The following is a 230,686-nucleotide window of genomic DNA, read 5'->3' as shown; positions in this document are numbered from 1 at the left end:
GCCGCGTCCTGCGCTACGGGTCGGGCGTCCTTGTCGACCTTGCCGAGGCCAAGCTGCGCGGCATCGCCCCCGATCCGGCGGCGATCGCACGCGAACTCGCCGGGCTGCTCGACCAGCCCGATGGCGACAAGCTCGACACCGTGGCGCTCGCCTGCACCCATTTTCCGCTGCTCGCGGAGGAGCTTGCCGCCGCCTCCCCGCGCCCCCTGACCTTCGTCGATGGCGGGCGAGGGATTGCCCGCCGCGTCGCGTATCTGCTGTCGAACACGGCGCCGGTCTTGAGCTCCACCCCTGCGCAAGACCACCGAGCAGCGCCCCCCGCCAGCTCACGCGCCGTGTTCACCCGCCCCTCCCCCGACGTTGACGCGCTCCGCCCCGCGCTCCACAGCTACGGCCTCGACGAGATCGACTTCCTGTAAGGACCGGACGTGGCGCTGACCGATGCCGAACTCGTCGAGCGGATGAACCGCCGCACAGCGCCGACGTCGGCGCTGCTCGGGATGACGGTGCTTGCCGTCGACCAGGCGGCAGGGACGGTCCGACTCAGCTTCGCGCCCAAGCCCGAATTTTGTAACCCCATGGGCAATGTCCAGGGCGGTTTCATCGTCGCGATGCTCGACGACGCGGCGGCACTTGCGGCGATCGTCAAGGCGGGGACGCGGATCGGCATCCCGACGATCGAATTGAAGACGAGTTTCTTCGGCCCCGCCAAGCTCGGCGAGCCGCTGTATGCCGAGGGGCGCTGCATCAAGCTCGGCAAGCGGATCGCCTTCATGGAGGCCGACCTGACCGACGCGGGCGGGAATCTGCTCGCGCGGCTGACGACAAGCGCGGTGCCGCTGCAGATGGCGGGCCCGGCGAATTTGGTGGAGACGGCATGACCGACACGACGATCGACCCGATGACTGCTCCGGCTGCCGATGTGCTGATCGAACGGCGCGGGCGTGCGCTGTGGATCACGCTCAATCGCCCCGCAGCACTGAATTCGCTGACTCGCGCGATGTGCAACACGATCCAGGCGGTGCTTTACGACAGCATCGGCGATGCCGAAGTCGCGCTCGTCGTCATCGAGGGCGCGGGCGAACGTGCATTCTGCGCGGGCGGCGACGTCGTCGCGATGCATGCCGCCGGGCGCGTCGGCATCGAGGGCTGGCAGGCCTTCTTCCACGACGAATACCGGATGAACCAGACCATCGCGCGTTATCCCGATCCGTATGTCGCGATCCTCGACGGGATGACGATGGGCGGCGGCGTCGGCCTGTCGATCCACGGGCGCTTCCGCGTCGCTACCGAACGGACATTGTTCGCGATGCCCGAGACCGCGATCGGGCTGATCCCCGACGTCGGCGGGACGCATGCCCTGCCCCGCTTGCCCGGGCATATCGGGACGTGGCTCGCGCTGACCGGCGCGCGCCTGAAGGCGGCGGACTGTGTCTATGCCGGGATTGCGACGCATTACGTGCCCGTCGAACGGCTGGCTTTGCTCGGCGAATTGCTGTCGACCGGCGACGAACCCGTCGAGACGATCCTCGAAACGCTCAATGCCGACCCCGGCGAGCCGCCGCTGGCGATGCTGCGCGACGCGATCGACTACCACTTTGCGCACGACACGATCGAGGCGATCCTGGCGAGCCTTGCGACCGGCGACGACTGGGCGCTGTCGACCCACGCGACGATCGCGGCAATGTCGCCGACCTCGCTCAAACTGACGCTGCGCGCACTGCGCGACGGTGCGGACATCGAGGGCGCGCTCCGCACCGAGTACCGCGTCGTCAGCCACATCCAAGGGGGTCACGATTTCTACGAAGGTGTTCGCGCGGTCCTGATCGACAAGGACAAGTCGCCGAAATGGTCACCGGCCACGCTGGGGATGGTGACCGAAGCCCAGCTCGACCCCTATTTCGCCGAGCCCGCGAGTGGCGACCTGACCTTCGACTAGGCGTGCCCGGTATTGCGGATCGACATTTGCCACGCCCAGTGCTTCGGGACGAAGAAGCCGGCGGCATGGACGTCGGCGGCATAAGTCTTGAATTCGGCCATCCGCTCGATCGTGCAAACCGAGCCATATTTGCGTAGCGGGCTGATGCGAACCTTGCCGGGTTCCGCCGGATCGGGTTTGAGGTCGGCGAGCGCGCTCGGCGGATGGAACGCGGTGAGCGGAAAGCCCTCGCCGCCATCCATGTCGCGGCGGGTCAGCGCGCCGAACGCACCGTGGCGATGTGATTCGGCATTGTGGTGGACCCGTCGCAGCGCGGCGTTTGGGCCGATTGCACCCATGTCGATGTTGAGGGCATTGATCGCACGCAGGATGCGCGGCGTGAGGTTGCCCATGTCGCCGTGTTCCTGGAAGGCGACCCCGGTCTTGCCGTCGACCGGCAGCTTCGCCTGTTCCTTGATCTTGGCGATCTGGCCGGTGTGCAGCCGCATGTCGAGAACCTTGTCGAGCGCCGCGCCCGGCTTGTAGACCAGCCCATGCGGCGTGTGACCGGGGACCGGCTTGGCGAGAACGATCGCGTCCTTCGAGATTTCGACCGAGCTTCGCGCCATGTAATCGCCCCAACGCGGGCAGATCGCCATCAGGTCGTAGTCGCCGGTCATCGCCCGGTTGCCGGCACCGACTTCGGCCGAGACCATGACTTCGAGCGGCTCCAGCTTGGCGATCATCGCTGCGTCGAATTTGCCGGTCTTCATCCGGTCGACAAGCGTATCCCAATGCCCCCAGATCGGCCCGGCGGGCGGCAGCATGATGTCGTACTGGTTCCGGCCGGACTTTTTGCGGCCGATGAAATTGAACCGCATCCGGTCACCGCTGCGGAAGCAGCCGAGCAGGATGATCCCTTCCTCGGGAAACTCCTTGATTTCGAATACCGCAGTCCGGGGCGGCGATTCACACGTTTCGCTCAGCTGCATCTGAATCTCGGCGCGGGTCAGGCTGAGCTGTGCCTTGTCGGCAAAGCCCGACTTGATGCCGTCGTTGTTGAGCTTGGTCCCGGCTTCGGCCTTGCCCGCGTTATTGCCGACCTTGCTGTAGATGCCGAGGTGCGGGACGAACCCTGCCTGCGGGCCCCAGTCCGAGCTTTTTCCCTTCACGTGAAAATTCTTCGACGGGTAAGGCGGGGTCGAGCTGAGCCAGCGCTTCGACCACGGGCCGGTCGACCGAAATACGATGATCTCGTCGAGCGTCGCGGCGGTCTGCAGGCACGCCTCCATATCGCCGCGGGGCATCCCGTTCTCGGAATGTCCTACCGACGGACCGATACCTATCTGCATGCCATTCCCCCGAACGATAGTAGCCGGACGATGGACCTGCCGGGTGGCAGGGTCCAGCAATTGATTACGGCTGTTGACGGGGGCGCTGCAGGATCGATGGCGCGAGTTTTCAAGCCGCCGGTGCTGGCCCCTACTCCGCCGGCTTGACGCGCTCGTCGACGCGGCCCGAGCGCTCGAGCTTGCCCCACCCCACGCTCGGCCCGCGCAGCGCCGCGGTCAGCGCGCGGATGACGACGTAATACATGATCTGGCGGTAGCCGAAGCGCTGCGGCAGCATCAGCCATAGCAGCCGCCAGCGCTCGTTCGCCTCGAGTCCGAAGGCGACGACCCCGGCGAGAATGTCGATCGCGCCGAACGCGAGCCAGAACAACCCCATCCGCGCGACGTCGCTCTGCGTCGCCGCCCAACCGTGCGCCTCGACCGACAGATAGGTCGCGACGATGCTCGCGAGCAGCGCGAGGTCGATCAGCGGCGAGATCGCGGCGAAGACGACCTGGAACACGATCGCCTGCGGCAGGCCGATCCGCGCCAGCCCGCGCGGCTTGCCGGTGACGAAGATGCCGCGGTGTTTCCACAGGCACTGCAGCGTGCCGAACGCCCAGCGGTAGCGCTGGCGGGCGAGCGCGGCGAAGCTCTCGGGCGCCTCGGTCCACGCGATCGCGTCCTGATCGTACATCACCTTCCAGCCTGCGCGCTGGATCGCGATCGTCAGGTCTTGGTCCTCAGCGAGCGTGTCGGCCGGATAGCCGCCGACCGCGCGGATCGTGCTTGCGCGCCACGCACCAACTGCACCGGGGACGACGGTCATCGCGTCGAGCCGCGCCAGCGCACGGCGTTCGAGGTTTTGCGCGGTGATATATTCGAGCGCCTGCCAGCGCGTGACGAGGTTGACCCTGTTGCCGACCTTGGCATTGCCCGCAACCGCGCCGATCGCGGGATCGACGAACCAGCGCGCGAGCCGCGCGATCGTGTCGGGTTCGAACTGGGTATCGGCGTCGAGCGCGACGACGATGTCGCCGGTGGCGAGCCCTAGGCCGTGGTTGAGCGCACTCGCCTTGCCGCCGTTGACCAAAGTCAGCAACTGCACGCGGGGATCGTCGGCGAAGGCGGCGGTGACGATCGCGCTCGTCGCATCCTTCGACCCGTCGTCGAGGACGATGACTTCGAGCCGGACGTCGCGACTGGCGAGGACGCGGCGGACCGAGGCCTCGATCACCCGCGCTTCGTTGAACGCGGGGATCAGGACCGAGACGAAGCGATCGGGGTCGATCGGCGGACGGACGATCGCTGCCTCGAGCCGCGCCTGCCATAATGCCAGCGCCGAAAGCGTCAGCGCGCGCCCGATGCCGAGCGTGATCGCGATCCCGAACATCCATTTGAGCGCGAGGATGCTGAAGCCGAGAATGTCGAACAGCGCGAGGTCGGTCTGCGACGCGGCCAGGTCGTCGGCACTGAGCGCGGGCATGACCTGCGCCGACGTCAAGCCGATCAGCTGCGACACAGGCACGAAGCGGTAGCCGCGCGCGCGGAGGATATCGATGAGCTGCGGGAGCGCCGCGACGGTCTGCGCGCGGTCGCCGCCCGCGTCGTGGAGCAGGACGACGTTGCCGCTGCGGTCCTCGGTCGAATCCTCGACGCCTTCGATCGTTGACTGGACGATCGCATCGACGCCCGGACGCCGCCAGTCGCCCGGATCGACGTGGAGTCCGACGGTCAGATACCCAAGCTTCTGCGCGACGGTGACCGGATCGATTTCGTCCGCCGTGGTTGGCTCGGCGTCGCCGAAGTACGGCGCGCGGAACAGGCGCAGCGAGCGCCCGGTGAACGCCTGGAACAGCCGCTGGTTCGCGTTGAGTTCGAGCCGCGTCGTCCGGTCGCTCGCGGTGCCGAGGTTGGGGTGGGTGTAGGTGTGGTTGCCGATCTCGTGCCCCTCGGCGAGTTCTCGGCGAAGCAGCGCACGCTCGGGCAGCGCGTTCTCACCGATGACGAAGAAGGTCGCGGGGACGTTCTTCGCCTTGAGCACGTCGAGGATCTTCGGCGTCCAGTTTGGGTCGGGGCCATCGTCGAAGGTCAGCGCGACGAGCCCGGGACGGTAGCCGGCGCGCTCGATCGCATATGGCGTCGGCAGGCGGATGAAGCGCGTGTCGACGATGAGCCCGCGCGGATCGACAGTCACCTCGCGCTGGCCGGCGACCGGGGTCGCGCCGACGTGGAGGATTTCGCCGCTACCCTCGATGTCGACGTTGATCCCGGCGGGCATCGCCTCGATCGCGGCGGGTGAGACCGGCCCCGGATGGCCGCGTCCGAAAATCCGCCAGACCGACGGGTCCTCGGTGCCGAGCCGCCATAATGCGAAGGCATTCACGCCCAATGCGCGCACCGCCATCAACTGGTTATGAACGCTCGCGGCATCGAGCATCCACACCTGATGCGTCTCGCCGCCGCTGCCGTAGGAGTAGGTGACGTTGCCGCTCGCGGCGTCGAACCGCGGCATGACACTCGATTCGTGCGCGTTGAGCAACGCCTGCTCGACCGAGGTCGCATCAGCGCTGCCCGGCTTGCTCCAGTCATACGCGTAGCTGCCGAGCGCGACAACGACCTTGCCCGGGGGCAACCCGCGCAGGTCGTGGCGGATCGTTTCGACGAACCACGGCTGCGACGCGATCGGACCCGGATCGCCGTCGGGGTCGTGCTCGTCATAGGCCATAAGGAACATCCGGTCGACGATCGCGGCATAGACCTTGAGGTTCCACTCGGGATTGCCGACCGGAACCGCGATCGCCAGCCTCCAGCCATGCCGCGCGCAGCGGACCCGGGCTTCCTTGAGGAACGCGATATAATCGCGCTGCGCCGACTCGGGCAGGTTTTCGAAGTCGAAGAAGATGCCGTCGACCTTCTCGACGATGAAGCCCTGTTCGAGATTATCGAGCAACGCCTTGCGCTGCACCGGGGAGGCAAGCAGCCGTGCCATGCCGGGACCGTCCCATTCGCCCTGCAGCGCATTCTGGACCATCGGCAGGATCTTCGGCTTCGACGGGGCCGCAGCGATGATCGCGCGGCCGCGCAGATCGGGAAAGCGCGTGATGCGGTGGTCGGGCCCGGTGACCGACACCCACGCCGGGACGAGCCAGTCGAGATCGCCGATATGCCGGACGAGCGACGCGGCGCTGGCATCGTCCCACGGAGCGTGAAACCCGACCGCGAGCGGCGCGGCGGTATTCGGCCCTGCCTTCGCCAGCCACGACGCGCGCCGAAGCACCCGCCCTGCGTCGCGCCGGGTGTCGTGTGCAAGTTGACCAAGGTCGCGGACCGGCGGGCGTTCGACGGTGAATGGCAATGGCGCGCCGGCAGTTGCGGAGACGATCGAGGCGATGAACAGCCCCAGCGCCGCAATGATGAGCAGGACGAAGGCGACGAGCGCGACCCCAAAGCGCCGCCCGCGCCGCCCCGTCGGGTCGTGGAAGATCGCGCGCTCAACCATGAAATGTCGGGATCATCGGTACCATCAGCTTCGAAGCACCGCCTTAGCGCAACCGTCACGCGGGTGCGATAGGGTCCGACAGGCAGACGCAGGGGGTCGTGCGACGGACCCGCCACCGCTTGGCCGCGTTCGGCTACCGCCACCACGGCCCCTTAAGGAGATCGAGATGAGTTTATTCGGACGGATCATGGACAAGATTTTCCACCACCCCGCCGCTGCTGCTCCGGCTGCCGCTGCTCCGGCCACCGCCGCACCGACCGCTGCACCGGCGACCGCACCTGCGGCGGCGACCGCCGCGCCTGCCGCTGCACCCGTCGATGTCGAAGCGGTGCTGACCGAAATGGCGTCGCACGGTAACGGCGGGAACTGGCAGACGTCGATCGTCGACCTGCTCAAGCTGCTCGACCTCGATTCGAGCCTCGACGCGCGCAAGGGCCTCGCCCAGGAACTCAACGTCCATGCCGGTGCCGACGGCTCGGCCGAGGAAAACATCGCGCTGCACAAGGCGGTGATGAGCAAGCTCGCCGAAAATGGCGGCAAGGTGCCGGCGAGCATGCGCGACTGATCTGATATCAGGCGAATACGAAAAGGGCCGGGTCATCGCTGACCCGGCCCTTCACATTTCGCGTGATGCGCGATTAGCGGCGGCTGCTGACCAGCCAGCCGATCAGGACGCCGACGGCGATGCCACCGACGAGCGTGGCAATCGGCTGCTCCTGAACGGTGTTGCGGACGGCTTCGCTGCCCTTTTCGGCATACTGGCGGCCGGTCTCTTTCGCCTTCTGGACGTAGTCAGGCGCGTTGTCGGCCCAATCGTTGACCGCGTCCTTGGCCTTGCCGTACGCGTCCTGGACCTTCGCCTTGGCTTCGCCAAAAGCTTCCTGCGCCTTGCCCTTGGTCTCGTCGAAGGCACCCTCGGCCTGGGTCTTGGTGTCGCCGAACGCGCTGCCGACCGCGCCCTTGGCCTTGCCGCCGAACTCGTTCAGCGTGCCTTCGACCGTATCGCTGTTGATGGCCATGATGATTTCCTTTGCGGTTGGAACTCGAGCGGCCCAACCTTCCGGTCCGGCCCGCGCCCGCTCAACGGACATGCAATGAAATAGTTCATTCCGGAGCCGAAAGCTAATCGTCGCGATGCACCCGACCGCGCGCCGCCTTGATCCCCGACCGCACGCTTTTGCCGTCCAGCCGCCGTTCCTTCGACCCCGCGGTCGGTCGCGACGCGCGGCGCTTGACCGGTGCGACGGCGGCGGCGGCGATCAGCGCCACCAGACGCGCACGGGCGTCGGCGCGGTTGCGCTCCTGTTCGCGGAAGCGCTGCGCTGTCAGCACGAGCACCCCATCCTGTGTCATCCGGCTCCCGGCGAGCTTCATCAGCCGCACCGCCACCGCATCGGGCAGGTTGCGCGACCGCCGGACATCGAAGCGGATCTGCACCGCCGAGCTGACTTTGTTGACGTTCTGCCCCCCGGGCCCGCTCGCGCGGATGAAGCTTTCGTCGATCTCGTCGTCGTCGAGCGCGATTTCGGGGGTGACGGGGATCATGCCGACGCCCTACCCTATCCGCCGTCCAGCGTCACCGGAGCCCTTGCGCATGATCACCGTCCACCACCTCAACAACTCGCGGTCGCAGCGCATCCTCTGGCTCCTCGAGGAGCTCGGCACCGGCTACGACATCAAATTCTACACGCGCGACACGACGACCAACCTCGCGCCGCCCGAGCTGAAGGCGGTCCATCCGCTCGGCAAGTCGCCGGTGATCGAGGACGGTGACCTGAAGGTCGCCGAGTCGGGCGCGGTCACCGACTATCTGATCCGCACCTACGGCAATGGCGCGCTCGCCCCAGCGCCGGGGACGCCGCTCCATGAAGCCTATCTCGAATGGCTCCACTTCGCCGAGGGATCGGCGATGCTGCCGTTTATGCTCGCGCTGTACACCGGGCGGCTCGGCAACGCCGCCGCGCCATTGAAGCCGCGGATCGACGAGCAGGTCGGGAGCCACCTCGCCTTCTTCGATGCCGAGCTCGGTGACAACGAGTGGCTCGTCGGCAATGCGTTGTCGGGGGCCGACATCATGATGTCGTTCGTCGCCGAGATCGCCGCGACGCGCGGGCCGATCGCCGATTTCCCGCGTATCCTCGACTACGCCAAGCGCATCCAGGCGCGCCCGGCATGGCGCGCGGCGCTCGAGCGGGGCGGACCGTACGCCCTGACGCTCCCGGCTTAAGGTTCGGCGGTCAGCCACAGCCGGGTAAAGCGCGGCCACAACAGGTTGAGCGCGAGGCCGCTGAGGACAAGCGCGCCCGCGCCGAGCTTCCACAGCGGCAACGGCTCAGCGAGCCACCATGCGGCGGTGCCCATGCCAAAAACCGGCACGAGCATCGACCATGGAGCGACCGTCGCGGCCGGATAGCGCGTCAGCAGGAAGCCCCACGCGCCGTAGCCGAACATCGTGTTGCCGATCGCCTGCCAGACGATCGCGCCCCATGTCGTGGCGTCGGCGCGGGCGACCCCGGCGACGATGGCCGGCCAGCCCTCGATCGTCAGCGACAGCAGGAACAGCGGCGGCACCGCGAACAGGCTCGCCCAGACGACATAGGCGAGCATGTCGACGCCCACTGCGCGCCGTTGGACAAGGTTCCCGCAGCCCCACGCCAACGCGGCACCGAGAACCAGCGCGACGCCGGCGACCGTCGTCGTGCCGCCTGAATTCACGCCGATCACTGCGATGCCCGCTGCGGCGAGAACCAGCGCGACCACTTGGACCGCGCGCAGCCGCTCGCGGGTGAGGAGCAGGGCGAGGCCGATCGTGAAGAACACCTGGCTCTGGACGACGAGGCTGGCGAGCCCCGGCGAGATGCGGCCGCTCATCGCAATGAACAGCAGCCCGAACTGCCCCACCCCGATCAGGATGCCGTAGAGCGCGAGCTGGCCTATCGGCACCTTCGGCCGCCGCAGCAGGAACACGCCGGGAAACGCCGCGAAGGTGAAGCGCAGCGTCGCGAACAGCAGCGGCGGCAAATGCCCGAGCGCGAGCTTGATGACGACGAAGTTGGTCCCCCAGACCGCGACGACGCCGAGCGCAAGCAGCGTATGGCGCGGGGTCAGGGCATTGTTCATGCGTCGCTGACTTCGCCCCGGCGCGGCAAAGCGAGGCCGAACAACGCCGCCGCAGCTCCCGCAAGGCCGACCGCCATCACCGCCGCCATCGGCACCGCCGTCCCGTCGTGAAGCGTCCCCGATATCGCCGCGGCAAGCGCGCCAACGCCGAACGCCGACGCCCCCATCAGCGCCGAGGTCGCGCCGGCGCGCAGCGGATCGACGCTCAGCGCGCCGGCGCTCGCGTTCGACTGCACGAAGCCGTACGCCGTCAGCGTCGCGAACAGCAGCGCGACGATCACCATCGCGCCGAGCCCGAGCGCGGCGGCGGCCCACAGCAGCGCCCCCGCGACGACGCAGGCAATGCTCGACATCGCGAGGATACGGTCGGATTCGAAGCGATCGAGCAGCAGGCGATTGACCTGGCTCGCGCCGATAATGCCGACCGCGTTCAACCCAAACAGCCACGCGAATTGGGTCGGGGTGAAGCCGTAGGTCGAGATGAACAGGTCGGGACCGGCGGCGATATAGGTGAACAAAGTCGCCCCGTTGAGCGCCGCGGCGAGCAGATAGCCCACCAGCCGCCGCTGTTTCAGCAGGTCGACGAACGACATGACGATGCTCTCGCCGCGCGCCTGTTCCGCCGTCGCGACCGACCGGCTTTCGTCGAGGCGGAAAAAGACCGCCGTCCAGACCGCAGCGGCGAAAGCGGCGAGAACGAAAAAAATCGCTCGCCACGGCGCATAAGTGATCAGCGTCGCCCCGATCAGCGGCGCGACGAGCGGGACGACGCCGAACACGAGCATGATGAACGAGAAGATTCGCGCCGAATCCTGGTGGCTGTAACGGTCGCGGACGACGGCGCGGCCGACGACCATGCCGGTGCAGCTGCCGAGTGCCTGGAGGAAGCGGCCCGCCGTCAGCCAGACGATCGTCGGCGCGGCGGCGCAAAATAGCCCGGCGACGACGGCGATGCCGAAGCCGATGAGCAGGACCGGGCGGCGGCCCATGCGGTCGGACAACGGTCCCCACAGCAGCTGCCCCGCCGCCATGCCGATGAGATAGGTCGCGACGGTGTTCGCTACCGCCGCCGGCGACGCATGGAGCGCGCGGCCGATCGCAGGCAGGCTCGGGAGGTAAATGTCGATCGCCAGCGCGCCGACTGCCGACAGCGCGCCGAGCAGGACGATGCTGCCGACGGTCGGATGAGCAGCGGGTTGCGGTGAATGCATCGTTTGACTAGCCATGATGGGAGAACGCCGGATACCGGCATTTGCTGCGCTGCAACAGCGCCTTCTGGGGAGTTAGCGCGCCATGACCGCGATCAACACCGTTACTGACCTGACGATCGACGGCGATATCGGCGTCATTACGCTCGATTCGCCCCCGGTCAACGCGCTGTCGGCCGACGTTCGCGACGGTCTCGCCCACGGCTTCGCCGCCGCCATCGCCGATCCCGCGATAAAGGCGATCGTGCTGGTCTGCGCCGGACGAACCTTCATCGCCGGGGCCGATATTTCCGAATTCGGCAAGCCGCCGCGCGGTGCGGGCTTGCACGAGGTTCAGGCGACGATCGAGAATTGCCCGAAGCCCGTCGTCGCCGCGATCCACGGCACCGCGCTCGGCGGCGGGCTCGAGGTCGCGCTCGTCTGCCATTTCCGCGTCGCGGTCCTGTCGGCGAAGTTCGGCCTGCCCGAGGTCAAGCTCGGACTGCTTCCCGGAGCCGGCGGCACGCAACGCCTGCCGCGTCTCGTCGGCGCCAAGGCCGCACTCGACATGGTCACTACCGGCAAGCACATCGGCGCGAAAGCCGCCGCTGCCGGGGGGCTGATCGACGCGATCGTCGACGACCTGCGCGACGGCGCGATCCACTTCGCCCGGCGCGTCCTCAACGAAAACCTCCCGCTCAACCGCGTCCGCGACAAGCCGGTGCTCGGCGTCGAGGACGGGATGTTCGACGCGTATCGCAAGGCGAACGCCAAGGCGTTTCGCGGCTTCGACGCGCCCGAAGCCAACATCCAGTGCATCGAGGCGGCCGCGACCTTGCCGTTCGACGAGGGCATGGCGATCGAGCGCAAACTGTTCATGGGCCTGATGACCGGCCTGCAGTCGCGCGCGCAACGTTATGTTTTCTTTGCCGAACGCCAGGCGAACAAGATCGACGGGCTCGACCCCGACGCCCCGCTCCTGCCGGTCGCCAGCGTCGGCATCATCGGCGCGGGGACGATGGGCGGCGGCATCGCGATGAACTTCCTGAACGCCGGGGTGCCGGTGACGATCGTCGAGATGAAGCAGGAGGCGCTCGATCGTGGCGTCGCGACGATCCGCAAGAATTACGAGAATACCGCCGCCAAGGGCCGGATGACCAGCGACGACGTCGAGGCGCGGATGGGCCTGCTGACGCCGTCGCTCGACCTCGATTCGCTCAGCGCCGCCGACCTGATCATCGAGGCGGTGTTCGAGAACATGGCGGTCAAGAAGGAGGTGTTCGGCAAGCTCGACCGCCTTGCCAAGCCCGGCGCGATCCTGGCGTCGAACACCAGCTATCTCAACGTCGATGAGATCGCGGCATCGACGTCGCGCCCCGAATCGGTCGTCGGGCTCCACTTCTTCTCACCCGCCAACGTCATGCGGCTGCTCGAGGTTGTGCGCGGCGCGAAGACCGCCGGGCCGGTGCTCGCGACCGCGATGGCGACCGCGAAGAAGATCGGCAAGGTCGCGGTCGTCGCCGGGGTCTGCGACGGCTTCATCGGCAACCGCATGCTCAGCCAGCGCCAGCAACAGGCGATGGCGCTTATCGTCGAGGGGGCCCTCCCCGCCGACGTGGACCGCGTGCTGTTCGACTTCGGCTTCCCGATGGGACCCTTCCAGATGTCCGACCTCGCCGGGCTCGACATCGGCTGGAACGCCGAGACGTCGAAGGGCGTGACGATTCGCGACCGGCTGTGCGAGGCGGGGCTGCGCGGCCAGAAGAACGGCCACGGCTTCTACGACTATGACGCGCAGCGGAACCGCGTGCCGTCGCCGGTCGCCGAGAAGATCATCCTCGACTATGCCGCCGAACGCGGGGTCAACCGCCGCCACATCGACGACGCCGAAATCCTCGAACGCTGCCTCTACCCGATGGTCAACGAGGGCGCGAAGATCCTCGACGAGGGCATGGCGCAGCGCGCGAGCGACATCGATATCGTCTGGATCAACGGCTATGGCTGGCCGGTCTATCGCGGCGGGCCGATGTTTTGGGCCGACAGCGTCGGGCTCCCCGCGATCGTCGAGAAGCTCAAGAGCTACGGCATCGAGCCCGCGCCGCTGCTCGTCAAGCTGGCAGGCGAGGGCAAGGGCTTCAACTGAGCCCTGTCCTACACCGTGCATGACGGCGTATCATGCTGCCTCGACTCGCCGGGTTCGTTCCGGCGAAGATCTTTCTCATTGTCAGGCGCCGATCGATCATTCCCGACTTCAATTGGGGGAAAGGTCAAACTCCACGTGCTTTAGTGTGAACTTATTTTGAACTTAGCGGCGAGGATGCGGCATCGACGCAGGGATTTCGTGTAACCGATCGGCCATCGGCACCGTATATGATGGGTACAACCCATTGATTAGAGGCATCATGACCGTCGTCAGCCGCCGCTCCTTCGTCAATCTCGCCACCGTCGCCCTCGCCGCCCCGCTCGTGTGGTCGGTCGTCGGCGGCCGCCTCACCGCGCGCGCCGCGACCATCGACAAGTTCGAGGTCAACCTCACTCCGGCGCAATGGAAGGCGAAGCTGTCTCCCGCCGCCTTCGCCGTGCTGCGCGAGGAGGGGACCGAGACGCCGTTCACCTCGCCGCTCAACGACGAGCATCGCGTCGGGACCTTCGCCTGCGCCGGTTGCGCGCTGCCGCTGTTCGCGAGCGCGACCAAGTTCGACAGCCATACCGGCTGGCCGAGTTTCTGGGCGCCGCTCAAGAACGCGGTTCGCCAGCGCGAAGACGGCTCGCTCGGCATGACCCGGACCGAGATCCATTGCCGTCGCTGCGGCGGTCATCTCGGCCACGTCTTCGACGACGGCCCGAAGCCGACCGGCCTGCGATATTGCATGAACGGGGTCGCGATGACCTTCGCGACTACCCGCGCTTGAAGAGGATAAAGTGATGAAAAACTTGATTCTCGGCATTGCTGCCGCCGCCGTTGTCGTCACCCTCGCCACGCAGCGCACGGGCGCATCGGAAGCCGTCCGAGTCGTTCCCGCCCCTGCCATCGACGCCCCCGCCGCGAAAGGCACCGCCGTCGCGGTTCTTGCCGGCGGCTGTTTCTGGGGACTCGAAGGCGTATTCGATCACGTCGCGGGCGTGACCAATGTCGTCTCGGGCTATGCCGGCGGCAAGGCCGCGACCGCGCATTACGAAGTCGTCGGCACCGGCCTGACCGGCCACGCCGAGTCGGTCCGCGTGGCCTACGACCCGGCAAAGGTCAGCTACGGGCAGTTGCTCCGCATCTATTTCTCGGTCGCGACCGACCCGACGCAGCTCAACCACCAGGAGCCCGACAGCGGGACCCAGTATCGCGGCACGATCTTCGCGCAGACGCCCGAACAAGCGAAGGTTGCCGCGGCGTATATCGCCCAGCTCAACCGGGTGAAGGCATATCCTGCGCCGGTCGTGACGACGGTCGAGACCGGCAAGTCGTTCTATCCTGCCGAAGATTATCACCAGAACTTCCTCGCGCGAAACCCGACCTATCCGTACATCGTCATCAACGACATGCCGAAGGTTGCCGCGCTCAAGAAGCTCTTCCCGGCGCAGTATAAGGGTTAAGGCCAGCCGGCAAAAAGACCACGCAAGGCACTGACAAAGGCCAAGGGCTGGTCGACCATCACGTGATGCTCGGCGTCGGGGATCGCCACCGCAGGCGTCCCCGGCGGCAGCAGCGCGAGCATTGATGCGATCCGCGGTGGCGGCATCAGCATCGACCGCTCGCCCCAGACGAGCGCGACCGGACAGCGCGGATCGGCGAGCAGCGCGGGGGCGTCGCCGACCTCGAAGCGGTGCCACAGGAACGGGTCGAAGCGCCACGTCCAGCCGCCGCCGTCGCTGGCGTCGACCTCGACGAGCGACTTGCGCGCCATATAGTCGGCGATGAACGGGTTCGGACACCCCTGCGGCGGCGCGAAGCGGAAGCGGGCAAGCGCGTCGGTCAGCGTCGGATAGATGCGGTGCGGGCGGTTGGTGGCGTTCGGCCGTCGCCCGCCGGGTTCGCCGGGCGGGCGGAACGGCGTGTCGACGATGACCGCGGCGGCAAAGCGCTCGCCCTGCGAATGGACCGCCGCCATCATCGGAAAGCCCCCGAAGCTGTGCGCGACGACCCGCGGTGGTCCGGCGTCGTAGAGCCCGGCAGCTTCGGCAACGGCGAAGATTTCATCGACGAAGCCATTGATCGAATACGTTGCCCGATGGTCCGACCCGCCCATCCCGCTCCACGAGAACGCCGCGACGCGGTAGTCGGTGGCGAAGAACGGCGCGATGAAGCTCCACCAGTCGGCATGCGCGCCGTTGCCGTGGAGCAGGAGCAACCCGGGTTTGCCGCGCTCACCCCATGTCAGCATCTCGATGCCCGCGCCATCGACGATGATCGTCGACCGCTCGGGGGCGTCGGCCAGCGCGGCGGTAAACCACGGCGGCGCGGGTGGCACCGCTCCGGCAAATTCGACCAATGGGGCGGAGATTTCTGGTTCGGTCATTCCCCCCCGTCGCCGACGTTGACGTGCGCGTCAACCGTATTGCGGTTCATCCCACCAGGGATAGAAGTGGGGCATCCCATCGGCGACGGTTTCGGGGAAGGCGGCGGGCCGTTTTTCGATGAACGACATCACCCCCTCCTTCGCGTCGCCCGAGCGGCCCCGGCTGTAGATCGCGCGACTGTCGATCTTGTGCGCGTCCATCGGCGACGCCGCGCCGAGCATCCGCCACATCATCTGCCGCGTCAGCGCGATCGACACCGGCGCGGTGTTGTCGGCGATCTCGCGCGCGATCTTGGTCGCCTCGGCGATGAGTTCGGCCGCGGGGACGACCTTGCTGACGAGCCGTCCGGCGAGCGCTTCGCTGGCGGGGAACACGCGCCCAGAGAAGCACCATTCGAGCGCCTGGGCGATGCCGACGATCCGCGGCAGGAACCACGACGAACACGCCTCGGGGACGATGCCGCGCCGGGCGAAGACGAAGCCGAAGCGTGCGGTGTCGGCGGCGATCCGGATATCCATGGCCAGCAGCATCGTCGCGCCGATCCCGACCGCAGGGCCGTTGATCGCCGCGATGACCGGCTTGAGCGACTGGAAAATCCGCAGCGTCACCCGCCCGCCGCCGTCGCGGACCGCATCATGGGCATAGTCGATCGACCCGTCGGCGCGGACGGGCGACGCCCCGCGCGGGTTGTCGGCGCGGTTGTCATAGTCGAACGTCGCTGCTCCCGCGCTGAGGTCGGCACCGGCGCAGAACGCCCGCCCCTCCCCGGTAACGATCACCGCGCGAATTGCGTCGTCGGCATCGGCAGCGTCGAAGGCGGCGATCAGCTCTGCCATCATCGTGCCGGTGAACGCATTGAGCTTGTCGGGCCGGTCGAGCGCAATCGTCGCGATACCGTCGGCGACGGCGTAGCGGATCTGGGTGAAGCCGCTCACAACGCCTCGACGATCGTGACGTTGGCGAGCCCGCCGCCCTCGCACATCGTCTGCAGGCCCCACTTCTGCTTTCGCGCGCGTAAGGCATGAACCAGCGTCGTCATCAGCTTGGTTCCCGACGCTCCGAGCGGGTGGCCGAGGGCGATCGCGCCGCCGTTGACGTTGAGCTTGTCGGGATTGGCGCCGAGCATCTTGAGCCACGCCAGCGGCACGCTCGCAAACGCCTCGTTGACCTCGAAAAGGTCGAAGTCGGCAATGTTCATCCCCGCTCGCGCCAGCGCCCGCTGGGTCGCGCCGATCGGGGCTTCGAGCATGATGACAGGGTCTTCGCCGACGACGGTCATGTGGTGGATGCGGGCCAGCGGGGCGATGCCGAGCGCCTTCAATCCGCGGTCGTTGACCACCATCACCCCTGACGCGCCGTCGGCGATCTGCGACGATGTCGCCGCGGTCAGCCGTCCGCCCTCGCTGATCAGCTTGACCCCGCGAATCGCGTCGAGTGAGGCGTCGAGCCGGATGCCTTCGTCGCGGACATGCGCTTCGCTCGATCCGTCGGGCAGGACGACGTCGACTGGCACGATCTCGGCGTCGAACGCGCCGGAGGTCGCCGCCGCGATCGCTTTCTTCTGGCTGGCGAAGCCGAACGCATCGAGGTCGTCGCGCGACAGGTCGTGCTTTTCTGCAAGCATCTCGGCCCCGGTGAACTGGCTGAACGCGACGCCGGGATAGCGCGCCTTCATTCCCGGGCCGCCGAACGGCGAGCCCATGTCGGCGTCGCGCGCGAGCTTTGCCGACGCGCCCATCGGCACCCGCGACATCGATTCGACTCCAGCGGCGATGACGATGTCCATCTGCCCGCTCATCACCGTCGCGGCGGCGAAGTGAAGCGCCTGCTGGCTGCTGCCGCACTGGCGGTCGACGCTGGTACCAGGAACGCTTTCGGGCAGGCGCGACGACAGTACCGCGTTGCGCGCGACATTGCCAGACTGCTGCGCGAACTGGCTGACGCAGCCCATGATGACGTCCTCGATCAACGCCGGATCGGCCCCGGCGCGGTCGACCAATGCGTTCAGCACCTGCCCGGCAAGATCGGCGGGGTGCCAGCCGGTCAGGCGGCCGCCGCGGCGGCCTCCGGCAGTGCGTGCGGCGGCAACGATATAGGCGGCTTCCATCGTGTCTCTCCCCAGAGGTTGGACCCGATCTTGCACCGGGCTGGACGCGCTTGCCACCCCCCGGCATAGGCAGGGCACAATTCCCCGAGGAAACCCGACGATGACGGCGAAGGCGATTACCCTGCTCCTGGCGTGCGCGCTGACTGCCCCGGCGCTGGCGCAGACCGAGCACACGCCGTTGTTCGGCAAGCATAAAGCGAAGACCGTCGCGCAGCCGGTCGCGCCGGTTGCAGCGTTGCCAGCGCCCCCGGTTGTGGCTGCGCCTGCCGCTCCAGTCGTCGCCGCAGAAATTCCCGCAGTCCCGCCTGCCGAGGCCACAGCGGCACCTGCCGGTCCGATCGGGATCGCGCAGCTCCGCGCGGCGTACGCCTTCGCTCTGCCGGTCTATGAAATGATGCGGACGCGCCACCTCCAGATCGCCAAGGCCGAGAGCATGGGCGCGCCTGGGGTCAACCGGCTGTACGCGCGGACGGTTCTCGCCGACGCGACGACGCGCGACGTGACGACGCCGAACAACGACACGCTGTATTCGAGCGGGTGGCTCGACCTCGCGGGCGGCCCGGTGATCCTCGATATGCCTGCGCTGCCGAAGCGGTATCACAGCGCCGCACTGATGGACGTGTTCACCAACAACGTCGCGATCGTCGGGACGCGCACCGGGGGCAAGGGCGGTCGCTATCTGATCGTCGGTCCGGACTGGAACGGCACTCCCCCGGATGGCATGACGGTGCTCCGCTCGCCGACCAACGATGCGTGGCTGCTGGTCCGGGTGCTCGTCGACGGCAAGGCCGATCTGGCGGCGGCGACGGGGCTGATCCGGGGCTTTACGCTCGAGGTTCCCGCCGACCATGCAGCTCCGGTCGCGACCAAGGCGGTGCCGGTTGCCGTCCCCGACGCGGCGACGTTCATCGCCGTCGTCGACGAGGCTTTGGCCCGTTCGCCGCTGGCGCACACCGTCCGCACACGGCCCGAACTCAGCGCGCTCGGCGTAACCCCGGATGCGATCGATTCGACGGCGGTGCGTCCCGCGACGATGGCGTTGTGGACCAAGTCGCTCCCGACCTTGCATGCCGAATTCAAGGGCGGCTTGACCAAGACGGGCACCGAGATCGACGGCTGGAGCTACCCCGGCCCGGGCATCGGCCACTACGGCGAAAGCGACGACGCCGACCGCGCGCGCGTCGCAGTTGGCGGCCTCGGCGCGCTGCCGCAGACCGAGGCAATCTACCTGACCGCGACCAAGGACAAGGACGGCGCGCCGCTGACTGGGGCGAAGGCCTACACCGTCCATCTGCCCGCGCAGCTTCCGGTCGGCGCGTTCTGGTCGCTGACGATGTATCAGGCCGACGCGGCTGGCCGCCTGTTTTTCGTCGACACCCCATCGAAGCGCTTCGCTATCGGCGACCGTACCCCGGAAATTCGCGCCGAGCGTGACGGCGGCTACGATATCTTCGTTCAGCCGCTCGCGCCGTCGGGCGAGCGCGTCGTCAACTGGCTGCCGTCGCCGAAGGGTCCGTTCCGCCTGATCTTCCGCGCGTATCTGCCGAAGGCAGGGTTCCTCGACGGCTCGTTCAAGCTGCCCCCGGTCGAGGCTACCGAGGTCATTCCCTAAGCCAACCCCTCTCCCCGGATGCTGGTTACGGCCAGTGTTCGGGGAGCGGGGCGACAGCCGTAACCGGCACCCCGCCCTCGACGTACGGCACCATCACCTCGCGGGCGTGGAGCAGCATCGGTCCCTGCCCCGCCCCGTAAACCGGGTCCCCCGCGATCGGCGTCCCGAGAGTCGCGGCGTGGACCCGGACCTGATGCGTTCGCCCGGTTTCCGGCATGAAGGCGATCAGGCTCCGGTCGCCCCGCTCGAGCACCTGCCACCGCGTCCGCGCGCTTTTCCCGCGGGGATCGACGACCATCCGCCAGCCGTCGGCGGCGGTCGAGACCTTGAACAGCGGCGCGTCGACGACGCCGGTATCCCCCTCGGGCGCGCCATCGACCAGCGCCCAGTACGTCTTGCCGATCCGCCCCGCCTCGAACAATTGCGTCAGCCGCTTCAGGGCTTTCGGGTGCCGCGCCAGCACAAGGCAGCCGCTGGTGTCGCGGTCGAGCCGGTGCGCGGGCTGCGGCGAGCGTACGAAGCCTTCGCGCAAGCTGACGAGATGCGCCTCGAGACTGTGCGGAGTTCGCGGCCCCGGATGGACCGCGAGCCCCGCCGGCTTGTCGAGGATCATCAGGTGGGCGTCGATCTTGAGGATGCGGCGGGTCAGGTCCATCGCCGACGCTGTGCCACAGTGGATTAAACAAGTCGCGGGCAGCGTCGCTCTTAGGTCCATCGGCCCCCCGCACCTTAGCGGTGGCCGGGGGACCTTCGGACAGGAGCGACGCCAATGACCGTCATCAACACCAATCTTTCGGCGCTGACCGCGCAATCGGGCCAGCGCATGGCGCAGGCCGGCATGGCGACCGCGATGGAGCGGCTGTCGACCGGGCAGCGGATCAACAGCGCGAAGGACGACGCCGCCGGCCTCGCCATCTCGCAGCGAATGACCGCTGACGTCCGCGGCCTCGCGGTCGCGACGCGCAACGCCAACGACGGCATGAGCCTTGCGCAGACTGCGGAAAGCGCGATGGGCGAAGTCACCAACATGCTCCAGCGGATGCGCGAGCTGTCGGTTCAGGCAGCGACCGGCACCGTCACCGCCGACGACCGCAAGGCGATGCAGGCCGAAGTCAAGCAGCTCACCAGCGAGATCGACAACATCGGCAAGACGACCAACTTCAACGGTATCAAGCTGCTCGACGGATCGGCCAAGCAGCTGACCCTCCAGACCGGCAGCCGCGCGGGCGAGACGGTCAAGTTCGGCATCGGCTCGGCGCGGACCAGCGATCTCGGCACCGGGGCGAGCGCGGCGCTCAGCGCGACCGGCGCGTTCCAGGCGACCGCCGCCAACCTCACCGCCAACGAGTCGCTCAAGACCGGCGACCTGACGATCAACGGCGTCACGATCGGCGCATCGTCCGCCGACGACGACAGCGTGTCATCGAGCGAAAAGGCCGCCAGCGGGCTCGCCAAGGCCGCCGCGATCAACCGCGCGACCGCCGATACCGGGGTCTCCGCCGTCGTCGGCAAGACGGTGATGACCGGGACCGCGATGGTTGCCGCCGCCACGACCGGCACGATCACGATCAACGGCCAGACCACTGCGTCGGTGACGACGACCACCGACGCCGCCGCCAGCCGGACCCTCGTCGCCAATGCGATCAACCTGATGACCGGGCAGACCGGGGTCCGCGCGATCGACACCGGCGACGACACGGCGGGCATCCGCCTCGAGGCCGCCGACGGGCGCAACATCGTCGCCTCGGTCACCGGCCTCACCGCCGCCGCCTCGGGCGTGAAGGTCGGCGCACAGTCGTCGACCATCTCGCTGATCTCGCAGAACGGTGCGCCCGTCGTCATCGGCTCGACCTCGGCGGGCCAGTTGAGCCACTCGGGGCTCTCCCTCGGCTCGTACGAGCGCGGCGTCTCGTCGGTCAGCAGCGACGCGCGCGCCGTCGCCGCGACCGTCGCCGGTGCCTCCACCCTCAACTCGGGCGATCTGACGATCAACGGCGTCGCCATCCGCGCGGCTGCCGCCAGCGACGATACGTCGTCGAATGAACTTGCCGACACGAGCAAGAAGGCGGGTAGCGCGATCGCCATCGCCGCCGCGATCAATGCGTCGAGCGCCTATACCGGGGTCACCGCCAAGGCCAATGCGCTGACCCTCGACGGGTCGTCGACGGTAGTGATCGCCGCCAGTGCAACCGCGACGATCGCGATCAACGGCGTTCAGATCGATGTCGGCCTGACCGCGGGCGTGTCGCAGCAGGCGACGCGCGACACGGTGGCGAAGGAAATCAACAAATACACCGGCCTGACCGGGGTCTCTGCGAGCGACAACGGCAAGGGCGGGCTCGCGCTGACCGCCGCGGACGGACGCAACATCAGCGTCTCGGTCGACTCCGATGAGGGTGTGGCGGCCAACTTCGGCCTCGGCGGCGTCACGGTTCGCGGCACAGCCACCTCCTACACCGTCGCCGCGATCACCGACCCGACGGCTCCTGCGACCGGCACCGTGTCGACCGCTTACTCGACGGTGTCGCTGAGCTCGTCGAAGACCATCGACGTCGCCACCGGCTCGCTCGGCTTCGGGGCGGCGTCGAACTTCACCAAGCTCGGCTTCGAGGGCAACAGCTACGGCGCCGACAAGGGCGGGATGAAGATCTCCGACGTCGACCTGTCGACCGCAGACGGGGCCAACGCCGCGCTCGACACGATCGATTCGGCGCTGTCGTCGGTTTCGCTCGACCGGGCAAACCTCGGCGCGGTGCAGAACCGGCTCGAGGCGACGGTCAACAACCTGACCTCGACCTCGACCAACCTCGTCTCGTCGCGGAGCCGGATCGTCGACGCCGACTTCTCGGCGGAGACCACCGACCTCGCCAAGAACCAGGTCCTGTCGCAGGCGGCGCAGGCAATGCTGGCACAGGCGAACCACTCGCAGCAGCAGGTGATGACGCTGCTGCAGTAACGCCGAGCGAAGATACCGGAGCGATCGTGCCCGGCGGGAGCTCTCCCGTCGGGCACTTTATTTTCTGGGCCTTGCTTCAAAGTGCTTTACGATGCCGTAACGACTTCGGCCTAGGGACGCTACAGGGGGATCGGTCATGGACAGTGCTGCCGCGCGGACGAAGTTGCTCACCAGCCCTGCCGAGTTTCTCAAATATTATCCGATCAATTGCGCCGGCGGAGTCGCGCCGAACCAAAATGCGGCAAACCTTCAGCAGTTCAACATCAACAAGCGCGACGGCGATATGCCGCCTATCCAGGGCGCCGTCACCGGCCACCTTGGGGCAACGCGGCCAGGACTGTTCGGGCATCAGCGCGAAATTTCCAGCTGGTTGATCCAGCCCGGCCTCTCCGTCAATGGAGCAACAATCTTGTCCGCCCATGTCGTGCCGATGGTAAATTACGATGCCGTCGACGTCGGCATCCTTGATCTTCAAGGAGATGTCTCGGCTATGCCCTACTTTTTGCTCGACGCCAGCGGCGACGGGCTGATGTTCACCGGACAATTGTCGGGATGCTGCTTCTGCTGGTCGACACATGGTGCCGACCTGTGGACTACCCACGTTAGGCCGCGCACCGGCATCGCCGCGATTGCCTTGCAGAACCGGCTGATTACTGGTGGACGCTTCGCTGCAGCGCCGACCGACCCGCTCCGCACCTTCGGACGAAGCGAATATCCGGGCCACGCGAACGTCATAGGCGTCCGGCGCGCCGGATCGTGGTCGCTCTACGCGCAGTTGAGCATGGACGTGTTTGCTACACTGGCGGGTGCCTTCAAGATTCACCCGGGCCCAATCACGCGGCTCTAGGCAAACTCGCTCGCGCGCTCCATCGCCATCGGCACGACCCCGAGCCGCGCAAACAGCACCGCGTCACGGTCAGCCTCGGGGTTCGACGTCGTCAGCAGCCGGTTGCCGACGAACAGCGAGTTCGCCCCCGCGAGCAAGCACAACGCCTGTGTTTCGTCGGACATCGCTTCGCGCCCCGCCGACAGCCGCACGACCGACCGCGGCATCATGATCCGCGCGACCGCGATCGTGCGGACGAATTCGAGGCCGTCGATCGCGGGCTTCTCGCCGACCAGCATTGCATCGCCGCGCGGCGTGCCCGCGATCGGCACGAGCGCGTTGATCGGCACGCTCTGCGGATGCTCGGGCAGCGTCGCCAGCGCGACCAGCAGCCCGATCCGGTCGCTCCGGCTTTCGCCCATGCCGATGATCCCGCCGCAGCAGACGTTCATCCCCGCCGCGCGGACCCGCGCCAGCGTATCGAGCCGGTCGTCGTAGGTCCGCGTCGTGATGATCTCGGGATAATGCTCGGGCGAGGTGTCGAGGTTGTGGTTGTAGTAATCGAGCCCAGCGCCGGCGAGCGCCTCGGCCTGCGGGTCGCTCAGCATCCCGAGCGTCATGCACGTCTCGAGCCCCATCGCGCGGACGCCCTCGACCATTTCGACGAGCGCCGGGATGTGCCGGTCGGCGGGATTGCGCCACGCCGCCCCCATGCAGAAACGCTGCGCCCCCGCCGCCTTTGCCGCGCGCGCGGTGTCGAGCACCGCCGCGACGTCGATCAATTTGTCCGCCTTGACCCCCGTCCCCCACTTCGCCGACTGGCTGCAATAGCCGCAATCCTCGGGGCAGCCGCCGGTCTTGATCGACAGCAATGTGCTGAACTGGACCTCGTTCGCCGCGAAGTTGGCGCGGTGGACATTCTGCGCGCGCCACATCAGGTCGGCAAACGGCAGGTCGAACAGCGCGGCGGCCTCTGCACGGGTCCAGTCGGTTCGCGTCGTCTCGGTCATAATCGCTCCGGCATCGGTTCGACCGGCTTGTCGCCCAACCATTTGCCCGGCGCAACCGGGTAACCCGGCCCGGCCCCCTAAGCTCGTGACTTGTCCGTGCGGCGGCGGTCATGCTACCGCCCGCGGCAACGGATCGGTGGCCGAGTGGTCGAAGGCGCACGCCTGGAAAGTGTGTAGGGGTCAAAAGCTCCTCCAGGGTTCGAATCCCTGCCGATCCGCCAGTAGCGTCGTGCGTTGCACCGCCGTCCGCGGCGATCACGCGGTCCTGCCGCCGGGGGGAATCCGATGAAGAATATCGCTATTTTTTGTGACGGGACGTGGCAGAATCTTGGCCAGCGTTATCCGACGAACGTCACGCGCCTTGCCCGCGCAGTGACGCCATTCAGCCGGATCGACGGGCGCGATACAGTGCAGGTGGTCTATTACGACGACGGTGTCGGGGTCGGGAACGGCATCCTCGACAAGGCGCAGCGCATTCTTGGCGGGGCGTTCGGCGAGGGGCTCGATGACAAGATCGCGCGGGCGTATGAATTCCTCTGCCTCAATTATTGTCCCGGCGACCGCATCTTCATCTTCGGCTTTTCGCGCGGAGCGTACACCGCCCGCAGCCTTGGCGGGCTGCTGCGGCGGGCGTGGATCCTCAAGCGGCAGAACATCGGGCTGATCGACCAGGCGATCGACATCTACCGCAACCACAGCAAGGACGCCGTCGAGACGGCGGTGTTTCGCCGCAATAATTGTTACGACGCCGCGCTCTTTCTTCGGCCGCGCGAGGCCGATCCGAAGCGGACGACGCCCGCCGACAAGGCCGGCAAGACCGAGGCGTCGATCCAGTATCTCGGGGTGTGGGACACCGTCGGGTCGCTCGGCGTGCCCGACAGCCTGCCGTTCGCCGACAGCTTCAACGACAAGTACCGCTTCCACGACGAGAGCCTGTCGCGCTTCGTCGTCAGCGCACGCCACGCGGTCGCGATCGACGAGCGCCGCGCGAGCTTCGCGCCGTGCCTGTGGGACAATCTCGCCGACCTCAATGCCAATGCCGGGGTCACCGGCGCGACGCCGGGCGATCGGCCGTACCAGCAAAGCTGGTTTCCCGGACACCACGGCTCGGTCGGCGGCGGCGAGGACGATGGCGGCATCTCGATCCTGCCGCTGCTGTGGATCGCCGAGGGCGCGGTCGCCGCCGGGCTGGCGTTCGACGACGACCTGCTGGAGATCTACCGCGACGCCGCCGACGCGGTCGCACCCTTCCCCGTCGCACACCGCACGATCGGCGACATCGTCCTCGCAACGAGCGGCCAGCACGACAGGGTAGGCCCGGCAGCCACCGACGAAATCGCCGACGCTGCCGTCCGTCGCTGGCGCGGCCTCGGTACGTATCGCCCCGAGCCGCTGCAGCGTTGGGCGGACTATCTGGCGGGCTAGAAGCCGAACGCCAGCGTGCCGAACACCTGCCGCGGCGGCAGCGGGAAGGCATTGTAGGTGCCGTTCGCCGCGCCGATCGACAGTGTCGACGCTGCCTTCTTGTCGGTCAGGTTGGTGATGTTGACGCTGATCGTCGCGTTGTGGACCGGGAAGCTCGGGCTGAGCGGCAAGGTGTAAGCGACGCGCGCGCTCGCGGTGAAATACGCCGGGACCGACAGGTCATTGGTGTAGGTCGCGAAGCGCCGTCCGAGATAGTCGCCGATGACCTGGACGTCGACGCCGCCGTAATTGGCGCTGACGACGGTCTTGTTGAGCCAGTCGGGCGACCCCGGGACCTTCTTGCCCGCAGTCGGGACGACGGTCGCGGCGAGCCCGACCGAATAATTATCTTCGTAGCGCGAATTATTATAGCTGACCGCGTCGTAGATCGAGAAATGCGACCCGAAATGCAGCGTTCCGGCAATGTCGACGCCGTCGGTCTTGACGCTGCCGACGTTGCCGAGGATCGCCGCGCCGCTGATGATCGAGGTGATGACGGTGGTCGGGCTGATCGCGAGCAGGCGGTTCGAGAAGTCGACGTGATAATATGACGCCTGCCCTTCGAAGCCGGTGATCGGCCCGAACGAGAAGCTGCGGTGGGTGCGGATGCCGCCCTCGTAGGTCCAGCTCGTCTCGGGCTTGACCGTCGCCTTGAACGCATCGAACACCTGCTGGCTGCCGAGCGCGAACGGCGAGAGGCCCGACGCGGCGCTCGTCTGGAACTGGCGGATATTCTGCTGGGCATTGGCGAAGATTTGCTCGTTGCCGGTGACGTCCCACAAAGCGCCGACTTCGGGCAGGAACGCCTTGTCGGTGTTGAGATTGCCGACCGGCAGCGCGGTCGAATTCGAGAACGACCCCGGGATCGGCTGGACCGGAACGTCCTGCCGCGCACGCTGGAAGGTCGACTTGAACCCCGCGAGGACGGTAACCGCCGGGAGCACGTGCCAGCTATCCTGGATGTGCGTCTGGATCTCGTCGACCTTCACCTGGCTGCCGTACTGGGTGATCAGCGGCGTCGCATAGTCGTGCGGGCGCGTGTACGGCGACTGCGAATTGTTGACGTCGACCGCGTACCAGCGGCGGAACGCCGACGAGCTTTGATGTTCGTACCAGCCGCCGAGTTCGATGTCGTGATTGCCGAGGTTGAGGTGGAGGGTCGAAATCCAGCCCTCGCGATTGATCCGGTATTCTGTCGTCCGCGCCGCGAGCCCCGAGCCGCCGAAGATCGTCGTCAGCCGCGCGAGGTTCGCCGGGCTCGTCGCCGATCCGGTGCCGGGAAAGTAGAACGAGAACAGCCCCGGCAGTCCGGCGACATCGATCGGTCCGGCGACGACACCAACGCCGTCGTCGTGGTGATAATAGGCCTGGTTCGACCATTTGATCTTGTCGCTGACATTCCAGTCGTACTTCGCATAAGCCAGATAGTCGGTGCGCTGGGCGTCGCTGTAATAGTTGCGGTAGTTCGATCCGGCCGCCTTGTACGCGCCGCTGCTGAGGTAGGTCTCTTCACCGGCGAAATCGGGATAGAAGAACGGGCGGGCGTAGGGTGCGGTGCCGACGGTCGCGGTGGTGAAGACGGTCGCGTCTTCGTTGGGCTCGGTCTTGTCCGAATAGGCGCCGTAGATCGTCAACTTGCCGGTGGCGTCGTCGTGGACGAACTTGCCGTTCGCCTGATAGCCGCCCTGGTGACCGTTGAAGTCCCACGCCCGCGCGTCCTGGCGGACACCTGAGACATACAGGCTGTTGCCGCCGCCGAACTCGCCTGAATCGACGCGGACGAAGGTGCGGTAGGTGTCGTAGCTGCCGACGGTCTGCGACACCGAAACGCCGCGCGTCTTGGTCGGGTCACTGGTGAAGGTGTCGATCGTCCCGCCGAGGTTCGAGGTCGACGCGGTGCCGAGGTCGCCCGCGCCGCTCGCGAGCACGACGCGGCCGACGTTCTCGCTGATCACCGCGCGCTGCGGCGACAGGCCGTTGTAGTTGCCGTAGGTCTGGTCGCCGAGCGGAATGCCGTCGAGCGTGTAGCCGAGCTGCTGCGCGTTGAAGCCGTGGACGAAGAGCGAGATGTTCTGCTCGTTGTTACCAAACGGATCGGCAGTCAGATATGTCACGCCAGGAAGCGTCTGCAGCGCCTTGAGCGGGCTTATACCCGGCAGGACCTTCTGGATTTCGATCGCGCTGACTTCGGCGACCGAGCGGGTGCGGTGCGAGGTAACGACGATCTCGCTGACATCCTCGCTCGCGTCTGCGCTCGGCGCGTCGGCGGCGGAGACGTCGGTTGGGATCGCCGCCGCAAGCGTCGCAGCACTCCAGGCAAGCGACGTCGATGCCAGCAGCAAGTTTATCGTCCGCACTATCAAAATTCCCCGGAGCATGTTCGCAGCGCAGCATTAAGCGGGGTGTTGGACAGTCGCATGACAGCGCGGTTACGGCATCAAGACAGCGCGCTCCTGCCAGTCCCGGGAAATCCTCAGCATATTAGACGGCGCGGCGGAGCTCGCTTTCGGTGCCGGCGACGACGCGCAGATTGACGTGGGCAAGCGTGACCTTCGTCCCGACCGAGCCGCCGATGTCGATTCTCGCGCGAAGCTGCTTGGCGAGCGCCTCGACGATGCTCGTGCCGAGCCCGGTACCGCCCGGCGAGCGCTCACGGGGCATGCCGACCCCATCATCGGCCACCGTCAGGGTCCAGCCCATCGGGGTGGAGCGGTAGCCGACGTCGATCCGGCCCCGGCGTTGCCCGGGAAAGGCATGCTTGAGCGCGTTGATCACGAGTTCGGTCACGACGAGGCCGACGCTGACCGAAAGCTCGGGGGCGATATTCGCGTCTTCGGCATCGACCACGATCTCGAGCTGGGCGGGATCGTAGATTAACGACGCCCCGATGTTCGCGCACAACTGGCTGAGATACGGCCGCAACGCGACGCTGCCGAGCGTCGTCACCGCAAGCTGTTTCTGCACCTCGGCGACCGACATCACCCGGTGATGGGCATCGTGGAGATAGCCGCGCAATTCGTCCGACGACGTCTTCCGCGCGCTCTGCATCAGCACGCTCGCAATAATCTGCAGGCTATTCGCCGTGCGATGCTGCAGTTCCTGAAGCAATACGCCTTGATCGCGGAAGAGACTTTCGCGCTCGCGCTCACGCATCCGTGTTTCACTTGGGTCGGTGACCGCGACAAGCATGAGATCGCCGTTGCCACTGGTGTCGCGGACCATGGTCGCATCGAAGCTGAGGCGGAACTCGCCCCGTGTCGTATTACAAAGCTCGACCTCATAGGCGTCGATGTTTCCGCCGCCGGACACCGTCGTGGTCAGCATCGACGTTATGAGCGGCGTCGCCCATTCGCCAGACCCCAGCGTGAAGATCGACTGCCCCTCTACGGATGTCCGGTCGATGCCGAAGGTGCGGCAGAACCCGTCGCTGACTGCGAGCACCGTGAGATCCTGTTCGACGAGGAGCAGATCTGCCGTTGCGGCAGAAACGGTGGCAACTGCCAAGGCGAGGCCCTCGCGCGAGCGCGGCAGCACTGTCGTCATCTGCAGTCCCCCCAAGACGCACCGGAAGAACTCCGACCGAGTTCATCTGGCATGCGTCTGCCCGCGAAACACCCTTGCAACCCATGGGTATCCGCGACCAAAACGCTCGTCCAGAAGATGTACGGTTACGCACATCTTAAAGTTGCCACGACTTTACCGCTGAAACAGCCGCTAACCATGTGTCGCCCGATCGGCTATTCGGCGTGTCTAGATAAGGAACAAGCGATGACCGACCCAACTCCGACGACCGGCCTCCAACTGACGTCGCTCATCACTGCCGAAGCGCAGCTCGAGGTTACGCTGGTCGATAAGCCCATACCCGAGCCGCGCCCCGATCAGGTCGTCGTCAAGGTGCTGGCGACGCCGATCAATCCGTCGGACCTCGGGTTGCTGTTCGGCGCCGCCGACATGACCGGCGCACAGGTGTCGACCCGCCACGGCCAGCCGCTGGTCACCGCTCCGGTAACCGCGCCGGGCATGCGCGCGATGGCGGGGCGCATCGGCGAGGCGATGCCGGTCGGCAACGAGGGGTCGGGAGTCGTCGTCAAGGCGGGTGCATCCCCCGAGGCGCAGGCATTGCTCGGCAAGACCGTCGCGATGCTCGGCGGTGCGATGTACGCGCAATATCGTTGCCTGAAGGTCGCCGACTGCCTCGTCCTCCCGGATGGCACCAAGCCTGCCGACGGAGCTTCGTGCTTCGTCAACCCGCTGACCTCGCTGGCGATGACCGAGGTGATGCGCCGCGAGGGGCACACCGCGCTGGTCCACACCGCCGCCGCATCGAACCTCGGCCAGATGCTCGTCAAGATCTGCCTCAAAGACGGCATTCAGCTCGTCAATGTCGTCCGCAGCCCGGCGCAGGCGGCGCTGCTCCACGGTATCGGTGCGGTCCATGTCGCGGATTCCAGCCAGCCCGATTTCATCGAGACGCTTATCGCGATGATCGTCGAAACCGGCGCGACGATCGCGTTCGATGCGATCGGCGGCGGCAAGCTCGCCGGGCAGCTGCTGACGTGCATGGAGGCCGCGGCGGTCAAGCGGATGACGACGTACAGCCGCTATGGCTCGGACAGCTTCAAGCAGGTCTATATCTACGGCGGCCTCGACGTCACGCCGACGACGCTCAACCGCAACTTCGGCTTCAGCTGGGCGCTCGGCGGCTTTTTGCTGACGCCGTTCCTCGTCAAGATCGGCCCCGACGCGGTGCAGGCGCTCAAGGACCGCGTCGTCGCCGAACTGACGACAACCTTCGCCAGCCACTACACCCACGAAATCTCGCTCGTCGAGGCGCTCCAGCCCAAGGTGTTCGCCGACTATAATCGGCGCGCGACGGGCGAGAAGTTCCTGATCTGCCCGCACAAGGACGTCGCCTCCGCCTAGGCTCGATCGGGCGCGCCGGGAAGGTTGATTTCAGACCGCGCGCGCCCATTTCGGAACGACGAGACCTTGGGACAGGAGCAGCCGGTGACCGATCGCGACAATGGACTTTTATCCGGCCTGAAAGGCTTTTTCGCGCCCGAGCCTGATGCGCATGCCGCGACCCCGGCAGCGCTGGCGATCGACGAACATGGCGTGAATGGCGGCACGGCGGCGAAGACCGACGCCGCCAAGACTGACGCGGACTGGCGCGCCGAATTGTCGGCCGACCAGTATCGCGTCCTCCGCCAGCACGGCACCGAGCGCCCCGGGACGTCGCCGCTCAACAACGAGAAGCGCACCGGCGTGTTCGACTGCGCCGCGTGCGGGACGCCGGTCTATCCGTCGGAAACCAAGTACGACAGCCGCTCGGGCTGGCCGAGTTTCTTTGCGCCGATCCCGGGGGCTGTCGCAACGACGGTCGACCGCAGCCTCGGCATGGTCCGGACCGAGGTCCATTGCGCGACTTGTGGCGGCCACCTCGGCCATGTTTTCGACGATGGCCCGCGTCCGACCGGGCAGCGCCACTGCATCAACGGTGTCGCGCTGAATTTCGAGCCCGACGACCAGGTTTAACCGGCGATGAGTTGCCGGGCTAATTTCTGGCCCGGCAACTTCCGAGACGCATTGATGACCCGATAATTAGTGAGATCGGCGATGTGGTCCGGCGCAGGGTGGCGCCGCCGACCACCGCGGCGCACTTTCAGTGTAGCCGCCTCGCCCGCCCAAGACGCACGGGATGCACATTAAATCGCTGACTGAACTGTAGCTCGCCGTTGAGCGTCCGTGCGCCGAGTTGCTGACAATCGCGTTCGAAAATGCGAAGTCATGGTAAACAAACGCTAGTGATAATATTGTTCCGTCATTCTGCTAATATATTTCACATGTTCAGTAACGTACATATTAATTCGTGCTTATTCAATCGTAACCATTATCCTTAGTCAAGTATTATTACTCGTGCTGCATAGTCGATACTCTGATTGAGCCAATCAAGGCTGGATTGGAGTGGTAGACAGTATGGCAATTTCCCTGAATTCAATTGCAATCGCACTCGTCGCATTCTCGGCTGCGGCCTCGGCAAATGCCGGAATGGTCTGCCGCGGCAGCGTCGTCACTGGGTTCGAGCGCGAGGCCCGGATCGCGGCCGCGACGCTCGGCGCCACGACCAGCAACCCTGCGGCGCTGCGCATTTATTCGACGCACACCACGCGCGGCTATTATTACGAGTCAAATTTCGTTCGTCCCGGGCAGCAGAGCCCGACAAAGATCGTCTCCGACGTGCCAATGACGCCGCGACAGGTGGTCAACAATGTCATGTTCGTGTCGCAGGCCGAGGTTGCCGCCAACACCGCCGCGACCCAGATCGCCCTCGCCGCATCGAATGACACGGTCCAGTTCGCCAGCCTCGACTGAGGAGCGCACCCCCCGGTTTGCGAAAATGCCGGGCTTGCGCTAAGGGCTGACCGCTCGCGCAGAGCATAGTCGCCGCGCCGCCAGCGAAAGCCCCTGCCGATGCCCTTTTCGACCACCCCTGCCGCGCTCGGCACGGCGCTCGCCGCGCGCGGTTACGCGACGGCGACTCCGGTCCAGGCGGGCGTCCTCGTTCCCGAGGCGCAGGAGCGCGACCTGCTCGTCTCGGCGCAAACCGGGTCGGGCAAGACCGTCGCGTACGGCCTCGCGATGGCCCCGACATTGCTCGGCGACGCCGAACGCTTGCCGCGCGCTGCCGAACCGCTCGCGCTGGTCATCGCCCCGACCCGCGAACTCGCGCTCCAGGTCGCCCGCGAACTCGACTGGCTATACAAGGATGCGGGCGCGATCGTCGTGACCTGCGTCGGCGGCATGGAAATCCGTCGCGAGGCGCGCGCGCTCCAGCAGGGCTCGCATATCGTCGTCGGCACCCCCGGCCGCCTGCGCGACCATCTCGAGCGCGGCACGATGGCGACCGGCAGCCTCAAGGTCGTCGTCCTCGACGAGGCCGACGAGATGCTCGACCTCGGCTTCCGCGAGGACCTCGAGGAGATCCTCGACTCGACCCCCGCCGAGCGCCGTACGCTGTTGTTCTCGGCGACGCTGCCGAAGCCGATCCAGACGCTCGCCAAGCGCTATCAGAAGAACGCCTTCCGTATCGCCACCGCGAACGACCGCGAGCAGCACAGCGACATCGACTATCGCGCGATCCGCGTCGCGCCGAACGACCTCGAAGTCGCCGTCGTCAACACGCTGCGATATTTCGAGGCCGGTGCCGCCCTCGTCTTCGCCAGCACCCGCGAGGGCGTGCGCCGCCTCCACGCCAACCTCGTCGAACGCGGGTTCGCCGCGGTCGCGCTGTCGGGCGAGCTGAGCCAGGCCGACCGCACCCATGCGCTCCAGGCGTTGCGCGACCGCCGCGCCCGCGTCTGCGTCGCCACTGACGTCGCCGCGCGCGGGATCGACCTCCCCGACCTCGGCCTCGTCATCCACGCCGAACTGCCGCATGACGCCGAAGTCCTCCAGCACCGCTCGGGCCGCACCGGGCGCGCGGGCAAGAAGGGCGTGTGCGTCGTTCTCGTCCCCTACCCCAAGCGCCACCGCGCCGAGAGCCTGCTCCGCGCCGCGAACGTCCGCGCCGAATGGATGGACGCCCCGACCGCCGAGGCGATCTACGCCAAGGATCAGGAGCGGATGCTCGACGAGGTCGCCGACGCCGGTGACGAGCGCGAAGCCGCCGAAGCGCTGATGGCCGCCAAGCCCGCGGTCGACATCGCCGCCGCACTGCTCCGCCTGCAACGCGCCCGCCTCCCCGCCCCCGAAGACCTGTCCGACACCGGCCCCGCCGCGCGCGCTGTCCCCGATGGTCCGCGTCCCGGCTTCGAGGACACCGTCTGGTTCCGCATCAACGCCGGACGCAACAACAATGCCGACCCGCGCTGGCTGCTGCCGTACCTCTGCCGCCGCGGGCACCTGACCAAGCGCGAGATCGGCGCGATCCGCATCTTCGACCGCGAGACCCGTTTCGAAATTCCGCGCGCCGCCGCGACCCGCTTCGTCCAGTCGCTCAAGAAGACCGACGACGGCGACCCCGATGTTGCTATCGAGCCGGTCGGCGACGCGCCCGAACCGAACCGCACGCCGCGGCGTGGTCCGCCCGCCGGCGGCGGCGGGCAGCGGGGGTATGCCCGGCGGTAGCAGGCGGCTGGCGCGGCCACTGCTGCCACGTTAGACTGGCGGCATGAGCGAGACGCATCATCGCCTGCATCGGCCCGCTGCACCGTCGACGCCGCCTGGCCACCGGCCGGCAACTTTGGCGTCGCCGCATGCTCCCCCGCACCGCAAGCACAGCGTGCCGCTAAGCCATCGTCTGTCGTACGACGAGATCGCGGCACTGGTCAGCGCCAACAATGTCTCGGGGCAGCCCGACACGCTGATCATCGCCGTGATCTACAAGGAATCGCGGTTCGACCCGCTTGAGAAAAGCAAGGTCGCGGGATCGAGCGCGACCGGGTTGATGCAAATCACGCGCACCGCCGTCACCGAGGTCGACCGGGTCGACAAGACCAAGAGCGATTTCACGGCGATGACGTCGGCGGCGGCGAATATCAAGCTGGCTACCCGCTACCTCAAGCTGCGCATCGACCGCGCCGGCGGCGACGTTGCCAAGGGCCTCGACGGCTACGGCACCGGCCCCGGTTATGCGACGTCGATCGTCGCCGCCAACAGCCGCCTCACCGCGCTGTCCAAGGGCGGCGACCCGATGGCCGAACTCGCGGCGACGATCGGCAAATTTTGATTGCCTTGCTCGCTGCCGCCGCCGTTGCGGTAGCCGCCGCCCCGCCCGCCGCGCGCCTCGATGTCGACATCGGCAGCGCCAGCTATGCCGTAGCGGTCGAACGCGGCGGTGCGACGACGTCAGGGGCGCTGCACATCGATTGCATTGCCGCGTGCCGCTCTGCCGTCCATTTCACCGAAGCGGTCGACGACGTCCCGCTCGGGCTGTTCCGCCTGTGGGACGGCGACAATCTCGTCTTCACGACGTGGGGCGGCGGCTCGGTATACCGCGTCCGCGCTTACGCGATCAACGCGCGCGGAGTGCGCAAAGTCCTGGAGGCGGCGTCACGCGGCGCCCCGGCATTCACCACCGCGACCGATGGCACGACGGTCGTCGGCACCACCGAGCGCGGCGACCGCGACCCGCCGTCGGCTCCGCTCCACCGCGTCAGCTGGACGTGGCGGCACGACCATTTCGTCCGCCGGGCGACGCCGTGATATCGCTCATCGGCCGTCGCTTCGGCGGCGCTGAGATCAGCCGATACGGGCAGCGTGAACGCTGCGCCGCCGCAGGGCGCTGCCGATCAAGCCGAAGCCTACGATCATCAAAAGCCAGCTCGCCGGCTCGGGTACCGCAGTCGACGCGAAGGTCAGCTGCGTTACGGGAATGTAGAAGAAGTTCGCAAACCCCTTGATCGCAGTCGCCGAGCCAGTGGTTCCAACCGAGCCGAGCGTCGCACTGTGCGAGACCGCGTCGAGCGGGACAAAGGCTCCGACGGTGTCGTCGGCAAGCGTGTCGCGGATCGTGATCAGCAGGTCACCGCCCTGGTAGGCGTACGGTGTGGTGAAGCTGATCGTATAGAACGGGTTGTATGTCTGGTCGCCAATGAATGTGCCCGCGGCGATGCTCAGCGCGCCCGACCGCGCCGTGATCGTGTCGCCGCCGAGGTTATTGTCGAAGGTCCGGCTCAATCCTGCGATCGTGTTCGACGACGTGCCAACCTGAATATCGAACGACGTGTAATTGAGATCCTGATCGTTCGATTCGTATTCCGAATACATCCGAAAGCCGATGCCGGTGATCATCGTGCCGATGGCGACGCTCGAAAGCTGCGACGCGCCGTAGGCGATCTGCGTGACGAAGCCCGATGAAGACGTGTTTCCAAATGGCGAGTTTGCGTTGTGTTCGCTTTCGAGGGCCGCATTTTCCCCCGGTACGATCACCGTGCCCGCCTCGACCGGCGAGGCAATCGACGGGATGGCCAAAGCCAGCCCTGCAAAAATCATTAGCCTAAACATATAAGAACCCCCCTGATGTGCGAGCCATACCCGAATGTTGCGTAGACGGAAGGATAATCGTTACACCTATGACCGATAAGGACACACCGCTCCGACACAGACCGTCGATGATCCTTGTCGATGCCGACGCATGCCCGGTGAAGGACGAAATCTACCGCGTCGCCCGACGCCACGGCGTGCCCGTCAAGGTCGTCGCCAATTCGTATTTCCGGGTGCCCGCCGAACCGTTGTTCGAACAGGTCGTCGTTGGTGACGGCTTCGATGCTGCCGACGACTGGATCGCCGAGCGTGCCGCACCGGGGGTGATCGTCATCACCGGCGACATCCTGCTCGCCGACCGCGCGGTCAAGGCAGGAGCGACCGTGCTCGGCCACAACGGCCGCCCGTTCACCGCCACCAATGTCGGCACGGCGGTCGCGGCGCGCGCGCTCGCCGAGGATGCACGGGCGATGTCGTGGGCAGGCTCACGGTCGGGCGAGACGTCGCGCAGCGGGCCGGCCCCCTTCGCCGCTGCGGACCGCTCGCGCTTCCTGTCGGCACTCGACGAGGCGATTGGGCGGATTAGGCGCGGGCGATAAATCGCTGTCCTACATGGCGCGCGCAGGTCTAGCCTCCGCGCCGACGAGGACGACGGGAGGCGAGAATGCGCGTAGCCGAATACAGGAAATCGAACAAAGGAACCGATTCGGCTCACCAAGGCCTGCGTTTCAACGTGACGTGGCGTCAGGTTCGTCAACTTCCAACTATTTTCGCGCTGTCGATGTTCGCCATTCCGGTTGCCGCAGCCGCGCCGCCAGCCCCCGCCGCGCCAACCATCGCCGAGGTCGAATCGTCCGCACCGGCGGACGCCTGGCGGCCGGTCGCGCCTGAAAACCTGATGCTTGTCGACACCGCGAAGGGCACGCTGACGATCGAACTCGCCCCAGGCTTTGCTCCCGCCCATGTCGCGGCGATCCGCAAGCTGGTCCGCGACGGCGGCTTCACCGGCGGTGCCGTCGTCCGTGTCCAGGACAATTACGTCGTACAATTCGCAGCCAAGACCGCAGTCGCCACTGCCAACGCGCCGGGCGTTCCGGCGACCGCTCCCACCCTCCCCGCCGAATATGAGCGGCTTCGCGCGCAGGTACCGTTCACCCCGCTCCCGTTTCCCGACGCCTACGCACCGCAGGCCGGCTTCAGCGATGGCTGGCCGGTCGCGCGTGACGCCGATGCGGCGTGGCTGGTGCATTGCTACGGCATGGTCGGCGCCGGCCGCGACCTGCCGCCGTCGACCGGCGACGGGTCGGAGCTTTACGCCGTCATCGGGCACGCGCCGCGGCATCTCGATCGCAACATGGCGGTGGTTGGGCGCGTAATCGACGGCATCGCGCCGTTCGCGGCCTTGCCGCGCGGGACCGAGGCGCTCGGATTCTACAAGACCGACGCGGAAAAGTTGCCGATCACCGGGGCGCGGCTCGCGAGCAATGTTCCGCCGGGACAGCGCCCGTCGTACGAGGTGATGCGGACCGATACGCCGAGTTTTGCGGCGCTGATTGCTGCGCGCGCCAATCGCCGCGAGCCGTTTTTCCTCCGCCCCGCCGGCGGGGTCGACGTCTGCAATGTGCGAATTCCCGTACGTCTTATGGCTAAACATTAAAGTATTGGCGCTATGGGTGAAATATCATGGTGCAACGCTTCCCGATCACAACGCTGGTGCCACCGACCGTCACCCCCGACCGGCGCCTCGAACGCGTCCAGCACCGGTTCCGCCAGGCCGAGCGGATGGCTGGGATCGGCACATGGCGACTGACGATCGAGGACAATATTTGTGAGTGGTCCGATCATGTCTTTGCGATTCATGGCCTTGAGGTCGGCCCGCACCCGGGACTCGACATCGCGCTCGGATTCTACCCGCCCGAGAGCCGGGCGACGGTTTCGGACGCCGTTGCCCGGACGATCTCCACCGGCGAGCCATTCCTGTGCGAGACCGACCTTATTACCGCCCGCGGCGACCGGCGGCGAGTTCGCGCGATGGGTGAGATCGAGCTGCTCGACGGCGTCCCAGTCGCGGTGATCGGGGTGTTCCAGGACATTTCCGACCATTATGCGATCCAGCAGGGCTTGCGCCTCGCCGCCGCGACCGACGATCTAACCGGGCTGGCCAACCGCGGCGCATTCGAGCGCCACCTCTCCGAAAGCATCACCGCGAGCCGCTTGAGCGGCGCAGCGCTCGGGTTGCTGCTGATCGATCTCGACGGATTCAAGGCGGTCAACGACGCCTTCGGCCACCCGACCGGCGATACCGTGCTGCGCGACGTGGCGGGTGAGCTTCGACGGCATTGCCGGACGGACTGCTTCGCGGCGCGCATCGGCGGCGACGAATTCGCGATGATCGTCGGCGGCGTCACCGCCTCCACGCAACTCGACGCGCTCGTTGCGGCGCTGCTCGTCAGCCTCCGCCGCCCCATCCGCCGCGACGGTCGTAAGCTCGAAGTGTCGGCGAGCATCGGCATCGCATGGTGGACCGACGATAGCGACGGCAGCTCCGACCTGATCGCGCGCGCCGACGCCGCACTCTACGATGCCAAGCGCCAGGATCGCGGCTCGGCACGCATTTTCGGTAACCGCTTCATCTCGACCGGTGTCGCAAAGCGCGTGCCGCTCAAGGCGGTCGGGTAGCGCGATCGGCCCAAAGCCATCGCGTGCATCCCCCGGCATCCCTTCCGCAGTGCAGCATGACGTGATACACGCCGCCGCATGCTGACGATCAACGCCGTGACGGTGCGCCTTGGCGGGCGCGTCATCCTCGACCGCGCCTCCGCCGCGATTCCCCCCCGTGCGCGCGTCGGCCTGATCGGGCGCAACGGCGCGGGCAAGTCGACGCTGATGAAGCTGATCGCCAAGGTCAACGAGCCCGACGAAGGCGGCATCGACATGCCGCGCGGTGCTCGCATCGGCTATGTCGCGCAGGAGGCTCCCGCCGGTGCCGCGACGCCGTTTGAGACCGTCCTCGCCGCCGACGTCGAGCGCGCCGCGCTGCTCGCCGAGGAGGAGGGTCACCCCGACGCCCACCGTATCGGCGAGATCCACGAGCGCCTCAACGCGATCGACGCCCACACCGCCCCGGCCCGCGCCAGCCGCATCCTTGTCGGACTGGGCTTCGACGAGGCCGCGCAGCACCGTCCGCTCGACAGCTATTCGGGCGGCTGGCGGATGCGCGTTGCCCTCGCCGCCCTGCTGTTCTCGCAGCCCGACCTTTTGCTGCTCGACGAGCCATCGAACCACCTCGACCTCGAGGCGACGCTGTGGCTCGAAAGCTTCCTCAAGAGCTACCGCGCGACGATGGTCGTCATCAGCCACGAACGCGACCTGCTCAACAACGTCGTCGACTATATCCTCCACCTCGAAGGCGGGACGACGACGCTGTATGCCGGCGGCTACGACGACTTCGAGCGCCAGCGCAACGAGCGGCTCGCCCAGTTGGCCTCGGCGCGCGAGGCACAGGCGACCCAGCGTGCCAAGCTGACCGACTATATCGCGCGTAACTCGGCCCGCGCCTCGACCGCGAAGCAGGCGCAGTCGCGGATGAAGGCACTGGCGAAAATGCAGCCGATCGCCGAGGCCGCGAACGACCCGAGCCTGGTATTCGACTTCCCCTCGCCCGCCGTGCTCAAGCCACCTCTGGTTCAGCTCGATCACGCTGCTGTCGGATACGATGGCACGCCGATCCTTGAGCAGGTCGACCTGCGCCTCGACCCCGACGACCGGCTGGCGCTGCTCGGGCGCAACGGCAACGGCAAGACGACGCTCGCGCGGCTACTCGCGGGACAGCTTCCCGCGATGGAGGGGCATATCGGCATGTCGACCAAACTCAAGGTCGGCTATTTTACTCAGTATCAGGTCGAGGAACTCGACAGCGACGACACCCCGCTTGCCCACATGGGACGGCTGATGCCCGGGGCGAAACCGGCGGCGGTGCGCGGCCAGCTGGGGCGCTTCGGCTTCTCGGGGCTGATGGCCGAACAGAAGGTCGGCAAGATGTCGGGTGGCGAAAAGGCGCGGCTCGCGCTGGCGCTGATTACCCGCGATGCCCCGCACCTGCTCATCCTCGACGAGCCGACCAACCACCTTGACGTCGATGCGCGCGAGGCGCTGGTCCAGGCGCTCGCCGATTACGGCGGCGCGGTCGTCGTTGTCAGCCACGATCGACACATGCTCGAAGCGACCGCCGACCGGCTGGTGCTCGTCGAGGACGGCCACGCGACCGAGTTCTCGGGCTCGCTCGACGACTATACCGATCGCGTCCTCGGCCGCGGCGACGCCCGCCCCGAGAAGCGCCCTGCCCCCGCTAAGTCAGAGAAAAAGGCGGCAAGGCAGGAGTCGGCGGGCGACCGGGCAAAGTCGGTCGTCATGCGCCGGACCGCACGCGAGGCGGAGGCTGACATCACCCGGCTGACCGCGCGGCTGGCACAGCTCGACACTGCGCTTGGCGACCCGACGAAAGCGACCGGGGCAGACCGGCTGGCCGGCGTCCCCGCACTCCTCAAGACGCGGGCGACGGTGGAGAAAGCGCTGGCGGAAGCTGAGGCGAAGTGGATGGCGGCGAGCGAAGCGCTCGAAGCGGCGGCATAGCGACGGCGGCATAGGCGCGTTCGAAACTGGCGAAGGCCGCGAGCGCCGCCGCAATACACTCGTCTTCCGCTCGTGCGTCGAGCGGCAGCGCCTCGAGCACCCGCAGGAAGGCCGACCAGCTTTTCGGGATCGCCGTCTGCCGTGCAAAGTGCCGGGCGCCAAACGCGGGGCTCATGCCCAGCGCATGCGCGCGCAGAGCAAGCTGCCGCCCGCCGAGTGCCGATCCCTCGAGGACGTAGAGACTGCCGATCGTCTGCGCCGCCGACATCAGCGGGCCTGCGGCATCCGGGGCGGATCGAGGATCTGCGCCGCGGACATCGGCGATATCGGCACGCAGCGCCGGGGCAATGAGTCGGTCGGGCCACATCTCGAAAAATGTCGTTGCACCACTTTCGGTCAGCGCGCGTTCGAGCGGTTCGCGCGCCTCCAACGTCGCGTAGAGATAGGCGGCGTACGATCGACGGTCATCGAAGAAGCCTGCGTGATCGACGATCGCATCGAGCCTGCGGTGCGCGTGAACGGTAGCCGATCGCAGGCGCGAGCGCCGGTCGGGGCTGGTCAAGACGGGCTCATCCAGGACTGCCGAAGCCGAGCCTCCGCAGCAGCGGGACCAGTTGCGCAGTGCCATAAGGTTTGCCGATCACAGGTGCATTGGCATGCCCACGGTCCTGCAGGTCACCGTCATAACCGGTGGCAAACGCGAACGGAATCCCCCGAAGTAACAGGACATCGGCGACGCCGAGGCTCGTCTCCACACCGAGGTTAAAGTCGAGCAAGGCGAACTGAAACACTTGGGCGTCGAGCGCGTCGAGGGCTTCGGTCACCGACGCGGCCATCGTCACATGCGCCGCTCCGAGCGACTGGAGCATCTCGGCACAATCCATCGCGATGATGATATTGTCTTCGACAAGCAGCACGTTCAGCCCCGCCAGCAGTGACGATCGATCCGCAACGAGCGCCACTGTCTGCGCTGGCGATACCGTCGTCGACACCCCCGCAAGATGCCGCGCGGGTATTTTGAAGCAGGCTGAAAAGCCTGATGCGCCGTATTCGACCGCTGCCGTGCCGCCTAGGTCGTACGGGATGGCGCGCTCGATGATCGTCGATCCGAATCCCCGGCGCGTCGGCGTGGCGACCGGCGGCCCTCCCCGCTCGACCCAGTCGACCAGCAGATCGCCATCGTCATCGGATCGCCAATCGATCGCGACAACGCCGGTCGACGACAACGCCCCATATTTGGCGGCGTTGGTCATCAGTTCGTGGAAGACGAGGGCAAGCGTCGTGAATGCTGCCGGGTAGACGAGGATATTTGCCCCGTCGATACTGACCCTATCACGCCGATTGTCCAGATACGCCGCCGCTTCGGTTGCAACTAGGTCCTTCAGATTGGCCGGCCCCCAGCGGTCGCTGGTGATCTGGTCGTGCGCTCGCGCCAGCGACTGGACACGGTAGTCGAGCGTAGTGACGAATGCCTCGACGGTTTCGGCGCCGCCGCGCGTCTGCGAAATCAAACCTTGGATCAGCGCAAGAATATTGCGGACACGGTGATTAAGCTCGGCGATGAGCATGTCCTGCCCGCGGACCGGCGCTTCCGGCACGACATCGCTCGAGTGAAACCGGGACTCTCCCAGCGCCGCTCTGATCGTTTCCGCCGCTTCTTGCTCGGACGCCGTGAATGGTTCGCATTTGCCGTGAACCAGTTCGGCCCAGGCCTCGAAGCTTTGGCGCGGGCTGATCTTTCCGTTGTGCTCGGTCGCCTGTTTATCGGGATCACCGGCCCAGTTCCGGATCTGCGTGAGTTCCGATCGGAACAGCAGGATGAAATCTTGCGGACCACGCATGAGTGGGATCGCGATAAACCCGGCGGCGCCGTCCAACGAACCAGGCGTCATCAGCGATGCCGCGCAATCGGTGGCGAAGATCTTGTGTAAGGATTGTTCGGCCAGCATCGACGCCACCACTTTGCACGCGTCGGTGCTGGGCGTCTTGCCGGTCGGCCAGACTGCTCCGTCGATGCAAATCGCCATGCCGTCACCCGGGATCGTGTCGAAGATCAATTCGGCGAGCCGTCGTGCATCTTGCAAGACGCTCTGGTCGTGCGCCACTTCGGCGACCAGCAGCGCCGCGAGCGCCCGGGCGCGTTGATCATGCATGTCGGCTTCACGGCGAAGCCTGCCCTCGAGTTGCATCGAGAACATCTCGCCGAAGAGCTCGGCCGCAGTCCGGTACGCGAAGCTGGGCAGTCTCGCCGCGGGGTGGTGGCAGGCGAATAGGCCCCACAGCTTGCCATCCACGATGATCGAGATCGACAGCGACGCAGCAACTTCCATGTTGCGCAGATATTCGATGTGGACCGGCGCAACGGCGCGAAGCACCGACAGCGATTGGTCGAGCGGCGGAACGGCATCGCGCTCTGACAGGGCGACAAGCGGGACCGGTTCGGCCGCAACATCGGCGATGATCCGAAACGAGTTGCGGAGGTACAGCGCGCGCGCCTGCACCGGTATATCCGATGCCGGATAGTGCAATCCCATGTAACTATTCTGATATCCCCGCAGGGCCTCGGCGACCACTTCCCCATGCCCTTGGGCACCGAGGCGATAAATCATGACGCGGCCGAAGCCGGTCAGCGCCTGCACGTGGCGCGTTGCATCTCGATAGAAAGCGGGCAGCCCAATGCTGTGCTTGAGCCGCGCGACCATCGCCCGGATCAGTGCCGCGGCTTCGCGCTCGTCGGCGACGGCGGGTTCGGCTTCGATGACGAGCGCGTCACCTGCGCGGTGCAGTGCGACGTCGAACGGCGGCTGGCCCGCGATCAGCACGATGGCAAATGTTCGCTGGACCGCATCGGGGCCAAACAACGTGACCGCGAGATTGCGTAGCGTATGCGCCGCAACCGGATCGACGTTAGAGATGAGCGGTTGGCCGAGCCACGCTTCCGGCGGCCATCCAGTAAACGCCTCTATGTTCGCCGAAACTTTGCTGACCACCCAGTCCGGAGTCAGTACGACTAGAAAACCGTGGGGCTGTATACGTCCGGGAACATGGATCGGCTCGAGATCGCAGTTGTTAAGATCGAGCGATTCTGCGGTTGCCTTAAGGGATCGACCATCGTCAATCGCGAAGAGGCCTGCAGCTGCATCCGACGGCATGACGGGCGGCGGGTCGGCGACGTGAATGGCATCCATCGCGAGTTCCGATCCTTGGCAGAGCGAAAAGCGCGGTAGGCACCCCCCGATTCGAACTTGACCGGGACAAAGGGTCGGAGCGCATGGCCCAAGGTCCGCCGCAAGCAACGACCGAATATGGCTCCGTAACAGTTATCCCTCGATCACGCTTATACTATTTGGTCACGCGGCGAGGGCGTCGACAGTGTCCACGTAATGACTGGCCTGCGCGCTGCCGCGCCGTACATTTTGCAGCGCCGATCACCCAGCGAGACGATCTCGATCCGGGTCAGATGTCCTGCGCCAGACGCGCGTAAAGCTCGGGCCGCCGGTCGCGGAAGAATCCGAAGCTCGCGCGGTTGGCGCGGACTTCGGCGAGGTCGAACGTCGCGACGACTGCGCCCTGCTCGTCGGTCGGCAGCTCGTCGACGATGTCGCCGCGCTGGTCGGCGATGAAGCTGTTGCCGTAGAAGCGCTGGTCTTCCTCGACGCCGGTGCGGTTGGCCGCGACCACGGGAACGACGTTCGACACCGCGTGGCCGATCATCGCGCGGATCCACATCCGCCGCGTGTCGAGGTTCGGCTCGGCGGGCTCGGAGCCGATCGCGGTCGGGTAGAACAGAATCTCTGCCCCCATCAGCATCATCGCGCGCGCGCTTTCCGGAAACCACTGGTCCCAGCAGATGCCGACGCCGATCCGGCCATGGTCGGTGTCCCAGACCTTGAAGCCAGTATTACCGGGGCGGAAGTAGAATTTCTCCTCATACCCCGGGCCATCAGGGATGTGGCTCTTGCGATAGACGCCCATGACATTGCCGCGGCGGTCGATCATCGCGAGGCTGTTGTAATAATGCGGGCCGTCGGCCTCGAAGAACGAGCACGGGATGTAGGTGCCGGTGTCCTTCGCCACCGCCTGCATCGCGATCACCGAGGGGTGGGACGCTGTCGGGAAGGCACGCGCGAAGAAGCGGTCGTGTTCGTGGCGGCAGAAGTAATAGCCTTGGAATAGTTCAGGCGGGAGGATGACCTGCGCCCCCCTTCTCGCCGCGTCGCGAACAGCGGCGACGGTCGCGGCGATATCGGCGTCCATGTCGTCGGTGAAGGCGAGCTGGAGCGCGGCGGCGGTGATGGTCATAGGGCAATCCCGAAACGCGACAGGGCCGCGACCATGCCGAGATAGAGCAGCATCGTGACAAGACAACCGATGCCGAGCGCGGGCGCGAAGGCCATGCCGCCGCGGAGCAAAGCGGGGATGATCAGGAACATCGGCAGCGACGGCAGGACATACCAGAAGGTCGCCCCCGCGTGCGCCGCGAGCCGAGCCCGATCGCCGGTGTCACGCCAAAGCCAGATCATGCCGAGGATCGACACCAGCGGCAGCGACGCGATCAGCGCTCCTCCCGCCGGATAGCGGCGCGCGACTTCGGACACGGTCGCGACGATCGCCCCCGATATCACCGCCTTGACCAGCCAGTAGCCGATCACGCTGGCTGTTGCTGGGTAATGCAATGAAAGCTCCCGCCGCCGGTCAGGATCGCGTTGGCGCGCAGGCCGACGACACGGCGCCCGGGGAAGAAGCCGCCGATCGCAGCGACCGCCGCCGCGTCGTTGGCGGCGCCATAGGTCGGGACGACGACGATGCCGTTGGCGACGTACCAGTTCATGTAGCTCGCCGGCACCGCGACCCCGTCGACCTCGACGAGCCCCGGCGACGGCACGCGGACGACGTCGACGCCGAACGCTGTGGCACGGTCGTGGGCGTCGTCATAAACCTCGGCATTCGGATCGTCGCTGCCCGCAGCGGCCGGCAGCGCGAGCACCCCGGGCGCGACGAAGCGTGCGAGGTTGTCGACATGCCCATCGGTATGGTCGTTGGCCAGACCGTCGCCGAGCCAGAGGACGCGGTCGAGGCCGAGATCGCGGCGCAGGTGCGCCTCGACTTCGAAGCGGTCCATCCCGGGATTGCGGTTGGGGTTGAGTAGGCAGGCTTCGGTGGTCACGCATCGCCCCGTGCCGTCGACCTCGATCGCCCCGCCCTCGAGCACCCAATCGTGCTTGGCCAGCGGCACGCCCGCGCCGTGGGCGACGAAAGCGCCAACGGCGTCGTCGCCCTCGAGCAGATATTTGCCGCCCCAGCCGTTGAAGCGGAACCCGGCGGCGGCGGGACCGGCGGCGGACGCCATGAACAGCGGTGCGGTGTCGCGGAGCCAGATGTCGCCGAACGGCTGGTGGTGAAAACGGACGCTCGCGCCATGGAGCGCTTCATGCGCCGATGCCGCTGCCTCCTCGGTGCCGACGAGCAACTCGACCCGTTCATGCTCGGCGATCGCCCAGATCATCGCCGCGACCTCGGCGCGCGCCGGTAGCAGGTCGTCCTGCCACAGCGCCGGATCGCTCGGCCACGCGGTCCATGTCGCGGCGTGGGGCATCCACTCCGCGGGCTGGCGGGCGGTCACTTGCGCAGGCTCGCGGTGGTGTCGCGGATCGCGCGGAATTCGCTCCCCGGATACCAGTTCGGCCAGTCGTGGCCGTCGGCAAGCTCCCGCCCGACCGCATAATACAGGTCGAGGTCCTCGACCGCGCCCGCCCACGTCCAGGTCGGGTCGTAATTATCCGACGGCTGGTGGTAGCGGTGCGCGGTATAATCGTCCGCCGCCGCCTGCCCCGCCGCCTTGCCGCCGTCGATCAGGTCGACCCCGCTGGCACCGCGGAACATCGGCACGCCGAGCTTGGCGAAGCTGAAGTGGTCGGAGCGGAAATAGCCGCCCTTTTCGGGACTCGGCTCGGGCGCGACGTAGCGGCCCTGCGCCTTCGCCACCGCGGTCGCCATCGTGTCGAGGTCGGACTTGCCGCCGCCGCTGAGGACGATGTCGTGGGTCCGGCCGCCGACCGCGAGCCCGTCCATGTTGACCCCGCCTGCCGTAAGCGCGAGCGGATAGATCGGATGCTCGGCGTAATAGCGCGACCCGAGCAGCCCCGACTCCTCGCCGGTGACCGCCATGAACGCGACCGTCCGCTCCGGCTTCGGCCCCTTCTCGAACGCCTCGGCGAGTGCGAGCACCCCGGCGACGCCGCTGGCGTTGTCGACCGCGCCATTACAGATATCGTCGCCGGTCTTGTCCGCCGGGCAGCGCCCGAGGTGATCCCAATGCGCGGTGATGAACACCGTTTCCTCGGGGTATTTGGTGCCGGGGACGACGCCGATGACGTTCTTCGACGCCGACCGCGCGATCGTGCTGGTCAGGGTGGCCGAGACGCTCAGGTTCAGCGGAACGGCGTGGAAGCCCTTCGTCTGCGCCGCCTTCGTCAGCGTCGCCAGATCCTGCCCGCCAGCGTTCAACATCCGCTCGGCCGCGGCGCGCGTGATCCAGCCTTCGACCCCGACGCGGCCCTTGCCCTTGTCGGCACTGTCGAGGTCGATCTGCGGCCCCGTCCAGCTGGTGGTGATGACGTTCCAGCCGTAGCCCGCCGGCTCGGTATCGTGGATGACGAAGGCGGCGGCCGCCCCGTGGCGCGCCGCCTCTTCGAACTTGTAGGTGTAGCGACCATAATATGTCATCGCCCGGCCTTCGAACGGCCCGGCGTCCCTGCCCGCCGCCTTCGTCTGCCAGTCGGGGTCGTTGACGAGGAAAACGACCGTCTTGCCGCGGACGTCGAGCCCGGCGTAGTCGTCCCAGCCCTTCTCAGGCGCGGTGATGCCGTAGCCGACGAAGACGACGGGTGCGTTGAGCATCTGCGTTGCGACCTGCCGCTTGGTCCACAGGACCACATCGGTGCCGTAGCTCAGGTCCGTCCGCTTGCTAGCCCGGCACTCCCATGTGCCGTTGGCGCAATAGGTCATCGTCAACGGCGTCGGCGCGGTCGTGATCGTCACCAGCGGCACATCCTGCGTCCACTGCCCATGATTGCCGGGCGTCAGCCCGATCGCCTGCATCCGCTGCGTGATATATGCGACCGCCTTGTCGCCACCGGGAGTACCCGGCCGCCGCCCCTCGAACGCGTCCGAAGCGAGCGTCGCCGTATCGCGCTTGAGGCTGGCGTTGCTGATCCCCGACACCGGGAGCGCGACCGCCGACGTGGCGAGCAGCATGGCGATAAGGGCTGGAATCGACTTCACTCGATGCTCCTCGGCACGTCTTCTTTGTTAATGTCGTCGTTCATGACACCGGCGTCGGCATCGCACAACGCCACCCGCCCCTTGAATCCTTGCGCAACGACGTACCATTCGGACGACCCCGCGCGGCTCGCCGGGGGCTTGGCGTGCTTGACCGCCGCGAAGTGCCGCTTGAGCTCGCCGACCAGCCCCGGATCGGCCCCGCCCGCGAGGACCTTGGCGACGAACGCGCCGCCGGGGCGCAGCATGTCGACCGCGAAGGCGAGCGCGTGCTCGACCAGCGCCATCGTTCGGATATGGTCGGTCATCTTGTGACCGACGGTGTTCGCCGCCATGTCGGACAGGACGAGGTCGGCGTCTCCGCCCAGCGCCTCGCGCAGCATCGCCTCGGTGTCGTCGGCGAGGATGTCCTGCTGGAAGATCGTCACCCCCGCGATCGGCTCGATCGGCAGCAGGTCGATCGCGACGATCTTCGCCTTGGGGCGCGCCTTCAGCACGATCTGGCACCAGCCGCCGGGCGCGGCGCCAAGGTCTATGACGCGCGTGACGTGCTGGAGCAGGTTAAAGCGGTCGTCGAGCTCGGCGAGCTTGAACGCCGCCCGGCTGCGGAACCCCGCCGCCTTCGCCGCCTTGACATACGGGTCGTTCAGCTGCCGTTCGAGCCAGCGGTTCGACGAGTTCTTGCGCTTCTTGGCGGTCAGCACGCGGACCTTGCCGCCCTGGCTACGCCCAGAACCGCCACCCGATTTCACGCCACCCGACTTGCTCCCGACCGTCATCGGCTATCCCGGCCCATCAGCGTTCGCAGGATGCCCTCGCGGATGCCGCGATCGGCGACACGGAGGGTTTCGCTCGGCCAGGCGTCCATGATCGCCTCGAGGATGGCGCATCCCGCGACGACGAGATCGGCGCGATCGGCGCCGATGCCGGGAACCGCCGCGCGTTCACTGGGCGAGCGCGCGGCGAGCATCGCCGAAATCGCGCGCATCGAGATCGCGGTGACGGTGCAGCCATCGACCTTGCGCCGGTCATAGCTCGACAGGCCGATGGCGATGCTGGCGAGGGTCGTGATCGTCCCCGAAGTGCCGAGGAGCTGCAGCAATCCCGGCGCCATCCCCGTCACGCGCTGCAGGAACCCGCCGAGATGATCGTCGACCCGCCTCTTCAGCCGATCGTAAGCCGCGGCGCGATCGTCGGGCGGACAGTCGAACAGTTCGGTCTCGGCGAGACTGACGACGCCCCACGGCACGCTCGTCCATGCAAGGATCGCGGACGTGGTCGGATCGACGAGGATCAGCTCGGTCGAGCCGCCGCCGATGTCGAAGACCAGCGCCGGCGGGCCCGCGGGATCGATCAACGACGCGCAGCCGAGGACCGCGAGCCGCGCCTCCTCCGCCGGCGAGATGACGTCGAGCGCGATGCCGGTGACCTCGAAGACCCGAGCGACGAATTCGGTCCCGTTCGACGCCCGGCGGCACGCCTCGGTCGCGACGTTGCGGGTCAGCGTCACCCCGCGACGGGCAAGCTTGTCGGCGCAGATGCCGAGCGCCGCGACGCCTCGGTCCATCGCCGCATCGGACAGACGGCCGGTATGCATCAAGCCTTCGCCGAGGCGGACGACGCGCGAAAAGGCATCGACGATCGTGATCCCGTCGGGGCTGCCACCGGGCCGGGCGATCAGCAGGCGGCAATTATTGGTGCCGAGGTCGAGCGCGCCATACGTGCGCCGCGCTCCCCGACTGCTCGGCGCGATACGGCGGGAGGAGACGCCGGGGTCGGCGATAACGGACATGTCCACGGCTAAAAACAACCTTCGCGGCGGCAAAACCAGACGTCCCGCACCGAACTTGCAGGCAACTTAGCACAGCGACTCCGCCTTGACACCCCGCCCGCCAAGACTTCGCGTTGACACCCCGGCGGCGCGTGCCTTAAACGGCGCGCCACGGCATTGCCCTGTCGTCTAAAGGTAAGACCACAGACTCTGACTCTGTTAATCGAGGTTCGAATCCTCGCGGGGCATCCGTTTCCTGTTTCAGGACAAGCTGCTATCATTGCCCGGTGATTACCGCCGCACCGCCCGAGCATGCCGCCGCCGACTGGACGATCGACCAGCGATGGGCCGATTATACCCCGGCCGATCACGCGCTCTGGGACCGGTTGTACGCCCGCCAGACCGAGCAGCTCGCCGACCGGGCGCACCCCGCATTCCTCGACGGACTCGCGACGCTCGATCTGTCGAAGCCCGGCATCCCCGACTTCGAGGAAATGAGCGACCGGCTCGAGGCCGTCACCGGCTGGCGCGTCGTCGCGGTCCCGGGTCTCGTCCCCGACGCGGTCTTCTACCAGCATCTCGCCGAGCGTCGCTTCGTTGCGGGCAACTTCATCCGCTCAGCGAGCCAGATCGACTATCTCGAAGCCCCCGACGTCTTCCACGACGTTTTCGGCCACGTCCCCCTGCTCAGCGACCCGGTCTTTGCCGACTATATGCAGGCCTACGGCCAGGGCGGCCTGCGCAGCCTAAAGTTCGATGCACTGACCCGGCTGTCGCGGCTCTACTGGTACACCGTCGAGTTCGGCCTCGTCCGCCACGACGGCGACCTCAAGCTGTACGGCGCGGGCATCGTCTCGAGCCACGGAGAGAGCGTCTTCGCGCTCGATGACGCGTCGCCGCACCGGATCGGCTTCGACCTCGGGCGGGTGATGCGGACGCCGTACAAGATCGACGATTATCAGGCGCTCTACGTCGTCATCGACAGCTTCGAGCAGCTGCTGCGGACAACGCTCGATACCGATTTCGCCCCGCTTTACACCGCGCTGGCGACGCAGCCGGACATCGCGATCACCGACCTGCAGCCCGGCGATACGGTGATAAACCGGGGCACGCAGCGCCACGGCAAAACGGTCGTTGCAAGCGTCGGCTAGCGCCCCTATACGGACCGCCTTCCGTCGTGTGGGGCAGTAGCTCAGATGGGAGAGCGCAGCAATCGCACTGCTGAGGTCAGGGGTTCGATCCCCCTCTGCTCCACCAACGCCGCACCGGGAAACCATCGTTTCCCCGGTGCCTAAGGACCGCGTGTCGAACATCCGCTCCATCGCCGGCATCGCCGGGCTATCCTTCGGTACGGCGCTGGTCGTCATCGACGGCGGGATCGCCAACGTCGCGCTGCCGACGATCGCACATGACCTTGGCACCGATGCGTCGGCGGCGGTGCTGATCGTCACGGTGTACCAGCTGGTCCTCGTCATGGCCCTCCTCCCTTTGTCGGCGGTCGGCGAGCGGATCGGCCTGCGTCGGTTGTACCAGGGCGGACAGGTCCTGTTCGCCTGCGCCAGCCTGCTCGCCTTCTTCGCCCACAGCCTGCCATTCCTGCTCATCGTCCGGATGCTCCAGGCGCTCGGCGCGGGCGCGGCGCTCAGCGTCACCTCGGCGATGCTGCGGACCCTGTATGCCCCCGAGCATCTCGGTCGCGGACTCGGCCTCAACAGCGTCGTCGTCTCGGCGGCGGCGGCGCTGGCCCCGACCGCCGGAGGCCTGATCCTCGGTGTCGCGAACTGGCCGTGGCTGTTCACCGCCGCTGCGCCGCTGGCAATATTCTCGCTCGCCCTCGGACGCTTTCTGCCCAACCCCAAGCCGCGCGCCGAACCGTTCGACTTCACCGGCGCGCTGCTGTCGGCGGCGACCTTCGGGTTGATCATCGGCGGGCTCGAGAGCGCGGTCCATGGCGGCTCGCCGGTCGTATCGGCGGCAATCACCGGCATCGGGGTCATCTTCGCCGTCGTCCTTGTCCGCAATCAGCGGCGGCAACTGCGCCCGGTGTTCCCCGTCGACCTGCTCGCGCGGCCGGTGGTGGCGCTGTCGGCGCTCGGCGGGTTCGTCGTCTTCGTCGCGTCGATGACCATCCTCATCTCGCTGCCCTTCCGGCTCGAGCATAGCTACGGCTTCACCCCGCAGCAGGTCGGGGCGATGATTGCGCCGTGGCCGCTGACGACGCTGTTCGTCGCGCCGCTCGCCGGCACGCTATCGGACAAGTACCCCGCCGGGCTGCTCGGCGGCATCGGCATGGCGATCGCGATTGCCGGGCTGCTGACTGTCGCGATGCTGCCCGCCCACCCGGTCTATTTCGACATCGCGTGGCGGCTCTCGCTGTGTGGGGCGGGGTTCGGCCTGTTCATGTCGCCGAACGCCCGGCTGATTGTGGGCTCGTCGCCGCGGGAGCGCGCGGCGTCGGCCGGCGGCCTCGTCTCGACGCTGCGCCTGTGCGGGCAGACGACCGGAGCGACCCTCGTCGCGGCGCTGCTTGCGGTGGGCATCGGCGGGGGTTCGGTCCCGGCGCTCGTCGCTGCGGGTCTCGCGATGATCGCCGGGCTGTGCAGCATCGCCCGGCTCAATCCGGCAATCCGGCTGCCGAGCGCCGTCGAGACCCAGACCGTCCAACCGGCACCCCGCCTGACCTAGCGAACCCGCTGGATCGTCCCTCGCCGACGCCGTATCATCGTCCCCGCGAGCAGGAGAACGGCGATGCGTTACGAGATCAGCGGCACGACGATGCAGACCGTGTCGATCGACCTCAACCCCGGCGAGCATCTCTACAGCCAGACCGCGACGATGGCGTGGATGTCGGATGGCATCCGCATGGACACCCACACCGGCGGCGGCCTGTTCGCGGGCTTAAGGCGGGCGGTCAGCGGCGGCGGGCTGTTCATCACCGAATTCATCGCCGAGACCAGCGGCCATGTCGCCTTCGCCCCGCGCTTCCCCGGGCAGATCGTCCCCGTCAAGCTCGGCCTCGGCCAGTCGCTGATCTGCCGCAAGGAGACGTTCCTGTGCGCCGAGATGTCGGTGACGCTCGACATCGCCTTCCAGCAGCGCCTCGGCGCGGGCTTCTTCGCCGGCGAGGGCTTCGTCATGCAGCGCGTCACCGGCCCCGGCACGGTGTTCATCGACCTGTCGGGCGAGGTCGTCGAGAAGACCCTCCTCCCCGGCGAACGCCTCCACGTCCACGCCGGGCATATCGGGATGCAGGAGCCGACGATCGACATCGACATCAAGATGATGCGCGGCTTCCGCAACATCCTGTTCGGCGGCGAGGGCCTGTTCCTCGCGACGCTGACCGGCCCCGGCAAGATCTGGCTCCAGTCGATGCCGATCATCAACCTCGCCGAGGAGATCGCCCGCTATTTGCCGTCGGGCGAAGGCGGCGGGCGGAGCAGCGGCAGCGGCGCGGGCGGCATGCTCGGCGCGGGCGCGGTCGGCGGATTGTTGGGAAGCATCCTCGGCGGCGACTGAGCGTTAAGTTGACAGAGTGACGGTTTAAGCGTGCTAGACGCTGCCCGCTGGCCGTATCTGACGCTTGCCGACCACCGGCTCTTTTGGCAGCGGCCGAGCGTCGAAGCGGCGGCGGTCCGGGACACTCGACGTCCTAAGTTCAAAATAAGTTCACACAAACGTCGGTGGTTTGACGCGCTACTTTCCCGTCTAAAGCGAACTCGAGCCAGCAATGAGAAAGAGCACGCCGCGCCGCCCGGTGGCGACCGCTGAGACTAGGCGCGTTCGCAGGGTGTAGGACAGGGATATCCATTGATGGACAGAGGTTATTGATGGGCGTCAACATGCTGCTGGCGAACGAAGCCGACCTCGCCGGGATCGAGCTTCGCTTTCCCGACGGGCGCGCGTGGGACGGGGCCGGCGAGTTCACTTATGTCCGGGAGGCGCGGACCCTCGGCCAGGCATCATGCGGCACGCAGGAGAACCGGCAGGGCGGCTGCACGCCCGGACATCTCGTCGATCCCCTGTTTCCAGCTTACCCGGGGCACGTAGCCGAGGTCACGCCGGGCCTTGTCGATGCGCACGGTAAACGGCTGGCCGATGAGCCGCAGCATCTGGCGCGTAATGGGGGGCTCGCCCTTGAGGCGGAAGATCCGCCAGACCGCACCCATGATCCCCGCCGTCGTCCAGGCGGTTCCAAACCCGATCGACTTGGTGCCGCCATCGACCCCGCGCGTGGCGAGCAAGCCGCCGATCACGCTTTTCAGCGTCCCGTCCTCAGCATCGGCGACGAAATAGGTTTCGCCGCCCTTGCCGCGATCGGCGGCGAGGATGAGCGCATCGACGAGATTGTCGACGTGGAGCGCAGACATCGCCTGATCGCCACCACTCGGCCATTGCCAACGACCGGCGCGGACGGTCTCGACCATGTGATCGAGCGTCGGCATACCTTTGCCCCAGATCATCGGCGGCCGGATCGCGATGGTCTCGAACCCGGGACGCTTGCCGTTCGCCGCAAGCAGGAAGGCTTCACCTGCCGCCTTGGACGACCCGTACGGCGTGAACGATCGGTTCTGGCGCGGTGCACTTTCGACGACCCCGATCATCGGCTCGGGATCACCCATGACGACGGCGGCGGCGCTGACCGCCACGACCCGGCGGACCGACGATGCCCCCGCAGCCGCATCGACAAGCGCGCGCATGCCCGCGACATTCACCTTGTCGAACAGCGCGCGCGGGCCCCACAGCTTGAAGTGCGCAGCGACGTGAAAAACGACTTCGGTACCCTGCATTGCCCGCTCAAGGGCTGCGCGATCGTCGAGCTCGCCTGTCATTGCCGTTGCGCCGAGCTTCTCGACCGCTGCCGTTGCATCGCGGCTGCGGGCTAGAGCGCGCACATCCCAACCTTTGTCGAGCAGCGCGCCGATGAGGTGCCCCCCGACAAACCCGGAACCTCCCGTAACAAAGGCGATGCGGCGGGCAGCGGCTTGCTTGAGAATGTCGGTCATGTTGGCCTCGCTTGGTTGCAAAACCCAACATAAAGCCGTTCTCTCAAATTACAACGAACATATTCCGTATTATGTTTTCCCTCGCTTTTTGTAAGGTAACTGCTAGGCCGTCCTGATGGAAAACCCAGATCGTGACGAAGCCGTGTCAGCCACCGCGATCATCGATGCAGCCCGCTTGCAGGTGCGCCGCTTCGGCGAAGCCAAGACAAATGTGGTCGATATCGCGCGCGCCCTCGGCACGTCCCACACCACGATTTACCGGCATTTCCGCTCGAAGGCCGACGTGTTCGATGCGCTCGTCATAACCGTGATGCGCGACGAGGAGGAACTGGCGGCCGCCCATCTCGATGCCGAGGGGAGTGCCACGGAACGCCTCATGGCGATGATATTGGACTTGTACCGGCGCAAGCTCGAGCGCTTCGCCGGCGACCGCGAGATCCACGATCTCTACCGGCGCATCGTCGTCGAACGCCCCGATATCATCGCCGGCTATGCCGAGCGAATGACGGCGCTGATCGGCAAGCTCATCGCGCAGGGCATCGAACGCGGCGAATGGAAGGTCGACGACGTGGCGACCGCCGCAGGTGTGGTGCGCGACGCGGTGACGACATACGTCAACCCCGCGTTCGTTGCCCTGCTCGTCAACGCGGGCGCTCCCGTCGAAGACATGGTGCGCGCGACGATCAATACCCTCGCCCGGGCGTTCGAAGCTGGCATGGTCTATGCGCCCGCGTTTGCCGCTAATGCGGTCGCGGAACGCGCCTGAACACGTAGTCGTCGACGGCGTCGACCCTCCGCCTGAATCCTTCCAAACCGCACATTATGGTTGATGAAGTCATAAAACTGGCATCGAGCTGAGGCAGAGGAAGCTGGTTGCGGGCATCCAGGCCCCTCCGGCGAACAAGGGATCTTATAAATGGCTGCTTTCAAAAACGCGCGCGGCGCGGCGATTTCGCTCGCGCTTTTGACATCCCCGGTCGCGGCGAATGCTGCGCTCTATCCGGTGACAGTTACCCCGATCGCCCTCGGCTCAGCCGTCTATAGCCAGGATTTCGATACGCTGGCGAAGTCCGGCACGAGCGCGCTCCTTCCCGCTGGTTTCCAGGCGTTCGAGGGCAGCGGCACGCAGGCCAACAGCACCTATGTCGCCGGCAACGGGTCGGACAATGGCGGCGGCATCTATAGCTTCGGCGCGGCCGGCAGCAGCGATCGCGCACTCGGTTCGATCCGCAGCGGCAATCTCGGCCAGGCGTTCTACGGCGCGTTCTTCACCAACACGCAGGCAACCGCGGTCGAAAGCCTCGCGATCGGCTACACTGGCGAGCAATGGCGTAACGGCGCATCGAGCAGCGACTCGCTCACGTTCGAATATTCGCTCAACGCGACCGCGATCAACAACGGCAGCTGGACCAATGTCGCCGGCCTGACCTTCACCTCGCTCGTCAGCTCGCCGGTCGGCGCACTCAACGGCAATTCCGCTGCAGATCGCAAGAACCTGACCGCGGTCTTGTCGGGCCTGTCGATCGCCAGCGGCTCGACCTTCGCGTTCCGCTGGGTCGACCAGCCGGTGTCGAGCGGCGCGCAGGACGGCCTCGCGGTCGATGACTTCTCGGTCAAGTCGACTGTGGCGACGATCGCTGCGGTGCCCGAGCCGGCAAGCTGGGCGATGATGGTCGGCGGTTTCGGCCTGCTCGGCTCGGCGATGCGCCGCCGCCAGCGTTCGGTCGTCGCCGCGTAAACAAGGTGCGGGAGGCGCAGCCGCTCGGGCTGCGCCTCCCGCTCTCCTAGACCTCGACCTTCAGCCGCGCCGGGATCCGTGTCAGCTCGAACATCTCGCCGTGCGGGATGATCGTGATCTGGCCAAACTCCTTGAGCAGGTCGCGGTACGACGTGCCGACCGCGCGCTCCTTGCGGTCCATGTCGAACAGCCCGCATTCGTTGACCGTCCCGCGCTTCTCCGCGAGGCCGATGTCCCAGTCGACCTGGTCGATCAGGCTGTACCAGGTGAAGCCGAGGACGGGGACGCCGTCGGCGCGCATGCGGAGGACGTTGATCCACTGCTTCCACAGCCATGTCGGGGCCTCGTCGGCCTCGAAGACGTTGGTTTCGGTGTACATCACCGGCTTCTTGTAGCGCGCATAATAGTCGCTGGTGATCTGGTACCAGCCGAGGACATCCTGCGCCGGGCAGAGTTCGCCGCCGGGCAGGATGATCCGCTCGTTGCGCCCGTAATAGTCGTTGCCCATGATCTGGTAGCCGGGGGGCTCGCCCGCCATGAACCAGTTATATTCTTCGCGGGTCATGCCGCCGTCGTAGAGATACTGGCAGATTTCGCCATCGGGATGGTGCGCGTACAACAGGTCGAGCGAGATCAGGCGCTGCTTGTTGACGAGCGCAATCTCACGCGACGGGGTCGCCCGCGCCTCGTGGATATATTCGGCGCTCTCGGACTGGACGATGATGCAGTCGGGACGCCGCGCGGCGATCATCTGGTTGCCGAGGATCGATGCGGCGGCGAGGTGCTTGATCGCGGTGACGAAGGCGCGGTCGGACTTGAGCTGTTCGTTCCACACCCCATCCTTCGCCGACGAGCGCGCGGTGACGTAGATTTCGTTGACCGGGGTGTAATAACGCACCCACGGATAGCGCTCGGCGACCGCGTCGCAATACGCTGCGAAGTGAAGCGGGAAGTCGGGGTTCTGGAAGTCGCCGAGCCAGTCGGGCAGGCCGAAATGAAGCAGGTCGAGGATCGGGACGATCTCGAGCCGCTTGATCTCCGCCATCGCGAGATCGGCGAAGCTCCAGTCGTATTTGCCGGGGCCGAGGAAGATGCGGTGGATCGGCAGGCCGTAGCGGAGTGCGCGCAGCCCCATGTCGCGGACGAGGTGGAGGTCCTCCTGCCAGCGGTCGTAATGTCCGCATTCCTCGAGCAGGTCGCGGCGGATGCGGCCATTGTCGATCGTCGGGTTCGAGCATTCGATGCCGGTGGCGAACATGAAGTTGCCGTCGCTCCCGGTCGGCAGCCCGCTACCGTCGTGACCGCGCGCGCCGCCGTATTCGTCGCCGGCGTAAAGCCCGTCGCCGTGCTTCGCCTTGATCAGGTCGAGGAAGCTTTGGGTCATGCCTGGCTCCTGCGGGCGAGGAAGCGATCCGCGATCCGGAGCGATACCGCCATGATCGTCAGCGCGGGATTGACCCCGAGCGCGCTCGGAAAGACCGAATTATCGGCGATGTGGAGTCCGGGCACGTCGTGGCTCGCCCCATCGGGATCGACCACCGACGTCGCGAGGTCGGTCCCCATCCGGCAGGTGCCGATGATGTGGGCGTTGCGCTGGAACGCCCAGATATCGCGCGCGCCGGCGGCTTCCCAAATGCGCCGCATCAGCGCTTCGGCGTGCGCGGTCATCGCGATCTCGTTCGGCCCCTGAGTGAAGTGGATGCGCGGCTTGGGCAGCCCGCGTCCATCGAGTTCGTCCGACAGCTCGACGAAGTTACGCGGGCTCGGCAAGCAATCGCCGAGAATGTTGATCCCCGCGACATGGTTGTACCGCGCCATATGCTCGGCGAGCGCGGTCCCCCACAACCCGCGACCGCGTGCAACCTGGCTCGCGTACGTCACCGGCATCACCCCGATCGACTGAAGCAGATAGCCGCCGACGAAATCCGCGTCGGCAGGGCGGTGGGTATCCTCGGAAATCAGCGACCCGGGGATGCCCTTGTACGGGCGCACCGTCTCGTCGAACGTCCCCCAGACCTGAACGCCGGTGTGCGCCATGAAGTTGCGTCCGACCTGCCCGCTGGCGTTGCCGAGATTGTTCATCAGCAACAGCCGCGGCGACTCGATCGCCCCGGCGCAGAGGAACAGGTTCGTGGTCGGCTGGCGGTGCTCGACGCCGTCCTTGATGTAGACGACGCCTGAAATGCGTCCGGTGCGATCGGTCTCGATCGTCGTGGCGAACGCGCCGGTGCGGATCTCGGCACCGGCGGCGACCGCGAGCGGGAGATACGTCACGTCCATGCTTGCTTTGGCCCCGGTCGAGCACCCCGCCTGGCAGAAGCCGCGATTGGTGCACGCGGGGCGCATGCCGTAGCCCGGCTGGTGCCACGCCTGTGACACCGCTGCGTTCGGCGCGGGTGACGTGCGGATGTTGAGCGCTTCGCAGCCGCGTTGCATCAATTGCGCTGCCCCATTGAGCGCGAGCGGGCCGAGCGGATAGTGGCGCGGCGGTCCCCACGGATAGATCGACGGCCCCGACACACCGATGAACGCCTCGACCTCGTCGTAATACGGCGCGAGATCGTCATAGCCGATCGGCCAGTCGACCCCTGCCCCCTGCGTCGAATTCAGCCTGAAATCGTCGGGATGCGCGCGCGGAACGTAGGCGGTGTAATGGAGGGTTGAGCCGCCGACCCCAATGCCCGAATTATTGCGCCCGAAGGCAATCGGGTCGTTGCCTGCCGACAGCCGTTCGTCGTTCCAGAACAATGGTGCCTGTGCCGCTTCGTCGGTGGCAAAGTCGGACTGCGGCGACCATGCCCGCCCGGCTTCGAGGATGACGACCTTGAGCCCTGCGCCGGCCAGTCGCGCCGCGAGCGGAGCCCCGCCCGCGCCCGAGCCGATGATAACCGCGTCAACATCGTCGTTGGCGCCGGTGCGCTGGGCAGGATTATTCATCGACCGGCTCCTGCGCATCGCGCTCGTCGAGGCCGATCGCGGCCCACCCCGGCAGGTCGGCGAAACCGGCATAGCCGATCGCATCCTGCACCGCCGGATGGGCGTACGCAGTCTCGGTCGCCTCGGCGAGCAGCTCCTCGAACCACCGTCGCGACGACTTCTGGACGCTCACGAGGACCGCATCCTGCACGTCAAGCGCGAGTGCGACGTACGGCGCACCGCCAAGCAGCTTGGCCGTCGCTTCGATCGTGCGCAGCCCTTGCCGATATGCCGCGTCGTCGGACGGGAGCACATCGTAGCGCCACCCGTCGCCAGTTCCATCCGCGAGCCGCGCATCTATCGCACCCGCGATATCGACCTGCGGCACGTCGACGATCAGCCGCGCACATACAGCGCGCAGCAGGTCGAACTCGGCCGAGTCGAAGAAGCGCGGTCCCGTCGGTTCGCTGGCCATGCGCTTTTGCAAGGCCGCGCGCGTCGGTTCAGCGACATGGTCGCTGGCGATGAGATTGCCGACCGATCCGGCCGGATAAAGCCATGTCACGCCGCGGCAAGCCTTCCGCCGGTGACTTCGACAAGCGCGCCGGTCATGAAGCTGCCGTCCGACGACGCGAGCAGGACATACGCCGGCGCCAACTCCTCGGGCTGGCCGGGACGCTTGAGGATGACCTCGTGGCCAAAATTCTCGACCTCGTTCGCCGGCATCGTCCCCGGGATATTCGGCGTCCACACCGGACCCGGAACGACGCAGTTCACCCGGATGCCACGGTCGCCGAGGCTGAGCGCGAGGCTCTTGGTGAACGAGTGAATCGCGCCCTTCGTGCAGGTATAATCGAGCAGCAGCGCAAGGCCGGTCATACCGACGATGCTGCCGGTGTTTACGATCGCGTCGCCCTTTTTCAGGTGCGGCACCGCGGCCTGCGCCATGAAGAAATAGCCGTAGATGTTCGTTTCGAACGTCCGCTTCCAATTTTCCTCGGTGATGTCCTCGAACTTCTCGGCGGCATGCTGGAAGGCGGCGTCGTTCACCAGGATGTTGAGCTTGCCGAAACGCTCAACCGTCGCCGCGACCGCGGCCTTGCATTCGGCCGACGAGCGGACGTCGTGCTTGAGGACGAGGCATTCGCCCCCCTTCCCCTCGACGAGCCGCTTGGTTTCCGCCGCATCGTCGTCGTTGACGTTATAGACGATCGCGACCTGCGCGCCCTCCATCGCAAATGCCATCGCGACCGCGCGCCCGATCCCCGAATCGCCGCCGGTGATGATCGCAACCTTGCCGGTGAGCTTGCCTGCCGCGCGGTAGTTCGACAGGTCGCTATCGGGCGCGGGATCGACGTCGGACTGCTTCGCCGGATACGGCAATTGCTGGCCGTGAAAGTCGCTCGCCATCGGGCGCGCTTCTTCGGTGATTTCTTCGTGGGTCATGGGAGGCTTTCGTTTCGAACGATCGCCGCGACAACGCAGTCCTGCGGTTTCCGTTCATTCCCACGCGCGCGACCATCTCGCCGCAGCCCTAAAGGTTAGGCTATGCCCGCGCTGCCAAGCTATGCTGCATGCCGGGCGTTCGTCCCCGACGCGGCGTCGAAGGCAATGAACAACGCCTCGGCGAGGGTGCGCACGCCAAGCCGCTCCATCATGCTCGACCGATGCATCTCGACCGTGCGGATGCTGATCCCGAAATCGAATGCCAGCAGCTTGTTCGATCGGCCGACAGAGAGGCCGCGCAACACTTCGTTCTCGCGCGCAGTCAACGCCGCGAGCCGCTCGCTGGCGACGGCGCGGCGATCGACATCCCGAACCCTGTCGTCGAGTTCGCGAAGGGCACCACTCACACTTGTCGCCAACGCATTCTCATCGACTGGCTTCTCGATGACGTCGACCGCCCCTGCCCGCATCGCCTGCACGGCGGCTACGACATCACCGGCGCTCGTCATGGCAATCACCGGGAGCGTCGGGCGCGAAGCCGACAATGACGAGATCAGGTCGAAGCAATCTGCTGTATCGACCATGTCGAGGATGATGCACCCCGTCGCGAATTCGGTGAGCCCTGCGATCAACTGCTCGCCAGCGCTGCATAGCCGCACTGCAAACCCCTGCGAGACAAGAGAATGAAATAAACGCGTGCGCAACGCGCTGCTGCTATCTACAACGTAGACATGCCGGACATTGTTCCACAATCTATTCATGACAGACACCGATTTAATCAGCCGTTGTTAGTTATCGTATATTAGCGAATTCGATGACTAACTGGTGAATAATCATGGTTCATAAAATGTTATCGACGATTCTCACTTGTTTATTGTACGATTTGTATCTTTCGATGGCATAAGACCCTAGGCGTAAGATCTTGACGCAATTGCTGTTTTGAAACGCGGCATCGCGTCCGATCATGCGGCGCAATTGTGCGCTGCCGAAAACAGGCCATTTGCTAAAGCGGCCGCCCGAAGGCAGCCGCTCGTCGCAGTTGGGTCGGCGCACCGACCGATGAACGTCGTCGTTAAGGTCGGCCCCGCCCGTTGCCGGATCGAGACCATCGCCTTCTAGCAAGCAAAGACTTTGTTATGGCGCCGCCGAAGACGCACTCCCACGAGACCGAAACCCGCGACCAGTAAGCCCCAGACCTGCGGCTCGGGGACCGCTGCGACCTCGGTCGAGAACGCTCCGGTCGAAACAGCGCGGAAGCTGTTGATCGAGTTGTCCGAGTTCAGGCGCGACAGGAACGGCGTGATCGCGGTGAGCGCGAGCGCGAAATCCTTGTCGAGCAGCGGGTCGAAGGTGCGGAAGTCGGAGCTATACTGCACCGCGCTTACCGGCGGCGTCGACGCTGTGACCGAGCCCGAGCTACCGCGCGCCGTGCCGAAGATCTGGCCGCCGGTGAAGCTGCCCGACAGCAAGTTGGCACCCGTCGTATACGTCTTCGACCCGACGTGGAGCGTTGTCGCACCGGTGTAGGTAAAGCCGAAGAAACCGCTGTCGAGGGTCTGGATGACCAGACCGCCGAGGCTCAGCGCGGGATTATCGGTAGCGATTCCGCTGAACACGAATGAGCCATCGAGGATGCCGAGCGAGGCCAGGGGGCCACCGATGAAGCTGAATTTGACCGCCGTCGAGCCGAGCGAAGACGATTTCGGGGTCGCGACGGTATAGATCAGGCCGTTGCCGACGCCAGTCTTCTGATACCGCATGTTCGAGCCGGCGGCAGTCGGAAGATACGATGCGAAGATTTCGGTAACCGCGGCGGCTGGCGTGGCGAGCGCGAGGCTTCCCGCTGCGGCTAAGGAGATCATGGTGATTTTTGACAGGACGCTCATCTGGTACTCCTTGGGTTAACCGACAACTCGACGAAGCCATTCTGGCCAGCTCGCCACCCGAACTCTGGTATGTACGGTGTCGCACAAACCGTGCCAAATGCTCGTCGCCAGGTAAGTGTCTGATAACGTACAGTTTGCAAAACACGGCAGATTAGCGATTGTAAAAAAGCCCGACGCTTTGTCGTTGATCATTCGATAGACGCACGATCGAACAACTCATGCAATTTGAAACGATTTCCCGGAATGAATTCGGGGCGTCAGGGAACCTAAAATTACGGGTTAATCTATTGTTTACCGAATTTCCACTGCTGCGGATCGCGCCATTGAAAACGTGATTAAGGATTGTTGACGTTAATAGTCATGGAGGGTTTAGTTTCAGCAATCTGTTAGGTCAGTTCGTTACGCTGACAGACGCGAATACTACAGCGCTGGCCTTGGCGATTCTCCGACAGTCTGGGCCAGGGGTCGATCAGAAACGCGTACGACAAGAGGGCGATCATTTGCGCGGTTGTCGGGTGACGTGTAGACGACCCCGACGGGGCGTAGCTCAGCCTGGTAGAGCACTCGGTTTGGGACCGAGAGGCCGGAGGTTCGAACCCTCTCGCCCCGACCATCGACACTTTCGACCACGGCGCGGACAGTCCTTATGCGATGGATGTCTTTCGGCCGCCCGGACAACTGTGTATCGTTCGTATGTAGCCAAGATAGATACCTACGTCGTTATCCTTGGCGAATGATAAACTGAACGGCGCCTGCCGTCGGATCGAACGGCTTATCGCTCCGCTATTTTATTCATCACGTTTTCAGCTAGCTCGCGTTACGAATTAAAGTGGACACAGGATAGAAGTCTGAATATGCGACAAAAACGCTGATGCTGAACTCATCCGCTTTGTCTTCGTGCCGCACGAACTTTAATATGAGGAATTGAGATGGACAGCACCGTGGGTAATACCGAACTGCTTTCGCTAACGGCGGATATCGTCAGTTCGCATGTGTCCAACAACTCGGTCGCGGTCTCCGACCTCCCGGGTTTGATCAGCAATGTTTACGCTTCGCTTGCCGGGCTTGGCACCGCCGCGGTCCCCGAGAAGGCCAAGCAGGAGCCTGCAGTCTCGGTGCGGTCGTCGATCAAGCCCGATTATATCGTCTGCCTCGAAGACGGTAAGAAACTGAAAATGCTAAAGCGTCACTTGATGACCAGCTACGGCATGACCCCCGACGCGTATCGTGCCAAGTGGTCGCTGCCAGCCGATTACCCGATGGTCGCGCCGAATTACGCCGAGCGCCGCCGCAACCTCGCCATCCGCATCGGACTCGGCAACAAGCGCACCGCCGTCGAAGCCCCCGCCCCCGCGCCCGAGCCGAAGACACGCGGTCGTCGCAAGCTCGCGGTTGCTGCGCCCAAAGACTAACGCGTGACCGGCACGCGGCGGGAGACTGTCCGGCGGATTCTGCGCTTCCTGCTGGCGGCGATTTATTTCGTCGCCGGAGTCGTGCATCTGCGGTCGCCGGCCCCGTTTCTTGCGATCACCCCTGAATGGGTGCCGTACCCCCAAACCGTCATCGCCTTCACCGGGCTATGCGAGATCGCCGGGGCGATCGGGTTGTTGACGACGCGATTCCGCTGGTGGGCGGGCGTCATGCTTGCTGTTTATGCTGTCTGCGTATTCCCGGCGAATATCCGGCACGCGATCGACAATATCGCGGTCGGCGGCAAGACACTCGGATTGTGGTATCACGTGCCGCGGCTGTTGTTCCAGCCGGTCATCGTGTGGTGGGCTTTGTTCGCCGGTAACGTGATCGACTGGCCGTGGCGCCGGCGGCGGGTTTAAGACGACCCGCGATATTGCGCGAAGACGTTGCAAAAAGGGCCGCCCGGATTGCTCCGGACGGCCCACATTGTCGGTCGAAGACCGGAGGGTTCAGCGCGGCGTCACTCCAGTGACACAGGCCGTCAAAAATCCGGTCCGCAGCGCGAGACAATGAGACACTGGATCACCTCCTTTCGTTATCGTGGTCGGGACCTTGATGATCGGATGCGCCGCGAATGATTGCAAGCCCCGGCCGTGTAGTTTCGCTGCAAATTGGGCGAATTGCGCCACTTGGCCCAAATCGAGTGCCGAGCGGCTTCATCAAACGACCTGTGCCGGGGCCGGTCGCGGTCACCCGCAACGGCATCGAGGGTGATGAGCAGGGCGACCTCCGTGTCCACGGCGGGCGTGACAAGGCGGTCTACGGCTACGCGGCCGAGGCGTATGACTATTGGCACACGGCGCAGCCCCAGCATGCCGAACGCCTCGGCCCGGGTGCGATGGGCGAGAATTTGACCATCGCCGGATTCGACGAGAAGACAGTCCACATCGGCGACAAGGTCCGCATCGGCACCGCACTGCTCGAGGTCACCGAACCGCGCCAGCCATGCTTCAAGCTAGCGCTTGCGTTCGACGATCCCCGCCTCGTCCGCACCTTCACCCGCGCGGGTCGCTGCGGATGGTATTACCGGACGCTCGAGCCCGGACTGATCGCCACAGGCGACACCTGCGAGTGCATTGATCGCCCCAACCCGGCGTGGACGGTGGCGCGGCTGTTCGAAGTCATCATGGCGCGCGCCTTTTCCCCCGACACCCTCGCCGAGATGGTCGCGATCGAGGGGCTCGCCGAAGGCTGGAAGCTCAAGGCGCTTAGCGGCCTGGCGCTTCTCCGCCGCGACTGAGCACGGCGTCGGTGTGACCAGCCGCTGCAGCGCGACGGCGGCCGAGCGCGACGAGTTCTGTGCGCGCCAGTAAGGCGAGACCGACGAAGAACGGGATCAGCGTGTACATCACGCGGAACATAAACAGCGCAGCGAGCACATCCTCCTTGGGCATGTGCGGCAGCATGACGACAACGACGGTCTCGAACACCCCGAGCCCGCCCGGCGCATGGCTCAGCGCCCCGGCGATCATCGCCAATGCATAGATCACGACGACCCCGCTGAACGGCGGCAGGCCGACGTTGGGCAGCAGGACGTACAACGCTCCGGCGGCCGCGACGAGATCGAGCCCGCCGACGACGAGCTGTGCCGCGGTCGACCGCCATCCGGGCAACCGCATCCGCAGGCCGAACAGCTTGAGTTCGCGGCGGTAGCACGCCGCGAACACGACATAGCCGGTCGCACTCGCCAGCAGCAGGATACCCGCCCAGCGATTGAGCCCCTTGGGAAGGACATCGACCGTCGCGGCGATTGCGGGATCCAGGGTCAGGCCGATCCCGGCGGCGAGGACCAGCCCAAGCCAGAAGGTCCAGCCGCACAAGGCGACGATCAGGATGACATCGAGTGGCGCGACACCGACCCGCGAATATAGCCGATAGCGAACCGATCCGCCGGTCAGCGCGGTCATGCCGAGCGTGTGGCTGATGGTGAAGCTGGTGAACGCAGCGGTCGCTACCGTCGACAGCGGCAGGCGGTAGCCGAGATGATCGAGCGCGAGCCAGTCATAGCCTGTCAGGATCAGATAGCTGATGATCGTCAGCACCGCCGCCAGTCCGAGCGTCGCGGGGCCGGTCGCCGCCATCGCCGCAAGGACCGCATCGAGGGTGATTTCGCGCGATAGTCGGCCGAGCGCGAATACCGCCAGCGCCGCGATCAGCAACCCCGCCGCCGGTGCGATCGCGTGGCGCCAGAGGAACCCGCGCCCGCCCGCCCGCTGCGTGTCGCACGCGTCGAAGTCGGCGATCAGCGCCGCGGCGGCACCGGTGGGCCCGGAGGGATTCGAACCCCCAACCAAGCCGTTATGAGCGGCCGGCTCTACCATTGAGCTACAGGCCCCGGCGCTCGGCGATTGCCGTAGCGTATCCACGGCCGTCCAAGCAAGATCGCCCATCTCACTTGTGTCATCGGCTGCTGCGTGTCCCAGCCATAGGTCAGGCGTTGACGACCACGCGCACCGGCTCGGCGGCGTGGTGGTGTGCGAGGTAGCGCTCGGCCTCAAGCGCCGCCATGCAGCCCATCCCCGCTGCCGTCACCGCCTGGCGATAGACCTTGTCCTTGACGTCACCTGCCGCGAACACACCCGGGACCGAGGTCGCGGTCGAGTCCGGGGCCGTGATCAGATACCCCTCGTCGTCCATGTCGAGCTTGCCGGCGAACAGCGCCGTCGCGGGAACATGGCCGATCGCGATGAACAGACCGTCGACCGCGAGCGACCGAACCATGCCGGTCGTCGTATCGAGCAGGTCGATGCCGGTGACGCCGAGCGGCACGTCGGTCCCCTCGACCGCGCCGACCTCGGCATTCCAGATCATCTCGATCTTGGGATTGGCGAACAGCCGCGACTGGTTGGTCTTGTCGGCGCGGAGGGTGTCGCGGCGGTGGATGAGGTAGACCTTGCTCGCGAAGTTGGTCAGGAACATCGCTTCCTCGACCGCGGTGTTGCCGCCGCCAACGACCGCAACGGTCTTGCCGCGAAAGAAAAAGCCATCGCACGTCGCGCATGCCGATACGCCAAAGCCGCGAAACCGGGTCTCCGATTCGAGTCCAAGCCAGCGCGCCTGCGCTCCGGTGGCGATGACGATCGTGTCGGCGACATAGCGCGTGCCCGAATCGCCCGTCGCGACATAGGGGTGCCGCGACAGGTCGACCGCGCTGATGATGTCGCTCTTGATCGTCGCGCCGACGTGCTTTGCCTGCTCCGCCATCCGCACCATCAGGTCGGGGCCAAGGACGCTCGTATCGCCCGGCCAGTTCTCCACATCGGTGGTGATCGTCAGCTGCCCGCCGGGCTGCAACCCCTCGACGAGGACCGGGTCGAGCGCGGCCCGCGCCGCATAAACCGCGGCGGTGTAACCTGCCGGGCCTGAGCCGATTACGAGCAGGCGGGTAACGATGTCAGGCAAGCGAAATCTCCTTACCGTGTATGTAGCCCGCCCACATCAATTCGCAACTAATTGCCCATTGCCGCAACATTCTAATAGTATTTGGCGGCGTATCGTTGCAGTGATTGCGGGATGCACCGCTCACGCCTTCAACTCGATATGATCGACCGGATCATTCTTAGTCACCTGCAGAGCGAAGGGCGGATCACCAATGTCGACCTTGCCGAACGCGCTGGGCTGACGGCGCCGCCATGTCTCAGGCGCGTCCGCGCGCTCGAGGAAGCCGGGGTGATCCGCGGCTACCATGCAGACCTCGATCCCGAATCGATGGGTTACGGCATTACCGTTTTTGCGATGGTCAGCCTCAAGAGCCAGGCCGAGGACGAGCTGCGCGCGTTCGAGGAGCATGTCGCGACGCTGCCGCAGGTCCGCGAATGCCACATGCTCAACGGCGAGATCGACTTCATCCTCAAGGTCGTCGCGCACGACCTGCAGGAGTTTCAGCGGTTTCTGACGCGTGAGCTGACCGCTGCGCCGAACGTCGACCATGTGCGGACGTCGCTGACGATCCGGACGTCGAAGGTGCTGCCGGGGGTTCCGGTGGACGCCTGAAGCGACCGACGCCGAAGACGAAAATCGCCTTTCGCGATTTTTGACTTCGGTGCGAGTCGCGCAAGGCCGGCCGGCGGGTCGGCGAACCTTCCTCGCCGAACCCGTCCGACGACGGCGCGGCTTTGCCGCAACGCGCCTGCCGGACGGAGAGCATTAAGCCAAGCAGCGAAAACAAGAACGACGGGCAACGCCCGCCGTTTTCGTCGGACGGGTTCGGCGGCTTTATGCCGCCGCCTCACCGGCCGGGCCTGCCGCGAGTCCGCGCACAGGACGAATTCGCAAGCGCAAATTCTTCCTGTGCGCGACCGCGTTCGGCCTAAAACTTAAACCGTGCGCCAACCCGGATCAGGTAAAGCGACACCGCCGTCGTCGTTACCTCCGCCGGGTTCTGAACAGCCAAGTAGCGATATTGCGTGCAGACCTGGTTCGACGCGGTGTTCGCCACAGCCGCAGTCCCGGTTGCCGTCGCCACCGCAAGGCACTGGACGTTAACCGCGGTTGCCGTCTGCGGGAAGGCGACCTGCGTTACGCCGCCCCAATTATGGTTGAGCAGGTTGGGCATGTTTTCGATGTCGCCGAACAAGGTGATCCGCGACTTGCCGACGAAGGTCGGAATCTCCTGCTCGACGTGGAGGTCGATGCGGGTGTTGGCGCGCGACCGGGCGATGTTCTTCGGCGCAACCTGACCGCGGAAGTTCTTGAGTGCGGTCGAGTTGATCAGGTTATCGAGCGCGGTTTGCGTCGCCGCCGTGTCGTAGCTGACGCGCGCGTCGGTCGTGCTCGTTGGGACGTAGAGCAGATAGTGGTTCGAGTTGCCGGTCGTCCCGAACACCGCCGAGCGGCCCGCTTGCAGATCGTTCATTGTATAGCTGTACGGACGACCCGCACGGGTTTCGCCGAACAGCTGAACGACGGTGCGATAGTCGCGGAAGAAGGCGTGGTCGTAGCCGACGTTATACTTGAACTGCCACTTGGTCTGGTCGCTGCTGATTCCGTAAGCGGCCTGGTTCGGATCGTTGACTGCCTGGTTGTTGTAGAGCGACCCGGCGACCGACGACGTCGCGTTCGAAACGTCCTTCACGTCCTGGTAGGTGTAGCTGCCCGACAGTGACAGACCCCAGTCGAATTCCTTGTCGAAGCGGACGACCGCGACGTGGCTGCGGCCGAGCGAGGTGTTGCCGATCTGGATATCGGTATTGGTGTCGGCGGTCTGGACGCCGGCTCCGGGTGTCGTGTGGAAGGTGTAGCGCGGGCGGCCATCGGGCAGGACGCCGTTCTGAACCGAGCGGAGGTCGGTGAAAGTCACCGACTCGATCGTCTTCGAGTAGAGATAATCGGCACCGAAGTTGATCCCGAAGAACTTATAGTCTGCCGACAGCGTAAAGCGCTTGTACGACGGCAGCTTGAAGCGCGGGCTCACCGAAGCGGTCGGCGCGGTCAGCAGCGATGCGGTGTTCGTCGTCAGAAAGCTGTTGATCGACGTCGGGATCGTCGTGCCGCTGACCCCGTTGAGCGCGGCGGTGCAGATCGCTGCCGTTGCGGGCGTGTTGTACGGCGCGGCGCAGCCGGTGGTGACGCCGCCGACCGAGGTCGTCCGGATGACCGAGGAGATGCGGTTCTGGAGCGCGCCGGTGTTCGCATAGGAGTTCGAGAAGTAGATGTCGGGGGTGCCGCCGGCAAAGATGCCGCCGCCGCCGCGGATGTCGAGGTTGCTGATGCCCTTATAGTCGAAGCTCAGGCGCGGCTGGATTGAGTAGAGGCCGCCGAAGCTCTTGCCGTTCGAGAAGCCATAGCGATTGACGAAGTTCTGGTTGACCTTAACCGCGCTATACGACTCGTCGAGGTCGACGCGCGCGCCATAGGTCACCCGCAATGTGTTGTTGATCGCCCAGTCGTCCTGCAACCCAAAGGTGTAGGTGCCATATTTGAACTTTGCGCTCGTGCTGCTCGGATCGAGGTTGAGCCCGTTCTGATAGTCGAACTGGCTCGCGTTCTTGTTCTGGAAGTCGGCGATCGAGTCGAAGTAGTACGCACCCGCGCTGTACTGGAGGAAGTCGTCGATATCGCGATTCTCGACGTATTCGATCAGCGCCTTGAACGCGTGATTACCCGCCTGATAGCGCATCAGGAACGAGCCGTCATACGTATCGCTGAACAGCGCGTTGGTCTGACGGCTGATGTCGGGACCGAAGTAGATCGCGGGCACGCCGGCGCCGCACGTTGTCGGCGTGTCGGCGGTGCCGCCGACCGCAAGGCCGCTCGTCGGCGCAGTGCAGACCTTGAACTGCGCGAAACCGCGGCCCAGCTCGGGGTCCTGTCCCTTTGTCGCCGACTTGTAGACGAACCGCGCTTCGGTCGAGAAGTTGTCGGTCCAGTCCGAGTTCAGCTGTACGATACCGGTACGGAGAAGTTCGGTCAGCTTATAGTCGTTCGACGCGAGGCTGATCGACGGGCCGCTGGTATTCGTCGCCGCGCTGGTATTGTTGCCCGTCACCGACGTGCCCGAGTTCACGAGGATGTCGGTCGCGTCGTACGCATTGATGTACGAGAACGACAGCTTCTGGCGGTCGGACAGGTTGGCATCGAGCTTGATGACGAATTTCTCGTCGATGTTTTTGGTGATCGGCAGGATTCCGCCGGTGTCGTAATTATACACGCTCTTGGCGATCGACTGGATGTTGGCGACCGTTGCGTCGGTAAGGTTGGGCACCTGCGAGGTGGAACCGGGCGACAACGGCCGCGGATCGGTGTTGCGCTCGTACGACCCCATGAAGAACAACTTGTCCTTGATGATCGGGCCCGACACGGTCGCGCCATAGGTCTCGCTCTTGTAATGGATATTCGGCACGATGATCGCGCCAATCTGGTGACCCTGAAGGCCGCTCGTGCTCTGCGAATAGAAGCCGTTGACGTGATATTCGTTGGTTCCCGACAGCAGCTGCGTGTCGATGACGCCGCCCTGGAAGTTGCTCTGGCGGATGTCGAACGGAGCGATCGAGACCGAGACCTGCGCGATCGCGTCGAACGGCACGGGGCCGCGCCGCGTCGGGCTGGCGTCGGAGTTGAGGCCGAAGTTGTCGCCGACCTGGGCGCCGTTGATCGTGAAGCGGTTGAAGCGCGGGTTAACGCCAGCGAACGATACCGCGCGGCTGTTGGTCAGGTCGATCGTCGCGAACGGCGAGCGGCGCTCGATGTCGCGGATGTCGCGGTTGACCGAGGCGACCTTGCTGATGTCGACCTGGCTAAGCGTCGTCTGCGGACCGTCCGAGGTGATGCCGGCCCGCTTGATCGCCGAGGCGCTGACGACGATGTCGCCGCCCGCTGCGCCACTGGCGACGTCGATCGGCAGGTCGAATGGCTGGCCGACCTGGGTAAAGATGTCGGTGACGGTCGAGTTGCCCGAGGTGCTGGCGACCTCGACCTTGTACGGACCGCCCGAACGCAGGCCGCTCGCGGTGAACGTTCCCGACGAGTCGGTCACAGCGCGCGACACGGTGCCCGACGGGACGTTGGTGATGGTAAGCTGGGCGTTGGCGACGGGCGTACCGGCGGCGGTGACTGTGCCGCGAATAACTGCAGTCGTCTCCTGCGCGCTTGCCGACGAGGCAATAACCATCGCAGCGAGCGAAGCGCCCGCAAAAAATCTACGCATTGTCCGCTCCCAGTAAAACCCCTGATTGACGGTCGATGAACCGCCGAATCGTCGAGCGTCTTCTGGCGCGGGTTTATGACGCTTCAGCGACATTTCCAGCGATACTTGGATACAAGTGCCACGGAAGAATTAACATGTTGCCGCATCGCAACACTGCGGCGTCGGGGTGCGCAGGGGCGGAGCTGAGGGTTTGCGCGTGGGCGATGACGGGCTCGAACCGCCGACATCCTCCGTGTAAAGGAGGCGCTCTACCAACTGAGCTAATCGCCCGCGCGACGCCTTCGTAGCGGGTCGATCGCCGGTTGTCATCGGGGGCTATAATCGACGATAACAGAGTTCGCCGACGAGGAGTTCTGCGCGATGATACACCGCTTGCTGATCGATCACCCGCGCAGCGTCGGCGAGGGGTATTTCGAACATATGCGCGCGAGCCTGACGGTTGCCGGACGGCTGATCGCGGCGGCGGGCGGCTGCATCGTCCACGCTGTCGTTCCCGGCTGGTGCACGACGACGGGAAGCACCGCGATCCTCAAGCTTCACGCCGAAATCTATCCGCGCCGCTTCGACCAGCCGACCCTGTGAGCGGTGGGTCAGTGACGAACGGGCGCGCGGTGACGATCGACCCGGGCGAACTCGGTTTCAGCCCCGAACGGCTGGCGCGGATCGAGGCGTTCCTCGACGAAAGGTACATCGCGCCCGGCAAGCTCGCGGGGGCACTCGTCAGCGTGTCGCGCTTTGGCGAGCCCGCCTACCATTGCGTCCTCGGCCACGCCGATGTCGAGCGCGCGGTCCCGCTCGCCGACGATACGATCTTCCGCATTTATTCGATGACCAAGCCGCTGACGTCGGTTGCGTTCATGATGCTTGTCGAGGAGGGCAAGGTCGCGCTCGATGATCCGGTTCACCGCTATATCCCGGCGTGGCGCGGCCTTGGCGTGTTTGCCGGCGGGACGCGATCGACCGGCTTCGCGACGACCCCGACTGCATCGCCGATGCGGATCGTCGACCTGCTCCGCCACACCAGCGGACTGACCTATGGCTTCCAGATGCGGACCAACGTCGACGCCGCGTACCGGATGGGCAAGATCGGCGAGATCGAGAAAGCCGGGACGCTCGACAGCTTCATCGCCGACCTCGCGCACCTGCCGCTCGAATTTTCCCCCGGAACCGCCTGGAATTACTCGGTTTCGACCGATGTCATCGGCTATCTGATCGGCGTGATCGCGGGTGAACCGTTCGAGGACTTCCTCCAGCGGCGGATCCTTGACCCGCTCGGCATGACCGATACCGGCTTTCACGTCCGCGCCGATAAGGCGCACCGCTTCGCCGCGTGTTACCAGCCGAAGGCCGGCGGCGGCATCGCGCTGCAGGACGACCCGGCGACGAGCGCGTTCCTCAAGCCGCCAGCGTTCGTGTCGGGCGGCGGCGGACTCGTCTCGACTGCCGCCGATTATATGAAGTTCGGGCTGGCGATGTTGAATGGCGGGACGCTCGACGATCATCGACTGATCGGGCGCAAGACGCTCGACTTGATGACCGCGAACCACCTTCCTGGCGGCGTCGACCTTCCCGCAGTGTCGAAGTCGTTGTTCAGCGAGGCGGCGTACGACGGGGTCGGCTTCGGCCTCGGCTTCGCCACCTCGACCAGCGCGGCGCGGACGCTGATCCCCGGCAGCAACGGCGATTATTTCTGGGGCGGCGCGGCAAGCACCTTCTTCTGGGTCGATCCGGCCGAGGAACTCGTCGCGGTCTTCATGACGCAATTGATGCCGAGCTCGACGTATCCGGTACGGCGCGAGCTGCGGACTTTGGTCTATAGCGCGCTCGACGACTGATCCGCCGCTTCGACGCCGAGCCGCCCCTTCGCCGATGACCGTCGCCCGCGTGCGGTGACGAGTCCGCCGGCAATGCCGAGCCCGAACGGCGGCATATTATTGTACAGGCTCTCATACTGTCCGGCGGCGACGAGAAATGTCTCGTGCCAGATGCCGACATCGCCGTTAGACCCGACCGCGCGATTGAATGCGGTCCAAGCCGGGCGATGTTCGAGCGACGACGCGTGCGCATAGGCGTGCATATCGGCGAAGCTGCGCCAGTATTGCACGACCATGACGTCGGGCAGTCCGAGGTAGGACCGGGCATGGAGCAGGCCCATCGCCGGCGTCCGGCCGAGTTCGGCGAGCATCCGCCCCATCGCCATCCCCACCGGGAGCCAGCGCCACGGCTTCCACCAGCGGTTTATCCGCATGCCGATGAGGAAGACGACGAAATTACCCTCGATCTCGGCGGTCATCCGGTCGGCGATGATCGTCATTTGCCGAGCCCGGCGCGCTTCATCAGACCCTCGGTCGATGGGTCGAAGCTGCCGCCTGCGTCGAGCGCGCTCGCCATTTCCTTGCCAAGCTCGACCCCCCATTGGTCGAACGGGTTGATTCCAAGCAGCGCCGCCGCGGTGAACGTCCGGTGCTCATAGAAGGCGAGCAGGCTGCCGAGCGTCCGCGGGTCGAGCCGGTCGAGCAGGATCGTCGTCGACGGGCGATTGCCGGGGAAGGTCCGTGCCCGGGCACACGCCTCGTCGCCGTCGCTCAACGCCAACGCCTCGTCGAACGTTCGTCCGCGCAGCAACGCCGCGCCTTGCGCAAAGGCATTGCCGAGCAACTGCCGGTGGTGGGTCTCGCCAAGCGTGTGGCCCGGTTCTCGAACGGCGACGAATTCAACCGGGTCGCTATGCGTGCCCTGGTGGAGCAGCTGGAATACCGCGTGCTGGGCATCGGTCCCGATCCCGCCCCATGTGATCGCAGCGGTCGGATAGCCGACCGGGCGCCCGTCGCGGTCGACTCGCTTGCCGTTCGATTCCATCTCGAGTTGCTGGAGGAACGACGGCAGCAGCCGCAGCCGCTCATCGTACGCGAACACGCTGCGCGTTGCCTTGTGCTGGAAGGTCGCCGCCCAGACATCGAGCGCCCCCGCTAGCGCGGGGACGTTACGGGCGAACGGCGTATCGCGGAAATGCGCATCAATGGTCGCGGCTCCGGCGAGCAAGTCATCGAACGCCGCGACGCCGCAGCGGATTGCAAGCGGCAGCCCGACCGCCGACCACAATGAGTAGCGCCCACCAACGGTATCGGCGAACGGCAGGATGTTAGGCTCGGCGATGCCGAAGTCGCGGGCTCGGCCGGGGGCGGCAGTCACCGCGATGCAGCGTCCGCGAGGGTCGGCGACGCCGTTCGCGCCAAGCCAGTCGAGCGCGCTGTTGGCGTTGGTCATCGTTTCTAGCGTGCTGAAGGTCTTCGACACGATGACGATCTTCGTCGCTGCCGGGTCGCACGCGGCGAGCGCGCGGCTCAGCGCGATCCCGTCGATGTTGGCGACAACATGGACTGCAGGACCGTTACCCGCATGACCCAGCGCGTCGAGCAGCAGCGCCGGGCCGAGCGCCGAGCCGCCGATGCCGATGTGGACGATGTGCTTCGTGCCGTCGCCGCGCACCGCGTCGGCCACCGCGCGGAGCTTGGCCTGCCCCGGTGCCGCCGCCGCGACATCGGTCGCCGCACCGCTGCCGCGCTCGGCGATATGCGTCGCGGCACGCCCCTCCGACGGGTTGACCACGGCACCGGCGAACAGCCGCGTCCGCCAGTCGTCGAACGCTGCCGTCGTCGCCAGCGCTGCGAGCCCCGCCATTGTCTCCGCCGACGCGGCCTGCTTGCTCAGATCGACACACATCCCGCCGATATCGAGCACCATCGCCTCGATCCGCGTGGGTTCGGACCCGAATAACGCCGCCAGATCGGCCTCTCCCATCGCCGCCGCATGGTCGTTCAGCGACGCCCAGGCGGAAGTCGTATCGAGCGCGGCTGATGTCGTCATGGCGGTGCGGCTCCTGATTCATAGCCGCTCTAGCCGACGCCGCGCCGGTTGACACCCGCTCGCGTCGCCGCCAAGCCCCGATGCATGGAAAACGCCTTCCCCTCGGCGCGCGAGGCGCATCAAGCGCGGGCGGCGCGACAGTTCGAGAAGATCACCGCCGTCGTTCGCGTCACCGGGATCGCGATCGCCGTCGCGCTCGGCCTGCGGACTTTTGTCGTTGAGCCGTTCAACATCCCATCCGAATCGATGCTGCCGACCCTGCTCGGCGGCGACTATCTGTTCGTCGCCAAATGGCCCTATGGCTACAGCCGCTATTCGCTGCCGCTCGCCCCGCCGCTGTTCGGCGGCCGGATCGCAGGCGCGGCCCCCCGTCGCGGCGACGTCGTCGTATTCAAGACTCCACGCGACAACCGTACCGACTTCATCAAGCGCGTCGTCGGGCTTCCGGGCGACCGCGTCCGGATGATCGCGGGGTCAATCGAGCTCAACGGGACGATCGTGCCCCGGGTCCGCACGACCGACTTCGTGTTGCCGATGGTTCCGGGCGGCTCGTGTCACGGCCCCTCCCCGGCGATGCCCGGCGCCGGCGGCGGGATGCTCTGCCGCTATCCGCGCTATCTCGAGACGCTGGGCGGCCGGACCTATGCCGTGCTCGACGAATACGCCGGCGATCCGCCCGACGACACGGCGCTGGTCACCGTTCCCACGGGACATTATTTCGTCGAAGGCGACAACCGCGATGACAGCGCCGACAGCCGGATGAGCCTTGCCGACGGCGGCGTCGGGATGGTCCCGGCGCAGAACCTCGTTGGCCGCGCCGAGGTGATCTTTTTCTCGACGAGCGGCACCGCGGTCGGCAATCGGCCATCGACGTGGCTCGACACGCTGCGGCTGAGCCGCGTCGGCACTCGGCTTTGACCGGCGCATCGGCACCGGGGGACGCCGCACTTGCCGGCTGGGCGCGCGACACGCTCGGCCACGATTTCACCGACCTCGGCCTGCTCAGGCGCGCGCTGACGCATAGCAGCGTGCCGGGGACTGGCAGCTACCAGCGACTCGAATTTCTCGGCGACCGGGTGCTTGGCTGCGTTGTCGCCGCGTGGCTGTACCGCGATTACGACGAACCCGAGGGCAAATTGACCGCGCGCTACCACGGCCTCGTCGAGGGTCCCGCGTGTGCCGAAGTCGCGCGCGGGCTCGGCGTCCCCGAGCACTTGTTCATGGAAAAGACCGTCCGCGCCAAGGGCTTGGGGCGCAGCGATAATGTGCTGGGCGACATTGCCGAAGCGATCGTCGCGGCCATCTTCATCGACGGCGGCTTCGCGGCGGCGGAAATCTTCGTTCGCGCGAACTGGGGCAAATTGCTCGACGCCGGGCCGCGGCTACTCGTCGACCCGAAGTCGCGGCTCCAGGAATGGGCGCTCGCGCAGAGCCGCCAAGCCCCGACTTACGAGCTGATCGGGCGCGAAGGCCCAGACCATGCGCCGCGCTTCAAGGTGCGCGTCGTCGTCCGCGGCCACGACCCCGTCGCCGGCGAAGGCGCGAACAAGCGCGAGGCCGAGAAGGCCGCCGCGGTCGCGATGTTAGAGAAAGTCACGTCATGACGAGATGCGGAACCGTTGCCGTTGTCGGGGCGCCGAACGCGGGCAAGTCGACCCTCGTCAACACCCTCGTCGGGCAGAAGGTCGCGATCGTCAGCGCCAAAGTCCAGACGACACGGACGCGACTGATGGGGATCGCGGTGGAGGGCGACGCGCAGCTTTTGCTCGTGGACACGCCCGGCATCTTCGCGCCGCGCCGCCGCCTCGACCGCGCGATGGTCCGCGCGGCGTGGGATGGCGCGCACGGGGCCGACGTCGTGCTCCTTGTGGTCGACGCCAAGTCGGGGCTCAAGGACGATGCCCGCGCGATCATGGCGAGCCTCGCCGACCGCCCCGAGCCGAAAATGCTCGCTCTCAACAAGGTCGACATCGCGTCGAAGCCACGCCTGCTCGACCTCGCCAACGAGGCCAATGCCGCGGTCAAGTTCGCCGAGACCTTCTTCATCGCGGCGGAGACCGGCGACGGCGTCCCCGAATTGAAGGCGGCACTCGGCGCGACGCTCCCCGAGGGCGAATGGCATTATCCCGCCGACCAGCTCGTCGACGCGACGACCCGCCTGATGGCCGCCGAGATCACCCGCGAGCAGCTGTACAACCGCCTCCACGCCGAACTGCCGTATGCGAGTACGGTCGAGACCGAAAAATGGGAGGACCGAAAGGATGGGTCGACGGTGATCCACCAGCAGATCCTCGTCCAGCGCGACAGCCAGAAAGCGATCATCCTCGGTGCCAAGGGGTCGATGATCAAGGCGATCGGCGAGGCCGCGCGGGGGCATATCGCGACGCTGACGGGGCGGAAGGTGCATTTGTTTTTGCATGTGAAGGTCAAGGCGGATTGGGCGGACGACCGCGCGGTATTCAGGGATATCGGGCTGGATTGGGTCGAGTAGTAACCTCGTTAGTCCGGTTCGATATAGGAACCACTTTTGAGAGCCGATTATTTGAGCGATACCTCGGTCAGCTTCCCCCAAGTCGTGACGCTAACACCGAGCGTACCGAAGACGAACAAATCGATTTGCTGATCGCTTCTAGTCCATCTGTACCACAAGGGGATCCATCGCGATTGGTTAGGCGAATGCGTCCACCGGTAAGTCAGGACGCGAGACATCCACGAACGGCATGTGTTTGATAATGTCCCACTGGGCGGCGGCGGACGACCCGGACGATGCGTCACGAATCGCAGTCGGCTTCCATGCGGTGCGCGGATCAAGCGTACCGGTGCGGGTGAAAAAGGCGTTCCCGCCTGCCTCGGCAATCTTCGCCAGACCATAGCCGTGTGCAGCAACGAGTGTGGTCAGCGCTGATAGCGAGGCGCCGTGATACCAACCCGACGCGTGCTTGTCGTGACGGTCGAATGACGGATCATACGGCACGGTAACTGGATGCTGCCCGAAACTGCCGTTGTATTCGACGCAGATAATCGCGGGCTTCAACGGCAAAAGTGCTTTTAGAAACCAATAGTCATTCCCGTCGACGTCGATCGACAAGACGCCAATCTCCGGAAACGCCGCATCAATGAAATCGAGGTTGTCGAGAGTAAGGAAGCGTTGCTCTATGCGAAGCGTCTTCGGCAACAATGCGCGAGCGTCAGCAATTTGATACGCGCTGCCGTCAATTAAGAGCCCCGCGTGATCTGTCACAAGCGAAGCACAATTATACTCGGCCGGATGAAAACCAAACTCGACAAATGTCCGCGGCGTGCCACCCTCATCGACAAGCTGCCTGAGAATGCGCCCTTCGTCGGATTGTCCCGCAACGCCCCGCGCCATTCTCCGCTTGGTGAGCGCACGCCGGATCGGCGTAATCGACTTCACCGCTTCCCGAAGCTGGATCATTGCCGAAGTCATCGTTGCGATCCTATCATCGATTTGCCGCCAGCCGCCCCTCGTGAAGCGTTACCACTCGGTCCATCCCCCGCGCCAGCGCGATATTATGCGTCGCGACCAGCGCTGCCGACCCCCGCGCGCGGACCAGCCGGATGAACTCCGCCAGCACCTTCGCGGCGGTCGCTTCGTCGAGGTTGCCGGTCGGTTCGTCGGCGAGGATCAGGACGGGCTCGTTCGCCAGCGCGCGGGCGACGGCGACGCGCTGCTGCTCGCCGCCCGACAGTTGCGATGGGCGGTGGTCGAGGCGGGCGGCGAGGCCGAGGTCGGTCAGCAACTGCTTCGCCCGCGCGCGCGCCGCCGCATTGCCAATGCCGCGGATCAGCTGCGGCAGGACGACATTCTCCGACGCGCTGAAGTCGGGCAGCAAATGGTGGAACTGGTAGACGAAGCCGAGCTTGTCTCGGCGCACCGTCGTCCGCTCGCTCGCCGACAATTTCTCGACACGGACGCCGTCGATCGTGATCGATCCCTCAAATCCGCCCTCGAGCAGCCCGACCGCCTGAAGCATCGTCGACTTGCCCGATCCAGACGGGCCGAGCAAAGCAACGATCTCGCCGGGCGCGACGCTGAGATCGACCCCGCGCAGCACCTCGATCGTCACCCCGCCCTGCTGGAAACTGCGCCGCAGATCGCGGACTTCGAGCACGTTACCCGCCGAATGAACCGACGTGCTCACATGCTCGGGCGGCGTCACCACATTATTCATAGCGCAACACCGTGACCGGGTCGGTGCTCGCTGCCTTCCACGCGGGGAACAGCGTCGCGAGGAAGCTCATTAGCAGCGTCAGCACGACAATGCCTACGACCTGCGCCGGGTCGGTCTTCGACGGCAGTTCGGTCAGGAAGCGGACGCTCGGGTCCCACAGTTGCGCACCGGTCACCGCCGACACGCCCGCAACGATGTCCGCCCGCCACGCCAGCAGTGAGAAACCGAGCGCGAGGCCGAGCAGGATGCCAAGCCCGCCGATCAGCGTCCCGACCGTCATGAAAATCCGCATCAGCGCGATCCGCGTCGCGCCCATCGTCCGCAGGATGGCGATGTCGCGGGTCTTGGCGCGGACGAGCATTATCAGCGAAGACAGGATGTTGAATACCGCGACGAGGATGATGATCGACAGGACCCAGAACATCACCGTCTTCTCGACGACGAGCGCCTCGAACAGCGAGGCATTGGTGTCGCGCCACGACGCGATCACGCCCGAGCGCGCGACGCGGCTCTTGATCGGTGCGAGGATTGTGTCGACCTTGTCGGGGTCGTTGGTCACGACCTCGATCATGCCGACCGAATCGCCCATGCGGAGCAGGGTCTGCGCGTTCGCCATCGGCATGACGACGAACGCCTTGTCGTAATCGTAGATGCCGACCTCGAAGATCGCGACGATGCGGTAGGCGATGATGCGCGGCACCGCGCCGAACGGCGTCACCTGTCCATCGGGGGAGATCACGCTGATCGAATCGCCGACCTGCGCGCCTAGTGCCTCGGCGAGCCGCGCGCCGATCGCCACAGTATTGCTGCCCGGGACAAGCCCTGCGAGCGTGCCGTGCTTGACGTTCGAGGTGATGACCTTGGTCGCCATCAAGTCGGGGATCGTCATGCCGCGCAGCAGGATGCCCTGGACCCGGCCGTTGAAGCTCGCCATCAGCGGCTGCTCGATCAGCGGCGTCGCCTTGGTCACGCCGGGAAGCTTGCGGACCTCGGTCGACAGCGGCGCCCAGTCGGCGAGCCGACCGCCATAGCCCTGGATAACCGCGTGGCCATTCAACCCGAGGATGCGGTCGAACAGCTCGGCGCGGAAGCCGTTCATCACCGACATCACCGCGATCAGCGCCGCAACGCCGAGCGCGACCGCGATCAGCGAGATCGACGCGACGAGGAAGATGAAGCCTTCGCCACGTCCCGGCAGGAGGTAGCGGGAGGCGATCATGCGCTCGTAGCCGGTGATCATGCGAGTTTGGCGACCGCCGCCTCGACGCTCATCTCGTTGCGCGTCCCCGCCCCGCGCCGCTTGACCTCGACCGTCCCCGCGGCGACGCCCTTCGGCCCAATCACGACCTGCCACGGCACGCCGATCAGGTCGGCGGTGGCGAACTTTGCCCCGCCGCGTTCGTCGCGGTCGTCGTACAGCACCTCGACACCCGCCGCTGTCAGCCGGTCGTACAGCGCGTCCGCCGCCGCGAGGCACGCCGCATCGTCGGCGCGGAGGTTGATCAGCGCGACCTTGTACGGCGCGACTGCATCGGGCCAGACGATCCCGTCCTTGTCGTGGCTCGCCTCGACGATCGCGCCCATCAGCCGCGACACGCCGATGCCGTAGCTGCCCATGTGCGGGACGATCGCGGTGCCGTCGGCGCCCTGGACGCTCAGCCCCATCGCCGCCGAATATTTGGTGCCGAAGTAGAAAATCTGCCCGACCTCGATCCCGCGCGATTGCTTGAGCGCAGCGCCCGCCTCGGCCTCGAGCGCGGCGTCGCGCTTCTCATCGGTCGCCGCATAATCGGTGTTGAGCCGGTCGACGTACGCCTGCAACGCGGTTGCATCGTCGGCGTCGACCGTGGTGTCTCGCGCGGCTTCCCAGTTCGAATGGTAGAACACGTCGCTCTCGCCGGTCGGCGCGAGGACGATGAATTCGTGGCTGAGGTCACCGCCGATCGGGCCGGTGTCGGCGCGCATCGGGATCGCGTGCAGCCCCATCCGCGCGAAGGTGCGGAGGTAGGCGATGAACATCCGGTTGTAGCTGTGCCGCGCGGCAGCGAGGTCGGGGTCGAAGCTGTACGCATCCTTCATCAGGAACTCGCGCCCGCGCATCACGCCGAAGCGCGGGCGGATCTCGTCGCGGAACTTCCACTGGATCTGGTAGAGGATGCGCGGCAGGTCGCGGTAGCTTTTGACCCCGTTCGCGAAGATCGTCGTGAACAACTCCTCGGCGGTCGGCGAGAACAGCATCTCGCGGTCGTGGCGGTCGGTGATCCGCAGCATCTCGGGACCATAAGCATCGTAGCGGCCCGACTGCTTCCACAATTCCGCCGACTGGATCGTCGGCATCAGCAGTTCGACCGCCCCGGCATTGTCCTGTTCCTCACGGACGATCTGCTCGATCTTGCGGAGGACGCGCAGGCCAAGCGGCAACCACGCATAGATGCCAGCCGCAGTCTGGCGAATCATGCCCGCACGCAGCATCAACTGGTGGCTGACGACCTGCGCCTCCCCCGGGGTTTCCTTGAGGACGGGGAGAAAATATCGGCTGAGGCGCACGGGCGGGGCATTCCTGATCGGGGTCGAGCGCGGGGTCTAGCGAAGCTGTTGCAAACAGACAACACTGTCCGCGATTCCGACATGACGCGCGACAAATGCCGATGACACGGAACACGCAGGTGTTTACCAAGAGTAACGAGTTCTGCCGCCCAAGTGGCTGGAGTTCAGGGATAAATAAGCGGCCAGCGTATAGGCTGCACTGCGCGGATGGTCGAGCCAGGGGGCTGTGATCTACCACCGCGGCTTCGAGGTTGGTCTCGTCACCACAAACGCCCGGGGTCATCCCCGGGCGTTTTCGTTTATGGCGTGCTCTGGCGATTACGCTCAGCGTGCCTGCGCTCCGGGCCCTTCCCTTGCTGCACTAAGCGTCCGTGACTGGCCAAACGGTCGGCCGTGCAATTTTACGACGGGCCGAGCGAAACGAACGGCCAGCATTCTCGGAATCTTCACCAGCCAGTGTTAACCCTGTTGCGGGGGTCGGGGTCTTCGTGGAGATGACTATGAATTCATTATTTCGAGCGCTCGTCGTCGGCTCTGCGCTTACATCGGCCGTCCCGGCACTGGCGGTCATGGGGGTCCATGTCGAATCGGGAGAACCCGGCTTTATTAGCTTCGACATCGCCGAATTGCCGAATCCGGCGTCATTCATCTCCGGCAGCTATTTAACGCTCAACAACGTCAAGGGCGTATTCAACGGCATCGCGGGCAAACGCACGATCGATTTCTTCAACAATAGCCTCGGCGGCGGTTTCCAGGTCGTCGGCGGCCCGGGCATTACGAGCCAGCAGATTTTCATCCGCGACGAGAGCGCGCCCTTAGTTCTGACTGGTGACTATTCCGCGCAAGACCGGGCGACTGGGGCTGGTGCCGGCCTGATCATTTATGAAAACGGCGAGATCGCAGCCGTGCCGGAGCCCGCGACATGGGCCCTGATGATCGGCGGATTCGGGCTGGTCGGAATGACAGTGCGGCGCCGCGCTGCGATCGCCTGCTAGGGGCACGGCATACTGACACGAAGGATAAGTTCATCCCGGCGAAAGCCGGGATGAACTTTCGTCGACCACACGCGGACTCGCTAAACCAATCGGCTCTGCTTGACCGCTGCGGCGATGAAGCTGGCGAACAGCGGATGCGGTTCGAATGGCTTAGACTTGAGTTCGGGGTGAAACTGGACGCCGACGAACCACGGGTGGTCGGGGCGTTCGACGATCTCGGGGAGGAGGCCGTCGGGCGACATGCCGCTGAACATCAGGCCGCCTTCCTCCAGCGCCCCGCGGTAATGGATATTGACCTCGTAGCGGTGGCGGTGGCGTTCAGCGATCGTCGTCGAGCCGTATGCGCTCGCCGAGACGCTGTTCCCCGCGAGCACCGCCGGATAGCTGCCGAGGCGCATCGTCCCGCCGAGGTCGCCACCCAGTGCGCGGGTTTCGAGGCCGCCGGGCGACATCCATTCGGTAATCAGGCCGACAACGGGTTCGGGCGTCGGCCCGAACTCGGACGAGCCGGCGCCGGCGAACCCGGCGTTCCGCGCGCCCTCGACGCACGCCATTTGCATGCCGAGACAAATGCCGAAGAACGGCACCTCCCGGCTTCGGGCGAAGCGGACGCTAGCGATCATGCCCTCGGTTCCGCGCTCGCCGAAGCCGCCGGGTACAAGGATGCCGTGCATCGGTTCGAGCTGCGCCGCGACGTCGGCGGCGGGGTCCTCGAACAATTCGCCTTCGATCCAGCGGATGTTGACCTTGACCCGGTTGGCGATGCCGCCGTGGACCAGCGCCTCGGTCAGCGACTTGTACGCGTCCTTGAGCCCCATGTATTTGCCGATCACGCCGATCGTGACCTCGCCCTCGGGGTGGCGCAGCCGCTCCATGATTGCGGTCCAGCGATCGAGATCGGGGACGGCGGCGTCGGCCATGCCGAACGCGGCGAGGACCTGCTCGTCCAATCCGGCGCGGTGATACTGGAGCGGGACCGAATAGATCGAATCGGCGTCCAATGCGGGGATCACCGCTTCCTTCGGCACGTTGCAGAACAGCGCGATCTTGGCGCGGTCGCTGTCGGGCAGCGGGTGTTCGGAGCGGCAGACGAGGACGTGCGGCTGGATGCCGATGCCGCGCAATTCGGCGACGCTATGCTGGGTCGGCTTGGTCTTCAATTCGCCCGCCGCCGACAGATACGGGATCAGCGTGCAGTGGATGTAGATCGATTGCCCTCGCCCGAGGTCGTTGCCGACCTGGCGGATCGCCTCGAGGAATGGCAGCGATTCGATGTCGCCGACGGTGCCACCGATCTCGCACAGCACGAAGTCGAGGTCGTCGGTCTCGGCGAGCGCGAACGCCTTGATCGCGTCGGTGACGTGCGGGATGACTTGGACCGTCGCACCGAGGAAGTCGCCGCGGCGCTCCTTGGTGATGATGTCGTAATAGACCCGCCCGCTGGTGACGTTGTCGGTCTGCTTCGACGCAACTCCGGTGAAACGCTCGTAATGGCCAAGGTCGAGGTCGGTCTCGGCGCCATCGTCGGTGACGAAGACCTCGCCGTGCTGATACGGCGACATCGTTCCCGGATCGACGTTGAGATACGGGTCGAACTTGCGGATCCGGACGCGGTAACCGCGCGCCTGCAACAACGCCCCGAGCGCCGCTGCCATAAGACCCTTACCGAGCGACGAGACCACGCCCCCGGTGATGAAGATATACCGTGCCATGGGAGGATGGGCTTAGCGAGGGGACGCGGGGAAAGCCAGTGCGAGGCGGTCGAAAGGTGGGGATAAGCTTGGCCGTCTCCCTCTCCCCTTGAGGGAGAGGGACGGTCGCGCGCCTTAGCGCGACCAGGGTGAGGGTGAGGATTTGCGACCACTCACCCTCACCCTGGCGCGCAAGGGCGCGCCGTCCCTCTCCCTCGAGGGGAGAGGGAAGATCAGGTCTCAATCAGCGACGTTCGCTTCGTATCGGGCAACACCAGTACCACGACCAACGACACGGCGAGCGTCGCCGCGACATAATAATAAAACCCCGCCTCGTTCCCCACGCTCTTGAACCACAAAGCGACATATTCCGCCGTGCCCCCGAACAGCGACACCGACACCGCATACGGCAGCCCCACCCCCAGCGCGCGGACGTTCGCCGGAAACAGCTCCGCCTTCACCAGCCCCGAGATCGCGGTGTAACAACTCAGCACCGTCAGCGCGGCGAGGATCAGGAAGAACGCCTCGACCCGGCTGTGCGTCGCGGCGAGCGTCAGCATCAGCGGTACCGTCCCCGCCACGCCGAGGACCCCGAAAGCGATTAGCTGCGGCTTGCGTCCGAAGCGGTCCGACAGCGCGCCGAACAGCGGCTGGATCAGCATGTAGACAGTCAGCGTTCCAGCCGCGATCAAGCTGGCATCGGGCTTCGACCAGCCGACGGTATTGACGAGGAATTTCTGCATGTACGTCGTGAAGGTATAGAAGGCGAGGCTGCCCCCTGCCCCGAGCCCGATGACAAGCAGCACGCTGCGCTTGTGTTCGGCGAGGCGGCGGACGACGCCATGGCGCTGCGCCTCGGGGACATGCTCGAACGCGGCGGTCTCGGCGAGCGAGACGCGCAACCGCAGCGCGACGACCGCGAGCGCAGCACCGATGCCGAACGGTATCCGCCAGCCCCAGGCATGCAGATCGGCCTCGCTTATCGTCGCCTGCAGCACCAGCAGCACGGCGAGCGCGAGCAACTGCCCGCCGATCAGCGTGACGTACTGGAAGCTGGCGAGGAAACCGCGATTATGCGCGGTCGCCATCTCCGCTAGATACGTCGCCGACGTCCCGTATTCGCCGCCGACCGACAGGCCCTGGAGCAACCGCGCGACGACGAGCAAGACCGGCGCGGCGACGCCGATCCGGTCGAACCCGGGGGTCAGCGCGATCACGCCCGACCCGCCGCACATCAGCAACACCGACAGCGTCAACGCCGCCTTGCGCCCGCGGCTGTCGGCATAGACCCCGAGCAGCCAGCCGCCGACCGGGCGCATCAGGAAGCCGATCGCGAACACCGCGGCGACGTTCAGTAGCTGCGCGGTCGCGTCGCCCTTGGGGAAGAAGATGTGGGCGAAATAGAGCGAAAAGGCCGAGTAGACGTAGAAGTCGTACCACTCGACGAGGTTGCCGACCGTCCCCCCGACGATCGACCTTAGTCGGCTGGCCCCCCGGCTTGCCAAACTAGCGCGCGAGCGGAACCGAGTCCGCCGGAGCGGGAACCGGGGCTGCCGGAGCGGGCGCTACCGGTGCGGCGGGCTCGGTCTTCTGGAACAGCGGGACGCCGCCAGGTGCGGCAGGGGCGCTCGTCGTCGCGGGCTTGGCGAGCGAGGTGTCGATGACGTGCTCGCGCTTGTTCGTCGTCGCGAGGATGGCAAGGACGATGCTCGTCAGCACGAACAGCGAGGCGAGGACCATCGTCGAGCGCGTCAGCAAATCCGCCGCGCCGCGCGCGGTCATCATGCCACCCGCGTTACCGCCGCCGATGCCGAGCCCGCCGCCTTCCGACTTCTGCAACAGGATCACGCCGACCAGCGCGAGCGAGATCAGGCCGTGAAGAACGAGGATGAAGGTGATGAGCATGGCGGCCTTGGGCGAAATGAGTTGCGGCGGATGTAGCGGTCGCGACGCTCGATCGCAACCGCGTGGACGATCAGCCCTGCGCCGGCGTCAGCGTGACGGCTCGGGAAAACTCAGCAGGCTGCGATAACCCCCGGAAACCGGACCGCCGGTCAGCGTTCCGTTGACCTTCCGGATTGCGGCCTGCATCACCCGAAGGCCGAGGCCGATCCGCGTCGGCGTTGTCGTCGATATGATTTCGACCGCGCGGCAGCCATCGTCGCTGCACGCGATGTCGTAGTTGCCATTGCCGTCCGCCGATCCGGTCAACACGATCGCGCCCGCAACGCCCTCGTCAAACGAATGCTTGAGTGCGTTGGCGACGAGCTCGTTGACGATCGTCCCCAGCGCGGTCGCCGCCGTCGCCGGTCCGAAGAGCGCGTCGAAGCGGCCGCTCACGGCAACCCCCGCAGGCGCGATGATCGCAAGCTGCCGCGTCAGCCGGTCGAGATAATCGCCAAGGTCGAGCCAATCCTCGTCGACTTCCGAGATGAGGTCGTGGAGCGTCGCCACCGATGCGATCTGGCGCTCGACCGCGAGCATCATGTCGCTCGCATTTCCCGTCGGTTGGGATCGCTGCAGCCGGACAAACGCGCCGACCGTCTGGAGCGAATTCTTGACCCGATGATCGATCTCGCGGCGTAGCAGCGCCTCGCGCGCGAGTGCCGCGCGCAGGTCGAGCTGGCGCATTACCTGCGCCGCGAGCAGGAGCAGCGTGTCGCGCTGCAATGCGTCGAGCGTGCGCGGCGCGTAATCGAGAACGCAAAGGGACCCGATCGGTAAACCCTCGGCGGTCTGCAGCGTTGCCCCGGCGTAGAAGCGCAGTCCCGGTTCGGCGCAGCACAGCGGATTACCGCGCAGCCGCGGATCGGCGAGCGTATCGGGAATCTCGACGTAATTGCCGGTACGGAACACGATCGCGCAGATCGAGCTTTCGAGCGGTGTCTCGCTTGAGCCGAGCCCGACTTCGGCCTTGAACCACTGGCGATCGGTATCGACGAAGCTGATCAGCGCGATGCTTGTCCCGCAGACACGACGGGCAATATCGACGACATCATCGAACTCCCGCTCGCGCGGCGTATCGAGAATATCGTATCGCCGTAGTGCGCCGATGCGGGCGATCTCGTCGGAGGGTATTGGCGCCGCCATGGGCGAGCCTATCCACGGCCTCGGCCAAATTGGCAAGATGACCAGCCAGATCGGCAAATGATGCGCGCGGCTCCTGATCGTGCCGCGCCGTTAATCCGCGCGCCAACCTAGCCTAAAATTTTGGATCGGCGTGACTTCTTAAACACATGTGCGCTCGGGTCGCACCTTTCACATATGGCATTTCGATGAACTGGAGATAACAATTTGGTGTCAGGGATCGAAGGGGCCACTCGATGACGACCAAATTACTTGCCGCCACAAGGATGTTGGCAATGCTGGCGACCACCACCGCATTTGCACAGACCCAGCCGCCGGCAACAGTATCTGCCGACACTGCCGTCGCGCCGAATTCGGGTGTGCCCGTTGGCCCCGCAGCCGAAGAGCAGATCGTCGTAACTGGGTCGCGAATCAGGCGCGCACTGTCCGACACAATCGAGCCGACCCAGATCATCAATTCCCAGCAGATCGAAACACGCGGTTATACCAACATCGGTCAGGCGCTCGCTGAACTCCCGGCGATCGCACCGGGGATCAACGGCTCTGGTGCACAGTCGGCACTGGGGGCCGGGCAGACCTTCGTCGACTTCTTCGGTCTCGGCACGCAGCGGACACTGACGCTGGTCAACGGCCGCCGTTTCGTTTCGTCGAATACGGCATCGATCTTCGGTCCGACCGACTCGGGCAGCCAGGTCGACCTCAACACGATCCCGACTAACCTCGTCGAGCGGATCGACATCGTCGCGGTCGGCGGTGCACCGATCTACGGGTCCGATGCGATCTCCGGGACGGTCAACATCGTCCTCAAGCACGACTATCACGGCCTCGAACTCGACGCGCAGCAGGGGATCAACAACGCCGGCGACGGCGAGAACCACCGCATCCGCGGACTTGCCGGACTGAACTTCGGCGGGGGTCGCGGCAACATCACGGTGAGCGGCGAGTATAATCAATCGAGCGGCCTGCTCGACACCGACCGTGCCGTCACTGCCGCCCAGACCTTCTTCACGACTCCGCCCGCCGGATCGGCGTTCCAGCAGGTGCTGATCACCAACCGCCGCATCCCGGCGCTGTCGGAACAGGGCATTCCGTACGTCTCCGACCTGTTCGCGCTCAGCCCGGCGCAAGTTGCGAGCGGCAACTTCGGCGGGCAACCGACCGTGACCAATGCCGCCGGTCAGGCGGTGCGTTTTTCCCCCGGCGGCGGTCTGGTTCCAATCGATTTCGGCACCGCGACGGGCAATTTGATCAACTTCTCCGGTGGCAATGGTTTCAGCCTCGCACCGACGGGCAATCTGTCGACCCCGACCAAGCGATATCTGGGTAACATCCTCGGCAGCTACCAATTTACCGATGGCGTCCGCGGCTTCTTCGAAGACTGGTACTCGCGGACACGTGGTACCAATCTCGTCGCCCAGCCGCTCTACAACACCGCCTTGTTCGACGTCGCCGGCGCGCCGAACGGCAATCTGATCATCGACATCAACAACCCGTTCCTCACCGCGGCATCGCGCGCGACGATCGCCGCCGCGCTCCCGGCCGGACAGACTTCGTTCTACCTGGGTCGGGCGAACACCGATCTCCAGTCGGGCATTGCGACGAGCACGATCGACCTGTTCCGCACCGTCGCCGGGTTGGACGGCAGCTTCCACATTGGCGACCGCGCGTTTACCTGGGAAGTCGTCGGCAATTACGGCCGCAGCGTCTCGAACAGCACGTCGCCGCAGGTCGTCACGCAGAACTTCAACAATGCGGTCGACGCGGTGCTGTCGCCGACCGGGACGATCACCTGCCGCCCCGGCGCGGTCAGCGCGAACATCGCGACGATCAGCCCGACCTGCGCGCCGCTCAACGTCTTCGGGCAGGGCGCAACGAGCCAGGCGGCGCTCAACTATATTCTTGCCAACGCGAGCGCGCGCGAAGTCAACGAGCAGGTCGTCGCGACCGCGTCGGTCACCGGCCAGCCGTTCCAGCTACCCGCAGGCGGCGTTGGACTCGTGCTCGGCTACGAGCACCGCGACGAACGTGCGCGTTTCGAGCCGGGCCAGTATTATTTCGGCGACCCGCAGCCCGACGGCACGCGCAGTGCGTATGGCGCAGGGTCGAACTTCGATCCCATCGCCGGTGGCTTTTATACCAACGAAGGCTTCGGCGAGCTCGAGGTTCCGCTGGTCAGCCACGACATGGGCTGGCGCTTCATCGATACCTTCGAATTGAAGGCGGCAGCGCGCTACGTCCAGAATAGCCAGGCAGGCGGCGACTTCACGTGGACCGGCGGCGGGCGTCTGTCGCCGATCGCGGGACTTACCTTCGTCGGCAACTACACCCGTGCAATCCGCGCGCCCGCGATCACCGAGGCGTTCAATCCGACGAGTCCCAATTTCGTCCTCGCCAACGACCCATGCGACTCGCGTTACATCACGAGCGGCCCCAATCCTGCCCGCCGCGCGGCGAATTGCGTCGCCGCCGGGATAAACCAGCCGTTCCAGTCGAACATCGTCGACTTCACCTCGAAGGGGTCGGTGTCGGGAAATCCGAACCTGATGAATGAAAAGGCGAACAGCTGGACGGTGGGCATCCAGGCGCGTCCGAAGTTCATCCCGCGCCTCGCGATCAACGCCGACTGGGTTCATATCGACCTGCAGGACGCGATCGTCAGCCTCGGCGCGCAGGACATCTTCAACGCCTGCTACGACGCCACGAGCTATCCAAATGACTTCTGCGGACGAATCGACCGCGATCCGGCGACGCATCAAGTCACCTTCGTCCGTTCGGGTTATCTCAACGCGGCAAGCCTGAAATACGCGGGGCTGCTCGCGGGGATCGCCTATTCCATCCCGACCCCGTTCCTCGGCGCGACCGGCAAGATCTCGTTGAACGGTCAGTACCAGTATATCGACAAGCTCGAGCGGCGCGCCGGAACCGGGGACATCACGACCGGTGCCGGGACAATCGGCTTCAGCCGCCACAAGGCGACCGCTGATATCGACTACAGCAGCGACGCGCTCGGCCTGCAGCTCCAGGCACAGTATATCGGGCCAGCGGTGTTCAATGCCGACGAGAAGCCCGGCGTCCGCGACGTTCCCGGGGTCGGCGGCATCGTCTTCGTCAATGCCTCGGCGGCGTTTAACGTCAGCAAGACGTATATCTTCCGCATCTCGGTCGACAATCTGTTCCAGCAGCGCCCGCCATACCCGGCGCTCGCCGACCCCGGCGTCGCGGGCTTCGGCGGCGGTGCCGAGCGGACGTATTACGAGGGCATCATCGGGCGCTCGTACCGCGTCTCAGCAACGGTCCGCCTCTGATCAGCGCACCGCCGCGCGGACGATGGCGAGAAAGTCGGCGGCGGTCAGGCTCGCGCCGCCGACAAGTGCACCGTCGACATTGTCGACATGAAGAAGCTCGGCGGCGTTCGATGGCTTGACCGAGCCGCCGTACAGGACAGGCGTCGCCGCGCCAGCATCGCCGTAGCGGGCGATCAGATCGGATCGGATCGCAGCGTGAACTTCGGCGATCTGAAGTGCGGTCGGGGTGCGCCCGGTGCCGATCGCCCAGACCGGCTCGTACGCGACCGCAAGCCGCGTCGCATCCAACGGCAGCGAGCCGTCGAGCTGGCCGGCGATCACGCTCAGCGCCGCGCCCGCATCGCGCTCGGCCTCGGTCTCGCCGACGCAGACAACCGCAGTCAACCCGGCGGCGACGACCGCGTCGGCTTTGGCGCGGACGTCCGGGTTGGTTTCACCGCAGTCGGCGCGGCGTTCGCTATGCCCGACGATAACGAGCTTGGCTCCCGCGTCGGCGAGCATCTCGACCGACACACTGCCGGTGAACGCGCCCGCAGGCTCGGCGTGAACGTCCTGCGCGCCGACGATCAAAGGCCCCTCCCCCGCCGCAACCCGCGCGCGGTCGATCAAGGTTGCGGGCGGGCAGACCGCAACGGTGAGGTTAAGCGGCAAATCGCGCGCGGCGTCGGCCATAGCCGCGATCTCGGCGAGCGCGGCGGCGGTGCCGTTCATTTTCCAGTTGCCGGCGATCAGCTTGCGGGGCGTATCCATGCCGCTGCCTAGCAACGCGGCGCGGCGCTGTCACTTGCCGCCGCGCTCTATCCTGCTTATGCGCCGACGCCATGATCAGCCTGTTTCGCAAATATCTGACGTCGTGGTTCGCGCTGGGGATACTCGGCCTCGTGCTGGTGGCCTTCGCCTTCACCGGGGTCGGCAACACCTCTTTCGGCGGCGCGACATCGAGCGGCGTCGCCACCGTCGGCGGGCAGAATATCAGCGAGGCGAAGCTGCTGACCGAATTCGACCGCGCGATGCGCCGTGCCCGCCAGCAAGACCCCAAGCTCGACGTTCGCGCTGCTGCCCGCCAGGGCGCAGTCGGCGACGTTTACGAACAGCTCATCGCCACCACCGCGCTTGAGAAGTTCGGTGCGAACAGCGGCATCGCGATCAGCGATCGCGCGATCGACGGCGAGATCGCCAGCGTCGATGCCTTCCGCGTCAACGGTAAGTTCGATCAGGCGACGTACAAGAATTTGCTCGCCGCGCAGCGGCTGAGCGAGCGCGACCTCCGCGACGGCCTCCACGGCGACCTGATCCGCAAGCAGCTCGTCACCCCGGTGATCGCCGCGACGCAGGTGCCGCGGTCGATGGCCGCGCCGTATGCAGCGCTGCTGCTCGAACGCCGAACTGGGAGCGTCGCGATTATCCCGACGACCGCGATGCCGGTTCCGCTCGCGCCGACCGACGCGCAGTTGACGAGTTATTACGCGAGCCACGCCGCGCAATACACCGTCCCCGAGCGCCGCGGCTTCCGCTTCGCCAGCCTCGACCGCGACAAGATTGCCGCGGGCGTCGAGGTCACCGATGCGCAAATCAAGAAATATTACGACGACAATCAAGAGACATATGGCGGCGCCGAGCAGCGCAAGCTGGCGCAGGTCGTCGTGCCTGAGGAAGCCAAGGCCAATGCACTCGCCGCTGCGGTCAAGGGCGGGCAGACCTTCGCCACTGCCGCTGCCGCCGCCGGGTTCGCCGCCGCCGACACCGACATCGGCCAGCAAACCAAGACCAAGTTCGCCGCTGCGACTAGCTCTGCAGTCGCCGACGCCGCCTTCGCCGTCCCCGCCAAGGGCATCACCGCCCCGGTCAAGTCGCCGTTCGGCTGGCACGTCGTCGAGACCGTCGCGATCATCCCCGCGCACAGCCGCAGCCTTGCCGACGCGCGCGACGAGATCGTCGCCAAGCTCAAGTCCGACCGCACCGACCAGCTGCTCGCCGATACCGTCGGCAAGATCGAGGATGCCTTATCGTCGCGGACAAGCTTTGCCGACGTCGCCAAACAATATGGCCTGGCGATCGTCGCGGTGCCACCGGTAACGCGGACCGGGACCAACCCTGCCGATCCCGCTTACACCGTCCCGCCCGCCGCCGCGCCGCTGGTCACCAAGGCGTTCGACGCCGACCCGGCCGATGGGGCGTCGCTCGCCCAGCTCGGCAAAGCGCAGTTCGCCATTCTCGAGCTCGGCGACATCGTGCCGCCGTCGCCGGTGCCGCTCGCAAAGGTCCGTGCCGCTGTCACCGCCGCGTGGATCGGCGACGCTCGGATGCGTTCGGCCAAGGCTGTCGCGGACGCGGTCATCGCGGAGGTCGCTGGCGGCAAGGCATTCGACGCCGCGCTCGCCGCGCACAAGCTCCCCGCCGCGCGCCCGCTCAATGGCCGCCGAATCGACCTGTCGAACCAGCAGCAGGTGCCACCGCCGGTCCAGGCGTTCCTCCTCCTCGGGGCGGGCAAGAGCCGCGCGATCCCGGCGGGCGCGCAGGGATACTGGGTCGTCCACGTCGACACCGTCACGCCGGGCGACGTCGCCGCCGCCCCGCAGCTCGTCGACAGCGCGCGCGCACAGTTTGCCCAATCGACCGGCGACGAAATCGGTGCCGCTTTCGCGCAATCGGTCGAGGCCGAGCTCGGTGTCCGCCGCAACGCCGCTGGCCTCGCCGCCGCGACGACGCGGATCGTCGGTACGGCTCCCGCGCAATAATGGCCGAGGTCGCGCCGGACGCGGCGACGGCGCTAACCGCCGTCCAGCCGAGCGCAGCGGTGTTCGCCGAGATCTATGCCGCCGGCCGTCCGCAGATGGTCTGGCGCAAGATCATCGCCGACACCGAGACACCGGTGTCGGCGATGCTCAAGCTAGGCACGCCTGGAAGCGGCGCGTTCCTCCTCGAATCGGTCGAGGGCGGCGCGGTCCGCGGACGCCACTCGCTGCTCGGCTTCGACCCCGATCTCGTCTGGCGCGCGACCGGTGACGCGTGCGAGGTCAACCGCCACTGGCGCACCGACCGCGCCGCGTTCGAGCCGTGCCCGGGCGGCACGCTGAGCGAACTCCGCGCGCTCGTCGCGGCGAGCCGGATGGACGTCCCCGCGGGGATGCCGCGCGCGCTGTCGACGCTCGTCGGCTACATGGGCTACGAGACCGTGCGGCTCGCCGAGCGCCTGCCCGCGCCCAAGGCCGACCCGATCGGCGTCCCCGACCTGCTGTTCGTCCGCCCGACGCTGCTGCTTGTGTTCGACCGGTTGAAGGATGAACTGTTCCTCGTCGCCCCCGTCTTCCCGACCGGGACCACGGCCGCCCAGGCCTATGCCGCCGCCGTCGACACGATCGACACCGCGCAGGCGAAGCTCGCCCAGCCGGTTCCCGCCGCCGCCCGCGCCCCCGCCGACCTGCCCGAGGCGACCCCGACCGCGATCCTGCCGCCAGGGCGATATGCCGAGATGGTCGGCGCGGCGCAGGACTTGATCGCGGCGGGCGACATCTTCCAGGTCGTCCTCGCGCAACGCTTCACCCTCGACTTCCCGCTGCCGCCGTTCGACCTGTACCGTGCGCTGCGCCGGATCAACCCGTCGCCCTTCCTCTATTTCCTCGACCTGCCCGGCTTCGCGCTGATCGGTTCCAGCCCCGAAATCCTCGTCCGCGTCCGCGACGGCGAAGTCACCATCCGCCCGATCGCCGGAACGCGTCCGCGCGGCCGCGACGCGGTCGACGACGCCCGTCTGCGCGACGAACTCCTCGCCGACCCGAAGGAGCTCGCCGAGCATTTGATGCTCCTCGACCTCGGCCGCAACGACGTCGGCCGCGTCGCCGCGCCGGGCAGCGTCGTCGTCACCGACCGCTACGGCGTCGAGATGTACAGCCACGTCATGCACATCGTCTCGAACGTCCGCGGCACCCTCGACCCGAAGCACGACGCGATCGACGCTTTGCTCGCAGGTTTTCCGGCAGGCACCGTCAGCGGCGCACCGAAGGTCCGCGCGATGGAGGTGATCCACGACCTCGAAGCCGAAAAGCGCGGGCCGTACGCGGGCGGCGTCGGCTATTTCAGCCCCGACGGCGCAATGGACAGCTGCATCGTGCTACGGACCGCAGTGGTCAAGGACGGCGTGATCCACGTCCAGGCGGGCGCCGGCATCGTCGCCGACAGCGTCCCAGCCAGCGAGGATGCCGAGTGCCGGGCGAAAGCGGGCGCATTGTTCGCGGCGGCGCGCGAGGCGCTGGCGCGGGCGAGCGAGGCGGGGTTCGGCCAGTGACGCGGCGGGCGTGACGTGGCGCCGGGCGGGGTCGACGACGATCGCCGTGCCGCGATCCGCGGATTGCTCGACACCATAGTCACGCGGCTCGTCACTCGCGCCGCGACCGAGCATTGGCCGATCCGCGCCGACCATTGTTTCCTGCGGATCGCCTACGACGCCGCCGCCGATGGCAAGTGGGACACTCTATATGCGCGCCCGGCGTGGCGGTCGTTACCCCTCGACCGGCTCGGTGCGGCGGTCGATGTGCTCGGCGCGATCGAGCGCGACGGACTGCCGGCGCTCGTCCGGCTCAATGCCGCGAGCCTCACGGTCCGCCGCGCCGCACGCGCCGGTCACGCCTTGGGCAAGTAATTCACCCCGTCGATGCCCGCGAAATCGGCATCCTGCGTCTATAAGGTCGCGTCGAACCGGCGCGCAGTAGCAAGGAGGATACTGTCGGCCGTCGGCAGACGGTAGGAGGCGGATAATTGCGCCGCCGTCGTCGGCAGATCGGGGGTCACGTCGACAACCCTCGCCAACATCATCGCCGCGACTGCTCGGGTGGCGCTGGTCGCGTCGCGAACGCGCGCGAAGTCACGGTACACCTCATAGATGCAGATCGATGGCACGATCCGGTCTTCGCTCGCGACGATCGCCGGGAGGAAACGTTGCACTGCCGCCTAAGACGAAATATTCGATCCAATCACTGAATCGACGATCGCCGCCAAGTCAAAATTCGCGTTCAGCTTTCTCGCGGACGAAAGGCTTGTCGCACGGCCCGAGGAACTCTCGAGCGTCTTCCAGCGACATGATCGGCACGAGTTGAATGACGCCGCCGACGTTGAGCGCCTGAAGCTTCTGACCCGGGCAAAATTTTATGTCCTCGCGTATCTTACGCGGGATCACGACCGGGACCTTCGGGGAGATCGATACCGTGTTGATCCAACTGATCCTCGATCGATCAGAAATTTGTAGCACACCATGTTTGCCGAAGCGGCAATCTCCTTGGATGACGCCGCCACACACCCGGTGTAAGTCCACCCCATGATCCTCGTCATCGATAACTACGACAGCTTCACTTACAACCTCGTCCACTACCTCCTCGAGCTTGGGGCGGCAGTCGAGGTGGTGCGCAACGACGCGGTCAGCGCCGCGCAGGCACTCGCGCTCCGTCCGCAGGCGATCGTGCTGTCGCCGGGGCCGTGTGCCCCCGCCCAGGCCGGGGTTTGCCTCGACCTGATCGCGGCAGCGGCGGATGCCGGGACGCCGTTGCTTGGGGTTTGCCTCGGGCATCAGGCGATCGGCGAGGCGTTCGGCGGGCGGGTTATCCGCGCGGCGCAATTGATGCACGGCAAGACGTCGGAGGTGGTCCACGACGGCAGAGGCGTTTTCGCGGGCCTGCCCTCGCCGTTCGTTGCGACGCGCTACCACTCGCTGATCGTCGAGGCGGCGACGCTGCCCGAGGTGCTGATCGCCAACGCGCACGTCGTTGCCGATGGAGTGGCCGCCGCGACGATCATGGGCCTGCGCCATCGGACGCTGCCGATCCACGGCGTCCAGTTCCACCCCGAGAGCATCGCCAGCGAGCACGGCCACGCGCTCCTCGCCAATTTCCTTGCGCTCGCGGGCGTGCCGACGATCACCCGCGCCGCGGCGTGATCCGGCTTCCCGACGCGCGGGCACCGCTGGCGGCGGACGAGGCGGCGAGCGCATTCGCCCTGCTGTTCGACGGCGGCCCCGACTTCGACGACGCGCGGCGCTTCCTCACCGACATGGCGGCGCGCGACGAGACGAGCATTGAGATCGCCGCCGCGGCGCAAGCGATGCGCGACCGCATGATCACGGTCAAAGCTCCCCCTGGCGCGATCGACGTCTGCGGCACCGGCGGCGACGGCAGCCACTCGCTCAACGTCTCGACCGCGGTCGCGATCGTCGTCGCCGCAGCGGGGGTGCCGGTCGCCAAGCACGGCAACCGCGCCGCCTCGTCGCAGGCCGGTGCCGCCGACACGCTCGAGGCGCTGGGCCTCGACCTCGACCGCGCATCCGCCGCCGCCGAGCAGACACTCGACCGGCTTGGCATCGCCTTCCTGTTCGCGCAGGCGCACCACCCCGCACTTGCCAAGCTCGCGCCGGTCCGCCGCGCGATCGGACGACGCACGGTGCTCAACCTGACCGGCCCCGCCGCCAACCCGGCGCGCGTCGCTCGCCAACTGATCGGCGTCGCCCGCCCGGGCTTCCTCGGCGTTTTTGCGGGCGCGATCGAGATCCTCGGCACCGATGCGACCTTGCTCGTCGCCGGCGACGAACCGCTCGATGAACTGTCCGTCGACGGCCCGAGCACAGTGCTGTGGGTCGGCGGGACAAGTGAACGCGTCACCCCCGAGACAGCCGGCCTGCCCCACCACCCACTATCGGCACTGCGCGGAGGCAGCGCCGCCTATAATGCCGCCGCCCTGACCCGGCTGCTCGCCGGCGAAGCGGGGGCCTACCGCGACGCCGTGCTGTTCAACGCCAGCGCCGCGCTTCGGGTGGCGGGCGTGGCGGATGACTGGCGCACCGGGGTCGAGCAGGCAACAGCCGCGATCGACAGCGGAGCAGCAGCGCGGCTGCTTGCGGCGTGGATCGCGGCCTGAGCGGCGCTTCTACCCGCGGATGAACGCAAGCAGGTCGGCGTTGATGATGTCGGCGTGCGTCGTGTGCATTCCGTGCGGCATGCCGTCGTAGCTCTTGAACGTCCCATGCTTGAGCAATGCCGCCGCCTTCGGCCCGGCGTCGGCGTAGGGCACGATCTGGTCGTCGGTGCTGTGCATGACGAGGACGGGCACGTCGATCGACTTTAGATCCTCGGTGAAGTCGGTTTCGGAGAACGCCTTGACGCCGTCGTAATGCGCCTTGATGCTCCCCATCATCCCCTGCCGCCACCAATTGTCGATGACGCTCTGGCTGGGGGTCGCGCCGGGACGGTTGTAGCCGAAGAACGGCCCGGCCGGGATGTCGACGTACGATTGCGCGCGGTTGCTGGCGGTGCCGTTGCGGAAGCCGTCGAACACCTCCATCGGCGTGCCCTCGGGATTCGCTTCGGTCTTGAGCATCAGCGGCGGCACCGCGCTGATGATCGCCGCTTTCGACACGCGGCCAGGCGCGGCGCGCGCGACGTAGCGGACGACCTCGCCGCCGCCGGTCGAGTGGCCGATGTGGACCGCGTCATGCAAGTCGAGCGCATCGGCAACCGCGGCGGAGTCGGCGGCATAATGGTCCATGTCGTGGCCGTCGTTAACCTGCGCCGAGCGGCCGTGGCCGCGGCGATCGTGCGCGACGACGCGGAAGCCGTGGGTGAGGAAGAACATCATCTGGTTGTCCCAATCGTCCGAACTCAGCGGCCAGCCGTGGTGAAAGGCGATTACGGGCGCGTCTTTCGGACCCCAGTCCTTGTAAAAGATGTCGGTGCCGTCGGTGGTGGTGATCGTCGTCATCATCGTCTCCCTCGGTCGTGTGCGGGCGCCCCCCGCAGGCGAATCACTCGGACTAACGTACCACATGGTACCATCGTTCGGTGAAGGTTCTGCGGCAGTCTCGGGCAAGGCACCCATCGACGTCGCCGCTCGGATGAGGCGAAGCGTCCGCCATGCTTCCGTGGCGCGCCGGTCCGTTCTACACACGCGTCATGTCCGATATCCTTGCCCGCATCTGCGCCATGACGCGCACCGAAGTCGCCCGCCGCAAGGCGCTGGCGTCGTTCGCCGATCTCGACCGCGCCGCCGCCGCGCAGACCGCGCCACGCGGCTTCCGCGCCGCGCTCGACCGAACCGCCGCGACCGGCTTCGCGCTGATCGCCGAGGTCAAGAAGGCATCGCCGTCGAAGGGCGTCATCCGCGCCGACTTCGACCCTGCCGCGCACGCCCGCGCCTACGAAGCAGGGGGGGCCGCGTGCCTTTCGGTGCTGACCGACGCGCCATACTTCCAGGGGCATGACGACTATCTCGTCGCCGCCCGCGCCGCGTGCACCCTCCCCGTCCTGCGCAAGGACTTCATGCTCGACACGTGGCAGGTCGCCGAAGCGCGGAGCATCGGCGCCGACGCGATCCTGATCATCGTTGCCGCGCTCGACGACGCCGCGATGGCCGAGATCGAGGACGCGGCGATCGAGCGCGGGATGGACGTGCTGGTCGAGGTCCACGACGCTGCCGAGCTCGACCGCGCGCTGCGCCTGCGGAGCCGCCTGATCGGGGTCAACAACCGCGACCTGCGCGACTTCTCGGTAGACTTCGCACGGACCTACGAGCTTGTGGGGCGCATCCCGCCGGGGGCCACCGTCGTCGCCGAGAGCGGGCTGACCGGCCCCGCTGACCTCGCCGCAATGGCCGCACACGGCGTCCGCGCCTTCCTCGTCGGCGAGAGCCTGATGCGCTGCCCCGACATCGAGGCGGCGACCCGCACCCTGCTCGCGGCATGAGCCTCACCCACCTCAACCCCGCCGGCGAAGCACGGATGGTCGACGTCTCGGCGAAGGCCGTCACCGGGCGCATCGCCGTCGCCGAGGGCACGATCCGGGTCGCCCCCACAGCCCTCGCCGCGATCCGCGACGCAAGCCTCGCCAAGGGCGACGTCATCGCCGTCGCGCGCGTTGCCGGGATCATGGCGGCAAAGCGCACCGCCGAGTTGATTCCGCTTTGCCACCCCTTGCCGATCAGCGGGATGGAGGTCGACCTTGTCATCGAGGATGAGGGCATCCGCGCCACCGCGACGGTCCGCACGACACACAACACGGGGGTCGAGATGGAAGCGCTGACCGCGGTTTCGGTCGCGCTGCTGACGGTCTACGACATGGCGAAGAGCATGGACCGCGGCATGACGATCGGCGGCATCCGCCTGCTCGCCAAGCGCGGCGGCAAGTCGGGCGACTGGAGCGCCCGCCTCGACGGCGACACGGATATCGCCGAGTGAAGCCGTTGCTTGGCGTCGACGAGGCGCAGGCGCGGCTGCTCAATGGGGTCGTTCCCCTCCCCGCCGAAACCGTTCCCTTCGCCGCCGCGCTGGGCCGCATTCTCGCCGCCGACGTCGTCGCCAAGCTCACCCAGCCGCCGTTCGCCGCGTCGGCGATGGACGGCTACGCGATTCGCTGGGCCGACCGCGCCGGGCCGTGGCGGCTGACCGGCGAGAGCGCGGCGGGGCGCAGCTTTGCGGGCCATGTCGGTCCCGGTGAGACCGTCCGCATCCTCACCGGCGCGCCGCTGCCCGCCGGGGCCGACACCGTCGTTGTCCAGGAGGACGTGGCGCGCGATGGTGACATCGTCACCCTGACCGGCGACGGGCCGCCGCGCGAGGGCGCGCACATCCGTCGCGCAGGATTAGATTTCCCCGCCGGACAGTCGGTTGCGGCAGCGGGATCACGTGTCACCCCGGCGCGGATCGGCGTCGCTGCCGCCGCCGGATACGCCACCCTCCCCGTCCACCGCCGCCCGCGCGTCGCGATCCTCGCCACCGGCGATGAGCTCGTAACGCCCGGGGTCGCGCCGGGGCCGAGCCAGATCGTCAGCTCGAACGGCGTCATGCTCACCGCGCTACTCGGCAAATACGCCGATGTCATCGACGGCGGCATCGTCGCCGACACACGCGAGGCGCTGACCGCCGCGATCGCGGCGCAGGCCGACGCCGACGTCCTCGTTACGATCGGCGGCGCGTCGGTCGGCGACCACGACCTAGTCCAGCCGGTCCTCCGCGAGATGGGCGCGACGATCGACTTTTGGCGGATAGCGCTCCGGCCCGGCAAGCCGATGCTCGCCGGGATGCTTGGCGCGACCCGCGTCGTCGGGCTGCCGGGTAACCCGGTGTCGGCGTTCGTCTGCGCGACCCTATTTGTCGTGCCGTTGCTCCGCGCGCTCGGCGGCGACCTCGACCCCCTGCCGTGCAGCATCCCCGCCCGGCTCGGCGTCGACCTCGAAGCCAACGGGCCGCGCCGCGACTATCTCCGCGCCCGTCTGATCGATGGCGTCGTCGCACCCGCGTCGGCGCAGGACAGCGCGATGCTCCGCGTCCTCGCTGATAGCAATGTCCTGATCGTCCGCGAACTATATGCCGAAGCAACCAAATCGGGTGCGATGGTGGACTGCATCATGCTTGACACCATATCTAGTGTTGCCTAAACGTTCTGCATCGGTTCCTGGGATGGAGAACGACGGTGCTCACGCGCAAGCAACACGACCTGCTGACATTTATCAACGGGCGCTTGAACGAGAGTGGTGTGTCGCCGTCGTTCGAGGAGATGAAGGAGGCGCTTGCGCTCAAGTCGAAGTCGGGGGTTCACCGCCTGATCAATGCGCTCGAGGAACGCGCCTTCATCCGCCGCTTGCCGAACCGCGCGCGCGCCCTTGAAGTGCTGCGCATGCCCGATGCGGTCCAGCGCGCTGTAAGTGCGCCCAAGGGCGAGGTCGTCCACGCAGACTTCCGCAAGCGGGCGGCACCGGCGGTCCCGGCGAACGACATCGTCACGCTCGCGCTTCACGGCCGGATCGCTGCCGGGCAACCGATCGAAGCGTTCGAGGACGACCGGTTGCTTTCGGTTCCGGCAGCGCTACTCGGGCCGGGCGATCACTATGCGCTCGAAGTATCGGGGGACTCGATGGTCGACGCGGGTATCCTCGACGGCGATTACGCACTTGTCCGCCGCTGCGACACCGCCCGCGATGGCGACATTGTCGTTGCGCTGGTCGACGGCAATGACGCGACGCTCAAGATCCTGAAGCATGCCAAGGGCATGGTCGAGCTCGAACCGGCGAACACGATGTATTCGACCCAGCGCTATCTGCCGTCGCGGGTGCGCGTACAGGGCAAGCTTGCGGGACTGTTGCGCCGATACGCCTGATGAAGATCGACTACGCCTGACGAAGATCGACCTCGCGATCCGGCATTTGGCAGGCTGACATTATCGGTGTAGACGTTCCCGTGGGTTTGTCTCTAGCAGTTCGATAGATCGCTGCGGAATGATCTACGTCGAGAAGAATTGATCCGTCTCCGTCGGCGAGAGCCTACGATGTGATCGCAGCGTGGCGTTCAGGCTTACTGCATAGCCCGCCGTGATGGTGGCTAGCCGCGGCGATGCTGGACCGAAGCGATGACGCCGTTGAGACTTCGTGCCACAATGTAAAAAGTCTAAATATTGGCGATCGGTTGGGCGAAGGTAGACTGGCCAGCGCTGACCTCGCCATCGCTAAATGCGACGGTCGAAATGTCCGCCTAAATTTCATTCCTCAAACATCGCATATCAGCAATGCGGCGATATCCACTTTGGATAGTTAGAATCGTCGACAGATGCGAGTTGCAACGAGGGGTGCGCAATGGCCGAGTTTGTTCTCGTGACGATCAAGGTCCACGACATGGCATGGGTAGAGAATTACGCAGCAAACGTGCCGGCGATTATCCGCAAGCATGGTGGCGCATACTTCGCGGTGTCGGAAAGCATTCGTCGGTTCGAAGGTGACGGGCCGGATCTCGACTCGATCGTTTTGCTGACATTTCCCTCACGAGCCGCGACCGAGGACTTTATTTCGGACCCGGATTATGCGCCTTACAAGGCCGCACGGCTTGCGGCGACCTCGGGCGATATGTTCGCGTTCACATCACATGGTTGACCACGAACACGAGCTATAGCGGGACGCGACGCGTGCATCGTTCGCGAAGCCGGCAGTCGAGCGATGCGGTCGCTTGCCTTACTCAATAGGTAGGCTCGTCCGGGTTCGGCGCGGCCTCTGCGGGTCGGCCTGCGCGCAAAGCCCGCCCGGCACCGCTCGCGCCCCCAGCGCGAGGTCGCCAGACACGCGGCTGAGGCATCCACGGATGGTCGCCGGTCAGTTCGCCGACGGTCTCGACCCGCCGCCCCGCGAGCCAGATCGCAACCGCGCCGCTCGTTTCGAGCGCGGTCCGGTCGAGTTTGAGCCAGTGCGGGTTGCACCATGCGGGGAGCCGCCGGTCGCTGACGACGATGTCGGCGGAGGCGCACGCCGGGCCGAATTTCGGCTGGCCGATCCGGTCCTTCGACAGCGTCGCCAGCAGCCGGATCGCGCTCCGCCCGGTGCCGACCCGCGCGACGCAGGCGTCGACCGTGCAGTCGGCATTCGGCAGGTCGGCAATCGCGGCGTCGGCGGTCGACGCGGTGACCCCGCCCCAGACATCGCGGAGATAGTCGCCGGTGCGGTCGCGGAGCAACGCCAACCGCGGCCCCTCGTCGTCATAGGCATCGAGCAGCACCGCGACGTGGTGGCCGTCGGCGCTGACGAGCAGGTCGGGCGGGTGCGAGGTCAGCGCCATCACGGCACCGATCACCACCGGCACCGCGCCGAGCCAGCGCGCGCGACCCTGCCAGATGAACAGCCACAGCCCGCCGCCGACGAGCAGCGCGTACGCGGTGATCGGCATCAACCCAACCCGGACGACCGACCCCGGCCACCCGGCGACCCACACCGCGAGCGCGATCAGCGCGTCCATCGACTTGCCGAGCGCCCACCACGCCGGGGCGGCGATCCCGAGCGGGTCGAGCAGCAACGCCAGCACGAGCAATGGCATGACGATGAAGCTCGTCCACGGGATCGCCAGCAGGTTGGCGAAAACGCCGTACGCCCCGGTCTGGTTGAAGTGGAACAGCGCGGTCGCCGACAGCAGCGCCTCGGCGATGACCCCGGTGACGAGCAGCCCGGCGAGGTGCTGGAGCGTCCGCGACACCCATCCCGCATTCTGCCGCGGCGCCGACAGCCAGCGCCCGAGCCGCGAGTTGAACAGCGCGACGAGCCCGGTGACCGCGGCGAATTTCAGCTGAAAACTTGGCCCGAGCAGCGCCTCGGGGCGGACCGCCATGATGACGAAGCCGCCGCCCGCAAGCAGCCGCAGCGACAGCGCCTCGCGCCCCATGATGACCCCGAGCAGGACGATCACCGTGCCGATGCACGACCGCACCGTCGGCACCTGCGCGCCCGCGAGGATCGTGTAGCCGATCCCCGCGACCGCCGCCGCTCCCGCCGAAATCGCCTTGAGTGGCCAGCGCAGCGCGATCCACGGGCTCAGCGCGAGCAAAGCGCGGGTGATCCACATCGTCCCACCGACGACGATCGCGATATGCACCCCCGAGATCGACAGCAAATGCGCCATTCCCGAATAGCGCATCGCGAGGTTGGTCGCGGTCGAGATGCCGCCCTGGTCGCCGGTGACGAACGCCGCCGAGATCGCCCCGGCGTCGCCGCCGACCACCGTCTCGATCCGCACCGTCAGCCGCGCGCGGAGATCATCGAGCCAAGCTTCGACCCCGGCGGGCGGCGGTGCTTTGCGGGTGATGACGGTCGGACCGAGCGGGTAACCGGTCGCACCGAGCTGGTCGAACCACTCGCGACGGGCGAAGTCGTAACCGCCGGGGAAGCTCGGCCCGGCGGGCGGCAGCAGCATCGCGCGCACCGTCACGTTCGCCCCCGGCACCAGCCCGGCGGGGACATTGGCCTTGAGGCTGATGCGGACGTGCGGCGGCAGGCCGGGGTCGTCGGGATCGAGCTGGAAGCGCACCTGTCCGCGCCCGCTGCGGATCTCGACCGCCTCGACGGTGCCGTTGATCTCGCCCTCGAAGCGGTCGCGGAGGACGGGGAGCGCGACGTCGGCGCTGCGCCACGCCGCGATGCCGATGCCGAGCGCGACGAGCACCCCGCCCCACACGAGCATCCGCCCGGCGCTGCCACGGACGATCGTCCCGGCCCCGGCGACGCCGAGCGCGGCGACCACCGCCGCCAACCGCTGGCTCTCCCACGGCAGCATGAAATACAGCGTGATGCCGAGCCCGAACGCCACCGGCGACCACAGCGGCACTTGCGCGCGCTCGCTGTCGAGCCAGTCGTCGAGCGCGGTCCTCCAGCCCACAAACAGCGGCCAGCGTGCCGTAATGGTGCCTGCCGCTGGGTTAGCCGTCGGCGTGATCCGGCTCGGTCAGCGCCACCCGGTGAAGACGCTGCGTCAACCGCCACGCGATGATCGCGTCGACGGCGACAGCTCCAAGCGAAAGGGCCATCCCCGCCTCGAGCGCCAATCGCTGCAGTCCCCGCGGCAGCCAATGCACCGAGGCCAGCGCGGCGAAGGCCGAAACCCAGATCGCGACCCCAACCGCGAAGATGACCAGCCCCGCCAGACCCAGGCCGCGCGTCGCGGCAGACGGGCGCTGGCGTTTCGGCAGGGTCGGACGCCAGCGACTGTTCGCCGGCTGATAGCTTGTGCTAGACACGCGCCGTCTCCCCCATCCACCCCTCTTCGTTGGATAGTATCACATGGGCGCAGCGCCTGTCGTCACCCGCTTCGCCCCCTCCCCGACCGGCTTCCTCCACATCGGCGGGGCGCGGACGGCGTTGTTCAACCTGTTGTTCGCGCGGCACCACGGCGGCAAATTCCTGCTGCGGATCGAGGACACCGACCGGGCGCGGTCGACACAGGCGGCGGTCGACGCGATCCTCAACGGGATGCGCTGGCTCGGCCTCGACTGGGACGGCGAGCCGGTGATGCAGTTCGAACGCGCCGCCCGCCATGCCGAGGTGGCGAAGGCGCTGCTTGTGGCCGGCCACGCCTATAAGTGCTTCGCCACCGCCGCCGAACTCGAGACGATGCGTGCCGAACAAAGGGCGGCGAAGCTGCCGTTGCGCTACGACGGGCGCTGGCGCGACCGCACCGACCATCCCGAGGGCACGCCGTTCGTCATCCGCTTCCGCGCGCCGAAGGACGGCAGCGTCACGATCGCCGACGAGGTGCAAGGTAACGTAACCGTCGCCAACGCCGAACTGGACGACATGGTCCTGCTCCGCTCCGACGATACCCCGACCTACATGCTCGCGGTCGTCGTCGACGATCACGACATGGGGGTGACCCACGTCATCCGCGGCGACGACCATCTCAATAACGCGTTCCGCCAGCTCGCGCTGATCCGCGCGCTCGATGCGGTCGAGGGCGGCTGGCCCGACCCGGTCTACGCCCACATCCCGCTGATCCACGGCAGCGACGGGGCCAAGCTGTCGAAGCGTCACGGCGCGCTCGGCGTCGACGCCTATCGCGACGAGCTCGGCATGCTCCCCGAGGCGGTCGACAATTATCTGCTCAAGCTCGGCTGGGGCCATGGCGACGACGAATTCATCGGGCGCGAGCAGGCAATCGAGTGGTTCGACCTCGGCGGGATCGGGCGCGGGCCGGCGCGGTTCGACCTCAAGAAGCTCGAGAGCGTCAACGGCCACTATATCCGGCTGGCCGACGACGCGCGGCTCGTCGAGCTGATCGCACCGCGTATTGCAAAGCTGCTCGACCGCGCACCGACCGACGCCGAACGGGCGTTGCTGCACCGCGGAATGGCCGAGCTCAAGCTGCGTGCGAAGGACCTCGACGAGCTCGCATCATCCTCGTTGTTCTACCTTCGGACGCGCCCGCTCCCCATGGACGCAGGCGCACAAAAACTGTTAGACGATCCCGCCGCATCCGCGGTGCTGACGGCGGTCCGAACCGCGCTCGACGGCGTTGAATGGACCACTGCCGCGATCGAGGCGGCAGTGCGGCAGGTCGCCGAGGCGCACGGCCTCAAGCTCGGCAAGGTCGCGCAACCGTTACGCGCGGCGGTGACGGGGTCGGCAACCTCGCCGGGCCTGTTCGAGGTATTGGAGCTGCTCGGGCGCGACGAAAGCCTCGGGCGGATCGACGACGTGGTGACGAAAGGGCCGCGGCAGTGATGCCGCCACTTCTTGAACAAGGACGAGCGATATGACCGGCAACGCCCATCTCAGCATCGACGACGCATCCTTCGACTATCCGGTCATGGCCGGGTCGGTCGGCCCCGAGGTCGTCGACATCCGCAAGCTTTACGCCAACACCGGGCGCTTCACCTACGATCCCGGCTTCACCAGCACTGCCGCGTGCGAGTCGAAGATCACGTACATCGACGGCGACGCCGGCATCCTGCTCCACCGCGGCTACCCGATCGACCAGCTCGCCGAGCAGTCGAGCTTCATGGAGCTGTCGTACCTCCTGCTCAACGGCGAGCTGCCGTCGAAGGCGCAGCACGATGAATTCACCCACACGATCACCCGCCACACGATGGTCCACGAGCAGTTGTCGACCTTCTTCCGCGGCTTCCGTCGCGACGCGCATCCGATGGCGATCATGTGCGGCGTCGTCGGCGCGCTGTCGGCGTTCTACCACGACTCGACCGACATCCACGATCCGAAGCAGCGCGTCATCGCCAGCCACCGGCTGATCGCCAAGCTGCCGACGCTCGGCGCGATGGCGTATAAGTACGCGGTCGGGCAGCCGTTCCTCTATCCCGACAACTCGTTGAGCTACACCGGCAACTTCCTGCGGATGACCTTTGGCGTGCCCGCCGAGCCGTACGTCGTCGATCCGGTGATCGAGAGCGCGATGGACAAGTTGTTCATGCTGATGGCCGACCACGAGCAGAACGCGTCGACCTCGACCGTCCGCCTTGCCGGTTCGTCGGGAGCCAACCCGTTCGCGTGCATCGCCGCCGGTATCGCCTGCCTGTGGGGCCCGGCGCACGGCGGCGCGAACGAGGCGGCGCTCAACATGCTCCGTGAGATCGGCACCGTCGACCGCATCCCCGAGTTCATCGCCCGCGCGAAGGACAAGGACGACCCGTTCCGCCTGATGGGCTTCGGTCACCGCGTCTACAAAAGCTACGACCCGCGCGCCAAGGTCATGGCGGTGACGGCGAAGGAGGTGCTCGACAAGCTCCAGCTCAAGGACCCGATCTTCGACGTCGCGCTCGAGCTCGAGCGGATCGCGCTGAGCGATCCGTACTTTATCGACAAGAAGCTGTACCCCAACGTCGATTTCTATTCGGGCATCGTCATGGCGGCGATCGGCTTCCCGACGTCGATGTTCACCGTGCTCTTCGCGATCGCGCGGACCGTCGGCTGGGTCGCGCAGTGGAACGAGATGATCGAGGACCACGACCAGAAGATCGGCCGCCCGCGCCAGCTCTACACCGGCGCGACCCACCGCGAGTACGTCCCGCTCAGCGCGCGGTAACGACAGCCTTCGGCGGACTTATCGGGCGGCACCGAGCCGCTTGAAGGTCCGCCACTGGGCGGCAAAAAAGCTCGCCGTGGCGTAGGCGGCGAGGACGACGAAGCCCGCGAACCACGCGCCGAACGGCGCGAACGCCAGCCACGACCACAGCAGCGTACCGCGCCGCGCCGCAATGAGCCCGAAGCGCGCCTCGAACGTTCCGGCCAAATCGAGCGTGGAGCCGGTTAAGCGGCGGAAGAAGCCGCGCTGGATGCGTTCGGCGAGCATGAAGCCGATCAACAGCGCCGCGACGGGCCACGCCGTCGTCGTTCCGATTGCAGCGAAGTGCGCCGCCGCTGCGATGAACCAGCCGTACGGCGCAAACTCGATTGCGTCGCCGCCGACCCGAACGCGCTCGACGCGGACCCCGGCGAGTTTTGCTGCGGTGCCGGCGATCGGGCCGCAGAGCAGAGCAAAGAGCAGACCGATCCACATCCAGCCGAGCGCAAAAGCGGTCGCGGAACCCGTTGCGAACCCAATCGCGATAAGCGCCACGGCATCGGCAGGCACGCGAAGCGGCAACAAGAGCCGGACTGCGGCATCCTCGGCGGGCGTCTCGAGCCACCGCCCCGGCGCGTCGCGGCATCCCGGCTGAGTAGCGGCGATCAGCGCCACGGTCGTCTTCTCGGCACCATCGGCATCGTCGGGCTGCGCCCAGACGAGCGGCACATCGCGGTCCAACGTCGCCTCGAACAGAGAGAGCCTCGTCATGTCGACGCGCATCGCCCCCGCCATCAACCCTGCACGGAGCAGCGTCGGCGCAAGATCCCAGTCGCCGAGCGACGCAGCCGTATCGCGGACCAGCGACGCTGGATAAAGCGCGATACCCGCCGTCATATCCTGAGCGTCGATGCGCTCGCTGCCGCGTCCGCTCGCCGCCGGCCACGTCGCGATCGCGGGGGCGGTGGCCAAGGCGAGCGCGGCGACGATCCGGTCGTCGAGGACGACACCGGTATCAATCACCACCACATCGCCGTTGAGCGTCGCCCAGTCGAGCGGTCCCTCGTCGACTACCAATACCCGCGCGATCCCGGCGCGGCGCACCTGCCGCGTTTGGCGTTCGAGAACGGTCAGCCCGCCAACAAGCGGCACTAATGTCCCCGGCGGGGGTAGCGGAGCTGAGAAAAGGACGGCGGTCGACATTGGCCGGGGTCATACGGGCCGCAACCCCGGTCTGCCAAGCGGGCGGACTGTCCTCGCCCGGCGACGGGTGATAGACCCTGTGATCCCAACAGCCGTGTGCGAAGGTGACCGTCCTGCCGTGACCAATTCGTCCGAGACTTCGCGCCGCCGCCCGGTCATCATTTTCCTCATCGGCCTTGCGTGGCTGATCGTCATTGCCGGGGCGATTATCGCCGGGTCGATGAGCGGCAGCTTCGCGCAGCGCGACCCGGTGCTGATCGCCGGGCTCGTCGCGCAGCTCGTGGTCCAGATCGCCGCGCCGCTCGCGGTCGTCGTGATCGGCATCGACCTGCTCCGGCGGTCCGCGCGCCGCGACCTCGACGAGCTCGAGGCACGCAGCGCTGCGGCGGGCGCAGCGACGGCGGCGATCCGGGAGGGGCTGTTCGACATCGACGCGACGCTCGCTGCGGTCCTGACCCGCGTCGAGGGCCTGCGCGCTGCCGCGACAGGCGATGGCGGCGGCCTCGTCCTCGCCGCAACCCGGCTCGAAGCCGGGGCAGCGGCGCTCCAGCTCGCGAGCAACACCGCCAGCGGCGCGTCGCAGCAGATCGGCACGCTCCTCCCCGAAGCCAGCCGCCAGGCAACGTCGCTCGCGACGATCCTCGAACGGACCGCGTCGGAGACGGGGCGCCAGCTCGAGACGGTCGAGACGATGCTCGCCGGGGTCTGGTCGCGCAACGATGCCGCTGCGGCACAGGTCACCGAGGCGAGCGCGACGATGGCTGGGCTGCTCGCCGGGATCGAGAACGCGTCGGTTGCGGCAGCGGGGGCGATCGCCGACCGGACGGCGACGCTCGGGCGCACCGTCGACACCGCGCTCGATCGTGCCACCGCCGCGCTCGACGCGACTCGCGACGGTATCCATGTCCAGACCGATGCCTTGCTCGCGAGCGTCGACCAGGCGCGCGTGGCGCTCGACGCGATCGGCGGCGAGGCGGCGCAGCGGGTGACCGCCCGCCTGACCGCGATCATCGATGTCAGCGACACGCTGGCGGCACGGCTCGCGGATCACGACGCAGGGTCGCAGGCGATGGTCGAGGGAATCGAGCGCAGCTTTGCCATCCTCGACAAGCGGCTCGGTCATGCTGCTGCGATGGGCACCGCAACGCTCGATGGTTTCCAGACGCGGATGGCGGCGATCCGCGACACGGCGGACAGCGTCAACCCGCCGCTGGTGCAGGCAAACGCTGCGCTCGACGATGCGCACGCCGGGATTGCACGGCTGACCGGCGGGGCGGACGGAGTCATCGCGACGCTCGCCGAGCATTTGCCGGTTCATGCCGAGGCCGTGGCGGCGCTGACCAGCGATCTCGACCAACTCAACACCGCGACGACCGCGCTTGTCCCGCCGGTCGATGCGGCGGCGGCGGCGATCGCTGCGGCTGGAGCCGAAGTCGCCCGCCAGCAGGCCGTCGTCGAGAAGGCCGCGCATGGCCTGACCGCCGAACTCGGGACCGCGCAGGCGACGCTCGCGGCGATCGAGGGCGTCGCGCAGGGGTCAGCGCTGACATCGGCGCAGGCGCTGATCGAGGTGCTGTCGCGCGTCCGCGAAGTCGCCAATGCCACCGCCGGCACGATGCGGACAACGCTCGACGCCATCGTTGCCGAGGCCGAGGCGGCGCTCGACAACGCCGGCACCGCGCGCGCCAAGGCTGCATTCGGCGACCCGATCCGTGCTGAGATTGCCGGGCTCGACGGTGCCGCGACGCAGGCTGGATTGGCCGCGCAGGCGACCGCCGACCGGATCGCGGCGCGGTTGATGGGGCTGACCGCGACCGTCGCCACGGTCGAGGCGCGGATCGACGAGGTCGACACCCGATATGACCTGCGGCTGCGCGATGACATCGCCAAGCGGTCGGCATCGCTGCTCGATTCGCTTCGGGCACAGGCGATCGACATCGCCCGGCCGATGGCGATCGAGGTCCGCGACGGCGACTGGGCGGCATACCTCAAGGGCGACCGCGGGCTGTTCGCGAGGCGGGCCGTCCGCCTGATCGACGGCGGCACCGCCCGCGCGATCGCCCGCCACTTCCAGCACGACCCGGTCTTCGCCGAGCAGGCGACGCGCTACATCGGCGAGTTCGAGACGCTGCTCGACCGGGTGCGGGCGGACCGCGAGGGACAGGCGCTGGCGGTGACGCTGGTGTCGTCGGATGTGGGCAAGCTGTACGTCGTGCTGGCGCAGGCGCTGGAGCGATTGAAGTAGGATCTTCCAAGCTTTCTCCGAAGACGCGGAGGATCAGAGGGCCTTCCGCCCCAACGCCGCGTCGAGCTTCGCGTGATCCAGTCCGCCCTCCCACTTCGATACGACGATCGTCGCCACCGCATTGCCGACGAAGTTGGTCAAGCTCCTGCATTCGCTCATGAATCGGTCGACCCCGAGGATCAGCGCCATCCCCGCGACCGGCACCGACGGCACCACCGCGAGGGTCGCCGCGAGCGTGATGAACCCTGCCCCCGTCACCCCCGCCGCGCCCTTCGAACTCAGCATCGCGACGCCGAGCAGCAGCGCCTGCTGGCCGATGGTCAAATGAACGTCGGTCGCCTGCGCGATGAACAACGCAGCGAGGGTCATGTAGATGTTGGTCCCGTCGAGGTTGAAGCTGTAGCCGGTCGGCACGACGAGCCCGACGACCTCCTGCCGGCACCCCGCCGCCTCCATCTTGGCGATCAGGTTCGGCAACGCCGCTTCGGACGACGACGTGCCGAGGACGAGGAGGAGCTCCTCCTTCAAATACGCGACGAGGCGGAAGATCGAGAAGCCGCAATACAGCCCGACCCCGCCGAGAATGACGAAAACGAACAGCAGCGAGGTGATGTAAAAGCTCACCACCAGCGTTGCGAGATGCGCGAGCGTCCCCAGCCCGAACTTGCCGATGGTGAACGCCATTGCGCCGAACGCGCCGAAGGGCGCGGCGCGCATCAGGATCGCGACGATGCGGAAGATGAGCGCGGTCGCCGACGTCAGCACGGTCAGGACCGGCTGACCCTTGTCGCCGATCAGGACGAGCGCAACCCCGGTCAGGATCGCGACGAAGAGCACTTGGAGGATGTCGCCTTCGGTCAGTGCGCTGACCATTGTCGTTGGAATGATGTTGGTCAGGAAGCCGACGACGGTCGTGTCGTGCGCCTTTGCGGTGTAGCTCGCGATGGCGCCTGAATCGAGGCTCGCGGGCGCAATGTGGAGCCCCGTCCCCGGCTGGACGATGTTGGCGACGACGAGCCCGAGTGCCAGCGCGAGCGTCGAGAAGAACAGGAAATAGGCGAACGACTTGCCGACCACCCGCCCGACCGAGCGCAACTCGCCCATCCCGGCGATGCCGGTCGCGACAGTCAGGAAGATCACCGGCGCGATGACCATCTTGACGAGCTTGATGAAGGCGTCGCCGAGCGGCTTCAGCGCCGCCCCGGTCGCGGGAAAGAAATAGCCGACGAGGACGCCGGCGACGATTGCGACGATGACCTGGAGGTAGAGCGCGCCGGTAAAGTGCCGCGGCCTCGCTGGGACCGCAACGGCGGGCGGCCCGGCTCGAGAAGCCGCCGAGATCGTCACGAGCCCGTCCGGTTCGGCCGAGTGTCAAGCAAACTGGACGAAGTTGATGAACCTGAAGCCACGTACCCCCCGCATATCCTCCCCGTCGTACCGGTCCGGTTGTTTTGCGCGGTGGCGCTCCGGATTTCGGTCAAGGGGCCGACTCAGTCATGCCAGCAATCTAGGCGGACCGGCGCAGTGTAGGACAGCGTTTTTGTCAGCCCCACCCCGGGATATCGGCGATCGTGATCCAGCCGTAGACATAGTTGCAGTAGTAGATGCCGAACAGCACGGCGGAGACCGCGGTCGTCCACAGCGCCTTGGTCCGGAGCATCGGACGCACTGGGGCGCTGTCGGCCTGACCGGGGATCAGCGCCTCGCCGGTTTCGGCGGAGGTGCGGACGCCGAACGGGAGGACGGCGAACAAGGTCAGCATCCAGAACAGGATGTAGATGACGACGGCGGAGTACCAGCGCATGACGAACCGCCCTTTACCCTGCCGTCATCCCGGCGAAGGCCGGGACCCAATTATCCGCACAACGCGAAGGCCGTCGTGTGTTCAAACATGGGCCCCGGCCTGCGCCGATGTGACGAAACTTTACCGCAGCCCCGGTGCCGAGGTGACGAACAGACCCTTCGGCCCCCGCCACTTCCCGACGTTCAGGACCTGCCGCCACCGTCACACCCGGACGATCTGCACGTCGGTAACGGGCTTTTTCCCTGTCCAGTCGCGCGCCACGCGCCGCACCGCGACGCGGATGCTCTCCAAGAACTTCTCGGGGTTGCGCGAATCGCCGTTGCGCACCGCCTGCGCGGCGGCTTCCGAACACTCCGCGATGAACTCGGTCGCGTCTTCCTCGACCGGCACGCCCTGCGCCATGATCGCCGGCTTCGCTGCCAGCTTGCCACTGCCGTTGAGCACGACCGTCGCCGACATGTAGCCGTTGTGCATGATACGGCGACGGCTGAGCATCGTCGAGCCGTCGGCGGGCAGGATGACGTCGCCGTCGAGCACCAGCCGCCCGACCTTTTCGTTGCCGATCAGCTTGGGGCCGTTCGGGGCGAGGCGGATGACGTTGCCGTTGGTCGGCACCATTGCGCGCGGCACGCCGATGTCGAGCGCCAGCTTGGCGTGCGCCTCGAGGTGGCGGCGTTCGCCGTGGACCGGGATCGCGATCTCGGGCCGGACCCAGCCGTACATCGCCTCGAGTTCGGGCTTGCCGGGGTGGCCCGAGACGTGGACGTGCGCCTGGCGTTCGGTGATGACCTCGACCCCGCGCGTCGCGAGCGCGTTCTGGACGATGCCGATCGACAGCTCGTTGCCGGGGATTTCCTTCGACGAGTAGATCACGCAGTCGCCGCGCTCGAGCTTAAGATGCTGGTGGCTGCCGCTGGCGATGCGGCTCAGGGCCGCTGCCGGCTCGCCCTGTGCGCCGGTGCAGATGATCAGCAGCTTCGACGGATCGAGCCGCGCCGCTTGGTCGAACGACAGGATCGGCGGGAAGTCCTTGAGATAGCCGGTGGCGCGGGCAACGCCGAGGATGCGGTCCATCGACCGCCCGACGACGCAGACCTGCCGCCCGACCTGGAGCGCGACCTGGCCAAGCGTGTGCAGCCGCGCCGCGTTCGACGCAAAGGTCGTAACGAGCACGCGCCCGGTCTTGCGGTTGCGGATGACCTCGAGCAGCCCGTCGCGGACCCCGGCTTCGGAGCCGCTGGCCTTGGCGTTGAAGACGTTGGTCGAATCGCCGATCATCGCCAGCACGCCGCTGTCGCCGAGCGCGCGAAGCTGGTCGGGGGTCGACGGCGAGCCCATCTGCGGTTGGTCGTCGAGCTTCCAGTCGCCGGTGTGGAAGATGCGGCCGTGCGGCGTCTCGATGATCAGCCCGTTGCCCTCGGGGATCGAGTGCGCCATCGCGGCGTAGCTGAACTTGAAGTCGCCCAGCGTCATCGACCCGCCCATCGGGATGACGTGGAGCTTGACCTCCTTGGTCAGCCCCTCCTCCTCGAGCTTGCCGCGGATCAGCCCGGCGGTGAACGGCGTCGCGTAGATCGGCACGCCGAGGTCGGCGGCGAGATACGGGATCGCGCCGATATGGTCCTCGTGCCCGTGCGTGATGACGATGCCGAGCAGGTCCTCGCGGCGCTCCTCGATGAAGCTGAGGTCGGGCAGGATCAGGTCGACGCCCGGATAGCTCGGGTCGGCGAAGGTCATGCCGAGATCGACCATCACCCACTTGCCGCGGCAGCCGTAGAGATTGACGTTCATACCAATCTCCCCCGACCCACCGAGAGGCAGGAAGAGCAGTTCGTCGCCGGGGGTGAGGAAGTTCTTGTTTTTATTGACGGCCATTATGTTCCAGTCGTGTTGAGGGCGTAGATGCGGAGCAATCCGCGAATGGTAAGGTCGCCATCGACCATATCGATGGCCTCAGTATGGCGATTGAAAAGGGTGGCGAGGCCCCCGGTGCCGATCACCGTTATGGGTCGCCCGATCTCCGATGTAATGCGCGCGACCAAACCTTCAATGAGGCCGACGTAACCGTAGAACACGCCCGACTGCATCGCGTGAACGGTGTTGGTGCCAATGACGCTGTGATTGCCGCCGGGAGGCTCGACCGCGATGCGCGGAAGCTTGGCGGCGGCGGCGTAGAGCGCGTCCATCGACAGGTTGATCCCGGGCGCGATCGCTCCGCCGCGATACGACCCCTGCCCCGTCATCGGGTCCTCGGTAATGACGTCGAAGGTCGTCGCCGTGCCGAAGTCGACGACGATCAGGTTACCGCGCGTCGCGGCGTGCGCGGCGACGGCGTTGACGATACGGTCGGCGCCGACTTCGCCGGGGTTCGGCACGGCGATGGTTATGCCGTATTCGATCCCCTCGGTCCCGACGACGATCGGCTCGACCTTGAAGTATTTGCGGCACAGATGCTGGAGGTTGAACAAAGTCGGGGGCACGACGGTGGCGATGATCGCCGCGCTGATATGTGTGCGCTCGACGCCTTCGAGCTGCATCAACTGGTTGAGCCAGACGGCATATTCATCGGCGGTGCGGTTGCGATCGGTCGAGATCCGCCAGCGCTGGCGGATGTCCTTACCTTCGACGAGCGCGAAGACGATGTTGGTGTTGCCGACGTCGATCGCTAGCAGCATGGCGGTGTCCCTGACGCGCTCATAGCGCGAAGACCTCGCCAGCGTGAATCCGGCGGACGCTGGCGTCGGCGAGGGTCAGGTCGAGCGCGCCGTCGGAGGCGATGCCGGTGAAGGTGCCGCTGATCGTCTCGCTGCCGAGCCGCGCTTCGATCGGCTTGCCGAGCCCCGCGGCGCGCGCCAGCCAAGCGGTGCGGACTGCGTCGAAGCCATAGGTCCGCCAGGTCGCCCGCGCGTCGGCGAAGGTCGCGGCGAGCCGGTCGGCGGCTTCGGCGGCGGTCGGCGCGGCGATACCCGCGGCGGGGAGCGAGGTTGCCGGGCGCTCGGTCGCGTCGGGGTGGCCGGCGAGGTTGACGCCGAAGCCGATGATCGTCGCCCCGCTTCCGCCCTCGAGCAGGATGCCCGCGACCTTGACGCCGTCGAGCAGGACGTCGTTCGGCCATTTCAGGCTCAGCCGGTCGGGGGCGATCCAGCGGTCGAGCATCGCAGCGAGCGCAACCGCGGCGACGAACGACAATTGCTGCGGCGGGCCCTCCCCCGTTTGACGGCGGACGACGACGCTGGTGAAAAGATTGCCTGGGATCGACAGCCACGCCCGCCCGCGCCGTCCGCGCCCGCCGGTCTGGGTATCGGCGCGGACCCAGCTTTCGTCGGGCAGGTCGGAGCGTTCGGCGAGCCAGTCGTTGGTCGAACCAACGGTGGGTAAATGGGTGATCAGAGCAACGCCGCCGCAGCACGGCTCGCCGCCGCGACGAGCGGGGTGATCGCGAGCATCCCGATCGGCGAGCAGAACACCGCCGCGACGACGATCAGCGCGCTGTTGGTGCGGCTGTCGGCAGGGGCGTACGCCGGGGCGGGATCGTCGAAATAGACCGACTTGATGACGCGGAGATAATAATAGGCCCCGACGACCGATGCGACGACGCCGACGATGGCGAGGACGTAGAGATGCGCGTCCATCGCTGCCTGGAACACCGCGAACTTGGGCCAGAAGCCGAGCAGCGGCGGGATGCCGGCGAGGCTGAACATGAAGATCGCGAAGCCGGTCGCGAGCCACGGGCGCGTCCGCGACAGGCCGCTGAGCGAGGCGAGCGTCTCGATCGGCTCGCCGTCGGGGCCGCGCATCTGGAGGACGCAGAGGAAGCTGCCGAGCGTCATCGCGAGATAGACCGCGAGGTAGAACAACACGCCGGTGACGCCCTCGCGGGTGCCGGCGGCGAGGCCGATCAGCGCGAAGCCGATATTGTTGATCGACGAATACGCGAGCAGCCGCTTGATGTTGACCTGCCCGATCGCCCCGACCGCGCCGAGCAGCATCGATGCAATCGAGACGAAGGTGACGATCTGGCGCCAGTCGAAGGTCATGCCCCCGAACGCGTCGATCGCGACGCGGAGGAGCAGGCCCATCGCCGCCGCCTTGGGGGCGCTGGCGAAGAACGCCGCGACCGGGGTCGGCGCGCCTTCGTAGACGTCGGGGGTCCACATGTGGAACGGCACCGCGGCGATCTTGAAGGCGATGCCGCTGAGGATGAAGACCAGCCCGAACAGCACGCCGATATCGGCCGCGCCGTGCCCCCGCACGACGGCGTGGAGCCCCGTGAAGCTCGTCGTGCCGGTGAAGCCGTACACGAGGCTGATGCCGTAGAGCAGGATACCGCTGGCGAGCGCGCCGAGCACAAAATACTTGAGCCCCGCTTCGCTGGATTTCGCCTCGTTGCGGTGGAACGCGGCGAGGACGTACGCCGCGAGGCTCTGCAACTCGAGGCCGACATAGAGCGACAGCATGTCGTTCGCGCTGACCATCATGCACATGCCGAGCGCCGACAACAGCAGCAGCACCGGATATTCGAAGCGCGCGGTCGCCGATTGCTTGAGGTACGGCAGCGCGAGCACCGCCGATACCGCTGCCGCGACGAGGATCAGCACCTTGAGGAAGGTCGAGAAGCCGTCGGCGATATACAATCCGCCGAAACCGGTCGCCCCGGCGGCGGGGACGACGCCGAGATAGACGCCCGCGAGCGCCATGATCGCGACGACGACCCATGTCAGCGGCACCAGGCTGCGGTCGCCGCGGAACACGCCGAGCATCAGCGTAACGAAAACACCCGCGGCCAGGATCGCCTCGACCGACGCGAGATGGACCGATTGGGCGAGCGTGGTCATGGCAGTCACTTGGCCGGACCCTTTGCCGTCGCGGGCATCACCTTCTGGACCGGTGGCGCGGCGTGATGGAGGCGCGCGAGCAGGTTCGCCACCGGCGCATGAAGCGGCGTCAGGAAGCTCGTCGGATAAATCCCCATCCACAGCACCGCGAGCGCGATCGGCACCAGCGTGATGATCTCGCGCGGGTTGAGGTCGGTCATCGCCAGCACTTCGGGATTATCCTGCGTCCCGAAGATCACCCGGCGGTACAGATACAGCATGTACGCCGCGCCGAGGATGATGCCCGTCGTCATACCGACCGCGAGCCACGTCGACGCCGCGAAGGTGCCGAGGAGGACGAGGAACTCGGCGACGAAGCCGCTCGTCGCCGGCAAGCCGACCGACGCCATCGTGAACAGCATGAAGAACAGGGCGTAACGCGGCATGTTGTTCGCCAGCCCGCCGTAGCGCGCGATCTCGCGGGTGTGGAGCCGGTCGTAGATCACCCCGACGCACAGGAACAACGCGCCCGAGACGAGGCCGTGGCTGAGCATCATCAGCAGCGAGCCCTCGATCCCCTGGGTGTTGAAGACGAACAAGCCGGCGGTGACGAACGCCATGTGCGCGATCGACGAATAAGCGATCAGCTTCTTCATGTCCGACTGCACCAGCGCGACGAGGCTGGTGTAGACGACCGCGACGATCGACAGGCCGAACACCAGCCACATCAGTTCGACCGACGCGTCGGGGAACATCGGCAGCGAGAAGCGGACGAAACCATAGCCGCCCATCTTGAGCAGGACGCCGGCCAGGATCACCGACCCCGCGGTCGGCGCCTCGACGTGCGCGTCGGGCAGCCAGGTGTGGACCGGCCACATCGGCATCTTGACCGCGAACGAGGCGAAGAAGGCGAGCCACAGCCACGTCTGGACTTCGGGATCGAAATTGAAGGTCAGCAGCGTCGGGATGTCGGTCGTGTGCGCGACGCTGACCATGTAGATCATCGCCAGCAGCATCAGCACCGAGCCGAGAAGCGTGTAGAGGAAGAACTTGTAGCTCGCGTATATCCGCCGCGCGCCGCCCCAGATGCCGATGATCAAGTACATCGGGATTAGCCCGCCTTCGAAGAAGACGTAGAATAGGAACAGGTCGAGGCTCGCGAAGACGCCGATCATCAGCGTCTCCATCAGCAGGAACGCCGCCATGTATTCGGGCACGCGCTTCTGGATCGAGTCCCACGACGCGAGGATGCAGAACGGCATCAGGAAGGTCGACAGGACGATCAGCATCAGCGCGATGCCGTCGATGCCGAGGTGCCACGACAGGAACGGTGCGAACAGGTCGATCTTCTCGACATACTGGAACGCCGCGGTCGAGGTGTCGAAGCTGACCCACAGGACGACACCGAGCGCGAGTTCGATCAGCGTGACGACGAGCGCGGTGATCCGGGCGTTCTTTGCGCGCGCGTCCTCGGCCCCGGGCGCAAGCAGCACCCAGAAGGCGGCGACGAGGGGCAAGAGGACGATGACCGAAAGGATGGGGAAGCTCACTGGAACACTCGCGGCACGAACCATGTCGCCGCCGCGGCGACCCCGATCAGCATGACCAGCGCGTACGAATAGAGGTAGCCCGACTGGAAGCGCTTCGCCACCGACGCCGATTCCGATACCGCGGCGGCGATGCCGTCGGGACCGAAGCGGTCGATGATGCCCTGGTCGCCGACCTTCCAGAACAGATTGCCGAAGAAGAACGCGCCGCGGACGAAGACGAGATTATACAGCTCGTCGAAATACCATTTGTGGACGAGGAAGGCGTACAGCCCGCCGAACGCCTTGACGAAGCGCGCCGGGGCGTCGCGATCGCGCAGGTAATATTGCGCGGCGAGGCCGAGCCCGAGGAAGAACATGACGCCCGGGGTCCAGACGACCCACGCCGGCAGATGCTCGCTCGCCTCGGCGAGGTGCGCGTTGAACACCGCTGAGCCCTGCCAGAACGCGGCACCGCCTTCGGGCGAGATGAAGGCATTGTGGAAGACGAAGCCGGCGAACAATGCGCCGATGCTCAGGACGGCAAGCGGGAGCAGCATCGTCCACGGCGATTCGTGCGGATGATAGCCGCCGGTGCCGGTGGCGACCTGTGCGTGCACCGGAGCATGATTGTGCTCCATGCCGACGCTATCGTTGGTCGATTCCGTATCGTGCGCGGCGTGCCCGGTCTCGGCATCGTGGCCGTGATGCTCGTCATGGGCGTGCGCGATATGCTCGCTGCCCGCCCAGCGCGGTTCACCGAAGAAGGTCAGGAACGCGAGCCGCCACGAATAGAAGCTCGTCAGCAGCGCGACGAACGCACCGATCGCAAAGGCGAAATATCCTGCCTGCGTGCCGCGCGCGAACGCCGCCTCGATGATCGCGTCCTTCGAATAATAGCCGCTGGTGAAGAAGAAGCCGGTCAGCGACAGCGTCCCGATCGTCATCGCCGCGAAGGTCAGCGGCAAATTCTTCCGCAGGCCGCCGTAGAAGCGCATGTCCTGCTCGTGGTGCATCGAATGGATCACCGCTCCCGCGCCAAGGAACAGCAGCGCCTTGAAGAAGGCGTGGGTGAACAGGTGGAACATCGCCGCGCCGTACGCGCCCGACCCAGCGGCGAAGAACATGTAGCCAAGCTGCGAGCACGTCGAATAGGCGATGACACGCTTGATGTCGGTCTGGACGCACGCGACGGTCGCGGCGAACAGCGCGGTCGCCGCGCCGACGTAGGTAACGACGGTCAGTGCGGTCGCGCTCGTCTCGAACATCGGCGACAGGCGGCAGACCATGAACACGCCGGCGGTGACCATCGTCGCGGCGTGGATGAGCGCCGATACCGGAGTCGGCCCCTCCATCGCGTCGGGAAGCCAGGTGTGGAGGCCGAGCTGCGCCGACTTGCCCATCGCGCCGACGAACAGCAGCAGGCACAGGCACGTCATCACGTCGACCGGCACGCCGAGAAACAGGAAGGTCGTCCCCTTCATACCCGCAGCGGCAGCGAGGATGACGTCGAGCTTGACCGTCTTGAAGACGAGGAAGGTGCCGAAGATGCCGAGCGAAAAGCCGAAGTCGCCGACGCGGTTGACGACGAACGCCTTGATTGCGGCGGCGTTGGCGCTCGGCTTGTAATACCAGAAGCCGATCAGCAGGTACGACGCGAGGCCGACCCCCTCCCAGCCCATGAACATCTGGACGAGGTTGTCGGCGGTCACGAGCATCAGCATCGCGAACGTGAACAGGCTGAGATAGGCGAAGAAGCGCGGCTGGTCGGGATCCTCGGCCATGTACCCCCACGAATAGAGGTGGACGAGCGCCGAGACGGTGGTGATGACGACGAGCATGACCGACGTCAGCGCGTCGATCTTGAAGGCCCAGGCGACGTGGAGATCGCCCGAATCGATCCAGTCGAGGACCGGCAACGTGTAGCCCGCGCCGTGGCCGAGCCCGGTCTGGACGAACACGACCCATGCGAGCGCGGCGGAGACGAACAGCGCGGCGGTCGTCACCGACTTCGCGATGGTGTCGCCGAGCATGCGGTTGCCGAGGCCGACGATCAACGCGGCGACGAGCGGCAGGAAGACGAGGAGCTGGATCATGCCTAGCCCTTCATCTGGTTGATATCGTCAACCGCGATCGTCCCGCGATTGCGGAAATAGACGACGAGGATCGCCAGCCCGATCGCCGCCTCGCCCGCCGCGACGGTCAGGACGAACATGGCGAACACCTGCCCGACCATGTCGTGCGCGAACGACGAGAAGGCGACGAGGTTGATGTTGACGCTGAGCAGGATCAGCTCGATCGACATCAGGATGATGATGACGTTCTTGCGGTTGATGAAGATGCCGAGCACGCCGAGGACGAACAGGATCGCGCCCACCGCAAGGTAATGCCCGAGACCAATGACGACGGGGGCGCTCATAGTGTCACGCCCTCGCCGCTGACGGGCTGAACCTTCGACGTCGCTTCGCCCGGGGTGCGCGCGTTCTGCATGTTGATATTCTGCTTGCGGATGCCGGGGCGCTGGCGGTGCGTCAGGACGATCGCGCCGATCATCGCGGTCAGCAGGACCATGCCCGCCGCCTGGAAGACATAGACGTAGCGCGTGTAGATCAGGGCGCCGAGCGCCTGTGTATTGGTCATGCCCGCGATCACCGGGGCGTGACTGACGGCGGGTGCGCTGACGCCGAAGCTGCCGCCCCCGAGGATCAGCAGCAGTTCGGCGAGGAGCACGACAGCGAGCCCGATGCCGAACGGCAGATATTTGGCGAAGCCGGCGCGGAACTGGGCGAAGTCGACGTCGAGCATCATCACGACGAACAGGAACAGCACCGCGACCGCGCCGACGTAGACGATGACGAGGATCATCGCGAGGAACTCCGCCCCGAGGAGGACGAACAGCCCGGCCGCGTTGAAGAAGGCGAGGATCAGCCACAGCACCGAGTGGACCGGGTTCCGCGACAGGATCGTCAGCGCGCCACCGAGGATGACGAAGCCCGCGAACAGGTAAAAGGCGAGCGCGGCGATCATGGGTAGAGGCGTTGTCCAGTTTTGGTTTCGTCGTCTTTTGGAAGGCAGCGACCCATCACCCCGACAATGTGGGTGATGGGTCCTCGCCTTCGCGGGATGACGCGTGATTGGTTATGCTGCGGTGCGTCTAACGCCCTGCGACAAGCGCGGCAAGCAAAGAGGACGGTACGGTCGTGATCACGGACAGCGGGTTCGCTGCGCGCATGGTTAGACTCAATCTCACGCCGTCGGCCGCGCGGCGCGGGCGCACGATGAGCCCGCGAGCGGTGGGCCCCGCCGTCCCGAGCACCGCAGTGCTCAACGCCACGCCGCGTCGGCCTGCAGGTTCGCCGCGATCACCCGCTCCCAGCGCTCGCCGTTCTGGAGGAGCTTGTCCTTGTCGTAGATCAGCTCCTCGCGCGTCTCGGTCGAGAATTCGAAGTTCGGTCCCTCGACGATCGCGTCGACCGGGCACGCTTCCTGGCAGAAGCCGCAGTAGATGCACTTTGTCATGTCGATGTCGTAGCGCGTCGTCCGGCGGCTGCCGTCCTCGCGCGGCTCGGCCTCGATCGTGATCGCCTGCGCCGGGCACACCGCTTCGCACAACTTGCACGCGATGCAGCGTTCCTCGCCGTTCGGGTAGCGGCGCAGCGCGTGCTCGCCGCGGAAACGGGGGGACAGCGGGCCCTTCTCGTACGGGTAGTTGAGCGTCGCCTTCGGCTTGAACTGATAGCTGAAGGTCAGCGCGAGCCCGCGGAGGAACTCGAGAAGGAGGAGGGATTTCGCGGCGCGGAAGACGGCATTCATTGGCGTGAACCTTCGTTCAACGTGTTTACTTGAATCAGTCCAACCACGATGAGACCGATGCCGATCTCAGTGATATTGGCTGGTGTCATGGCGAGCCACGCTGAAGGCTTAAACTGCTCCCGCGCGAAATCGCCGACAAGGTGAGCCAGCATATATAAAATGCCGGCAACGGCGCCGTAGCGCGAGAGCCGCAACCAGTCGCTGCGGTAGGCGGCCCTCACGCGTAATGCCCCGTGAACACCAGCCAGCCGCTGACGACGCATACCCAGAACAGCGAGATCGGCAGGAATATCTTCCACCCGAGGCGCATCAGCTGGTCGTAGCGGTAACGCGGCACCGTCGCCTTCACCCAGGCGAAAATGTAGAACATCATGAACAGCTTGGCGAAGAACCAGATGAACCCGGGGACGACGTACAGCGGCGCCCAGTTGAGCGGGGGCAGCCAGCCGCCGAGGAACAACAGGCTCGTCAGCGCGCACATCAGCAGGACGTTGGCGTATTCCCCGAGGAAGAACAGCGCGAACGCCATCGACGAATATTCGACCTGATAGCCGGCGACGAGCTCGGCTTCGGCCTCGGGCAGGTCGAACGGCGGGCGGTTGGTCTCGGCGAGCGCCGAGATGAAGAACACGATTGCCATCGGAAACAGCAGCGGGTTGAGGATGTTACCATTGAAGATGCCGAGGACGTTGCCCTTTTGGCTCATCACGATGTCGCTCAGGTTGAAGCTCGACGAATAGAGCACGACGCAGACGATGACGAAGCCGATCGACACTTCGTAGCTGACCATCTGCGCCGCCGAGCGCAGGCCGCCGAGGAACGGGTATTTCGAGTTCGACGCCCAGCCCGACATGATGATGCCGTAGACGCCCATCGAACTCACCGCGAACAGGTACAGCAGCCCGACGTTGATGTCGGCGAGGACGACGCCTGCGTCGAACGGGATCACCGCCCATGCGACCAGCGCGAGGGTGAAGGTGATCATCGGGGCGATCAGGAACACGCCCTTGTTCGCCCCCGACGGGATGATCGTTTCCTTGAGGAACAGCTTGAGCGCGTCGGCGAAGGTCTGGAACGCCCCGAACGGTCCGACGACGTTCGGCCCGCGCCGCATCTGCATTCCCGCCCAGATCTTGCGGTCGGCATACACCGCGATCGCGACGCCGAGCATGACCGGCAGCGCGATCAGCAGGATCAGGATGAGCGTCGCGACGAGATAGCCGACGTCGTGTCCGAGAAAGGCTTGGAAGAAGCCGGTGAAGCCCATTATTCGGCCGCCTCGAGCTGGGGTTCATCTGCGTTGACGATCTGGTCGACGCATTCAGCCATCGTCGCGCTGGCGCGGGCGATCGCGTTGGTCAGGTAGAAGTTCTTGACCGGCAGCGTGAACGGCCCCGACGGCGCGGCGGCCGTCGATGCGGTCGGCGCGGACCACACCGCTGGCGTCGCGCCCTCGCTCGCAAGATGCGGCCACTCCGCCGCGATCCGCGTCCGCAGCGCATGGAGGTCGTCGTATGGCAACGCCTGTCCGAGCACCGCCGACAGCGCGCGCAAGATCGTCCAGTCCTCGCGCGCCTCGCCGGGCGGGAACGCCGCACGCGCACCGCGCTGGACCCGGCCCTCGAGATTGACCCACGTTCCCGACTTCTCGGTGTAGGCGGCGGCGGGCAGAATGACGTCGGCGGTTCGCACGCCGCGGTCGCCGTGGTGGCCGATATAGACAGTGAAGCCGCCCGCGACCTCGACCTCATCGACGCCGAGGTTGAACAGGATCTTCGGCGCGGCCGTCGTCAGCACAGCCATGCCGCCGTCAGTGACGAAGCCGATGTCGAGCGCGCCGACCCGCGACGCTGCGGTGTGGAGGATGTTGACCCCATTCCAGCCGTCGCGGACGAGATTGTGCGTTGCGACCAGCGCGTGAACTGCGCCGAGGCTCGACATCCCGCCCGTCCCGACGATGATCGCGGGACGCTCGGCGCTCGCCAAAGCGTCGACGACGACCTGCGGCAGGTCGCCGAGCACGCCCGCGTCGTCTCCGATCTGCATCCGCGGGTAGGTTAGGTCGACCTCGGGCCCGATGTTGAAGACCTTCGCCCCGCCGCGACGGACCGCCTTGCGAATGCGCGTGTTGACGAGCGGCGCTTCCCAGCGCGGGTTGGTGCCGACGAGGATGATGACATCGGCGCGCTCGATCTGGGCGAGGCCGGTGTTGAACAGATAGTGCGCGCGGTCGGCGGACGGGATCGCTGCGCCGTCGACGCGGCATTCGTGGCGGCTCGACCCGAGCGTGCCGAGCAGGTCCTTCAGCGCGACCATCGCCTCGACGTCGCACAAATCACCCGCGACCGCCGCGATTTCGTCGCCCGCAACGCCCGCGAGCGCGGTCTTGATCGCGTCGAACGCCTGCGCCCACGACGCCTTCTGCAGCTTGCCGCCGACACGGACATACGGCGTGTCGAGGCGTCCGCGCTGGAGCCCGTCGACCGCGAACCGCGTCACGTCGCTCGCCCACTCCTCGTTGACGTCGTCGTTGATCCGTGGCGTCACGCGCATCACCGCCGCGCCGCGGGTGTGGACAGTGATGTTGGTCCCGACCGCGTCCATGACGTCGATCGATTCGGTGCGCTTCAATTCCCACGGCCGCGCTTCGAACGCATACGGCTTCGACGTCAACGCGCCGACCGGGCACAGGTCGATGATATTGCCCGACAATTCTGACCGCACCGCGCCTTCGAGGTACGACGTGATCTGCATGTTCTCGCCGCGCCCGATTGCGCCGATCTCTTCGACGCCGGCGATCTCCTCGGCGAAGCGGACGCAGCGGGTGCAGTGGATGCACCGCGTCATCACGGTCTTGACCAGCGGGCCCATGTATTTCTCGGTGACCGCGCGCTTATTCTCGAGGTAGCGGGTGTGGCCCTTGCCGTAGTTGAGGCTCTGGTCCTGCAGGTCGCATTCGCCGCCCTGGTCGCAGATCGGGCAGTCGAGCGGGTGGTTGATCAGGAGGAACTCCATCACCCCCTCGCGCGCCTTCTGCGTCTTGGCCGAGCGAGTCGACACGACCATCTTGTCGGCGGCCGGAAGCGCGCACGATGCCTGCGGCTTCGGCGGTCCCGGCGACACATCGACGAGGCACATCCGGCAGTTACCGGCGATGCTCAGGCGCTCATGGTAACAGAAGCGCGGAATCTCGGCCCCCGCGGCTTCGCACGCCTGCATGACGGTCGCCCCGGCGGGAACCTCGACCTCGATGCCGTCGACGGTGAGTATAGGCATGGGTCAGGTCCCGGGATTGGTTTCGACGAGGCGGTAAAGCGACGTCGCGACGAGCCAGCGGACAGCGCTCGGCTTGATATGCAGTGCGGCATCGGCAGGCGCGCAACCCTGCAACGCCGGTTCGATCGCCGCGAATGCGGATGCCTCACCCGACGTCGATGGAGCCGCATCGAGCAGCGCCGCCGCCTGCGCGGGCATCGCTGCGACGGCACAGCCGAACAGCGCGAGATTAATCCCCTCGACCAGAGGCGCAATGCGCTCGGCCAGATGTGGCGGCGTCGAGCGCGCCTTAAGCAACAAGGCCGCGTTGTGTTCTTTCAACAGCGCCTCGGCCATTGCGCCGCGCATTTCGAGGCCATCGAGATGAACCGAGCGAAATTCGCCTTTGAGGCACGGCACTGCTGCATAACGAAGCTCGGACGCGTTCGAGGCCGGATCGGATCGGTCGCCGCCTCCAGCCAGGACGAAAAGTTGTGCGACCTTTGGCTTGTTTCGCACGACACATCCGCCGACCTGTTCCGCAGCGAGGTACCGCGCCATCAGCGGCCCCTCGAGCGGCGGGCGTCCCGCCGGCGGCGGCGTCTGCGCGAGCACCGGCATCGCTGCAAATGCGATTGCGGCACCGGTCACCAGCGCCCGGCCGATCGGAGCGACGTACTTCACTCCGCCGCCTGCAGCATCGCGGGGACCTGGACGAAGCCCTTGCGCTTCGCGATCCGCGCTTCGACCTCGGGGCGGAAATGGCGGATCAGCCCCTGGATCGGCCATGCCGCCGCGTCGCCGAGCGCGCAGATCGTGTGGCCCTCGATCTCGGTGGTGACTTCGAGGAGGAGGTCGATCTCGTGATATTCGGCCTCGCCGGTGACGAGGCGTTCCATCACGCGCCACATCCAGCCGGTGCCCTCGCGGCACGGGGTGCACTGGCCGCAGCTTTCGTGCTTGTAGAAGTAGCTCAGCCGAGCGATCGCGCGGACGACGTCGGTCGACTTGTCCATGACGATGATCGCGGCGGTGCCTAGGCCCGACTTCAGGTCCTTCAACGCATCGAAATCCATCGGGCAGTCGATGATCTGGTGCGCGGGGACGAGCGGGACCGACGAGCCGCCGGGGATGACGCACAGCAGATTGTCCCAGCCGCCGCGGATGCCGCCGCAATGCGTGTCGATCAGTTCGCGGAACGGGACCGACATCGCGTCCTCGACGACGCACGGCTTGTTCACGTGGCCGCTGATCTGGAACAGCTTGGTGCCTTCGTTCTTTGGGCGGCCGATCGCGGAAAACCACGCCGCGCCGCGCCGCAGGATCGTCGGCGCGACCGCGATCGATTCGACGTTGTTGACCGTCGTCGGATTGCCGTAGAGGCCCGCGCCCGCTGGGAACGGCGGCTTGAGACGCGGCTGGCCTTTCTTGCCCTCGAGCGATTCGAGCATCGCGGTTTCCTCGCCGCAGATGTACGCGCCCGCGCCGCGGTGGACGACGACGTCGAAGTCGTAACCCGTCCCGCACGCGTTCTTACCAATCAACCCGGCGGCGTACGCCTCGGCGACCGCGGCGAACAGCGTCTCGGCCTCGCGGACATATTCGCCGCGAACGTAGATGTAGGCCGCCGACGCGCGCATCGCGAAGCCGGCGATCAGCGCGCCTTCGATCAGCTTGTGCGGATCGTGGCGGATGATCTCGCGGTCCTTGCACGACCCGGGCTCGGATTCGTCGGCGTTGATGACGAGGTAGCTCGGGCGATCAGGCTTGGGCACTTTGGGCATGAAGCTCCACTTCATGCCCGTCGGGAACCCTGCCCCACCGCGCCCGCGCAACCCGCTCGCCTTCATCACGTCGATGATCGCGTCGGGCCCGCCCGCCATCAATTCCTTGGTGTCGGCCCAGTCGCCACGCTTGCGCGCCGCCTCAAGGCCCCACGGCTGGAAGCCGTAAAGGTTGGTGAAGATGCGGTCTTTGTCAGCGAGCATTGCTCTGCTCCAGTCGCGCCGCGCGCGTCCATGTCAGCGCCGCCAACGCGATACACGACGAGATAACGGCAATTGCCGGCTCCCGGAAAGGCAACGCGTGCGTCCAGTTGTACAGCAGGACCAGCACGCAACCGGCCGCAACCGCAACCGGCAGCATCGCGAGGTAGCGCAACACCCGCGGACTATTCATCATACCATCTCCAGCAGCGACGTCGGCCCGCCCTCGGGGCAGCTCGCCTGCCGCCCGATCGCCGAGCCGGTCTTCGGCGTCTCGCCGCGAGCCAGCGCGTCGAGCAGCGCGGTCATGCTGGTATAGTCGAGATCCTCGTAATTGTCGGCGTTGATCTGGACCATCGGCGCGTTGGCGCAGGCGCCGAGGCATTCGACCTCGGACAGCGTGAACAGCCCGTCGGCGGTGGTGCCGCCCTTGACCAAGCCCTTGTCCTTGCACGCCGTGAACAGGTCGTCCGAGCCGCGCAGCATGCACGGCGTCGTCCCGCAGACCTGCACCAGATAGCGGCCGATCGGCTTCAGATTGTACATCGTGTAGAAGGTCGCGACCTCGTAGGCGCGCATGTACGGCATGCCGATCTGCCCGGCGACATACTCGATCACCGGCACTGGGAGCCATGACGAGCCCGTCGCCGCGCCCATCTGCTCCTGCGCGAGCCACAGCAGAGGCATGATCGCCGAATGCCGGCGCGCTTCAGGATAGCGGGCGAGGATGACCGTGACCTGCTCGGCGTTCGCGGCGGTCCACGCAAAATCGCTATACTCGCGCGGACGGGACGCGTCGCGGCGGGCGGTCGTCGTGGGGCTGTAGGTGGCGGTGGTCATGCGGTCTTTCTCGCCTCTCCGACGCCGGCAGCCTTGCGATAGGCGCGGGCGATCAGGCTCGCTGCGAAGGAAACGACGAGCGCGAGGATCAACGCAAACGCAATCATCTCCGCGCGCGCATTACCCAGATACGTAAACGCCAAATAGGCGATCGACAGGCAGAAAGCGGCGATCAGCGCAGCCATGGCGAACAATGTCGCAAATAACGCGCGCCCCTTCACCGATCCACCTCGCCGAATACGATATCCAGCGACCCCAGCACTGCCGGCGCATCCGCCAGCATGTGCCCCTTGCACAGGAAATCCATCGCCTGCAGGTGCGAAAACCCCGTCGCGCGGATGTGGCAGCGGTACGGCTTGTTCGTCCCGTCGGCGACCATGAAGATGCCGAATTCACCTTTGGGGCTTTCGGTCGCGACATAGACTTCGCCCGCGGGGACGTGAAAGCCTTCGGTGTAGAGCTTGAAGTGGTGGATCAGCGCCTCCATCGAGCGCTTCATCTCGCCGCGCTGGGGGGGCACGATCTTGCGGTCGAGGCTGGCGTGGCGGCCGGCGGGCATCTCGGCGCAGCACTGTCGGATGATCCGCAGCGACTGGCGGACCTCCTCGTAGCGGACCATGAAGCGGTCGTAGCAGTCGCCGTGGTGGCCGACGATGACGTCGAAATCCATCCGGTCGTAGACGTCGTACGGCTGGCTTTTCCGCAGGTCCCACGCGACCCCGCTCGCCCGCAGGCACGGCCCGGAGAAGCCCCACGCGACCGCGTCGGTCGCCGAGATCGCGCCGATGTCGACGTTGCGCTGCTTGAAGATGCGGTTGTTGACGACGAGCGACTCAGCGTCGTTGAGCACCTTCTCGAATTCGGCGGCCCAGTCGACGATATCGCCGAGCAGCCCGTCGGGCAGGTCCTGATGGACCCCGCCGGGGCGGAAATACGCCGCGTGCATCCGCGCACCGGAAACGCGTTCGTAGAAGCCCATCAGCTTCTCGCGCTCCTCGAACAGCCATAGCATCGGGCTGAGCGCGCCGACGTCGTTGCCCTGGCTGCCGATCGACATCAGGTGGTTGAGGATGCGGGTGATCTCGGCGAACAGGACGCGGATATACTGCCCGCGCAGCGGCACCTCGATGCCGGCGAGCTTCTCGATCGCCAAAACATAGCTGTGCTCCATGCACATCGGCGAAACGTAATCGAGCCGGTCCATGTACGGCAGCGCCTGGAGGTAGGTCTTGTATTCGCACAGCTTCTCGGTGCCGCGGTGGAGCAGCCCGATGTGCGGGTCGCAGCGCTCGATGATCTCGCCGTCGAGCTCCATCACCAGCCGCAGGACGCCATGCGCCGACGGGTGCTGCGGCCCGAAATTGAGCAGGTAGTTCTGCGGCCCGGGGATCGTCGGGTCGGAATCAAGCAGCATCGTGCTCGGCTTGAAATCGGGGACGGTGGCTTGCTCAACCATTTGGCTTGGCCTTTGCAGCTACGCTGTCGGCGGTCGGCACCGGCGGCACCTGCGCCGGAGCGGTCGGCACCGCGCCCGCCTGGGGAGCCTGGGCCTTCTCGTCGCCCGGCAGGATGTAGTCGGTCCCCTCCCACGGCGACAGGAAGTCGAAATTGCGGAAGTCCTGCGCGAGTTGGACGGGTTCGTAGACCACCCGTTTATGCTCCTCCGAATACCGCAGCTCGACATAGCCGGTCAGCGGGAAGTCCTTGCGGAACGGATGACCCTGGAAGCCGTAGTCGGTGAGGATGCGGCGCAGGTCGGGGTTGCCCTCGAACAGCACGCCGTAGCAATCCCACGTCTCGCGCTCGAACCAGCCCGCGACCGGAAACACGCCCGTGATCGACGGCACCGGCATCGTGTCGTCGGTGTGGAGCTTGACGCGCAGGCGCCGGTTCTTCGTCAGCGACAGCAAATGGTAATTGACGTCGAAGCGGCAGACCCGCTCGGGATAATCGGCCCCCGACAGGTCCATCAGCTGGTTGAAGGCAAGGTCGGGATCGTCGCGCAAGCCGGTAATGACGTCGACGATCGCATCGCGGACGATCAGCACGGTCAATTCACCCGCGTGCTCGGTAACGCCGAGGACGGCTGAGCCGAACAATGCTTCGATGCGCGCCTGAACGCTATCGTCGGGCTTGGTCTGCGGCCAGTGCGCGGTCGTGCTCACCGCTCGAAACTCCCCGTCCGGCGAATCTTCCGCTGGAGCGCGAGGACACCGTACATCAGCGCCTCGGCAGTCGGCGGGCAGCCGGGAACGTAGATGTCGACGGGCACGATCCGGTCGCAGCCGCGGACGACCGAGTAGCTATAATGATAATAACCGCCGCCGTTGGCGCACGACCCCATCGAGATGACGTAGCGCGGTTCGGGCATCTGATCGTAGACGCGGCGCAGCGCGGGGGCCATCTTGTTGCACAGCGTACCGGCGACCATCATAACGTCGGACTGGCGGGGTGAGGCGCGCGGGGCATAGCCGAAGCGTTCGTTGTCGTAGCGCGGCATCGACGCGTGCATCATCTCGACCGCGCAGCAGGCGAGCCCGAAGGTCATCCACCACAACGACCCGGTCCGCGCCCAGTTGAACAGGTCCTCGGTCGAGGTGACGACGAAGCCCTTGTTCGACATCTCGGAATTGACGTCGCTGAGGAAGCCGTCGCGCAGTCCCGCGGGGATCGTCAGCGCCGACACCGGGCTGTCGCCAAGCGCGCGCGCCTGTTGCTCCTCGGTGAGCAAATTGGTGTTCATTCCCACTCCAGTGCGCCGATCATCCAGGCGTAGATAAGGCCGATCGCCAGCTCTGCCAGGAACTGCATCATTGCGACCCACCCCGGCACGCCGGTCCAGTGGAGCGACACCGCCCAGGGAAACAGATACGCCGCCTCGAGGTCGAAGACGATGAACAGGATCGACACGAGATAGAAGCGGACATCGAACTGCGCGCGGGAATCGCTGAACGCCGGGAAGCCGCTCTCATACTCGCTGAGCTTGTTGGCGTCGGGCTGCGACGTCCCCGTCAGCTTCGACACGATCACCGGCGCGCCGACGAAGATCAGCGAAAACGCGATGCCGACGCCGATGAACAGCAGGATCGGCAAATATTGATACGCGATGTCGGGCATCGCAAGGGACGTGACTGACGGCATCGGCGGACCTCTTCGAAACCGGCGGCAGCGCGCGGGTTTCGCTCCGGCGTGTCTAAGCGCGAGGGGGGCGGCGCGCAAGTATGGTGCGGTGCGGTACGAAGCCGCCGCCTTTGGTAGCGCGAGGATTTACCGCAGCGCCGTCGCGATCATCTTTCCGAGCTTGTTATGGATGCGGTCGTTCCCGGCGACGATCTGCGCCTTCTCGACCGGCTTGTCGCCGCCGCGGAAATCGGTGACGAAGCCCCCGGCTTCGCGGACCAGCAGGATGCCGGCGGCGACGTCCCAATAATGGAGGTCGCTTTCCCAATAGCCATCGTAACGCCCTGCCGCGACCCATGCGAGGTCGAGCGCCGCCGACCCGAAGCGGCGGATGCCCGCGACCTCGGGCATGACCTTGGCCAATACCTTCTCGAACTCCTGCTGGTCGCCGTGGCCGCTGAACGGGATGCCGGTGGCGATCAGCGCGTCGGCCATGTCGCCGCGTGCCGAGACGCGCAGCCGCCGATCCTGTAACCACGCGCCTTTGCCTTTCTCGGCCCAGAAGCTTTCGTCGGTAAGTGGTTGATAAACCAGCCCGGCGACGACCTCACCGCGCTCCTCGGCGGCAATCGAGATGGCGAAGTGCGGCAGGCCGTGGAGGAAGTTCGTCGTCCCGTCGAGCGGATCGACGATCCAGCGGTGGTCGGGATCGTTGCCGACGATCTCGCCCTCCTCCTCCATCAGCAAACCCCAGTCGGGGCGGGCATGGGTCAGGATCTCGCGGATCGTCCGCTCAGCCTGATGGTCGGCGTTCGACACGAAATCGGCCGGCCCCTTGCGCGACACCTGGAGCGCATCGACCTCGTTGAAGTCACGGCGCAGCCGGATCCCGGCCTTGCGCGCGGCCTTTTCCATGATGGTGATCAGGGCGGAATGAATCGGCATATCGTCTCCTCCCCGCTCCGTCGGGAGCAAGGCCGGTGGGGATGCGGGAACGGGGCGACTCCCCTGCCCCTGCCCTCCCCCGAGGGGGAGGGCAATAATCAGTCGGCGCGGCGGACGTATTCGCGCTCGTAGACGTCGACGACGATCTTGGTGCCGACACCGATGAACGGGGGGACCATGACGCGGACGCCGTTTTCGAGCCGCGCCGGCTTGTAGCTCGACGACGCGGTCTGGCCCTTCACGACGGCTTCGGTGTCGGCGATCACCGCCTCGATATGGTCGGGAAGCTGGACCGAGATCGGCTTTTCCTCCCACGTCTCCATGACGACATCCATGCCGTCGGTGAGGAACTCGGCGGCGTCGCCGAGCAGGTCCTTCGGCAGCTGGACCTGATCATAGTTGAGCTTGTCCATGAAGGTCAGCTCGTCGCCCTCGGCATAGAGGAACTGGAAGTCGCGCGTGTCGAGGCGAACCTTCTCGACCGTCTCGGCCGAGCGGAAACGCTCGTTGGTCTTGCGCCCGTCGATCAAATTCTTGAGCTCGACCTGCATATACGCCCCGCCCTTGCCCGGCTGGGTGTGCTGGATCTTGACCGCGCGCCACAGCCCGTTCTGGTACTCGAGGATGTTGCCGGGGCGGATTTCGACGGCGTTGATTTTCATGGGGTGGGTCGGCTCTGCGAGAGGGAAGCCGCGTCTCCTAGCGCAAGGTCAGGCCCCTGCCAACACCGGGCCGAACGACGCCACGCCCGCCGCCGGGCCATCAGGGTGCGCCCAGACAGCGTTGACCACCGCGATGAAGTCAGCCCCCGCCGCGATTAGCGGCGGCGCGTTGGCCGGGGTGATCCCGCCGATCGCGACGCACGGCAGCTGGCTCAGCGTCGTCCACCACGTCAGCAGCGGCGGCTCGGGCCGGTAGTGCGACGGCTTGGTTGTCGTCTCATAGAACGCGCCGAACGCGACATAATCGGCCCCCGCCTCGCCCGCCTCCATCGCGAGGTGGCGGCTGTCGTGGCACGTCACGCCGATCTGCGCGTCGGCCCCAAGCAGCGCGCGCGCGTCCTGCACGCGGCCGTCGGATTGGCCGAGGTGGACCCCATCGGCACCGCACGCCTTGGCGAGGTCCATCCGGTCATTCAGCAAGAAAGCGACCTCGTGCTCGTTGCAAATCGGCAGCAGCATCTCTGCCGCGCGCAGGATCGCGTCGTCGGAGACGTCCTTCATCCGCAACTGAAACGCTGCGACCGGCCCTGCTCCGAGCGCCGCGCGGAGCCGGTCGGCGAAACCTGCGTCGATCACCGGCGGCGAGACGATATACAGCTGGCACTTCGGCCGCCGCTGGCGCTCAAAGCGCTCGCCGAAACCCGGATCGAGCGGGATCAGCTCACTGTCGGCGTCGTGCTCCGGCTCGCTCATTCGGCCCCCATGTAGATGCCGACGATCTTGTCGAGCATCGCCAGCGCCTCGGCGCGCGGGCGCTGGAAGGTGTTGCGGCCAATGATCGAGCCGTTGCCGCCGCCGTCGCGGATGTCGCGCGCGTCCTGGTAGACCGCGTCGGCGCCCTTCGCCGCGCCGCCCGAGAAGACGACGATGCGGCGGCCGTTGAAACACGCCTGGCGGACATGCGCGACGCGCTTCGCCTGGGTCGACCAATCGCCGTCCTCGTACGCCTTCTTCGCGTCCTTCTGCTCGATATGATCGGTCGGCAGCTTGACCTTGATGATGTGGGCGCCTGCGAGTGCGGCCATGTGCGCAGCGTATGCACCGACATCGAGCGCGAGTTCGCCCGCCTTGGAAATGTCGCCGCCGCGTGGATACGACCAGATAACGGTCGCGATGCCGACCGACTTCGCTTCGGCCGACAGTTCGCGGATTTCCTCCATCAGCTCGAAAATCTCGTCGCTGCCGGGGTAGATGGTGAAGCCGATCGCGGCGCAGCCGAGGCGCAGCGCGTCGTCGACGCCGCCAGTCACCGCCTGGTCGATCGAGGTCGACCAGCTGTTCGAGCTGTTGACCTTGAGGATCGTCGGGATCTGCCCGGCAAACGTATCCGCCCCCGCCTCGAGCATCCCGAGCGGCGCGGCGTACGCCGACAGCCCGGCGTCGATTGCGAGCTGGAAGTGGTAATGCGGGTCATACGCGTCGGGGTTGACCGCGAAGCTCCGCGCCGGGCCATGCTCGAAGCCCTGGTCGACCGGCAGGATCACGAGCTTCCCCGTCCCGCCGAGCCGCCCCTGCATCAGGATGCGAGCGATGTTCGCCTTGGTCCCGGGATTGTCGGATTCGTAGTTGGCGAGAATGGCGCGGACGGCGGGGGTCATTGGGGTCCCTCTCAATGAAATCTTGGCCGCTGATAACCGCCGTGGTGCGATGCGGCAACGCTACAGGTCGAGCCAACGGCGGAGCATGATGTCGATTTGTTCGAGCGTCGGTGCATCGACACAGCCGATGACCGCGCCGATGCGTTCGATCGGATAGGTGTAAATCCAGTCGACCTCCACTTCGCTTGGCGCGTGCAGACCGTTGGTTGCGGTCGGAGCGACGAAGGGCCGCTGGCCGATCGCGCCCCGCAGTTGCGAGGTCAGCGGACACGCCGTGATCTTTGCGGCAACCGCCAAGGCGCTTTCACGCTGTACGATCACGCAGGGCCGAGCTTTGCTCGCTGGCGATGCGTTCTCGCGGACGATTATAATATCACCGCGCTTCAAGCTGGAGGGCCGTCGGGACCCCAGTCATAACCGCCGTCCTCCGCGTCGAGCATCCGCAAGAAGGCGCTCGTGGCGTCGGCACCTGCCGCATCGACCAATGCGTTGCGCTCTTCACGATCAAGCAAGGCGGCCCCGTAGATTTTACGATCGGTCTCCTCGCGATCGAGGCGCTCGTTGATCCAGTCGCGGACGAGAACGCTTTTCGGCCGTCCGGCTTCACGCGCATAGCGCGTCAGACGCTCCTCAGCGCAGGCATCGAGCCGTATTCCTAGCATCGGCGTATCCGTTTAACGTGTTTAACACGATTGCCAGCCAAGAGGGAGTGCGTCAACGCGCGAAATGGACCTCAGCGACCTGGACGAAGAGTTCGAAGATGTGTTCGGCGACTTCGCAGGCGTCATCTTCGGGCATCGAGGCGAGGGTGTTCGCGACCGCGCCGGTCTTGATCACGTTGTTTTCGACGACCGGCCCCGCCGCTGTCATCCGCGTGGTGATGCTGTTGTAGAGGATCCGGCTTTCGGGCGGAAACGCCTCGCCCTTCAAATCGCGGAAGCCGCGGTACGCCTCGCCGATGCGGTCGTGGATCGGGTCGGCCGAGCGCGCCAGCTTCCACGCCGCCGGGTAGAGTTTCTCCCAGATCCGGTCGATATCGATCATGCATCACCCCCGAGCGCGACGATTCCGGGCAAAGCCTTGCCCTCCATCCATTCGAGGAAAGCCCCTCCGGCGTTCGATACGAAGGTGAAGCCATCGGCGACCCCGGCGTGGTTGAGCGCGGCGACAGTATCGCCGCCCCCAGCGACCGACACCAGCCCCTCGGCGGTCAATGCGGCGGCAATTCGCGCGAGCGCGACGGTCGCGCGGTCGAACGGCTCGATCTCGAACGCGCCGAGCGGGCCGTTCCAGACGAGTGTCTTGCACGTCTTCAGGACGTCGCCGAGCATCTCGACTGCCGCCGGGCCGAGGTCGAGGACCATCTCGTCGGGACCAATCTCGTGGACGTTGACGGTGCGGTTCGCCGCTCCGGCCTTGAACTCGGTCGCGACGACAACGTCGTACGGCAGGTGGACGGTGCAGTTAGCCGCTTCTGCTCGCGCGAGAACGTCGAGCGCCGTCGCCGCCATGTCGTGTTCGCACAATGACTTGCCGACGTTTATTCCGCGCGCGGCGAGGAAGGTGTTCGCCATCGCGCCGCCGATCATCAGGTGATCGACTTTGGTCACGAGATGGAGCAGGACGTCGAGCTTCGACGAGACCTTCGAACCGCCGACGACCGCCGCGACCGGATGGACCGGGTGACCAAGCGCCTTGTCGAGCGCGTTCAGTTCGGCACCCATCTCTCGCCCGGCGAACGCGGGCAGGACATGCGCGAGACCCTCGGTCGAGGCGTGCGCGCGGTGCGCGGTCGAGAACGAGTCGTCGACATAGAGTTCGCCGAGCTTCGCGAGACTCGCGACGAAATCCGGGTCGTTTGCCTCCTCGCCCTGATGGAAGCGGAGGTTCTCGAGGACCGCGATATCGCCCGGATGCATCGCCGCGACCGCTGCCTCGGCGACCGGGCCGACGCAATCGGTGACGAAGCCGACCGGGCGACCGAGGACATCGGCGAGCGCGGCGGCGACCGGGCGCAAGGACAGGCTCGCGTCGACGCCCTTGGGCCGTCCGAAGTGCGACAGGACGAGGACGATCGCGCCGCCGTCGGCGAGTTCGGCGATCGTCGGCACCGTCGCCCGCAGCCGCGACGCGTCGCCGACGACGCCGGCCTCCATCGGCACGTTGAGGTCGGAGCGGACGAGGACGCGCTTGCCGTGGACGTCGCCGATATCGTCGAGTGTCTTGAACACTATACGAGGCTGCCCATCAGCAGCGTGGTGTCGACCATGCGGTTCGAGAAGCCCCATTCATTGTCGTACCAGCTGACGACGCGAACGAGCTTCTTGTCGAGGACGGTCGTCTCGAGGCTGTCGATCGTCGACGACGCCGGGTCGCCGTTATAGTCGCGGCTGACCAGCGCCTCGACGCTGTAGTTGAGAATGCCTTTGAAATCAGCGGTTTCGGACGCAGCCTTGAGTGCGGTATTGACTTCCTCGATCGTCGTGTCGCGCGACGGCGTGAAGGTGAAGTCGACGAGGCTGACGTTCGGGGTGGGCACGCGGATCGAGATGCCGTCGAGCTTGCCCTTCAACTCGGGGATGACCTCGCCGACGGTCTTGGCCGCACCCGTGCTCGTCGGGATCATCGACACCGCGGCGGCGCGGGCGCGGCGCGGGTCCTTGTGCATCTGGTCGAGCAGCGCCTGGTCGTTGGTGTAGCTGTGGATCGTCAACATCAACCCGCGCTCGATGCCGATCGCTTCATGCATCACCTTGACGATTGGGGCCAAGCAGTTGGTCGTGCACGATGCATTCGAAACGACGGTGTGCCCGGCTTCGAGCAGATTGTGGTTGACGCCGTAGACGACGGTGAGGTCGACGCCCTTGCCGGGAGCCGAGATCAGAACCTTCTTCGCGCCCGCGGTCAGGTGCAGCCGCGCCTTTTCGGCGTCGGTGAACAGCCCGGTGCACTCGAGCGCGATGTCGACGCCGAGTTCGGCATGCGGCAGCTTGGCGGGGTCGCGCTCGGCGGTGACGCGGATGCGCTTGCCGTCGACGATCAGGTCGGAGCCATCCACAGTGACGGTGCCGGCATAGGTGCCGTGGGTCGAATCGCGCTTGAGCAGCAGCGCGTTGGTGTTGATGTCGGCGAGGTCGTTGATCGCGACGATCTCGATGTCGGCACCCTCGGCGGCGCGCGCGAGGATTGCACGCATCACGAGCCGCCCGATCCGGCCGAAGCCGTTGATCGCTACCTTGGTCATACCCTACTCCTTGAAATGACTGCTGATCCGCGCGGCGATTGCCGGCGCGGTCAGGCCGAACTTGTCATATAGTGCGTCGATCGGGGCCGAGGCACCAAAGCTGTCGATGCCGAAGCGCAGCCCGTCGCGGCCGGTATAGCGTTCCCAGCCGAGGGTAACGCCGGCCTCGACCGAACACGTCAGAACGCCGTCGGGAAGGACGCTCGCGCGGTACGATGCGGTCTGGTCCTCGAAGCGCTCGCAGCACGGCATCGAGACGACGTCGGCGCCGATCCCCTCGGCTTCGAGGCGGTCGGCGGCGGCGAACGCGATGTGGACTTCGGAGCCGGTGGCGATGAGGACGACGCGGCGCTCGGCAGTCGCAGCACGCAGGGTGTACGCCCCGAGCGCCGACTTATTGGCGGTCGCAGTCAGGCGTAGCTGCGGCAGGTTCTGCCGCGACAGCGCGAGCACCGACGGGCGATGGGCGTCAGCGATCGCCAGCGCCCAGCACTCGGCGGTCTCGACCGCATCGGCGGGGCGATAGACTGCGAGGTTCGGGATCGCGCGGAGCGACAGCAAATGTTCGATCGGCTGGTGGGTCGGGCCATCCTCACCGAGGCCGATGCTGTCGTGGGTCAGGACGTAGATCACGCGGGTCTGCTGGAGCGCCGACATGCGGATCGCGTTGCGCATGTAATCCGAGAAGACGAGGAAGGTGCCGCCGAACGGCAGGCACATGCCATGCAGCGCGATGCCGTTCATCGCCGCCGCCATACCGAACTCGCGGATGCCGTAATAGATGTAGCGCCCGTCGTAACTGTCGCACGTAAGCGGCTGTAATGCCTTGGTCTTTGTGTTGTTCGATCCCGTCAAATCAGCCGACCCGCCGATCATCCCGGGGGCGACCGGGGTAACGACGTCGAGCACGAGTTCGGACGCCTTGCGCGTCGCGATCGTCTGCGGCGCGGCGATCAGCGACGCGATGTGCGCGTCGATCGCGTCGTACGCGGCCTGCGGCGGCGTGCCGCTCAACCGGCGCACGAAGCCCGCACGGACGTGCTCGTCGGCGCTGGCAAGGCGCGCATCCCATGCCGCACGCGCTGCGACGCCGCGCTTTCCGGCATCGCGCCACGCGGCGAAAATATCGTCGGGAACGACGAACGGTTCGGCGGTCCAGCCGAGCGCTTCGCGGGCTCCAACGATTTCGGCCGCCCCGAGTGGCGAACCATGCGCGCCGCTCGTCCCGGCCTTTTTCGGCGCGCCGAAGCCGATCGTCGTCCGGCACGCGATCAGCGTCGGGCGCGGATCGGCCTTCGCTGCGGTCAGCGCCGCGTCGACCGAGTCGAAGTCCATCCCATCGCAGGCGAGAACATGCCAGCCGGCGGCGTCGAAGCGCTTTGCGGTATCTTCGCTCGTCGACAGGCTGGTCGGCCCGTCGATCGAGATGCGGTTGTCGTCCCACAGCACGATCAGCCGCCCGAGGCCTAGATGCCCGGCGAGGCCGATCGCCTCGTGGCTGATGCCCTCCATCAAGCAACCGTCGCCGGCGATGACATAGGTGTGATGGTCGACCAGTGCGTCACCGTAAACCGCATTGAGGTGGCGTTCGGCGATCGCCATGCCGACGGCGGTGGCGAGCCCCTGCCCGAGCGGGCCGGTGGTCGTCTCGACGCCTTCGAGCTCGAAATTCTCGGGGTGTCCGGCGCAAGGCGACCCGAGCTGGCGGAATTTCTCGATGTCGGAAATCGTCGGGCGGGCGTAGCCGGTCAGGAACAGCAGCGCATAGATCAGCATCGAGCCGTGCCCCGCCGACAGGACGAAGCGGTCGCGGTCGGCCCATTTCGGTTGGGCAGGATCGTACTTGAGGTGACGCGTGAACAGCGCCGTCGCGGCGTCGGCCATCCCCATCGGCATGCCGGGATGCCCCGAATTTGCACGCTCCACCGCATCCATCGCCAGCGCACGGATCGCATTCGCCATCTGGCGGTTGGGTACGGACATCGGCGAAATGAACCTTGCGAGCGACTCGGGAACAGAGCGCGGCGCACCATGGCGACCCCCCCGCGGCGGGTCAATATTTGACGGCGGGGGCCATTTTGTACGATTTGAACCGCAGTTGCGCGATTTCAGGAGTTTGCCGGTGGCGGATACGACGACACTCGAACGCCTGTCCGCGGCGGTCGACCGGATCGAGGCAGCGGCGGCGAAACTTCGTGGTGAACGCGATCGCGCTGCGGCGAAGGCTACCGCGCTCGATGTGGCCGCAGGCGACGCGATCAGCGCGCTCGATGCGTTGATCGCGGAGGCGAAGTAATGGGCCAGGTCAGGGTCGGGATCGGCGGCCGCACCTACCCGCTGTCGTGCGGCGACGGCGAGGAGGGGCGCATCACCGCGCTCGCTGCGCTTCTCGCAGCCAAGGCGGACGAGCTCACCGCCGCGATCGGCACGATGAGCGAGCCGCGCCTGTTGTTGATGGCGGGCATCCAGGTCGCCGACGAACTGTTCGCCGCGCGCAACGGTGGTGCGACGGCACCGGTCGCCCCGGCGGCAGGCGCTGCAGATGACGAGCGCTACGCCGCCTTGCTTGCCCGCGTTGAAACCCTCGCCGCGACGCTCGAGGCGGGGCGCGATTAAGCGCCGAGCGAGCGGAACGCCGGGCTGACGATCGCGCCGACCGTCAGGTTCGGGATGTAGAACTGCGTCCCGCCGCCGGGCAGGTTGCTACCGGCGCCGCGCTTTTCGAGCGCGGCGTTCCGGCGCGACTGGGTGTCCTTGTCGATCCGTGCCATGCCCTTGAAGCCGCCGAACCAGGCATAGACCGGCACCGCGAGCTGGACCGTCAGCAGCCAGTCGAGCGAGCTCCAGTTTTCCTTGATGACCGAGGTCAGGCGGCCCCATTCACGGAACGACACGCCGTTGGCGTCGGCAATCTTCTGCCGCTGGACGAGCCCGGCATCGTGCTTGAACGGCGCGGTCGGGCTCCACCATGGCGACAGCTCGGTCGCCGCGGTGATCGCCCCCTGCCCGAGCGAGTTCCAGCCGTTGAATTTGTAGAGCGACATGCCCGCTGGAAGCAGCTCCTTCGTCGGCATGCCGTACGCTAGCTGGAACGCGTCGCTGACTGTTCCCGGCGGCGAGATATCGGCATTGGTGACGATCGCTCCAACCTGCGACCAGCTCAGCTCTTCGTTCAACGGCATGTGCACCCCCAAAAGTCCGACTTCGTACTAAACGACACAAATCGATCGCCGATTCAATTTGCCGATGGTCGAGCACCGGTGGTTGAGCGCCCGGGGCAAAGCGCCTATATCGGGATGAGGCGGGCACTGCCTTGTACGAGCCCATATTTCCCTGAGGCGATTCACTCTCCTAGGGGGCTGTCTCTGGTCGGATCCTGGTCCGAACTACATGGTCCCCACCTGATGTACTTGGCATCAGAGGACTTTCAGGCAAACGGCTATGGTGGTCCCGCCGACCTCCCCTCACCCAGCGTCTACCCCTGCCAAGGCAGCGTTGCGCCGGACGTTGCGCGCGGCGCGGGCGGCGTATGTCGCGGGGCTGGCGCCGGGCGAGGGGGCGCGGCTCGAAGCTGCGCTTGCCGCTGTCCTCGACGCCAATCTCGGACCCGGGCCGGTCGCAGTCTATCGTGCGTGCGGTGACGAGATCGACCCCGGCGGCCTCGCGCGCCCGCTGCTCTATCCGCGCGTCACCCGCGATTCGCCGCTGACCTTCCATTATGCCGGCGCAGCAAGCCTCGTTCCCGGCGCACTCGGCATCCCCGAACCGGCGGCGGACGCACCCGTCGCGGTCCCGACTATCATCCTCGTGCCGCTGATCGCGGTCGATGCGCGCGGCCACCGGCTCGGTCAGGGGGGCGGCTATTACGACCGGACGTTGGCGCTGCTGCGGGGGAGCGGGCAAGTTTTCGCGATCGGGGTCGCCTGGGACGTGCAGCGGGTCGAGGAATTGCCGGCCGATGCATGGGACGCCCCGCTCGATACGTTGGCGACGCCGTCGGGGTGGCACAGCTTTACCCGGTGACGCACGAGGCTGACAATTTCACCCCCTGCGCTTATGTCGGCGGCATGGCCATGAAACCCCCGACGTACCGCAAACCCATCGGCGTGCTGGCGATGGTGCTGGGCCTGATCATCTATGCCGGGTTGGTGTCGCGGCTGCTCGGCCCGATCGGCGCGCTGCCATGGTATATCGCGACCCCGGTGTACCTGCTGCTCGGCTGCCTGTGGCTGTTGCCGTTGAAGCCGCTGCTGCAGTGGATGGAGACCGGGTCGTGGCGCGCGCCGCGATGACCGCCGCCGCCGATTGCACGTCGATGACCGAGGTCCGTGCCGGGGTTGACGCAATCGACCGCGAACTAGTCGCTTTGCTTCGCCGCCGGTTCGACTTCATGCTCGCCGCCGCCCGGATCAAGCCCGATCGCACCGCCGTTCGCGACGAGCCACGCAAGGCCGAAGTCATCGCCAACGCCGTGCGCGAGGCCGCTGCCGCCGGGCTACCCGACGGTCTTGCAGCGACGCTGTGGGAAGCCCTCGTCGAAGCATCGATCGCGTATGAATTGAAGACGTTCGACGCCCGGGACTGATCGGAAACAATCGGCGGGAATGATCGGCGCAAGCGGCAGGAGATTTCGCGCCGCGTGGCGCGAGTGACGGGACTCGAACCCGCGACCTCCGGCGTGACAGGCCGGCGCTCTAACCAACTGAGCTACACCCGCTTGCGCGAGGCGGCGGGGTTAGGCGACCCCCCCGATGGTGTCAAGCAAAAGGCCGCCGGATTGCTCCGACGGCCTCAAGCTTTATCCGAAATCGATCGTTAGATCGTGCGGCCACCCCGGACGAGGTGCATCACGAGACCCACGACGAACAGGATGATGAAAATGTAGAACAGGATCTTGGCGATACCGACGGCGGCACCAGCAAGACCGCCGAAGCCGAGGAGGCCGGCGACGAGCGCGACGACGAGAAAGATGAGAGCGTAACGAAGCATTTGCGGGACCCCTTGACCGTTGTGAAGCCGTAGTGATCCCAAAGCGAACGTCCCGATCGAAAGTTCCGGTGACAGGCGTGCGCACGATCGCTACCCGGGCGTAATGAATAATCCGCTTCCGCCTGCCGCTGCCCCTGATGCCGGCCCCGACGCCGCTGCGGTCGAACGGCTGCTGGCTTTGCTCGACGTCGAGGCACTCGAGGTCGACCTGTTTCGCGGCATCTCGAACGACCCCGGCTGGACCCGCGTCTATGGCGGGCAGGTCGTCGCGCAGGCGTTGATGGCGGCGTCGCGGACGGTGCGCGCCGACCGGCTGGCGCACTCGCTCCACGCCTATTTCCTCCGCCCCGGCGATCCCGCCGCGCCGATCGTCTACCGCGTCGAGCGCGACCGCGACGGCACCAGCTTCGCCACGCGGCGGGTCATCGCGATCCAGCACGGCCGGCCGATCTTCAACATGGCGGCGTCGTTCGCCATCGCGGAGACCGGCTTCGACCATGCCGCGGCGTTGCCCAAGGTCGCTGGTCCCGACGGGCTGCGCAGCGAGCGCGAGCTGTTCGAGCGCCGCGCCGCGACGACTCCCGAGCCATTCCGCACCTTATGGGGCAACCGCGACCGGCCGATCGAATTCCGCCCGGTCGAGCCGATGGACCCGTTCAAGCCGAAGAAGGCGAAGCCGGTCCAGCACAACTGGTTCCGCGCGGCGAGCCCGGTGCCGGGCGACCCCGTCCTCGCGCGCTGCCTGCTCGCCTTCGCCAGCGACATGACATTGCTCGACACCTGCCTGATGCCGCACGCGATCAGCTGGGCCGACCCCAAGCTTCAGGTCGCGTCGATCGACCATGCGATGTGGTTCCACGCGACGCCCGACCTCAACGACTGGCATTTGTTCGCACAGGACTCACCGCGCGCGAGCGGCGGGCGGGGCATGAACCGCGGGCTGATCTTCGCGCACGACGGGCGGATGGTCGCGACGGTGATGCAGGAGGGATTGATCCGGTATCGGGAGTAGGCTCGCCGGCAGACGCGGATCGCCTAACTCCTCCCCCGCAAGAGCGAGGGAGGAGTGAGATTACCAGCCCGACTTCTCCTTCGACCCCGTCATCACCAGCTGCCCGACGGTCGCGTCACCATTGGGATTGAGCGTGATGGTGAAGTGGTTGGTGTCCTTGTCCTCGACCTTCGTCCCGGTCAGCCCGGCGGCGGAGGCACCCGACACGGTGAAGCCGGCTTTTTCAGCCTGTGCCTTCATGTGATCGGCCACCGTGGCGGGAGCGGCGGGGCTGGTGAAGTCTATCGTCACCGTGCCGCGCGAGTCACCATTATGATCGCTCGCCTTGACGTGCATGCCCTTGACCGTCGACCCGGGATACAGCTTCATCCCGTCCATATCCATGTGGTCGCCACCGAGCGACAGCCCCGGGATTTCGATGTTCGCCTTGAACTTGTCGGTGTCGATGTCGAGCCCGGCGGCGGTCTTATTGTCGTCGTCGTGCGCCCCGACCTTCCGCGTCGTCACCGTCGTCGTCGTCACCCCGTCCTTGGTCACGACAGTCGTCGTCTCCTCGGTGCGGTGACGGTTGCACGCTGTCAGGGCGAGTGGGGCGAGGGCAAGCGGGACCATGAAAAGCAAGGCGGCGCGGCGCATGTTCGTCTCCATACTGTATTGCCTGTCTATTACACTTGTGCGGACGACGCATCAAGCGTCATAAATCCGTGTGTCCTTTGAAGCGAGACCATGATGCGCCTAACGCTGACCGCCGTCCTCCTCCTCACCGCCGCCTTTCCCGCCCTGCCCCTCGCCGCCCAGACGCCGCTCGCAACAGCCGCGTCGCCGGTCTTCACGCCGCGCGACGTCTTCGGCCTCGAACAGGCGACCGACGTCCAGATCAGCCCCGACGGCAAGCACATCGCCTATGTCCGCTCGTCGGAGGACATCATGACCGACAAGGCGCGGCGGACGATCTGGCTCGTCGACGTCACCACCGGCTCGCAGGCCCCGTTGCTCGACGGCGTCGCGAGCCGCCCGCGCTGGTCGCCCGACGGAACGAAGATTGCCTATGCCGCCGCCGACGCGGGGGGCAAGCCGCAGTTGTACGTCCACTGGATGAACAGCGGGACCAACGCGCGGATCACCGCCCTGCCCGACGCACCCGAGGACATGGCGTGGTCGCCCGACGGCAAGCGCATCGCCTTCACCCTATTCACCCCGGACGAGGGCGAGAAGATCGGCACCCCGCTCGCCAAGCCCGAGGGCGCGAAATGGGCCGATCCGCTCAACATCGTGACCAAAGTCACCTACCGCGCCGACGGCGAGGGCTATCTCAAGCCCGGCTTTACCCATGTCTTCGTCGTCGGGTCCGACGGCGGCGCGCCGCGCCAGCTGACCTTCGGCAAGTATGACGACGACGCCGGGCTGAGCTGGACCCGCGACGGCGACGCGATCCTGTTCAGCTCGAATCACGGCAAGGACTGGGAGCGCGAGCCGCTCAATTCCGACATCTTCGCCGTCGCGGTCGAGCGCGGTACGATCACCCAGCTGACGACGCGCAACGGCCCCGACACCTCGCCGCAGGCATCGCCCGACGGCAAGCTCATCGCCTACACCGGCTTCGACGATCACCTCCGCGCGTATGAGAACAGCCAGCTCAGCGTGATGAACCGCGACGGCAGCGGGTCGCGCGTCATCAGCGCTAGCCTCGACCGCTCGGTCCATTCGCCGCGCTGGTCGGCCGATGGGCGCAGCATCGTCGCGGCGTACGAGGATCACGGCGTCACCAAGGTCGCGCGCTTCGGCCTCGACGGGAAGATGACCCCGGTCACCGAGGGGCTCGCCGGGGGCGATCTCGACCGCCCGTACACCGGCGGCTCATTCAGCGTCGCGAACACCGGCGCGGTCGCCTTTACCGCCGGCACCCCCGCACGTCCCGCCGACGTCGGACTCGCGGCGGGCGGCAAGACCCGCCTGCTCACCCGGCTCAACGACGGGCTGTTCGCCGGCAAGACGCTCGGCGAGGTCAAGGCGCACCACGTCGCGTCGTCGGCCGATGGCATGATGATCGACTATTGGATGGTCACCCCGCCGAATTACGACCCGGCGTTCAAAATGCCGCTGATCCTCGAAATCCACGGCGGGCCGTACGCGGCGTATTCGCCGGTGTGGTCGACCGAGGACCAGCTCTACGCCGCCGCCGGTTACGTCGTCGTCTATGCCAACCCGCGCGGGTCGACGAGCCAGGGCGCGGCGTTCGCCAACACGATCTGGAAGGATTATCCGAGCCACGATTACGACGACCTGATGAGCGTCGTCGACGACGCCATCGCGCACGGCCCGGTCGATCCGAACAACCTGTTCGTCACCGGCGGATCGGGCGGCGGGCTGCTCACCGCATGGGTCGTCGGCAAGACCAACCGTTTCAAGGCTGCGGTCAGCCAGAAGCCCGTGATCAACTGGGCGAGCGAGGGACTGACGACCGACGGTTACGCCGAGATGCTCAAATACTGGTTCGGCGCGCAGCCGTGGGAGAACCCCGACCTGCTGTGGAAGCATTCGCCGCTCAGCCTCGTCGGCAACGTCACCACCCCGACCCTGCTGATGGTCGGCGAGGAGGATCACCGCACCCCCGGCAGCGAGGCCGAGCAGTTCTACGACGCCCTCCAGATCCGCAAGATCCCGACCGCGCTGGTCCGCGTGCCCGGCGCGAGCCACCACGGACTGGCCGAGCGGCCGTCGCAGCTGGCGGCGGAGAACGGGGTGATTCTGGCTTGGTTCGGGCGGTATCAGACGGGGAAGGTCCACAACTAAGCGTCGTCCGACATCCGACCTACTGCAGCCATTGACTCCCGCGCTTCTTTGACGTCGATTCTTGCACTGTATCCATGTTTCTCCATGAGATACAGTAAATTGGCGCCATTGAATAACGTCAGCGGCTTATCGGCTATGAATTGATACGCGTCTGGTCCGTAATCGGCGGTAGTCACGAGGATGCCTCGTGATGCGCCCTCATTCATCACAGTACCGTAAAGATCTCTTACCGCAGATACACCGACTGTCCGAGTATACCGCTTTGCCTGAATGACAATCTTTCCGCCACTAATAGGGTCTGGGTCAAATGCGATTGCATCAACGCCGCCATCTCTGCTCGCCTGAGTAACCTTGACTTCGCCGCCCCGGCTTGCAAACTCTTTCTCGAACAGTTCGCGAACTAGTGGATTGATTCTAACGTTTGGTGCCCTCGCCTGACGGCGGCGATGATTTCGTCTGGATCGGCGCGCCAGACGAAGGGTCGGGGCTGCTGATTGTGCTCCTTGATGAAGCGGTTGATAGCGGCCTGGAGGTCGACAACGGAGCAGAAGACGCCGTTTTTCAGGCGCCGGCGGGTGAGCTTGGCGAAGAAGCCCTCGACGGCGTTGAGCCACGAACACGACGTCGGCACGAAGTGGAACGTCCAGCGCGGATGCCGGGCCAGCCAGGCGCGGACTTTGGGCTGTTTGTGGGTAGCGTAATTGTCGAGGATGACGTGGACGGCCTTGTCGGGCGGCAACTCGGCCTCGACGGTGTTCAGGAAGCGGATAAACTCCTGGTGCCGATGGCGCTGCATGTTGCGCCCGATCACCGAGCCGTCGAGCACGTTCAACGCCGCGAACAAGGTCGTCGTGCCGTTGCGCTTGTAGTCGTGGGTCATGGTCGCACCCCGGCCGCGCTTGAGCGGCAGCCCCGGCTGGGTGCGATCGAGCGCCTGGATCTGGCTCTTCTCGTCCACGGACAGCACGATCGCGTGCGCCGGCGGCGAGACGTAGAGGCCGACCACGTCGTGCAGCTTCTCGGCAAAAGCCTTGTCGTTGGACAGCTTGAAGCTCCGCCAGCGGTGCGGTGCCAGGCCATGGTCGTGCCAGATCTTGACGACCGAGGACGCAGCGATGCCGACCGCCTTGGCCATCGCGCGGACTGTCCAGTGCGTCGCTTCATGGTCGGGTGGTGCGAGGGTCAACGCCACGATCTTGTCGACCAGCGCAGTCTCGAGCGGCGCGATGCCCGGAGGTCGGGTCTTGTCGCGCAGCAAGCCATCGACGCCTTCGGCCATGAAGCGCTCCTGCCAGCGCCACACGCAGGTCTTCGACTTGCCCGTCGCCGCCATGATCGCAACAGTGCCCAGGCCGCCCGCTGTCAGGAGAATGATCCTGGCCCGCCACACGTGCTTTTGCGGGGAGCCGCGCGCCGCGACAATCGCTTCAAGCCGAGCCTTGTCCGAGGCCGTGACCTCGATCCTGATACCAGTGCGCATCCCCCAACGTCGCACGTTCGACCGTCGCCGGGAATCCCCAACAGGACTCGTCCGTCCCGATCAATCCACTAGATACTCAAAGTCCTCCCACGACATGCTTGCAAGGTTTGCCTTCATCAATAGTAGAGCCCACCTCCTTCCCATCGATGAAACGCTTATCCTCTCGGTTCATATTCATGACCGGAGGAATGGCCGTCAGCGAAGCTAGTGTGGCTGCGGAAACGCCTTTCAAGCTCTTGAAACAGACTTTCGGATCGACCCTCCCAAGGTCGATTTTCGAGAATGTTTCCTGATCGACCAAGATCGATAATATACATGATCGGGATGCCTGCCCCGTTCGAAGGTCAACTGCTGTAACGTAGCCATTAAACAGTATTTTGCTTATGTTTCCGTCTTCATCAGCCTCAAATAGCTCGTGCAACGTTCTCAAGCAGATTTGATAAATCGCAGATTCGAAGTTTGCACGCTGCTCCCTGTCAGAGATAAAGCTCTCCGATAACTCGCCGGTTGTTTTGACAAATTTTACCAATTTTGTTTTAGGCATATTGTCTAACGAAGGAAGCTCATACGCTATTTTTATCAATTTCGATCCGGCATCATATTGTATCTCAAACGTCTTTTGGAACAGGTCTTGATAGTCTGACGAGTCTAATACCATCGCAGCGTGCTCCGTCACGGCTTTTTCGTCTCCCTCCATTACTGAAGCAAGAAACGTGTCAATCTGCGCGTTTTTTTTCATCTGGTCTTCAAGAAACTCTGCTTTCTTGATTTCGTGAGATGACCAGAATGCCTCTTTTCGCTTTTCCCATGTTGCGAGTGATTCGCCTTGAGCGGCGATACGTTGCACTTCCCTTGCTCGCCAACTATCCAAATTGGACGTGTGCCGCGCCTCCGCGTCAGAAATTTTCGCGGCCTTGTATCCGAAAAGCCAGTCGAGGAAGCTAATGTTGGGCGGCACGTATACGGGTTCTTGCTCTGCGACGGATACAGGCTGCCGTTCGCTAAAGCGATCCGGCATCGGGTAAGTCGTGTAATCTTTCAGCGATTCGCAGTCAGTTGCGTCATCTACCGTTAGGGTGTGTCTGAGAATATTTCTCAAGGCCTCAAGCCGCGCTTGCGCGGAGGCGGTTAAGTCATCTGCAGCATCTTTTCCAGTACGGAAGAGAGACTGGGCCTTAAACTGAAGATATTTTTCGTCCCAATTTGCAACAAGGACATCAACTTTGCTCTGCAAGATAAACAGTTCAGACGCGGTAATTTCACGATAGAGGTTCATTTTATTATGTCGAAGATCGATACGATATCCCAGCACACGCGTCCCCGCGGCGCTCATCCGGGTAGTAAGCTTTCCGACCGAAATGTTCTCGAGGTTGCTCGATCGAACTACAATTTCAGCCATGTTTCCAACCCCAGAACCCCTAGCTATAGATTGCACGGACGTGACGAACATTGGCAAGAGCCATATCTACGTCGCCTCGGAACCCCTAAGCGGCTGGTGCGCTCGATCTGTATGCGCCCCCTCCTCCTCGCCCTCCTCCTAGCCACCCCCGCGTTCGCCGCCCCCATCGAGACCGGCGAGCCGAACAATCCGACGTACAAGCCCGCGTTCGCCTGGCAGCACCGTGCCGAGGAGGTCCACACCAAGACGCCACTGACCGTTACCGAGGTCGCGACCGGCCTCCACTCTCCGTGGGCGATCGCATTCATGCCCGACGGGCGGATGCTGGTGACCGAGAAGAACCCCGCGGCGCTGCGGATCGTGACGCAGGCGGGCAAGATCTCCATGGCCGTCGCGGGCATCCCCAAGGTCAACGCCAACGGCCAGAGCGGGCTGCTCGGCCTCGCGCTCAGCCCGAAGTTCGCGACCGACCATGTCGTCTACTGGACGTATTCGGAGCCGCGCGCGGGCGGCGGCAACGGCCTCGCGCTCGCTCGCGCGACTTTGGTCGACGGCCCCGCCCCGCGCCTCGACGGGGTGACGGTGATCTTCCGCGTCGAGCCCGCGCTCGAGTCCAACCTGCACAATGGCGGGCGGCTGGTGTTCGCCGCCGACGGCACCTTGTTCCTCGGCCTCGGCGAACGCTCGATCCTGCCGGGGCGCGTCCAGGCGCAGGACCTCGGCAGCGACCTCGGCAAGATCGTCCACCTCAACCCCGACGGCACCCCGGCAAAAGACAATCCGTTCATCAGCAAGGCAGGTGCCCGCCCCGAGATCTGGAGTGACGGCCACCGCAACATCCTCGGCATCGCCTTCGATGCGCGCGGCAAATTATGGGAAGTCGAGATGGGCCCGCGCGGCGGCGACGAGTTGAACCTCGTCACACGCGGCAAGGATTACGGCTGGCCGACGATCGGCTACGGCGAGGAATATTCGGGCAAGCCGGTCGGCAAGGGCATCACCGCCGCGCCCGGGATGGAACAGCCGGTGTATTACTGGGACCCGATCGTCGCCCCGGCAAGCCTGATGATCCATTCGGGCAGGATGTTCCCCGAATGGCGCGGCGACTTCTTCATCGGCGGCCTCGCCAGTACCGCGCTCGTCCGGCTGGTCGTCAAGAACGACCGCGTCGTCGGCGAGGAGCGACTGCTCACCGATCGTGCCGAACGGATCCGCGATGCGGTCGAAGGCCCCGACGGTGCGATCTGGATCGTCACCGACGACGACAACGGTAAATTGCTTCGGGTCAGCGCGAAGCGGTAACGCGCCACGTCCGGAACGGCCCGCTCCCGACGGGTGTGAGCCAAGGGGGCACGCGCCCGGCGATCAACGCTGCGAGCAGCCCGCGTGGAGCGTCGGCGGCGAGGATGCGGGTCTCGCCGTCGGCGGGGCAATAGCCGATGTAATCGATGCCGGGCGGCGGCTCGGCCGACGGCGGCGCGCGCAGGATCGTGTAAGCGAGCATGTTGCCATGGACATCGCGGTGGATCGGCGTCGCGACGACGCTGTGCGGGGTCAGCGCGAGCAGGCTGCCGCCCATGTCGATCGGCGCGAGGACGACGCCGCGCGGGAGTACCGCGAGCGGGGCCAGCGCCGAAGGGGTGTTGCACGGCAGCCCGCGATTGACCGCCGGCGCCGATGCCCCCGCGCTCAGCACGATCAACGGCAGGTGCCCGATCACCACCAGGCCGATGATGAACGGCATCAGCGATCCCCCGGCTGCGCGGCGGTGCCACAGCGCCGCCAGCGCCGCGCCCGCCGGCGGCACCGCGACCGCCGTCGCCAGCCCGAGCGCGCGCATCTCCCAGCAGCCGAGGCCGAGCGCGGTGACCGCGAGGAACGCAACCAGCAGCTTTCGCCCGCCGCGCCGCGCCAGGATCACTGCCGCGACCGCCGCCACCGCGACGAACCACACGCGTCCGAGCGCCGCCATCGGCGACGTCGCGGCATCGGCGAACACCGAGCGCATCTCGACGATATGTCCCATCCACAGCCGCGCGAGCAGCGGCCCGACCATTGCGTACGGCGCTAAAATCAATTCCGGGAACAGCTTGAGGACCAATCCGGCGAGGACGACGCCGAGCGCCGCCACCGCGACCAGCCGCGCATCGCGCCCGAGCCACAATTGCGGCAGCACCGCCAGCGCGACCCCGCCGACGACCGCGACGGCGACGTGCCCGCGCCCGATCGCATCGCCCTTCGCGAGCGCCCAATCGGCGATCGGGACCGTCGCGGCGAACAGTGCGGGCACGGCGACCGCAAGCGCGATGCCATAACCGCGCACCGTCGACGCCGCATTTTGGTCGTCGCCGTGCCATGCCCAGTCGAGCGCGACATAGCCTGCGATTACCGCGAGATACGGCGCGGTCTCCAGCCCGACGGTCAGCGACACCGCGCTCGCCACCGCCGCACCCGCCCCGCCGCGCGCGCCGGGCCAGTGGACCAACGCGGCGACAGCGGCAAGGACGAGGACGATCTGCAGCCCGTGATGATCGATCCGGCCTGGAACGAACTGGACCAGCATCGGCGTCGCCAGCGCACCGAGCCCGAGCGCCGCCAGCCCGGCAAGCCGCCCGCCCAATCCGGTCGCGATCGCCGATTGGAGGAGCAGCGCCGGAACCAGCAGCAGGAGTGGCACGACAACCAGCGCGAGTCGCTCGCCGATCCCCGGCACGAACGGGCGCAGCGCGACGATCGCGGCGGCGAGCGGCAGGTCGGCGAGCCGCGACCAGTGCGTGTAAAGCCCATGCGGCGGGTCGACGCGATGCTGGCGGATATCCCACCACGACTGCCCGCCGAGCCAGTCGCGCACCTCTGCCAGCCGCATGAAATTGTCGCTGTCGCCGAGTTCGAGCGCCCACGCCGATGGACCGATCTGGATCAGCAGCAGGCTGACCGCCACGGCGATCAGCACCGCCCCCGCGAGCGCGACGACGGGAATACGGGAGACGCGGGAACGCAAATACGCAACACTCGACACCCCGATCCTTTGGCAGTGAAACGTTGAAAAATCATGAGGCGCGGCCGCGCCTCGCCGCATTGGCCGCGCTACGGCAATCCGCCTATGATCGGGTATGACCGACGCCGACACCCCGATCCCCGCCGCGACCGTCGTCCTCCTCCGCGACCGCGACGGGACGTGCGAGCTCCTCCTCCTCGAACGCCACGGCAGCACCGCGTTCGCCGGCGGCGCGATGGTCTTTCCCGGCGGTCGGGTCGATCCCGGCGACCGCGCGGTGTTCGCCGACCCCGCACTCGCCACCGGCTTCAGCGGTCTCGATCCGGTCGATGCGGCGGCGCGGGTCGCCGCGGCGCGCGAGACCTTCGAGGAGGCCGACGTGCTGCTCAGCACCGGCCCGGCGATCGACCCGGCGGTGCGGCGCGATTGGCGGGCGCGGCTCAATGCATCGACCGCGACATACGCCGACTTCCTCGCCGCGACCGGCCACGCACTCGACGCCGCCACGCTCGTCCCGTTCGCGCGCTGGGTGCCCCCCGCTGCCGCAAAAATCTCGCGCCACTTCGATACGCATTTCTATCTCGCGGTGCTGCCCGCCGGCGAGGTTGTCGCCCCCGATGGGCACGAGGCGGTGACCGCGCACTGGACGACCGCCGCCGCCGCCGTTTCGCGCGCCGACGCCGGCGAGATCGGGCTCGTCTTCCCGACGCGGCGCAACCTCGAACGCCTCGCGCAATACGCCGGCCTCGACGCTTTGCTGGCGGCGACCCGCGCCCGCCCGGTCGTCCTCACCCAGCCCGCGATCGTCGAGCGCGACGGGGCGATGTGGCTGACGATCCCCGAGGGGTGCGACTATCCGGTCACCGAGGAACGCCTCGACACCGCGCGTCGCGAGTAGCGCCCAACCGAGCACCGGCGCGTTGAGCGGCGATGCTCGCCGCCGTCCGCCTCGCCACAGTCCTCGTCCTCGCCGGTTTCGCGCTGTTCATCGCGTTCGACCACGCGCGCCGCTACCCGCAAGACCTGCCGTGGACCCCGCTCGACCTGACCGCGCCGATCGGCTGGGCGACCGGCGGCAAGCTGCTCGCCCTTGGCAAACATCCCGGACAATGCCGCGCCCTCCTGACCGCCGCCGGAATTGTCGCGACGCCGCTCCCCGACTTCGACGCCGGACCCGGCTGCCGCGTTACCGGCGCGGTGCGCGTCATGAACGTCGGCCTCCCGCTCGATCACAGCCTCGTGATGACGTGCCCGCTAGCGGCGGCGATGACGGTATGGACCCGCCATGTCGTCATTCCTGCGGTGCGCGAGCGCGGCCTGACTGCAACCGGTCTCGCCGACCTCGGCAGCCTCAACTGCCGCCGGATCGCGGGAACCGCCCGTCTCAGCGAACATGCGCACGCCAACGCCGTCGACATCGCCGCGATCCGCATCGGCCGCGACCACCCGCTCAGCGTTGCCCGCGACTTCGGCAGCGAGGGGCCGCGCGGCGCAACGCTTGCCGCACTTCACGCCGGAGCCTGCCGCCTGTTCGGCACCGTCCTTGGCCCGAACTACAACCGCGCGCACCGAGATCATTTCCACCTCGACATGGCGGCGTGGAACGCGTGCCGCTGAGCGCGTCGCGGTATTGCACAAGCCGATCACAGCCAACCCGCTGGCAGGGCTTGATGTTCGCTGTATACGGTGGAATACGTCGCGGCGGCCGGCCACCGGGGCAAGGGTGCCGGCGCAATCAAGGGGTTTACTATGTCATCATCGGGTCGTTCACGCTGGCTGGCTGCGACGATGTTATCGGCTGGACTGGTCGCCAGCGCGGGCGTCGCGAAACCGGCTCACAAGGCCGCCGACGCGCGCGATAAGCGGATCGAAGCGCTCGAGGCGCAGGTCGACCGGCTGACCAAGATCGTCACCGATATGCGCGATCACCCCGCAACGGTTGCAGCAACGACGCCGCTGCCGGCGCCCCCCGCCGCCGGCCAGGTCTCCGCCACCGCGCCGGCCCAGCTTGCGAGCAGCGTCCCGACCACCGGCGGCGATGCCTCGCCCCGCGCGACGAGCCCCGACCAGGTCCGCCCGGTGACGACATCGGTCCCGGGACCGAGCGCGGGCGGCGTCACGCTGCTCGCGGGCAAGCCGTCGCTGCAAAGCCCGGACGGACGTTTCGTCGCCAACCTCCACAGCGTCATGCAGTTCGACGCGGCCAGCTATTCGCAAGCCGCCGCCGGGCCGATCGCCACCGACCTGCGCCGCGCGGGCGCAGTCGCCGACACCGCCCGCGCGCGCAATCTCGCCAGCGGCACCAATTTCCGCCGCGCGCGGATCGGCATCGACGGCAAGGTGTTCGGCGACTTCGACTATAACGTGTTGTTCGAATTCGGCGGCGCGGGGGTCGAGGACGCGGGGCACATCCAGGAACTCTGGCTCCAATACACCGGGTTCAAGCCGTTCCGCTTCCGCGTCGGTGCCTTCCCGCCGTCGTACGGGCTGGAGGATCAGGGGTCGACGAACGGCAGCCTGTTCCTCGAACGCCCGGCGATCAGCGATATCACCCGCAGCGTTGCGGGCGGCGACTATCGCGAAGCCGGGCAGCTCGCCGCGTCGGGGTCGCGCTGGTTCGCCAACGTCGCCTTGACCACCCGCGTCGTCGGGGTCGCCAACGCAGCGGCGCTCGGCAGCGCGCCGTCCTTCAACCAGAGCTTCGGCGGCATCGCGCGCGTCGCGGTCCTGCCGTTGGTCGGCGACGACTATCTGCTCCATCTCGGCGCGCACGGCAGCCGCGTCTTCAAGGTCGCCGACAACGGCGGCCCCGACGTCGCGATCACCGGCCGCTACCCGGTCCAGTTCCGTGAACGCCCCGAACTTCGCGTCGACGGCACGCGGCTGATCGACACCGGCACGATCAACGCCAGCCACGTCAATACGATCGGGGCCGAGGTCGCGGCGCAGAAGGGTCCGGTGATGATCCAGGGCGAGGTCGAGCGTATCACCGTCGAGCGGCTCGCAAGCACCTTGTCCAACCCGCACTTCACCGGCTTCTATGTCGAGGGCGGCTGGGTCCTCACGGGCGAGCGCCGCAAGTACAACCCCGGCACCTTCGCCTTCGACGCGCCGACGGTCGACCACCCGTTCGACTTCAAGCAGGGCACCTATGGCGCATTCGAACTCGCCGGACGCTACTCGGTCACCGACCTGAACTATGATCAGGGTAAGGCCGGGGTTGCGGCTCCACTCGACGGCATCCGCGGCGGCAAGCAGAAGATCATCGCCGCCGGCCTCAACTGGTACCTCAACCCGGTGATCCGCTTCATGTTCGACTATCAGCATGTCGAGATCGACCGCCTCTCGCCCAACGCCATGACCTACCTGACCCCGGTCGGTGCGCAGATCGGGCAGAAGTACAACGTCCTCTCGCTGCGTTCGCAGCTCGCTTTCTAGGAGCCGACCGATGCTCAATCTTGCCCGTATTGTCTTCGCGGCGCTGACGACGATCGTCGTCGCCGCCCCACTCAGCGCCGCCGAGACCCAGGTCGCCGTGGCCGCCAATTTCACCGAGCCCGCAAAGGAAATCGCCGCCGCCTACCTGAAGGCAACCGGCAACACCGCCGTCCTCAGCTTCGGCTCGTCTGGGGCGTTTTACACGCAGATGGCACACGGCGCGCCGTTCGAGGTGTTCCTGTCCGCCGACGCCGACCGTCCGAAAAAGGCCGAGCAGGACGGCCTCGCAGTTCCCGGCAGCCGCTTCACCTACGCGATCGGCCGCCTCGTGCTGTACTCGACCACTCCCGGTCTGGTCGACGCGCACGGCGCGGTACTGAAAGGCGGCAAGTTCACCCACATCTCGATCGCCGATCCGACCGCCGCGCCTTATGGCACCGCCGCCATGCAAACGATGACGAAGCTCAACGTCCTCGCCGCGCTGACGCCGAAGATCGTCAAGGGCAGCTCGATCACCCAGGCGTACCAGTTCGTCGCGACCGGGGCAGCCGAACTCGGCTTCGTCGCGCAGAGCCAGGTCATCAACGTCGCCGGCGGCTCGCGCTGGCTCGTGCCGACGACGCTCCACAAGCCGATCGACCAACAGGCAGTACTACTGTGGACCGGGGCCAAGAACCCCGCCGCCGCCGCCTTCGTCAAATTCCTCAAGGGGCCCGAGGCGGTCGCGATCATCAAACGCTACGGGTACGAAGTCCACTGAAGCCGACGGTCGCTTGAGCCGAGCACGCGCTTTAGCGAGCCGCTTCCCGCAGCGTGAGGCCTACGTCTTGCTCAGCTGCGCAAAGACATGCTGGATCAGCTCGGGCCCGGTCCGCACCGAGGCCGGCGCGGGGTGGGTTGCGACCCAGTCGAGACTGTCGATCAGCAGCACCCGGCGCACCCCCTCGAGATCGCGATCGGCGTTCGCCATCGCGGTCGAGATCGATCCCGGCAGCTCGACGCGGGCGATCGTCTCGGGAGTCGGCAACCGGCAATTCTCGGCCGGGCTCGTCACCAGATATTCGCGGCACGCGGTCGGCCGGTCGGGATGGATCGAACACGACTCGTCGACGAGAAACGGGCAGGCGACATACGCCGCCATATAGGCGGCGACGCGCACGCGCATCTCGGCCAGGTCGGCGCCGAAAATGCGGTCGCCGCGCACCGGCACGTTCGCCGCCGCGAAGGCCGCCTGCCCCGCGGCGAAGCGGTTGCGGACATTGGCCTGCTCAGGCACCGGCATTGCCGCGACGAGCGCCGCGAGCGACCGCGCCTCCGCCGGGGCGAGCGGGACCGGCTGCCGGCAGCACGCACCACAACCGGCGCGGCATGAAATCGTGCGCCCGGCAGCCACCGCGCGCGCAGTCGCGCGCTCGACGATCGCCCCCGTCGCGGCATTGGCCAGCGGCAGCAGGTCGATCATCGCCGTCGGCCCGACCGGAACGGTGACGGTCATCGTCATCGTCTCCTCCTCGAGCCGCAGGACGACTTCACCGGTGATCGTCGGGACAGGAGCGGTGGCCATGGACGTCAGCTTAATCCAGCGGCGCTTTGCCGCAAGTGCCTCAGTCTTGCCAATGGTGTGCCCGAGAGCGAATGGCGGTCAGAAAATGGCATAGACAAACCGGCCACGAAAACCGGCTTGGTAGCCCGGCAACTAACGAACCACCGGCGTCATCTTCACGCCACCAGCCATCGCCGCAGTAATTCCGAGCCGGGCGTAAAGTCGTTCTCTCTGGGGGCCGTCATGCGGCACATCCGGATCGACGAAGCGGCCACGCGTGTCGAGCAGTCGAAACCACTCTTTTTCGCCGCCACAATCATGTTCTGCACCGGGTTCCACTGAGCAGGCATACGCTAGCAGTGCGTAATGCGTCTGATGATGACCAGTCAGGCAGGCCCAGGACGAAACGTAGCGCGCGAGCACGCGATGTCCTCGAATCACCACGCTGGGACCGCGTTCGAGCTGCCCATGATCCTGCTTGACCCCCGCGCGCCGGATAAGTGTCTGAAAGGCAGGAGCTAATGGCGCCGCCTCGCCTGGCGACGCGCCGCTTGCCATTCGATATTCGACCGCGCCGCAGTGTAGTGTTTCGATTTGCGTGACTGGTGAGGCATTGCCTGCTGACGCGAGCGCGAGCGCAACGGCGTAGATCATTTCACTTTGCCTCCGTAGCCCACGAACGCCGACTTACCGTCATTGAACGACATGCGCGTCTGCTTCGCACCCGGGAGCGATGTCCACTCATTACGAAGCAGCGCAAATGACGTGGCGAGATCACCGCTACACACGGCAGCCAGCGCGCCCCGTGTCTTTAGTTTTTCGAGTGCAAGGCGATCCTGCGATTTAAGCGTAAAGTCCGGCACGATCCCTTGCTTGTTTGCTTCAGCCCACGCCGAATAGAGGATCTGATAAGCGCCCGCCGCTGTCGAAGTATGTCCCCACTTGAAGACCGCAGTGTTCGGATGTGTCGTAAAAGTCGTCACTCTTGTCGGGGTAATGTTCGGCAAACCGAATTGACTTCAGGAACGCCTGGATATTTGGGCTGTCGATATCACAGTCTGTCACGAACTGCTCCTACATCTTCCGCGAAGCGTGATCACATCCCCACGTCGTCGATAGTGCGGCGCAATACCCTGCCCTACCCCCCGTTATACCCGCTCGATGGCGCAGGATCGCTCCCCTTGCCCGGCTGGGTGTTCGACGGCGGATCGCTAGACGGGAAAGTCTCGTCGAGTTCGATATCGAGCTTGGCATCGGGGTCGGACGGGTTGCGCTTCAGCGCCGGCTTATGTTCGGCGTCGTGCGCCTCGCGGTGCTCGGGCTGAACGGGGGTGTTCGGGTCGGCGAGCGGGCGGCCGGAGTCATTGGCGGTATCGCTGGTGTCGGTCATCATATTCGCTCCCAAAGGGCTGCCGCTTCTACGCGCCACGGGGCAAACCCGTTCCGGTCGCTTGCCGCGCGCGCCTCGCCTCCCTATTTTTCGAAAGCCGCACCAGTCGTTTCAGGCTGGCGCTTTTCGAACAAATATGGAACAGATAGCGCCATGTCGATCTATACTCTGCGAGCGTTTGCGCAATGCTGACCCACATCAGCGTCCGCGGCGCGCGCGAGCATAACCTCAAGGACGTCGACATCGACCTGCCGCGCGACAGCCTGGTGGTCATCACCGGCCTGTCGGGGTCGGGCAAGTCGAGCCTCGCGTTCGACACGATCTATGCCGAGGGCCAGCGGCGCTACGTCGAATCGCTGTCGGCATACGCGCGCCAGTTCCTCGAGCTGATGCAGAAGCCCGACGTCGATCACATCGAGGGGCTGTCGCCGGCGATCAGCATCGAGCAGAAGACGACGAGCAAGAACCCGCGCTCGACCGTCGCCACCGTCACCGAGATCTACGATTACATGCGCCTGCTATGGGCGCGGATCGGCGTGCCGTATTCGCCGGCGACCGGCCTGCCGATCACCGCGCAGACCGTCAGCCAGATGGTCGACCGCGTCCTCGCGCTCCCCGAGGGCACCCGCCTGCTGCTGCTCGCGCCGATCGTCCGCGGGCGCAAGGGCGAGTACCGCAAGGAGCTCGGCCAGCTCCAGAAGGACGGCTACCAGCGCGTCAAGATCGACGGCACCTTGTACGAGATCGCCGACGCCCCCGCGCTCGACAAGAAGTACAAGCACGACATCGATGTCGTCGTCGACCGCATCGTCGTCCGCCCCGACATCGCCTCGCGACTGGCCGAAAGCTTCGAGGCGGCGTTGAAGCTCGCCGACGGGCTGGCGATCGCCGAATACGCCGACGCCCCGCTCACCCCCGACGGCGAGCATGTCGCCGCCCCCGAGCCCGAACGCATCGTCTTCTCAGAGAAGTTCGCTTGCCCGGTCAGCGGCTTCACCATCGCCGAGATCGAACCCCGGCTGTTCAGCTTCAACGCCCCGCAAGGCGCGTGTCCGGCGTGCGACGGCCTTGGCGAAAAGCTGTACTTCGACCCCATGCTCATCGTCCCCAACGAGGCGCTGACGATCGCCGGGGGTGCGGTGATGCCGTGGGCGAAGTCGAACCCGCCCTCCCCATATTACCAGCAGGTCCTCGCCAGCGTCGGCCGCGCCTATGGCTTCACCCTCAAGTCGAAATGGAGCGACCTGACCCCCGAGGCGAAGGCCGCCGTCCTCACCGGCACCGGGTCGAAGGCAATCGCGCTGCGCTTCGAGGACGGGCGCAAGACGTACGAGGTCAACAAGGCGTTCGAGGGCGTCGTCGCCAACCTCGACAAGCGCTTCCGAGCCACCGAATCGGCGTGGATGCGCGAGGAACTGTCGCGCTACCAGTCGTCGGCCCCGTGCGAGGTCTGCCACGGCGCACGCCTCCGCCCCGAAGCGCTCAGCGTCAAGATCGACGGCGAGACGATCGCCGACGCGGTCCGCCGCCCGGTCTCGCAGGCCTATCCCTGGGCGAAGAACCTCACCGCCAAGCTCAATCCCAAGGACCGCCAGATCGCCGAGCGGATCATGAAGGAGATCGTCGAGCGCCTCGGCTTCCTCGACAATGTCGGGCTCGATTACCTCGCGCTCGACCGCAAGTCGGGCACCCTGAGCGGCGGCGAGAGCCAGCGTATCCGCCTCGCGTCGCAGATCGGCAGCGGCCTGTCGGGCGTCCTGTACGTCCTCGACGAGCCATCGATCGGCCTCCATCAGCGCGACAACGACCGGCTGCTGATCACCCTCAAGCGCCTCCGCGACCTCGGCAACACCGTGCTTGTCGTCGAGCATGACGAGGACGCGATCCGCACCGCCGATTACGTCGTCGACATGGGCCCCGGCGCGGGCGTCCACGGCGGTCACGTGGTGGCCAAGGGCACGCTCCAGGACATCCTCGACACGCCGGGCAGCGTCACCGGCGACTATCTCAGCGGGCGGCGCAGCGTCCCCGTCCCGAAAAAGCGCCGCAAGGGGTCGGGCAAGAAGCTCACCGTCAAGGGCGCGCGGTCGCACAACCTCCACAACGTCACCGCGTCGATCCCATTGGGCACCTTCACCTGCGTCACCGGGGTCAGCGGCAGCGGCAAGTCGACCTTCACCATCGACACGCTGTTCGCCGCCGCCGCGCGCGAGCTGAACGGCGCGCGCATCCTTGCCGGTGCCCACGACAGCGTCGAGGGGCTGCAGTATCTCGACAAGGTCATCGACATCGACCAGTCGCCGATCGGCCGCACCCCGCGCTCGAACCCCGCGACCTACACCGGCGCCTTCACCAACATCCGCGACTGGTTCGCCGGCCTCCCCGAGTCACTCGCGCGCGGCTACAAGCCCGGGCGCTTCAGCTTCAACGTCAAGGGCGGGCGGTGCGAGGCGTGCACCGGCGACGGGCTGATCAAGATCGAGATGCACTTCCTCCCCGACGTCTACGTCACCTGCGACGTCTGCCACGGCCAGCGCTACAACCGCGAGACACTCGAGGTGAAGTTCAAGGGCAAGTCGATCGCCGACGTCCTCGACATGACGGTCGAGGACGGGGTCGAGTTCTTCAAGGCGGTCCCGCCGATCCGCGACAAGCTCGCGATGCTGCTCGAGGTCGGCCTCGGTTACGTCCAGATCGGCCAGCAGGCGACCACGCTCAGCGGCGGCGAAGCCCAGCGCGTCAAGCTCGCCAAGGAACTCGCGCGGCGCGCCACCGGCCAAACGCTCTACATCCTCGACGAACCCACAACCGGCCTCCATTTCGAGGACGTCCGCAAACTCCTCGAAGTCCTCCACGCCCTCGTCGACCAGGGCAACACCGTCGTCGTCATCGAACATAATCTCGAAGTCATCAAGACCGCCGACTGGGTCATCGACCTCGGGCCTGACGGCGGCGATAAGGGCGGGGAGATCGTTGCGGTCGGGACGCCGGAGGCGGTGGCGAAGGTCGAGCGGAGTTTCACGGGGGGGTATTTGCGAGGGCTGTTGAAGTAGAGTGGATGAACTAGTCCTCGTACGGGATTTCGACTTCTGCACCGGCCGAACCTGCTTGAGAATGAAGCGTCATGTGAACGCTTATTCGTGCTTCGGTCGAGCGTTGTGTTCCTGTAACACCAATCCCGAAACCATCAGTATCCTCGATTAATCGCCGACCATAGCATTCAGGTATACCTCGAAAACAATCGTGTAGTTTCGCTACTTGCGACATCGCCAGATATGACGAATTTGCGGCCACCTCTGCGCGAAAAATGTTGCAATTTCCAATGCCAGGCACATCGATACGAGGCGGGATTTTTCCGCCTCCCCCGCTCTGGGGTGGGCGCGTGGTTGCCCAGTCACCGTAAGTGAAGTCGGCATTGTTAAAACTTCGGCGGATACTCGAGTAAAGTCGAGATTCGTGCATAGTCACTAATTTGTGACCGATTATGTCACTAAATGAGTCAGGAAATGATGAAGACAAGATTACGACTTCAGTAGTCGGAAAAATTGAGATAACCTCCCCGACCTTGGACAATGTCCACTGCTCCAATGTCAGAAAGTCTCTCGACCAGCCGGCGTCGATTAGAAAAACAGTGTCATTCGGAATTAATGGCTGAAGCTCTTCGAGATTTATTACCGACCCTACGTCGTCTCTTTTGATATGAATAATCAGGCCGCGATCTAGACGAACAACATTTTCAAGCTGTAACCGTATATCAACCAGTGTGCTCGGCAGAACTAATACTGGAATCGCATTCGCAATATTATCTACAAAATCGTAATAAGCTTGATAGCCGGACAAGCTTTCAAATAAGTTATTGAACTCTATCTGAGCTTGCCTTGTGGTAACCGATATGTAAAAACTTTTATCTAGCTCAATAGCAAACGGTCGATTATCGACTGCCTCAACAATCTTCTCGATTGTCTTGCTAAAAAAGGAGGCGTTCTGCCACGGTTTCGCCAAAAATACCGGGAACGTTAAATCTTTCGCCTCCACTGACAACGTTCGGTAGGCAGTTATCTCAGCCGGTTTAGTTCGCAAATGAGGAACATAACAGCGGCCGGCCAGCATCTGATTAACTTACCCTAATATCGGCTGCTAAGCGGGAAACCTTGAATTCATCAGCCAATTTTAGACTCAATTCTTCTTTGCTAGCCGTCGGGTTGCGGGCGATAAGCTGTCGTACTGCAGACCAAGGCATTATAAGATCGGCTGCCAATTTATTCGCCTCAGTCTCTAACGTTGAAGACAGATTAGACCGATAAAGCACAGAGTCCACTACACCGCTCGCGATCCTTTGTCGATGAAGCAAGTAGTGAGCGATTTCATGGGCGATGGTGAATCTCTGCCTAGATTTCGATTCGTACCGATTGACCTTGATAACGAAGCCATTTTCTCTCGGTTTGATCATACCGGAAATGTTTAAAGGCAGATTAGCTTCGACTACGTCCAGACCCAACGCCTTAGCTAACCCGCCAATTTTAACCGGAGTGCTCGCCAAGAACTCTTTGATAACGTTAAGTTCATGCGCCGATATGCGCGAGGAAAAGCTGATATCAGTCATCGTAAATCGTTTCATCTGGTGCAGCAACAACAGCCGCGTTCTTACTTTGTTCTGACGTCCCGTCAACACCTCGTAGGCTCACGTCGACCAGCAGCTGTTCAATTTCCTTTCTAAGCGGGCCGTCCTTCGCGAGCTGAGCAGTAAAATACGAGATTGAGCTATCCCGTAACTTACTTTCAAATGTTGCCCATCCGATGACACCCAAAACGGCTATGAAAAGTCCTAGCACCGTTATCATGATGGAAAGCGCGGTGAGGACAACCGAGATCAGATCAATGTATCGAATCTCACCCAGCGGCTGATTAGGCACGATACTGTGGATAACCAACGTCGACACGAAGACAACAGCGACGATCGTGATCAGAGCCGCCGCGATGAGAAATGCCCGCTTCACACATCTAAATCGCACAGGTTTGCTAGATGAGCAATGCAGTCGCCCCGACGTACGGCTCCGTGGCGGCAAAGCCGCGCCGTCGGACGCGGCTGGTGGCCGCGCCGGCCGGGCGCAGCTTGAACTTCGCTTTTGCGAGGGCAAAAGCGTAAGCCGTTCGCGCCATGTGCAACGAAGCCGCCCGTCTCCGCTCCCTCGGTGAAATCGTCGAGGCGTTCAGCGTGCTCAAGATCCCCCTCAGCTTTCCCGAGGGGTTGCCGAACCTTGCGGCGACCGACAGCATCCGCATCACCGACCCCGCCGCGATCGTCCGGCTCCGCGACGGCGCGCACCAGCTCGTCCAGCGGCGGTGGAGCTGGGTGGCGGGCCCGGCGGGCGGCGGCGGTGACCGCGGGGGCGGCGGTCGCAGCGCGGGGGGCAAGGCGGGAGCCGGCAAGGGGGGCGGCAGGCCGGTGTATAATTACCGCTCCGAGGGGCGGCGGTTCGGCAACGCGGCGGATGGATCGCAGGGGCGCTGCCTGATCCCGCTCGACGGCTTCTACGAATTCACCGATCCCACTCCGGGAGCCAAGCGCAAGACGAAGTGGCTGTTCACGATGCGCGACGGGGCGGAGGAGCGGGGGCTGTTCTGCGTCGCGGGGTTGTGGCGGTCGGTCGGCTCGGGCGTTGGCGGCGGGGCCGTCGGTGACGGGGCTCCGCTCGCCGCGACCGAGGCGTGGACGATGCTGACGTGCGAGCCCGGCCCCGACATCGCGCCGTATCATTCGCGCCAGATCGTGTTGATGCCGCGCGATCGCTGGGCCGACTGGCTCGGCGGCGTGGTCCCCGCCGCCGACCTCATCGCGCCGACTCCCGGGGGGACGCTGACGGTGGCGCAGGTCGGCTAGGCTCCGCAAATCCGGGAGCGCGGTGGTCCCCTAGAAACCGCTGTCCTCCACCCCTGTGTTCGTGAGATGTTCCTCTGTTGAACAACGCAGGAGACGACGCGATGACCCGCCCGATGCCGCCCCTACCCCGGCCGACCTTCGTTCAGGCCCCCGCCGCCTATCCCTTCCCGTGCGATGGGTGGGGCGAGAGCGACGCATGGGGCGAATGGCAGGCGCGGATCGACGCGACGGCGCACGAGCGGCGGATGGACCCGGCGGTCGAGGCGACGCTGCTCGCCAACGACGCGATCTTCCGCCGCCGGGTCGCGGAGCAGCGCGGGCGGTGACGGCGCGGGGCTGGTGCGCGGGTGAAAAAGCCGGTCGTTGTGTGGACTACTGTAACCTTCCGGGCGCGAAGGGCGCGAAAAGCTGGTCGTTCCGTGGACTTGTGTAACCTTTAGGCGGACGGCGGCTTGCGGCGGGAAGGTGAAAAAGCTGGTCGTCGTGTGGACTTGTGTAACCTTCGAACGGACGCGGCGAGCGCGAAAAGCTGGTCGTTCGGTGGACTTGTGTAACCTTTGGGCGGGCGGGTGACGCGTAGAGGACCGTGAAAAGCTGGTCGTTGTGTGGACTAGTGTAACCTTTGACCCCGGTCTTCGCCCGCCTCCCCGCCCCCCGGCTTGAGCGGGCGGGACCCCCATGCTACCCGCCCTCGCTCAACCCGAGGGGTACTATGTCCGTCGACGCCGCCACCGTCACCCGCATCGCCAAGCTGGCGCGGATCAAGCTCGCCCCCGGCGAGGCCGAGCCGCTCGTCGGGGAGCTCAACGGCATCCTGACGTGGATCGAGCAGCTCGCCGAAGTCGACACCAGCGGGGTCGCGCCGATGACCGCGGTGATCTCCAACACGCTGCGCTGGCGCGCCGACGCGGTCACCGACGGCGGGGTCCGCGACAAGGTGCTGGCCAACGCCCCGGCAAGCGAGATCGGCTTCTTCGCGGTGCCGAAGGTCATCGAATAATGAGCGAACTCAATGGCTTGACCATCGGCGCGATGCGCGACGGGCTGCGGGCGAAGACCTTCTCCGCGGTCGAACTGGCGGAAGTCCACATCGCCGCGGTCGAGGCGGCGCGGGTGCTCAACGCCTTCATCGTCGAGACCCCGGACCATGCCCGGGCAGCGGCGGTGGCGGCGGATGCGGCACTGGCCGACGGCTCGGCACGGTCGCTGGCGGGCATCCCGCTCGGCATCAAGGACCTGTTCGCGACCGCGGGGGTCCAGACGACGGCGGGGTCGAAGATCCTCGAGGGGTTCGTCCCGCCATACGAGTCGACCGTGACGGCGAAGCTGTTCGGCGACGGCGCGGGGATGCTCGGCAAGCTCAACATGGATCAGTTCGCGATGGGATCGTCGAACGAAACCAGTGCCTTCGGCGGGGTGATCTCGCCGTGGCGGGCAGCGGGATCTAACCGGCCATTGGTTCCGGGCGGAAGCTCTGGCGGGTCGGCGGCGGCGGTCGCGGCGATGCTGTGCGCCGGAGCGACCGGCACCGACACCGGCGGCTCGATCCGCCAGCCGGCGGCGTTCGTCGGCATCTCTGGGATCAAGCCGACCTATGGCCGCTGCTCACGCTGGGGGGTGGTGGCGTTCGCCTCGTCGCTCGACCAGGCCGGACCGATGGCCCGTGACGTGCGGGACTGCGCGATCCTCCTCCAGAGCATGTCCGGGTACGACGCCAAGGACGCGACCTCGCTGGACGTCGCCGTGCCCGACTTCGAGGCGGCGCTGACCGGGGATATGCGGGGGAAGCGGGTCGGGGTGCCGAAGGAGTACCGGCTCGACGGGATGGATGCGCGGGTCGCGGCGGTGTGGGACGAGGGGCTGCGCTGGCTGCGCGACGCCGGGGCCGAGACCGTCGAGGTGTCTCTGCCGCATACGAAATACGCCCTCCCCGCTTATTACATAATCGCCCCGGCGGAGGCATCGTCGAACCTCGCCCGCTACGACGGGGTCCGCTACGGCCTGCGGGTCGCCCCCGATGGCGGCAGCCTCGACGCGATGTACGAGGCGACGCGCGCGGCGGGCTTCGGACCCGAGGTCAAGCGGCGGATCATGATCGGGACGTACGTGCTGTCGGCAGGCTATTATGACGCGTATTATCTCCAGGCGCAGAAGGTTAGGGCGTTGATCGCGCAGGACTTTGCCCGGGCGTGGGAGTATTGCGACGTGCTGCTGACCCCGACCGCGCCGTCGGCTGCCTTCTCGCCCGGGGACAAGGCCGACCCGCTCGAGATGTATTTGAACGACGTCTTCACCGTGCCGTCGTCGCTGGCAGGGCTACCCGCGATGTCGGTCCCGGCGGGGCTGTCGGCGGGGGGGTTGCCGCTCGGGCTGCAGGTGATCGGGCGGCCGCTCGACGAAGCGGGGGTGCTCAACGCGGGATATGCTCTCGAACGCGCGGCAGGCTTCGTTGCACGGCCTGAACGCTGGTGGTAGACGCCGAAGGAGAGCGTGCTGCAGTGCAGCGCTGAGCGCGTCGAGTACGAATTTCGACGCAACGCGATGGAGGCTGGGGATGGCGACACACAGCGAGGTCGGCCGCCCGGTTGCACGTCTGGGAGCCATGTGGTCGATCGTGATTGCGTTCGTCGTCGCGCTCCTGTTCCTCGGGGTCGCGGCGGCCAACCGCCTGCCGATCCTGTTCCCCGATACGATCGGATATAACCGCGCCGGCGAGGCGATCATCGGCGTATTCGACAAGACTTCGGCCAGGCCGAGCATGTCCGCCGGTCACGCGACCGCCGCCGGCGGACCCTTGGCGATGGACACCAACGACGGCGTGTCGGAGGCGCGGTCACCATATTACGGTCTCGCCCTCGCCGTCTTCGACCGGATCGGCGGGCCGTGGCTGGCGGCGGCGGCACAGGCACTCGTCGCTGCGGTGGCATTGATCCTGGCGCTGGAACGGTTGCAGGTCCAACGGCCGCTCGCCACGATCGGCGGTGTCGTGATGGCGGTCGGCGGCCTTGCCTTCTACGCCTGCGTGCTGCTGCCCGATGTCTTTCTCGGCCCGGTCGTCCTCGCCCTCGCCTTCCTCCTGACCAAGCAGCAGATGCACCGGAGCGAGCGCCTATTCTGGGCCTTGGCGCTGATAGCGGGCATGCTGTTCCATCGCAGCTTCCTGGCGATGACGATCGTGATCGCCGCCGGCTCGACCATCTTCTTTCGCCAGTCATGGTTCGACCGTCGCGGGTGGCTAACCGCCGTGGTGATGTGCGTCGTCGCCGTGATCGGCCACGGCAGCGTCGCCCCTGTCGTCGAGCATGTCTTCGACCGGCCGATGGCGTCGCAGCCCTTCCTCCTCGCCCGGATGGCGGAGGGCGACGTCCTGCCCGCCTATCTCAACAAAACTTGCCCCACGACACGCTACTTCTTCTGCAAGTATCGCGCCCGGCTGCCGATGGACCACGACAAGTTCCTCTGGGATGCAGGCCCAGGGGGACTGTTCAATACCATGAGCTTATCCGACAAGCTGCTGCTCACACGCGAGGCGGGCAGCATCGTCGCCGGCGCTGTCAAGTCCGACCCGGTGGGCGCTGCCATCGAAGCTGCGAGGCTTTCGGTGCGGTGCTTCTTCTTCGCCGGGATGAACGACTTTTCGCAACGCATCATGCCGAACGCTCGGATCGATCCGTCGCTGGTCTCGACGATGGTCGCCTACCCCGACAGCGGGATCAGGACCGGTTCCTTCCCGCTTCCTGCGGTGAGCCGACTGACCCAGCTAATCTATGACGCCGCGCTTCTGGTTCTCATCATCGCGGGGGCTGCCGTCATGCAACCCGCCTGGTTCGGCCGTCACCGCGTCGCCGCGCTCGACCGGCGGCTCGTGGCAGCGATCGGCGTCATCATCGCGGGGTTGCTCGTCAACGCGATCGTCTGCGGCACGCTGTCGGGCGTTCGCGATCGCTATCAGGGCCGCATCGCGTGGCTTGCGTCACTCGCCGCGGTGGCGACGTTGAGCCATGCCGCGATGGTGACCCGACGACGGACAACTGCAACGGGGTTCGCATTGTGATGACTGCCGGCCGCATCGCCGTATTACTGCCGTGCTACAACGAGGAGGCGGCGATCGCCCGGACGGTCGAGGGCTTTCGTGCCGCGTTGCCCGGGGCGACGATCTACGTCTACGACAATAATTCAAGCGACCGGACGATGGCGGTCGCCGCTGCCGCCGGGGCCGTCGTCCGCTCCGAGCGCCGCCAAGGCAAGGGCGCGGTCGTCCGGCGGATGTTCGCCGACATCGACGCCGACGTCTATGTCATGGCCGATGGCGACGCGACCTACGAGGCCGGGGCCGCGCCGCGTCTCGTCGACCTGCTCGTCCGCGACCAGCTCGACATGGTTGTCGGCACCCGCGTCACCGAGATCGCCGCCGCCTACCGCGCCGGCCACCAGTTCGGCAACAAGCTGCTGACCGGGCTGCTGACGCGGATGTTCGGCCAGTCGTTCAGCGACATCCTCACCGGCTACCGCGTCTTCTCGCGGCGCTTCGTCAAGAGCTTCCCGGTCTTGTCGGCGGGCTTCGAGATCGAGACCGAGATCAGCATCCACGCGCTTGAGCTCGCCATGCCGTGCGCCGAGCTGCCGACGGCTTATTACGACCGGCCCGAAGGGTCGACCTCGAAGCTATCGACCTATGCCGACGGCTGGCGCATCCTGTGGACGATGGTCGCGCTCTATCGCTCGGAGCGGCCGGTGACCTTTTTCGGGGCGATCGCCATCGTCCTGCTGCTCGTCGCCGCGCTGCTCGCCGTCCCGCTGGCTATCACCTACATGCATACCGGGCTGGTGCCGCGCTTTCCGACTGCCGTCCTCATCACCGGGCTGACGATCGTCGCCGTCCTGTGTGCCTTCAGCGGCCTGATCCTCGACACCGTGACCAAGGGCCGCCGCGAGATCAAGCGGCTGATGTACCTTCAACATCCCGCTCCCGGCGAATAGGCCGCCGACCAGGGGTCGACCGCCGCCCGCTGGTCTTGCTACAAGGCGCGCATGAGCACCACCGCCCCCTACACCGTCCCCGGCGAGACCGGCGACTGGGAGATCGTCGTCGGCCTTGAGGTCCATGCCCAGGTCACCGCCAAGTCGAAGCTGTTCTCCGGCGCCGCGGCCAGCTTCGGGGCCGAGCCCAACACCCAGGTCAGCCTTGTCGACGCGGCGATGCCCGGAATGCTGCCCGTCCTCAACGGCGAGTGCGTCCGCCAGGCGGTTCGAACCGGTCTGGCACTCGATGCCCAGATCCACCGCTTCTCCAGGTTCGACCGGAAGAACTACTTCTACGCCGACCTGCCGCAGGGCTATCAGATCAGCCAGTTATACCACCCGATCGTCGGCGAAGGCTATCTCGACATCGAGCCCGACGGCGAGGCCCCGACGCGGGTCGGCATCGAGCGCATCCACCTCGAACAGGACGCCGGCAAGTCGGTCCACGACGGCCATGCGACGATGACCTATGTCGACCTGAACCGCTCCGGTTGTGCATTGATGGAGATCGTCTCCAAGCCCGACCTCCGCTCCCCGGCGCAGGCGGGGGCGTATGTCCGCAGCCTGCGCTCGCTCCTCCGCTACGTCGGCAGCTGCGACGGCAACATGGAGGAAGGGTCGATGCGTGCCGACGTCAACGTCAGCGTCCGCAAAGCTGGCGACCCATTCGGTACGCGGACCGAGACGAAGAACGTCAACTCGGTTCGCTTCGTTATGGCGACGATCGAGCTCGAGGCGCGGCGGCAGGTAGACGTCCTCGAAGCCGGAGGCACGATCGTCCAGGAAACCCGCCTGTTCGACCCCGACCGGATGGAAACGCGGTCGATGCGGTCAAAGGAAGACGCGCACGACTATCGCTATTTCCCCGACCCCGACCTGCTGCCGCTGACGCTGACCGAGGACTTCGTCGACGAATGCCGCGCGAGCCTGCCCGAGCTGCCGACCGCGAAGCGCGCACGGTTCGAAGGCGCGCTCGGCATGACCGCGTACAACGCCGCGGTCCTGACGGCGGAAAAGGAGACCGCCGACTATTTCGAGGCAGTGCTCGCTGCGCTCGGTGACCCGGCTCTGGCGGCGCGCGCGTCGAACTGGGTGACGTCCGACCTGTTCGGTGCGCTCAAGCGGCTCGGCAAGGATATCGCCGACTCACCCGTTTCACCCGCCGCCGCGGCCGAGCTGCTCAAGCTGACCGCCGACGGCACCCTGTCCGGCCCGCTCGCCAAGCAGGTATTCGAGATCATGCTCGACACCGGCGACGGCGCCGCCGCGATCGTCGAGGCGCGCGGCCTACGCCAGACGTCGGACACCGGCGCGATCGACGCCGCGATTGGCGATATCCTCACCGCCAACCCCGACAAGGTCGCCGACTATCGCGGCGGCAAGGACAAGTTATTCGGCTTCTTCGTCGGCCAGACGATGCGCGCGATGGCGGGCAAGGCTAACCCGGCGGTGGTCAACGAGCGGCTGTTGGCGCTGCTCGCGGGGTAGGCGCGCGGTTTTTTTTGCGCGGAAGGTTACACAAGTCCACTGAACGACCAGGTTTTCGCGCCGGTTACGCCGTCCCCACGCTATGTCCGCCATCTCCGCGCTATATTCGTTATCCCGCCTTTCTCGTCATCCCCGCGAAGGCGGGGACCCATTATCACGATCCGTTGGGGTGATGGGTCCCCGCCTTCGCGGGGATGACGTTTTGGATGTGATGCGTGCTTCACAGCGGAAGTCCTCACGCCAGCGAGTCGCTGCTCACCCGGCAAATCCGAGAGAGCGGAAAGTTACACAAGTCCACACAACGACCAGGTTTTTCGCATCGGCGGTGCGATCCCCAACCTCTTTTCGTCATCCCCGCGTAGGCGGGGACCCACCACCCCAGCCTTCGTGGTGATGGGTCCACGCCTTCGCGGGCATGACGCCACTGGGTGACCCGACGCACTTCACGCCGGAAGTCCACTAAGTCCACACGAGAAGCACAATCCGAAAAGCCCCGGCTTCACAATTTTACGTGGCGCTCGCCACGACGACACCAACAATGAGAAAGAGCATCGACCACCCGCTGGCGGCCGACTCGATAGCTGAACAGGCTAACCGATCGCGCCGCCTGTAGGACAGGGTTAAAGGTCCAACCCCGGCTGGATCACGGCTTCCTTCGGCGCGGCCTTGAACATCGCCGCGTTGACGTTGGGGACGACCGGGCGCTTGCCGGCGAAGAGTTCGGCGAGCGTCAGGATCTGGATGCGCGGCACCTTGGCGTGGAGGCCGGTTTCGAAGAACCCCGCCGCCGCCGCGCGCGCCTCCATCTCCTTCGTCGGCAGGACGGCGGTGAGCAGGATGCCGAGCGCGGCCTTTTCGCGCCCGATCGTCTCGACGAGTTCGGACACCCAGCCGACGCCCTTGCTGAAGCCGCCCTTGACCGAGATGATCGCCTTTTCGTGCGTCGCCTTCTCGGTCTTCGGGTCGAAGCCCTGGAAGAAGACCAGCCCGTCGATCCCGCCGTCCGCCCCCTTTTGCCCGCCCTTCCACGGCTGGCCGCCGACCCATGTCACGAGCCATTTCTGGAACTCGTGCTTGTCGCGCAGTGCGAGTTCCTGCGCCGAGGCGAGGTCCTTCGGCCGCCCCTCGGTCTCGAACACGATTCCCGGGAAGGCGGCAAGCAGCCGCTTCTCGATCAGTGCGATCGACAGATGGGTGATGTCGATCCCAATCCACCGCCGCCCGAGCTTCTCGGCGGCATGGACCGCGGTGCCGCAGCCGCAGAACGGGTCGAGGACGACGTCGCCGGGGTTCGACGAGGCGGCGATGATGCGTTCGAGGAGAGCGAGGGGCTTTTGGGTAGGGTAGCCGAGACGTTCTTGCGCTTGGGAGTTAAGTGGCCGGATGTCGTCCCAGTCGTCGCTAATCGGGACGCCCGGCATTTCATCAAGATAGCGCTTATATTCGGGGAAGCCGCTTGACGTGTATCGCAGTCGACCGGCGTCGGACACCTCCCGCATCCTATGACGGTTATAGACCCAACTTCTGCCTGCGTAAGGTGTAACGCCTCGGTATTCCCAATCCAGCTTCGGAATTGAGAACTCGCCGTCCAAGTCAGCTTCCCATCCACCCCCGGCTGGGCGTTTTACGCGCCACTCATAGAGCGTATCACCACCCGGTCTAGCGGCGGTTAGATCGCCCAACCTATATTTTCGCCCGTCGGAGTCCGAATATCGATATTTTGTAAGTATATAAGCATCGTCATATAAGGAAAACATCTGGTTGTAGATGAAAGTATTTGTCTTGGAGTATCGAAGTATAATATCGCGAACACGCGGAAATGGCGCGCGCCCTGCTTGTGATCGGACTTGGCTGTCGTCCGCTGCCAGCTTATCTCGTTTACAAATCGATCGGGCCCAAACACCCCGTCCAGCAACAACTTCAGGTAATGGCTCGCGGTCGGATCGCAGTGGAGATACAGGCTTCCCGTATCCTTGAGGACGCGGTGCAGCTCGATCAGCCGCGCCGCCATCATCGCCAGATACGCCATCATCGCATTGTCGTGGAGGAAGCCGCGCATCGCCTGAAGCAACTGCGCGACGTCGGTATTGCCGCTCGTCATTACCCGGTCGTAGGCGGCCTCGGCGCTGATGCCCCAGCTCCACGTATCCTCGAACGCGTCGATCTGGCTGTCGGCGGTCTTGCCGTCGGGCGACTTGAACAACTGGCTGTAGGTCGCGTTCGAATTGAACGGCGGGTCGAGATAGACGAGGTCGACGCTGGCGTCGGGGAACGCCTTCGGGTTCGCCAGCCAGTCGAGATTGTCGCCGTAATAGAGCCGGTTGGTCATGCTTCCCCCGTGATCGCGCTATCGTAGCTGCGACCGATGCGCCGCGCCACCGATCCGTTGCACTGCAGCCACACCCGCAACCATTCCGGGCACAACCGAGGCATTTTGTCACTTCGTCGTCATAATTGCCCCCTATCGCCGCGGCATCGGGACCGGGGCACGACGCCGCGGTGTCCCATTTCAGGGGTTATCGTCTTGTCGAATTTCACTCTCCGGGCGGCATTGCTGCTGTCCGCCGCCGTCGTGCTGACCGGCAGCCACGCGATCGCTGCCGAAGTTCCGGCCGCCGCAGCCGCCGCGACCGACGACACCGGCCTCGCCGACATCGTCGTCACCGCCGAGCGCCGTAGCGAGAACCTGCAGAAGGTGCCGCTGTCGGTCGGCGTCGTCTCGGGCGACCTGCTGCGTTCGTTCCAGTCGGGCGGCGGCGACCTGCTCGAACTGTCGGGGCGCGTCCCCGGGCTGTACGCCGAGACGACGACCGGCCGCATCTTTCCGCGCTTCTACATCCGCGGCCTTGGCAACATCGACTTCTACCTCGGCGCGTCGCAGCCGGTCGAGATCATTCAGGACGACGTCGTCCTCGAGCATGTCGTCCTGAAGTCAAACCCGGCGTACGACCTCGCGCAGGTCGAAGTATTGCGCGGTCCGCAGGGCACCTTGTTCGGGCGCAACACCACCGCGGGCATCATCAAGATCGACACGATCAAGCCGAGCGACGACCTCACCGCGCGCGCGTCGGGATCGTACGGCAGCTACAACACGATTACCTTCGACGGCGGCATCGGCGGCGCGATCATCCCCGGCAAGATCGCGGTTCGCGTTTCGGGCCTGTACCAGCACCGTGATAACTGGGTCGACAACACCTTCACCGGGGTTAGCGCCGACAAGACGCAGGTCAACAAGACCGATGCGCTCGGCGGCTTCAACGAGCGCGACCTGCGCGCGCAGATCCTGATCACCCCGACCGAGGATTTGACGATCCTCGCCGAGGGCCAGGGCCGGTCGTACAAGGGCACGTCGACGATCTTCCACCGCGGCGCGCTGATCAAGGGATCGAACACCCCCGTCGGCCCGCGCGACCAGGTCGGCCTCGACGAAGGCGCGGGCAACCCGCAGGCGTACGAAACCTATGGCGCGTTCCTCAACGTCAAGTACGACTTCGGCCCGGTCAGCCTGACCTCGATCAGCGCCTACGAAACGCTATCGGGCTATAGCCGCGGCGACACCGACGGCGGCGCGGCGGCGAACTATCCGGTCAACGGCGTGCCGAACGGGTTCGGCGAATCGCAGGGCAAGGTTCGCGGGTTGAACCAGTATACCGAGGAAGTCCGCCTCGCCTCGAACGGCCAAGGCCGCTTCAAGTATCAGGTCGGCGGCATGTATTTCGATAGCCGCGACACGACCGAGTTCGACCAGCGCGCGATCTTCACCGGCACCAACCCGAACAACTATGTCGTCCTGCGCAACATCAACACGTCATGGGCGGTCTTCGGCCAGGCGAGCTATGAGATCGTGCCGAACCTGACGCTGACCGCAGGCGCGCGCGAGACCAACGACACCAAATCGACGACGCTGCTTCAGACGGCGAACACTGCGCTGAACGTCGTCACCTACACCGGACGCCGCTACGTCCGCCTGTCGTCGACCCAGCCGAGCTGGGACGTCAGCGCGTTGTACCAGATCGACCCCGACGTCAGCGTCTATGCCCGCGTCGCGCGCGGCTTCCGCGGCCCAACAATCCAGGGGCGGTCGGCGGTGTTCAACTCTGACTTCACGACGGCGAATTCGGAGACGATCATCAGCTATGAGGCGGGCTTCAAGAGCCAGTTGTTCGATCGCAAGGTTCGCTTCAACGTCACCGGCTTCGGCTACACCGTCAGCAACATCCAGCTGAACGGCAACGATTCCAACGGCAACGGCGTGCTGTTCAACGCCGCCAAGGCAAACGCCTACGGCATCGAGGCCGAGGCCGAGTGGCACCCGATCGAGCACCTGTCGCTCGGGCTCGGCGCGAGCTTCCTCCACACCGAGATCAAGGACACGCGGGTCTATGCGCAGGTCTGCGCGCTCAACGGCGTCGTCGTCTGCACCGTCAACAACCCGACGATCAAGATCGGCACCAACGTCTTCGCCCAGATCAACGGCAACCCGCTCCCCGACGCGCCGAAGTACACCGTCGACGCCACCGCGCGTTACGGCGTCCCGGTGAGCAAGGACGCCGAGCTGTTCATTGCCGGCGACGTCAATCTTCAGGGCTTCACCAACTTCGTCCTCTACAAGACCAACGAGTTCAACTCGAACGGGACGTACGAGGCGGGTCTCAAGGCAGGTTATTCGACGCCGAAGTACGAAGCCGCGGTGTTCGTCCGCAACCTGACCGACCAGAAGAACCTCAAGGGCGTGATCGAGAACTACATGGCTGCGGTGTACAACGAGCCGCGGATCATCGGCGCGTCACTGAGCTTCAAGCTGAAGTAGGGCGCACTTCCCGGTCAGCCTCGCGAAAGTGGGGAACCCCCGATAATCTGTCATCCCCACGAAGGCGGGGACCCAAGGTCACAGAGTGTGGCGACCATGGGTCCCCGCTTTCGCGGGGATGACAATTATTGGCTAACCCACTCACCCCGCTTGTATCCCTGCGCCCACAGCAACGCCGTCAGGTCGCCGATGCGGATCGCCGCGTCGGCGGCCGCGGTGGCCTTGGGCTTGGCGTGATACGCGATGCCCAGCCCGGCGCGTTCGAGCATCGGGATGTCGTTCGCCCCGTCGCCAACCGCGATCGTCGCCTCGAGCGGCACCCCGGCGCCGTCGAGTTCGAAGCGCTTGGTCGCGGCGTCGATAATCGGGCGCGACACCGTTCCGGTGAGCTTGCCGTCCTCGACGAGCAGCCGGTTGGCGACGATCCGATCAAATCCCAACTCCGCACCGACCGGGCCGGCGAAGGCGGTGAATCCTCCCGAGACCAGGATTGTCCGCGCTCCTGATCTGGCCATCGTTGCGACCAATAATTTCGCCCCAGGCATCAGCCGCACACGCTCCGCACGGCAGCGATCGATGACCCGCGCATCCATTCCCTTCAGGAGCGCGACGCGGGCATCGAGCGCGGCGGCGAAGTCGAGCTCGCCGCGCATCGCCGCCTCGGTGATCGCCGCGACCTGCGGCTTCAACCCGGCATAGTCGGCGAGTTCGTCGATGCACTCGCATTGGATCATCGTCGAATCCATGTCGGCGATCAGCAGCCGCTTGCGGCGCGACGCGGCGACGGGCTGGACGACGATGTCGACCGCGGTCAGCGCGGCTTCGACCGCCGCGCGGGCGACCGGCTGGTCCAGCCCCGCAACCGTCAAATCGCAGGCGTCCCCCGCATCGAGCCACGCCGCCGCCCCCGGCTCGCCCCCTGCCCCACGCAGCGCGTCGCTTGCCGCAGCGACGTCACCCGGCGACAAGGCACCGGCGGCGATCAACGTCGCGAGGAGCATCGATATTTCCCTTGGTCGGCCAACGGTCGTGGTTATCGCGGGACCGACCGCCGCGGGCAAGTCGGCGGTCGCGCTCGATTTCGCGCAGGCGCGCGGCGGCACGATCATCAACGCCGACGCGAGCCAGGTCTACGCCGACCTCCGCATCCTCAGCGCGCGCCCGTCCAAGGCCGATGAAGCGACCGTCCCGCACCGTCTCTATGGCGTCATCGACGGGGCGGAGGCGTGCGACGCGGCGCGCTGGGCAGGGATGGCCCGCGCGGCGATCTTCGATACGATCGCCGCGGGGGGCTTGCCGATCGTCGTCGGCGGCAGCGGCATGTACCTGCGGATCCTGCTCGACGGGATCGCCGCGGTCCCGCCGATCGACCCCGACGTCCGCGCCGAGGTCCGCGCGCTCGACCCCGCTGCCGCCCGGGCCGCACTCGCCGCACTCGACCCCGCCGCAGCGGCCAAGCTCGCCGATCCGCAACGCGTCACCCGCGCGCTCGAAGTCGTCCGCTCGACCCGACGGCGGCTGGCCGACTGGCAGGCCGAGACGACCGGCGGGATCGCAACTGAAGTCGTTGTGCAGGGCCATGTTGTCGACCTGCCGCGCCCTGCCCTCCACACTCGGATTGACGCGCGGCTCGATGCCATGCTCGCGGCGGGGGTGCTCGACGAGGTCGCCGCGTTGGGTCGAAGGGGCCTCGCCGCCGACGCGCCGGTGATGAAGGCACTAGGCGTCCCCCCGCTCCTAGCCCATCTGCGCGGCGAGATCGAGCTTGGCGCCGCGATCGAACGCACTCGCCTCGACACGCGCCATTATGCCAAGCGCCAGCAGACGTGGTTTCGCAACCAGACCAGCAGCTGGCAACGTGGCCTCAGCACCGGCTAATCGTTATAGTTAACAATGCGATGTCCACCTTCAGAGTGTCGGAATTCCTTACACTTCTTCAAATAGCGCTGGGAGTGTCATATATCTTTCAGTAACTTATCTTTCTGGCATGATAATTGCTTAACGTTTCGTTACTGGCACATGAGCGTCGGTTTCGGGGAATTATTGCATGACCTATCGCATCGCTGCCGCCGTCGCCTTGATGGCCCTGACCCCGGGAGCCGCCCTCGCCACCGGAAGCGCCGTCAACGGCCTCACCGCACTCGGCGACCTCAATCTCATCGTTCTCGGCAACATGACCGGCGGCCACGACGTCGAGGGCAAGACCTTCGTCGGCGGCAACATCAGCGGCGGCACCTCGACGTACGGCATCGGCCGGTCGAACCAAGGCGAAGGCATGTCGTCGTACGCGACACTGACCGTCGGCGGCGACATCAACGGCGGCAATTTCAACAACGGCCCGAACGGCGGTAGCGGCACGATCGCGGCGCGCAAGAGCGTCGACATCGGTGGCAGCTTCACCGGCGGCAATTTCAATGTCGAGGGCGCGATCGTCCGCGCCGGATCGAACCTCGCTTCGTTCAACATCAACGGCGGCACCGACGTATCGTACGGCGGCATCGCCAACGGCTTCATGAACACCTTCCCGACCAAGGACGCATCGCTGGCACCCGGCGGCGCCCACGACCTGCACTCGAGCATCGCGACACAGACGGCGACGCTGACCGCCGACCTCGGCGCGTTGTCGACCGCGCTCTACGCTCTGTCGGCGAGCGGCAGCAGCTTCGACGGCAGCGACCACAACAATGCCAAGCTGATCGCGCGCGACCCGAACCACCTCGGCTATGCGGTGATCACGATCGATTCGACCAATCTGACATCGTTCCTCGATGCGTCGAACCTGCTCTACGACCTGCCGAGCAACGGCAGCGGCGGTTACCTGACCACGATCATCAACGTCACGGGCGCGTCGAGCTACACACTGAATGCCAACTCGAACAACTCGATCTACAACCCGTACATCCTGTGGAATTTCGGCACGGCGACGTCGATCACGCTCAACAAGCAGTTCAACGGCTCGCTCCTCGCCCCGTTCGCGACGGTGAGCAATTCGACCCCGATCGAAGGCTCGCTCGCGGCCCAGACGTTCCATCAGGGTGGTGAAGTCCACCTCGGCACATTCAACCCCGACGGGCGGCTGTTCACCGCACTGACGCCGCCGCCGCCCGTCGTTGGCGGCGTTCCCGAGCCGATGGTCTGGGCGCAAATGGTTGCCGGCTTCGGTCTGATCGGCCTGCTTCGTCGTCGCCGCGCGACCGTCGCCGCCTGAATGAAAATCGCTGCGCCGCTAACCGAACGTTAACCGTAAGCTACTAACTTCCGCTTATATTCGGGGGGATGAAGCATGGGCATCGGTCGGTATCTGACGGCATTGGCAGTCGGCGCGGCGGTCGGGACAGCAGTCCCCGCCGCCGCCTCGCGCCCCGACGGGCTTATCGTCTTCGGCGACTCGCTGGTCGACGCGGGCAACGCCTATATCGGCACAAACGGCCTGACAGCGCAGCCCGGCTACGGCTATTTCGACGGTCGCTACTCGAACGGACCGGTCTGGACCGACCTGATCGAACAGCGGCTGACCGGACATTACACCGTCCCCTTCCTGGCCGGCGGCGTCAATTATGCGGTCGGCGGGGCCGAGGCGGCGGAAGACCGCAGCTTGCTCGGCTTCAACGTCCCGGGGCTCGCCACACAGCTCGGTATCTATGCGACGAGTGGCAAACCCGTTGATCCGAACGCTCTGTACGTCCTCAACTTCGGCAATAACGATGTCACCGCGCTGCTCGCCGGGATCGCTGCCGCGCCAAACCCTGGTGCCGCCGCCGCGTTCACGACCGCGTTCACCAACGCCTTCGTCGGCAATTATCTTGGCACGATCTACGCGCTTAACTCCGCCGGAGCGACGCACTTCCTGATCGGTGGCGTCCCCAACCCGGAAATCCCCGCCAGCATCTACCTCGAGAACGCCCTGCAGGCGGGCTTCAGCACCCTGCATCTTAGGCCGGGAACGTCGTTCACCCAGATCGACTATTTCGGCTTCTTCACCCAGTTGCGCGACGATCCGACCAAATTCGGCCTGCCCGCCGACCTCGACACCAACCTCGGCGATGCATGCGTCGACATTAGCGTGGCACCGTCGAACCCGCATCCCGATTGCAGCCACTACCTGAGCTTCGACGGCATCCACCCGACGGCTCCGGTCCATGCCGCGCTCGCGCGCTACGTCGGCAGTCTGATCGGCATTGGCTCGGTCCCGGAGCCGTCGAGCTGGGCGCTGATGATCGGTGGCTTTGGCCTGATCGGCGTGACGATGCGCCGCCGCCGCACCGTCGCCGCGTAATTTCATTGCTGTTAGAGTGTTGACAGCGTAATTTTCGATCACTAACACGACGCTCGCAATCGAGGCGAGTAAGCATAGTGACGGCATCGAACGAAACCAATGGCGCGGGCGTGATCGTCCGCGCACTGCTCGACCTCGGGGTCGAGATCGTCTTCGGCTACCCCGGCGGGGCGGTCCTGCCGATCTACGACGCGCTGTTCGAGCAGGAGTCCGCGGGTCGCCGGATCAAGCACATCCTCGTCCGCCACGAGCAGGCGGCGGTCCACGCGGCGGAGGGCTATGCGCGCTCGACCGGCAAGCCCGGCGTCGTCCTCGTCACCAGCGGCCCCGGCGCGACCAACGCCGTCACCGGCATCACCGACGCGCTGATGGACTCGATTCCGATCGTCGTCCTGACGGGCCAAGTGCCGACGCACCTGATCGGCACCGACGCCTTCCAGGAATGCGACACGGTCGGCATCACCCGCCACTGTTCGAAGCACAATTACCTCGTCAAGGACGTCCACCGCCTCGGCGACACGATCCACGAAGCGTTCTACATCGCCACCGCGGGACGCCCCGGGCCGGTCGTCGTCGACATCCCCAAGGACGTCCAGGTCGCGCGGACGCGCTACGTCCGCCCGGGCAAGATCGAGCACAAGACGTACAAACCGCAGGTCAAGGGCGACCTCGCGGCGATCGAAGCGGCGGTCGAGATGCTCGCCGCTGCCGAGCGCCCGATCCTGTACACCGGCGGCGGCATCATCAATTCGGGTCCCGGCGCGTCGCAACTGCTCCGCGAACTCGCGCGGCTGACCGGCGCGCCGGTGACGTCGACGCTGATGGGCCTCGGCTGCTTCCCCGCGACGTCGCCGCAATTCCTCGGCATGCTCGGCATGCACGGCACCTATGAAGCCAATATGGCGATGCACGGCGCCGACCTGATGCTGTGCCTCGGCGCGCGCTTCGACGACCGCGTCACTGGGCGGCTCGATGCCTTCTCGCCGGGGTCGAAGAAGATCCACGTCGACATCGACCGCTCGTCGATCAACAAGACCGTCCGCGTCGACCTCGGCATCGTTGGCGACGTCGGCCATGTCCTCGAGGATTTGATCAAGGTGTGGAAGGCTCGCGGCCATCGCGCGGTCGACCTCAAGCCGTGGTGGGCGAAGATCGACCATTGGCGCCAGCGCGACAGCCTCGGCTTCGCCCAGACCGGGTCGGACATCCTCCCGCAATATGCGATCCGGCGGCTGTGGGAGGCGACGCACAAGCGCAGCCCGATCATCACCACCGAAGTCGGCCAGCACCAGATGTGGGCGGCGCAGCACTTCGGCTTCGAGGGGCCGAACAAGTGGCTGACGAGCGGCGGCCTCGGCACGATGGGCTACGGCCTGCCCGCGGCGATCGGCGCGCAGCTCGGCAACCCGAACGCATTGGTCATCGACATCGCCGGCGAGGCGAGCATCCAGATGAATATCCAGGAGCTCGGCACCGCGACGCAGTACCGCCTGCCGGTGAAGGTGTTCATTTTGAACAACGAATATATGGGGATGGTCCGCCAGTGGCAGGAGTTGAACCACGGCGGGCGGTATAGCGAGAGCTACTCCGAAGCCCTACCCGACTTTGTCAAACTCGCCGAGGCGTACGGCTGGACCGGCATCCGCATCTCCGACACGAGCGAACTCGACGACGGGATCGCGGCGATGCTCGCGGCGGACGGCCCGGTGATGGTCGACTGCCGCGTGTCGAAGCTCGCGAACTGCTTCCCGATGATCCCGAGCGGGGCTGCGCACAGCGAGATGCTGCTGCATGCAGATGAGACTGTGGGCGAAAAAGATGAAGATGCGTCGGCGTTGGTCTAGGCGATGAAACCCCTCCCCTCCGAACGCCACACCCTCAGCATCCTCGTCGACAACGAGGCGGGCGTCCTTGCTCGCATCGTCGGGCTGTTTTCCGCGCGCGGGTACAACATCGAGAGCCTGACCGTCGCCGACGTGTCCGACGACCACGCCGTCAGCCGGATCACCGTGGTCACCTCCGGCCCGCCCGCGGTGATCGAGCAGATCATGGCGCAGCTCGACCGGCTCGTCCCCGTCCACCGCGTCCTCGACCTAACCGCGCTCGGCCCGCACGTCGAGCGCGAGATGGCGTTGGTCAAGGTCGCGGGCACCGGGGAGAAGCGCGTCGAGGCGCTGCGCCTCGCCGACATCTTTCGTGCCCGGGCGGTCGACACGACCACGCGCAGCTTCGTCTTCGAGATCAGCGGCTCGACCGGCAAGGTCGACAGCTTCATCACGCTGATGCGCGAGGTCGGGCTGGTCGAGGTCGCGCGGACCGGGGTCGTCGCGATCGCGCGCGGGCCGGAGGCGGTGTGACACGCTACGCGTCGCTTTTTGCCGTGATCCTGCTCGCTGCCACGCCCCTGCCGGCCAGCGCCGACGCGATCTTTGATCGCTGCAACGCGGCGACGAAGGCAGTGACCGACTCCGATCTGGCTCCGTGCGGGAGCGCCTGGGTCGCTCGGGAGGAGGTTCGGCTGAAGCTTGCGTGGAAGCGTGCGCTCGACGAGGTCGATGGTGCCGGGTCGGAACAGGGCAAGGCGCTGCTGGACGAGCAACGCGCGTGGATTGCGTTCAAGGAGAAGGCGTGTCGCCGCTACGACGTCATGTCGGCGGGCACGCTTGGCCGCTTTCACGATGCCTATGTGTGCCGCGCCCAGATCATCGGCGACCGTATCAATGAATTGGGCAGCCTTCGCGGCGACGGCCTGAGCTAAAAAGGAAACAGAATGCGCGTCTACTACGACTCCGATGCCGACATCGGCCTGATCAAGACTAAGAAGATCGCCATCGTCGGCTACGGCTCACAGGGCCACGCCCATGCCCAGAACCTCCGCGACAGCGGCGTCACCGACGTCGTCGTTGCGCTGCGTCCGGGCTCGGCGACCGCCGCCAAGGCCGAGGGTGCTGGGTTCAAGGTCATGTCGAACGCCGAGGCGGCGGCCTATGCCGACATCGTCATGGTCCTCGCCCCCGACGAGCATCAGGCGGGCATCTATGCCGACGACCTTGCCGCGAACCTCAAGCCGGGCAGCGCGCTCGCCTTCGCCCACGGGCTCAATATCCATTTCCAGCTGATCGAGCCGCGCGACGATATCGACGTCTTCATGATCGCGCCGAAGGGCCCCGGCCACACCGTCCGCTCCGAATATGTCCGCGGAGGCGGCGTGCCCTGCCTGATCGCGGTCCATCAGGACGCGACCGGCAACGCGCATGACGTCGGGTTGAGCTATGCCTCGGCGATCGGCGGCGGGCGTTCGGGGATCATCGAAACGAGCTTCCGCGAGGAATGCGAGACCGACCTGTTCGGCGAGCAGGCTGTCCTGTGCGGCGGCCTCACCCACCTCATCCAGGCGGGCTTCGAGACGCTGACCGAGGCGGGCTACGCCCCCGAGATGGCGTATTTCGAGTGCCTCCACGAGGTCAAGCTGATCGTCGACCTGATGTACGAGGGCGGCATCGCCAACATGCGCTACTCGATCTCGAACACCGCTGAATACGGCGACATCACCACCGGCCCGCGGATCATCACGTCGGACACCAAGGCCGAGATGAAGCGCGTCCTCGCCGACATCCAGGGCGGGCGGTTCGTCAAGAACTTCATCCTCGACAACCGCGCCGGCCAGCCCGAGTTGAAGGCCGCGCGCAAGGCGGCGGCAGCGCATCCGATCGAGGAGGTCGGTTCGAAGCTCCGCGCGATGATGCCGTGGATCGGCAAGAACGCGCTGGTCGACAAGGCGAAGAACTAAAAAGGGCCCCGGGGCGACGAGAGTCGTCCCCGGGGTTTGCCACCCTTCAAATCAAACGATCGGAAGCGACTCGCGGCGGTGACGGACGATGCCGACCAGACCGAAGCCGAGGGTCATGAGCATCCACTCGGCGGGTTCCGGAACCATGCCACTGGCCGGCGATCCGTCGGACCAGCGCGACCCGGACGACGCGTCCGCGGGCTGCGCCGTATAGGTGGTGCCGGTCAGCTGGAAATATGCGGACGCGTAATCGGTCGGCAGATATACCCCGCCGGTCAGCCACGAGTTGCTGCTCACGACGTTGTCCGTCCCGCCGACCACGTTGACGGCTACCCAATGCGATGCGGTCGGGTCTGCCGCGATATAATTGCCGGTGATGAAACTATCGACGCATGAGTAACAGGCGATGCCCTGCGAAAACGATGTGTTGACGATGTTGCCCGAGATCGTGATCCGCTCCGCCCCATCCGCCTTGCCGATAAACGAAGTAAATCCTTGCGTATTTCCGGTCGCAATATTGTCGATCACTTTGATGTCGGATGCAGGGGCGTGTCCCGCAGTACTTGCCACCTGGACACAGTCCGGATGTGCCCCTGCCGACGGCTGACTGCCGCTGCAGCTATTGTTCGCGACGAGGACAAAATGGTTGTCGAAGATATCGAAACCGTCTTTTGTCGAGCCGACAACCTTGTTGCCGGTCAGGGTGATATGGTTCGACCCGGATACGCCGACGCCGACGCCGACGTTGGTAAAGGTCGAATTCGTCACCGTGCCATTGGTCACGTCCTGAAATGCTATCCCGGCTTCGGGGTAGCTGACCGCGCTGACGACGTTCGTCTGGTCGAAGGAGATGTTGCTGCTGCTGTAGACGACGATCGCCTTACCGTAAGCATTCGGGCCGCCGGTCGCATCGAAGGTCCCGCCGACGACATGGACGCCGCTGACCGCCTGAAACTTGAGGGTCCCGGTGAAGGTCGCCTGCGTCGCATCGATCGTGATCGCGCTCGACACCGTCTTGTTCTGCAAGGCGACGGTGTTGGCAAAGACGCCCGACAATTTGATCGTATCGCCCTCGCCGGCCGACTTCCAGATGTTGGAGATGTTGTCCGCCGTCGCGTAGAGCACCGCGGCATTTGCGGGAAGAGAAACGACCATCGCGCAAATCAACGCGCCGTGCTTAACAAATTTAATCATGACGCTACGCAACTCCGCTACTGAAACTCGTAATAGACACAACAACAATACTTCATTTTTGTTCCGGACACGCATTAATAGACGAACGCGGAGTCGGTTTTATTAAATCCTGAATGAGATATTTCATAGAATTACGTGGTGTACAGGAAATAAATATTTGGAATAATACAGCCGATATACGACGAACCCGCCAAATATTATTTGGCAGAACTTTGGCCATTCCATCGATTATTCGAACGATAAATGCCGGCGATCGGCCGAGGCCGAGCGTCACGATTCCAATGGGTTCACACCATTCTCGACGCTTGTTAGCGGTCGAGCATCTCCGCCCGGATACGCACCGAGCGCGTCGCGATCTGGACCTCGAAGAGGAACAGCAGGAGCCCCGCGATCAGGAGTACCATCACGAGGATGAAGAGCGGTGCAACCGTCTGCGAGACGTGCCCGGGAATGACGTCGCCGACGAACAGGATCGCGACGACGATGCACACGAACAGCGCCGACAGCGTGCACAGCCCGATCGCCCAGTGCGCGGCGGTCATCCGGCGGTTGAGCATGGTAAGTTCGCGCGTGGCGCGGCGCTTTGTGTCGAGATCGTATCCCGAAATCTCCGCCTCGACCTTGCGCGCCCGGTCGATCACCCGCCCGAGCCGGTTGGTCAGGACGTTGAGCACCGAGGCAATGCCCGTAAGCAGGAACACCGGCGCGACCGCGAGCTGAATATTGTGCGAGATCGCATCGACGGTTCCAACCAACGGTCTGCCCTACGCGGCGTGGTGCCGCCGACCAGTCATGCCACGCGGACACCGGCCAGCCAACCAATGACGCGGCGGCGGCTCACGCAGGCGGCTCAGGCGGGCGGCTCAGGCGGCGGCCAGCCGCCGCGATCGCCGGGTGGCGGCTCCGACGACACCAAAGCCGACGATCATGCTAAGCCACGCGGCCGGCTCGGGGACGGCACCGACGCTTGCCCCCGGCGCCCCGCCACCGTCGAATATGCCACTTGCGTCGAGGCGCGCGTCGAACGGCGCGAGCGCGAGCTGGGCGAGATGCGCAGTCTTGGGCAGCGCGCCGATCGTATTACCAATGACGATGTTGTCGCTGCCACCGATGATATTGATATTCGTCATGTGCAGAGCGCCGGCCAGCGTCGTGACCTTGTTGTAGCTGATATTGCTGTCGACGCAGGCGTAGCAGGCGATCCCCTGCGAAAAGGTCGTCGCGACCCGGTTAGCGATGATCGAGATGCGCAGGCCGCCCCCCTTTGCTGGATCGAACGACGTGAACCCCTGCGTCGGACCGGTCGCGACATTGTGTTCGATCGTGATGTCCGACTGCACGGCATGGCCGGCGACGCTCCACAACTGGATGCAGTCGGGATGCGCCCCGGCGGCGGGCGCTCCCGCGCTGCAACTATTGTACGTCGCCGTGACATTGTGACTGTCGGCGATATCGATGCCGTCGGACGTCGCACCGGTGATGGCATTGCTTCTAAGATAGCCGTTGGTCACGTGGTTGAATGTAATCGCGGCGTGGAGCCCCGAAAATGTCCCCTGCTTGACCGTGGCATTGACCGTATCGCTGAAGGCGATGCCCTGGCCGCCCGCGTCCCCGACAACCACCGGCTGCTTGAACGAGATATTGCTGCCGCCATAAACGACGACGGCGCGACCGTATTTGGTCGGCGCGCCGCCAGTCGCGCCGAACTTGCCGCCGATGACATTGAGGCCGTCGACCTTGTTGATCACCAGTGTATCGGTGAATACTGCGCCGGTCGCATCGAGGGTCATGCCCTTTGCCGACGACTTATACTGCAGCCGGGTGAGGCCAAACGTGCCACTAAGTTTGATCGTATCCCGCGGACCGGCGGCTTTCCACACCGCGTCGATTGTTGCGGCGGTGGCAATCAATACTTTCGATTGCGCAGGAACAGCGGCAACAACAGACATGTAGAACGCCAAGCAAGCCGCTCCAGACGTAATAACACGTGACATTCCAACCCCCTAAAAAGAAGACAATGATAACCAGCCCGCATCACTACTCGGCGTGATACGTTTCCCCGCTCTTAACAAGGACTTACAGATGAATTATTACCAATTAACCACCGGCTGGCAAATATAATTCACCTTCGCTTGGCCGCGTAATTACACCGTTTCGCACGACCCCCGCCGGTCTGGACATCCGGCAGCCGCGGTGATAACCGTTGTGCCATGATCGCAATCGGCCAGCTTCGACTTATTCGACCCTAGGCACGCGCCGCCCACCGGGGACGTCGCGGGCGTGAGGGACAAGCCCGGCCCCCCGACCCCAGAGCTTCGATGCTCGCAGGCCCCAAGGCGACGATCATGACCGACCAAATCCGTATATTCGACACGACATTGCGCGACGGCGAACAGTCGCCCGGCTGTTCGATGAACCTCGAGGAAAAGCTCCGCGTCGCTGCACAGCTCGAAGCGCTCGGCGTCGACATCATCGAGGCGGGCTTCGCCATCGCCTCCGAGGGTGACTTCGAGGCGGTTCGCGAGGTCGCGCGCCAGTGCCAGCGGGCCACGGTCGCCAGCCTCGCGCGTGCCTCGCTCGGCGACATCGACCGGGCATGGGCGGCGGTGAAGTTTGCCCGCGCGCCGCGCATCCACACCTTCATCGCGGTCTCGCCGCTGCACATGCGGGTCAAGCTGAACATGGCCCCCGACGCCGTACTCGAAGCGATCCGCACGTCGGTCAGCCATGCGCGCAACCTGTGCCCCGACGTCGAATGGTCGGCCGAGGACGCGACGCGGTCGGACCCCGACTTCCTCGCCCGCGCAATCGAGATCGCGATCAATGCTGGCGCGCGGACGATCAACCTGCCCGACACCGTCGGCTATGCGACCCCCGAAACCTACGGCGCGATGTTCCGCGACATGCTGAACCGTGTGCCCAACGCCGATCAGGCGGTGTTCTCGACGCATTGCCACAACGACCTCGGCCTCGCAGTTGCGAACACGCTTGCCGCCGTCATGGCGGGGGCGCGACAGGTCGAGGCGACCGTCAACGGCATCGGCGAGCGTGCCGGCAACGCTGCGGTCGAGGAGATCGCGATGGCGCTCCGCGTCCGCCACGACGTCATGCCGTACATGACCGGGGTCGTGACGTCGGAGATAACCCGCGCGAGCCGGATGGTCAGCGGCATCACCGGCATGGCGGTCCAGGCGAACAAGGCGATCGTTGGCGCCAACGCCTTCGCCCACGAGAGCGGCATCCATCAGGACGGGATGATCAAGGACGCCTCGACCTACGAGATCATGACCCCCGAGAGCGTCGGCCAGGGTGCGACCAACCTCGTCCTCGGCAAGCATTCGGGGCGCGCCGCGTTTCGCCAGAAGCTCGACGAGCTCGGCTACACGCTGTCGGACAATGAGTTCGGCGACGCCTTCAAGCGCTTCAAGGACTTGGCCGACGCGAAGATGGCGATCTGGGACGAAGACATCGTCGCGCTGGTCGACGACGAGGTCTTGCGCGGCCACGACGCGATCCAGCTTGTCGAGGTCGAGGTCTATTGCGGCAGCAACGGCCCGCAGCGCGCGGTGCTGACGCTGTCGGTCGACGGCGTCGAGACCACTGCCGCGGTCAAGGGCAACGGCCCGGTCGACGCGCTGTTCGCCGCGATCCGCAAGATCGTCCCCCACGACGCCGCGACGCTCCAGCTGTACCAGGTCCACGCCGTGACGCAGGGCACCGACGCACAGGCCGAAGTCAGCGTGATGCTCGCGGAAAACGGCCGGACTGTGCGCGGGACCGGTGCGGACGTCGACACGCTGGTCGCGAGCGCGCGGGCGTATGTGAACGCGCTCAACAAGCTGATGGTCAAGCGCGGGCGGAGTGCGCTCGAGGGGCTGGCGGCGGCGGGTTAGCGAACCCCCTTCGTCCCCAACTCCTCGATCAACGCAGCCAGCAGATACAGGCGCGGGGTCAGCGTCGTCAGGTCGATATACTCGCCGTCCGAGTGGAACTTGCCTCCGACCGGCCCCAGCCCATCCAGTGCCGGCACGCCTTTCGCCGCCGCCATCGCCGATTCCGACGCGCCGCCGTTGCCCCCCGTCCCGAGCGTCCGCCCGATACCTGCGTAAATCGCGCCCGCGCGCACCGCGAGCGCATCGGTCGCCGGGTTGTTTGCGAGCGGCGGATAGGCGGGCTCGTGGAGGATCTTGACCGTCGTCCCCGGCACCGCGATCGTCTTCGCGTTCGCCTCGAGCTGCGCCAGCACCGCGTCGTTCGCTTGCGGTGTCCGCGCACGGACGCTGAACGTCGCGGATGCGTGGTCGGGGATGATGTTGTTGCGCGTCCCCGCCGCAAGCAGTGTCAGGTTGACCGTCGTCTGGTCGCCGGTGTGCGGAAACTTCGCATACCCTTCGAGCTGGTGGAGCAGTTCGACCGCGGCGTTGTGCCCGTCCTGCGGCGCGACCCCGGCGTGCGCCGCCTTGCCGGTCACGTCGATCATCACCACCGTCGAGCTCTTGCGCCAGACGGTGACCTTGTCGGGGGCGTCGCCGGGTTCGAGATTGAGTTCAACGTCGGCGGTCGACAACAGCCGGTCGATCAGCTTCCGCGTCCCCGGCGAGCCGCGCTCCTCGCTCGTCTCGATCAACAGCGTGATGCTGGCGAAATCGGTGAACTTCGCGTCGCGGAGCAGTTCGAGCGCCTTGATTCCCTCGACCACCCCGCCCTTCTCGTCGCCGACGCCCGGACCGGTGGCGCGATCCCCGACGATCTTGAACGGCCATTTGGCAACGGTGCCGGGGCCGAACACCGTATCGAGATGCCCGATCATCAGGATCCGCGTCTTGCCGGTCCCCTTGACCGTCGCGACGATGTTTTCGGGCAGCCCGGGAGCCTCGGCCGGCACCGTCTCGACGCTCGCCCCAAGGGCTTTCAACCGCGCGACGAACACCGCCCCAACCTTCCGCCCGCCCTCGACGTCGCCGGTCCCGGAATCGATGTTGACGACCTCTTCGAGCAGCTTGAGCTGATCGGCCCGCGCGGCGGTCGCGGCCGCCATTAGCGGGTTTGATGCCGCGAGCGCCGGAGCCGAGAGGGCGAGAGCCAGCGGCAGCACGATCAGCTTCAATCTAGTCACGCGATGAGTCTCCGTCTGGATGGTTACACAAGTCGATCACACCACCGATTTTCGTCCCGGCCGAGATCGGAAGTTGACGAAGTTGACGCCACGTCAGACCGAAACACTGCCCCCGCCGCGGAGCGCGGCGGGCCGCGGGCCGCGTTACGGTGGGGGCGATCGGGATTATCATAGGCGCGAGGCTACGCTGCCGGCGCCGGTGTAGGACAGCGGAATATTTTTATCGTTCGACTTCTCGAGCCCACCTGTCGTTCAAGGCGTTAGACCCTTTGGAACATCAACGGTTGAAGGGACAAGACTCAAGATGTCTGACCTGTACTATCCGTACGCGAATTCCCAAGACGCTGCGCTTCGTCTTGGGCGCTTCGTCGATCGCGCAGTTGATCCCCGCTGCGGGGTAACTTGGTCTGATGGGACCACGTTGACGCTTCTCCGCCGGGCACAGCCAAGTGCCGATGGGCATGGCACATATCTGAACGTTCTTCGCCTACATGTCTCAGCACCGCCGCCAGCGCCACCAAAGCCTGCTAAGTCGGACAGCTTTTTGGAACGAGCCGAGGCTATGTTCTGGCAAGTTATGGAGCTCGAAGGCCAAGCCGAGATCGACAATGCCCAAGCCCAGATGGCGATGTCGCAAGCTGTCGTCGGTGCTGTTCGAGACAATGTGTGGGAACCAGCTCACCGCTACCTGTTGCGACACAAGAAGGTTGCCGATGGTGTCGGCGTCGCGGTCGATGCCATCGGTGTCGTTGCTGGCGCGGCGTTCGTGATCGCGCTGAGCCCCGAACTCGGCGCCCTTGCTATTGTCACTGGGGCTGCCGCCGGAATCGGCTCAATTATGCTGCTATTCGCTGACGGCTCTGTATTTGTCCCTGAACTGCTGGGCAACAAAACCATGAGCGAAAAGCAGGAGAGTGCCCAGTGGGTACAATGGTTCAGGATTATCGGTACTGGGCTTACGCTATTTGATATTCCGGTGGGTGGCGCGCGTGCTCTTGTCGAGGTCGGCAAGCTGAGCCGTGAGGCGCGCGAAGCGCTGATTGGTGCAGAGAGCAGCGACAAGCTGACGGCGCTTGCTCGGGAACGAGTAGAAGGCATTCACAATCCGACCAAACACCCGGGGCCGGTCAACAGGCGAATGCATAAGGTGCGAGTGCTGGCACGCCAAGCTGAAGCGCATCGCCAAGCCGCACTAAATCTGACGCACCGAATGCGCGTGGTTGCGGCGCGTGACGTGACAGCTTCATTCGTCGCCACGCCCGTCGGAACAGGTCTGCTTGTCGGCTCGCCGCCGGCGATGGTATTGAGCGAACGGCAGCGGACGGCTGACGAAAATTATCTCAAGCTTCTCGAGCCGGAGCATGGAATGCCGAAAGATGTGAAATTTGAAATGCGCGCGAGTGCCGTCGGCAAAGCTGTACGTCAGTGACTGGCAACCCACTCGACCGGCCGCCGGGTTTGGCTCCGAAGGGAACAAGCTGGGGCCTTGGCCTGATGACGGTCTACACCCCGGGAATTCTCGGTTTCACTGCGCTGGCAGCGGCACCGTGGCTGCCCGGCGGGTTCGGCACCGCCTTTCCAATAGCAGCAGCTTCCATAGCGGTTTGGGCTATTCTCGCCATTCCACTTATTCTTGGGATGAAATTACGACGATATTGGGGTGTTTTGCTCTATTTTTACATTGGAATGTATTGTGTAGTCGCGCTTCCACTCGCAGTAATCTTTCTGATAATATTGTACCTGTCGACTCTAAACAATCCGCCAGCCGATTCCGGCATAATCGTATTCGGCGTTGGCTTGATCGCCATGCTCCCCTTCTGGCCAAAACTCGTGCGCGCGCTGCGCCTGAAGTACTGGCAGCCGTGGACAAGGCCCGACGAGTGGGAGACCGGCGACGAGCGGATCGCAGGGTGGGTTTTCGATACCGCCGGTGTCCCGCGCCCTCCAGCTGTCGAGACTAGCGTGGCTCGACCGATGAGGCCAACCGCTTCACAAGCGCGATCGCGCCGTCGTCGGTAAATCGGAGGGTTGCTTTTCGTCGCTTTGAGTCGCCGAAGCAGCCACCTGTGAAGGTCCGTCGCATGGTTGAAACGACCCCTGCTGCGAAGTCGAAGCTGCTTGGATTTTGCCTCCTCGGGGGCGGCGGTGCCGTCGCGCTGTATTCGGGGTACGGCCTCGGCGGTGCGTTCGGCGGCCTTGCCAACCGCGCACCTCTGATCGAGCTGAGCGCGATCGACGCGACCGGCCTGCTCGCCGCAATTGGGGTCATCCTGATCGGCATCGTCGCGCTGCTACCAGTCGGTCTGCCCGAGCCGACCAAGCGCGGCCGATCGCTGCCGAAAATTCCCCCGGCCGCCAAGCCGTTGATGATCGCCGCCGCGATCTTCATCGTCGCCTCCCCGATCGCCGCGTCCGTCGTCCGGACGATCGTATCGTCAAAGGCCGAGGATGGTGGTTATGTTCGCTGCCCGCGAACGGAGTGGCAGCGCAAGCAGCCCGACCGCTGGTCGCGGAAGACACCGGCGGGCGTGGCCGGATGCCCGAAGGGCGATCCGGCGTCCTCAGGGCGGATCGCCCGAGCATCCGCGATTTCGTGAACACTAATCAGCGCCGCCCTAACAACTTCTGCAGTTTACCCGCGGCAGCTCGACTCAAGTTCGTCGTCACGGTTGCAATGCCCCACACGAGGCGACATCCATCGCGCAAACTTACGCGCTGATTTTCGCGACCGCTTCCGCCCAGACCCTGCTGTAGCGCATCTTACTATGCGATGTTGGAATAGTGTAACGCTGCAAACTTGCCGCCGGTTCTAGTATCTGAACTCGGCGGCAAGAACTGCGAGCATGCTGTTTGAAAATAGTCTCGTGGCAGACCTATTCTTAGGTAACTACGACTAGTTATCCGACCCGCTATAACGGCCTCGTATCTTCGCAGCCAAAGTCTGCACAAGGGGTTCCCGCTGGCAGTTGATACTGACCCTCTGGATAATATTTGTTCATGCAATACGCGTTGGCGGCGTCGTCATCACCCATATTACGACGCACATACTCTGACCTACAGGACCAGTACGCAGCCTCTCGCGCTTCTGGAGACAAGGCTTGTGCGTACACTGGAGTTGAAAACGGTATCGCTATCGCCATCATAAGCAGTGCAGGTATATTTTTGATCATAAATATTCCCTATATCTTAGCAGAAATCCCCAGTCCACCATAGTTGTGGCCACTGTCCTGACGAGTCAATACCGACAACTTGTTATTTTCACTCAATGCTCTTTAATGTTCGAGTTAATCGCGCTTCTCTTAATCTTGGTTATTGCGAGATAGTTTAAGAACATAGCAATAGATAGAATTTACTAAGACCGTGTCGGATGTCTCGTGAGAGAAGTTTTGATTGCACTAGCGTGTCGTTGCGACACTTGTTGTCGCCTGGACTAGGCAGTACAGCGTTAGCTTTTAGTCGGTAGGCTTTGAATACGGATACGCCAACGGTCTGTCCGTGCTGGCCCAAGTCGATTGAGTCGCTGGTCCTGCGAAATGTGGGCAATTGCTCGCGGCGCAGGTGTCGTAGGAGCTGCTGATCAACGGCGCAGCGAGGGTCAACACTCAGTCACGGATACGTGGAAGCGGCATAATAGATGAATCCCGATGCGCTCCGGCATACTGATCGGCAGTGCAATGCGCGCGTTGGCATTCTGATCCCGCTGATTGCAGCTGGTCTCAATTTCAGGCGATCAGACTTGTCCGACTCTGCAGAACAGACCTCGAACACGTCGAGAATGTAGCACCCCCCAACGTGTCTAACTGATCGGAGCGTGTGTCAATGGATCTGACAGAAAACCGCCCGTCTGCTTGTTGCTTTCATTTCAACCACTGCTCGTCGGCGATAAGCCACTTCGATCCCTCATCCCGCCCTCACCGCCGCCCGAACAACTTCTCCAGATCGACCCGCGCGAGCTTCACCCACGTCGGCCGCCCGTGGTTGCACTGCCCCGAATGCGGCGTGACCTCCATCTCGCGGAGGAGCGCGTTCATCTCCGTGACCGACAGCACTCGCCCTGCCCGCACGCTGCCGTGGCAGGCCATCGTCGCGGCGACCGCGTCGAGGCGTTCGGCCAATCCCGGGGCGGCGTCGAAGGCGGCGAGGTCGTCGGCGAGGTCGCGGACGAGCGCGGTGGCGTCGACTGCGCCGAGCAGCGCGGGGGTGGCGCGGACGAGGACCGCCTTCGGGCCGAAGCCCTCGATGTCGAGGCCCAATGCGGCGAAGTCGGCGGCGTGTTCGACGAGGTGTGCAGCGGCGTTCTCGTCGACCTCGACGACCTGCGGCAGCAGCAGCGCCTGCGCGGCGACGCTGCCCCCGGCCCGCGCGGCCTTCATCCGTTCGAGCGTCAGCCGCTCGTGTGCGGCGTGCTGGTCGACGAGGATCATGCCGTCGGGGGTCTCGGCGACGATGTACGTCCCTGCGACCTGCGCGCGCGCGACCCCCATCGGGAAGCCGTTCATCGGCGCGGGGGCCTCGGTGCGCGCGGCGGGGGCGAACCATGCGGGATGGGCGTCGGCGACGTGAACGCTCGCCTCGCCGTCGGACCAGACCGGGGGAGCGTAGGCTGCGCCGGCAAACGGGAGTGTCGGCGGAAAAGCGGCGGGCGATCCCGGCTGGAACGCGGCGAGCGCGCCGACCGCGACGGTCGTGCTCGCGCGGTGCCCGGCGGCGTCGAGCGCGCGGCGCAGGCCCGAGACGATCATCCCGCGGACGAGCGCGGCGTCGCGGAAACGGACCTCGGTCTTCGCCGGGTGGACGTTGACGTCGACGAAATCGGCAGGGACGTCGAGGAACAGCGCGACGACGGGGTGGCGGTCGCGCGCGAGCAGGTCTTGATACGCCCCGCGGACCGCGCCGACGAGGAGCCGGTCGCGGACCGGGCGGCGGTTGACGAAGAGGAACTGGTGGTCGGCGACGCCGCGGCTGAAGGTCGGCAGCCCCGCCAGCCCGCCGAGGGTCAGCTCGTCGCGGAGCAGGTCGATCGGTACTGCATTCTCGGCGAAGTCGGCCCCGAGCAGCGCGGCGAGCCGCGCAGGGAGCGGGCTGTCGCCGCCATCGTGGCAGAGCAAACCGCCGTCGGGCGCATCCGCGCTGAGCAGCCGCCGCCCGTCGTGGCGCAGTTCGAAGGCGACGTGCGGGGTCGCCATCGCCAGCCGCCGGACGACGTCGACGCACGCGCCCAACTCGGAGCGGATCGACTTGAGGAATTTGCGCCGCGCCGGGACCTGCACGAACAGTCCTTCGACCGTCACCGTCGTGCCGCTCCCTCGCGCCGCCGGGCCATCGGCGACGACGCGGCCGTGGTCGATCGTCAGCGCCCAGCCGGTTCCTTGCGCGGTGCGGCTGGCGAGCGTCAGCCGCGCGACGCTTGCGATCGACGGCAGCGCCTCGCCGCGGAAGCCGAGCGTCGCAATCGCCGACAGGTCGCCATCGGGCAGCTTCGACGTCGCGTGGCGTTCGACTGCGAGCCGCAGCTCGTCGGCGTCCATTCCCATGCCGTCGTCGGCGACCTGGAGGTAATCGACCCCGCCCGCCGCGAGCTCGACGACGATCCGGCGTGCGCCGGCGTCGATCGCGTTCTCGACGAGCTCCTTGAGCGCCGACGCCGGGCGTTCGACGACCTCGCCGGCGGCGATCTGGTTGACGAGCTGGTCGGGCAGGCGGCGGATCGGCACGACGTTCCCGTAGCGCGTCGAACGCCCGCCGTCATCTCCGGCGCGGCGACCATCGACCTTGCCAATTCACCCTGCCCGCGCCTAATGCGGGGGCGCTCGCGCCCTCAAGCAGTTCCGGAAAAATAATGTCGATTTTCAGCCGCATGTTCTCGTTCCTGAGCCAGGACATGGCGATCGACCTCGGGACGGCGAATACCTTGGTCTATGTCCGGGGGCGCGGTATCGTACTCAACGAACCGTCGGTCGTCGCGATCGAGACGATCAACGGGCGGCGCACGGTCAAGGCGGTCGGCAGCGATGCGCGGATGATGATGGGCAAGACCCCCGGCAACGTCGAGACGATCCGCCCGTTGCGCGACGGCGTCATCGCCGACATCGACGTCGCCGAGCAGATGATCAAATATTTCATCGGCAAGGTCCACACCTCGAAGTTCCCGCGCTTTCCGCAGATCGTCATCTGCGTCCCGTCGGGCAGCACCTCGGTCGAGAAACGCGCGATCCGCGATGCTGCGAACAACGCCGGGGCGAGCCAGGTCTATCTGATCGAGGAGCCGATGGCGGCGGCGATCGGCGCGGGGATGCCGGTGACCGAGCCCATCGGCAGCATGGTCGTCGACATCGGCGGCGGCACGACCGAAGTCGCGGTGCTGTCGCTGCGCGGCCTCGCCTACACCACCAGCGTCCGCGTCGGCGGCGACAAGATGGACGAGGCGATCGTCAGCTACGTCCGCCGCAACCATAACCTGCTGATCGGCGAGATGACCGCCGAGCGGATCAAGAAGCAGATCGGGATCGCCCGCGCGCCCGCCGACGGGGTCGGGTTGACGATGGAGATCAAGGGCCGCGACCTGATGAACGGCGTGCCGAAGGAAATCACGATCAATCAAGCGCAGATCGCCGACGCGCTCGCCGAGCCGGTGTCGGCGATCGTCGAGGGCGTCCGCCTCGCGCTCGAGAATACCCAGCCCGAACTCGCCGCCGACATCGTCGACCAGGGCATCGTCCTGACCGGCGGCGGCGCGCTGCTCCACGAACTCGCCGACGTGCTGCGCGAGGCGACCGGGCTGCCGGTGACGGTCGCCGACGATCCGTTGACGTGCGTCGCGCTCGGCACCGGGCGCGCGCTCGAGGACCCGATGTACCGCGGCGTCCTGACCACCGCCTGAGTTTGAGCCCGGGAGCCGCGCCATGGACTGGCCGCCGCCGCGCCGGACGTCGTACGCGAGGCGCGAGCAGAATCTTGCGTTGATCGGCGCCGTCGTGACCGGCGCGGTGCTCGCCACCGCGCTGCTGCTGCTCGTCCTCAGCCGCGTCAACCCGGCATATACCAACCGGCTGCGAAGCGGGACCGCCGACCTCGTGGCGCCGTTCTGGGCGACCGTCCGCGCGCCGTTTGACTGGCTCGGCGGCGGCGTCGATGCGATCGGTGAGTATATCGCGACCGTTCCGCGCAACCGTGTCCTGACTGCCGAAGTCGCCCGCGATCGGCTCGACCTGCAGAGCCGCGACGCCGCGATCACCGAGAATATCGCGCTGAAGAAGCTCCTCCATGTCATCGAGCCGCGGACCGAAGTCGTTGCCGTGACGCGCTTTGCCGGGGCGTCGATCGGCAGCTACGCCCGGACCGCGATGGTCGCCGCCGGGCACGCCAACGGGGTGTTCGCCGGACAGGCCGTTCGCGCCGATGCCGGGCTCGTCGGGCGGACGGTCGAGGCGGGCGAGCACGCCGCGCGGATCCTGCTGCTCACCGACACCAACAGCCGGGTGCCCGTGATCATCGTTCGCACCGGCCAGCCCGCGCTCGCGGTCGGCGCTGCTGGACGCCTGCTCGAAGTCCACGACCGGCTCGGGGCGGAGGTGCCGTTGAAGGTCGGCGACCGGCTGGTGACGTCGGGCGCGGGCGGGCTGTTCGCGCCGCAGATCCCAGTCGCGGTGGTCACCGACACCGCCGAGCCGCCACACGCGCTGCCCTACGCCGACCCGGCGACGCTGAGCTATGTCGCGATCGTCCGCGCGTATCTGCCGATCCCGGCACAGGCCGAGGCGCCCCCCGTCGACGCGGTACCGGTGCCGCGCGAAGCGAAGAAGCATTGAACGCGCCGTATCGCCTGCTCGGCCCCTCCGACCGGGTGCGCTGGTGGCAGGCGCAGGTCGAGCGCGTCGTCCCCGCGATCGTCACGCTTGTCCTCGTGGCGGCGATGACGGTGCCGATCTTTGCCAGCGTGCCGATCCTGCCGCACCTCGGGCTGCTTGGCGTTTTCGTCTGGGCGACCTTCCAGCCGGGGCTGATGCCGCCGTGGCTCGCGTTCCTGATCGGCGTCGCGTGCGATATCCTGTTCGGCCTGCCGCTCGGGATCAACGCGACGCTGCTGCCGGCGGTCGCGCTGTTCGTCCGGCTCGTCGAGGCGCGCTACGGCACCCACCGCTACGGCTTCGACTGGCTGCTCGCGAGCGGGGTCATCGTCGCCTTCGAGCTTTTGCAATGGTGGCTGCTCGCGCTCGCGGGCACGCACGGTCCGCTGACCCCGCTGCTCGTCCAGGCAGCGACGACGATCCTCGCTTATCCCGCCATCGTCCTGCTGTTCGCCTCGATCCAGCGGCGGCTGCAGGCGGCGCGGTGAGGCTGTGCTGATGTCGTCCGAAATCATCTCCGGCGGCGGCTCAGCACGCCTCGCCGGTCCCGCTGCAGGCAACCAGCAATTCAGCCGCCGCGCGTTCGTCGTCGGCGGAGCGATGGGCGCGGTCGGGCTGACGCTTGCGGGCCGCATGGCGTACCTGTCGATTTGGCAGGGCGAGAAATACGCGCTGCTCGCCGAGGGCAACCGCGTCTCGCTCCGGCTGATCCCGCCGCGTCGCGGATGGATCGTCGACCGGCAAGGCAAGCCGCTCGCTTTGAACCAGCCCGATTACCGGCTCGAATTGATCCCCGAGGCGGTGACCGATCTCGACGCGACGCTCGCCGCGGTGGGCAAGGTCCTGCCGCTGACGGCGGAGGATATCGAGCGCATCCGCAGCGACGTCGCGCGCCAGCCGAAATACATGCCGGTCGAGATCGCGCACGGCCTGAGCTGGCCGACTTTCGCCGCGATCAACGTCAACCTTCCCGACCTGCCGGGAGTCCAGCCGCTGCCGGGCTTCCTCCGGGTCTATCCGGGCGGCGATCATTTCGCGCATCTGATCGGATACGTCGGGACTCCGACGCCCGAGCAATTCGCGGTGACGCACGACCCGCTGCTGATCTTCCCCGGCTATAAGATCGGCAAGGACGGTATCGAGCGGCGCGCCGACGCCCGGCTGCGCGGCACCGCGGGCGCGCGCCGGGTCGAGGTCAATGCGCGCGGGCGAGTAATCCGCGACCTCGACACGCGCGCCGACATCCCCGGCAAGACGCTGCGGCTGACGATCGACCGCGACCTGCAGAATTACGCCGCACGCCGCCTGACAGACAATTCGGCGAGCGTCGTCGTGATGGACTGCGCCACCGGTGATGTCCTGTGCATGGTGTCGATGCCAGCGTACGACCCCAACGCCTTCTCGACCCGGGTCACCGCGAAGCTGTGGGCCGAGCTCCAGGCCGACGATCATCACCCGCTGATCAACAAGAGCGCGCAGGGACTGTACCCCCCGGGCTCGACCTTCAAGACGATGACCGCGCTCGCAATCCTCGGCAGCGGGATCAGCGCCGACGCCGCGTGCAATTGCACCGGCACCTACCGGCTCGGCAACGCCGCGTGGCACTGCTGGTCGAAGCGCGGCCATGGGCGGGTCGATCTCCACAAGGCGATCCCGCAGAGCTGCGACGTCTATTTCTATACCTTCGGTCGCGCGGTCGGGGTCGATGCGATCGCCGCCACCGCCCACAAGTTCGGACTCGGGCAGAAGTTCGACCTGCCGCTGCCCGGCCAGTCGGCGGGCATCATTCCGAACACCGCATGGAAGCTCGCGCGCTACAAGAAACCGTGGGGCATCGGCGACACGCTCAATACGTCGATTGGCCAGGGCTATATCGTCGCCAACCCGCTTCAGCTGGCGGTGATGGCGGCGCGGCTCGCGAGCGGCAACGCGGTCGAGCCCCGCCTGTTCGCCGACGATCCGCACGTCGCACCGCCCCCGCTCGATATCCCGCCCGAGCACCTGGCGGTCGTCCGCACCGGTATGACCAACGTCGTCAACAGCCCTGGCGGTAGCGGCAAGACCACCCGACTGCTGGTCGACGGTATTCAGATGGCGGGCAAAACCGGATCGGCGCAGGTGCGGAACATCAGCAAGGCCGACCGCCGCGCGGGGCGAACGAAGAGCGAGCTCCAGCCGTGGAAATATCGCGACCACGGCCTGTTCGTCGCCTTCGCCCCCGCCGACGCGCCGAAATACGCGATCAGCGTCGTCCTTGAACACGGCAACCACGGTGCCGCTGCCGGGATCATCGCGCGTGATGTGATGACGTATTTGTTCGAACCCGAGCGCGCGATGGCGACCCTCGCCCCGCTCGAACGCGCTTACGAGGCGAAGAAGGCCGCCGCGCTTGCTGCCGCCGAGGCCGCCGCCAAGGCTGCGTCGATGCCGGTCGATGCCGCCGCAGTCGCGGCGAGCCTGACCCCCGACTCCGAACCGTCAGGCCCGGTGGACGAATGAGCGGGTCATGCTGAACGGCTTTTGGTCGGCGCGCCTCCGCGAACTGCCGTGGGCGGTGATCGCAGCGATCGTCACGGTCGGCGGCTTCGGGCTCGTCGTGCTGTATTCGGCGGCGGGGGGCAGCTTCCAGCCGTGGGCGCTCAAGCAGGGGATACGTTTCGGCGTCCTGCTCGTGGCGATGCTCGGCCTGTCGCGGGTGCCGGTCGAGATGTGGCTCAAATGGGCATACCCGCTTTATGGCGCGGTCCTGCTCGGATTGATCGGCGTCGAAGCATTGGGCGCGATCGGCGGGGGCAGCCGCCGCTGGCTCGACCTCGGCATCATCCAGCTCCAGCCGTCGGAGTTCATGAAGCTCGCGATCATTCTCGCGCTCGCCCGCTACTATCATTACGTTCCGCGCCAATATGCCGGGAAGCTGATCACGCTCGGGCCGCCGCTCGTCCTGATCGCGATGCCCGCCGCGCTCGTCATGCTCCAGCCAGATCTCGGCACCGCGCTTGCGATCACCTTCGGCGGGGTGGTGATGATGTTCCTTGCGGGCGTGTCGATGTGGTTATTCCTCGGCGCCGGAGCTGCCGCCGGAGCCGCCCTCCCCGTCGTCTGGTCGATGATGCACGATTACCAGCGCAAGCGCGTGCTGATCTTCCTCGACCCCGCGAGCGATCCGCTCGGCGCTGGGTATCACATCACCCAGTCGAAGATCGCGATCGGCAGCGGCGGGCTGTTCGGCAAAGGCTTCCTTCACGGCACCCAAAGCCACCTCGACTATCTGCCCGAGCTCCACACCGACTTCATCTTCGCGACGATGGCGGAGGAATGGGGACTTGCAGGCGGGCTGTTCATCCTCGCATTGTTCAGCATCATCCTCGTCTGGGCGATCCGCGTCGCGCTGTCGGCCCGCGCTCCGTTCGCCCGGCTCGCGGCAATGGGGCTTGGGGTGACATTATTCTTTTATCTCGCGATCAACATGATGATGGTCACCGGCCTTGCCCCGGTCGTCGGCATCCCGCTGCCGCTGGTCAGCTACGGCGGCTCGGCGATGATGACGGTGCTGATCCTGCTGGGCATCGTCATGGGTATCGCCCGCGGCAAGGGCGAAGCGCTCGGGCGGTAGGTCTTTCGCTAGACAAGCCCGAAAACCGATGCTATCCGCCCCTCTCGCTCGACGCGATGCTCGGGTACGATGGACGCATAGCTCAGTTGGTAGAGCAGCTGACTCTTAATCAGCGGGTCCCTGGTTCGAACCCAGGTGCGTTCACCATTCTCCAGTCAGACAGGGCAGTTGGTTCGTTTCTGCACGGCGCGTGCGGGGCGCTTTCGAAGCGGACCGCGTTATTTCGAAAGTCCGGCGTGGCACCATTGACCGAGCACGGCGGGCGGGTCGATGCGGCGCGCAGCCTGTATCCCGATGCGCCGTTGCCGTGGCTCGACCTGTCGACGGGGATCAACCCGTCCGCCTGGACGCCGGCGATCGATCCGCTGATCGATCTGCGCGCCCTGCCGTCGCCGAGTGCGCTTGCAGCGCTCGAAGCAGCTGCTGCGAGCCAGTTTGGCGCCCTGCCCGCGCAGGTCGCGGCGCTCCCCGGCACCGAGCTTGGCTTGAGACTGCTCAACGACGTCGGCCTGCCGCCGCCTTACCGTTACGTGGCGCCCGGCTATGGCACGCACCGTGATATTTTCCCGGAAGCGACGGCGATTGCCGCTGACGCGCTCGAAACCGCTGCCGATTCCGGCGGCACGATTCTCATCGCCAATCCGAATAATCCCGACGGCCGGCGGCTCGACCCGCAGCACCTCTCGGATATTTCCGCGCGGCTGGGCCGTTCGGGTGGCTGGCTTGTCATCGACGAGGCCTTTGCCGACGCGATGCCCAATATCAGCATGGTCCCGCTTCTCGGATCGCGCGAGCGGATCATCGTGCTGCGCTCATTCGGCAAATTCTTTGGCCTCGCCGGGGTAAGGCTCGGCTTCGTGATCGCGCCGGACCCGGTGCTGGCCAGCATCCGACGTCGGCTGGGGAGCTGGCCGGTTTCGGCGACGGCGATCGCGCTCGGACGGCTTGCTTATGCCGACACAGACTGGATTGCGGAGATGCGCGTGCAGCTGATCGATCGGGCAAACGCGTTGGACGAGGTTCTACGCGGCCACGGATTGGTGGCGATCGGCGACTGCCCATTGTTCCGCCTCGTCGAGGGCGAGGCGAATTCGCTGTTCGATCGCCTTGCTCGCAAAGGAATCCTGACACGGCCATTCGATTACGCCCCGCGCTGGCTGCGCTTCGGTGTCCCCTGGAACCCTGCCGACTTCGCCCGGCTCGACAGCGCGCTGCGTGGCTGACCCGGTTGCCCTGACGGCACTGCTGCTCGACGCCGCATTGGGCTGGCCTGACGCGGTGTATCGCCGGATCGGCCACCCGGTCGGCGGGTTCGCACGCGTCATTGGCACGTGCGAACGCCTTGGCAATCAGCCAGCGCAGCCTGAGTCACACCGGCGGATATTTGGCATACTGACGGTACTGTTACTGCTCATGATATCCGGCGGCGGAGCATGGCTGGTGCAGTTGGGGCTTTATGCCCTTCTCGGACCAGGGGGATGGATTGCCGTCGCCCTGTGCGCCTTTCCCGGGCTCGCCCAGCGCAGCCTTCACGATCATGTCACGCCGATCATCGCAGCGCTGCGACGGGCCGACCTGCCCGCCGCCCGGCAGGCCGTCGGCATGATCGTCGGGCGCGACACGAGCGGGCTCGATGAGGCGGGGATCAGCCGCGCGGCGATCGAGAGCCTGTCAGAAAGCTTTTGCGACGGCGTGGCTGCTCCGCTGTTCTGGCTGGCGCTGCTCGGGCTGCCGGGGCTCTGGGCGTATAAGGCAGTCAACACCGCCGACAGCCTCATCGGCCACCGCGAGCCGCGCTGGCGGGCGTTCGGCTGGGCTGCTGCCCGTCTCGACGATGGCCTGAACCTCGTCCCGGCGCGACTGGCCGGTTTGCTGATCTGCGTCGCGTCAGGCGGCGGCTTCGCGACGATGCTGCGCGATGCCCGCCGCCATGCCTCGCCCAACGCCGGCTGGACCGAAGCGGCAATGGCGGGCGGGCTCGGCCTGCGACTGGGCGGACCGGTTGCCTACGACGGCGCGCTCCACGACAAGCCGTGGATCGGCGACGGACGGACCGATGCATCCGCTGCGGATATCGCACGGGCGCTGATGGTCTACGGACGCGCATGCCTGATGCTCTGGGCGATAACGGGAGGTCTGGCGTGGGCGCTGTGATGCTGCAGGGAACGGGGTCGGACGTCGGCAAGTCGGTGCTCGTCGCCGGCCTGTGCCGGGCGCTCGCCAATCGCGGCCTGACGGTGCGTCCGTTCAAGCCGCAGAACATGTCGAACAACGTCGCTGTCACTGCCGACGGCGGCGAGATCGGTCGGGCGCAGGCAACCCAGGCCATCGCCTGTCGCACACCGCCGACGACCGACATGAACCCGGTCCTGCTCAAGCCGCAGGCCGATCATACATCGCAGCTGATCGTCCATGGCCGGATGCGCGGTACCTTGCGCGCCGGGAACTTCCGCGAGGCGCGCGGCGCGCTGCTGGGCGATGTGCTTGCCAGCTATGTCCGGCTACGCGAGACCTGCGATATCGTCATTGTCGAGGGCGCCGGGTCGCCGGCGGAGATCAACCTGCGGTCGGGCGACATCGCCAACATGGGCTTTGCGCGAGCGGCGCGAGTGCCCGTCGTTCTCGTGGGCGACATCGATCGCGGCGGCGTGATCGCGGCGATCGTCGGGACCCGCACGGTCATTGACCCCGACGACGCGGCAATGATTGCCGGGTTCATCATCAACAAGTTTCGCGGCGATCCGGCATTATTCACCGATGGCTACGGGCAGATCGAGCACTTGTCGGGGTGGCGCGGGTTTGGTGTCGTGCCGTGGCTGACGTCTGCGGCGCGCCTCCCGAGCGAGGACGCCGTCATCCTTGAGCGGCCGGCAGCGGGCGCACGTGCCCGGACGGTCATTGCCTGCCCGATCACCCCGCGGATTTCCAACTTCGACGATCTCGACCCGTTCAAGCTCGATCCCGGCGTCGAAGTCCGCATGATTCCGCCCGGGCAGCCGATCCCGGCCGAGGCGGCGCTGATCGTCCTCGCGGGATCGAAAGCGACGATCGCCGATCTTGCCTTCTTGCGGGCCGAAGGCTGGGACATCGACATATTGGCCCACCACCGTCGCGGCGGCCGTGTCCTCGGGCTGTGCGGCGGCTACCAGATCCTCGGCCGGTCGATCAGCGACCCGGACGGCATCGAAGGCGCTCCAGAGACTGTGGCCGGGCTCGGCCTGCTCGACGTCGAGACGCGGCTGACGCCGGACAAGCGGCTGGACCATGTGACGGGCTCAGCGCTCGCCGCGCGCTTCGAGGGCTATGAGATGCACATCGGCGAAACCTTCGGGCCCGACACGCTCCGGCCCGTGTGCCAGATCGACGGGGAACCGGGTGAGGCACCGCGCAACGACGGTGCCATGAGCCGGGATGGCCGGGTCGCCGGCACGTACGTCCATGGCCTGTTCGGCCTAGGCGGGCAGCGGGCGGCTTGGCTGGCCAGTCTCGGCGTCACCGGGGGCGGCATCGATCACGCGGTATCGATTGACCGCGCGCTCGACGAGATCGCCGACATGCTCGAGACGCATCTCGACATCGATGCCCTGATCGCTTTGTCGAATACGGCGGGCAATTCGCACGCCTGATACGACCAAGGCGAAGTCATCGGTTGAGCTCCCCGGCTGTCTTGCCGGGGAGTACACGCCATTCTTAGAACGATTTGCTGGCGCGCGCGCCGAAGGCACGCTTGGCGGGAGCCGAGATATATTCGCCGTTGCGCGTGCTCGGGTTAAAGTTGCCGTAGTATCGCGTAAACTCGGGCGTCAGGTCGTTCATGATGTTGTCGACGAACGCGAGCAGCGACCAGTCCTTGCCGCGCACGCCGAACTGAACGTCGAACACCGCCTTGTCGGCGATCAGCACGCGGTTGTCGAAGCGGGCGAAGCGCGAGGTGCGGTAACGGCCGTCGAACTCACCGAACACGGTGACCTTGTCGACCGGCTGCTCATAGCGGATCGACCCCGACATCGAATGCTTCGGGATCAGCGGCATGAGGTTGCCGCCGAATTGGCGCAGCGCCTGCGACGACGCCGCCGGGAAAACGTCACGCGCCTCGAAATCCTTGAACCTGGAATCGGCGTACGCATAGTTGAAGCCGAGCGTAAGCTTGTCGGTCGCCTTGGCGCTGAGGTTGATCTCGGCGCCCTTCGCCACCGCCTTTTTGGCGTTGATGATGTAGTTGAGGCTGACCGCGGTCGCGTCTGGGCACTGCGGTTCGGGCCCCAACGCGCTGGCATTGCCGAAGCAGATCGTCGTGACCTGGACGTTGCTCCAGTCCGAATAATAAAGCGCGGCCTCGAAGCTCACCCGGCGATCGAACAAATGCCCCTTGGTGCCGACTTCGTAGGTCCAGATCGTCTCCTGCTTGAACGGGCGCAGGTCGTCGCGGACCTGCCCGGTGTTAAAGCCGCCGGGCTTCGACCCCTTGGCGGCGCTGGCATAGACATTGGCTGAATCGCTCACGTCGTATTTCACGTTGAAGCGCGGCAGCACGCTGTTGAACGCCTTGTGCCCGACGAAAGTGATCGCGTTGCTGCCGGTGCCGAGCAGGAAATTATAGCCCGTCGCCGCGGTCGAATCGATGACCTCGTGGCTGTAGCGCAGCTCGCCGGTAAGCGTCAGCTTGTCCGTGAGCGTGTAATCGACCGAGCCGAACAGCGCATAGGTGTCGGTGTCGAGCGTTGCCGGCCGCCCGAGCACGTTCGCGCGGGTGGCCCCGATCGTGCTCTGTGAACCGACGAACCGGCTGTAATCGACTTCGCCGTAACGCTCGTCGAAGAAGTACCCGCCAACCATCGCGCGCAGCTTGGGCGAGGTATAGCTTAGCCGCAGATCCTGACTGATCTGCCGCATGTGCGTGTCGAATTCCGAAATGCCAACGCACACGAGCGCGATGCAATTGAAGGTGCCGCCACCGGCCGCGACCGTCACCGGCACGTTGGCGGGCTTGGTGTCGAAGTCGAACTGGATCGTCGAATCGATCTTGTTGAGGCCGGTGATCGAGTCGAGCGCGAAGCCGCCGCCAAGGTTGAGGCTCTGGTTGAGGACGGCGCGATACGTATCGGAGACGTTGCCGAGATAATCGATGTTCGACGAGATCGCGACCTGGCTCGGGTCGAAGAACTTCTGATCGACATAGGTGACGCCGAGCAGCGTCGTATTGGTGCGCGGGGCGACATAGCCGGCGGGCGGCTGGTCATGCTCGTGGATATAGTTGAGATGCAGCTTGGCGGTGTAGTCGCCGGTCTTGACCAGCACCGAGCCGCCGACGCCCGCGGTCTCGGTACCACCGAGATGCTGGCCGTTGCCAGGGTTGACGTAATAGCCGTCGAAATTGCGGTACGTGGCGGAAATAGTTGCAGCGACGGTGTCGCCGATGACCGGGCCGGTGATGTGTGCGGTGATCTCGCGACGGCCGCGGTCACCGAGCGCGGCATCGACCTTGGCGCCAAGGTTGAACGACGGATCGCGGCTGATGAACTGGATTGCGCCGGCGAAGGCGCTGCGGCCGAAATAGACCGTCTGCGGCCCCTTCACGACCTCGATCCGCTCGAGGTCCATCAACGACGCGGCGGTCTGCGCGCCGCCGCCGCCGAGCAGGCTGTTGAGCGAGACGCCGGTGACGTCGATCCCGTCGACGATGATCGCGACGTCGGAGCGGCCCTCGATCAGCGCGATCCCGCGCAACGACGGGCGGATGTCGGCGGCGGAGGGGCCCTGGTCGAATTGGAGGCCGGGCGTCTGCTGCGCGACCGAGGCGACGCTGTTGAGGCCTTTTTCCTGGATCTGCTGCGCCGAGAACGCTGTGATCGAGATGGGGACGTTGACGAGAGTTTCCTGACGGCGGCGCGCCGTGACGACGATGTCACCGCTCGCGACCGGAGCGGCGTCGACCGACGCGGGCGCAGGCTCGGGCACAGCTTGGGCCATGACTGCGGTCGAACCGAGCAGACCTGATACGAGGGTCATTAGACGCAAAGACGTGGCGGTGCGGAATGCCATTTCAAGTCCCCCTTGATTGTCACGTGTTGGTAACAAGCGGAGGCTAGGCGGTGGATATCACTTCAACCAATCGAGCTTTGTCTTTTATTCGCTCTGCGAATAGTCGATTTTCGCTGTCATTTTATTCAATTCTTCCGTCGGACTGGGGCGAAGAACTGCTTAGTGACAGAATGCCACAGGCTCGTCTCGACGCTAGGCGATCCATCCAAAATATTCGGCTGGTGAATAAATTGGGCAACACCCAAATCACTGCTCCGACACCATGATACCTTTTCATTGCCAGGGATCGCGACGGCTGCCGGCCTTGCCCGACCATCCGGGCTGTGCCAGCCAGCGGGCGTCGTGCGAGGCGAACGGAGGCGACGGTGGACCAGCGCAACGACACGGTATCCCGCTGGTCGCTCCAGGCGGCCGAATTCCGCCGCGGCTGGCGCCCGCTCGTCGCCTGCTCGGTCGGCACCGGGCTCGGCCTGTCGCCGATCCCGGCCTATACCGCCGGCATCTTCGCGACCGCGCTGCAGAAGCAATATGGCTGGCCGCGCGGCGAAATCCTGTTCGGCATCATCTTCGTCACGGCAGCGCTGGTCCTGCTCGGATCGAGCATCGGGCGGCTGACCGACAAGATCGGCGCGCGGCGCGTCGCGATTGCGTCGACGATCGGGCTCGGCATCGCGCTGATGCTGTTGTCGACCACAGGATCGAATATACTGACCTTCTACGCCGGCTGGGTGCTGATCGCGCTCGTCTCGCTCGGCACGTTGCCGATGACGTACGCCAAGGTCATCACCGGCTGGTTCGAGCACGCGCGCGGCCTCGCGCTCGGCATCATGCTGGCGAGCACCGGCATTTCGGGCGCGATCTTCCCCTTCTATCTCAACGCGCTCATCGCCGGGCCGGGGTGGCGCGTCGCCTATCTCGGCCTCGGCGCGCTGCCGCTGCTGATCGCGGTGCCCGTGCTGCTGGTGTGGCTCAAGGAAGCCGCGCCGCGCGAGGGTCCGACGGCAGCTGTCGAGGCGGACGGACTGTCGGTGCGTGAGGCTTTGCGCCAGTATCGCTTTTGGGCAGCGGCGATCGCGGCCCTATGCGTGGGTGCGGGCACCGGCGGTCTAATGCCGAACCTGATGCCACTGCTCGCCGACAACGGCCTGACACCCGGCGCGGCGACCAAGGTCCTCGCGGTGCTGGCGATCAGCGTGACGATCGGGAGACTGCTGTGCGGCTGGATGCTAGACCGGCTGTGGGCGCCGCTCGCGGGCACGATCCTCATCATCCCGGCGACGATCGCCGCAGTCGCACTGACGACGCAGCCCGGCGTGGTCGGCAGCACGGTCGCCGTCGCCGCGATCGGCTTGATTGCCGGGGCCGAGTTCGACCTCGTCGCCTATATGACCGGACGCTATTTCGGCCGGCGGCACTTCAGCGAGCTCTACGGCATCCAGTACGCCATCTTCGGGCTTGGGGCAGGCATCGCGCCCGCCAGCTACGGCGCGATCCGCGATCATCTCGGCAGCTATCACCCGGTGCTGCTGATCTCGGCCGGTCTGTTCGTCGCCTCCGCCGCGATCCTGCTGACGCTCGGACGCTATCCGGCGCGCTTTGCCGGGGCCGCGCACTGACCCGGCAGCGCTTCAGGGCAGATTGAACTCCAGCCCGCCCGAGACGCTGATTGCCTGACCCGATATCGGCGCGGCGGCGTCGGACAGCAGGAAGGCGACCATCCGTCCGATTTCGTCGGGCGCGCCGACCCGCCCGAGCGGCGTCTTTGGCTCGATCATCGCGCGGAAGGCGGCGGCCCCTTCCTCACCGAGCGAGTCGGCGACGCTGTCGCTCCAGATCAGCCCTGGCTGGAGCGCATTGATCCGCACTCCGCGCGCATTGCCCTCGGCGCGCGCGTAGCTTTGGCTCAGGCCGATCACCGCCGCCTTCGACGCGCCATAAGCCGACCCGCCCGGGGCCGCGCGGATGCCTGCGACCGAGGCGATGTTGACGATCGCGCCGCCGCCGCTGGCAGCAAGCGCTTCGCAGCAGGCGTCGATCCCGAGCATCGTCCCCATCAGGTTGATCCCGGTCAGGAAATCGAAGTCGGCGGCGGTGAGCGCGGCAATCGGCTTGTTGCGGGCCTCGCCGGCATTGTTAACGAGGCCGTGAAGCGCCCCGCATGCCGCCATCACCGCGTCGACCGCTTGCGACCACGCCGCCGGATCGGTGACATCGAGGGGTACGACCATTCCGTCGCCGCCCGTCGCGCGCACCAGTGCGAGCGTCTCATCGGCGAGTTTAGGCTTGCGCCCGCCGACCGCGACGAACCCGCCGAGCCGTCCGATCTCGACCGCCGTCGCACGCCCGATCCCCGACGTTGCCCCGGTGACGAGGATCGTCTTCCCCGACAGCCGAGTATCGTCCGATCCAGCGCTCCCCGACAGCAGCAGCTCACCACCGGTCATGAAGCTACTCCGGTCGTCGACCAAAGCCGCCAGGCTCGCACGGAACGGACCCTCTGCTACGTCATCGTCGAAAACCAGCCGGTTGCACCGCGGGGCGAGACCGACCTTCATCGCATCGAGGATCGCTGCAGTCGCGGACAGCCGCGTGCCCGCGAGCGCGGCATCGAGTGCCGGCGCGAAAACGCCGCGGGTCGGCGCGCGGCAAGCGATCACCATCGTCCCGCCGCCGTGTTTGGCCATGAAGCGGTGCGAATGCTGGAGCGCGAGCCAGTTCGACCGCAGGATCCGCTTCGCGTCGTCGCCGTGCTCCGACGGGCAGTGCACCATCACGTCGACCTCGCCTACAGCTGCCTGATGCACCTCGGCGATTTGGCGCCAGCCGGCCTCGTCGGCACAGTCCGCGGCGATCATGAAGACATTGTCGATGCGCCACAGGGCACGCGCCTCGGGTCCATCGAGCGCCGGGACTACGGCGAAGACGAGGTCCACCTGCCCGGCAAGCGCGGCGACGCTCCAGATGCCGATGCAGCCCTCGACCTGCGAGACCAGGGCGACGGTCAGACCCCGACCTCCGCACCGAAATTGACATAGACAATCGTCGGCCGGTCGGTTTGAAGCGCGCCGATCGCGCCGCCGGGGGGATAGAAGAAGTAATCGCGGCGATCCGCGCCCGGCACGGCACCGACGCCGACCGCGCCCTGCAGCACGAACAGTTCGAGATAAGTGTCGAGAAACGCTTGCGACGCCGCCCAGCCGACGGGGAGGCAGACGAGCGCCGACCCCTCGCCGCTATCGAGATCATGGCTCAGATGACACGTCGCGACCGCCGCTCCGAGCAGCATCCCCGACCGCCAGCCGAGCGACGCCACCGCATCGGCATAGGCGACCGGCGCACGCGGCGGCGCGTCGCCCTGCGCGACATACAGGTCGTCGGCTTCGGGCTCGTGGACCAGATTGACGTCGAGATCGCGCCCGATCCGCGACAGGAAGGTCGACTCCTCGCGGATCGCACTCTTGAAGCCGTGAACGGTGCGCGGCGGGTGAAAAACATATGCGCCGGGCCGGATCCACGTGCGCGAATCGAAACTGAAGCAGCCCGACACGCCGAGAATTTCCTCATAGGTCGTATGGAAATGCGCGACCTTGGGCGGGCTGTATCGACCCTCGACCGACAGCCGCTGGAGCGCGGTCCGCGCGCCGGTTTCGGGATCGCGGCTGAGGAGGCGGCTATGGAGCCCCGGCGGCCCGAGCGGCTGCCATTCCATCGCGTCGACGTCGAGCGCTTCGATCTGCGGTCGCATGATCCTGATTTCCGGTTCGCTTCCAAGCGCCCCATGCTAGCGCCGCCAGCGCCGCGAGCGCAGGATCAGCGTGCGAAATAATCGCCAGGCGATGATTTTCGACCAGAGGCTCGCGGTCGTGGCGCGCGCGCGCAGGATGGCTCGGCCAACCGGAGGACCCGAAGATGCAGGCCGTGCCACAGCTCGCGATCGATACCTCGGTGTGCGTCCACCGCGACGACCTTCCAGAACAAAGCGGCACCCTGCTCGGCGCGGCGGTCTCGCTACGGGTGCTGCGGCGGCTCGACGACGGCAGCGCGCGGAGCGCGATCGTGACCCTCTCGCCGCAATGGCGCGCTGAGTCCGACGTGATAATTTCCGGCACCACGCAACTCTTCGTGCTCGACGGCGCGCTTCAAATTGGCGACCAGCAGCTTGGCGAGGCGGGTTTCGCCATGCTGCCGGCGGGCACCACTGCCCTGCCCGTCTCGAGCGATGTCGGAGCCACGTTGATCGCGATCTTCGACTTGCGGTCCGCCCCGACGGACCGCCCGCCGGTCGTGATCGAGGACGTCTATACAATCCCGCCGTTCACCCCGATCATCGACGGCCGCCTGCTGGACGGGTTTGAGCGGCGCGTGCTGTGGATCGATCCCGAGACGAAGGCCGACACCCGCTTCCTCCGCGTCCCCGCAGGTTTCCGTGGCGCGGGGCCGAACTGGCATCCGGTACAGGAAGAAATCTTCTGCCTCGACGGCGACATCCAGCCCGACGACACCCGACCGATGCGCGCCGGATCGTTCCTGTGGAACCCGGCGCGCAGCATCCACGGCTTCGACGAGCATACCGTCGGCGGATGCCTGCTGCTCGAATGGCACGACGGCGACTGGGCGCTGACACCCGCGCCCGACGCCGTCCGCCCCTCAGCTTGAGCTGACCGGTTCGGCGCGGCCAGCATAGGGAATGTTGCGGCCGCCGTAGCGGCGCACGCGGATGTTGGCCTGCTCGCCGTGCCCGGCAAAGCCTTCGAGCGAGCACAGCCGCGAGCAATATTCGCCGATCATCGCCGACGCCGCATCGGTCGTGACGCGCTGGTAGGTGCAGGTCTTGAGGAACTTCCCCACCCACAGCCCGCCGGTATAGCGCGCCGCCTTGTTGGTCGGCAGGGTGTGGTTGGTGCCGATCACCTTGTCGCCGAACGAGACATTGGTCCGCGGACCGAGGAACAGCGCGCCGTAGTTCGTCATGTTGGCGAGGAAATAGTCGTCGTTCGCGGTCATCACCTGGACGTGCTCGGAGGCGATTTGGTCGGCGATGCGGACCATCTCGGCGTGGTCCTCGGCGACGATCACCTCGCCGTAATTCTCCCACGCGATGCGCGCGATCGGCGCGGTAGGCAGGATCGCCAGCAAGCGCTCGATCTCCGCCATCGTGTCGTGCGCGAGCTTCTCCGACGTCGTCAGCAGGATCGCCGGGCTGTCGGGACCATGTTCGGCCTGCCCGAGCAGATCGGTTGCGCACAGCTCACCGTCGACGGTCTCGTCGGCGATCACCAGCGTCTCGGTCGGCCCGGCGAACAGGTCGATCCCGACCCGGCCGTAAAGCTGGCGCTTGGCCTCGGCGACAAAGGCGTTGCCGGGGCCGACGAGCATGTCGACCGGGGCGATCGTCTCGGTGCCGAGCGCCATCGCGCCGATCGCCTGGATGCCGCCGAGCACATAGATTTCGTCCGCGCCCGCCATGACCTGCGCCGCGACGATCGCAGGCGCGGGTTTGCCGCGGAACGGCGGCGCGCAGGTAATGACGCGCGGGACGCCGGCGACCTTGGCGGTGATGACCGACATGTGCGCCGACGCCAGCAGCGGATATTTACCGCCGGGGACGTAGCAGCCGGCGGCGTTGACCGGCACGTTCTTGTGGCCGAGCGTGACGCCGGGAAGCGTCTCGACCTCGACGTCGTGGATGCTGTCGCGCTGGATCTTGGCAAAGCGGCGGACTTGATCCTGCGCGAACTGGATGTCGGACAGGTCGAGGTCGCTCAACTGGTCGAGGCAATCCTGCTTGTCGCGGTCGGACAGCAGGAACACTTCGGGCGACCAGCCGTCGAAGCGCTGCGAGAGTTCGCGCACCGCCGCGTCACCGCGCGCCCCGATGTCGGCGAGGATCGTCTCGACCGTGTCGCGCACCGACCGGTCGATCGCGGCCTTTTGATCGGCCTTTGCGCCGCGCTTGAGCCAGATTGCCATGTTATTCCCCCACGGGCGCTGCGGCCCATTTGCGCTCGAACGCCCACACGTCCTCGAAGCCGATCAGGCTGCAGAAGCGCTTGAAATCGAAAACGTCCTGCGCGGGCGCGGTGCCGTCGCCGCTGCCCTTGAGCGTCCGCAACGCCGCCTCGACCGCGGCGCTCGCGACGAGGCTGGTCAGCGCCGGGAAGATCGCGATTGAAAAACCGATGTCCTTGAGCGTCGCGACCGGCAGGATCGGCGTGATGCCCCCCGTCGCCATGTTGGCGAGCACCGGCCGGTCGAGCGAGCCGCACACCAGCCGCATCTCCGCCTCGCTGCCGAGCGCTTCGGGAAACAGCACGTCGGCGCCCGCCTCGGCATAGGCGTCCATCCGCCGCCGCACGCCGTCGAGGCCTTCGCTCTGCATCGCATCGGTCCGGGCGATGATAAGGAAATCGGCGGTGCTGCGTGCGTCACGGGCGACCTTGATCTTGTCGACCATTTCCTGCTGCGTGACGACGCGCTTGAACGGAGTGTGGCCGCACTTCTTGGGGAATTGCTGATCCTCGATCTGGATCGCGGTGACCCCCGCCGCTTCGAACGCGCGGACGGTGTGGTGGACATTGAGCAGCCCGCCATGACCGGTGTCGCCGTCGGCGATGACCGGAGCGTTGGAACTGCGCACAAGCGTCGCCATGCGGTCGGTCATCTGCGTGACCGAGGCAATGCCGGCATCGGGCAGCCCGAACGCCGACGCAGTGAGCCAGTAGCCGGTTCCGTAAACCGCGTCGAAGCCGACATCGTTGGCGATGACGGCGGTGATCATGTCCTGAATGCCGGGTGCGACGATAAACTCGCCGCGCCGCAGTTTTTCGGCCAGTGCCGGGTCTGCCATCAGTTCGAACCCCTCGGATGTGCCGGATCAGGCTAGCCGAGGAGACGGGCAGGCTCGACCGCGCGGCGGCCTAATCATCGCCTGGTGATTATTCGTCCTGCGGTTCGGGCTGCGGCAGGTTGCGTTCGAGATCGGCCTGGATCGCGAGCGCGGTGCGGCGCAGCGGTTCTAGCAGCCGCTCGATCGCCTTCGACATCGACGCCGCCTGCGCGAAAAAGACCAGCGCGAGTGAGCCGAGCAGCACGCCGTTCTCGAACAACGGCACCGCGATCGACGACGTCCGCCCGGGATTGGCCGAGTAAGCGGTCCGCGCAACCGCAGCATAGCCCGCCTCGACGATCTTCGCGACCGCGTCGCCGTCGCGGAATTCCTTGATGATCAGGCTGTCGAGCCCCTGGCTGTCGGTCGCATATTGCTTGAGCAATTCGGCGCGCTCCTGCGCACTCGCATGGGCGAAATAGACCCGGCCCGAGGCGGAGGAGAGCAACGGCACCTGCCAGCCCGGATAGTAATTGTTGAAGGTCAGCGACGTGATCGTGCTCGTCGAATCGCGCACCATCATGTGCTTGCCGACGCGGGTGACGACGCTGACGGGCCAGTCGATCAACCGCGTCAGTTCGACGATATGCGCGCGCGCGGTGCTGACCAGCCGGTCGTGGTTCTGGAAGCCGCACGATAGCGTCTGCACCAGCGCGGTCGGGCGGTAGCGCTTGCGCGACGGCTCCTGCTCGATCAACCCGACCTCGACCAGCGTCCTTACGATCCGCGTGGTGGTGGGATATGGCAGCCCGACCGCCTCCGAGATGTGCGTCAGCGTCAGCGAGCTCGACCGGTTGATCGCCTGCAGCACGGCGACGCTCCGGCTGATCGCCCGGATCGACGCACTCTTTTCGCTCTGCGTCTCGGTGGACATGGGCAAAGACTTTCCTGTCGCGCCTGCCCTGTCAAGCAACCTCCCTCCCCGCCGGGGCGACAATCGCCAGGCGAACAAAAAATAGCCGCCGTTCGCCAGACCCGCGAGCGAGGTGCGAACAATCCGGTCCAGCGGCAATCCGCACCCGGGGGGATCCATGAAGCAAGTCGAAGTATTGGTGGTCGGTGCGGGGCCGGTTGGCGCAGTCGGCGCGGCCCGGCTCGCGTCGATGGGGATCGATACCGTGATCTGCGAAGCGCAGACGTCGCTGTCGCACGACCTGCGCGCATCGACGTTCCATGCCTCGACGCTCGAAATGCTCCACGAGATCGACACCGCCGAGCCGTTGATCGCGATGGGCCTAAAGGCGCCGGTCTATCACCTGCGCGACCGCCAGAGCGGCGATACCCTTGCGTTCGACCTGACCGAGCTGGCGGACATGACGCGCTTCCCGTTCCGCCTCCAGTGCGAGCAGACGCATCTGGCCGAGCTGCTGACGACCCGGCTCGCCGCAACTGGGGCAGACCGCTTCCAGCTCGGCACCGCGCTGGTCCATGCGCGCGAGGAGGGCGACCGCGTCATCGCGACGCTCGAACGCGACGGGCAGCGCTTCGATGTGTCGGCGAAGTTCCTCATCGGTGCGGACGGCGCGCGGTCGCCGGTGCGCGGACTGATGGGCGTCGGGTTCGAGGGTTTCACCTGGGAAGAAAAGTTCGTCAGCTTCTCGACGCGCTTCCCGATCGAAGACCACGTCCCGGGCCTCGCCTACGTCAACTACATCTCCGACCCCGACGAGTGGCTTGTGCTGCTGCGGGTGCCCGGCCTGTGGCGCGTCCTCGTGCCGGCCGACGGCAACGAGACCAACGACTATCTCGTCTCCGACGAAAACGCCGCGAAGGTGTTCGCGCGCATCGTCGGCGATATCCCGGTCGAGACCGACCACCGCACGATCTACCGCGTCCACCAGCGCGTCGCCGAAAGCTTCGTGCGCGGACGGATGGCGATCGTCGGCGATGCCGCGCATCTCAATAATCCGCTCGGCGGGTTCGGCATGAACAGCGGCGTCCACGACGTGTGGAACCTGTGCGACAAGCTGTACGCGATCCTGCGGCAGGACGGCGATGCCGAACAGCTCGCCCGCTTCGACCGCCAGCGGCGCAGCGTGACCAAGAGCTTCATCCAGGCGCAAACGATCGAGAACAAGGCGCAGATGGAGGGCATCGGCGACCGTACCCGCGAGCGGATGGAGCGGATACACGCCGACCCCGCGCTGCGTCGCCAGTATCTTCTGCGCCAGGCGATGTTCGAAAGTCTCGCCGAAGCCGAGGCTGTCCTGTGAGCGCGCCGGTCCGCCGCAACGCCGATACACAAGGCTACCGCCACAAGTTCGGCGTGCTCGGGCCGTCGACCAACACCATCGTCCAGCCCGACTTCGACGACCTGCGTCCGCGCGGCGTCACCAACCACTACAGCCGCATCGTCGTCGACAACGCCAAGGCGGTGTCGAACGAAAGCTTCATGGCGGGCGCGTGGGAGATCAGCCACAACACGATCGACGCAGTCCGCGGCGTTCTGACGTCCGCCCCCGACTATCTCGTGATGGGCATGTCGGCAGTGACATTCTTCGGCGGTGCCAAGGGCGCGCAGCAGTGGCGCAAGACCGTCGAGGACGTCGCCGGCCTCGGCGTCAGCACCGGCTCGGAAGCCCTTGCCGCGGCGCTTGCGGCGTACGGCGGCATCAAGAAGGTCGCGTTCTTCTCGCCATATTATCCGACCGCCAATGCCGAGGTCCGCAACTTCCTGTCGGACTATGGCTATGAGACGGTGCGCGACATTCCGCTACAATGCCCATCGTGGACGGCGATCGCCGAGGTCGACGAGCGGCGCGCGATCGACACGTTCAAGGCACTCGACGGCGACGACGTCGACGCGCTGATCCAGGTCGGCACCAACCTGTCGGCGATCCGGATCGCCGCCGCCGCCGAAACGTGGCTCGGCAAGCCGGTGATCGCGATCAATACCGCAACCTACTGGCACGCACTGCGGCACAATGAAGTGACTGACCAGATCGACGGCTTCGGCCGGCTGATGGCGGAGTTTTGAACATGGCTGCACCGGTCAAGCTGACACCGCCGCTCGCGCGCATTTCCTCGGGGGCCATGCCGTGGGAAATGCTCGGCACCCACGGGCTGCGCCGCCAGTTGCTCGGCTACGACCCGGCGACCGGCCATGCGACGTCGCTCGTCGATATTCCCGCGGGCTGGCGCGGCGGCGGCATCGCGCATTTCCACGGTGCGTTCGAGGAGGTGTACATTGTTGCCGGTTCGGTGACGCTCGACGGGCGCAACTACTGGCACGCGGGGGATTATTTCTATCGCCCGGCGCACATCGTCCACGGCCATGACGAGCGTTCGGAGGAAGGCGCAACGGCGCTCATTCGCAGCGACGGGCCGCTCCCGCTCAACCTGATCCACGATCCGATCGACCCCGACGAATATCCGCTGCCGCTGATGAACGATCCGCGCGGCCACCTGAAATCGCTGCCGGTCGCCGACGTCATCGGCATTTCCGACGCGGCTTTCCCGCACGGCTGGTCGATCCGCCCGCTGAGCGCCGATCCTGTCAGCGGCGCGCGCACGCTGATCGCCGATGTCCCCGTCGGATGGATCGGGGCAACCAAGCCGCTCGGTGTGGCGTGGGAGGCGTTTGTGCTCGACGGACAAATCGCGGGCGCGACCACTTACAGCGCAGGCGACTATAGCGCGGGTGGACCGCGCGACGTTCCGCTCGGCGCCGTCGCGAGCTACGGCGGCTGCACCGTCCTGTTCTGGCTGTTCGGGCGCGACTGATGCGCGCCGCGCGCATATTTGGCCCTGCCGACCTGCGCGTCGTGGACCTCCCCGTCCCCGCCCCCGGCCCCGGTGAAGTCCTCGTGCGGGTCCATGCCTACGCCCCGTACGGAACCGACGTCGGCGTCTACCTCAACCGCGGCGGACGCTACGTGTCGGAATATCCGGTCGGGGTAGGCGCGGACTTTTCAGGCACGGTCGCCGCGATTGGCGAGGGCGTTTCGGGCTTCACCGTCGGGGAGCGCGTCGCGGCGCTGGCGCTCGACCACTGCGGAGCCTGCTCGAATTGTGCGGGCGGACGTACCAACCTCTGCCTCGATCCAGCGTTTGCCGTTCCGGTGCGGCAGGCGTGCTGCGAGGATTATGCGATCGTCGCGGCGCGCAAGCTCGCAGCCGTGCCCGACGGTGTCGGGTTCGAGGATGCCGCGATGCTCGCCGGGATCGTCGATGCGCTCAACGCATTCGACAAGATGGGCCTCGCCCCCGGCGATCCTGTTGCGGTGGTCGGTGTCGGGGCGATGGGGCTTGGCGCGATCGCCACCGCACGGGCACTCGATCTCGACGTCATCGCGCTCGGCGGGAGCGGCGCGCGCGCCGATCTCGCCGCGCAGCTCGGCGCATCGCGGGTCTTCGCGATCAAGGCGCACGACGAGTATCTGGCTGGATACGTCCGTTCGCAAATCCCCGGCGGTTGCGCTGCAGTGATGGAGACGACGGCGTCGGCGTGGGGCATGCGACAGGCCTTCGCCATCGCCGCGCCCGGCGGCATCGTCGCGCTGACCGGCGGCAACGACTTGCCGGTGTCGAGCTGGGACGTCGTCGATCGCGAACTCCGCATCGTCGGCGTGCGGGCGGGCACCGGTCAGGCTGAGGCGATGCAGTTGATCGCCGACGGCAGGCTCGACCTCAAGCCGTCGATCGGCGCGCGCTTTACCCTCGAGCAGGCGCCCGAGGCGTTCGCGCTGCTCACGAGCGATGCCGCGCGCGACATCGGGCGAGTGATGATCACGATGGACGCCGGCGCATGACCGCGCGCACGCTCTACGCCAAATTGTGGGACAGCCATGTCGTCACTGACTACGGCGACGGCACCGCGCTCCTCTACATCGACCGCCACCTGCTCCACGAGGTCAGTACGCATCAAGCGTTCGCCGCGCTGCGCGCCACCGGCCGCGTCGCCCGCCGGCCCGAAGCGAACCTCGCGGTCCCCGACCATGCCGTGCCGACCGAACATCGCGACCGGCCGATGGCGGGACTGGCGGGCGCGCAGGTCGCGCGGCTCGCACAGAACGCCGCCGATTTCCACATTCCCTACATCGACCTGACCGATCCGCGACAGGGCATCGTCCATGTCGTCGGGCCCGAACTCGGCTTCACGCTTCCGGGCATCAGCCTCGTCTGCGGCGACAGCCATACCTCGACGCACGGCGCGTTCGGCGCGCTCGCGTTTGGCATCGGCCAGACCGACTGCGCGACCGTGCTGGCGACGCAATGTATCGTCCAGGCGCGCGCGGCAACGATGGTCGTGCGGATCGACGGGATGCCGTCGCCGTGGGTGGGGGCGAAGGACATTGCGCTGGCGCTGATCGGCCAATTCGGCGCGGGCTACGGCATCGGCCACGCGGTCGAATATGTCGGCCCCGCGGTGTCGGCGATGTCGATGGCGGCGCGCATGACCCTGTGCAACATGGCGATCGAGGCGGGCGCGCGGGTCGGGCTGGTCGCGCCCGATACGACGACCTTCGCCTTCCTGCGCGGCCTGTTGATGGCACCCGCAGGCGCGGCGTTCGACGCAGCCGAAGCCTATTGGCGCACCCTCCCGACCGATGCTGGTGCACGCTACGACCGCGAGCTGAGCTTCGACATTTCGTCGCTAGCCCCCCAGGTTACGTGGGGGACCAACCCGCAGGACGTGGTGCCAGTGGGCGGCGTCGTGCCCGACCTGGCTGACACGCCCGACGACGCCGCGTGCGCGCATCGCCAGCGCTCGCTCGACTATATGGGGCTGACCGCCGGCGCTCCGATGACCGGGCTCCCGATCGACCGGGTGTTCATCGGGTCTTGCACCAACGGCCGGATCGAGGATTTGCGCGACGCCGCCCGCGTCGCTGCCGGTCGACACGTCGCGCCGACGACGCGCGCGCTGGTCGTGCCGGGGTCGATGGCGGTACGGCGGCAGGCCGAGGCCGAGGGGCTCGATCGCATCTTCCTCGACGCCGGCTTCGAATGGCGCGAGGCGGGCTGTTCGATGTGCGTCGCGATGAACGACGACCGGCTCGCGCCCGGCGAGCGCTGCGCGTCGACTTCCAACCGTAACTTCGAAGGACGGCAGGGGCGCGGCGGCCGGACGCATTTGATGAACCCGGCGATGGCGGCGGCGGCGGCGATCGCAGGCCGTCTCGTCGATGTGCGCGATCTGGGCGTGGGGGCGTGACGCCGTTCGTCCGTTTGAGCGCCGCCGCGCTGGTGATGCCCGAGGACCGGATCGACACCGACATCCTGTTCCCCGCACGCTTCCTGCTGCTGATGGAGCGCGAGGGTCTCGGCCGCTATCTCTGCTACGACCGCCGCCACGATGGCGACGTGGCCGTGGCCAATCCGTTCGACGACGCCGCCGGGCCGATCGGCGTCCTGATCGCGGGGGCCGAATTCGGCTGCGGATCGAGCCGCGAACAGGCGGTATGGGCGCTCGCCGATTTCGGCATTTGCTGCATATTCGCCGAGAGCTTCGGCGAGATCTTTGCCGCGAACTGCGTGCGCAACGGGGTTCTCGCGGTGACGCTGCCGCGCGAACAGCTTGGCCTGCTGGCGGACATGGCGGCAGCCGGGCCGCTCGACGTCGATCTGCCCGCGCAGCGCGTCGGCGGCGGCAACGGCATCGCTTTCGATGTTCAGCCCGCGACCAAGAAGCGGCTGCTCAACGGCTGGGACGAGATCGACACGATTCTCGGAGACGCCACCGCGAGCATCGCCGGTTTCGAGACCGTGCAGCGCACCCTGCAGCCCTGGCTTTATTGAAGGACCGCCCGATGAGCGACGATCTCGCGTCGAATTACGCCCGCGCCTTTGGCCGCTCGGTCGGCTTCGGCGAGCGCCCGGCGCTGCTGCTGATCGACTTCGTGCAGGGCTATTTCGACCCCGCCTGCGACCTGTACTCAGGCGTTGAGGCCGCACTCGCCTCGGCCCTGCGGATCCGTGCCACTGCCCGCCGCGCGAACGTGCCGGTGATCTTCACGAACGTCGTCTATCACCCGATGGCGCTCGACGGCGGGCGGTTCTTCGAGAAGTCGAAGCCGCTGCGCTATTTCCTCCGGGGCAACCCGATGGGTGCGTGGCCCGAAGGACTCGCTCCCGAGCCCGACGAACTCGTTGTCTCGAAACAATATCCGAGCGCATTCTTCGGCACCTCGCTCGCCGCGACCCTGACCGCGGGCGGGATCGACAGCGTGATCTTGACCGGCCTGACCACGAGCGGGTGCGTGCGCGCGACCTGCGTCGATTCGATGAGCCACGGCTTCCGCACCTCGGTCGTCGCCGAGGCATGCGGCGATCGCCACGCCGCTCCGCACGACGCGAACCTGTTCGACATGAACGCGAAATATGCCGATGTCGTCCACGAGGCCGATGTCCTCGCCTTCCTCGAGACCCGCGAAGCACACGCGATCTAAATCGCCCGGTCGCCGCTTGGCGACGACTCCTTTTGTACGTTATCGGTCTCACGGTCGCGGTGCGACAGGACGGTCCGTCCATTCGCGCAGCGTGACGATTTTGCGACGTCCGATATTCACCAGGTGAGGAAAAGCCGTGTCGAGACTGGCGCGTCAGACATCGCTGATCGATCATGTCTTCGAAGCGGGCGTCAACCGCACAATCTGTCGCATGGGGGCTCAGTTTCGCATGATTGCTGCTTGCCCTCGACCGCTCCTGACCCACGATCGCTCAAGTCGGTGATCGCGGCCAAGCTTCTTGCGAGATCGATCCTCGCGACGGGCACTGCGACCGTCTTCGCGCTCGCCGGGGCGACGCACGCCCCGCTGTTGATGGCGCTCGAAGATGGCGGCGCGACGATCATTGGCGGGCGGCACGAGAGCGGCACCGTTGGTGCGGCCGACGGTTATGCGCGGCGGACCGGGCGGATCGGCATCGCGCTGATCGTCGCCGAGCAAGGCCTGCAGAATGCGCTGACCGCAATCATGACCGCGGCGCAGGCCAATTCTCCCATCGTCGTCATCGCCACGCGCTTTCCCGACAGCTGGATCGAGCCGGCGATCAGCTATGCGGTCGATCGCCATGAGCTGACCGCGCCCGCGATCAAGTTCAGCCGTACCGTCCCGTCGGCCGACCGGCTGGCGGAATATTTTGCCGCGGCGTGCAAGGCTGCGACCGAGGGCGTTCCCGGCCCCTCGCTCCTCGTCCTGCCGATGGACATGATGACTCAGGACGTCGCCGATGTAATCGCGTCTCCCCCGGTGGCGATGCCCCTGCCGCCTGCACGCATCGAACAGATCGCCGAGGCGGTCGCCATGATCGCCGCTGCAGACCGCCCCATCGTCGTCGTCGATGGCGGTGCAGCCCGCGGCGATGCGGGTGCCGGCCTTCGCGCGCTGGCGGCGCTCGGCGTGCCGGTGCTCGGCAATGCGCTCGGTCGCGGGCTCGTTCCCGAAGTCGCGCCGACCGGCTATCCGTGGCCATACGCACAGCGCGCCGCGGCGCAGGCCGATGTCGTAATCATCGTCGGCGCGGAAATGTCGATGTGGTTCGGCTACGGCAAGGCACCGCGCTTCGCCACGGATGCGCGCTTCATCCATATCGACGACAATGCGCGCGCGATCGGGCGTAACATCCCCGTCGAACTGCCGATCGTCGCGCATATCGGCGATACCGTCACCGCGATTGCCGACACCCTCGCCGCCGACGGCTATCGTGGCGACCCGAGCTGGCTGACTCACGCACTCGCCGAACGCGCGGCACGGGTCGACAGCTTCGTCGACCGCGCCGAGCCGGCCATTCACCAGATCGAGATCGGCGCCGCGCTCGATGCGGCGCTCCCCGAAGATCGGCTGCTGGTCGGCGACGGGGCGGACATCCTCAACTTCACCTTCGCCAGGCTGCGCCTGCATCAGCCGCGCAGCTACGCCGACCATCTCCCGCTCGGTGCGATGGGCATGGGCTTCCCGCTCGCGGTCGGCATGGCGGCGGGCGAAGCTGACCTTGCGCGGGATCGCGGCGGCGAACCCGCACCGACCGTCCTTGTCAGCGGCGACGGCGCGATCGGCTTCTTCCTCGCCGAACTCGACACGATCCGCCGCGCCGCGCTCCACCTCATCGTCGTCGTCAGCAACGACAGCAAATGGGGCACCGAGTACCACGGCCAGCAACTCGCCTACGGCCGTACCACCAATACCGAGCTGGGCGCGTCCGATTATGCCGCGATCGCCCGCGCGTTCGGCTGCGCCGGGGAGTCGGTCAGCGATCGCCCCGCGCTCAAGGCCGCCATCATCGCCGCGGTCGCGCGGCCGGGACCGACGCTGATCGACGTTCAGGTCGATCCGATGGGCGGCGCGGTGCGCAAGGTCGATCCGCTGCTCGGCATGATCCTGTTCGAAGACATCGCAAAAAAGACGTGAGCTGGCGTCCCGTCTGACGGGACGCGGGGGAGGCCAATGTCAAAGGAGTTTCATATGCGCGTTTTATTCGGCCTGCTCGCGACGGCGGCTATCATCTGCCCCATTGCCGCGTCGGCGCAGGACGCACCGGCCGCAGTTCGTGCCGCCGACGCCCCGACCATGATCGCCGATGCGACCGTCCCCGAAGGCGACATCATCGTCACCGCCGAGCGCCGGTCGGGCTCGCTGCAAAAGACCCCGATCTCGGTCAGCGCCTTCCCGACGACCGCGCTCAAGGACCTGCAGATCAATCGCACCGCCGACCTGCAGCGCTTCGTGCCGAGCCTCAGCGTCGCGCAGGGCACCGTCGACCCGACCACGCTGACGATCTTCATGCGCGGCGCCGGGCAGAACGCGGGCACGTGGGTCGGCTACGAGTCCGCGGTCGGCCTGTATGTCGACGACCTGTATTTCTCGCGGCTGACCGGGGCCAACGTCGATCTCGCCGATCTCGAGCGGATCGAAGTGCTGCGCGGGCCGCAAGGCACGCTTTATGGCCGCAACACGCTCGTCGGCGCGATCAAGTACATCACCAAGAAGCCCAGCGCGACGCCGTTCGGCAGCTTCGACGCCGAGGCGGGCGAATATGACATGGTCCGCCTCAAGGGCACCATCTCGACACCGCTTTCCGACAATTGGGCGGCGCTGGTCGGCGGTAATTACTACCGCCGCGACGGCTTCTCCAACGCGCCGGCGCTCAACGACCGGCATTACGGCGACCGTGAGGAATATGGCGGGCGCGCGGCGATCAACTACATCGGCACCGAGCCCTTCGAACTCTACGCGTCGGGCTTCTACACCCACGCCCGCAATGATGGGTCGATCGGCCTCGCCACCAGCCCGGTGACGCTCCAGCCCGCAACCAGCAACCCGTACGATTATCTCAGCCCGATCAAGGGCTATGGCGGCTCGACCACCTATGGCGGCAGCGTCACGCTCGGTTATGCGCTGACCGACAACGCCAAGATCAAGTCGATCACCGGGGTCATCGGCGGCAGCCAGGACATTCTCGCCGACACGACGGCGGGCCGCCCGACCAACGGCCCGGGCAACTATTTGCTCGGCTTCGACCGACTGACCTCGCACTCGTCGCAGACGCAGATCTCGGAAGAACTGCAGATCGTCGGCGACGCGTTCGGCGGCAAGCTCGATTATATCGGCGGCCTTTATTACTTCCACGAGAAGGGCGAGCAGAGCCGCCAGGACCTGCTGCTGTCGATCTACAACACCCTGCCCCAGCTCGTGCACATGACGACCGACAGCTATGCCGCATTCGGCCAGTTGACCTACAAATTGACCGACCAGCTCTCGATCGTCGGCGGCGTGCGCTACACCGACGAGACCAAGTCCGTGCTCGGCCAGACGCAGGCCGGGCTCACCGCGACGACCTATGCGCAGATCAATGCAAAGCGGCCGGCGAAGGCGTGGACGCCGAAGTTCGGCATCAATTATCAGGTCACGCCGACGATCCTCGCTTACGCCAGCGCGTCGCGCGGGTTTCAGGCGGGCGGGTTCAACTATCTCGCGGTGGTCAACGCCGCGTCGTACCGGACCGGCTTCGATCCGCAGACGGTCTGGGCGTATGAGGCCGGTCTCAAGACGCAGTTCCTCGACCGCAAGGGCCGCTTCAACCTCGCGCTGTTCCGCAACGACTTTTCGAACATCCAGACCAACGTCGTCGTCGCCGGATCGTCGCTGACGCAGAATGCGGGCACTGCGCGGGTGCAGGGTGTCGAAGGTGAGTTCTCGCTGACCCCGGTCGAGGGTCTGACGCTGTTCGCCAACGCCTCGTACAACGACGACAAATATCTGTCGCTCAACCCGGCGTCGGCGGCGGCGACCTCGGGTGCGCGTTATATCCCGAACGTGCCCCACCTGCAGGCGGCGGCCGGCTTCACCGGTGCGATCCCGATCGAGGTCGGCAAGATCGAACTCGGTGCCGACTACTCGTTCATGGACTCGAAGTATCTCGCCGCGAACGATGCACCGATCACGCTGATGCCGTCGTACAGCCTCGTAAACGCGTACATCGGGATTGCGCCGGCCAACACGCGGCTCAATCTGCGCCTCTCACTCGCGAACCTGCTCGACCAGCGCTACCTCGTCTACGGCAACGTTCTCGGCGCTTACGGCATCCGCAGCCCCGGCGACCCGCGCACCTTCAAGGTGTCGATCAACTATCACTATTGAGGTGCATCACCCCTGCTGGACACAAGTCCGGCAAGGGTTGGCGAACTAGGCGAGTCCCATTCGCGCCATAGCTATATCGCCGACCGGGATGCTCGTCGTCTTGAGCTCGGTGAAGAAATCGGCGCTGCTTGTCGCGCCGTCGCGACCGATGCCCGATGCCTTGTAGCCGCCGAACGGTGCGCGCAGCTCGCGCATCATCGGCGTGTTGATCCAGATCGTGCCGGCGCGGATGGTCCGGCTGCACCGCATCGCCGTCGCGAGGCTCGTCGTCCAGACATAGGCGACGAGCCCGAAGTCGGACGCGTTGGCGATCGTGATCGCCTCGTCGATCTCGTCGAAAATCAGGATCGTCGCGAACGGCCCGAAGATCTCCTCCTGACACACCCGCGTCGCGTTCGACTTGGCCAGCACCGCGATCGGTTCGACGAAGAAGCCGCGCTCGAGCCCGGCTGGCCGCCCGCCGCCCGTCAGCAGTTCAGCCCCTTCGGCCGTGGCGATGTCGATGTACGACAGGATGCGGTCGCGGTGCCGCTCGAACAGGATCGGCCCCATCTCGGTCGTCGCGGCGAGCGGGTCGCCGATACGGATGGCTTTCGTTCGCTCGACGAAACGCGCGATGAACTGGTCGGCGATCGACCGATGGACGAGGATGCGCGAACCGCCGAGGCATTGCTGCCCGTTGCTGCTGTAGATGCCGAGCAGCGCGCCATCGATGGCGCGTTCGATGTCGGCGTCGCCCGCGATGATCGCCGCCGACTTGCCGCCGAGTTCGAGGATCGTCGGCGTCAGGTTGCGCGCAGCGGTCGCCATGATCGCGCGGCCGGTCTCGCTGCCGCCGGTGAAGCCGACCATGTCGATCTGCTTGTGCGCGATCAGCGCCTCGCCGGTGATGTGCCCGCGCCCGTTGATGACGTTGACCACACCCTTCGGCAGTCCCGCCTCGTGCATCAGCTCGACCATCCGGCAGACCGACTGCGGCGTGTATTCAGAGGGCTTGAGCACGCAGGTGTTGCCGAACGCGATGCAGGTCGCGACGCGCATCGACGCGAGCGCGAGCGGCGCGTTCCACGGTGCGATCAGCGCGGCGACACCCTTGGGCTCGCGCGTCACATAGGTCAGGTAGTCGGCGTTCTGCGAATAGGTTTCGCCGGCGAGCCCGCTCGCGATCTCGGCGAACGAGCGGAAACTGGCCGCCGCCCGCGCGACATGCCCGCGCACGCTCGTGAGGGTCAGCCCGGTGGTGCGCGCCTCGAGCGTCGCCAGTTCATCGGCATGCACGAGCAGTGTGTCGTGGATCGCGTACAGCACGTCGTTGCGCCGGTCGGTCGCGAGCCCGGCCCAGCCCGCGAACGCCGCGCGCGCCGCATCGGCCGCCTGCCCGACCTCGTCCGCGTCAGCCTCGCGTAACTGGCAAAGCAGTTCTTCTGTAGTCGGATTGAGCGCCGGCAAAAGCGTCCCATCTGTGCCACCGACTGCCACGCCGTCGATCAGGCTGGTTACGATCTCGGTCATGCTGGTGCCTTTGACGTGGATGGTGCGCGGCGACAACACGTCCCGCGATCGGATGACGACGCGCCGACCGCCATTGTTGGACCTTCACAGTGAAGCGCCGATCGATCGACGCGACAATCTTTTGGCCACGCTTTTGCTCGCCTTGCGACTTTTTCGGCAGCGATATCGAGAAGGCAATGTGGCGCGGGTCGGCGCCTGCGTTCGCCCTGACACGTGGGATTTGCAGCAACTTCTCAGATCGAGAATGGTACTGTGTCGCGTCGCTATCCTCGCGCGTTATTCCGGAGACGTCGGACATGAAATCACAAGGCCTCATCGTCCTGATGTCGGCGCTCGCGATCGCCTCTCCGGCGGTGCTCACCGCCCAGACTAGCGACGCTGCTGTTGCAACGACCGACAGCGGAAGTGTGCGCGGCGCGATAGCCGACGGGATCGCTAGCTGGAAAGGCATTCCGTTCGCCGCGCCTCCGATCGGGGCCCTGCGGTGGCGTGCTCCACAGCCTGTTAAAGCGTGGCGCGGCGTGCACGATGCGACCGCCTATGCGCACGACTGCATGCAGCTGCCGTTCCCCAGCGACGCCGCGCCCCTCGGTACGCGGCCGGCGGAGGATTGCCTGTACGCGAACGTCTGGAGGCCCGCCGCGGCCACCGGCAAGCTGCCGGTAATGGTCTGGATCTACGGCGGCGGCTTCGTCAACGGCGGAGCGTCGCCGCCGACCTATGCCGGGGCCAATATCGCCATGCAGGGCGTGTTGTTCATGAGCTTTAACTACCGCGTCGGGCGCTTCGGCACCTTTGCCTTGCCGCAGCTGACCAAGGCCGACCCCGACCACGGACGCCTCGCGAATTACGGGACCATGGACCAGATCGCGGCGCTCGACTGGGTCCGGCGCAACATCGCGGCCTTCGGCGGCGACCCGGCAAACGTGACGATCGTCGGCGAGAGTGCCGGGGGCATGTCGATCCATGCGCTCGTGACTTCGCCGCTCGCGACCGGCCTGTTCCAGAAGGCGGTGATCATGTCGGGCGGCAACGGTCGCTCCGATCTGGCCAAGACGCTCGCCTCCGCCGAGCAGATCGGCATCGACTTCGCAAAGTCGCAAAACATCGATCCCACCGCAGGCAACGCGCTCGACGCCCTGCGCGCGCTGACCGCCGAGCAGGTGACCGATGGGCTCA

General features: G+C 66.1%; 213 protein-coding genes, 8 tRNA genes, 1 other RNA gene and 2 pseudogenes (2 of these 224 cut by a window edge). 110 read left to right on the top strand and 114 right to left on the bottom strand.

The genetic code is table 11. The annotated features are described in order from the left end of the window. The 3 genes in view from murI to KZX46_RS15110 are tightly spaced (at most 9 nt apart) and all read left to right on the top strand, a layout consistent with a single transcriptional unit that may run on beyond the window. A protein-coding gene (murI, locus tag KZX46_RS15120) for a glutamate racemase (RefSeq protein ID WP_219774673.1) crosses the window boundary here: on the top strand, window positions 1-419 show its 3' portion. The gene continues 406 nt to the left of window position 1, outside the view; only the last 419 of its 825 coding nucleotides appear in the window; its start codon lies beyond the left edge, outside the window; it ends in the stop codon at window positions 417-419. A 9-nt stretch (window positions 420-428) separates the two neighbouring features. Beyond that, window positions 429-881, top strand: coding sequence for a PaaI family thioesterase (locus KZX46_RS15115; RefSeq protein ID WP_219774672.1), 453 nt, complete (start codon window positions 429-431; stop codon window positions 879-881). Next, window positions 878-1,939, top strand: a complete 1,062-nt coding sequence (locus KZX46_RS15110; protein ID WP_219774671.1) for an enoyl-CoA hydratase/isomerase family protein — start codon at window positions 878-880, stop codon at window positions 1,937-1,939. The genes KZX46_RS15115 and KZX46_RS15110 overlap by 4 nt, the downstream gene beginning before the upstream one ends. Here the strand turns inward: KZX46_RS15110 and KZX46_RS15105 are convergent. Then, window positions 1,936-3,225, bottom strand: a complete 1,290-nt coding sequence (locus tag KZX46_RS15105; protein ID WP_219774670.1) for a CyaA/EF/ExoY family adenylyl cyclase toxin — start codon at window positions 3,223-3,225, stop codon at window positions 1,936-1,938. The two genes, KZX46_RS15110 and KZX46_RS15105, sit on opposite strands and share 4 nt — an antisense overlap. Before the next feature lie 175 nt (window positions 3,226-3,400). After that, a complete protein-coding gene (locus tag KZX46_RS15100) occupies window positions 3,401-6,751 on the bottom strand; it encodes a glycosyltransferase (RefSeq protein WP_219774669.1) in 3,351 nt (1,116 codons plus the stop codon). A gap of 166 nt (window positions 6,752-6,917) precedes the next feature. Here KZX46_RS15100 and KZX46_RS15095 point away from each other — a divergent pair, with 166 nt between their 5' ends. Beyond that, entirely contained in the window at window positions 6,918-7,316 is a 399-nt protein-coding gene (locus KZX46_RS15095; RefSeq protein WP_219774668.1) for a DUF3597 family protein, read from the top strand. A 73-nt stretch (window positions 7,317-7,389) separates the two neighbouring features. Here the strand turns inward: KZX46_RS15095 and KZX46_RS15090 are convergent, their stop codons facing one another. Both KZX46_RS15090 and arfB read right to left on the bottom strand, forming a co-directional pair. Next, complete coding sequence (locus KZX46_RS15090) at window positions 7,390-7,770, bottom strand: CsbD family protein (protein WP_216707623.1); 381 nt, start codon at window positions 7,768-7,770, stop codon at window positions 7,390-7,392. Window positions 7,771-7,873: 103 nt separating this feature from the next. Next, a complete protein-coding gene (arfB, locus tag KZX46_RS15085; RefSeq protein WP_219774667.1) occupies window positions 7,874-8,296 on the bottom strand; it encodes an alternative ribosome rescue aminoacyl-tRNA hydrolase ArfB in 423 nt (140 codons plus the stop codon). 49 nt (window positions 8,297-8,345) lie between these two features. On the opposite strand from arfB, the gene KZX46_RS15080 reads away from it, so the two are divergent. Further along, window positions 8,346-8,978 (top strand): glutathione S-transferase family protein, encoded by a 633-nt coding sequence (locus tag KZX46_RS15080; RefSeq protein WP_219774666.1) that lies wholly within the window; start codon window positions 8,346-8,348, stop codon window positions 8,976-8,978. On the opposite strand, the gene KZX46_RS15075 is transcribed toward KZX46_RS15080, so the two are convergent. Together KZX46_RS15075 and KZX46_RS15070 are read right to left on the bottom strand one after the other, a co-directional pair. After that, entirely contained in the window at window positions 8,975-9,871 is an 897-nt protein-coding gene (locus tag KZX46_RS15075) for an EamA family transporter (RefSeq protein ID WP_219774665.1), read from the bottom strand. The genes KZX46_RS15080 and KZX46_RS15075 overlap by 4 nt on opposite strands. After that, window positions 9,868-11,082, bottom strand: coding sequence for a multidrug effflux MFS transporter (locus KZX46_RS15070; protein ID WP_226895983.1), 1,215 nt, complete (start codon window positions 11,080-11,082; stop codon window positions 9,868-9,870). The genes KZX46_RS15075 and KZX46_RS15070 overlap by 4 nt, the downstream gene beginning before the upstream one ends. A gap of 82 nt (window positions 11,083-11,164) precedes the next feature. On the opposite strand from KZX46_RS15070, the gene KZX46_RS15065 reads away from it, so the two are divergent. The 3 genes from KZX46_RS15065 (at window position 11,165) to msrA (ending at window position 14,646) form a co-directional block, all read left to right on the top strand. Continuing rightward, window positions 11,165-13,201: a 3-hydroxyacyl-CoA dehydrogenase NAD-binding domain-containing protein gene (locus KZX46_RS15065; RefSeq protein WP_219774664.1), complete on the top strand. Its 2,037-nt coding sequence runs from the start codon at window positions 11,165-11,167 to the stop codon at window positions 13,199-13,201. Between the two features lie 259 nt (window positions 13,202-13,460). After that, window positions 13,461-13,970, top strand: coding sequence for a peptide-methionine (R)-S-oxide reductase MsrB (gene msrB, locus KZX46_RS15060; RefSeq protein ID WP_219774663.1), 510 nt, complete (start codon window positions 13,461-13,463; stop codon window positions 13,968-13,970). A gap of 13 nt (window positions 13,971-13,983) precedes the next feature. After that, window positions 13,984-14,646: a peptide-methionine (S)-S-oxide reductase MsrA gene (msrA, locus tag KZX46_RS15055; protein WP_219774662.1), complete on the top strand. Its 663-nt coding sequence runs from the start codon at window positions 13,984-13,986 to the stop codon at window positions 14,644-14,646. Here the strand turns inward: msrA and KZX46_RS15050 are convergent. From KZX46_RS15050 to KZX46_RS15040, 3 genes are read right to left on the bottom strand one after another with little or no spacing between them, the layout of a single operon-like run. Further along, entirely contained in the window at window positions 14,643-15,569 is a 927-nt protein-coding gene (locus tag KZX46_RS15050; protein WP_219774661.1) for an alpha/beta fold hydrolase, read from the bottom strand. The genes msrA and KZX46_RS15050 overlap by 4 nt on opposite strands. 30 nt (window positions 15,570-15,599) lie before the next feature. Next, on the bottom strand, window positions 15,600-16,505 hold the full coding sequence (locus KZX46_RS15045; RefSeq protein ID WP_219774660.1) for a crotonase/enoyl-CoA hydratase family protein: 906 nt from the start codon (window positions 16,503-16,505) through the stop codon (window positions 15,600-15,602). After that, complete coding sequence (locus KZX46_RS15040) at window positions 16,502-17,677, bottom strand: acetyl-CoA C-acetyltransferase (protein ID WP_219774659.1); 1,176 nt, start codon at window positions 17,675-17,677, stop codon at window positions 16,502-16,504. Before KZX46_RS15040 ends, KZX46_RS15045 begins: the two co-directional genes overlap by 4 nt. Before the next feature lie 100 nt (window positions 17,678-17,777). On the opposite strand from KZX46_RS15040, the gene KZX46_RS15035 reads away from it, so the two are divergent. Further along, window positions 17,778-19,289, top strand: a complete 1,512-nt coding sequence (locus tag KZX46_RS15035; protein ID WP_219774658.1) for a DUF1254 domain-containing protein — start codon at window positions 17,778-17,780, stop codon at window positions 19,287-19,289. A gap of 25 nt (window positions 19,290-19,314) precedes the next feature. On the opposite strand, the gene KZX46_RS15030 is transcribed toward KZX46_RS15035, so the two are convergent. Next, window positions 19,315-19,944, bottom strand: a complete 630-nt coding sequence (locus tag KZX46_RS15030; protein WP_219774657.1) for an RluA family pseudouridine synthase — start codon at window positions 19,942-19,944, stop codon at window positions 19,315-19,317. A gap of 114 nt (window positions 19,945-20,058) precedes the next feature. On the opposite strand from KZX46_RS15030, the pseudogene KZX46_RS22955 reads away from it, so the two are divergent. From KZX46_RS22955 to KZX46_RS15015, 3 genes and pseudogenes are all read left to right on the top strand, one after another. Then, a pseudogene (locus KZX46_RS22955) lies at window positions 20,059-20,421 on the top strand (flagellin protein FlaA); the annotation flags it as partial. Window positions 20,422-21,972: 1,551 nt separating this feature from the next. Further along, window positions 21,973-22,245, top strand: a pseudogene (locus KZX46_RS15020) (flagellin); the annotation flags it as partial. Window positions 22,246-22,381: 136 nt separating this feature from the next. Beyond that, window positions 22,382-23,092, top strand: a complete 711-nt coding sequence (locus KZX46_RS15015; RefSeq protein ID WP_219774656.1) for a hypothetical protein — start codon at window positions 22,382-22,384, stop codon at window positions 23,090-23,092. On the opposite strand, the gene bioB is transcribed toward KZX46_RS15015, so the two are convergent. Then, window positions 23,089-24,081: a biotin synthase BioB gene (bioB, locus tag KZX46_RS15010; RefSeq protein ID WP_219774655.1), complete on the bottom strand. Its 993-nt coding sequence runs from the start codon at window positions 24,079-24,081 to the stop codon at window positions 23,089-23,091. The two genes, KZX46_RS15015 and bioB, sit on opposite strands and share 4 nt — an antisense overlap. Before the next feature lie 130 nt (window positions 24,082-24,211). On the opposite strand from bioB, the gene KZX46_RS15005 reads away from it, so the two are divergent. Together KZX46_RS15005 and KZX46_RS15000 are read left to right on the top strand one after the other, a co-directional pair. Further along, window positions 24,212-24,302, top strand: a tRNA-Ser gene (locus KZX46_RS15005). Between the two features lie 64 nt (window positions 24,303-24,366). Further along, window positions 24,367-25,506, top strand: coding sequence for a DUF2235 domain-containing protein (locus KZX46_RS15000; RefSeq protein WP_219774654.1), 1,140 nt, complete (start codon window positions 24,367-24,369; stop codon window positions 25,504-25,506). Here the strand turns inward: KZX46_RS15000 and KZX46_RS14995 are convergent. After that, a complete protein-coding gene (locus KZX46_RS14995; protein ID WP_219774653.1) occupies window positions 25,503-27,923 on the bottom strand; it encodes a TonB-dependent receptor in 2,421 nt (806 codons plus the stop codon). The two genes, KZX46_RS15000 and KZX46_RS14995, sit on opposite strands and share 4 nt — an antisense overlap. 103 nt (window positions 27,924-28,026) lie before the next feature. Beyond that, complete coding sequence (locus tag KZX46_RS14990) at window positions 28,027-29,088, bottom strand: histidine kinase dimerization/phosphoacceptor domain -containing protein (RefSeq protein ID WP_219774652.1); 1,062 nt, start codon at window positions 29,086-29,088, stop codon at window positions 28,027-28,029. Window positions 29,089-29,313: 225 nt separating this feature from the next. Between KZX46_RS14990 and KZX46_RS14985 the strand changes: the two genes are divergently transcribed. The 6 genes from KZX46_RS14985 (at window position 29,314) to KZX46_RS14960 (ending at window position 34,749) form a co-directional block, all read left to right on the top strand. After that, window positions 29,314-30,468 carry a zinc-binding dehydrogenase gene (locus KZX46_RS14985; protein WP_219774651.1) on the top strand — a complete coding sequence of 385 codons (1,155 nt, stop codon included), beginning with the start codon at window positions 29,314-29,316 and terminating at the stop codon, window positions 30,466-30,468. A gap of 177 nt (window positions 30,469-30,645) precedes the next feature. Beyond that, window positions 30,646-31,080 carry a peptide-methionine (R)-S-oxide reductase MsrB gene (gene msrB / locus KZX46_RS14980; RefSeq protein ID WP_226896291.1) on the top strand — a complete coding sequence of 145 codons (435 nt, stop codon included), beginning with the start codon at window positions 30,646-30,648 and terminating at the stop codon, window positions 31,078-31,080. A gap of 441 nt (window positions 31,081-31,521) precedes the next feature. Next, window positions 31,522-31,917 carry a hypothetical protein gene (locus KZX46_RS14975; RefSeq protein WP_216707604.1) on the top strand — a complete coding sequence of 132 codons (396 nt, stop codon included), beginning with the start codon at window positions 31,522-31,524 and terminating at the stop codon, window positions 31,915-31,917. 99 nt (window positions 31,918-32,016) lie between these two features. Then, window positions 32,017-33,672: a DEAD/DEAH box helicase gene (locus tag KZX46_RS14970; RefSeq protein WP_216707603.1), complete on the top strand. Its 1,656-nt coding sequence runs from the start codon at window positions 32,017-32,019 to the stop codon at window positions 33,670-33,672. Between the two features lie 43 nt (window positions 33,673-33,715). After that, the gene (locus tag KZX46_RS14965) at window positions 33,716-34,273 is read left to right on the top strand and encodes a lytic transglycosylase domain-containing protein (RefSeq protein ID WP_219774650.1); all 558 of its coding nucleotides are present in this window, start codon (window positions 33,716-33,718) and stop codon (window positions 34,271-34,273) included. After that, window positions 34,270-34,749, top strand: a complete 480-nt coding sequence (locus KZX46_RS14960; RefSeq protein WP_219774649.1) for a hypothetical protein — start codon at window positions 34,270-34,272, stop codon at window positions 34,747-34,749. Before KZX46_RS14965 ends, KZX46_RS14960 begins: the two co-directional genes overlap by 4 nt. Window positions 34,750-34,785: 36 nt before the next feature. On the opposite strand, the gene KZX46_RS22950 is transcribed toward KZX46_RS14960, so the two are convergent. Beyond that, a complete protein-coding gene (locus tag KZX46_RS22950) occupies window positions 34,786-35,550 on the bottom strand; it encodes a PEPxxWA-CTERM sorting domain-containing protein (RefSeq protein WP_226895982.1) in 765 nt (254 codons plus the stop codon). Between the two features lie 107 nt (window positions 35,551-35,657). Between KZX46_RS22950 and KZX46_RS14950 the strand changes: the two genes are divergently transcribed. The 4 genes from KZX46_RS14950 to KZX46_RS14935 all read left to right on the top strand — a co-directional run bounded on the left by KZX46_RS14950 (window position 35,658) and on the right by KZX46_RS14935 (window position 40,161). Then, window positions 35,658-36,128, top strand: a complete 471-nt coding sequence (locus tag KZX46_RS14950; protein ID WP_219774648.1) for a YaiI/YqxD family protein — start codon at window positions 35,658-35,660, stop codon at window positions 36,126-36,128. Window positions 36,129-36,310: 182 nt separating this feature from the next. Beyond that, window positions 36,311-37,186, top strand: a complete 876-nt coding sequence (locus KZX46_RS14945) for a peptidylprolyl isomerase (RefSeq protein WP_219774647.1) — start codon at window positions 36,311-36,313, stop codon at window positions 37,184-37,186. Between the two features lie 26 nt (window positions 37,187-37,212). Further along, entirely contained in the window at window positions 37,213-38,208 is a 996-nt protein-coding gene (locus tag KZX46_RS14940) for a sensor domain-containing diguanylate cyclase (RefSeq protein ID WP_216707598.1), read from the top strand. A 78-nt stretch (window positions 38,209-38,286) separates the two neighbouring features. Next, window positions 38,287-40,161 (top strand): ABC-F family ATP-binding cassette domain-containing protein, encoded by a 1,875-nt coding sequence (locus tag KZX46_RS14935; protein WP_219774646.1) that lies wholly within the window; start codon window positions 38,287-38,289, stop codon window positions 40,159-40,161. Here KZX46_RS14935 and KZX46_RS14930 read toward each other — a convergent pair. The 8 genes from KZX46_RS14930 to KZX46_RS14895 all read right to left on the bottom strand — a co-directional run bounded on the left by KZX46_RS14930 (window position 40,073) and on the right by KZX46_RS14895 (window position 49,234). Continuing rightward, complete coding sequence (locus tag KZX46_RS14930; protein WP_219774645.1) at window positions 40,073-40,723, bottom strand: biliverdin-producing heme oxygenase; 651 nt, start codon at window positions 40,721-40,723, stop codon at window positions 40,073-40,075. The genes KZX46_RS14935 and KZX46_RS14930 overlap by 89 nt on opposite strands. Before the next feature lie 7 nt (window positions 40,724-40,730). Beyond that, entirely contained in the window at window positions 40,731-43,313 is a 2,583-nt protein-coding gene (locus KZX46_RS14925) for an HWE histidine kinase domain-containing protein (RefSeq protein WP_219777035.1), read from the bottom strand. Between the two features lie 304 nt (window positions 43,314-43,617). After that, entirely contained in the window at window positions 43,618-44,463 is an 846-nt protein-coding gene (aguB, locus tag KZX46_RS14920; protein WP_219774644.1) for an N-carbamoylputrescine amidase, read from the bottom strand. Continuing rightward, window positions 44,460-44,810 (bottom strand): DUF3147 family protein, encoded by a 351-nt coding sequence (locus tag KZX46_RS14915; RefSeq protein WP_219777034.1) that lies wholly within the window; start codon window positions 44,808-44,810, stop codon window positions 44,460-44,462. The genes aguB and KZX46_RS14915 overlap by 4 nt, the downstream gene beginning before the upstream one ends. Further along, window positions 44,810-45,784 (bottom strand): agmatine deiminase family protein, encoded by a 975-nt coding sequence (locus tag KZX46_RS14910; protein WP_219774643.1) that lies wholly within the window; start codon window positions 45,782-45,784, stop codon window positions 44,810-44,812. The genes KZX46_RS14915 and KZX46_RS14910 overlap by 1 nt, the downstream gene beginning before the upstream one ends. After that, window positions 45,781-47,418 carry a M20/M25/M40 family metallo-hydrolase gene (locus tag KZX46_RS14905; protein ID WP_219777033.1) on the bottom strand — a complete coding sequence of 546 codons (1,638 nt, stop codon included), beginning with the start codon at window positions 47,416-47,418 and terminating at the stop codon, window positions 45,781-45,783. The genes KZX46_RS14910 and KZX46_RS14905 overlap by 4 nt, the downstream gene beginning before the upstream one ends. 23 nt (window positions 47,419-47,441) lie before the next feature. After that, a complete protein-coding gene (locus KZX46_RS14900) occupies window positions 47,442-48,221 on the bottom strand; it encodes an RlmE family RNA methyltransferase (RefSeq protein ID WP_219774642.1) in 780 nt (259 codons plus the stop codon). After that, complete coding sequence (locus tag KZX46_RS14895) at window positions 48,218-49,234, bottom strand: Ppx/GppA phosphatase family protein (RefSeq protein ID WP_219777032.1); 1,017 nt, start codon at window positions 49,232-49,234, stop codon at window positions 48,218-48,220. Before KZX46_RS14895 ends, KZX46_RS14900 begins: the two co-directional genes overlap by 4 nt. A gap of 157 nt (window positions 49,235-49,391) precedes the next feature. Here KZX46_RS14895 and KZX46_RS14890 point away from each other — a divergent pair. The 5 genes from KZX46_RS14890 to KZX46_RS14870 all read left to right on the top strand — a co-directional run bounded on the left by KZX46_RS14890 (window position 49,392) and on the right by KZX46_RS14870 (window position 52,729). After that, window positions 49,392-49,462: transfer RNA gene (locus KZX46_RS14890), tRNA-Gln, on the top strand. A 38-nt stretch (window positions 49,463-49,500) separates the two neighbouring features. After that, complete coding sequence (gene phhA, locus KZX46_RS14885) at window positions 49,501-50,364, top strand: phenylalanine 4-monooxygenase (protein WP_219774641.1); 864 nt, start codon at window positions 49,501-49,503, stop codon at window positions 50,362-50,364. A 30-nt stretch (window positions 50,365-50,394) separates the two neighbouring features. Continuing rightward, window positions 50,395-50,470, top strand: a tRNA-Ala gene (locus KZX46_RS14880). A 45-nt stretch (window positions 50,471-50,515) separates the two neighbouring features. Continuing rightward, window positions 50,516-51,898 (top strand): MFS transporter, encoded by a 1,383-nt coding sequence (locus KZX46_RS14875; protein ID WP_219774640.1) that lies wholly within the window; start codon window positions 50,516-50,518, stop codon window positions 51,896-51,898. A 63-nt stretch (window positions 51,899-51,961) separates the two neighbouring features. Further along, window positions 51,962-52,729, top strand: a complete 768-nt coding sequence (locus KZX46_RS14870) for a TIGR00266 family protein (RefSeq protein ID WP_219774639.1) — start codon at window positions 51,962-51,964, stop codon at window positions 52,727-52,729. Between the two features lie 443 nt (window positions 52,730-53,172). Here KZX46_RS14870 and KZX46_RS14865 read toward each other — a convergent pair whose 3' ends face one another. Next, complete coding sequence (locus KZX46_RS14865) at window positions 53,173-54,216, bottom strand: NAD(P)-dependent oxidoreductase (RefSeq protein ID WP_219774638.1); 1,044 nt, start codon at window positions 54,214-54,216, stop codon at window positions 53,173-53,175. Between the two features lie 142 nt (window positions 54,217-54,358). On the opposite strand from KZX46_RS14865, the gene KZX46_RS14860 reads away from it, so the two are divergent. Together KZX46_RS14860 and KZX46_RS14855 are read left to right on the top strand one after the other, a co-directional pair. Further along, window positions 54,359-54,982 carry a TetR/AcrR family transcriptional regulator gene (locus tag KZX46_RS14860; protein ID WP_219774637.1) on the top strand — a complete coding sequence of 208 codons (624 nt, stop codon included), beginning with the start codon at window positions 54,359-54,361 and terminating at the stop codon, window positions 54,980-54,982. 150 nt (window positions 54,983-55,132) lie between these two features. Beyond that, a complete protein-coding gene (locus tag KZX46_RS14855) occupies window positions 55,133-55,954 on the top strand; it encodes a PEPxxWA-CTERM sorting domain-containing protein (RefSeq protein ID WP_219774636.1) in 822 nt (273 codons plus the stop codon). Between the two features lie 46 nt (window positions 55,955-56,000). On the opposite strand, the gene KZX46_RS14850 is transcribed toward KZX46_RS14855, so the two are convergent. From KZX46_RS14850 to KZX46_RS14825, 6 genes are all read right to left on the bottom strand, one after another. Then, window positions 56,001-57,338 carry a family 1 glycosylhydrolase gene (locus KZX46_RS14850; protein ID WP_219774635.1) on the bottom strand — a complete coding sequence of 446 codons (1,338 nt, stop codon included), beginning with the start codon at window positions 57,336-57,338 and terminating at the stop codon, window positions 56,001-56,003. After that, window positions 57,335-58,891: a GMC family oxidoreductase gene (locus tag KZX46_RS14845; protein ID WP_219774634.1), complete on the bottom strand. Its 1,557-nt coding sequence runs from the start codon at window positions 58,889-58,891 to the stop codon at window positions 57,335-57,337. Before KZX46_RS14845 ends, KZX46_RS14850 begins: the two co-directional genes overlap by 4 nt. Next, window positions 58,884-59,435 (bottom strand): gluconate 2-dehydrogenase subunit 3 family protein, encoded by a 552-nt coding sequence (locus tag KZX46_RS14840; protein ID WP_219774633.1) that lies wholly within the window; start codon window positions 59,433-59,435, stop codon window positions 58,884-58,886. Before KZX46_RS14840 ends, KZX46_RS14845 begins: the two co-directional genes overlap by 8 nt. Continuing rightward, the gene (locus tag KZX46_RS14835) at window positions 59,432-60,316 is read right to left on the bottom strand and encodes an SDR family oxidoreductase (RefSeq protein WP_226895980.1); all 885 of its coding nucleotides are present in this window, start codon (window positions 60,314-60,316) and stop codon (window positions 59,432-59,434) included. Before KZX46_RS14835 ends, KZX46_RS14840 begins: the two co-directional genes overlap by 4 nt. 119 nt (window positions 60,317-60,435) lie before the next feature. Continuing rightward, window positions 60,436-61,077, bottom strand: a complete 642-nt coding sequence (locus KZX46_RS14830; RefSeq protein ID WP_226895979.1) for a response regulator transcription factor — start codon at window positions 61,075-61,077, stop codon at window positions 60,436-60,438. A gap of 354 nt (window positions 61,078-61,431) precedes the next feature. After that, on the bottom strand, window positions 61,432-62,202 hold the full coding sequence (locus KZX46_RS14825; RefSeq protein WP_219774631.1) for a PEP-CTERM sorting domain-containing protein: 771 nt from the start codon (window positions 62,200-62,202) through the stop codon (window positions 61,432-61,434). A gap of 536 nt (window positions 62,203-62,738) precedes the next feature. Here KZX46_RS14825 and KZX46_RS14820 point away from each other — a divergent pair. From KZX46_RS14820 to KZX46_RS14805, 4 genes are all read left to right on the top strand, one after another. Further along, window positions 62,739-62,815 (top strand) — tRNA-Pro (locus KZX46_RS14820). A gap of 316 nt (window positions 62,816-63,131) precedes the next feature. Then, window positions 63,132-63,614 (top strand): MucR family transcriptional regulator, encoded by a 483-nt coding sequence (locus KZX46_RS14815; RefSeq protein WP_216707573.1) that lies wholly within the window; start codon window positions 63,132-63,134, stop codon window positions 63,612-63,614. A 3-nt stretch (window positions 63,615-63,617) separates the two neighbouring features. Then, window positions 63,618-64,034, top strand: coding sequence for a DoxX family protein (locus tag KZX46_RS14810; protein WP_226895978.1), 417 nt, complete (start codon window positions 63,618-63,620; stop codon window positions 64,032-64,034). 284 nt (window positions 64,035-64,318) lie between these two features. Further along, entirely contained in the window at window positions 64,319-64,915 is a 597-nt protein-coding gene (locus KZX46_RS14805; RefSeq protein ID WP_219774630.1) for an MOSC domain-containing protein, read from the top strand. Here the strand turns inward: KZX46_RS14805 and KZX46_RS14800 are convergent. The 3 genes from KZX46_RS14800 to trxB form a co-directional block, all read right to left on the bottom strand. After that, window positions 64,884-65,969 (bottom strand): lysylphosphatidylglycerol synthase domain-containing protein, encoded by a 1,086-nt coding sequence (locus tag KZX46_RS14800; protein WP_219774629.1) that lies wholly within the window; start codon window positions 65,967-65,969, stop codon window positions 64,884-64,886. The genes KZX46_RS14805 and KZX46_RS14800 overlap by 32 nt on opposite strands. Beyond that, a tRNA-Ile gene (locus KZX46_RS14795) sits at window positions 65,939-66,010 on the bottom strand. The genes KZX46_RS14800 and KZX46_RS14795 overlap by 31 nt, the downstream gene beginning before the upstream one ends. A gap of 95 nt (window positions 66,011-66,105) precedes the next feature. Further along, window positions 66,106-67,077, bottom strand: coding sequence for a thioredoxin-disulfide reductase (gene trxB / locus KZX46_RS14790; RefSeq protein ID WP_219774628.1), 972 nt, complete (start codon window positions 67,075-67,077; stop codon window positions 66,106-66,108). A gap of 111 nt (window positions 67,078-67,188) precedes the next feature. Here trxB and KZX46_RS14785 point away from each other — a divergent pair, with 111 nt between their 5' ends. Then, entirely contained in the window at window positions 67,189-67,668 is a 480-nt protein-coding gene (locus KZX46_RS14785; protein ID WP_216707569.1) for an Lrp/AsnC family transcriptional regulator, read from the top strand. A 316-nt stretch (window positions 67,669-67,984) separates the two neighbouring features. On the opposite strand, the gene KZX46_RS14780 is transcribed toward KZX46_RS14785, so the two are convergent. Further along, a complete protein-coding gene (locus KZX46_RS14780) occupies window positions 67,985-71,320 on the bottom strand; it encodes a carboxypeptidase-like regulatory domain-containing protein (RefSeq protein ID WP_219774627.1) in 3,336 nt (1,111 codons plus the stop codon). A gap of 197 nt (window positions 71,321-71,517) precedes the next feature. Next, window positions 71,518-71,590: transfer RNA gene (locus KZX46_RS14775), tRNA-Val, on the bottom strand. Window positions 71,591-71,680: 90 nt separating this feature from the next. Here KZX46_RS14775 and KZX46_RS14770 point away from each other — a divergent pair. After that, complete coding sequence (locus KZX46_RS14770) at window positions 71,681-71,902, top strand: DUF6356 family protein (RefSeq protein WP_216707567.1); 222 nt, start codon at window positions 71,681-71,683, stop codon at window positions 71,900-71,902. Between the two features lie 11 nt (window positions 71,903-71,913). Further along, the gene (locus KZX46_RS14765) at window positions 71,914-73,155 is read left to right on the top strand and encodes a serine hydrolase (protein ID WP_226895977.1); all 1,242 of its coding nucleotides are present in this window, start codon (window positions 71,914-71,916) and stop codon (window positions 73,153-73,155) included. Here KZX46_RS14765 and KZX46_RS14760 read toward each other — a convergent pair. Then, window positions 73,134-73,634: a DUF4188 domain-containing protein gene (locus tag KZX46_RS14760; protein ID WP_219774626.1), complete on the bottom strand. Its 501-nt coding sequence runs from the start codon at window positions 73,632-73,634 to the stop codon at window positions 73,134-73,136. The genes KZX46_RS14765 and KZX46_RS14760 overlap by 22 nt on opposite strands. Beyond that, window positions 73,631-75,187 carry a glucose-6-phosphate isomerase gene (gene pgi / locus KZX46_RS14755; RefSeq protein ID WP_219774625.1) on the bottom strand — a complete coding sequence of 519 codons (1,557 nt, stop codon included), beginning with the start codon at window positions 75,185-75,187 and terminating at the stop codon, window positions 73,631-73,633. The genes KZX46_RS14760 and pgi overlap by 4 nt, the downstream gene beginning before the upstream one ends. A gap of 84 nt (window positions 75,188-75,271) precedes the next feature. On the opposite strand from pgi, the gene lepB reads away from it, so the two are divergent. The 3 genes from lepB to era are packed head-to-tail and all read left to right on the top strand — an operon-like array spanning window position 75,272 to window position 77,678. Continuing rightward, entirely contained in the window at window positions 75,272-76,105 is an 834-nt protein-coding gene (lepB, locus tag KZX46_RS14750; RefSeq protein ID WP_219774624.1) for a signal peptidase I, read from the top strand. Next, window positions 76,102-76,791 carry a ribonuclease III gene (gene rnc, locus KZX46_RS14745; protein ID WP_219774623.1) on the top strand — a complete coding sequence of 230 codons (690 nt, stop codon included), beginning with the start codon at window positions 76,102-76,104 and terminating at the stop codon, window positions 76,789-76,791. Before lepB ends, rnc begins: the two co-directional genes overlap by 4 nt. Next, window positions 76,788-77,678: a GTPase Era gene (gene era, locus KZX46_RS14740; RefSeq protein WP_219774622.1), complete on the top strand. Its 891-nt coding sequence runs from the start codon at window positions 76,788-76,790 to the stop codon at window positions 77,676-77,678. The genes rnc and era overlap by 4 nt, the downstream gene beginning before the upstream one ends. 177 nt (window positions 77,679-77,855) lie before the next feature. Here the strand turns inward: era and KZX46_RS14735 are convergent, their stop codons facing one another. From KZX46_RS14735 to proS, 4 genes are read right to left on the bottom strand one after another with little or no spacing between them, the layout of a single operon-like run. Continuing rightward, complete coding sequence (locus KZX46_RS14735) at window positions 77,856-78,635, bottom strand: hypothetical protein (protein WP_219774621.1); 780 nt, start codon at window positions 78,633-78,635, stop codon at window positions 77,856-77,858. 13 nt (window positions 78,636-78,648) lie between these two features. Continuing rightward, entirely contained in the window at window positions 78,649-79,380 is a 732-nt protein-coding gene (locus KZX46_RS14730) for an ABC transporter ATP-binding protein (protein WP_219774620.1), read from the bottom strand. Next, complete coding sequence (locus KZX46_RS14725) at window positions 79,373-80,620, bottom strand: lipoprotein-releasing ABC transporter permease subunit (RefSeq protein WP_226895976.1); 1,248 nt, start codon at window positions 80,618-80,620, stop codon at window positions 79,373-79,375. Before KZX46_RS14725 ends, KZX46_RS14730 begins: the two co-directional genes overlap by 8 nt. Beyond that, window positions 80,617-81,927: a proline--tRNA ligase gene (gene proS / locus KZX46_RS14720; protein ID WP_219774619.1), complete on the bottom strand. Its 1,311-nt coding sequence runs from the start codon at window positions 81,925-81,927 to the stop codon at window positions 80,617-80,619. The genes KZX46_RS14725 and proS overlap by 4 nt, the downstream gene beginning before the upstream one ends. A 569-nt stretch (window positions 81,928-82,496) precedes the next feature. Here proS and KZX46_RS14715 point away from each other — a divergent pair. After that, complete coding sequence (locus tag KZX46_RS14715) at window positions 82,497-82,922, top strand: PEPxxWA-CTERM sorting domain-containing protein (protein ID WP_226895975.1); 426 nt, start codon at window positions 82,497-82,499, stop codon at window positions 82,920-82,922. An 80-nt stretch (window positions 82,923-83,002) separates the two neighbouring features. Here KZX46_RS14715 and KZX46_RS14710 read toward each other — a convergent pair whose 3' ends face one another. The 4 genes from KZX46_RS14710 to KZX46_RS14695 all read right to left on the bottom strand — a co-directional run bounded on the left by KZX46_RS14710 (window position 83,003) and on the right by KZX46_RS14695 (window position 87,703). After that, complete coding sequence (locus KZX46_RS14710; protein ID WP_216707558.1) at window positions 83,003-84,634, bottom strand: CTP synthase; 1,632 nt, start codon at window positions 84,632-84,634, stop codon at window positions 83,003-83,005. A gap of 212 nt (window positions 84,635-84,846) precedes the next feature. Next, window positions 84,847-86,118 (bottom strand): MFS transporter, encoded by a 1,272-nt coding sequence (locus KZX46_RS14705; RefSeq protein WP_216707557.1) that lies wholly within the window; start codon window positions 86,116-86,118, stop codon window positions 84,847-84,849. A 1-nt stretch (window position 86,119) separates the two neighbouring features. Beyond that, window positions 86,120-86,518 carry a preprotein translocase subunit SecG gene (secG, locus tag KZX46_RS14700; RefSeq protein WP_219774618.1) on the bottom strand — a complete coding sequence of 133 codons (399 nt, stop codon included), beginning with the start codon at window positions 86,516-86,518 and terminating at the stop codon, window positions 86,120-86,122. An 87-nt stretch (window positions 86,519-86,605) separates the two neighbouring features. Further along, window positions 86,606-87,703, bottom strand: coding sequence for a histidine kinase dimerization/phosphoacceptor domain -containing protein (locus KZX46_RS14695; protein WP_219774617.1), 1,098 nt, complete (start codon window positions 87,701-87,703; stop codon window positions 86,606-86,608). Between the two features lie 272 nt (window positions 87,704-87,975). Between KZX46_RS14695 and KZX46_RS14690 the strand changes: the two genes are divergently transcribed. Continuing rightward, window positions 87,976-91,005 (top strand): TonB-dependent receptor domain-containing protein, encoded by a 3,030-nt coding sequence (locus tag KZX46_RS14690; protein ID WP_226895974.1) that lies wholly within the window; start codon window positions 87,976-87,978, stop codon window positions 91,003-91,005. On the opposite strand, the gene tpiA is transcribed toward KZX46_RS14690, so the two are convergent. Then, a complete protein-coding gene (gene tpiA, locus KZX46_RS14685; protein WP_219774615.1) occupies window positions 91,006-91,755 on the bottom strand; it encodes a triose-phosphate isomerase in 750 nt (249 codons plus the stop codon). Window positions 91,756-91,826: 71 nt separating this feature from the next. On the opposite strand from tpiA, the gene KZX46_RS14680 reads away from it, so the two are divergent. From KZX46_RS14680 to KZX46_RS14670, 3 genes are read left to right on the top strand one after another with little or no spacing between them, the layout of a single operon-like run. Then, on the top strand, window positions 91,827-93,743 hold the full coding sequence (locus KZX46_RS14680) for a peptidylprolyl isomerase (RefSeq protein ID WP_219774614.1): 1,917 nt from the start codon (window positions 91,827-91,829) through the stop codon (window positions 93,741-93,743). Continuing rightward, complete coding sequence (locus tag KZX46_RS14675; RefSeq protein WP_219774613.1) at window positions 93,743-95,290, top strand: anthranilate synthase component I family protein; 1,548 nt, start codon at window positions 93,743-93,745, stop codon at window positions 95,288-95,290. Before KZX46_RS14680 ends, KZX46_RS14675 begins: the two co-directional genes overlap by 1 nt. Before the next feature lie 15 nt (window positions 95,291-95,305). After that, complete coding sequence (locus KZX46_RS14670) at window positions 95,306-95,644, top strand: hypothetical protein (protein WP_219774612.1); 339 nt, start codon at window positions 95,306-95,308, stop codon at window positions 95,642-95,644. 38 nt (window positions 95,645-95,682) lie between these two features. Here the strand turns inward: KZX46_RS14670 and KZX46_RS14665 are convergent, their stop codons facing one another. Together KZX46_RS14665 and KZX46_RS14660 are read right to left on the bottom strand one after the other, a co-directional pair. Then, entirely contained in the window at window positions 95,683-95,946 is a 264-nt protein-coding gene (locus KZX46_RS14665) for a PIN domain-containing protein (protein ID WP_219774611.1), read from the bottom strand. 55 nt (window positions 95,947-96,001) lie between these two features. After that, on the bottom strand, window positions 96,002-96,313 hold the full coding sequence (locus tag KZX46_RS14660; RefSeq protein ID WP_219774610.1) for a hypothetical protein: 312 nt from the start codon (window positions 96,311-96,313) through the stop codon (window positions 96,002-96,004). Window positions 96,314-96,316: 3 nt separating this feature from the next. On the opposite strand from KZX46_RS14660, the gene KZX46_RS14655 reads away from it, so the two are divergent. After that, window positions 96,317-96,931 carry an aminodeoxychorismate/anthranilate synthase component II gene (locus tag KZX46_RS14655; protein WP_219774609.1) on the top strand — a complete coding sequence of 205 codons (615 nt, stop codon included), beginning with the start codon at window positions 96,317-96,319 and terminating at the stop codon, window positions 96,929-96,931. Next, the gene (gene trpD, locus KZX46_RS14650; protein ID WP_219774608.1) at window positions 96,928-97,905 is read left to right on the top strand and encodes an anthranilate phosphoribosyltransferase; all 978 of its coding nucleotides are present in this window, start codon (window positions 96,928-96,930) and stop codon (window positions 97,903-97,905) included. Before KZX46_RS14655 ends, trpD begins: the two co-directional genes overlap by 4 nt. A 9-nt stretch (window positions 97,906-97,914) precedes the next feature. Here trpD and KZX46_RS14645 read toward each other — a convergent pair whose 3' ends face one another. Continuing rightward, the gene (locus KZX46_RS14645; protein ID WP_219774607.1) at window positions 97,915-98,745 is read right to left on the bottom strand and encodes an alpha/beta fold hydrolase; all 831 of its coding nucleotides are present in this window, start codon (window positions 98,743-98,745) and stop codon (window positions 97,915-97,917) included. A 191-nt stretch (window positions 98,746-98,936) separates the two neighbouring features. Here KZX46_RS14645 and trpC point away from each other — a divergent pair, with 191 nt between their 5' ends. The 5 genes from trpC to KZX46_RS14620 all read left to right on the top strand — a co-directional run bounded on the left by trpC (window position 98,937) and on the right by KZX46_RS14620 (window position 102,900). Continuing rightward, window positions 98,937-99,725: an indole-3-glycerol phosphate synthase TrpC gene (gene trpC / locus KZX46_RS14640; RefSeq protein ID WP_219777026.1), complete on the top strand. Its 789-nt coding sequence runs from the start codon at window positions 98,937-98,939 to the stop codon at window positions 99,723-99,725. Continuing rightward, window positions 99,722-100,216: a cyclic pyranopterin monophosphate synthase MoaC gene (moaC, locus tag KZX46_RS14635; protein ID WP_219774606.1), complete on the top strand. Its 495-nt coding sequence runs from the start codon at window positions 99,722-99,724 to the stop codon at window positions 100,214-100,216. Before trpC ends, moaC begins: the two co-directional genes overlap by 4 nt. Continuing rightward, on the top strand, window positions 100,213-101,415 hold the full coding sequence (gene glp, locus KZX46_RS14630) for a gephyrin-like molybdotransferase Glp (RefSeq protein ID WP_226895973.1): 1,203 nt from the start codon (window positions 100,213-100,215) through the stop codon (window positions 101,413-101,415). The genes moaC and glp overlap by 4 nt, the downstream gene beginning before the upstream one ends. A 35-nt stretch (window positions 101,416-101,450) precedes the next feature. Further along, entirely contained in the window at window positions 101,451-102,134 is a 684-nt protein-coding gene (gene lexA, locus KZX46_RS14625) for a transcriptional repressor LexA (protein ID WP_219774605.1), read from the top strand. Window positions 102,135-102,606: 472 nt separating this feature from the next. After that, a complete protein-coding gene (locus KZX46_RS14620; RefSeq protein ID WP_219774604.1) occupies window positions 102,607-102,900 on the top strand; it encodes a DUF1330 domain-containing protein in 294 nt (97 codons plus the stop codon). Window positions 102,901-102,982: 82 nt separating this feature from the next. On the opposite strand, the gene KZX46_RS14615 is transcribed toward KZX46_RS14620, so the two are convergent. Then, complete coding sequence (locus KZX46_RS14615; RefSeq protein ID WP_219774603.1) at window positions 102,983-105,163, bottom strand: ComEC/Rec2 family competence protein; 2,181 nt, start codon at window positions 105,161-105,163, stop codon at window positions 102,983-102,985. 40 nt (window positions 105,164-105,203) lie between these two features. Continuing rightward, window positions 105,204-105,521 carry a hypothetical protein gene (locus KZX46_RS14610; protein WP_219774602.1) on the bottom strand — a complete coding sequence of 106 codons (318 nt, stop codon included), beginning with the start codon at window positions 105,519-105,521 and terminating at the stop codon, window positions 105,204-105,206. 43 nt (window positions 105,522-105,564) lie between these two features. Here KZX46_RS14610 and gltX point away from each other — a divergent pair, with 43 nt between their 5' ends. Continuing rightward, the gene (gltX, locus tag KZX46_RS14605; RefSeq protein WP_219774601.1) at window positions 105,565-107,001 is read left to right on the top strand and encodes a glutamate--tRNA ligase; all 1,437 of its coding nucleotides are present in this window, start codon (window positions 105,565-105,567) and stop codon (window positions 106,999-107,001) included. Window positions 107,002-107,032: 31 nt separating this feature from the next. Next, on the top strand, window positions 107,033-108,316 hold the full coding sequence (locus KZX46_RS14600; protein ID WP_219774600.1) for a citrate synthase: 1,284 nt from the start codon (window positions 107,033-107,035) through the stop codon (window positions 108,314-108,316). An 18-nt stretch (window positions 108,317-108,334) separates the two neighbouring features. Here KZX46_RS14600 and KZX46_RS14595 read toward each other — a convergent pair whose 3' ends face one another. Continuing rightward, window positions 108,335-109,447, bottom strand: a complete 1,113-nt coding sequence (locus tag KZX46_RS14595; protein ID WP_219774599.1) for a hypothetical protein — start codon at window positions 109,445-109,447, stop codon at window positions 108,335-108,337. A 169-nt stretch (window positions 109,448-109,616) separates the two neighbouring features. Between KZX46_RS14595 and KZX46_RS14590 the strand changes: the two genes are divergently transcribed. Continuing rightward, entirely contained in the window at window positions 109,617-111,743 is a 2,127-nt protein-coding gene (locus tag KZX46_RS14590) for a hypothetical protein (RefSeq protein ID WP_219774598.1), read from the top strand. A 33-nt stretch (window positions 111,744-111,776) separates the two neighbouring features. On the opposite strand, the gene KZX46_RS14585 is transcribed toward KZX46_RS14590, so the two are convergent. The 33 genes from KZX46_RS14585 to tkt form a co-directional block, all read right to left on the bottom strand. Beyond that, window positions 111,777-113,090, bottom strand: a complete 1,314-nt coding sequence (locus tag KZX46_RS14585) for a dicarboxylate/amino acid:cation symporter (protein WP_226895972.1) — start codon at window positions 113,088-113,090, stop codon at window positions 111,777-111,779. A gap of 196 nt (window positions 113,091-113,286) precedes the next feature. Next, the gene (locus KZX46_RS14580) at window positions 113,287-113,547 is read right to left on the bottom strand and encodes a DUF1467 family protein (protein ID WP_216707534.1); all 261 of its coding nucleotides are present in this window, start codon (window positions 113,545-113,547) and stop codon (window positions 113,287-113,289) included. Between the two features lie 201 nt (window positions 113,548-113,748). Continuing rightward, window positions 113,749-115,422, bottom strand: a complete 1,674-nt coding sequence (locus tag KZX46_RS14575; RefSeq protein ID WP_226895971.1) for a ribonuclease J — start codon at window positions 115,420-115,422, stop codon at window positions 113,749-113,751. Then, window positions 115,422-116,222 (bottom strand): type III pantothenate kinase, encoded by an 801-nt coding sequence (locus tag KZX46_RS14570; protein WP_219774597.1) that lies wholly within the window; start codon window positions 116,220-116,222, stop codon window positions 115,422-115,424. Before KZX46_RS14570 ends, KZX46_RS14575 begins: the two co-directional genes overlap by 1 nt. A gap of 19 nt (window positions 116,223-116,241) precedes the next feature. Beyond that, on the bottom strand, window positions 116,242-116,877 hold the full coding sequence (locus KZX46_RS14565; protein ID WP_255615561.1) for a biotin--[acetyl-CoA-carboxylase] ligase: 636 nt from the start codon (window positions 116,875-116,877) through the stop codon (window positions 116,242-116,244). 56 nt (window positions 116,878-116,933) lie between these two features. After that, complete coding sequence (nuoN, locus tag KZX46_RS14560) at window positions 116,934-118,382, bottom strand: NADH-quinone oxidoreductase subunit NuoN (protein WP_219777022.1); 1,449 nt, start codon at window positions 118,380-118,382, stop codon at window positions 116,934-116,936. A gap of 5 nt (window positions 118,383-118,387) precedes the next feature. Further along, window positions 118,388-119,911 carry an NADH-quinone oxidoreductase subunit M gene (locus KZX46_RS14555; RefSeq protein WP_226895970.1) on the bottom strand — a complete coding sequence of 508 codons (1,524 nt, stop codon included), beginning with the start codon at window positions 119,909-119,911 and terminating at the stop codon, window positions 118,388-118,390. Continuing rightward, window positions 119,908-121,983, bottom strand: coding sequence for an NADH-quinone oxidoreductase subunit L (nuoL, locus tag KZX46_RS14550; protein ID WP_219774596.1), 2,076 nt, complete (start codon window positions 121,981-121,983; stop codon window positions 119,908-119,910). Before nuoL ends, KZX46_RS14555 begins: the two co-directional genes overlap by 4 nt. Window positions 121,984-121,985: 2 nt before the next feature. Further along, window positions 121,986-122,306, bottom strand: a complete 321-nt coding sequence (gene nuoK, locus KZX46_RS14545; RefSeq protein WP_219774595.1) for an NADH-quinone oxidoreductase subunit NuoK — start codon at window positions 122,304-122,306, stop codon at window positions 121,986-121,988. Beyond that, the gene (locus KZX46_RS14540) at window positions 122,303-122,914 is read right to left on the bottom strand and encodes an NADH-quinone oxidoreductase subunit J (RefSeq protein WP_219774594.1); all 612 of its coding nucleotides are present in this window, start codon (window positions 122,912-122,914) and stop codon (window positions 122,303-122,305) included. Before KZX46_RS14540 ends, nuoK begins: the two co-directional genes overlap by 4 nt. 297 nt (window positions 122,915-123,211) lie before the next feature. Further along, window positions 123,212-123,700, bottom strand: coding sequence for an NADH-quinone oxidoreductase subunit NuoI (gene nuoI, locus KZX46_RS14535; protein ID WP_216707527.1), 489 nt, complete (start codon window positions 123,698-123,700; stop codon window positions 123,212-123,214). Further along, window positions 123,697-123,921 carry a hypothetical protein gene (locus tag KZX46_RS14530; protein ID WP_219774593.1) on the bottom strand — a complete coding sequence of 75 codons (225 nt, stop codon included), beginning with the start codon at window positions 123,919-123,921 and terminating at the stop codon, window positions 123,697-123,699. The genes nuoI and KZX46_RS14530 overlap by 4 nt, the downstream gene beginning before the upstream one ends. Then, window positions 123,918-124,967 carry an NADH-quinone oxidoreductase subunit NuoH gene (nuoH, locus tag KZX46_RS14525; protein WP_219774592.1) on the bottom strand — a complete coding sequence of 350 codons (1,050 nt, stop codon included), beginning with the start codon at window positions 124,965-124,967 and terminating at the stop codon, window positions 123,918-123,920. Before nuoH ends, KZX46_RS14530 begins: the two co-directional genes overlap by 4 nt. Next, complete coding sequence (gene nuoG / locus KZX46_RS14520) at window positions 124,967-126,976, bottom strand: NADH-quinone oxidoreductase subunit NuoG (protein ID WP_219774591.1); 2,010 nt, start codon at window positions 126,974-126,976, stop codon at window positions 124,967-124,969. The genes nuoH and nuoG overlap by 1 nt, the downstream gene beginning before the upstream one ends. A 3-nt stretch (window positions 126,977-126,979) precedes the next feature. Further along, the gene (locus tag KZX46_RS14515; protein WP_219774590.1) at window positions 126,980-127,639 is read right to left on the bottom strand and encodes a hypothetical protein; all 660 of its coding nucleotides are present in this window, start codon (window positions 127,637-127,639) and stop codon (window positions 126,980-126,982) included. Next, the gene (gene nuoF / locus KZX46_RS14510) at window positions 127,636-128,943 is read right to left on the bottom strand and encodes an NADH-quinone oxidoreductase subunit NuoF (protein WP_219774589.1); all 1,308 of its coding nucleotides are present in this window, start codon (window positions 128,941-128,943) and stop codon (window positions 127,636-127,638) included. The genes KZX46_RS14515 and nuoF overlap by 4 nt, the downstream gene beginning before the upstream one ends. Continuing rightward, window positions 128,933-129,136 carry a hypothetical protein gene (locus KZX46_RS14505; RefSeq protein WP_219774588.1) on the bottom strand — a complete coding sequence of 68 codons (204 nt, stop codon included), beginning with the start codon at window positions 129,134-129,136 and terminating at the stop codon, window positions 128,933-128,935. The genes nuoF and KZX46_RS14505 overlap by 11 nt, the downstream gene beginning before the upstream one ends. Continuing rightward, complete coding sequence (gene nuoE / locus KZX46_RS14500) at window positions 129,133-129,780, bottom strand: NADH-quinone oxidoreductase subunit NuoE (RefSeq protein ID WP_219774587.1); 648 nt, start codon at window positions 129,778-129,780, stop codon at window positions 129,133-129,135. Before nuoE ends, KZX46_RS14505 begins: the two co-directional genes overlap by 4 nt. Continuing rightward, window positions 129,777-130,001: a hypothetical protein gene (locus KZX46_RS14495; protein WP_216707519.1), complete on the bottom strand. Its 225-nt coding sequence runs from the start codon at window positions 129,999-130,001 to the stop codon at window positions 129,777-129,779. The genes nuoE and KZX46_RS14495 overlap by 4 nt, the downstream gene beginning before the upstream one ends. Continuing rightward, window positions 129,998-131,194, bottom strand: a complete 1,197-nt coding sequence (locus tag KZX46_RS14490) for an NADH-quinone oxidoreductase subunit D (protein ID WP_216708129.1) — start codon at window positions 131,192-131,194, stop codon at window positions 129,998-130,000. The genes KZX46_RS14495 and KZX46_RS14490 overlap by 4 nt, the downstream gene beginning before the upstream one ends. A gap of 34 nt (window positions 131,195-131,228) precedes the next feature. Beyond that, the gene (locus KZX46_RS14485; protein WP_219774586.1) at window positions 131,229-131,945 is read right to left on the bottom strand and encodes an NADH-quinone oxidoreductase subunit C; all 717 of its coding nucleotides are present in this window, start codon (window positions 131,943-131,945) and stop codon (window positions 131,229-131,231) included. Next, the gene (locus KZX46_RS14480; protein ID WP_226896288.1) at window positions 131,942-132,403 is read right to left on the bottom strand and encodes an NADH-quinone oxidoreductase subunit B family protein; all 462 of its coding nucleotides are present in this window, start codon (window positions 132,401-132,403) and stop codon (window positions 131,942-131,944) included. Before KZX46_RS14480 ends, KZX46_RS14485 begins: the two co-directional genes overlap by 4 nt. Window positions 132,404-132,519: 116 nt before the next feature. Further along, entirely contained in the window at window positions 132,520-132,897 is a 378-nt protein-coding gene (gene ndhC / locus KZX46_RS14475; RefSeq protein ID WP_219777021.1) for an NADH-quinone oxidoreductase subunit A, read from the bottom strand. Between the two features lie 150 nt (window positions 132,898-133,047). Further along, window positions 133,048-133,845, bottom strand: coding sequence for an inositol monophosphatase family protein (locus KZX46_RS14470; protein WP_219774585.1), 798 nt, complete (start codon window positions 133,843-133,845; stop codon window positions 133,048-133,050). 98 nt (window positions 133,846-133,943) lie between these two features. After that, a complete protein-coding gene (efp, locus tag KZX46_RS14465; RefSeq protein WP_219774584.1) occupies window positions 133,944-134,507 on the bottom strand; it encodes an elongation factor P in 564 nt (187 codons plus the stop codon). 48 nt (window positions 134,508-134,555) lie between these two features. Beyond that, on the bottom strand, window positions 134,556-135,260 hold the full coding sequence (gene thiE, locus KZX46_RS14460) for a thiamine phosphate synthase (RefSeq protein WP_219774583.1): 705 nt from the start codon (window positions 135,258-135,260) through the stop codon (window positions 134,556-134,558). Further along, window positions 135,257-136,165 carry a class I fructose-bisphosphate aldolase gene (locus KZX46_RS14455; protein ID WP_219774582.1) on the bottom strand — a complete coding sequence of 303 codons (909 nt, stop codon included), beginning with the start codon at window positions 136,163-136,165 and terminating at the stop codon, window positions 135,257-135,259. The genes thiE and KZX46_RS14455 overlap by 4 nt, the downstream gene beginning before the upstream one ends. Window positions 136,166-136,225: 60 nt before the next feature. Beyond that, on the bottom strand, window positions 136,226-136,552 hold the full coding sequence (locus KZX46_RS14450; RefSeq protein ID WP_219774581.1) for a type II toxin-antitoxin system PemK/MazF family toxin: 327 nt from the start codon (window positions 136,550-136,552) through the stop codon (window positions 136,226-136,228). Then, a complete protein-coding gene (locus tag KZX46_RS14445) occupies window positions 136,549-136,827 on the bottom strand; it encodes a hypothetical protein (RefSeq protein ID WP_219774580.1) in 279 nt (92 codons plus the stop codon). The genes KZX46_RS14450 and KZX46_RS14445 overlap by 4 nt, the downstream gene beginning before the upstream one ends. 52 nt (window positions 136,828-136,879) lie before the next feature. Then, window positions 136,880-137,209: a hypothetical protein gene (locus tag KZX46_RS14440; RefSeq protein WP_219774579.1), complete on the bottom strand. Its 330-nt coding sequence runs from the start codon at window positions 137,207-137,209 to the stop codon at window positions 136,880-136,882. Further along, a complete protein-coding gene (gene pgk / locus KZX46_RS14435; protein ID WP_219777020.1) occupies window positions 137,206-138,399 on the bottom strand; it encodes a phosphoglycerate kinase in 1,194 nt (397 codons plus the stop codon). Before pgk ends, KZX46_RS14440 begins: the two co-directional genes overlap by 4 nt. Beyond that, window positions 138,396-139,409 carry a type I glyceraldehyde-3-phosphate dehydrogenase gene (gap, locus tag KZX46_RS14430; RefSeq protein WP_219774578.1) on the bottom strand — a complete coding sequence of 338 codons (1,014 nt, stop codon included), beginning with the start codon at window positions 139,407-139,409 and terminating at the stop codon, window positions 138,396-138,398. Before gap ends, pgk begins: the two co-directional genes overlap by 4 nt. 3 nt (window positions 139,410-139,412) lie before the next feature. Continuing rightward, window positions 139,413-141,392: a transketolase gene (gene tkt, locus KZX46_RS14425; protein WP_219774577.1), complete on the bottom strand. Its 1,980-nt coding sequence runs from the start codon at window positions 141,390-141,392 to the stop codon at window positions 139,413-139,415. A gap of 139 nt (window positions 141,393-141,531) precedes the next feature. On the opposite strand from tkt, the gene KZX46_RS14420 reads away from it, so the two are divergent. Beyond that, window positions 141,532-141,705 (top strand): hypothetical protein, encoded by a 174-nt coding sequence (locus tag KZX46_RS14420; protein ID WP_216707509.1) that lies wholly within the window; start codon window positions 141,532-141,534, stop codon window positions 141,703-141,705. Continuing rightward, window positions 141,705-142,025: a cell division protein ZapA gene (locus tag KZX46_RS14415; RefSeq protein ID WP_219774576.1), complete on the top strand. Its 321-nt coding sequence runs from the start codon at window positions 141,705-141,707 to the stop codon at window positions 142,023-142,025. Before KZX46_RS14420 ends, KZX46_RS14415 begins: the two co-directional genes overlap by 1 nt. Here the strand turns inward: KZX46_RS14415 and KZX46_RS14410 are convergent. Continuing rightward, a complete protein-coding gene (locus KZX46_RS14410) occupies window positions 142,022-142,591 on the bottom strand; it encodes a hypothetical protein (RefSeq protein WP_219774575.1) in 570 nt (189 codons plus the stop codon). The genes KZX46_RS14415 and KZX46_RS14410 overlap by 4 nt on opposite strands. A gap of 120 nt (window positions 142,592-142,711) precedes the next feature. Between KZX46_RS14410 and ssrS the strand changes: the two genes are divergently transcribed. From ssrS to KZX46_RS14390, 4 genes are all read left to right on the top strand, one after another. Further along, window positions 142,712-142,864: non-coding RNA, 6S RNA (gene ssrS / locus KZX46_RS14405), on the top strand. A 40-nt stretch (window positions 142,865-142,904) separates the two neighbouring features. Continuing rightward, window positions 142,905-143,432, top strand: coding sequence for a 5-formyltetrahydrofolate cyclo-ligase (locus tag KZX46_RS14400; RefSeq protein WP_219774574.1), 528 nt, complete (start codon window positions 142,905-142,907; stop codon window positions 143,430-143,432). Further along, window positions 143,411-143,701 (top strand): DUF2842 domain-containing protein, encoded by a 291-nt coding sequence (locus KZX46_RS14395; RefSeq protein ID WP_370647456.1) that lies wholly within the window; start codon window positions 143,411-143,413, stop codon window positions 143,699-143,701. The genes KZX46_RS14400 and KZX46_RS14395 overlap by 22 nt, the downstream gene beginning before the upstream one ends. Beyond that, a complete protein-coding gene (locus KZX46_RS14390) occupies window positions 143,698-143,994 on the top strand; it encodes a chorismate mutase (protein WP_226896287.1) in 297 nt (98 codons plus the stop codon). The genes KZX46_RS14395 and KZX46_RS14390 overlap by 4 nt, the downstream gene beginning before the upstream one ends. A gap of 55 nt (window positions 143,995-144,049) precedes the next feature. Here KZX46_RS14390 and KZX46_RS14385 read toward each other — a convergent pair. Both KZX46_RS14385 and KZX46_RS14380 read right to left on the bottom strand, forming a co-directional pair. Continuing rightward, a tRNA-Asp gene (locus KZX46_RS14385) sits at window positions 144,050-144,126 on the bottom strand. Window positions 144,127-144,224: 98 nt separating this feature from the next. Next, window positions 144,225-144,398, bottom strand: coding sequence for a DUF1328 domain-containing protein (locus KZX46_RS14380; RefSeq protein WP_216707505.1), 174 nt, complete (start codon window positions 144,396-144,398; stop codon window positions 144,225-144,227). A 103-nt stretch (window positions 144,399-144,501) separates the two neighbouring features. On the opposite strand from KZX46_RS14380, the gene KZX46_RS14375 reads away from it, so the two are divergent. Next, window positions 144,502-145,410, top strand: coding sequence for an acyl-CoA thioesterase II (locus KZX46_RS14375; protein ID WP_219774573.1), 909 nt, complete (start codon window positions 144,502-144,504; stop codon window positions 145,408-145,410). Between the two features lie 60 nt (window positions 145,411-145,470). Here KZX46_RS14375 and KZX46_RS14370 read toward each other — a convergent pair whose 3' ends face one another. Continuing rightward, a complete protein-coding gene (locus KZX46_RS14370) occupies window positions 145,471-146,046 on the bottom strand; it encodes a hypothetical protein (protein ID WP_219774572.1) in 576 nt (191 codons plus the stop codon). A 90-nt stretch (window positions 146,047-146,136) separates the two neighbouring features. Here KZX46_RS14370 and KZX46_RS14365 point away from each other — a divergent pair, with 90 nt between their 5' ends. After that, window positions 146,137-148,203 carry a prolyl oligopeptidase family serine peptidase gene (locus KZX46_RS14365; RefSeq protein ID WP_370647455.1) on the top strand — a complete coding sequence of 689 codons (2,067 nt, stop codon included), beginning with the start codon at window positions 146,137-146,139 and terminating at the stop codon, window positions 148,201-148,203. On the opposite strand, the gene KZX46_RS14360 is transcribed toward KZX46_RS14365, so the two are convergent. The 3 genes from KZX46_RS14360 to KZX46_RS14350 all read right to left on the bottom strand — a co-directional run bounded on the left by KZX46_RS14360 (window position 148,200) and on the right by KZX46_RS14350 (window position 151,082). Further along, window positions 148,200-148,595, bottom strand: a complete 396-nt coding sequence (locus tag KZX46_RS14360) for a restriction endonuclease (RefSeq protein WP_226896286.1) — start codon at window positions 148,593-148,595, stop codon at window positions 148,200-148,202. The genes KZX46_RS14365 and KZX46_RS14360 overlap by 4 nt on opposite strands. A gap of 8 nt (window positions 148,596-148,603) precedes the next feature. Beyond that, a complete protein-coding gene (locus KZX46_RS14355; protein WP_219774168.1) occupies window positions 148,604-149,683 on the bottom strand; it encodes an IS630 family transposase in 1,080 nt (359 codons plus the stop codon). 76 nt (window positions 149,684-149,759) lie between these two features. After that, window positions 149,760-151,082: a restriction endonuclease gene (locus KZX46_RS14350; protein WP_219774571.1), complete on the bottom strand. Its 1,323-nt coding sequence runs from the start codon at window positions 151,080-151,082 to the stop codon at window positions 149,760-149,762. A 111-nt stretch (window positions 151,083-151,193) separates the two neighbouring features. Between KZX46_RS14350 and KZX46_RS14345 the strand changes: the two genes are divergently transcribed. Next, window positions 151,194-152,384: a PQQ-dependent sugar dehydrogenase gene (locus KZX46_RS14345; RefSeq protein ID WP_219774570.1), complete on the top strand. Its 1,191-nt coding sequence runs from the start codon at window positions 151,194-151,196 to the stop codon at window positions 152,382-152,384. On the opposite strand, the gene KZX46_RS14340 is transcribed toward KZX46_RS14345, so the two are convergent. Continuing rightward, window positions 152,368-154,101, bottom strand: coding sequence for a hypothetical protein (locus KZX46_RS14340; RefSeq protein WP_219774569.1), 1,734 nt, complete (start codon window positions 154,099-154,101; stop codon window positions 152,368-152,370). The two genes, KZX46_RS14345 and KZX46_RS14340, sit on opposite strands and share 17 nt — an antisense overlap. Window positions 154,102-154,195: 94 nt before the next feature. Here KZX46_RS14340 and KZX46_RS14335 point away from each other — a divergent pair, with 94 nt between their 5' ends. The 4 genes from KZX46_RS14335 (at window position 154,196) to modA (ending at window position 158,278) form a co-directional block, all read left to right on the top strand. After that, window positions 154,196-154,978: an NUDIX domain-containing protein gene (locus KZX46_RS14335; RefSeq protein ID WP_219774568.1), complete on the top strand. Its 783-nt coding sequence runs from the start codon at window positions 154,196-154,198 to the stop codon at window positions 154,976-154,978. Between the two features lie 32 nt (window positions 154,979-155,010). Beyond that, the gene (locus tag KZX46_RS14330) at window positions 155,011-155,697 is read left to right on the top strand and encodes an extensin family protein (protein ID WP_219774567.1); all 687 of its coding nucleotides are present in this window, start codon (window positions 155,011-155,013) and stop codon (window positions 155,695-155,697) included. A 132-nt stretch (window positions 155,698-155,829) separates the two neighbouring features. Next, complete coding sequence (locus KZX46_RS14325; RefSeq protein WP_219774566.1) at window positions 155,830-157,518, top strand: porin; 1,689 nt, start codon at window positions 155,830-155,832, stop codon at window positions 157,516-157,518. 10 nt (window positions 157,519-157,528) lie between these two features. After that, the gene (gene modA, locus KZX46_RS14320; protein ID WP_219774565.1) at window positions 157,529-158,278 is read left to right on the top strand and encodes a molybdate ABC transporter substrate-binding protein; all 750 of its coding nucleotides are present in this window, start codon (window positions 157,529-157,531) and stop codon (window positions 158,276-158,278) included. Window positions 158,279-158,338: 60 nt separating this feature from the next. Here the strand turns inward: modA and KZX46_RS14315 are convergent, their stop codons facing one another. The 4 genes from KZX46_RS14315 to KZX46_RS14300 form a co-directional block, all read right to left on the bottom strand. Further along, window positions 158,339-159,082 carry a YkgJ family cysteine cluster protein gene (locus tag KZX46_RS14315; protein WP_219774564.1) on the bottom strand — a complete coding sequence of 248 codons (744 nt, stop codon included), beginning with the start codon at window positions 159,080-159,082 and terminating at the stop codon, window positions 158,339-158,341. A 132-nt stretch (window positions 159,083-159,214) separates the two neighbouring features. Further along, the gene (locus tag KZX46_RS14310; protein WP_219774563.1) at window positions 159,215-159,715 is read right to left on the bottom strand and encodes a hypothetical protein; all 501 of its coding nucleotides are present in this window, start codon (window positions 159,713-159,715) and stop codon (window positions 159,215-159,217) included. Continuing rightward, complete coding sequence (locus tag KZX46_RS14305) at window positions 159,712-160,044, bottom strand: hypothetical protein (protein WP_219774562.1); 333 nt, start codon at window positions 160,042-160,044, stop codon at window positions 159,712-159,714. Before KZX46_RS14305 ends, KZX46_RS14310 begins: the two co-directional genes overlap by 4 nt. 155 nt (window positions 160,045-160,199) lie before the next feature. Next, window positions 160,200-160,454 carry a hypothetical protein gene (locus tag KZX46_RS14300; RefSeq protein WP_226895968.1) on the bottom strand — a complete coding sequence of 85 codons (255 nt, stop codon included), beginning with the start codon at window positions 160,452-160,454 and terminating at the stop codon, window positions 160,200-160,202. 182 nt (window positions 160,455-160,636) lie between these two features. On the opposite strand from KZX46_RS14300, the gene uvrA reads away from it, so the two are divergent. Further along, on the top strand, window positions 160,637-163,504 hold the full coding sequence (gene uvrA, locus KZX46_RS14295; protein ID WP_219774561.1) for an excinuclease ABC subunit UvrA: 2,868 nt from the start codon (window positions 160,637-160,639) through the stop codon (window positions 163,502-163,504). Window positions 163,505-163,514: 10 nt separating this feature from the next. Here the strand turns inward: uvrA and KZX46_RS14290 are convergent, their stop codons facing one another. Genes KZX46_RS14290 through KZX46_RS14280 form a run of 3 tightly spaced genes read right to left on the bottom strand, consistent with a single transcriptional unit; the run spans window position 163,515 to window position 165,448 of the window. Beyond that, complete coding sequence (locus KZX46_RS14290; protein WP_219774560.1) at window positions 163,515-164,561, bottom strand: beta family protein; 1,047 nt, start codon at window positions 164,559-164,561, stop codon at window positions 163,515-163,517. Window positions 164,562-164,565: 4 nt separating this feature from the next. Continuing rightward, a complete protein-coding gene (locus tag KZX46_RS14285; RefSeq protein ID WP_219774559.1) occupies window positions 164,566-165,054 on the bottom strand; it encodes an ImmA/IrrE family metallo-endopeptidase in 489 nt (162 codons plus the stop codon). Beyond that, window positions 165,047-165,448, bottom strand: coding sequence for a hypothetical protein (locus KZX46_RS14280; protein ID WP_219774558.1), 402 nt, complete (start codon window positions 165,446-165,448; stop codon window positions 165,047-165,049). The genes KZX46_RS14285 and KZX46_RS14280 overlap by 8 nt, the downstream gene beginning before the upstream one ends. A gap of 218 nt (window positions 165,449-165,666) precedes the next feature. On the opposite strand from KZX46_RS14280, the gene KZX46_RS14275 reads away from it, so the two are divergent. The 7 genes from KZX46_RS14275 (at window position 165,667) to gatB (ending at window position 172,842) form a co-directional block, all read left to right on the top strand. Next, a complete protein-coding gene (locus tag KZX46_RS14275) occupies window positions 165,667-166,332 on the top strand; it encodes an SOS response-associated peptidase family protein (RefSeq protein WP_370647454.1) in 666 nt (221 codons plus the stop codon). A gap of 101 nt (window positions 166,333-166,433) precedes the next feature. Further along, a complete protein-coding gene (locus KZX46_RS14270) occupies window positions 166,434-166,658 on the top strand; it encodes a hypothetical protein (RefSeq protein WP_219774556.1) in 225 nt (74 codons plus the stop codon). Between the two features lie 386 nt (window positions 166,659-167,044). Further along, entirely contained in the window at window positions 167,045-167,332 is a 288-nt protein-coding gene (gene gatC / locus KZX46_RS14265; protein WP_219774555.1) for an Asp-tRNA(Asn)/Glu-tRNA(Gln) amidotransferase subunit GatC, read from the top strand. Next, a complete protein-coding gene (gatA, locus tag KZX46_RS14260; RefSeq protein WP_219774554.1) occupies window positions 167,332-168,807 on the top strand; it encodes an Asp-tRNA(Asn)/Glu-tRNA(Gln) amidotransferase subunit GatA in 1,476 nt (491 codons plus the stop codon). The genes gatC and gatA overlap by 1 nt, the downstream gene beginning before the upstream one ends. A gap of 79 nt (window positions 168,808-168,886) precedes the next feature. Continuing rightward, entirely contained in the window at window positions 168,887-170,386 is a 1,500-nt protein-coding gene (locus KZX46_RS14255) for a hypothetical protein (RefSeq protein ID WP_219774553.1), read from the top strand. Beyond that, a complete protein-coding gene (locus tag KZX46_RS14250) occupies window positions 170,386-171,312 on the top strand; it encodes a glycosyltransferase family 2 protein (protein WP_219777016.1) in 927 nt (308 codons plus the stop codon). The genes KZX46_RS14255 and KZX46_RS14250 overlap by 1 nt, the downstream gene beginning before the upstream one ends. 51 nt (window positions 171,313-171,363) lie before the next feature. Then, window positions 171,364-172,842, top strand: coding sequence for an Asp-tRNA(Asn)/Glu-tRNA(Gln) amidotransferase subunit GatB (gene gatB / locus KZX46_RS14245; protein ID WP_219774552.1), 1,479 nt, complete (start codon window positions 171,364-171,366; stop codon window positions 172,840-172,842). Window positions 172,843-173,462: 620 nt separating this feature from the next. Here gatB and KZX46_RS14240 read toward each other — a convergent pair. Beyond that, window positions 173,463-174,611, bottom strand: a complete 1,149-nt coding sequence (locus KZX46_RS14240; RefSeq protein WP_370647555.1) for a DNA methyltransferase — start codon at window positions 174,609-174,611, stop codon at window positions 173,463-173,465. After that, on the bottom strand, window positions 174,512-175,171 hold the full coding sequence (locus tag KZX46_RS14235; RefSeq protein WP_219774550.1) for a DNA methyltransferase: 660 nt from the start codon (window positions 175,169-175,171) through the stop codon (window positions 174,512-174,514). The genes KZX46_RS14240 and KZX46_RS14235 overlap by 100 nt, the downstream gene beginning before the upstream one ends. Before the next feature lie 195 nt (window positions 175,172-175,366). Here KZX46_RS14235 and KZX46_RS14230 point away from each other — a divergent pair, with 195 nt between their 5' ends. Continuing rightward, window positions 175,367-177,652, top strand: coding sequence for a TonB-dependent receptor (locus KZX46_RS14230; RefSeq protein WP_226895966.1), 2,286 nt, complete (start codon window positions 175,367-175,369; stop codon window positions 177,650-177,652). 125 nt (window positions 177,653-177,777) lie between these two features. Here the strand turns inward: KZX46_RS14230 and serB are convergent, their stop codons facing one another. Then, the gene (serB, locus tag KZX46_RS14225; protein WP_219774548.1) at window positions 177,778-178,653 is read right to left on the bottom strand and encodes a phosphoserine phosphatase SerB; all 876 of its coding nucleotides are present in this window, start codon (window positions 178,651-178,653) and stop codon (window positions 177,778-177,780) included. 28 nt (window positions 178,654-178,681) lie between these two features. Here serB and miaA point away from each other — a divergent pair, with 28 nt between their 5' ends. The 7 genes from miaA (at window position 178,682) to ilvC (ending at window position 185,718) form a co-directional block, all read left to right on the top strand. Continuing rightward, entirely contained in the window at window positions 178,682-179,530 is an 849-nt protein-coding gene (gene miaA, locus KZX46_RS14220; protein WP_226895965.1) for a tRNA (adenosine(37)-N6)-dimethylallyltransferase MiaA, read from the top strand. A 169-nt stretch (window positions 179,531-179,699) separates the two neighbouring features. Then, window positions 179,700-180,860, top strand: a complete 1,161-nt coding sequence (locus tag KZX46_RS14215; protein WP_219774547.1) for a collagen-binding domain-containing protein — start codon at window positions 179,700-179,702, stop codon at window positions 180,858-180,860. A 75-nt stretch (window positions 180,861-180,935) separates the two neighbouring features. Continuing rightward, window positions 180,936-181,928 (top strand): PEPxxWA-CTERM sorting domain-containing protein, encoded by a 993-nt coding sequence (locus KZX46_RS22945; RefSeq protein WP_226895964.1) that lies wholly within the window; start codon window positions 180,936-180,938, stop codon window positions 181,926-181,928. Window positions 181,929-182,005: 77 nt separating this feature from the next. Then, window positions 182,006-183,772: an acetolactate synthase 3 large subunit gene (locus tag KZX46_RS14205; protein WP_219774546.1), complete on the top strand. Its 1,767-nt coding sequence runs from the start codon at window positions 182,006-182,008 to the stop codon at window positions 183,770-183,772. Window positions 183,773-183,775: 3 nt separating this feature from the next. Beyond that, window positions 183,776-184,285, top strand: coding sequence for an acetolactate synthase small subunit (gene ilvN, locus KZX46_RS14200; protein ID WP_216707475.1), 510 nt, complete (start codon window positions 183,776-183,778; stop codon window positions 184,283-184,285). Then, the gene (locus KZX46_RS14195) at window positions 184,282-184,686 is read left to right on the top strand and encodes a lysozyme inhibitor LprI family protein (protein ID WP_219774545.1); all 405 of its coding nucleotides are present in this window, start codon (window positions 184,282-184,284) and stop codon (window positions 184,684-184,686) included. The genes ilvN and KZX46_RS14195 overlap by 4 nt, the downstream gene beginning before the upstream one ends. A gap of 12 nt (window positions 184,687-184,698) precedes the next feature. Further along, window positions 184,699-185,718 carry a ketol-acid reductoisomerase gene (ilvC, locus tag KZX46_RS14190; protein ID WP_216707473.1) on the top strand — a complete coding sequence of 340 codons (1,020 nt, stop codon included), beginning with the start codon at window positions 184,699-184,701 and terminating at the stop codon, window positions 185,716-185,718. A 51-nt stretch (window positions 185,719-185,769) separates the two neighbouring features. Here the strand turns inward: ilvC and KZX46_RS14185 are convergent, their stop codons facing one another. From KZX46_RS14185 to KZX46_RS14175, 3 genes are all read right to left on the bottom strand, one after another. Beyond that, window positions 185,770-186,912, bottom strand: coding sequence for a right-handed parallel beta-helix repeat-containing protein (locus KZX46_RS14185; RefSeq protein ID WP_219774544.1), 1,143 nt, complete (start codon window positions 186,910-186,912; stop codon window positions 185,770-185,772). A 308-nt stretch (window positions 186,913-187,220) separates the two neighbouring features. Beyond that, a complete protein-coding gene (locus tag KZX46_RS14180) occupies window positions 187,221-187,667 on the bottom strand; it encodes a DUF2721 domain-containing protein (protein WP_216707471.1) in 447 nt (148 codons plus the stop codon). A gap of 108 nt (window positions 187,668-187,775) precedes the next feature. Continuing rightward, window positions 187,776-188,822, bottom strand: a complete 1,047-nt coding sequence (locus KZX46_RS14175) for a PEPxxWA-CTERM sorting domain-containing protein (protein WP_219774543.1) — start codon at window positions 188,820-188,822, stop codon at window positions 187,776-187,778. 435 nt (window positions 188,823-189,257) lie between these two features. Here KZX46_RS14175 and KZX46_RS14170 point away from each other — a divergent pair, with 435 nt between their 5' ends. Further along, window positions 189,258-190,805, top strand: coding sequence for a 2-isopropylmalate synthase (locus tag KZX46_RS14170; RefSeq protein ID WP_219774542.1), 1,548 nt, complete (start codon window positions 189,258-189,260; stop codon window positions 190,803-190,805). On the opposite strand, the gene KZX46_RS14165 is transcribed toward KZX46_RS14170, so the two are convergent. Further along, a complete protein-coding gene (locus KZX46_RS14165; RefSeq protein WP_219774541.1) occupies window positions 190,802-192,028 on the bottom strand; it encodes a glutamate carboxypeptidase in 1,227 nt (408 codons plus the stop codon). The two genes, KZX46_RS14170 and KZX46_RS14165, sit on opposite strands and share 4 nt — an antisense overlap. A gap of 562 nt (window positions 192,029-192,590) precedes the next feature. Here KZX46_RS14165 and KZX46_RS14160 point away from each other — a divergent pair. From KZX46_RS14160 to KZX46_RS14150, 3 genes are all read left to right on the top strand, one after another. After that, on the top strand, window positions 192,591-193,457 hold the full coding sequence (locus KZX46_RS14160; RefSeq protein WP_219774540.1) for a hypothetical protein: 867 nt from the start codon (window positions 192,591-192,593) through the stop codon (window positions 193,455-193,457). A gap of 65 nt (window positions 193,458-193,522) precedes the next feature. Next, the gene (locus KZX46_RS14155) at window positions 193,523-194,047 is read left to right on the top strand and encodes a hypothetical protein (protein ID WP_219774539.1); all 525 of its coding nucleotides are present in this window, start codon (window positions 193,523-193,525) and stop codon (window positions 194,045-194,047) included. 62 nt (window positions 194,048-194,109) lie between these two features. Then, window positions 194,110-194,625 (top strand): hypothetical protein, encoded by a 516-nt coding sequence (locus KZX46_RS14150; protein WP_219774538.1) that lies wholly within the window; start codon window positions 194,110-194,112, stop codon window positions 194,623-194,625. A gap of 1,314 nt (window positions 194,626-195,939) precedes the next feature. Here the strand turns inward: KZX46_RS14150 and mutL are convergent. After that, on the bottom strand, window positions 195,940-197,742 hold the full coding sequence (gene mutL, locus KZX46_RS14145; RefSeq protein WP_219774537.1) for a DNA mismatch repair endonuclease MutL: 1,803 nt from the start codon (window positions 197,740-197,742) through the stop codon (window positions 195,940-195,942). Between the two features lie 125 nt (window positions 197,743-197,867). Between mutL and KZX46_RS14140 the strand changes: the two genes are divergently transcribed. The 9 genes from KZX46_RS14140 to KZX46_RS14100 all read left to right on the top strand — a co-directional run bounded on the left by KZX46_RS14140 (window position 197,868) and on the right by KZX46_RS14100 (window position 207,114). Then, complete coding sequence (locus tag KZX46_RS14140) at window positions 197,868-198,908, top strand: rod shape-determining protein (protein ID WP_304610421.1); 1,041 nt, start codon at window positions 197,868-197,870, stop codon at window positions 198,906-198,908. Between the two features lie 22 nt (window positions 198,909-198,930). Continuing rightward, the gene (gene mreC, locus KZX46_RS14135) at window positions 198,931-199,836 is read left to right on the top strand and encodes a rod shape-determining protein MreC (RefSeq protein ID WP_219774536.1); all 906 of its coding nucleotides are present in this window, start codon (window positions 198,931-198,933) and stop codon (window positions 199,834-199,836) included. Beyond that, window positions 199,833-200,363, top strand: coding sequence for a rod shape-determining protein MreD (gene mreD, locus KZX46_RS14130; protein WP_219774535.1), 531 nt, complete (start codon window positions 199,833-199,835; stop codon window positions 200,361-200,363). The genes mreC and mreD overlap by 4 nt, the downstream gene beginning before the upstream one ends. Window positions 200,364-200,373: 10 nt before the next feature. Continuing rightward, window positions 200,374-202,374 (top strand): penicillin-binding protein 2, encoded by a 2,001-nt coding sequence (mrdA, locus tag KZX46_RS14125; protein ID WP_219774534.1) that lies wholly within the window; start codon window positions 200,374-200,376, stop codon window positions 202,372-202,374. Window positions 202,375-202,381: 7 nt separating this feature from the next. Next, on the top strand, window positions 202,382-203,488 hold the full coding sequence (gene rodA, locus KZX46_RS14120) for a rod shape-determining protein RodA (protein ID WP_219774533.1): 1,107 nt from the start codon (window positions 202,382-202,384) through the stop codon (window positions 203,486-203,488). Between the two features lie 71 nt (window positions 203,489-203,559). Next, window positions 203,560-203,635, top strand: a tRNA-Lys gene (locus KZX46_RS14115). A gap of 89 nt (window positions 203,636-203,724) precedes the next feature. After that, the gene (locus tag KZX46_RS14110) at window positions 203,725-204,711 is read left to right on the top strand and encodes an aminotransferase class I/II-fold pyridoxal phosphate-dependent enzyme (RefSeq protein ID WP_219774532.1); all 987 of its coding nucleotides are present in this window, start codon (window positions 203,725-203,727) and stop codon (window positions 204,709-204,711) included. After that, window positions 204,704-205,642 carry an adenosylcobinamide-phosphate synthase CbiB gene (gene cbiB, locus KZX46_RS14105; RefSeq protein WP_219774531.1) on the top strand — a complete coding sequence of 313 codons (939 nt, stop codon included), beginning with the start codon at window positions 204,704-204,706 and terminating at the stop codon, window positions 205,640-205,642. The genes KZX46_RS14110 and cbiB overlap by 8 nt, the downstream gene beginning before the upstream one ends. Continuing rightward, window positions 205,630-207,114, top strand: a complete 1,485-nt coding sequence (locus KZX46_RS14100; RefSeq protein ID WP_219774530.1) for a cobyric acid synthase — start codon at window positions 205,630-205,632, stop codon at window positions 207,112-207,114. Before cbiB ends, KZX46_RS14100 begins: the two co-directional genes overlap by 13 nt. A gap of 64 nt (window positions 207,115-207,178) precedes the next feature. Here the strand turns inward: KZX46_RS14100 and KZX46_RS14095 are convergent, their stop codons facing one another. Beyond that, complete coding sequence (locus KZX46_RS14095; protein WP_219774529.1) at window positions 207,179-209,497, bottom strand: TonB-dependent receptor; 2,319 nt, start codon at window positions 209,495-209,497, stop codon at window positions 207,179-207,181. A gap of 398 nt (window positions 209,498-209,895) precedes the next feature. Here KZX46_RS14095 and KZX46_RS14090 point away from each other — a divergent pair, with 398 nt between their 5' ends. After that, entirely contained in the window at window positions 209,896-211,146 is a 1,251-nt protein-coding gene (locus KZX46_RS14090) for an MFS transporter (RefSeq protein WP_219774528.1), read from the top strand. Window positions 211,147-211,158: 12 nt separating this feature from the next. On the opposite strand, the gene KZX46_RS14085 is transcribed toward KZX46_RS14090, so the two are convergent. Beyond that, window positions 211,159-212,463: an SDR family NAD(P)-dependent oxidoreductase gene (locus tag KZX46_RS14085; RefSeq protein WP_219774527.1), complete on the bottom strand. Its 1,305-nt coding sequence runs from the start codon at window positions 212,461-212,463 to the stop codon at window positions 211,159-211,161. Between the two features lie 68 nt (window positions 212,464-212,531). Beyond that, on the bottom strand, window positions 212,532-213,275 hold the full coding sequence (locus tag KZX46_RS14080) for a hypothetical protein (RefSeq protein ID WP_219774526.1): 744 nt from the start codon (window positions 213,273-213,275) through the stop codon (window positions 212,532-212,534). Window positions 213,276-213,439: 164 nt separating this feature from the next. Between KZX46_RS14080 and KZX46_RS14075 the strand changes: the two genes are divergently transcribed. After that, window positions 213,440-214,186 (top strand): DUF4437 domain-containing protein, encoded by a 747-nt coding sequence (locus KZX46_RS14075; RefSeq protein ID WP_216707453.1) that lies wholly within the window; start codon window positions 213,440-213,442, stop codon window positions 214,184-214,186. Here KZX46_RS14075 and hisD read toward each other — a convergent pair. From hisD to KZX46_RS14060, 3 genes are all read right to left on the bottom strand, one after another. Further along, window positions 214,178-215,500 carry a histidinol dehydrogenase gene (hisD, locus tag KZX46_RS14070; RefSeq protein ID WP_219774525.1) on the bottom strand — a complete coding sequence of 441 codons (1,323 nt, stop codon included), beginning with the start codon at window positions 215,498-215,500 and terminating at the stop codon, window positions 214,178-214,180. The genes KZX46_RS14075 and hisD overlap by 9 nt on opposite strands. Before the next feature lies 1 nt (window position 215,501). Beyond that, complete coding sequence (locus KZX46_RS14065) at window positions 215,502-216,377, bottom strand: oxaloacetate decarboxylase (protein WP_219774524.1); 876 nt, start codon at window positions 216,375-216,377, stop codon at window positions 215,502-215,504. Between the two features lie 88 nt (window positions 216,378-216,465). Then, a complete protein-coding gene (locus KZX46_RS14060; protein WP_226896285.1) occupies window positions 216,466-217,290 on the bottom strand; it encodes a helix-turn-helix domain-containing protein in 825 nt (274 codons plus the stop codon). A gap of 157 nt (window positions 217,291-217,447) precedes the next feature. Here KZX46_RS14060 and KZX46_RS14055 point away from each other — a divergent pair, with 157 nt between their 5' ends. The 9 genes from KZX46_RS14055 to KZX46_RS14015 all read left to right on the top strand — a co-directional run bounded on the left by KZX46_RS14055 (window position 217,448) and on the right by KZX46_RS14015 (window position 227,995). After that, on the top strand, window positions 217,448-218,629 hold the full coding sequence (locus tag KZX46_RS14055) for an NAD(P)/FAD-dependent oxidoreductase (protein ID WP_219774522.1): 1,182 nt from the start codon (window positions 217,448-217,450) through the stop codon (window positions 218,627-218,629). Continuing rightward, entirely contained in the window at window positions 218,626-219,393 is a 768-nt protein-coding gene (locus KZX46_RS14050; RefSeq protein WP_219774521.1) for an arylmalonate decarboxylase, read from the top strand. Before KZX46_RS14055 ends, KZX46_RS14050 begins: the two co-directional genes overlap by 4 nt. A gap of 2 nt (window positions 219,394-219,395) precedes the next feature. Further along, window positions 219,396-220,139 (top strand): DUF4437 domain-containing protein, encoded by a 744-nt coding sequence (locus tag KZX46_RS14045; RefSeq protein WP_219774520.1) that lies wholly within the window; start codon window positions 219,396-219,398, stop codon window positions 220,137-220,139. Continuing rightward, entirely contained in the window at window positions 220,139-221,167 is a 1,029-nt protein-coding gene (locus KZX46_RS14040) for a zinc-binding dehydrogenase (protein WP_219774519.1), read from the top strand. The genes KZX46_RS14045 and KZX46_RS14040 overlap by 1 nt, the downstream gene beginning before the upstream one ends. Then, complete coding sequence (gene leuC, locus KZX46_RS14035) at window positions 221,164-222,573, top strand: 3-isopropylmalate dehydratase large subunit (protein WP_219774518.1); 1,410 nt, start codon at window positions 221,164-221,166, stop codon at window positions 222,571-222,573. The genes KZX46_RS14040 and leuC overlap by 4 nt, the downstream gene beginning before the upstream one ends. Continuing rightward, entirely contained in the window at window positions 222,570-223,157 is a 588-nt protein-coding gene (locus KZX46_RS14030) for a 3-isopropylmalate dehydratase small subunit (protein ID WP_226895963.1), read from the top strand. The genes leuC and KZX46_RS14030 overlap by 4 nt, the downstream gene beginning before the upstream one ends. 11 nt (window positions 223,158-223,168) lie before the next feature. Next, window positions 223,169-223,807: an isochorismatase family protein gene (locus tag KZX46_RS14025; RefSeq protein WP_219774517.1), complete on the top strand. Its 639-nt coding sequence runs from the start codon at window positions 223,169-223,171 to the stop codon at window positions 223,805-223,807. A gap of 240 nt (window positions 223,808-224,047) precedes the next feature. After that, the gene (locus tag KZX46_RS14020) at window positions 224,048-225,766 is read left to right on the top strand and encodes a thiamine pyrophosphate-binding protein (protein WP_219774516.1); all 1,719 of its coding nucleotides are present in this window, start codon (window positions 224,048-224,050) and stop codon (window positions 225,764-225,766) included. 54 nt (window positions 225,767-225,820) lie between these two features. Continuing rightward, a complete protein-coding gene (locus tag KZX46_RS14015; protein ID WP_219774515.1) occupies window positions 225,821-227,995 on the top strand; it encodes a TonB-dependent receptor in 2,175 nt (724 codons plus the stop codon). A 45-nt stretch (window positions 227,996-228,040) separates the two neighbouring features. On the opposite strand, the gene KZX46_RS14010 is transcribed toward KZX46_RS14015, so the two are convergent. Then, window positions 228,041-229,507, bottom strand: coding sequence for an aldehyde dehydrogenase (locus KZX46_RS14010; RefSeq protein WP_219774514.1), 1,467 nt, complete (start codon window positions 229,505-229,507; stop codon window positions 228,041-228,043). A 296-nt stretch (window positions 229,508-229,803) separates the two neighbouring features. Between KZX46_RS14010 and KZX46_RS14005 the strand changes: the two genes are divergently transcribed. Then, window positions 229,804-230,686 carry the 5' portion of a carboxylesterase/lipase family protein gene (locus KZX46_RS14005; protein WP_219774513.1) on the top strand. It continues 545 nt past the right edge of the window, so the window shows 883 of its 1,428 coding nt (coding positions 1-883); the start codon lies at window positions 229,804-229,806; its stop codon lies off the right edge, out of view.

The organism is Polymorphobacter sp. PAMC 29334 (assembly GCF_019431245.1).
GTDB classification, from domain to species: Bacteria; Pseudomonadota; Alphaproteobacteria; order Sphingomonadales; family Sphingomonadaceae; genus Polymorphobacter_B; species Polymorphobacter_B megasporae.
Note: the sequence above shows the minus strand (reverse complement) of the source record. Positions and strands in the feature narration are given on the sequence as shown.

Coding starts and splice junctions, on each gene's coding strand:
- KZX46_RS14940 (WP_216707598.1), top strand. CDS start 37,213: ATGGTGCAACGCTTCCCGATCACAACGCTGGTGCCACCGACCGTCACC.
- KZX46_RS14290 (WP_219774560.1), bottom strand. CDS start 164,561: ATGCTGGCCGGCCGCTGTTATGTTCCTCATTTGCGAACTAAACCGGCT.
- KZX46_RS14045 (WP_219774520.1), top strand. CDS start 219,396: ATGGCTGCACCGGTCAAGCTGACACCGCCGCTCGCGCGCATTTCCTCG.
- hisD (WP_219774525.1), bottom strand. CDS start 215,500: ATGGCAATCTGGCTCAAGCGCGGCGCAAAGGCCGATCAAAAGGCCGCG.
- KZX46_RS14680 (WP_219774614.1), top strand. CDS start 91,827: ATGATCAGCCTGTTTCGCAAATATCTGACGTCGTGGTTCGCGCTGGGG.
- KZX46_RS14150 (WP_219774538.1), top strand. CDS start 194,110: ATGGTTGAAACGACCCCTGCTGCGAAGTCGAAGCTGCTTGGATTTTGC.
- aguB (WP_219774644.1), bottom strand. CDS start 44,463: ATGACCATCACCGCCGCCGCGCTCCAGCTCGCCTTCACCGACGACATG.
- KZX46_RS14850 (WP_219774635.1), bottom strand. CDS start 57,338: ATGACCCAAAGCTTCCTCGACCTGATCAAGGCGAAGCACGGCGACGGG.
- bioB (WP_219774655.1), bottom strand. CDS start 24,081: ATGACCGAGACGACGCGAACCGACTGGACCCGTGCAGAGGCCGCCGCG.
- KZX46_RS15030 (WP_219774657.1), bottom strand. CDS start 19,944: ATGGACCTGACCCGCCGCATCCTCAAGATCGACGCCCACCTGATGATC.
- KZX46_RS14645 (WP_219774607.1), bottom strand. CDS start 98,745: ATGACGACGATCACCACCACCGACGGCACCGACATCTTTTACAAGGAC.
- KZX46_RS15105 (WP_219774670.1), bottom strand. CDS start 3,225: ATGCCCCGCGGCGATATGGAGGCGTGCCTGCAGACCGCCGCGACGCTC.
- KZX46_RS14505 (WP_219774588.1), bottom strand. CDS start 129,136: ATGATGAATAGTCCGCGGGTGTTGCGCTACCTCGCGATGCTGCCGGTT.
- KZX46_RS14440 (WP_219774579.1), bottom strand. CDS start 137,209: ATGATCGATATCGACCGGATCTGGGAGAAACTCTACCCGGCGGCGTGG.
- tpiA (WP_219774615.1), bottom strand. CDS start 91,755: ATGGATACGCCCCGCAAGCTGATCGCCGGCAACTGGAAAATGAACGGC.
- nuoN (WP_219777022.1), bottom strand. CDS start 118,382: ATGACCACGCTCGCCCAATCGGTCCATCTCGCGTCGGTCGAGGCGATC.
- KZX46_RS14785 (WP_216707569.1), top strand. CDS start 67,189: ATGCACCGCTCACGCCTTCAACTCGATATGATCGACCGGATCATTCTT.
- ilvC (WP_216707473.1), top strand. CDS start 184,699: ATGCGCGTCTACTACGACTCCGATGCCGACATCGGCCTGATCAAGACT.
- KZX46_RS14095 (WP_219774529.1), bottom strand. CDS start 209,497: ATGACCCTCGTATCAGGTCTGCTCGGTTCGACCGCAGTCATGGCCCAA.
- KZX46_RS14040 (WP_219774519.1), top strand. CDS start 220,139: ATGCGCGCCGCGCGCATATTTGGCCCTGCCGACCTGCGCGTCGTGGAC.
- pgi (WP_219774625.1), bottom strand. CDS start 75,187: ATGACGACATCAGCCGCGCTCGATACGACTTCCGCCTGGGCGTCGCTG.
- KZX46_RS14315 (WP_219774564.1), bottom strand. CDS start 159,082: ATGGCCACCGCTCCTGTCCCGACGATCACCGGTGAAGTCGTCCTGCGG.
- KZX46_RS14355 (WP_219774168.1), bottom strand. CDS start 149,683: ATGCGCACTGGTATCAGGATCGAGGTCACGGCCTCGGACAAGGCTCGG.
- KZX46_RS14825 (WP_219774631.1), bottom strand. CDS start 62,202: ATGAGCGTCCTGTCAAAAATCACCATGATCTCCTTAGCCGCAGCGGGA.
- KZX46_RS14780 (WP_219774627.1), bottom strand. CDS start 71,320: ATGCGTAGATTTTTTGCGGGCGCTTCGCTCGCTGCGATGGTTATTGCC.
- KZX46_RS14350 (WP_219774571.1), bottom strand. CDS start 151,082: ATGGCTGAAATTGTAGTTCGATCGAGCAACCTCGAGAACATTTCGGTC.
- KZX46_RS14725 (WP_226895976.1), bottom strand. CDS start 80,620: ATGATCACCGGCTACGAGCGCATGATCGCCTCCCGCTACCTCCTGCCG.
- KZX46_RS15000 (WP_219774654.1), top strand. CDS start 24,367: ATGAAGAATATCGCTATTTTTTGTGACGGGACGTGGCAGAATCTTGGC.
- KZX46_RS14380 (WP_216707505.1), bottom strand. CDS start 144,398: ATGCTTCGTTACGCTCTCATCTTTCTCGTCGTCGCGCTCGTCGCCGGC.
- KZX46_RS14895 (WP_219777032.1), bottom strand. CDS start 49,234: ATGTCCGTTATCGCCGACCCCGGCGTCTCCTCCCGCCGTATCGCGCCG.
- trpC (WP_219777026.1), top strand. CDS start 98,937: ATGTCCGATATCCTTGCCCGCATCTGCGCCATGACGCGCACCGAAGTC.
- KZX46_RS14760 (WP_219774626.1), bottom strand. CDS start 73,634: ATGACGATCATCGCCGACCGGATGACCGCCGAGATCGAGGGTAATTTC.
- KZX46_RS14075 (WP_216707453.1), top strand. CDS start 213,440: ATGCAGGCCGTGCCACAGCTCGCGATCGATACCTCGGTGTGCGTCCAC.
- KZX46_RS14965 (WP_219774650.1), top strand. CDS start 33,716: ATGAGCGAGACGCATCATCGCCTGCATCGGCCCGCTGCACCGTCGACG.
- KZX46_RS14470 (WP_219774585.1), bottom strand. CDS start 133,845: ATGCCGATTCATTCCGCCCTGATCACCATCATGGAAAAGGCCGCGCGC.
- nuoH (WP_219774592.1), bottom strand. CDS start 124,967: ATGGGCTTCACCGGCTTCTTCCAAGCCTTTCTCGGACACGACGTCGGC.
- KZX46_RS14160 (WP_219774540.1), top strand. CDS start 192,591: ATGTTCTGGCAAGTTATGGAGCTCGAAGGCCAAGCCGAGATCGACAAT.
- KZX46_RS14365 (WP_370647455.1), top strand. CDS start 146,137: ATGATGCGCCTAACGCTGACCGCCGTCCTCCTCCTCACCGCCGCCTTT.
- KZX46_RS14985 (WP_219774651.1), top strand. CDS start 29,314: ATGACCGACCCAACTCCGACGACCGGCCTCCAACTGACGTCGCTCATC.
- KZX46_RS14935 (WP_219774646.1), top strand. CDS start 38,287: ATGCTGACGATCAACGCCGTGACGGTGCGCCTTGGCGGGCGCGTCATC.
- KZX46_RS14235 (WP_219774550.1), bottom strand. CDS start 175,171: ATGACCAACCGGCTCTATTACGGCGACAATCTCGACTGGCTGGCGAAC.
- KZX46_RS14715 (WP_226895975.1), top strand. CDS start 82,497: ATGGGGGTCCATGTCGAATCGGGAGAACCCGGCTTTATTAGCTTCGAC.
- KZX46_RS14845 (WP_219774634.1), bottom strand. CDS start 58,891: ATGAATAATCCTGCCCAGCGCACCGGCGCCAACGACGATGTTGACGCG.
- KZX46_RS14730 (WP_219774620.1), bottom strand. CDS start 79,380: ATGAATAATGTGGTGACGCCGCCCGAGCATGTGAGCACGTCGGTTCAT.
- KZX46_RS14870 (WP_219774639.1), top strand. CDS start 51,962: ATGCGTTACGAGATCAGCGGCACGACGATGCAGACCGTGTCGATCGAC.
- KZX46_RS15075 (WP_219774665.1), bottom strand. CDS start 9,871: ATGAACAATGCCCTGACCCCGCGCCATACGCTGCTTGCGCTCGGCGTC.
- gap (WP_219774578.1), bottom strand. CDS start 139,409: ATGACCAAGGTAGCGATCAACGGCTTCGGCCGGATCGGGCGGCTCGTG.
- KZX46_RS22950 (WP_226895982.1), bottom strand. CDS start 35,550: ATGTTTAGGCTAATGATTTTTGCAGGGCTGGCTTTGGCCATCCCGTCG.
- ilvN (WP_216707475.1), top strand. CDS start 183,776: ATGAAACCCCTCCCCTCCGAACGCCACACCCTCAGCATCCTCGTCGAC.
- KZX46_RS14540 (WP_219774594.1), bottom strand. CDS start 122,914: ATGATCGCCGCGCTCGCCTTTTACCTGTTCGCGGGCTTCGTCATCCTC.
- rodA (WP_219774533.1), top strand. CDS start 202,382: ATGCTGAACGGCTTTTGGTCGGCGCGCCTCCGCGAACTGCCGTGGGCG.
- KZX46_RS14990 (WP_219774652.1), bottom strand. CDS start 29,088: ATGACGACAGTGCTGCCGCGCTCGCGCGAGGGCCTCGCCTTGGCAGTT.
- KZX46_RS15110 (WP_219774671.1), top strand. CDS start 878: ATGACCGACACGACGATCGACCCGATGACTGCTCCGGCTGCCGATGTG.
- mreC (WP_219774536.1), top strand. CDS start 198,931: ATGGACTGGCCGCCGCCGCGCCGGACGTCGTACGCGAGGCGCGAGCAG.
- moaC (WP_219774606.1), top strand. CDS start 99,722: ATGAGCCTCACCCACCTCAACCCCGCCGGCGAAGCACGGATGGTCGAC.
- leuC (WP_219774518.1), top strand. CDS start 221,164: ATGACCGCGCGCACGCTCTACGCCAAATTGTGGGACAGCCATGTCGTC.
- KZX46_RS15080 (WP_219774666.1), top strand. CDS start 8,346: ATGATCACCGTCCACCACCTCAACAACTCGCGGTCGCAGCGCATCCTC.
- KZX46_RS14480 (WP_226896288.1), bottom strand. CDS start 132,403: ATGTCGAACAAGGGCTTCGTCGTCACCTCGACCGAGGACCTGTTCAAC.
- KZX46_RS14695 (WP_219774617.1), bottom strand. CDS start 87,703: ATGGCGGCGCCAATACCCTCCGACGAGATCGCCCGCATCGGCGCACTA.
- KZX46_RS15040 (WP_219774659.1), bottom strand. CDS start 17,677: ATGGAAGCCGCCTATATCGTTGCCGCCGCACGCACTGCCGGAGGCCGC.
- KZX46_RS15065 (WP_219774664.1), top strand. CDS start 11,165: ATGACCGCGATCAACACCGTTACTGACCTGACGATCGACGGCGATATC.
- arfB (WP_219774667.1), bottom strand. CDS start 8,296: ATGATCCCCGTCACCCCCGAAATCGCGCTCGACGACGACGAGATCGAC.
- KZX46_RS14735 (WP_219774621.1), bottom strand. CDS start 78,635: ATGACTTCGGCAATGATCCAGCTTCGGGAAGCGGTGAAGTCGATTACG.
- uvrA (WP_219774561.1), top strand. CDS start 160,637: ATGCTGACCCACATCAGCGTCCGCGGCGCGCGCGAGCATAACCTCAAG.
- KZX46_RS14925 (WP_219777035.1), bottom strand. CDS start 43,313: ATGCCGTCGGATGCAGCTGCAGGCCTCTTCGCGATTGACGATGGTCGA.
- KZX46_RS15100 (WP_219774669.1), bottom strand. CDS start 6,751: ATGGTTGAGCGCGCGATCTTCCACGACCCGACGGGGCGGCGCGGGCGG.
- KZX46_RS14370 (WP_219774572.1), bottom strand. CDS start 146,046: ATGCGCCGCGCCGCCTTGCTTTTCATGGTCCCGCTTGCCCTCGCCCCA.
- lepB (WP_219774624.1), top strand. CDS start 75,272: ATGGAAAACGCCTTCCCCTCGGCGCGCGAGGCGCATCAAGCGCGGGCG.
- KZX46_RS14490 (WP_216708129.1), bottom strand. CDS start 131,194: ATGCTGCTTGATTCCGACCCGACGATCCCCGGGCCGCAGAACTACCTG.
- KZX46_RS15015 (WP_219774656.1), top strand. CDS start 22,382: ATGGACAGTGCTGCCGCGCGGACGAAGTTGCTCACCAGCCCTGCCGAG.
- modA (WP_219774565.1), top strand. CDS start 157,529: ATGCTCAATCTTGCCCGTATTGTCTTCGCGGCGCTGACGACGATCGTC.
- KZX46_RS14170 (WP_219774542.1), top strand. CDS start 189,258: ATGACCGACCAAATCCGTATATTCGACACGACATTGCGCGACGGCGAA.
- KZX46_RS14445 (WP_219774580.1), bottom strand. CDS start 136,827: ATGCTAGGAATACGGCTCGATGCCTGCGCTGAGGAGCGTCTGACGCGC.
- KZX46_RS14325 (WP_219774566.1), top strand. CDS start 155,830: ATGTCATCATCGGGTCGTTCACGCTGGCTGGCTGCGACGATGTTATCG.
- KZX46_RS14620 (WP_219774604.1), top strand. CDS start 102,607: ATGGCCGAGTTTGTTCTCGTGACGATCAAGGTCCACGACATGGCATGG.
- era (WP_219774622.1), top strand. CDS start 76,788: ATGACGAGATGCGGAACCGTTGCCGTTGTCGGGGCGCCGAACGCGGGC.
- KZX46_RS15070 (WP_226895983.1), bottom strand. CDS start 11,082: ATGCATTCACCGCAACCCGCTGCTCATCCGACCGTCGGCAGCATCGTC.
- KZX46_RS14060 (WP_226896285.1), bottom strand. CDS start 217,290: ATGTCCACCGAGACGCAGAGCGAAAAGAGTGCGTCGATCCGGGCGATC.
- gatA (WP_219774554.1), top strand. CDS start 167,332: ATGAGCGAACTCAATGGCTTGACCATCGGCGCGATGCGCGACGGGCTG.
- KZX46_RS14900 (WP_219774642.1), bottom strand. CDS start 48,221: ATGACGGTCGGGAGCAAGTCGGGTGGCGTGAAATCGGGTGGCGGTTCT.
- gatC (WP_219774555.1), top strand. CDS start 167,045: ATGTCCGTCGACGCCGCCACCGTCACCCGCATCGCCAAGCTGGCGCGG.
- KZX46_RS14655 (WP_219774609.1), top strand. CDS start 96,317: ATGATCCTCGTCATCGATAACTACGACAGCTTCACTTACAACCTCGTC.
- KZX46_RS14185 (WP_219774544.1), bottom strand. CDS start 186,912: ATGATTAAATTTGTTAAGCACGGCGCGTTGATTTGCGCGATGGTCGTT.
- nuoL (WP_219774596.1), bottom strand. CDS start 121,983: ATGATCCAGCTCCTCGTCTTCCTGCCGCTCGTCGCCGCGTTGATCGTC.
- KZX46_RS14375 (WP_219774573.1), top strand. CDS start 144,502: ATGAATAATCCGCTTCCGCCTGCCGCTGCCCCTGATGCCGGCCCCGAC.
- KZX46_RS15035 (WP_219774658.1), top strand. CDS start 17,778: ATGACGGCGAAGGCGATTACCCTGCTCCTGGCGTGCGCGCTGACTGCC.
- KZX46_RS15095 (WP_219774668.1), top strand. CDS start 6,918: ATGAGTTTATTCGGACGGATCATGGACAAGATTTTCCACCACCCCGCC.
- thiE (WP_219774583.1), bottom strand. CDS start 135,260: ATGAGCGAGCCGGAGCACGACGCCGACAGTGAGCTGATCCCGCTCGAT.
- tkt (WP_219774577.1), bottom strand. CDS start 141,392: ATGTCCGTACCCAACCGCCAGATGGCGAATGCGATCCGTGCGCTGGCG.
- msrB (WP_219774663.1), top strand. CDS start 13,461: ATGACCGTCGTCAGCCGCCGCTCCTTCGTCAATCTCGCCACCGTCGCC.
- mrdA (WP_219774534.1), top strand. CDS start 200,374: ATGTCGTCCGAAATCATCTCCGGCGGCGGCTCAGCACGCCTCGCCGGT.
- KZX46_RS14345 (WP_219774570.1), top strand. CDS start 151,194: ATGCGCCCCCTCCTCCTCGCCCTCCTCCTAGCCACCCCCGCGTTCGCC.
- KZX46_RS14770 (WP_216707567.1), top strand. CDS start 71,681: ATGATACACCGCTTGCTGATCGATCACCCGCGCAGCGTCGGCGAGGGG.
- gatB (WP_219774552.1), top strand. CDS start 171,364: ATGAGCACCACCGCCCCCTACACCGTCCCCGGCGAGACCGGCGACTGG.
- secG (WP_219774618.1), bottom strand. CDS start 86,518: ATGCTCATCACCTTCATCCTCGTTCTTCACGGCCTGATCTCGCTCGCG.
- KZX46_RS14950 (WP_219774648.1), top strand. CDS start 35,658: ATGATCCTTGTCGATGCCGACGCATGCCCGGTGAAGGACGAAATCTAC.
- serB (WP_219774548.1), bottom strand. CDS start 178,653: ATGCTCCTCGCGACGTTGATCGCCGCCGGTGCCTTGTCGCCGGGTGAC.
- gltX (WP_219774601.1), top strand. CDS start 105,565: ATGGGCGCAGCGCCTGTCGTCACCCGCTTCGCCCCCTCCCCGACCGGC.
- KZX46_RS14455 (WP_219774582.1), bottom strand. CDS start 136,165: ATGACCCCCGCCGTCCGCGCCATTCTCGCCAACTACGAATCCGACAAT.
- KZX46_RS14055 (WP_219774522.1), top strand. CDS start 217,448: ATGAAGCAAGTCGAAGTATTGGTGGTCGGTGCGGGGCCGGTTGGCGCA.
- KZX46_RS14410 (WP_219774575.1), bottom strand. CDS start 142,591: ATGCCGTTGAACGAAGAGCTGAGCTGGTCGCAGGTTGGAGCGATCGTC.
- KZX46_RS15090 (WP_216707623.1), bottom strand. CDS start 7,770: ATGGCCATCAACAGCGATACGGTCGAAGGCACGCTGAACGAGTTCGGC.
- KZX46_RS14015 (WP_219774515.1), top strand. CDS start 225,821: ATGCGCGTTTTATTCGGCCTGCTCGCGACGGCGGCTATCATCTGCCCC.
- KZX46_RS14390 (WP_226896287.1), top strand. CDS start 143,698: ATGACCGCCGCCGCCGATTGCACGTCGATGACCGAGGTCCGTGCCGGG.
- KZX46_RS14415 (WP_219774576.1), top strand. CDS start 141,705: ATGGGCCAGGTCAGGGTCGGGATCGGCGGCCGCACCTACCCGCTGTCG.
- KZX46_RS14270 (WP_219774556.1), top strand. CDS start 166,434: ATGACCCGCCCGATGCCGCCCCTACCCCGGCCGACCTTCGTTCAGGCC.
- KZX46_RS14830 (WP_226895979.1), bottom strand. CDS start 61,077: ATGAATAGATTGTGGAACAATGTCCGGCATGTCTACGTTGTAGATAGC.
- KZX46_RS14855 (WP_219774636.1), top strand. CDS start 55,133: ATGGCTGCTTTCAAAAACGCGCGCGGCGCGGCGATTTCGCTCGCGCTT.
- nuoK (WP_219774595.1), bottom strand. CDS start 122,306: ATGAGCGCCCCCGTCGTCATTGGTCTCGGGCATTACCTTGCGGTGGGC.
- KZX46_RS14945 (WP_219774647.1), top strand. CDS start 36,311: ATGTTCGCCATTCCGGTTGCCGCAGCCGCGCCGCCAGCCCCCGCCGCG.
- KZX46_RS14310 (WP_219774563.1), bottom strand. CDS start 159,715: ATGATCTACGCCGTTGCGCTCGCGCTCGCGTCAGCAGGCAATGCCTCA.
- KZX46_RS14975 (WP_216707604.1), top strand. CDS start 31,522: ATGGCAATTTCCCTGAATTCAATTGCAATCGCACTCGTCGCATTCTCG.
- nuoI (WP_216707527.1), bottom strand. CDS start 123,700: ATGAATGCCGTCTTCCGCGCCGCGAAATCCCTCCTCCTTCTCGAGTTC.
- KZX46_RS14300 (WP_226895968.1), bottom strand. CDS start 160,454: ATGATGACCGACACCAGCGATACCGCCAATGACTCCGGCCGCCCGCTC.
- KZX46_RS14080 (WP_219774526.1), bottom strand. CDS start 213,275: ATGCGACCGCAGATCGAAGCGCTCGACGTCGACGCGATGGAATGGCAG.
- KZX46_RS14690 (WP_226895974.1), top strand. CDS start 87,976: ATGCTGGCGACCACCACCGCATTTGCACAGACCCAGCCGCCGGCAACA.
- KZX46_RS15050 (WP_219774661.1), bottom strand. CDS start 15,569: ATGACCGAACCAGAAATCTCCGCCCCATTGGTCGAATTTGCCGGAGCG.
- nuoF (WP_219774589.1), bottom strand. CDS start 128,943: ATGCTCGCTGACAAAGACCGCATCTTCACCAACCTTTACGGCTTCCAG.
- KZX46_RS14580 (WP_216707534.1), bottom strand. CDS start 113,547: ATGCGCTGGTACTCCGCCGTCGTCATCTACATCCTGTTCTGGATGCTG.
- ndhC (WP_219777021.1), bottom strand. CDS start 132,897: ATGCCCGACATCGCGTATCAATATTTGCCGATCCTGCTGTTCATCGGC.
- KZX46_RS14995 (WP_219774653.1), bottom strand. CDS start 27,923: ATGCTCCGGGGAATTTTGATAGTGCGGACGATAAACTTGCTGCTGGCA.
- KZX46_RS14250 (WP_219777016.1), top strand. CDS start 170,386: ATGACTGCCGGCCGCATCGCCGTATTACTGCCGTGCTACAACGAGGAG.
- KZX46_RS14155 (WP_219774539.1), top strand. CDS start 193,523: ATGACGGTCTACACCCCGGGAATTCTCGGTTTCACTGCGCTGGCAGCG.
- KZX46_RS14905 (WP_219777033.1), bottom strand. CDS start 47,418: ATGCTGCTCGCCACGTCGGCGGTCGCGCTCCCGGTGTCGGGGATCAGC.
- KZX46_RS14215 (WP_219774547.1), top strand. CDS start 179,700: ATGACCTATCGCATCGCTGCCGCCGTCGCCTTGATGGCCCTGACCCCG.
- KZX46_RS14815 (WP_216707573.1), top strand. CDS start 63,132: ATGGACAGCACCGTGGGTAATACCGAACTGCTTTCGCTAACGGCGGAT.
- KZX46_RS14835 (WP_226895980.1), bottom strand. CDS start 60,316: ATGACCCACGAAGAAATCACCGAAGAAGCGCGCCCGATGGCGAGCGAC.
- KZX46_RS14285 (WP_219774559.1), bottom strand. CDS start 165,054: ATGACTGATATCAGCTTTTCCTCGCGCATATCGGCGCATGAACTTAAC.
- nuoE (WP_219774587.1), bottom strand. CDS start 129,780: ATGACCACCGCCACCTACAGCCCCACGACGACCGCCCGCCGCGACGCG.
- KZX46_RS14255 (WP_219774553.1), top strand. CDS start 168,887: ATGGCGACACACAGCGAGGTCGGCCGCCCGGTTGCACGTCTGGGAGCC.
- KZX46_RS14010 (WP_219774514.1), bottom strand. CDS start 229,507: ATGACCGAGATCGTAACCAGCCTGATCGACGGCGTGGCAGTCGGTGGC.
- KZX46_RS14575 (WP_226895971.1), bottom strand. CDS start 115,422: ATGGCCGTCAATAAAAACAAGAACTTCCTCACCCCCGGCGACGAACTG.
- KZX46_RS14065 (WP_219774524.1), bottom strand. CDS start 216,377: ATGGCAGACCCGGCACTGGCCGAAAAACTGCGGCGCGGCGAGTTTATC.
- KZX46_RS14335 (WP_219774568.1), top strand. CDS start 154,196: ATGACCGACGCCGACACCCCGATCCCCGCCGCGACCGTCGTCCTCCTC.
- nuoG (WP_219774591.1), bottom strand. CDS start 126,976: ATGCCTATACTCACCGTCGACGGCATCGAGGTCGAGGTTCCCGCCGGG.
- efp (WP_219774584.1), bottom strand. CDS start 134,507: ATGAAAATCAACGCCGTCGAAATCCGCCCCGGCAACATCCTCGAGTAC.
- KZX46_RS14140 (WP_304610421.1), top strand. CDS start 197,868: ATGTCGATTTTCAGCCGCATGTTCTCGTTCCTGAGCCAGGACATGGCG.
- KZX46_RS14570 (WP_219774597.1), bottom strand. CDS start 116,222: ATGCTGCTAGCGATCGACGTCGGCAACACCAACATCGTCTTCGCGCTC.
- KZX46_RS14600 (WP_219774600.1), top strand. CDS start 107,033: ATGACCGGCAACGCCCATCTCAGCATCGACGACGCATCCTTCGACTAT.
- KZX46_RS14865 (WP_219774638.1), bottom strand. CDS start 54,216: ATGACCGACATTCTCAAGCAAGCCGCTGCCCGCCGCATCGCCTTTGTT.
- KZX46_RS14025 (WP_219774517.1), top strand. CDS start 223,169: ATGAGCGACGATCTCGCGTCGAATTACGCCCGCGCCTTTGGCCGCTCG.
- KZX46_RS14675 (WP_219774613.1), top strand. CDS start 93,743: ATGGCCGAGGTCGCGCCGGACGCGGCGACGGCGCTAACCGCCGTCCAG.
- KZX46_RS14710 (WP_216707558.1), bottom strand. CDS start 84,634: ATGGCACGGTATATCTTCATCACCGGGGGCGTGGTCTCGTCGCTCGGT.
- msrA (WP_219774662.1), top strand. CDS start 13,984: ATGAAAAACTTGATTCTCGGCATTGCTGCCGCCGCCGTTGTCGTCACC.
- KZX46_RS14330 (WP_219774567.1), top strand. CDS start 155,011: ATGCTCGCCGCCGTCCGCCTCGCCACAGTCCTCGTCCTCGCCGGTTTC.
- KZX46_RS22945 (WP_226895964.1), top strand. CDS start 180,936: ATGGGCATCGGTCGGTATCTGACGGCATTGGCAGTCGGCGCGGCGGTC.
- KZX46_RS14970 (WP_216707603.1), top strand. CDS start 32,017: ATGCCCTTTTCGACCACCCCTGCCGCGCTCGGCACGGCGCTCGCCGCG.